The sequence below is a fragment of the Agathobacter ruminis genome, from assembly GCF_002735305.1.
Classification (GTDB): Bacteria; Bacillota; Clostridia; order Lachnospirales; family Lachnospiraceae; genus Roseburia; species Roseburia ruminis.
The window spans coordinates 1-187,724 of sequence record NZ_PDYG01000074.1 but is presented as its reverse complement, the minus strand read 5'-3'; the positions used below and the strand labels follow the sequence as shown (position 1 = coordinate 187,724).

Genomic DNA, 187,724 nt, shown 5'->3' with positions numbered 1-187,724 from the left:
AAAGCGTAGCAGCCAAAAACTGCTACGCTTAAAAAGTCTAACTTTTTGGGGTCACCTCAGTCGGCAGTTCCTTTTCTTTTTGTCATTATGCATCCAAATCGATGTTTTCACCTTTCAATCCGACTACGGCACCGTTGGCCGCCTCGCTGGATTCTGCATGTGCAAGTAACCATTTGTTTCTTGCAGTCAGATATGCATCCTCCCTTGTCCGATCAGGCATGCCCGGTCTGTCTGTATTTGTGCCCCATGGGAGCGCCACCATTACCTTGAAGCCCTTGTCGGCATTCACATGGCAAGGTGCATAATGAAGTGTTGTCGCATACACTTCAACCAGCACTCCGGCAGGAACATAAAACGCCTTAACATCTGCGGTATCCAGCATGAAATCATGAATCTGGTCCTGTTTCGCCAATAACAGGATGAAGTCTTCCGTACCAAGATTGAATTCCGAATCTCTGTGATATTCCAGGCAATTCAACTTACGATTGTGACCATTGCACCAACCCAGCTGGATCGGCATTCCCCCATAACAATGGTTTGCTACGACTTCTGCTTCACTGAGCCCCTGCAAAATCGGATCGGTCGGAACATAATCACAGCCCTCCTCCGGCATACGTGTCTTTGCAAGTGCTTCAGTCATATTTTTAACGATTTCATCCATTCCTGTGACAATCTGTCCATATGCATGAAATTCAGGATCTGTTACTTGATAAATTTTCATTTCAGACACCTATCCTTTCCCCTAATTATTTAAAAGGATTCTCTGAAGGATATGGAAGTCCGGCCGGATGATTGTAATCAATCTCCTCGTATGGTACATTCAGATACTTGAATACATCAAACAAAGCCTTTCCGTAATGTCCGAATGCAACTGCACCATGATGTGGATAATTCTTGTCAATCAATACATAGCGATAGAATCTGCCCATCTCTTTGATAGCGAATACACCGATTCCACCGAATGACATCGGATCAACAGGAAGTACTTCACCTTCTGCCACATAAGCGCGAAGCTTTGCATCTGCGGTAGACTGCAGACGGAAGAATGTGATATCGCCAGGCACGATATTTCCTTCGAGTGTACCATTGGTTACTTCTACAGGAAGTGCGCGTGCCATGATCTTCTGGTTTCTCATCTCGAAGCATGAAAGCTTAGAGCTGCAGGTATTTCCGCAATGGAATCCCATAAAGGTATCTGTATGCTTGTAATCATACTTGCCCTCAATAGACTGCTTGTACATATCCTTCGGTACGGAATTGTTGATATCAAGAAGGGTAACCGCATCATTTGATACGCAGGTTCCGATAAACTCTGATAATACACCGTAAATATCTACTTCACATGATACCGGAATTCCGCGTCCGGTCAGGCGGCTGTTGACATAGCAAGGTACGAATCCAAACTGTGTCTGGAATGCAGGCCAGCACTTTCCGGCAATTGCAACATATTTGCGATATCCCTTGTGTGCATCAACCCAGTCAAGCAAAGTGATTTCATACTGTGCAAGCTTCTCGAGTACTTCCGGTTTCTTGTTGCCGGCACCGAGCTCTTTTGCCATATCTGCTGCAACCTCTTTGATACGAGGATCGCCTGCATGCTTGTTGAATGCTTCAAACAGATCAAGCTCAGAGTTCTCCTCGATTTCAACATTTAAGTTGTAGAGCTGCTTGATTGGTGCATTACAAGCAAGGAAGTTCAACGGTCTAGGACCGAAAGAAATAATCTTTAAGTTGTTTAATCCGTCAATTGCTCTTGCAATCGGAACGAATTCATGAATCATATCTGCACAGTCTTCTGCGTCGCCGACCGGATATTCCGGAATATATGCGCCGACATTGCGAAGTGCAAGATTATAGCTTGCATTTAACATACCGCAATATGCGTCACCACGGCCGTCTGAAAGGTCATTCTGTGATTCTTCGGCAGCTGCAACGAACATCTTCGGTCCGTCAAAATGCTTTGCAAGCAAAGTCTCGGAAATTTCAGGTCCAAAGTTGCCAAGATAAACGCAAAGTGCATTACATCCCGCTTTCTTGATATCTTCAAGAGCCTGAACCATATGGATTTCACTCTCTACGATGCAGATTGGGCACTCATAAATATCTGCCTTGTCATACTTCTTTGCATAGGCTTCTACCAATGCCTTTCTGCGGTTTACTGCGAGGCTTTCCGGAAAACAGTCACGGCTGACTGCAACAATACCGATCTTTACCTCAGGAATGTTGTTAAACATGTTGATTCCTCCTTTGATTCTCTCATATTTGATCCCGGACTAAAAAGTCGGGAAAAGTCCTTTTAATGCCGGATAAATCTGCTTGAAACTCTGATAACGTGTTTCATATTTGGCAACCAGTTCCGGTTCCGGTTCCACCGTGTCCACTACTTTTACAATTGCATTTGCTGCATCCTCCACGGTTGCATACTCACCGCAGGCAACTGCTGCAAGCATTGCGCCACCCATGGAAGGTCCTTCCTCGTTTTCGAGGACATCCACTTTGATATTCAATACATTTGCAATGATGCGCTTCCAGAGCGGACTCTTTGCACCGCCACCACAAATCTTGGTGCGCTCGATTTTGACGCCGAGCGATCTTGCGACTTCAAAAGAATCACGCAGTGCAAATGCCACGCCTTCCAAAACAGCCTGTGTCATATCTTCTCTTGAAGTGTCCATAGACATTCCAAGGAAACATCCTCTTGCCATCGGATCGTTGTGCGGTGAACGTTCGCCCATCAGATACGGCAGGAAATATACATGGTTCTCACCGAGCTTGTCCTCCGTGATACCAACCTGTTCTGCCGCATATTCTTTTGTACGGATGATTTCATCCATCCACCACTTGTTGCAGCTTGCCGCAGAAAGCATGCAGCCCATCAGATGATATTTGCCATTCGCATGATCGAAGGAATGCAATGCATTATGCGCATCCACACCGAATGTGTCTGATGAAATAAATACGGTTCCACTGGTACCGAGAGACACGTTGCAGGCGCCCGCTCCAACGGTTCCTGTACCGACTGCTGCAGCCGCATTGTCTCCGGCTCCCGCAACAATCTTAACATCATGGGAAACACCGAGCTCATCCGCAATTTCAGGCAGGATTGTTCCTACTGTTTCATAGCTCTCATATATCTTTGGAAGCCAGCTCTCCTGAATGCCGCAGATCTCGCACATTTCTTTGGACCAGCAACGGTTCTTGACATCAAAATACAGGGTGCCCGATGCATCCGATACATCTGTCGAATATTCTCCGCTCAGGCGGAAAGCCAGATAATCCTTCGGAAGCATAATCTTTGCAATCTTTGCGAAATTCTCCGGCTCGTTTGCTTTCATCCAAAGCACCTTCGGAGCGGTAAATCCCGCAAATGCAATATTCGCAGTATATTCGGAAAGCTTAGCCTTTCCGATCTGTTCATTCAGATAATCCGTCTCTTTTGTGGTACGGCCATCATTCCAGAGGATTGCCGGACGAATCACTTCATTTGCGGAATCAAGTGCAACAAGTCCGTGCATCTGACCGCCAAAGCTGATACCGGCGAGTGCCTGTTTATCGCTTCCGTCCAAAAGCTCTTTCATGCCATCCATGGACTGTGTGAACCAGTCATACGGATTCTGCTCCGACCATCCCGGTTTTGGGAAACTGAGCGGATATTCACGACTTACGATTTTTAAGATTTTGCCTGTGCCATCCATCAAGAGTAACTTGACTGCACTGGTTCCAAGATCAATCCCAATATAGTTCATCTTATCCCTTCTCTCCTTATCGTATTTGTTTGTTTGGTCTCTTTGTTGTGTGCTCGTGCACACTCTAGTTTTATGTTACATTGCCATATTTGTTTTTGCAATGTATTTTTTCGAATTGCTCAACGATTTATCGGTTTTTCACAATTTTTGTTTTTTGTTTTTGTGCACCTTTCATGTGCTCGTGCACATTTGTTATTTTTTGTTGACGAACCACCATATCTTGTGATAGTGTTTTATGTAATAAAGGAGTTTTCTATGGCTACGATCAAAGAAATCGCTGCACTGGCCGGTGTTTCCCGCGGGACGGTTGACCGTGTTTTAAACAATCGGGGATCCGTCAATGAGGAAACGAAACAGCGTATCGAAGAAATCGCCAAGCGGTTGAATTACCAGCCAAACAAGGCCGGCATCCTGCTAGCAGCTCAAAAGAAAAATTACAAAATCGGCGTCATCCTGTTTGCCGACTCCACATTGTTCTTTCAGGAAATGATGGACGGCATCAATGAAAAGATGAACGAGCTTTCCGGATATAATATCACAAGAGTCACGCGCATGGTACCTTTTGAAGAAGATGCCCAGCTGCAGGCAATCGATGAGCTGACATCCGAAGGCATCAACGGACTGGTTCTGTCTCCTTATAACGGGGAAAAGATTCACTGTCGAATCGACCAGTTGATGGATGCCGGGATTCCGGTGATTACCCTCAACAGTGATATTCCATCCCGCCGTCTTGCTTTTGTGGGATGTGATTTTTACCGTTGCGGAGCTACCGCTGCGGGGCTCGTTGGCCGTATGACATTCGGCGAGATCTATGTCGGAATCATTACCGGTTCCTCTCATATTCTCAGTCACTCCGAACGAATCCGCGGCTTTGCCGACCGGATTCAGGAAGCATATCCGAACATTCACATTGTCGAAACCGTGGAAAATCACGACGATGATGTTGAAAGTTATAAACTGGTCAGACAAATGCTGGCCGAACATCCGCAAATCAATTGCATTCATTTCACTGCCGGCGGTGTTTCCGGCGGTTGCAAAGCAATTGAAGAGCACGACAAACCTTTGTCGGTCTTTGCCTATGACAATATCGCGACAACCGTGGAATATGTCCGAAAAGGCGTTATCACCGCAATTCTTTGTCAGCAACATCAGTTGCAGGGTTATCAGGCGATCGAATTATTGTCCAAATACCTTTTTGAAAATACCCCTCCCGAGAAAGATCACATCTATCTCGATGTCGATATTCGAATCTCCGAGAACCTCTAAAAAAAGCGCCCTCCCTTACCCCGGGAAGGCGCTTTTGCGTTTCACTTATTCTTCAAGGAATTTCACAATTCCCTTTGCAATTCCACTTGCCATTTTATCCTGATATTCCTCCGTCTGCATCAGACGGTCTTCCTCTGCATTGGACATATACCCCACCTCAATCAATGTGGTCGGGACTTCACACCAGTTGATTCCTGTCATCGTGTCCGTCTCCCAGATGTCCTGCCGTCTGGCTCCGGTCTCCGCAATGAATTCATCCAATACACATTCCGAGAATTTGCGGCATACCGAATACAGCGATCCGTTATACGGATTATGGGGAGTCTGACAAATTGTAAATGCACCCTGCTTGGACGAATCATCCACACCGTTTGCATGAATGCGGATAAACGCATCCGCCTTTGCCTCGTTTGCAATCTTGGCACGCTCGACATTGCTGATGTCCACATCATGCTCTGTGCGCGTCATAATCACCTGATAGCCCTTCTCTTCGAGAATCGCCTGAACCTTCTTTGCCAATACCAGATTTAATTCATATTCCGGCACTTTCGTCGCAACGCCTTCTGTTCCGGAAGACACTTTCTTTTTCATTTCTGATGAGCCCGGACCATTCGGCTCGAGTTCACTGTTGCCATGTCTTTGATGTCCGGCATCAATCACAACCACATACGATTCTGTCTTTTGCGTATCCTGTGTCTCTTGCGTATCCTGTGTCTCTTGCGTATCCTGAGTCTCCTGTGTCTCCCGAGTCTCCTGTGTCTCTTTCGTCTTTTCCTGTGTGTTCTCTGTCACACTTTGTTGACGATTAATCCGTTTCGGGCTCTCCTCCGGTGTATTCAAAAACAGCACCGCAAGCAGTGCCAACACCGATCCGCATAACAGCACACTCATCGTAACGCCCAGCACCATTGCTCTGTTCTTACTCCGTTTTTTGCGCTTTGCCACTTTTGTTCCCCTTTCCATGCATTTTTACATTTTCACTTTTTAATCATATCCCACCTCATTTCTTTTTTCAACCGAACCTCCTGCAAATGAGTTGCTGTTTGTGATTGCAAGGGAAGGGAAACTGTGCTATAAATGGACATAAAGAAAAAGATGAGGAGAGAAAAAGAAATGGATCAAAATTTTGGAAACGAACAACAGAATGGATATTATCAAAGCAACGGCAACTACAATAATTACGGCTATTCGAACTATCAGCCAAATTATCAGCAGCAGGTACAAGCGAATCCCACAACCGGATTCGGAGTTGCTTCCCTGATTCTCGGAATCCTTTCGCTTGTTCTTTCATTTACCGTTATTTTTTCGTTTCTGACTGCGATTTTGGCAGTTATTTTCGGAATCATTCAGCTGACACAGAAAAGCGCACAGGGCTATGCGATTGCAGGAATCATTTGTGCCATTTTGGGCTTTCTCGCAACGATTTTCTTCGGATATGTATATACCTCCAAATTTTTCGACGAATACCGATCTCGCCGCGCGAACAGCAGCTATTATGATGACATCCTGGATGAATTCTTTGGGGATGACGATGACAAACAAAACGATTACGATTTTGATGATGACGACTGGAATTGGGACTGGGACAATTCTTTATAAAAAACGTGATTTTCAATAAAAAGCTTCGGTCCTTTTATCAGGACCGAAGCTTTTTTTACATTGAATATTATCCTTTTACTGCCCCGGCAGCAATTCCGTTAATAAACTGTTTCTGAAGTACAATAAATACAAGTACCAAAGGCAAAGCGCACAATACACAGGAGGCAAACAGCACATTCCACTGTGCCGGATTCTCTTTATCTCCCAGGAACTGGAGCATTCCAACCGGCAACGAATACTGTTCCCGCTTTGAAATGAACACCATCGGGAAGAAATAATCGTTCCAGATCCATAATCCCTGTGTGATCACTGTAGATACTGTTGCAGGCTTGATAAGAGGGAATACCACAGTACGATAACGTCTCCAAAGGGAAGCGCCCTCCATAAAAGCTGCTTCTTCCAGTGAAACAGGAACGCCTTTCAAGAATCCCACATAAAGGAATGTTGAAAAAGGCAAACTACAGGTGATAAACATAATCATCGGGGTAAAGCGCGTATTCGGGATATTTAAGGCGCCAAACACCTGTGCAATCGGTACGATTACCATCTGGGATGGAATTACGAGTCCTGCAATAAAGAAATAATATAAAAAGCGACTCGTCTTCTTTTTGATTCTTGAAATCGGATATGCCGCCATCGTAGCAATCAAAACCACGATCACGACTGAACCGGCAGTGGTCAAAATACTGTTTAGCAATTCGCCCAAAAAATTCATCTTGGTGAATGCCGTGATATAACTTTTCAGTGTAAATTCCGAGAAGAGTCTCAATGGTGAAGTTAAATTGTGTGGATTTCTAAATGAACTTGATACCACAATCAGCAGTGGCAAAAATGTCACAAACGAATATACACATAAAATCAAATAAATCGCTGTGCGCGAAAGTTGCTTTTTCATTAGAATTCCACCTCCCTCTTATTCATGAAACGCAGCATAAGGATTGTGATTGCAATAATGATGATGAAAGAAACCACACTCAGTGCGCTTGCTTTTCCCATCAACTGCTTGTTAAACGCTGTATTAAAGATGATATACATCAGCGTTTGTGTAGATTTTCCTGGACCACCGTTTGTCATAATGAATGAATAGTCAAAGGCCTTTAGTCCTGCAATTACATTCAATACTACGTTAATCGTAATTGTTGCAGAAATCAGAGGAAGCTTCACTTTCGTAATCAATTTCCATTCGTTGCAGCCGTCAATCTTTCCGGCTTCAAGCAAGCTGTCATCGATGGTTTGCAATCCGGCAAGATAAATGATCATTGTGGTTCCTACATTTTTCCAAATATCAACCGCTGTAATCGCATATAATGCTTTACCGAAATCTCCCAAAAGATTTAATTTTGTTCCATCCATTCCAAACAATTCAATGATGGATGAAAGCATTCCGGAACCCGGCATATATACATATGACCAGATAAAGCCAACGACAATCGGACTAAATAATGCCGGCAAATAAACCAGCGTTCTGAAGATGGACTTCCCCTTTAATTTCAGGTTCAGCAGTAATGCAAGTGCCAGTCCGACAACGTTGCTGATCACTACAATGATGATGGTATAGATAAATGTATTCTTGATTCCGTTAACCAACGAACCATCTTTCACAATCGACTGAAAGTTCCTTACTCCAACAAAATCATAATCATAATTTACACCATTAAAATTGGTAATACTGTAATAAAACATTTGAAATACCGGATACACCCAAAATACTACAAACAAAATGAGGGCCGGCACCGCAAACCAATACATTCTCGTTGGCATTACCAACGACTTCTCTCGTACTTTACTTTTTTTCATATTTGTCTCCTGTGGTACTGTAAAGATTAAGAAAAGACGGGCCAGGCCCGCCTTTCCTTTGCTTATGATTCAGGAAGATTACTCTTCCAAGAGGGACTCGAGCATTGTCTGCATTCCTGATGTAATATCATCAACTGTTGTTCCCTGACCGCCAATCATGCTGCCGAATAACGCTTCCATCTCGTTTTCGGTTCCTGCCGGCCAAGCCTGATTACACCAGTACCATGCTTTTCCTTCGTTATATAAATCAAGGAAGGAATCAAACAATGGATCATTCTTATCTGCACCGTATCCATATGTTACGATAAATCTTCCGGTATCAGCAAATGCCTGATATACAGGTGATTCGCCATCAAACCAGTATTCAAGAATTTCTTTTACCTGATCAGGATATTTTGTTTCTGCATAAACTGCAGGGCCTGCACCCGGTGCCATAGAAGCATAGGTATCTCCGTTTGTTGCAGGAAGTGGGAAATATCCTCTTTCAAAAGATACTGCACCTTCCTCGCAAAGTGCTGCTGCATTGAATGAACCATCAAATGTCATAGCAGCTTCGCCATCTACAAACATCTGAATTCCCTGTGCAGCTCCAAGTCCAAGTGAGGAATCAATGACATAACCCTTTTCGTAAAGTTCTCCATACATTTCAAGAACTTTATCCCATGTTCCTTCATCAGTGAACTTAGTTTCACCTGTACGAAGCTTATCATCATAAGTTGCATCTTTTGGATAGATTTCGTTTGCTGCAATCTGATAAAGACCAAACTGCATTACATATGCATCCTTATCTCCCATTACGATTGGCTGAATGCCTGCATTCTTTAAAACTTCACAGCAGTTTAAGAACTCATCCCAGGTTGTAGGAACGCTAAGACCATTCTCTTCGAATACGTTTTTGTTGTAGTAGGTTCCAAGGATTGAAACACCCTGTGCGATACCATAAACTTTTCCATCGTATGAGAATGCTTCATTTGCAGCATCACCGGTCTTCTCAAGGCAAGAAAGATCTGATAAATCCATCAAATATCCTGCCTTTGCCAACTCGATGACTGAATTTGATCCCGCATATTTTGGCTGAACCAAAATAATGTCCGGGCACTCTCCGCTGGCAAGCTTTGTCTTTAATGCTGTGTAGTACTGGTCATCCGGAAGTTTTGTTACTTCAAGAGTTACATTTGGGAACTTCTCATGAATCAGTTCAGGCAGCTGCTCTGTCTCAAAATCATTTTCTGAAGCCACGCCTGAAACCATCATCGTGATTGTAATATCCTCATCAGATGAGGTACCTCCCGAGTTTGATGTGTCACCGGTATTGGATCCACATCCTGTTGTTGCAGCTACAAGTGTTGTTGCAGCCAACAGTGTTGCTAGTAATTTCTTTTTCATTTCCTATCTCCTTTCTGATCTGATAATGAAATATTACCATTTCGCGAGTGTACTTTTTCGCTTTTGTATGGTATACTTTTTTTAGATTTTTGAATTCAAGTCTCGCTCGCGAGACTTGGCGCGAGATTTGCGTCAGCGTAGCTGACATATTTCATATGCAAATCTCTGCGCATCCTCGCGGAGCGTTTATCTCAGTCGGAGATTGTAACCCCGACTGAGATAATCTGATTGGGGTGTATTATGAAACTACGAACTAAATTTTTGATTATCTATTCTATTTTTGCAGTGATTATGATTTCATTTACTGCGCAATATGTTTTCATCCGCTATACCGAGCTGTTCTCAAATCAGGTATCGCAAATCGTGGACAATATCATATCAAATGCCGCATCCAAAACCGAAGATTCCTTAAACGATATTCGGGATACCAGTATGCTGTTTCAGATCAATACGGATTCCGGCGATACCTTTATCGACGGCATCAAAAAATACAGCGATTCAAATGCAACTGTCACTTCCTATGATTTGAAGGAAAGTCGTGACAGCATCAAATATATCTGCCAGAACTTCTTATTTACAAATAAAAACATCAATGGCATCTTCATTATTTTGCCAAATAACAGCAGTTTCGGCTGGGGAAATAATATCGATATCAAATACCATTACGATCCTACTTTGGACCAGTGGTATCAGGACACCTTAACCAAGCACGGCAAGCTGAACATCAGCACGATTAAGCAGTACGATTTCATCCTTCGCAGCACGGATTGCGTACTCTTTTCCACTGCGCTCTATGATGTCGCCACCAGAAAATATCTTGGAACCCTTTTGATTCCATGCCGTCCGGAATTGTTTAACCTCAGCTCCATCAACACCCTTCCAAATGCGTTAAACATCTGTATTCACGAGACCGGAAAGCCTTCGAATGTTTATTACTCCAACAGTGATTCCGTAAAAACGGACAGCCATAGCAATCACAAGTATATTCTCACAAAGCAGGTCGAAATTCCGGCATACAATTTAACGATTGATGCGCAGATTGATTTGAGAATCTATACCAAGAATCTGACCAATGTACGAATGCTCCTTCTTGGAATCATTCTATGCATGCTGGTTTTGGTTCTTTTGATGTATTATCCGCTGTCTGCATGGATGATCAAACCGATCACCCGGCTGACCAGACATATGCGCACAACCCATTTGAAGAAAATTCCTTTTAAAGAGAAGAAAAATCTCTGGAAAGATGAAATCTCGATGCTATACACAGAATACAACAACCGCATCGATTCTCTGAATGAATATATTCAGCGTGATTATCAAAACAAAATTATTGCCTTGGATTCGCAAATGCGCGCCTTAGAAGCGCAAATTGATGCACACTTTTTATTTAATACATTAGAGACCATTAACAGTATTGCCGAAATCGAAGATGTCCCTCGGGTATCTACGATTTCCATGGCACTTGGAAATATGTTTCGCTACAGTATCAAAACCGATAGCGAGCTGGTGCCGTTGTCTGATGAAATCAATCATGTGAAAGATTATGTATCCATTCAATCCATTCGCTTTCACGAAAAATTTACGATTGATTATGATATTCCGGAAGCGCTTGCATCTACAAAAGTATTGAAACTGATTCTGCAGCCCATTGTAGAAAACTGTATTAATCATGGTTTTCGACATTGTCTGATCACCGGACATATTCATATCAAAGCTCGACAGGAAGGCGATTGTCTGCTTCTGATTGTATCGGATGATGGATATGGAATGGACCAAGCCACTTTAAATGCACTAAAGGATCGCTTGGCAGCGCCGGATGAAATGCAGGAATTCGGAAAGCGCAGTCACCAAAGCATCGGTGTAAAAAATATTCACTCCCGTATCCGACTGTATTACGGAAACATTTACGGATTACAGATTGAAAGTCAAAAGGATGTAGGAACGACTGTCACAATCTGCATTCCGCAAATCAAAGTCAATCAATAAATGACAAAGCCAAATGGAGGTATCTAAATGTATACATATATCGTAGTCGATGACGAACCACTCACACAACAGGGTGTATTAAAAAAGCTCGAATCCTATTCGGGTGATATTTCCTGTGTCGGTACTGCCGAAAACGGCGAAAGCGGTTTGAAACTGATTATGGAAACCCAGCCCGACATCATTATCACAGATATGAACATGCCCGGAATGGACGGCGGCATATTTCTGCTGAAAATTCGTGAAATTCTCCCGGATATCCCGATTATTGTCATCAGCGGATATAAGGATTTTGAATATGCGCATCGCGCCATTGAATCAAATGCATGCAAATATATCCTTAAGCCATTTCCGAGAGAAGCGCTGCACAATGCTATGGACATTGCGATTGCCAGAATCGAAGAATCGGATTCCCGCAACAAAAGCATCCAGAAAATGAATGAAGAACAGGAATCCATCCGATTAGAATATGATGTCCAAAATCTTCGATCCACAATCCTAGGTTATATCCCTGATATGGATCATTTTCATTCAAGCAGAATCCAGTCTCTTACCACCGGAGAACGGCTCTACAGTCTGTTTACGCTACGATTTGAAAAAGCGCTCAATCTGGACCGTATCATCGCCTTTATCATCGAAAATGATATGGAAGATTTTTGTATCTGCGTTCCGAACATCTGCAATTCAAATGTGGGTGCGCTGCTCTTTTCCTTTAACCGCAGCTTAAGCAATAATGTATCCGAGTATCTGGTTCATATTGCCAAATCCTTTTTGCAGACGATGGAACAGGACGAAGCAAATCTGATCATCGGAATGGGCGATTTGCGCAGCACCCGTGCGAATTTAAAATTGGCTTATGAGGACGCCTGCAGTTCCATTGATAATATGGTCTACAATGATGCCAGAAAGATATTTCCTTACCAACCGATGGAATACAATGCCTCCAATGTCATTTGGAACCGGGAGGCGGAATTTATGTTCCGTGTAGAGAATTCGGAAACCGATGTCATTCCGCCGATGATTGCAGAGCTGTTCGATCAATGCGTATCGGTGCCGACACTCCGTCTGGGCGATATGAAGGCATATTGCATTCATTTATTCCGGGAAGCCTACCAGATGTTAAAGAATTATATTTCTATTAATTCAACAATGGAGTCCAACACTTCCATACATATTTTGAATAACATTTTCTCTTTTGATGAGCTGCAAAACTATATCACAATCTTTTTCAATAACATCTGCAATTTGTTAAAAGACGAAAGCCGTTTCCGCTCCTCAGATGTGATTCAAAATATCAAAATTTATACGCAGGAAAAATACTATAATAATTTGAGTCTGGATTTTATCGCCTCGCTTTTTTATATGAACCCGAGCTATATCAGCCACCTTTTCAAGAAAAGTACAGGCACTTCCTATAATCAGTATCTGACAGATATCCGACTAAAGAAGGCCCAGGAACTGCTTTCTTCTACCGACAGAAAAACTGCCCAGATTGCAAAACAGGTCGGCTATGATAACGAAAAATATTTCTATCGCCTTTTCAAAAAGCATCTGGGAGTTACCCCGGAAGAGTATCGTCGGGACACAATTTAGATTTCTAGAAAAAGGGCCCCGCAAAAGCGGAGCCGAGGGAGGGTAACAAAATATTTTCAGGCGGAAATTTCAGGGGGATTTCCGCCTGTATCTAATTATCTAATTATCAAATTTTCATTTATGATTCATCTATATCTTTTGGAAACGGTTTACTTCCTCAAGCAATTTCATTGAAATTTCATGATTGGTTCCGGCTCCGCTCTTAATCTCTTCCATAGAATTGACAATATCGGAAACATTTGAAGTTGCCATGACGACTCCGTTTGTGCTTTCGGACATGGCCGTAGATACGCTTGAAATACTATCAACGGTTTCACTCATAATGTTTTCCAAATGAATCATATTATCATGGAATTCTCCCATGATTGCATCAATTCGAGCGGCTTTCTCTGAATACATATCCGTTGCATCCTCAAAGCCTTGGTAATCTGTCGTAATTGTCTCCTGCATGTAATTCAAAAGATCATTTGAATTATTCATCAATACTTCTACCGCACTGACAACTTTCTCGCTGATATTTTGAATGTTATTTGCCGTATTGGTGCTGTTTTCCGCAAGCTTTCTGATTTCATCCGCCACAACAGAGAATCCTTTTCCCGCTTCTCCTGCCCTTGCAGCTTCAATGGAAGCGTTGAGTGCAAGTAAGTTTGTCTGGCTTGCAATATTCAAAATATCCTCCGTCAAAGAGGTGATTTGCTCAACCTGACGGCTGGCTTCGATGGATTCGGTCAATTCGATACGACGCTGCTCCATCATTTCTTCGATGGCATTTTTCTTTGCCTCGGTCTGTTCCTTGACGCCGATTGCCAGGGCCATAATATTTGCAGAAATCTCTTTTCCTGTTGTAGATTCCGTCTGAACGTTTTCTACAGATGAGAGAATTTCTTTTGCATTTTTATTTAGGATTTCAACGCTTGCGGCCACCTCTTCCATACGGGCCGTCAGCTCCTCCATTACATTTGCAATGCTGTCCACATTGTCACTTGATGCGGTGATTTCCCCATTCATAAGATTAATGGAACGGTCCATTTCCTGTGAATCATTCTTAAGATTTTGCATAATCTCCTGCAGCTTTTCAATAAATTCATTGATTCCGCTACTCAAGCGACCAATCTCATCATTGCTCTTAATTTCAATACGATTGGTTAAATCGCCCTTGTTTGTATTGATATCATCTATAATGAGATTCAACTGCTTATTTGCATATTCTGCAGGTTTGCTAACGGTTTTATGAATCATCAGGAAGATGAGAACAAAAGCAACACAGAATGCAGCGCCCATGATTTCCATCAAAAGCAAGCTCTGGTTCAAAGCCTTGTTGTAATTTGAAGATGCCTGATCAATTGCTGAGTGAAGTGAATCCATAAAACCTACACTTGAACTCTCGCCCACTTCAACCACCAACCCTTGGAAATCTGTGCCTAACACAATATTGGCATTCATAAAATCTCCCTGGTCAACCATGTTTCGAATCTGTTGAACCAGATCCAAGGCCTGATTCATAAAATCTTCATAGGTCTGATAATTCTCGAGCATTTCAGCATTATTGATATCCGTTACGGATGCTCGAACCTGCGCCATCAAAGAGTTCGCATTTTCAATATCTGCATCCATTGCGCTTTCAATTCCGGCACGCACATCTGCATTGTCGTATAAAGCAATGATATTCAAATATTTTTGGATACGCTCCAGGCAAGTCTGCATATCACAAACATTTTCCAAAACCGGGATGTATTGTGCAGTAATCTTGCGGCTTTCTTCTTTTACCTTCATCTGTGTTACAAAACTAGATACGATTGTTGCCACAAAAATCAGTGCAAGAACACATACCATCACCAGAACGCGTGTACCAATTCGGCCATAATGCTTTTTTTGTTTTTGGCTATTCTTCATAACGTCTCCTTATCCGCTATACATTCGGCATGAAGTATTTACGTAAGAAGTATGCAGGTCCACAACTCCATGCGTGACAATAACTATTTACAATCGTTCCACCATACGGAGATTCATCCGGCTTTTTCGGATTATATAATTCCCAGAATGTATCAGCACCCAGTGCTTCCATTCCGCCCCAGTAGGACCGAATAACCTCCAGTGCCTTCTCCTTTTGCCCCAATAGCATCAAGGCATCCAGATAATTATGATACATATATGGTGTCACCATCTCTTCTGCCGCATCCATTGCTTCAACACGCTCGAGTAATTCAATCGCGGCATCTCCTCCAATAGCTTCTCCCAATATCATCCATACCTGTGATGCAATCGATACCTGTTTATCTTTCCCGCTCACATAGCATTTCTTTTTTTCATCCCATAATTTATTGTTGGCAGCCTGACGGCATTCCATATAAAGCTCCGCAAGTTTCTCTTCCTTCATCACGTCTCCCAACTCCTGCGCAATATGAATTGCTACAGAAAGCGCATACAACAAGATTCCCTGCGCGGATGCCTGCTTATTCAGGTTCAATGTCCAATCCACAAAACACCAATTCAGTTCATCTGAATCCTGAACCAACATATCATTTCCCAATTCTTTTTTTGCAATTGTAATTTGCTTATATGCCACCGGCCACAGCTCGCGAAGCATCTCGATGTCTTTCGTCTTCTCATAGTAATTCCAAAGGATTGGAATAAAGAACAGTGAGTAGTCGTACATTCTGACATCATCCACCTCCGGAACCGGATCAAGGAACAGACATGCTCCCACCCGTTCATCCGGCATCGGCAATGCGGCAAACAGATAGATACAGGCCTTTACCATATCCGCATTGTCATATGTCAAATCATTTGCCAATGCCTGAATACGCAAATCTCCGATCCATAATCGTCTGTCGCGTTTCGGGCCATCCTCAAACACGGTCTGCATACAATTGTGTAAGGTTCTGCAGGCAATTTCATCCAGATGATTCAACTGTGCATCACCGAAATCATAATGCTTTAATTTGGTGTCATCTGCACCGGACACTGCGGTACATCCCACATGTTCCACAACCAAATCGTACTTTGAGCTAATATCAATCACTTCGATTTTGATATAACGGAATGCATAGCGTCTCGGCAACTTCATTTCAACCGGAAGCACATCGATATGAATTTGCTCTGTTTCAACCCAGGAAGAGCTGATCCATCCATGATATTCATCCGGATTTTCAAACAATTCCTGTAATGTTTCCGCAAAATGAAAACGTACCCAGGCCGGAGCATCCGGATGGCTTCCCACATAATTGAATTTAAAGTCTGCATATCCCACCTCATGATTTCCGAAATCGACAATCAGAGAGTCCCCCTTTTTTAGTCGTCTTCTGTCATAATCTGTGGTAGGAACTGCATAATATTGATTTTTTTTCTTAATTTCAATTGTTTTTGCCACTTCAACATATGTCTTTGTAGGCGGCTTTAAAAGATCTAATGCTTTTTTTAAAAAATTTTCATTCTTCATTTTGTAAAAATCTTCCTCAGTAGATGTTCATTGTTTAAGTAAATCAGGAATACAACCAAAAGGACTGCATTGATAATGGACTGCATGGATGCTGTAATCTCGTTGGAGAATACTGCAAAGGTGGAATTCAACATTGACATGCAAATTGCGGCCAAAAGGAAACCAACCTTTTCATTGCTGTAGCGGCTGATATAACTGCCGATAAACATTGGCAAAAATGCGGTAAACATAATTGCAATCGAACCAAAGTTAAGCTGTCCGCCATTGATTGTCGTATTTCTGGCTGCATTGAAAAATCCAACCAGCCCCATTAATCCGCCACAGATTGTATAGCAAATCAATGCATTCTTTACTTCTTTAATGCCTGTATTTACAGATACTTTCTGCCCACTCTTTAATGCATTATAGTCAAAACCAAACCGAGTGTGGTCAAACAGTACAATTGTTAATACCAATACCAATACAATGATAATTGCTGCATAAATCCAGGTTCCAACAAATCCAGCCATGGAAGAATTCTGCACTTCAGTCATCAAATACTTGCCGTCGGTAATGGTATACATCACGCCCTCATAAATCAGAGTAACACCCAAGGAAGTGATGATCGGTGGGATCTTGAGGAGCACATAAATGCTCCCCGAAATCAATCCCAACAGAAGACCTGCCACTATCGTAACCAAAAGCATGCACAACGCACTTCCTTTTCCGCCTCCGAAGATGGCATATGAAATTTTAGCTCCGATGATTGCTGAAAGTGCAGCCATTGATCCAAGCGAAAAATCAAATCTTCCGCTATTAAGATTAATTGATAAAGCAATCGTCGTAATCATCACAATCGCTACATAGACAATAAAATTATCAAAGCTCTTTGCATTTGTAATGATATGCTCTCCCTTCGAGAGACAAAGTCCTTCTAAAATCAGGAATACGATTACCGGAATGATAAACGTTCCCACAATTTTTTTTGCTGTGCCTGCGGTACTCATAATGGTAGCCTCCAAATTCTTTATTTAGACTCTACAAGAGCCTTTACATCTGCATATGTTACATTATCACCGATGATAGAATCCAATGTTGCCTTATCATAGATTGGGCTGTCACCGTTGTCTGATACATAATACTCATCAAAGGTAGCCTTATCTGTTGCTACAAGATATCCCTGGCTGATTGATACTGCATTTCCTTCATCATCGCGAATCACATTTCCATTTACTGCATTCATCACAAGTGCAAATACAGGTCCGATGGATGAAGAATACTTTCCTGCAAGATAGGTCAACTTTCCGTTTTCGATTGCATCGCCATTTGCCTGAGTGAAAGAATCAATATCAGAGAATGCAATTCCTGCCTCGTTCAAAGACTGAGTAAAGAATGTGGTTGCCATTCCAACTGAAAGGAATGCTTCCGGACTCTTCTGGATTGCTGCATTTAACTCATCTGTTGTTGTATCGCCATATCCCTGAAGATATGCAACAACTTCTGTATCACCTTCCACCTTGGATAAATCAAGTGTCTGATCCTGGAAAATCTGTCCGATGATACCGTTCATATCATCAGTTCCACCATAGGTATCACCTAATCCAACGATGGTTCCTGCAAGACGATAAACATGCATTGGATTTGGAATGAAAGCTCCGTAGATTGCAACAGTCTTGGTTCCCTGGTTCTTGAAGAACTCACCCATTGCCTTTCCGGCTTCAAACTCGGTTGCATTGCTTGGTCCAACCTGGCCAACAAAATACTCATATCCCTTATAAGTTTCAAACTGCTCATCTTCTAATACACCTGAAGCAACTGCATAATAAACGCCATACTGTTCGCAGGTTTCGATCTGCTGAGCTCTGTCACTTCCTGAAAGTGAGATGATTGCCTTGCATCCCTGAGAAGCGAACTTCTCGATTGCAGATTTTTCATCTTCAGCGCTTTCCAAAGCATCTGTGTAAGTAAATTCTACATTGTAATTTGATGCGATATACTTTTCATAATATGAACGGAATCCTTGTGCTTCCTCACCGCTGACATCAGCGACAAGTACTCCGATCTTTACGGTTTCTTTGCTTGCTGAAGAGGTATCCTTACCACCTTCTGTGTCCCCGTTCTTGCCACCACATGCGGTGAGCATTCCCAGTGTCATCACTCCTGCTAAAAGCAGACCCAATACTTTTGTAACTCTTTGTTTCATCTTTTTCCTCCTTTAACATATATCTTTAACGCTTATGCGTTAAATACAGTTATCTTGGTAACATCGCGGTGCGGTAATTCATACTGGTCAGATAAACGACAATCAGGAAGAATACTGCACTGATAATCTGAGTGATGCCATATGCCGCATTGCTTTCGATTACGATTTCCAAAATGTCATTTAAAAGCATAAAAGAAAATCCACCTACCAATGCTGCATAGATCTTTGAAAACGGTCCGCCGGAAATCGGCATACCACCAAAGACAATGGCAATAAAGATATTCATTCCGATGCTAGAAGCCGTCGTCGTGGTTACGGACGGTGTATAAACCAAAGTCAAAAACGCTCCGAGTCCCACACCGATACCGGCCATCACAAAGGCAATGATTGTATATTTGTTATAGCGAATTCCTGTTAAGTATGCGCATAAAGGATTTCCACCGATAAATTTCTGTCGGCGTCCCACCTTTGTAAAGCGAAACATAAACAGACTGACTGCAAAGAATATAACCAAAAGTGCAATTTTGCATCCCATACTGTCAAAGGGCTTTAGCACGCTGCTTGGAATTCTGATTCCTCCTAATGCGCCACCTTCCGTTGTGATAATCTTTGCGGCAACTGCAGTCAGTACCGACATCATTGCCACCGTGGTGACGAAGGCCGGAATATGAAATACGGATGCCAAAACAGAATTGAAAAGCGAACAAATAATGCCGACTGCAAAAATCACCAAAATCATAAGTCCGAGGTTTTCCGTCTTGTTGTATGTCATCACACCCATAGTTGCGGAAAACAAAGTTGATGCTCCAAGGCTGATATCAAAGGTTCCAAGTGTGTAAATAAAGATTGCACCTGTTGCAACCACTGCCAAAACCACGCCTTCGTTAAATGCAATTTTTAAATACATATCCAGGCGATAGCCCTTCATATTGACAACACCGATGAAGATAAAAAACAGTGCCACAAGTGCTGCAAACGGAAGCACTGTTGTAATCATTTGTCCTATATTGCGTTTCTCTTTCACGATAATCCTCCTACCTAAATCATATATTGGATGATATCCGCATCAGATAACATTTCGCTGCGCTTAAATTCCATTTTCATTTCGCCATCTTTCATAATAAAGATGCGATCGCTCATTCCAATCAATTCCGGTAATTCCTCAGAAATCATCAAAATTGCTTTACCTTCATTCTTCAGCTGTACCATCAATTGATACATTGCCTGCTTCACACCGATATCCACACCTCTGGTCGGGCAGTCAAGAATCAGGATTTCACTTCCACATCCAATCCATTTTCCGAAAACAACCTTTTGCTTGTTTCCTCCGGAAAGCTGGCTGACAGACTGATTTGGACTCGCACACTTAATTGACAAATTCTCAATCTGTTCTTTTACATATTTTGATTCCTTATGTGCTGTTACTAAGAATCCTCCGATTGCGAAACGATCCATTCCGGCGATTGCAATATTGTCGCGAATGCTGGCTGTCAAGCTAAGTGATTCCGTATCACGGTCCTTTGACACATATCCGATTTCCTGTTTCATAGCCACATGCGGATCTGTGATTTTCTTTCCTGTTCCGGTTACCACTTCTCCGCTTTCGAGAGGCAGTGCTCCAAATAAAGCCTTACCCAGCGCATGCATTCCGCATCCTGCCAATCCGCCGATTCCTACGATTTCGCCCTTCTTCAGCTGAAGAGAGATATCTTTTAACTGCTCTTTGTATTTCAGATTCTTTGCTTCAAGAGCAATTTCGTCTAAACTGGTGGCTTTAAAATCGCTGCGATAATAATCACCTTTCAACTCTCGACCAATCATGCTGGTTCGAATCAGATTTGCATCATACTCTTCTTTTGTGAAAGTACGAATCAAATTGCCATCCCGAAGCACAGTCAGGGTATCGCATACCTCCATAATTTCATCTAAGTCATGTGAGATGAAAATAACTGCTTTTCCGTCATCTCTAAACTTCTTAATCAGTCGATACATGATTTCGCGACCATCATGAGATAATGCGGTACTTGTCTCATCAATCACCAAAATGCTTGGATTCTTGCGCACCACCTTTGCGATTTCTACCAGTTTGCGTGTCTGAAAATCCAATGCACTCATTGGCATATCACCGGTGACAGACGTCACACCAATTGCTTCCATTGCTTCCGTTGCCTTTTGAAACATCGCTTTTTTATTCACCCAGCCCAACCGGTTGGTAAACGGATCAAGTTCGCCGAGGAAAATGCTCTCGCCAACGGTAATCCCTGCAATGGTTCCGCTTTCCTGCACAACCATTCCGATTCCGTTATCCAAAGCATCAATCATGCTCTGAGGCGCCCATGCTTTGTTCTTAAAAATCATTTCACCGGAATTTGCTTTTTGCATTCCTGCTGCAATGGATGAGATGGTGGACTTTCCGGATCCGTTTTCGCCGATCAATCCGCGAATTTCTCCCGGATATACTGCCAAATCCACCTCAGACAGTGCAGTCACGCTTCCGAACTTCTTTGTTATTTTTTTCATTTGAAGGATTGGTTCAACCATATTCATGCTGCCCCCTTGGTGCTTGTTTGTTTGTTAACTTCATTATAGTTTTCTGTCAAAAAGATATAATTCACAAAATCGCTCATATATATTGACTACTTTGATATAAAATGTTAAGATACATCATATTTTATGACTGTATTTGACTTAATGGGAGAATCAGATGAATATCCAGGATTTAAGATTAAAAATTTATGAGTACAATGAAGAGGAAAAGTTTTACAAGGAGCAGTATCTGGCCCGCCAAAGCGGAAAGATCCATCAATTCATCAATCATTGCGATATTGATGATGTGATCAAACGTCATCTTCTGCTTCCGGAGGTAAAGGAAACCGTTCCGGGCAAATACCTGGACTCTTTCTTTTTTGACCTGACGGACAATGCCAGTATTGTGGTTCAAAAGCACAATCGCTACAGCCCGGACCTGCTCCACACACATACATTCTTCGAGCTCGTATATGTCTATGACGGCAATTGTACCCAGGAGATTTCCGGCCAGACCATCCGCATGCAAAGCGGGGACATTTGTATTGTGCCGCCGGGAATTGAGCACAAGATTTCCGTATTTGATGACAGCATTATTTTCAATATTATGCTGCGAAGAGACACCTTACACAGCATGTTTTATGTTTTTTTGAACACGCCAAACCTGCTGTCCTCATTCTTTTTAAACAATATTTATGCCGGTAGAGCAAATGACTATATCCTCTTCCATTCCGGTTCGGATATTTTTTTGAGAGACTCTTTTATCCATATGTATTGCGAGAGCCTGAATCATCAGAAATACTTTTATCAGTGCATCACCAACACCTTGCTTCTGGACTTTTATCTCATTGTTCGCAATTACGGGGATTCAGTAGAAATGCCATATTTCCGCAATCGTTCGGATGTGCAGCGCTATGCGCTTCTGCAATATCTTCAGGATAATTATCGCGATATTACACTTGCGGAACTGGCGGATAAATTTCATTATACGAGTGAATATACTTCACGTTTGATCAAAGAACTGACCGGGAAGACCTATACAGAAATCCTGCGCACCATTCGCATCGAACGGTCTCAGGATCTTTTGGAAAATACCACTATGACAGTGGCAAATATTGCCGAAGCGACAGGCTATGATTCGCCGGAACATTATATCCGACAATTTAAAAAGCATACCGGAATGACGCCTTCCGCATTTCGCAAGCAATCTGCTTTACGGCGCATTCGATAGTATGCTTTCATGAAATCTTTTTTAGTTAAATCCGACCACTTTCTGGGAAATGCGATATGCTGCAACGGAAATCTTGCGTCCGCCTTTTCCCGGAAGATTCATGGTTGTACCCATGATGCCTTTGCGCAATTTGCGGTAAAGGCGAATATCATAATTCTTAATATATTCCCAAAGTTCCTTTTTCTTTTGCAGATTCTCTTCTGTGCCGGATTTGATCAACATAATGGTCGATACAATGGTGATAATCTCAAGATAGTTGAACATGTATTTGCGGCATTTGAGATTACGCACCTTCGTCAAATCCACATCCTCAATCATAATCTTGTTGACACGCAATTGCTGATCGATTCTGCTGATCATAACTGCTTCATTGACAGACTGATCGTCTCGGCCGATGAAGTAACGGTAAAAATCAACATCCATATAATAAATACTCTTTACATATGGCAATGGCTTATAGACATAAATATTGTCTACATAGAAAGTGTGCTTCGGCAATTCAAGCTTGCAGTCACGCAACATCTGTGTACGATAAATAACAGAATGCATCAGGATATAATGTCCCTTGTGGAATCTGCGCACATCACTCCAGGTGAATACGCGGTTAACCGGAAATCCGGTCTGACGCATGACTTTCTTGTGCTTTGCCCCCTCCTTTTCATATACATAATTTGCGAGGAACATATCAATCAGTTCGTCCTTTTCGACGAAAGAACGGATTGTAGAAAGCATTGCCTTGTATGCATCCGGATCAACCCAGTCATCGGAATCAACCACCTTGAAATACAACCCTGTTGCATTGCGAAGTCCGGTATTGACAGCCTCTCCGTGTCCGCCGTTTTCCTGATGAATTGCCTTTACGATATTCGGATACTGTGCCGCATAGCGGTCTGCGATCTCTGCCGTATTGTCCTTCGTGGAACCATCATCCACGATGATGATTTCGATATCTTCCCCTCCAATTAAAATGGAATCAATGCATTTTTCCATATATGCTGCAGAATTGTAGCATGGAATTGCAAATGATAATAATTTCATATTCATAATCTGCCTCCTAGAGCAATGTACGCGCAAGTTCCATCGCCTTGAGTGTCATCGCATCAATATTGTAATATTTGTATTCCGCAAGTCTGCCGAGCAAATGGAAATTGCCAAATTCTTCCGTCATGGTCTTGTATTTGCCGTAGAGCTTTTCGTTATCTTCATTCAGAATTGCATAATACGGGATTTCATTCTTTGCACCGGTATAGGCAAACGGATATTCACGCACAATTGTGGTGCCGTTTGTATTTTTCTGTCCGGTCAGGAATTTGAATTCGGTAATACGTGTAAAATCTTCGCTGACCGTATAATTGACTACGGAATGTCCCTGGAAGGAATCCTGATCAAGATGTTCGAATTTGAAATCCAGACTGCGGTAAGGCAAACGGCCAAAACGCAAATGGAACAATTCATCAATCGCTCCGGTATAAATCACATTACCGGTAAATTCTTCGCCTTCGAAATAAATCTTGCGATCTTCAAACGAAAGCACATCCAGGCAGTCTGTATTCAGACGCACTTCTATATTTGGATGATCCAGCATCTTTTCAAACATCGGTGTAAATCCGTCAATCGGAACACTCTGATATTTGTCTTTGAAATATCGATTGTCATATGAAATGACAACAGGTACGCGGCCGGTTACTTCCGGAGAAATTTCTTCCGGTTTCTGGCCCCATTGCTTCATGGTATAACGCAAAAATACATTCTGATATACATATTCTGCAATTTCACGTACATCCGGATCCTCGTTCTCACGCAATTTCATAATCGGGACACGGCTGCCCTCACCATATTCCGCAATCAGCTTTTGCTCCAGACGGTCTGCCTTTTCCTTCTCATAAACCATATGCAATGTATTTAAGTTGAATGGAACCGGAATCAGCTGGTCTGCCACTTTTGCGACCACTTCATGTCCAAAATCATACCAGTCCGTGAAGCGTGACAGAAATTCACGCACAGATTCTTCTCCGGTATGGAAGATATGCGGTCCGTATGTATGAATCAAAATTCCGTAATCATCCAGTTCGTCATAGCAGTTGCCACCGATATGATTGCGTCTTTCGATGACAAGAACCTTTTGATTTCCCTCCTCAGCGAGGATACGTGCTGCGGTTGCACCGGCAATTCCGGCGCCCACAATAATCGTATTGTAATTCATTTTGATATTCTAATCTCCTTTAAGATTTTTTATTTCCCAACTTGAACATTATACTGTATTTGCGCAACAAGCACAATCCGCATTTTGTCCCAGACAAATGCCGCACAGATGATATCCGTTTTCCAGCAGTTCCGAATAATCGCCACGATAAAAGCGGCAATTTTTTCTGCTTATCGTTTTTACCGCTGCGCAACCCTTTTTGTGAATGCATCCTGTATTGATATTGACCACATAATCGTAATCCCCGGATTTCACCCATTCGATGCGATGATATTCCCTGCATTTTCCGGAAGCTACCGCACCGATATAGTCCGTATTTTCCACTTGTGCATTCTCATCCACAATCCGGTTTTTTCCTGTCCGATAATCAATTTCAGCCCCCGGCTGCACATTGTAGACATAAATGCAAAAGCAGATCTTCTCGTCCTCAATGGAAGCCGCCTCCATCAACACGCCGGAAGCCACCAGATTGCGTCCTTCGAAGACCGGTGTCACACGATACAGAACATGATGATGCGTCTTTTCGATATAATCATGCACATAGGATTCAAACGGTTTCATGCCCTGCACATTCATATATGCCGTACCCGTAATCAGATTTCTGTCATTGGCATTTTCACCGGCGAGCGAAAATGCAATCAAATGACAGCGGTGATAAATGCGGTTTTCATTTTCAAAGCCGCTTGGATGGACTGATGAAATATCCTGCCGTTGTTCCTGCGGCATGGTTTCTTCCGAAAGCATTGCATAAGCGCATCCGCATCTTCCGAGCCGGTCCAGTGGCTGGTATTCTTCAAAGTCCTCTCGCCTGCGATCGTCCGAATCAAAAAAAGGTCTGTTTTCATTGACGATTGAAAAGGCCACACCCTGATAATCCGCTACGTCCGACATCACAGCCGGTTCCGATGGCAGATGCCATTTCACCACGGAAAAAATGAATATCAAAAGCAGGCCCGTCAAAATCATTAACAGAACACGATTCTTTTTCTTACTTCTGTTCATAATTTACATTCTCTTTTCTAAAAATCCCCCCGTTTTCCGCATATCATATAGTACCTTAGTCACAACAATTTATTCATATATTGTTTACAATTTCCTAAAATTTATAACACATCAATTTCACATTTCACTTTTACTATATATATTGTAAACAGAAATTAACTTTTTCTTTTTCATACACCCCCGCATCCCCTGGATGCGAGGTCCTCCCAATTATATTTTCTTTTTCATATATCTTTTTTACATCGGACTGATCGCAGCAATGCGGCAGTCCACTTTTTTGTCCTGATTACTTTTCGACTTCCACACCGATATATTGTTTATATGCACGAAATGCCGACGGTATCGAGAATTCGCGCTGCGCCTGTTCCACATCCACATAGAGCAGATCCGTGCCCGCTTCGCCGAGTTCCACCATAACCGCATAGCCTTTCATATGCCACTCAATATGCGTGAAGATATGTTTCGCATCCGTAATCGGACGGATACGAATCGGGCGAAGCCCAAAAGATTTCACTGCTTCAAGCGCTTCCTCCTGTGTACAAAAGCCTTCCACATTCGGGAATTCATACAGTCCCGCCAGCAGTCCTTTGGATGCTCTTTTATGAAAAAAAACACCATCCTGGTTTTGAATCACAAAGACGGTCTTCTCCTCGATTCGGCGAGGACGCTTCGGTGTCTTCACCGGAATCTGATCCCATGTCTGATTCTGACAACTCCGGCAGGAAGCCTGCCACGGACAATCCGCACAGTGCGGTGCGCCATTTGGAACACATACCAGCGCGCCCAGCTCCATCAATGCCTGATTGAGTTCTCCCGGACGGATTCCGTCCAGCGTCAGCCAGTCCGCCAAAAGTGTTTCCACCTGCTTTTTGGTCGATGCCGCAGCAATATCCCATTTGCAATCCATCAGTCGCATCAGCACGCGAAGGACATTTCCGTCCACGGCCGGTTCCGGCAGGCCAAATGCAATGGATGCGATTGCGCCCGCAGTATAGGAGCCGATTCCCTTTAACTGCAGCAATTCTTCTTTGGAGGCCGGAAGCCTGCCGTCAAACTGCTCCATAATCTGCTCCGCCGCCGCATGCAGATTGCGCACTCTGCTGTAATATCCCAGTCCTTCCCACAATTTCAGATAAACAGACTCCGGACAATTTGCAAGCGCCTGCACATCCGGCAGACGCTCCATAAATCTCATATAATATGGTTTGACCGCTTCAACACGTGTTTGCTGAAGCATAATTTCCGAAATCCATACATGATAAGGACTCGGCAGTTCTCGCCACGGCAGTTCGCGCGCATTGGCACGAAACCACTCGCACAGCGCAATCGCATTGCTGCGATGCGCTTCCATAAATGCTTTCGCATGTTCCATTATAAGAATTCTCCTATCGAATCTTCCGCCCAGCTGTACTGCGTCATATATTCTCCGCGGAATGCATTGATTCCCTCGACATTACCGTCTATGTAATCATACATATCACAGCGGAATTTGGACGGATCCACCGCATAGTAGTTCATTTTCTTCACATAAATTTCGGACGCATTCGCATCCTTTAATGCTTTTTCCATTTCACGAAGGATTTTGTTGATATAATCCTGCGTACTTCTCGAATATTCGCGATCTTCAAAAATTGCGGCCGCAAGCTCTTTTTTGGTCACTCCTGCGCCTCTCTTGTCAATCAGATAGGCAAGCACCTCTTTTGATTTTGCGCGGCCAAAATGAATGGATTCTCCATTCACATAAATATCAAACGGACCAAATGTGGTCACACGAATGCCCTCATCCCTGCGCACCACAGGATAGCGCAGATTTTCAAGTTCTTTTGCAATCTGCTTTCCACTGACCGGTTTCATAATATATCCGCTTGCATGCACCTGAAATGCGTCATATGAAAAATCATCATATGCTGTTGCAAATATGACATTGACGGTCGGCTTGATTTTTTTGATTTCTTTTGCCATCTCAATGCCGCCCATCTGTGGCATATGGATGTCGAGAAAAATCACATCCACATTGTTCTCACGAATATATGCAAGCGCATCCATCGGCAGATGAAACGGATGGATTTCCGCATTTGCTTCCACACTGCGGATTTCTTCCACCATCAGTTCCAATTGCGCACGTTCGTCATCAACTGCTAATATAACCATTCGAATCCCCTCCTACCGGAACGACCACAGTTACTTCCGTGCCCTTTCCCGGCTTACTTTTCACCTCGATATGTCCCTTACACATTAATTTCAAACGTTCCTGTACATTTGCCATTCCCAGATGGGCATGGCCGTCCTCTTTCTTTTGTGCAGGTTCAAATCCAACCCCGTCGTCGCGAATGACGACCCTGATTTGATTTCCAATGCGTCTGGATGAAATCCAGATTGTTCCCCCCTCCTCTTTTTTTGAAATACCATGTTTGATTGCATTCTCCACCAACGGCTGAATCGTCAATGGCGGCAGCAAAAAAGTATGCTCCTGCAAATCATATTCCACATGAATTTTGTCAATAAAACGACGCATTTCAAGCGCAATATAATTTTGTGTATGCTCGAGTTCCTTTTCAAAAGGAATACATGTTTTTCGATCGAGTGCATCCAGATTGGTCCGAAGGAAAAAAGACAAATCCACAACCGCTTCCGATGCCTGCTTCGGATCCTTTTTGCACAGATATTTAATCGTACTCAGACAGTTAAACAAAAAATGCGGACCGATTTGCGAGCGCAGAATATCAATCTGTGACTCAAACAATTTCTGCTGTTGTTCTTCGAAATACCGCGATGTACTCTGCTGCGTTCCCATGAACATGACAATTCCGTCCACGAAAAGGAAGAAATTAACAAACGGAAATTGTGGGAAAAAGAATTCAAGCACCCCGCCGATAATTGGAATGATCAGATAAAACAAATGCAGGAATAATCCGTTTTTTTCCCATCGGCTGCGATACCAGATTACAATTCCGAGTTCAATCAGCATGCTCAAAAATGCCAAAGCAGGAGAAAGTACAAATAGCGGTCCGTACTGCAAATGGTTTTGCGCATCCAGGTAATAATAAAAATGATACCGCACGGATAATACCAGCAACAAAATCTCTATGGTATTAATCACATAGACGGCCAGAACCCAGTAGTAAATCCTCTTGTCGCAGTCTTTTCGGATGGTAGTCCACAAATATGCATTGAACTCACAGACTGCAAAATAGCAGAATCCCATTCGCAATATAATACTGATATGCAATAATCCAACCAGAATCGGCACGGTTGTCCCATCCAGTATCATGAAAAATGCATGTGTCAGCAGCAATGTGGAAACAATCAGCTCCAACCCCGCGATACGCCGGTTCATTCTCCGATTTACTTTTCCAATGATTACAATGGTCACCATAAAGACCAGCCCGATTATGGTTCCCCACATCTCCAATGCAATGATTACATTTTTGTTCGGATCCAAAAACATTCGCCGACTCCTCGTTCCCAAATTAACTAAAATTGTTGTATTATTAATTTTAACCCGAAATACCAATATGAGCAAGCAAAAAGGGCTATCGCATGCAAAATGCGACAGCCCCTGCCATTTTTATCTTAAAAAGAATTAGAAATCTGTCAAGGAAGCAGCTCTCTTCTCAAGGAAAGCACCCATTCCTTCTTTCTTGTCATGTGTATCATTTACAACACCGAACAGATTTGCTTCGTTCTCAACTGCATTCTTGATATCCATGTCATAACCGTTGTTGATTGCAGTCTTTGCAAGGGATACTGCGAAGCTTCCCTTTGAAGCGATCTTCTTAGCCATAGCCTTTGCGCTATCCATCAACTCTTCTTTTGCAACAACTTTGTTTACAAGACCGATGCGATATGCTTCGTTTGCATCAATATTGTCACAGGTAAAGATCAATTCCTTTGCGCGTCCCATTCCGATCAGGCGGGCAAGTCTCTGGGTGCCACCGAATCCAGGAATGATTCCAAGGCCGGTCTCAGGCTGTCCAAAGATTGCATTGTCGGCTGCAATACGAATATCGCAGGCCATAGCGATCTCACATCCGCCGCCAAGTGCAAATCCGTTTACTGCAGCGATGGTCACCTGACGCATCTCTGATAATTTAAAGAACGGAGTAGCAGCGGTGATACCAAATGCTCTTGCTTCCGGAGCGGTAAAGTTTACCATCTCGGAGATATCTGCACCGGCTACAAATGATTTATATGGGTTATCCTTCTTGTCAGGACCACCTGTCAAAATAAGAACCTTAACATCATCCATTGCTTCAATTTCGTTCAAAGCAACAGTCAGCTCCTTTAAGGTCTCAGTATTTAATGCATTCAATGCTGCAGGACGAGAAATTGTAAGGACTGCAACTTCATCTTCCACCGAAAACTGTAAGTTCTTAAACTCTGTCATGTTTTCACCCTCCTAGTATTTGACAAATTTTTAACGATATATTCACAATACTATAATGCCCATTTTTTGTCAAGTGGATTTCTTTTTCTTGCGCACAGAATATCCAAAACTTCCGAGCTTTTCGCCGAGAAGAAAATATTCGCCGTGTGAGTATGTCACAAGCTGTGCATCGTTTAGCTCAAATTTGCCATTTTCATCCATATAGCGCTCATCAACGCTCACGCCCGTCACCTCTGCCAAAAACATATGATGGCTACCGAGTTCGAGCACTTCTTTGACCCTGCATCCGATGTTTACGGGGCTTTCCTCGATGGCCGGTGCGCTGCAATGGGAAAGCACCAGCGGTGTCAGTTTGCATTCCTTAAATTTGTCGACATCGCGCCCGCTCTTGACTCCGCAAATGTCACAGGCTCTGACCAGATCTTTGGTGGTCAGATTGATGACAAATTCTTTATGCTTGCGCAACAGTTCATACGAATAGCGGCTCGGCCGTACCGAAATTGAAACCATTGCAGGATTCGTACATACGGTTCCCGCCCATGCCACGGTGATAATATTCGGGGGATCATTTTCTTCCATTCCCGCCACACTGACCATTACGGCCGGAAGCGGATATAACATATTTCCCGGTTTCCAATCCTGTCTGTTCATAATCTCTCCTAGCTTTCCGGTTTTAAAATATAACATTGATATGGCTGCATCATAAATCCGTTCTGCATCACAATCCGCTCATTCGAAATCAAATTTCTTGCATAATCTGCACCGATTTCAAAGTTCGGATAATATTCATGATCCGAAATATTAACGCAGACATAAATGCGTTCCCCTTCTGTTTCACGCAGGAAAACACATGCCTCATTCGTCAAAACAACAGAATAAAAGGCGCCTTCGCGAATTGCACGGCTGTCTTTACGAATTCGGATCAATCCTGCAATCCACTCTGTCAGATCATTCCAGACCGGTGTCTCGTAATATTTACGGATATCGCGGTCTTCGTTTCCTTTTTTGCCTTTTGCACCCCATTCACTGCCGTAATAGATGCAAGGGATTCCCGGCATGGCAATCATCAGTGTATAAATTGCCTTCAGATGATTTGGATTCTGTAAAATGCTGGCCACGCGCTCCGTGTCATGATTGTCGACAAAATTCAGCAGTTTCTTGCCCTTGTAAAGGGTCCATTCTTCCGGCCCGAACTGGCGCAGAAGCGAATGCACAATCTCAAAAAGATTGTGGGAATTGCAGCTCGAATACAGTCCTTTATAACATTCATAATTGGTCACGGAATGGAGCATATCCGGCTGTGTCAGCTGATTATAATCTCCATGCAGCATCTCGCCAACCAAAAAGAAATCATCCTTTTTCGCATCGCAATAGGCGCGCAGGCGACGGATAAAATCATGGTCGAGGCTATATGCCACATCCAGCCGCAGACCGTCAATATCGAATTCATCAATCCACTGCCCCACTGCGGAAAGCAGATAATCCACTACCGCAGGATTACGCAGATTGAGTTTCACCATATTGTTATAACCTTCCCAGCCCTCATACCAGAATCCGTCATGGTACTCCGTATCACCGCCGAAATCAATTCTGTAAAACCAGTCCAGATATTGTGACTGCTCACGATTCTTTCTCACATCCTCAAATGCGAAAAAACCGCGTCCGACATGATTGAAGACGCCATCGAGCACCACTTTGATTCCTGCCTCGTGCAAGGCCTTGCAGACTTTCGCAAAGTCTTTATTGGTCCCGAGACGGGTGTCAATCTTGAGATAGTCGCGTGTATTATATCCGTGGCTGTCCGATTCGAACAACGGAGAAAAATACAGCGCATTGATTCCGAGTTTTTGCATATGTGCAATCCAGTCCAGCACATGCAGGATGCGTGATTGCGCAATTCCGTCATTTTCATATGGCGCGCCGCAAAAACCCAAAGGATAGATTTGATAAAATACACGATCCGACCACATAACACCCTCCTATTTTTTCTTTTTCACAAATGATAATGCAATATTTTCTTTTACGCTTTCCGTCGCAATAATTTCCAGTCCGGCCTTGATTTCGTCATCAATTTCCTCAAGGTCCCGCAAATTATCTCTCGGAATGCATACGGTCTTCATGCCCGCCATATTTGCAGCGAGAAGTTTCTCTTTTAAGCCACCGATTGCAAGTACGCGGCCGCGTAAAGTCACCTCTCCCGTCATTGCGATATCCGAGCGGACCGGAATTTCAACCACGGCAGACAGTAACGCACAGGTCAGTGTCACACCGGCAGACGGACCGTCCTTCGGGGTTGCGCCTTCCGGGATGTGAATATGGATGTCATGCGTCTCAAAGAAATCCGCATTGACATGATATTCCGGCGCAATGGAGCGCACATAGGAAAGCGCCGTCTGTGCAGACTCTTTCATGACATCTCCCAGTTTTCCCGTCAACATCAGATGACCTTTGCCCGGCAGAATGTTGACTTCGACTTCAAGTGTCACCCCGCCAACCGCAGTCCATGCAAGTCCGCGTACAATTCCGATGTCGGATTTTTTATTTTTCTTTTCCGGAAGATAACGCACCGGACCGAGAAATTCTTTCAGTCCTGTCGCTGCAACGGAAATTTTGCCTTCTTCGCCTTCATAGACACGTCTGGCCGCCTTTCGGCAGATGGATCCGATTTTGCGCTCGAGGTCACGCACGCCCGCTTCTCTCGTATAGCCCGAGATAATTTCGCGTATTGCGCGGTCCTGAATCTGCAATTGATTTTTCTTCAGGCCATTCTTGCTTCTTTGCTTGTCCACGAGATAATTCTTTGCGATATGGAATTTCTCATTTGCGGTATATCCCGGAATCTCAATGATTTCCATACGGTCAAGCAGCGGTTTTGGAATCGCGCCTCTGTCATTGGCTGTCGCAATGAAAAGAACATCCGACAGATCGACAGGCAGTTCCACATAATGATCGCGGAATCTTGCATTTTGCTCACTGTCAAGCACTTCGAGCAATGCTGCGGAAGTATCACCGCGATGATCGGATGATGCCTTGTCAATCTCATCCAAAAGCATCAGTGGATTGCGTACACCGGCCTGTTTGAGCCCCTCTATGATGCGTCCCGGCATGGCACCGACATAAGTCTTTCTGTGTCCGCGGATTTCCGCTTCATCGCGCACACCGCCGAGACTGATGCGCACGTATTCTTTGCCGACTGCGCGGGCAATGGAATGTGCAATCGATGTCTTTCCGCATCCCGGTGGTCCAACCAGACACAAAATCGGTGCGTCTCCCTTTTCGGTCAGATTGCGGACTGCCAAAAATTCCAATACACGTTCTTTGACATCCTTTAATCCATAATGGTCCTCCTCGAGTATGTTCTGTGCCTCCTGCAAATCCTTATGATCCGTGGTTGCACGATTCCATGGGAGTTCCAACAATGTCTCGATATATCCGCGCGTCACGGAGCTTTCGGAGGAGTTGTCATTCAGACTCTCCAAACGCTTGATTTCTTTATTCAGGCGTGCTTTGACATCCTCAGGCGCGTCGAGCATTTCCACCTTTTTGCGGTATTCATCGATCTCCGATTCGTCATCCTTCGTACCAAGCTCTTCACGAATCTGTGCCATCTGCTCACGCAGAACATATTCTCTTTGATGTTTGTCCACGCGTTCCTTGACTTTTTGCTGAAATTCTTCTTTGTATGCACTGACTTCCGTCTCAGTGAAGAGCAGGGTCAGCAGTTCTTCATACCGTGCGGTCAGCGAAATGGCATCCAGAATCTTTTGTTTGTCCGGATAGCTGACCGGAAGGGAATTCGCAATATAATCAATTAATTTGGACAGATCGGAGATTTCCTTGACGCGCTTTCTGCGCTCCGGTGCGATATGTCCGTTTGCATCCGCATATTTGAAGAAGGTTTCCTGAATGCTTTCCACCATTGCTTTCTCAGCCTGGACAGGCAAATCTTCCTCATAATAGTCTTCATGCACAATCACATTTGCTTCCAGATATTCTTCACGGTCGGTAAATTCACACAATTCGGCACGCTTTTTGCCATCGATGAGAATTCTGACCACAGAATTGCGCATGCGGATAACCTGCTTCACCTCAGCATACAGTCCCACATGATACAGGTCATCGATGGTTGGATTCTCTTCCTGTATATCGCACTGTGTCACGACAAAAATCATGCGATCGCCCTCCATTGCAGCTTCCACAGCGCGCATAGAGCGATCCCTTGATACATCAAAATGGGTAATCATCCCCGGCAATATTGTCATGCCGCGCAATGCGACTGCCGGTATTTTTTCGATTGTCTGTTTCGTTTCATCCATATTGTCGTTCCTTTACAAAAAAGAACCCGCCATGACGCGAGTTCTTTTATTTGTCCTTATGATGCAGCCTTTGGAGACTTGTCTGCGTCTTCAATCAGGGGTGTATCGCCCTTTTCCTGCGCATCGATTCTTAAATTCTCTTCCACAATCTGATCGGTGATTTCGACGCGGGAGATTGTCTCATCGGAAGGAATTCGATACATCAAATCAAGCATAACCGCTTCCATGATTGCACGCAAGCCACGCGCACCGGTCTTGCGCTCAAGCGCTTTGTCAGCGATTGCACCGATTGCATCCTCTGTAAACGTGAGTCCCACACCATCGAGTTCGAACAGTTTGGTATATTGTTTTACCAATGAATTCTTTGGCTCATTCAAAATCCGGACAAGCGCATCGCGATCCAGTGCATCCAGTGATACCGTAATCGGCACACGACCGATAAATTCCGGAATCAGTCCGAATTTCACGAAATCCTGCGGCAGAGCATGCTTAAATGCCTCTCCGACATTCATTTCGTCTTTTACTTTGACCTCACCCATGAATCCGATGGATTTCTGATCCATACGCTTCTCGATGATTTTCTCAAGGCCGTCAAACGCACCACCGCAGATAAATAAAATATTGGTGGTATCGATTGGAATCAGTTCCTGCTGCGGATGCTTTCTGCCGCCCTGAGGCGGTACAGATGCAAGCGTACCTTCAAGAATCTTAAGCAATGCCTGCTGTACACCTTCGCCGGATACATCACGGGTGATGGAAACATTCTCGGATTTTTTGGTAATCTTGTCAATCTCATCGATGTATACGATTCCATGCTCCGCACGCTCGATATCATAATCTGCTGCCTGAATCAGTTTCAGCAGAATATTTTCAACATCTTCACCGACATAACCGGCTTCGGTCAATGTCGTCGCATCGGCAATTGCAAACGGTACATTCAATACTCTTGCCAATGTCTGCGCAAGTAAAGTCTTGCCGGAACCGGTCGGTCCAAGCATCAGAATATTACTCTTTTGCAATTCCACACCGGTAGTCGGGCCTGCCAGAACACGCTTATAATGATTATAAACGGCTACCGAAAGCACCTTCTTCGCCTGATCCTGTCCAATGACATACTCATCCAGAAAAGCTTTTAATTCTTCCGGCTTTACCAGATTAATCTCGGAAGAGGCATCTTTGGTATTCTTTTTGTTTGCATCGAGCTCTTCTTCCATGATGATTTCATTGCAGATGTCAATACATTCATCACAGATAAATGCTCCGCCCGGACCGGAAATCATCCGGCCTACCTGATGCTGATTCTTTCCACAAAAGGAACAAAATACAAGTTCCTCATCATTCTTCTTTCCTGCCATATTATCTCCTATGCACGGTTTGTGATAACCTGATCGATCAGGCCATATTCCAATGCTTCCTGTGCGCTCAAATAATGATCGCGCTCGGTATCCGCAGCGATTGTCTCGAACGGCTTACCTGTATTTGCAGCAAGGATTTCATTCAAACGCTTCTTTGTCTTTAAAATATTCTCTGCTGCGATTTCGATTTCGGTTGCCTGTCCCTTTGCACCACCGCTTGGCTGATGAATCATAATCTCAGCATTCGGCAATGCGAAACGTTTCCCCTTTGCGCCGCCTGCAAGCAGAAAAGCGCCCATGGATGCTGCAAGTCCGATACAAATTGTAGAGACATCACACTTGATATACTGCATGGTATCATAGATTGCAAGACCTGCGGTCACCATTCCGCCCGGGGAGTTGATATAAAGATGAATATCCTTGCCCGGATCCTCTGATTCTAAAAATAATAACTGCGCAATTACAAGACTTGCGGTTGTTTCGTTCACTTCTTCTCCAAGAAAAATGATACGATCTTTCAACAGACGCGAATAAATGTCATAGCTACGCTCACCACGACCGGTCTGTTCAATGACATATGGTACTAAACTCATTCCTCTTACCTCCTACACTCTGAACATCTATTATTATATATCGAAACAGGGAATATAAAAATAAAGTATGTGTGAAAAATTCTAAAAATTTAAAATTCCCCTAAAAATCACATAAAGACCGGCACAGAATTTCTGCGCCAGTCTGCTATGTATCGCTATATCCGTACGATTATGCTTCTGCAGCGTCCTCAGTCTTCTTCTTAGGCTTAGCGCGCTCCTTCACATTTTCCATAATCAAGTCTGCAGCCTTTGAAAGTGCAAGTTCTTTCTTCATGGATTCCTTCTCGGCATCTCCCATATATTCCTTGAGCTTGTCAGCTTCCATTCCATACATCGTTGCCATTCTTTCGATTTCGGCATTGATGTCATCTTCGGTTACTTCGATATTCTCTTCCTTAGCGATCTGCTCCAATACAAGAGAACTCTGGATACGTGAAGTTGCCTCAGGGCGAACCTGCTCTCTGAACTGCTCCATGGTCTGTCCTGAGAACTGCATGTACTGCTCAAGAGAAAGACCACTCTGTGCCAGACGCTGTGCAAATTCTTCTACCATTGAGTCGCACTGTGTATCAATCATAGCTGCAGGAATGTCCATCTTGGACTTGTCGATGATCTTCTGGATTGCTTCATCTTCCTGCTCTTTTCTTACGCTGTTCTTCTTGTTGTTCTCAAGCTTTGTCTTGAGATCAGCCTTGTATTCCTCAAGAGTCTCGAACTCAGAAACATCTGATGCAAACTCATCATTTAATTCAGGAAGTTCCTTTGCTTTGATCTCGTTTACTTTAACCTTGAATACAGCCGGCTTTCCTGCAAGGTCAGTTGCCTGATATTCTGCCGGGAAAGTTACATTAACATCAAATTCATCTCCGACATTCTTGCCAACGATCTGGTCTTCGAATGTATCGATGAAGCTGTGTGAGCCAAGCTCTAATGAATGGTTCTCGCCCTTTCCGCCTTCGAATGCAACACCATCTACGAATCCTTCGAAATCGATCACAGCGGTATCACCCATCTGTGCAGCACGATCGGTAACGCTTACGGTACGTGCGTTCTGGTTGCGCTCATTCTCAAGTGCCTCTGCTACTTCATCATCAGATACGGTAGTATCCTGCTTTGTAACAGTTACGCCCATGTATTTGCCAAGAGTAACTTCCGGACGAACAGCAACTTCTGCTGTAAAGATGAATGGCTTACCCTTTTCAATCTGGGTAACATCTACGGTTGGACGGGATACGATATCAAGACCGCTCTCATCAACTGCTGCCGGATAATTGTCCTGCATCAATTTATTTGCAGCATCCTCATAAAATACAGAAGGTCCGTACATCTTCTCAACCATTGCTCTCGGAACCTTTCCTTTACGGAAGCCAGGAACACTGATCTGCTTCTTCTGTCTGTTATAAGAATAGTCTAATGCTTTCTCTAATTCCTCGGCTGAAACTTCAATCGTAAGCTTCGCCATGTTGTGCTCAAGATTTTCAACCTTAACGCTCATTTCTCGTTTCTCCTATCTAATATCTATCTTTGCTTATGGGCATAGTACACCCGCGCATTCCAAGGCATTATACCATATAATCCGATACTTGGCTAGTACTAATTTTGACTGCCCTGGTTGCAAGAAACGAATTGATTCCGAGTTCATGCAGTCGACCTTCTCCGTTGGTGTCTTCATACAGTGCATTCAGGATGAAGCCCGCCTCCAGCTGACCACCAATCTGTTCCTCGATGGTATGTGAAAATTGCATTCCGCAATCCTGTTCCTCCAGCTGCTTTCTCTGCTCTTCATTTGTCAGCGGGTCAAACGGCATTTGATTGACAATGCGCTCTTCCTCTTCATCCACCAGAAAATTGACACCGTTGTCGAGACCGGACAAAAGGACGCCGCCCTCTTTGAGCACACGATAGCATTCCTTAAAAATCGGCTTTACTTCTTTTACATAAACATTGGAAACCGGATGAAAAATCAGATCAAAGGTCTCATCTTCAAACGGAAGCGGTTGGCTCATATCGGCGCGAATGATTCTGATGTCATATCCTTCCCGCTCTGCCACTGCCTTTTCGCTTTCAATCTGCTTTGACGAATAATCCAGCACGGTGCAGTCTGCGCCAAGTGCCGCAAAAATCGGCATCTGCTGTCCGCCACCACTTGCCAGACCGAGAATCTTTTTTCCTTTCAAATCGCCAAACCATGCATGCGGTACCAGCCTGGTCGGAGTCAGCAGGACATCCCACTCTCCTCTTTGCGCCTTTTCATAGGTCTCATGTGAGATGGCAATGCCCCACTCCCATCCTTCTTCAATCCAACGATCGATTGTTTCTGCATTGATTTCCTGATAAGTTTTCATAGTCACTCCTATTTACAATAGGCAACAAGGAGCTTTAAGGTGTTTTCCACGCCGTCTTTATGGCTTCTCTCATAGCCGTGAGAGGCATATACCCCTGATCCGATCAATCCATGACGGATTTCATAACCGGCTGATAATGTCACATCGACATCCGACCCGTAGAACGGATAAACATCCACTGCGAAATCCAGTTTCTGCTCCTTTGCTGCTTTCATTAATCCTGTCACCACATCATAATTGTATGGTCCGTTGGAATCCTTGGCACATATGGATACCTGATGCTCGGTACAGTTTAATCCTTCGCCGACACATCCCATATCCACAGAGATCATCTCTTTGACGCCTTCCGGAATGGAAGATGCGCCGCCGTGTCCGACTTCTTCATATACTGTGATGTAATGATACATTTTGTGTTCCAGTGTAATTTTTTCTTCTTTCAGATATTTCGCATATCCGAGAAGAATTCCCACGCTCAATTTGTCATCGAGGAAACGGCTCTTGATATAGCCGCTCTCTGTGATTCTTGTGCGCGGTTCAAAACAAACCACATCTCCTACGCTGATACCAAGCTTTTCGGTATCTTCTTTGGAAGCAACTTTCTCATCGAGAACGACTTCCATACAATCCCATCCACGGGTTGTTTCATTATATTCTTTGTTGACATGAATCGAAGCATTGTCCATCTGGAAGGTACCTTCGTAGATTCCGTCAAATTTCGTCACAATGCGTACATTCTCAGCCTCTGCATTGTTCGGATTCATTCCGCCAAGCGGAGACAGGCGCAAATTGCCATTGGATTTGATTTCCTTTACCATTCCGCCGAGGGTATCGCAGTGCGCAGCGAGGACGATTGCATCGTCCTCCTGTTTCCCGCCGATTTCCACAAGGACACTGCCCTTTGTGGTGATGGTTGCTTTGTATCCGAGCTTCTCATATTCGCCTGCGACATAGCGCGCCGCATTGGCCGTATAGCCGGTCGGACTGTCGATGGCAAGCACTGCCTGAGTTTGTTCCAGAATATAATCAAGATATGGTTTCATTGTTTCTCCTTTCTTACGCGAACTGAGCCATATACAGTTCGTAATATGCGCCCTTCTTTTGCATAAGTTCATTATGATTTCCGCTTTCTTGGATGCCTCCGTGATTGATTACGAAGATCCGGTCTGCGTTTTTGATGGTAGACAGACGATGTGCGATTACGAAACTGGTTCGTCCCTTTAACAGCGCCTGAATACCTTGCTGTACAAGCATCTCTGTATGTGTGTCAATGCTGCTGGTTGCCTCATCCAGAATCAATACCTTCGGCATTGAAATCATGGTTCTGGCAAATGCAATCAGCTGTCGCTGTCCGATGGACAGTCCTGCACCGCGCGCCTTCAGCTCTGTATCATAGCCATTCTCGAGCTTCATGATAAAGTCATGTGCATTGACTGCCTTAGCCGCTGCAATCATCTCTTCCTCGGTTGCATCAAGCTTTCCATACATGATATTCTCACGCACGGTTCCATGGAAAATGAAATTGTCCTGCGTCATGACACCCATCTGGCGGCGCAGACTGTTGATGGTCACATCTGTCAGGTCATATCCGTCGATGGAAATATTGCCCTTTTGAATATCATAGAAGCGGCTGATCAGATTGACGATGGTTGTCTTTCCTGCACCGGTCGGTCCGACCAAAGCAATGGTCTCACCCGGTTGTGCAACAAAACTGACATCCTCAAGAACCTTCGTCTCCGCCTCTGTGCCTTCATCATATGTAAAGCCGACATGATGAAATTCGACACGACCTTCGATATCCGGCATTTCGCCGGCTTCCGGCTTGTCTACAATTTCCGCCTTTGTATCCAGGATATCAAAGACACGCTCAGCTGCCGAGATATTGGTTACCAGCTGGTTGTAGAAATTGGACAGTCTCATGATCGGACTCCAGAACATATTCGCATAGGTTGCGAATGCGGTAATCAGACCAAGAGAAGCATCCGTATATCCAAGCAGTAGAATCGCACACAGATACATCATCATGCTGCTGATTGACCAGCTTGTATCAATGGCCGGTCCAAACAAATCCGCCACGCGGCACGCAGAGATATATGCATCACGGTGTTCGTCTGCCAGTTCCCGAAAAGTTGCCTTTGTCTCATGCTCCGCATGGAAACTCTGTACCACAGAAATACCTGCGATATCCTCATGCACATAAGCATTCAGGTTGGATGCCTTCTTGCGCATTGCCTGCCAGCGATTATGGGTCCGGTTACGGATCCAGAAAATGCTGACAATCATCAACGGCATGGAGCACAAAGTCGCCAATGCCAGTCGCCAGTCCTTTACCATCAGGATTACCACAACACCGATTACGGTGATGAAGTTCGGAATCAGATTGGTAATGGTATTTGCCATAACTTCCTTTAATGAATTGACATCACCGATGATGCGGGCAAGAATTTTGCCGGTCGGTCTGTTGTCAAAAAAGGTAAAGGAAAGTGTTTGAATATGTTCATATAATTCTTCACGGATATCCAGCAAAATTTTGTTGGATACGCGATTCATCAAATACATGCGCAATTTTACAAACAACACATAGATAATTCCCAATGCCACCAGTACGCCGGCAATGATCAGCAGTCCTTTGACATCCTTCGATGCAACATGCACATCGATTGCACGCTCAATCAAAAGCGGGCTGATCAGGCTGATTGCCACGGTAATTGCCAGTGAAATCAATACCGGAATGATTTCACGGATGTGTGGCTTTAAGTATTTCATCATACGAAGAACAACTTTTTTCCGGTCCGTATGCTGTAACTGTTCGTCTTCGCGGAAGGAATTTGTTGCCATTATGCGCTCACCTCCTCTTCTTCGGTTGCTCCGTATTGTGCCAGATAGGTACGATAATAGAGTCCTTTTTGTTCCAATAATTGCTGATGGGTACCGCGCTCTGCGATTGCTCCATCCTGCAGGTAAATAATCTCATCGGCATTGCGCACCGCAGAAACACGATGTGCAACAATCATACGGGTTACCCCTGTAATGCCGTCCAGTGTCTTTTGGATTTCTGCTTCTGTCTCCATATCCAGTGCGGATGTGGAATCATCCAATACCAGAATCGGCGCATGCTTAGAGATTGCTCTGGCAATGCTGATGCGCTGCTTCTGTCCACCGGACAATCCAACGCCGCGCTCTCCGATAACGGTATCATAAGCTTCATCCATCTTTTCGATGAAATCACTTGCCTGCGCCATCTGCGCTGCACTCTTGATTTCATCCATGGTCATCTCCTCGCGGCGGCCCATGCGAATATTCTCCTCAATGGAATCCGAGAACAGGAATACATCCTGCATTACGACTGCGGAAGCGCCTCTTACCTGTTTCAGATCCATATCACGGATTTCTGTACCGTCAAGGAAAATTTCTCCTTCACTCGGATCATAAAAACGCTGTAGCAAATTGACAATGGTCGACTTGCCGGAACCGGTCTCTCCCATGATTCCAAGCGTCTTTCCGGCCTTTAATTCAAATGAGACATCCGTCAGAATCTGCTTGTCGCCAAATTTAAGCGATACATGATCGAATTTCACATTTCCGTCAATCCGGTCCACCAATACCGGATTCTCTGTGGTTGCCAGAGTCGAATGCTCTTTATAAATCTTACGAATCTTCTTTAATGATGCGAGAGAACTTGAGAAATCATTGGTAATCCATCCCAGTTCCTCCATCGGCCATGTACAGTTGCGGCTGTAAATAATATATGCAGTCAGACTTCCGAGGTCCATATGTCCACGGATAACTGCAATACCCCCCAAAACCGCGCAGGCTACCGGAAGCATCATTCCGGCAAGCTGGAAGACCGGATAGAACCGCATCAGTGTGGTCGCCTCTTTCATGTTCAGGTCGTAATAACGCTGATTATGCTTCATGAATTTGTTGATTTCATAGTCCTCACGGGCAAATGCCTTTACGGTACGAACGCCGGCAAGATTCTCCTCCGCGATGGTCGTCAGCTCAGCATTTTCCTCACTGATATCATCATAAACCTTGTCCAGTTTCTTCTCCATCAACACTGCGGTCACACCGCTGATTGCCATACATCCAAGTGGCAAAAGTGTCAGCGGCAGATTGATGGAAAACATGAAATACAGTGTCAAAATGACATTTAAAATTACTTCCATGCCCACCATTGCTTCCATGCCGACCATGTTGAATACCTTATCGATATCATCCTTTACACGGGCCATCAGTTCACCCGTATTTGCATCATCAAAATAATCAAGTGACAGTCCCTGAATATGATTAAACAGGTCTTTTCTCATCTCGGTTCCAATGGTGATACAGTTTCTGTCAAAAGTAAATTCTTTGAAATATCCTAAAAAGCTTCTTCCGACACCGATGATCACAATTGCTGCCAAGAGCAGAGCGAACCGGTGAAAGTCACGCTTTACAAGCACTTCATTTACAATTACCTTAGCCACCTGCGGATAGAACATATCGAGCACAATTGCAATCAGCATAAACACGATTGCCATCGTATAAGTTGCCCAATGTTTTTTCACATAACTGCCAAGTGTCTTCAACTTTTTCTCCTCCTTCTCTTTTTCATCTGTTTCTCTCCCGGGGATTTGACACCGCCAAAAAGGTACAAAAAAAGCCCTAGGTAAAAGATTTCTTTACCTAGGGCGCGTATGCCAAATCGTATTCAAGTGCACGCAAAAAATCACGACATTTGAATCAAATATCCCGAGGTAAAGTAAGTTTCGTTATTCACTGAAAAATCATTAAATAAATGTTTTGTTGCTAAATTGAACATAGTTCTTTACCTCACTTTCTTTCGTATTTTGTCGACCTGCAACATCATCGACATGATTCATTCTTACACTTTTGCGTTTCCGTGTCAACCCTAAATATACACTTTTTGTATAAAAAATGTATATTCGTTTACCGATAGCTGTAAACCAGTCCCTGACAAACCTTTGCCACAGCTGCATCATCCATGAAATATCTTACGATTTCCAGCGCAAACGGAATCGCAGTTCCCATTCCGCGGCTGGTAATTGTATTTTGGTCTACCGCAACCGGCTGTTCTACATGCACTGCACCGATCAGTGATTCCTCAAATCCCGGATGACAGGTTGCTTTTCTGCCCTTTAACAATTCTGCTTCGCCGAGGATCGATGGTGCCGCACAGATTGCACTGACGAGTTTTCCCTGTGCAAAGAATTCACGAATCACTTGCTGCACGGTATCATTTGCTTTCAAATTCAATGTGCCCGGCATTCCTCCCGGCAAAACAATTCCGTCATATGCAGCATAATCAGCCAGCTGTGCCTTTGTATCCGTAAAGAATTTCACCTTGTGTGAACTGGTCACACAGTCAGTTCCGTTGATGGAAATAGTTTCCACTTCGATTCCGGCTCTGCGCAAAATATCTACCACTGTCAAGCCTTCAATTTCTTCACAGCCATCGGCCATAAAAACACCTACTTTAGCCATGTCATTTTCCTCCCGTTTCTAACGCAGTCTGTCTGCAACCTCATATCTTTGTCTGGTTGCAATCGCATGCTTCAAATCATCATATCGCTTAATCAAATCACCTTTTTCGATTACCAGATCACATACCACCGCCATGGAATCGATCATGGAATCGGTAATCACATCCTTCATGGAGCTTAATACCTTATACTTCTCCTCCATGCTGTCGGCATCAAGGAATTCCATCAGCTTCGGATGAATTCCATTCACCTCGATTGGTTCAGTCACAGCCTCTACAACCGGTTCAGCAGTCACATCCGGTTCAGCAGTCACAACCGACTCAGCCGCCACATGCTCTGCATCTGTCTGTGATTCGAAAGACACTTTCTCAAAGCGCCATTTTTGCGTCACCTGCGGATATTTTTCGTGATCCACCTCACTGACAAACATTGACAGCGGTCTGGCATAAATGCCGAAATCGCCATACAAAGCCTGATAAATAACAAGTTCCTCACCCGTCTCAGAATGTTTTGCAATATTGATAATCTGATACATTTTATTTTTAAAATGCCGGTAAAATTCTCCCGGCTGTGGTCTTCGTGATTCCATAATTTCCTCATTTCTCGTTTTCAGTCAAGACTCGCTCCCCTGCAGATGTCATTTAAGACGCAGAATTCACAATTCGGTGTCGTGCGTGCACTGCATATTTTGCGCCCATGATCCACCAGTCTGTGGCATAACTGATTGCTTTCCTCCGGCGGAATAATTTTCCAGAGTTCCATTTCAACCTTCTTGGGATCTTTGATCTGATTGACCAGTCCGATTCGATTGGCCAGACGAATACAATGGGTATCCGTCACAATCGCCGGCTGCCCGTATACATCTCCCATGACCAGGTTGGCACTCTTGCGCCCGACTCCCGGCAATTTCAGCAGATCGTCCATATTATCCGGGACTTTCCCGCCAAAATCCTGCATAAGCATCTGCATGCATGCTTTGATATCGCGCGCCTTGCTCCTGCCCAGCCCGCACGGACGCACCAGTTCTTCGATTTCATCCACCGGCGCCTGTGCAAGCGATTCCATTGTCGGGAATTTTGCATAGAGGTCTTTGACCACGACATTGACACGCGCATCGGTGCATTGTGCCGCCAGTCTCACACTTACGAGCAATTTCCATGCATCATCATAATCCAGTGAACAATCTGATTCCGGATATTCCTGTTTTAGTCTGGCAATCACTTCTTTTGCCAATTCTTTTTTTGTCATAAATTCTATACCACGAAACGATTAATCATATCCAGGCCTTCCCCAAGGAAGTCTCTTTCAAAACTCAGGTTTCCATCATATCCTTTGACCATCAGATCTTCTACAGAGCCGAGCAGATTCTCATTCTGCAGAAACTCATCCGGATTCTCATGATATTGACGATGCAGTGCTTCTTCTTTCTCGACATAAGCCGCTTTGGCAGTTGCCACTTTTTCGGAATGCTGATGCTCTGTTTGCAATTGCTCAAGAGTCACATCTTCACCCGCAAAGCGGTTGACATTCTTCTTCGCTTTCTTTACAATATCCGGCTCCGCTGAACGCTTCATAGCCGGAGGCACAGCCTTCGGAGTTCTCTCATATGGTTGTTGTCTAACAGGCTGTTGATAAACAGTCTGTTGTTGTCTAACAGGCTGCGTGTAAGCAGTCTGTTGTCGTCTTTCCTGTTGCAGCGCCTGCATCTGCTTTTGCTTCTTTGCATTATTATCTGCTCGCATAATCAGCAGAATAATTACAATAATGACAATAATTCCACCCACGGTTGCCCCCCCTTCCTAAATCGTTACGCCTGTCATTTCAAGAATCAGTTGCTGAATCTGTTTGTATTCCGGCGATTGTGTCGTATGCTTCAATGCATTTTGCAATGGCATGATTAATTCATTTACCATCTTCTGATGCACCAGTTCCCGCTTACGTTCCGCACTCAGATCATACAATTCCGATATCTTATGATCCGCCAGGAAAAAACTGAGTGCATATAGATCAGGCTTTTTCCGGTTCAGATTTTCCTGCAGAATCTGAAGCAGATTCTCCACTTCACTCTGCATCATAAGCGCATTTTCTTTGCCTTTGTCCACCAATGGTAATTTGCGGATCAGCGTGTCATATGTCGAAGAAAATTCCTTATCCTGGCTGCTGATGATAAATTCATGCGCATAGGTACCCTGCAATTTTTTCAGTTCACGTGCAGTCTCAGACAAATCCATCCGATCCTGACCGATAAAATGCTGTTCCAGCCGTTCTGCCAGCTTCCGGATTTCAACTGTTGCGGCAAGACAGCTCTGATAATGCGATGCCGTCTGCGCATATCGCTTATCCATTTTTTCATAACCGTTTTTGAAATTTCTAAAAACAGAAGCTTCACAGCCCAGCCGGGCCAGAAGCTCCTTTAATTCTTTTTCTTTACTGTCTAATCCAAACATCATAAACCTTTTGCATCCTCTTTATCTGCAATCAGCCTTCCGGATTCGTATCATCCGGATCGGTCGGTTCTTCCGGAATAGCCGGATCTACCGGTTCTTCCGGGAGATCATCATCCCCAGAAGGCTGAGGATCTTCATTGCCCGGTTTTGGTTTTTTGTCCTTTTTCTGGGTATTCTCTTTCGTATGAATATCACAGGTTTGAGACAACGCATCCGCTTTGATATTATATTCGCCTTCCCCGGATCCCTCAGCAGCTCCGGTTACAAAGATGCGATGTTCCACCTCTTTTGCAGGGCAGTATTTGTTGGCAATCTTGCCGGATTTTTTACAGATATCCAGAGCAATATGTGTCTGACAGGTTTCTGTCGGAACCGTTCCGTTCTCAAAATATTCCGTAATGACCATAGAACCTCTCGGATCATGATCACAGATATTTTCCGCCGGAAGCAATCCGGATTTTGCACAGACTTTGGCCTCGACAATTCCCTTTGGTTTCTTGAAATCTTTGGTCTTCAGATCTTTGTGCACGCGTCCCATAATCGCTTTCCACAAAGTCTTGGTATATTGTGTATAGGACTGTGATGCATTATCATCGAATCCGCCCCAGATTCCGCAGGTATAATACGGGCTGTAGCCCTCCATGATGGAATCACGGTTGCTGGTTGTCGTACCGGTCTTTCCTGCCTGTGCCATGCCCAGTCCGAAGTTTGCAGGTTTACCGCTTCCCTCTGTCAACACATCTTCCATTGCTGAAGTCAGAAGCCATGAAGTCGTCTCTTTTAATACGCGGCGGGATTCCTGCGTCTCTGCCGCATCCAGGAGCACATTGCCGTCATGATCCACAACCTTGGTATAGAATTTCGGGCTTCGATAGGTTCCCGCATTGGCAATGCACGCATAGGAAGCCGTCAGCTCGAGATTGGTCACACCATTGGTCAGACCACCCAGACACAGTCCGAGCGTACGGTCTGCCGGAACCAGTGTGCTGATTCCCATATTCTCCGCATAGCTGAATGCAAGATCAACTCCAATATCCTGCAGATTCTTTACCGTAACAATATTGACGGAATCCGTAATCGCATCACGAATCGTCATATATCCGCTAAATGAGCGGTCCCAGTTATTATAGGTCTTTTTGCCAACCGTATATGGCGCGTCATCCTGCACACTCGCAAGTGTCTTGCCGCCCGCATCCAGTGCTGCTGCATAACATCCGATAATCTTAAAGCATGATCCCGGCTGTCTGGTGACATCTGATGCACGATTCAGGGTACGGTTTCCTTCTTTTTCACCACGTCCACCTGCCAGTGCGACCACATATCCGGTCTCATTGTTGATCAGTGTGCAGGCAGCCTGCGGCTGAAGGGTATAATAAACAGTCTCTGTTCCCGGGACAATCTCGCCCCCGTCCTTTAAAACTTTCTTTTTGTATTTCTCAATTGCTTTTTTGCATTCTTTTTCCGAACCGTAATTGATATCAGCCGAAGAATCGTTCTTCTGCATGGAAGCAAGCATGGTCTGATGGGTAAATGTTTTATAGGTTCCATCCTCATATTTTACCTGGAAACTCATGCTGAACGAATATTGTGTATCGACATAATAATTTTCCTGATTGTTGATTTCTTCGTCGACAATCTTCTGCAATTTCGGGTCCTGTGTTGTATAGATTTCCAGACCGCCCTGATACAGCGCCTTATATGCTTCCGACTCCGAATATCCGAGACGATTGACCAGATCATCAAAGACATCATCAATCATTGCATCCACGAAATACGAATTGATGGTTGCACCGTCGCCGGTATTGTATTCTGCAATGCGGTCATATACCTTGTCCGCGATTGCTTCATCATACTCGGACTGCTTGATATAGCCCTGCTCGAGCATCTTTGTTAATACGGTCTCACGACGCTTTGCATTCTTCTCCGGATGACGGATTGGATTATACAAAGACGGATTCTGCGTAATTCCCGCAATAACCGCGCATTCGGAGAGTGTCAGGTCCGCTACGTCCTTGTTGAAATATTTCAAAGATGCCGCTTCCACACCAAGTGTGTTCGCACCCAGGTTGATGGAATTGAGATAATTTTCCAGAATCCAGTCTTTGTTATCGACCAGTTTCTCAAGTTCCACCGCCAGATACTGCTCCTGGATTTTTCGCTGCATCTTTTCGATCATGGATGTCTCAGAAGTCCATGTGGTCAGGACATTGTTTTTGATCAGCTGCTGCGTAATCGTACTCGCACCCTGTGAGAACCTACCGTGCTGTATGCCAAGGAAAAATGCGCGCACAATACCGGTGATATCGATTCCGTTATGCTGATAAAAACGCTCGTCCTCAATCGCAACAAATGCATGCTCCAGATTGGCCGGAATTTCATCGATCGTAACATATTTACGATTGGCACCGGCAGCCACAAGTGTGCTGATTTCATTGCCTGCCGCATCATAAACGGTTGTGGAATATCCGGTTGGGGTTACATCAATTTCGGAAATATCCGGTGCGGTATCAATGATTCCTTTCCAGACTCCGATTCCTGCACTGATTGCAACCACAAGTACAATTGCAACTGCAGCAAGTACAATCTTGCCAATCCACAGTCCAATCTTATTTCTTATTTTGATTCCCTTCGCATCAAGTGCCTTCGCACGCTGCTTCACGGGTTGTTTGCCGTAATTCATATATTCCTCCTAAAATTACCTATACGGAGTGTATTATATCATTTCACAAAACATTATGCAAAAAACATCAGTTCCCCGTTTTTCAGTGCAAAAACACATTCCCCGATTTCATCGATTGCGGCAGTCGCCGCGGTCTTCTCCGTGATGGCTTTTCGAATTGCCTGATCCCGCTCCAGCGGAATGACAATTTCGATGGATACCGAATCGGCATATTGCGTATCTACCACCGGAACTGCCTCCTGAGCAAACAGATACTGCAGCTTGCCCAGACCGTTATAATCCGTGCGAATCTGCAATCTCATCCCGTTTTGCTTTTCAATCAGAGTGCAGGCATCCAGTCCCGCCGATACCGCCTGCTGGTATGCGCGCACCAAACCTCCGGTTCCCAAAAGCACGCCTCCGAAATAACGGGTCACCACCACTGCTGCATCAGTCACGCCTTCCTTTAACAGGACATCCAGCATCGGGCGCCCTGCTGTACCGGACGGTTCCCCATCATCACTGCTTCGTGTCAGTTCCTGTTTTTGTCCGATGACAAATGCACTGCAGTTATGCCGCGCATCCCAATATTTCTTTTTCATTTCCGCAAAAAAAGCATTCGCCTCCGCTTCATCCTTGACCGGGCGAACCGTTGCAATAAAGCGGGATTTTTTTTCGACAATTTCTGCTTCACCGCCTTCATATACGGATTTGATATTCATAGATCTTCCTCTTATTTCACTCAATCCCGAAATTGATTGCCAGAATATCCTCAAAGTCAATCCTGCGATTCACCACCTGCAGAACTTTCGCAGACGGATCGATTCGCGATACAATTCCGGTCATTTTGATATATTCTTCTTTGTCATAATATACGACAGTAATCAGGCTTCCCTTCTCGATTTGTTTCATCTTTTCATCGAGTTCCGAAAGCATTTCTTCCGACAGTTCTTTTTTGGGCACAATGATTTTTTCTTTTGCCGCCAGTGCCTCATCGAGTCCCTTAAGCGCAGCAAACGGCATAAACTGCTTTGCCCGCTCCTCCCGCGGCATGTTATTTCTAGGTTTCGATGCCACTGCGGTGCCCTCCTATCTGTCCGTTTCTCTCTATGGTTGTCGCATTCTCTTCAAGATTCATTCCTTTCAGGATTGCATTCTTGCCGAACTTTTCTTTGATATGAAGCACAGCTTTTTGCATCTTGCGATTCTTGTCGAGCTCCGCCGCATCCGTGAAGAAATTATATTGATAACATTCTTCGGGCACAACATGATTGCAGGTCAGGTTGATGCGCTTAATGCGATAATTCGGATTCACGATGCGCATATACAATTCCTCGATGGCAGGAACCAGCATGATATCCGCATTCGTCTGCACAGGAACAGAAGCTGTCCCATGCGCCGGCTCGGCCGCATATTGATTGTCATAGCCGATATGAAGTGTGACGGAATTCGTCACGAGATCCTTGGCGACCATATCCAGACACAACAGGTCCATCATCTCTTTGACAACCAGCTTGCCATCCTCAAAGGCATAGGATTCTCCAAGCACCTGTCCGCTCGTCAGCGAATTGTTCTGCGGGCGGAAATTTTTGATATCCGCAATTGTCGTCGTCTCCCGTCCCCATGCATGGTCAATCAGAAGTTCCGCATCGATTCCGAAAATGCGATAAAGCATCTCCTCGTTTGCATGTGCAATTTCACGCATCGTATAGATGCCATATCGTGCCAGCCGTCTGGCTGTCCCCGGTCCTATCCTCCAGAAATCGGTCAGTGGCTTATGATCCCACAAAGTCTGCTGATACCGCTGTTCATCCAGTTCTCCGACGAATTCCGGTGAATGTTTGGCTGTGATATCGAGTGCTATCTTGGTCAGATACAGGTTTGTGCCGATTCCGCAGGTCGCCCTGATTCCGAGCTCCTCATAGATATCCGAAACAATGCGCATTCCCAGTTCCCGCGGTGTCATCTGATACAGGTGCAGATATTCCGTCACATCCATAAATGCCTCGTCTATGGAATAGACATGAATATCTTCTTTTGCTATATAGCGCAGATAAATCGCATAAATTCTGGCCGCATAATCAATATATAACTGCATGCGCGGCACTGCTGCAATATATTCGACTCCCTTTGGGATTTCAAATACACGGCAACGATTGTGAATCCCTTTTGCCTTCATCGCCGGTGTGATTGCCAGACAGATGGTCTTCTCCGAGCGGCTCAGATCCGCCACAACCAGATCGGTTGTCATCGGATCGAGTCCACGCTCCACACATTCCACAGAAGCATAAAAAGATTTTAAATCAATACATATATATCTGCGTTCTTTTTCCATACTGTTTACATCCAATCAATGAAGGTTTCTGCCAGCTTCTCCGGACTGAGCGGCTTGGTCAGATAATCCGCGAATCCCATATTCAGGAACTTCTCGCGCAGGTCTTCTCCCACATTGGCAGTCAGCATAATCACAGGCGTATCATGATTGAGATTCTCCGCATCCGAACGCATCATGACAAAAGCCTCATCACCATTCATCTCTGGCATCAGATGATCCATAAAAATCAAATCAAACTGATGCTTTTTGGTGATTTTCAGGGCTTCGCTGCCATTATGTGCATCATAAATTTCAAAATGCGTTTTCTTGGTCAATGCATGAAAGACCTCACAGTTCATCTCATTGTCATCCACATAGAGGATTTTGCCCTCCGCATCTTCCGGAATCTCATAAGTCAGTTCATGTGCTTCCTGCATATTCAGGTATTCCTTGAAATCCGGAATATATTCGTCGGACATTTTCGGTTGCTTCACGCGGAAAGAAAACAGGCTTCCCTTATTATATTCACTTTGCACTTCGAGTTTGGACTCCATTTGTTCGAGCAGCTGCTTGCAAATGTTCAGCCCCAGACCTGTGCCCTGGATTCCGTGCACGCGTGCCTCATCAATGCGCTCATATGCCTGAAACAAAAGTGCAATATTTTCTTTTTTGATTCCGATTCCGGTATCTTCCACTTCAACATGAAGATAATAATCCTCGAAACGCTGCTCGCCAAACAATCGCAGGCTGACAGAGCCGCTTGCGGTATACTTGATTGCATTGCTGATCAGATTCATAATGACCTGGCGCAAACGCAATTCGTCGCCCAGGAGTCGTTTCGGCAAAAACGGATCAAGTTCAATCTTTAATTCGAGTGATTTCTTTTGTGCCTTCGGCAAAGCCATCGCATAGATTGCCTTGACCATATGCAGGATTTCATATTCTTTCGGAAGAATTGCCATGCTCTTTGCATTGATTTTCGAGAAATCCAGCACATCATTGATCAACATAATCAAGGTCTCTGTTGAAACTTTGATATATTCCGCATATTTTCGCAATTCCTCATTTGTCTCATCGCGCAGAATCATCTCATTCATTCCGAGAATCGCATTGGCCGGCGTACGCATCTCATGTGAGATATTGGCCCAGAAGCGCGATTCGCGCGCGATCTTTGCCTGTGCCTCCTCAAGTTCCTGCTGATGCTTTAAGATTTCTTCCGTCCGGTCATAAGCGGTAATATAAACACCGATATATTGCTGACGATCATCAAACAAACGCTTCGCCTCAAACTGGAAAATCGTATGTTTTTCTTCGATCATGATTTCTTCTTCCCAGTAGGTTCCGTCCTCTTCGCTGTCATTATCGCTGTAGCGGTCCCGCCACTCGCGATAAATGCTCGAAAGCCAGTCCAGCTGATGTGTCTTGTTCACCAGGTTTTTGGCTGCTTTATTGGCATAAACCAGACGGCCGTCCTGATCGAAACAGGTCACCATATTATTCAGCTCACGCGATACGATTTTCAGCACATTATTCATCAGTGAGCGCGGTATATAAGAGAATGAAAAATAAGTCAGCACCACGGATACGATTCCATAAAAAATAATGGAAAGATTAAACGGGGTCTTTATCGTAATGGAGATTCCGTCTGCCGCGAGCAACAGCAAAAATCCCAGGATAATCAAAATATATTTCTTTCGATAAAATGAAATGGTCGAAATCATCTTTTGGATCAGCCAGATTAATACAATGGCTGACAGAAAATAGCAAAATCCGAGATGTGCACGATAAAACACGGTCGAATTTTGCATTTGATAGGCATCAATTCCATAACGCGTATCATGAATGAGATGCACTGAAAAAGCATGGCGATAAAAGATATTGCACGCCATTGAAACCGAGTCGGCAATCACTCCGATATAGCTGAGTAACAGGACAACACGTCCTCGAAATCTGCTGTCGGTATATGAAATAATATATTCCATAAACATTAACAGAATCCAGTCGATTCCGAGGGAAAACAGACACATCCAGATCAATGCATGATGTTCATTGATTGATGTCACATATAATGCATAGGCAATCATTGCCAAAAAGATGCTGACGCACACTTTGCGCAATGAGATTGCCAAATCCCCTTTCTTGCGGAACGTAACGATCGTGCACACCAAAAGTGCAACCTCCACCGCCAACATGACTCCCAGAAAAACCAATTTATAATCGATATTCATGACTAACTCCTCATCATATTACTCGATATCCAAATAAATCTGATACCAGTCGAGACACGCAGTGGTCAGCGCATCCTCCCGGATCTCAATCTGCTTTTCCTCTCCATCCAGCAAAGCCTTATCCAGCGCAGACCATGCCTCCTGCAATGGCTCCGCCGCCAGTCGCAGACGCCATTGTACATATGCCACCTCCGTGCTCTGCTCCCTTGCCTGCATTCTCTGCGGCTTTGGCACAGCCTGAAGTCCCGCGACAAGTGCCTGGTCTTTGGCCAGGACGAGTGCTGTCCGCTCCGCGGAATCTGCGGATTTCATATGGGTCAGATAATGTTCATATCCGAATGGATAATAATATACCATGCCCTCATCGAATAGTAAAATCGCATCTGCCACTTTTGAGACAAAATAACGGTCATGCGATACAAACAGGATACTCCCTTTGTAGTCCGAAAAGATGGACTCCAACATTTCTTTCGCCGGAATATCCATATGATTGGTCGGCTCATCCATAATCAGAAAGTTCGGACCGCTCTGCATCAGCTCTGCCAGATACAGGCGTGCTCTTTCACCGCCTGACAATGACGATACACGTTTATTCACATCTTCTCCGCGAAACAGGAAACAGGCCAGTCTGCTATGCAATTCTTTTTCACTCAAAGATCCAAAATGCGCGCGAAAATGCTCCAGCACGCTCTTTTCATCCGAAAATTCCGCAGCCTTTTGGTCAAAATATCCCCATAGCACCTTTTCAAATATGCGGCTGGTTCCTTTCAACGGTTGCAGGTCGCCGCATACCGTCTTTAAAAAAGTGCTCTTGCCGATTCCGTTACGGCCAATCACTGCAATCTTTTGCCCGCGTTTAATGCGAAGCGATAATTCTGCAAGGGGATGATTTTTCTGATATCCGATGATCAGATCCTGTGCTTCGTATATCCATTTTGGCCCCAGATATCGCGGCACGAATTCCGCAGTCATGGTTCCCATATCTTCCTTGGGTTTTTGAATCTGCCTGATCCGCTGCAATTGTGTTTTCTTTGCCCGCGCAAATCCGGCCTTATTCGGCTTGTTTTTGAATTTGGAAATCAATTCGTTCAGGCGTTTGATTTCCTCCTGCTGCGCCAGATATTGCTTCATCTGTATCTCATTGTTCTTGCGTTTCTGCGCGCGATACTGTGAATAATTTCCGGCATAACGAACCAGCTCATGATCCCAAAGTTCATAGGTAATCTGCGCCACACGGTCCAGGAAAAAACGGTCGTGTGAAACAAAAATAACCGCCTTGGGATATGTCTTCATATATTCCTCGAGCCATTCCACCGTCTCCATGTCCAGATGATTGGTCGGCTCATCACAAAGCAGCAAATCCGGTTTTTGCAAAAGAAGCAAAATAAAAGCAAGCTTGGTCCGTTCTCCGCCGGAGAAGGTATCCATGCTTCGCGTACGGTCAGACTTTGCAAAACCAAAACCGGTAAAAAGCCGCATAAATTCCATCTCAAATAAATATTGTTCTTTTGAAAACGGTTCGAACGGCGGCATATGATCTCTCATATACGCCTCCACCGGCCGATGATCGTCCAGGTCCTGCAGTTGCCGCAAAAAACCATAGCTCAGCCTGCGTGAACTGCGGATAGCAGCTCCCCTTCGCTTATCATCCGCATCCGGGTCAATCTCACCCATAATGGTGCGCAGCAATGTAGTTTTTCCGGCTCCGTTTGGTCCGACAAGCGCAATCTTGTCATGCTCACGAATTTCCATCGACACATGACTCAGGATGGTTTTGCCGCCCAGGGATACCGTCAGGTCCCTTAATTCCAAAAGCATTTAACTCAAATCCTTCAAACTGTCAAACAATTCCAGGTCTTCCTGCATCACTTTCAAATTCCCGGTAATCGGCTCTTCTCCCGGCTTGGTCACCGTAATTTCGATGACAGTCCCCTCCGGCATTCCTCCACGAAATACATAGCTCAAAAAAGCAGTAAATTTCGGATGATTGGACTGAAATTTATTTTTTGCAGCCATCATTTTCATGATATTACCTGGCTTGATCATATAACTGTCTCACTTTCTCAACATTTGCAAAATTCATTTTTGCAATCTTTTGTAAAATATCCGGTCCCTGTTCTTCAAGCAGGGCCGCAGCAAATGCATCGACGCCGTTTCCCGCACCGAGCGGAATGCCTTCCGGATGTCCGATGGATTCCGCAAGCAGATCCATCTCCTTAAGGAACCGGGCACGGCTGATCATGGATGCGCATGCGACTGCCATACACTGATCCTCCGCTTTCGTCATAAAGCAGATATCCTTTATCACATTTGCTTCTCCGGAAAGATGACGATAATAAGCTGCAGGAGGTTCAAATTGATCCACGACCACCAAAACAGAATCATCCTGCAGCTGTTTTTTCAAACGAAAAAGGCAATCATTGTGAATCAGCGCCTTCACCTGATTCATATTGATTCCGTTTGCCCGCATCCGGTTGTATTCCTCATTGCCCAATACTCTGGTGACATGAGGAACCACTTCCATGATTTGCGGTACAATCCGGCAAATTTTCTCATCCGTCAGTTTCTTGGAATCACGCACACCCAGCTGCCGCAAAAGTGCAAACTGCTCTTCCCTGACAAAGGCTGCCGTGACCACAATCGGTCCGAAGAAGTCTCCTGTACCGACTTCATCGCTGCCGATGGCTGTTGTGTCCGTATAGACGGCAGGCGCAACGACTGCCTTTGCCTGAGGCTCGGATGTCTGTTTCTGCATCCACGCATTCCAGATGCTGCTCTCACGTTCGGCACCTTTTCCCTGAAACATTAATTTCCCAGATTGGTAAAGCGTAATGGTGCAATCCTCCGTTTTTGCCTGAAAAATTGCATATTGTGGTGTCTTCTCGCAAAAGTCATCACAATAAAACTTTGTTAATTTTTCTTTTAATTTTTCATCCGCTTTTAACACAACCGTAAGATTGCCAGCCATAACACTCGTTCCTTTTTTCGATTTCGTTTTTTAATTTTCAGGCCCAATTATAAAAGTGTAATTCCGGCCTTTGCACATTTCTCTTCCATTTCGGTCGGCCACAGTGAACTCTGCACCTCGCCGATATGCGCCTTGCGCAGGAAGAACATACAGATACGGGACTGTCCGATACCGCCGCCGATTGTATAAGGAAGCTTCTTTTCGAGAATATCTTTCTGGAATGGCAGATTTGCGCGTTCCGGACATCCTGCTTTTTCGAGCTGTTCCGCAAGGGAGTTTTCATCGACACGAATTCCCATGGATGAAAGTTCCAATGCGATATCCAGTACAGGATAGTATACTATTATATCCGCATTTAACTTCCAGTCATCATAATCCGGTGCGCGTCCGTCATGCGGTTCGCCGTTTGCAAGCTTGTCTCCGATCTGCATCAGACAGACAGCGCCCTTCTCTTTTACAATCAGATATTCGCGCTCTTTTGCGGTCTTGTCCGGATACATTTCCAGCAAGCGATCTGTCGTAATAAAATAGATATCTCTCGGAAGGATCAGATCCACAAAATCATACTGGATTGCCATATACTGTTCTGTCTTGCGCAGACATTTGTAAATGGTTTTTACCGTCTCCTTTAAGGTGTCAATTGTACGTTCCTCTTTGGTGATAATTTTTTCCCAATCCCACTGGTCTACAAAGATCGAATGAATATTATCTGTCACTTCATCGCGACGGATTGCATTCATATCGGTATATAAGCCTTCACCAACCTGAAAACGGTAGCGGTTCAATGCATATCGTTTCCACTTTGCCAATGAATGTACAATTTCTGCCTCCTGTCCGTTCTGTTCCTTAATATCAAAGGAAACCGGACGTTCCACACCATTCAAATTGTCATTCAATCCCGTTGTCGGGTCTACAAACAACGGTGCGGTCACTCGACGAAGATTCAGTCGGGTGGAAAGCATTCCCTGGAAGAAGTCTTTCACAATCTTGATTCCGTGTTGCGTTTCATAGAGATCCAGTTCACTTTGATAGTGCTCCGGGATAATTAAGTTATGCATCTTTTTCTCCTCTTCTGATTCATATACTTTCATACAATTTTACTTACCATTTTATCTTTTTCCCATCGGATTCTCAAGACTTTCTCTCACTTTCCGAATAAAGTAAAGTATCCCTGTCATGAAAGCCCGAAATGTGCCATGCAAAATATTAAAACGACAATATGCAGGGCAAGAATTACCGGCATAAAGATTACAAAATACCAGTGTCTGGTTTTATGTCGAAAAATCTGCATTCCCATCACGGTTCCAAAGCTTCCGCCCAGCAGCGAAAACAAAAATAATACCTTTTCCGGAATTCTCCATTTTTTAACGATTGAACGGTGTTTATCCACGCCCATTACGACAAATCCCGCCAGATTCATCAGGATCAGATATCCAAAAATGATTTTCCATGTCAAACTCATTTTTTTGCCGCCTCTACCACATGACGAACAAGAATGCTGGTCGTCACTGCGCCAACGCCACCCGGAACAGGAGTGATTGCCGCAACCTCATCGGCCTCCTCAAATATGACATCGCCACAGAGCTTCTGCTTCTGTTCATTCCATCCGATTCCCACATCGATGACCGTCTGCCCCGGTGCGAGGAATTCTTTTCCAATGCTCTCCATCTGACCGGATGCGCAAATTACAATATCTGCCTCACGAACAATCTCGGCCATATTCTGTGTCTTCGTATGGCAAATGGTAACGGTTGCATTGGCATGCATCAAAAGCATTGCAACAGGTCTGCCGATGACGAGAGAACGTCCGATGACCACTGCCCGTTTACCTGCAGGATCGATTCCGTAAAATTTCAGGATTTCCATTGCAGCTTCCGCTGTACATGGTGCAAATCCGGATTTTGAGTTCGTAAAGACTCCCGCAAGTGAGCCATCCGTACAACCGTCCACATCCTTTTGCGGATTCAGCATGCATCTTGCGCGCTCACCGTCGAGATGTTTCGGCAGTGGACGGAACATCAGAATGCCATGAATCTGATTATCGCTGTTCAAATTCTCTAATGTTTCAAAGAATGATTTTTCATCTATATCTTCAGGTAAGATGATATTTTTGACTGCAACCCCTGTATTTTCGCACCGTTTCATCGTTCCGCGTTCATATGACAGGTCATCCTCCCGCTCGCCTACACGAAGAATTGCAAGCGTCGGCGTGATTTTATCCTGTTTTAACTTTTCTACTTTCTCACGGATTTGTGCGCTGATTGCGTCCGCTACAGGTTTTCCTTTTAAAATATCAGACATCTTATACTCCTTGTTGTCACTTTCAGTCAATTGAATGATGCAGTTCTGTTGTTTAATATTTTGCATAAACGCTTTCAAAAACTAGGTCTGCAAGACTAGAAAATTCTTTTAGCATGCAATCTGTTTTTTCATCCAATTCTTTTGCACAGGTACGGTCTTTCATCGATTTGGTATTGATTTTCACATTGACGGCCGCACTCTTTAATGCCGCAAGACCGATTGCAGCTGCGCAGGCTGCATCGCTGAGCATCATAATGCTGCCATTCTTTGCAAATTCGTCTGCAAGCTGAATCACCTGCGCACTTAAATCCAGAATTTCCATCGGGACAGCAGCCGCCTGCTGCAAACATGCTTCCATAACCGTATCGCGGTCCGGATCGTCCTTCGGAATCGCATACGCCTTTGACAACGGCTCAAATGCAGCTGCATCCTTTTCGATGCATGCAAGCAATTGTTCCCTTAATTCCTGTGCCTTTTGCATCGCAAGGCGGATTTCCGGTTCCACCTTGGCATATTTCTTTTTTCCGACTGTAAATTCACCGACCATATCGGCCAGCGCAGCTGCAAGTGCGCCTGCATAGGCTGCAGCCCCGCCTCCTCCCGGCACCGGAGTTTTTGATGCCAGCTGTTCTGTAAATTTCCTCAATGATTGTTCTGTAAAATTCATGATTCTGCACTCTCTTCCTTGATAATGATACATATTATATCATTGATTTGCGGATTGCGCATTTCCAAAAAATAGACCATCCCGCGATAACGGTTGATCCATGTATATACCAGCAAATGACCTCTTTTCTTGCCGACAATCTCTGTACATTCCATGAACTTGTGCAGAATCTCTTTCGGGAATGTGCGCAGAAAATGTCCCAGTAGGAATGTATCAAACTCCAGATTCATCATCTTTTGCAAAGTCTTTTGATAGACCGGCAGGGGCTGGCAGCCGTCCATAAACAGGCACATTTGCGGAGTTGCGGCATCTCCTGCCAAAAGCAGCCGTTTCTCGCGTATCAGAGCGCCTACGGAGCCTGCTGTATGCCCCGGCAGTGCGACAATCTCTATGGCCAGACCTCCAAGGTCAAACACGCTGTCATCCGCCAGCGGACGGATTTTGGCCACCTGTTCCTCCGACAGACTCTCCCGCAGCTTCGAAAGCGGGCGCTTGTGTGTCCGCTCAAGCTCCTCAATGCAGCCGCGCATCAGCGGCAGCAATTCAAAATCTCTTTGATTCAAATAGATTTCATCAAACTGGCAATTGCCTCCGATATGATCAAAATGCCCGTGGCTGTTTATCACAATCACGGGCAAGTTGGTCAACTGATGAATAAATCCTTTTAAATCGCCCAGCCCCAGCATGGTATCAAACAGCAGCGCTTTCTGTGTTCCGATTACAAGTGTCGCACAGTTTTCGCGTTCGTCCTGTAGCTGGTATATTCCGGTATCAATTTCCTGTAATTTAAAATCAGTATTCGTATTCAATTTCTTTCGTCCTTATTTCTTCTTTGCACCTGCGGCTCTTACAGCAGAAATAACAACATTTCCCTTAATCTCGGATACAGGGGCTCCACGTGAGCAGTCACATACGACGCTGTTGAATCCCTGAAGCATTGGTCCGTATGCATCTGCATGACCAAATTGCTGGATCAATTTAACAGAGGTATTACCAACATTCAGATCAGGCCAGATCAATACATTGGCCTTTCCTGCAACTTTGCTTTCTCTCTGAACCTTCTTTGCTGCAACAGCAGGAACGATGGCTGCATCCAGCTGGAATTCTCCGTCGATCGCAAGATCCGGACGCTGCTCCTGCGCAATTGCAAGTGCCTCCTTCACCTTGTCGATCAACTCTCCCTGTCCGCTTCCAAGAGTAGAATAGGAAATCATTGCACATCTTGGTTCCCATCCTAACAGATCATGAACGGTATCACAAGCAGAAATTGCAATACTTGCAAGCTGCTCCGGATTCGGGTTGGTGCATACAGCGGAATCACCTACTGCAAGTAAGCTTCCTTCCGAACCTTCAAATCCAGGGATATCGCATAATCCGATAGAAGAAATGGTAGAGATTCCCGGCTTTAATCCGATAATCATCTGACCAGCCAGAAGTACATCACCGGTGGTATTGTCGATACCTGCGAAGGTAACATCCGCATCACCGATTTTCTGCATTGCCATTGCATAATACAATGGGTCTTCCATACGGCGTCCCAATGCCTTTTCTTTTAATTTGGTATCCTCTAATGCTACATAGCGCTCGATGACGCTGTTCTTGTAGCTCTCTTCATGAATATCAACAACCTTAAATACATTGATATCATAGCCGCGTTCCGCTGCCAGTTTTTTGATGGTCTCCTCATCTCCTACGAGTACAGGAATGATATATCCTTCCTGTCCGCATTCATAAGCAGCCTGCATCATTTTTTCATTTTCGGCTTCCGGGAAGGCAACTTTCTGAGGATCAGCTTTTGCTTTTTCATAAATCTGATCTAATACACTCATTTTTTGCTCCTTCTTGAGGAAAAATTATAATTCCTCTTCTACCTTATCAACAAGTTCTCCGATTGTCTTGCATGCAGCTGCATCAGCAAGTGCTACCATTGCATCCAATTCGTTCTCGATTTCGGAAACAAGTCCTACCATCTGTACGGAAGCGCCCTTTAAATCCTCACCGAATACAGAATCCACACTAAGTGTGGAAGCATCTACACCATAAGAGTTTGCTACTAATTCAATAATCTTTTCTTCTAATTCTTTACGATCCATTTTAAAATCTCCTTTTTTCTAAATCTTTTATCTAAATATGATTCATCATATTGGGAACTGTATTACTGTAAATATTTCTCATCGAGATCAAAGACAACCGTCTTGTAATCAACGCCCGGCTGCTGATAGATTGCAGCATGTACCTCAACCGGAAGTAAGCCCTCTTCCATGATCTTCTTGCGGATCTTCTTGGTCATTCCGCGAACGACACCGTTGAAGCGTGCTCCTTCTTCGAGCTCGATTTCACCATATGCATATTTTCCCATATCCTTATAATCCGGCTTTGAAGAAAGAGCAGCCGGCATTACGATGGAATGCATCTTGGCATTTCCTGAAATCTCATACCAGTCGGTATGTAAGCATCCACATGTATTGCATGCGTAAACCGGTGGAAATTCAACGGCTCCGCACTCCGGACATTTACGTCCCATGATCTTGCCTTCTTCGAGTGCCTCGTAGAAAGGCTGAACAATTTTCTCTAATTTAACTTCACCCATTGTCTTTCCTCCTGTTAGTCTTCGATTGTCTTAAGCACAACTGCGGCTACGTTCTGAGCTCCGCCGTATCCTCTGAGCATTGCGGTCTTTGGAAGTTTCTTCACCTGACGCTCGCCACATTCACCACGCATCTGCTTGCAGCACTCATATACATCTGCAAGACCTGAAGCGGCATGTGCATGACCAAAGGAAGTACGACCACCATTGGTATTGATTGGCTTGTCTCCGTCATATGCGGTACGTCCTTCACAGATGTATTTCCATCCTTCGCCATATGGAAGATATCCGGCGATTTCGGCAGAAATCAAATGAGAAGTAATAATAAAGTCGTTTGCAAAGAAGATATCAAGATCATCTCCGGTTACACCGGTGCGATCATAGACTTCTTTCACCGCATTCTCGGTTGCGCGAATCTCAAAATGAGGATTAATTGCATTGTAAGAAGAAGCTCCTACACCAAGAATTTCGATTGGCTTATGCTTTAAGTTCTTGCAGATTTCCGGAATCTTCTCGGTTGCACAAACGATAACTGCTGCTGCACCGTCGCACTTCAGCTCTAAGCAGGCTGCACGGAGGAAATCACCCATACGTGGGTTGTATGGACTTCTTAAGTAATCCAGATCGGTTGCGAAGCCATTTTGCTCTGCAATTTCCTGATAGGTCTCATGAACGATTGCAAGAGGGTTCTTGCTGGCATTTCTGCGGTTGTTGATGCACATCCAGTTTAAGGTGTCATCCATCTGCTCTGCAGTAATGCCACGGGTACGTACATATTCTTCTGCGGCATCATCATAGATCAGTTCCATTGGAGCCATCATGGCACGTGCATAAACACGGTCATATAACCACTTGGTGGTGAAAAGGAATTTCTCCATGGTAACCTTTTCTCTCTTATATGGATGCTTTGGAGTCTCCACACTGTCATTCGGATAAGCATTGCTGTCACCGAATTCCACGGCGCCGGTCATAACACAATCATACTTTCCGGATGCTACATAGTTTGCAGCAAGATCAAGTGCAAGATATCCGGTACAGCATGCTTCGGAATGATGGATAGAACCTTTTCCTTTCATGCCAAACCAGTTTCCGCAATGAATATTCGGAGTCAGCTGGTTGGAGCCGGCAAGCGGAGATGCCTGTCCGTGGAAATAATAGTCTACATCCGTTGCACGAATGCCTGCATCCTCCATTGCGGACAATGCTGCATATCCAAGTAATTCGTGTTCCGTCAAATTGTTGGTTTCAGGATTATCCACCGTATACATAAATGGTGTACATCCGACACCGATAATCGAAACACTTCTTCCATACATACTTTTGCTCATAAAAAGTATCCCCTTTCGTGATTAATCAAGTTGATCCGGTGTCCAAACTGGTTTCCCGGTATATTCTTTTACTTGTTCTTTTCCTTCCAGTACACGAATCGCGCCTGCTGCCATCGCCTCAAGCTCGAACTCTCCCGGATAAGCGGAAACCGGTGCAATCCATTCGCAAGCCGCGGTGATACGGGAAACAAGTTCCTTATTGTGTACCATACCGCCGCCAAGCAGAATTCCGTCTACTTTGCCATGCAGTACACCGGCCATGGCAGAGATGCATTTGATCAATTGATATATCATCGCATCCCATACCAGTTTCGCATCCTTATCACCCGCATTTGCACGATTGGAAACATCAAGTGCATCGCTGGTGCCAAGGTGGCTGACAAAACCACCGGTCTTTGTCGTCAGAGCAAGTACTTCCTTCATGTCATCATGAGCGAAGCAATAACGAATCAATTCCGCTGCCGGAATGGATCCGCAACGCGTCGGAGCCATAGGACCTTCGCCTCCTACAATGTCGAATCCGTCAATCATCTTGCCTTTCTGATGTGCCGATACCGAAATACCGCCGCCGATGTGACATACAACATAATTTTTGTCCTCATAATTCCAACCGTTGTTGTTGCTATGACGAATGGCAGTCTCTTTCAAATTCAATGCATGTAAATGTACATTTCTATAGACGCCCTTGATACCTGTGATACGCGCTTCCAGACACAATTCATCCGTGTCCGGCGCATTTACGATAAATGACGGTTTCTGATATTCGTCTGCAAATCCTCTTGCAATCTGCGGACCAAGCTGTGCCGGATGCTGAATTCCGTTTGCTCCGCGCCTTGCATGGTCAAGTGCAATATCATTGATGGTATAAGTACCACCTTCTACCGCCATCAGTCCGCCACCACGACCTACAAACGCGTCGATGGTTGACAGATCGATATTTGCCTCCTTTAAAGCATTTAAAATCATGTCTTTACGATATGGAAGCTGATCGCTGATTGTCGCGAATTTTTTTAAATCCTCAGCATCGTGAGAGACATTCATCGTGAATAATTCTTTTTCACCTTCAAAACAGCCCAATTTTGTTGAAGTTGAGCCCGGATTGATCGTCAAAATACGATATGCCATAAAACCCCTGTCCTTTCCTGTGTTTTTTGTTGTGATTTTACACAAAATCGCTTTTCTACACACTAATATCTTATCAACTTTTCACAGATTCTTCTAGATACAAATAAAACCATATTGTTGTTTATGCAACATATGGTATAATAGTGTTGTTTATCCAACATGGATAATACGAATGTTTGATTTGGAGAAAATATGAACCGAAACGACCCGCGTGTTATTAAAACTTTGCGCCAGATAGATGACGCTCTGTTGACCTGTCTGAAGACGACTTCGCAGCAGAAGCTCACGGTTGATATGCTCTGCGAGACAGCATTGATTAACCGTTCTACTTTTTACAAATATTATCTGGACAAATATGATTTACTGGAAAATTATCTGGAGCGAATGCTCAATGAATTCAAAGAACAGGCCGACTGTGAATTTGTCACAGCCACAGCTGATACCATCGACGACGATCATTATATCAGTTCCTTCGGAAATCTGCTGACGTTCATCAGCGATCACCGCGAGCAGTACCAGACCATTTGGCGCGCAGATATCGACCGCAATATATACGAAGAGATGACCATGGTCATCCACCATTCCATCTATGAGCAGATGTTGCATACCGTCTCTGACGACAAAAAGAAACGTGCATATTGTGACTATTATGCCTATCTGTTTTCATCCAATGTGATGGCACTGGTGCATTGGTGGTTCATGAATGATACCATCATCTCCATGCGTGATGCCCGCCAGATTATGGCCGAAATCATGCGCGACGGCCTGTTTGTCGCCTTTAAAAACGCTCTCTAATCTAATCTCAATCTTATACAAAAAGAACTGCGCCTTTGTGCGCAGTTCTTTTTGTTTCTTTATTAGAATTTTTAAATTGCAGATACTTCAAACAACAAATCGCCGTAAGATGGCATTGGCCACAAATCTTTTGCCACAATCATCTCAAGCGCATCAACAGGTTTACGCAGAGCAGCCATTGCAACAACCACTTCATTGTGATAGTAGTTGGCCTGCTCACAGCCGCGCTCCATATTCTTGGCTGTTTCCGTAACCTCTTTCAGATGCAGCAACGCAGACTGTGTTTCTGTCAGAAGACGGCTTGTCTCCGCAAGCAAATCGCTCTGCACTTTTACGCTGACATCCGGGCATGCGGATTTCACCTGATTGATGGATTCCGCAAGGCGTGTTGTATAGCGAATTACAGCCGGGATAATATGCTTTCCGGCAATATCATACATTGCAAGTGCCTCAATATTGATGGTCTTTGCATAAGTCTCGTATTCAATCTCGACACGGGATTCCAGCTCAGTCTTGGTCATGACATGGAAGCGTTCGAATGCAGCAACACTCTTTTCATCCACATAAGCCGGAATTGCTTCTACCATGGATTTGATATTCGGAAGTCCGCGGCGCTCTGCCTCTTTGACCCAGTCCTCAGAATAACCGTCTCCACTAAAGATAATACGCTGATGCTCAGTCGCATATTTTTTGATCAAATCATGGACCGCAATATCAAAATTATCTGCCTTCTCAAGTACATCACAGGCATCTGCAAAAGCTTCTGCAATGATGGTATTCAATACTACATTCGCAGGCGCTACGGAATCCTGTGATCCAACAGAACGGAATTCGAATTTGTTACCGGTAAACGCAAATGGTGATGTACGATTTCGGTCTGTTGCATCCTTCATGAAATCAGGAAGTGTTGATACGCCGGTATGCAATCTCTGTCCTGCCAGACTGTGTGTTGCGGAACCGGTGCTGACAAGCTGATTGATTACATCCTCCAACTGCTCTCCGAGGAACGCAGAGATGATGGCAGGTGGTGCCTCATTTGCCCCAAGGCGGTGATCATTACCCGGATCGGATGCAGATGCACGAAGCAATGCAGCATGCTCATCAACTGCTTTCAGAATACAGGTCAGAACCATCAGGAACTGAATGTTCTCATGTGGGGTATCTCCCGGCTCAAGCAGATTGATTCCGTCATCGGTGGTCAGTGACCAGTTGTCATGCTTACCGGAACCGTTCACCCCTGCAAACGGCTTTTCATGTAACAGGCAATGCAGATTATGTCTGCCCGCAACACGCTTTAATGTCTCCATAATCAACTGATTGTGGTCGACAGCCACATTACATTGTGCATAAATCGGAGCAAGCTCGTGCTGTGCCGGAGCCACCTCGTTGTGCTGTGTTTTTGCTGACACACCGAGCTTCCAAAGCTCTTCATTGACATCCTTCATATAGGATGCGATTCTTTGACGGATGGTACCGAAATAATGATCATCCATCTCCTGTCCCTTTGGCGGCATCGCACCAAACAAAGTACGGCCGGCAAAAATCAGGTCTTTTCTCTTTAAATATTTATCGCGGTCAATAATGAAATATTCCTGTTCAATTCCAATCGATGGAGTCACCTTTTTGGAAGTCGTATTGCCAAACAGACGAATCAGGCGCAATGCCTGTTCATTGATAGCCTCCATGGAGCGAAGCAATGGGGTCTTCTGATCCAATGCTTCTCCTGTATAAGAACAAAATGCTGTCGGAATACAAAGTACGGTGGTGCCTTCCGGGTCCTGTCTCACGAATGCCGGTGAAGTACAATCCCAGGCTGTATAACCACGCGCCTCAAATGTTGCACGCAAACCTCCGGACGGGAAAGAAGATGCATCAGGCTCTCCTTTGATCAATTCCTTTCCGGAAAAACTCATCAAGATTCTGCCGTCTGCCATCGGTGCGGAGATAAAGGAATCATGCTTTTCCGCAGTCATTCCGGTCAGTGGCTGGAACCAATGGGTATAGTGGGTAGCTCCCTTCTCAATAGCCCATTCCTTCATCTCATGGGCGATGACATCTGCAGTCGCCAGATCGAGGTCTCCTCCATTCTCCATTACTTCATGGAGTTTTTTGTAAGTGCCCTTCGGAAGACGCTCGCGCATCACTGCATCATTAAATACATTTTCACCAAAGATGTCTGCAACATTGAAGTACTCTGTTTCGCTCATTACTGGTATCCTTTCCTATTTCATGACCATGTCATTTTTCACTAGAAACTACGATACCTTAATCAACAGAGAAAATCAAGGTTCTTCGCGTGACTTTTTCTTTTTTAATACGATTAAAATGACCGCAGTCACAATGACAACAAAACCAACCATTGCGCCTACGAGTGCATATACAAATGTCGCATCAACATTTGGTTTCACTTTTTCGCTTTTGCCGGTTTCATTTGTTGTCTCCGCCGGAGAATATTCCTCATGGGCAAACTTAGTGCCCTTGCTGATTTCCTCATAATCACCGTTCGGATTGTCCAGACAGATCCAGCTGTTCACGCGGCCTCTGTAATAATCGACCTTTCCCCAGCGCAGTCCGTTCTGATCGGTATAGAAGAAGGAAAAAATATCAAAGTTTTCAAACCCATCATCGTCTGTTATTTCCATGCAGTCTTCCGATCCCGGATATTTCCAGAAACGATAGTCTTTAACGGTGCTTAAATCGACATTCTTAAAAAGATCATCCGAATATTGTACCAATTCGTTCTTATGTTCTTCTTCAAATGAAATCGTATCATATTTGACCTCCAGCTCTGCTTTTGGGATCCAGCCGGTTTTTTGATTGTAATGAACAAGCAGCCATTGATGGCCATTGCCGTCCTTATAACTCCAGTCGCCGCCAATCTCCATCTGCGTCTCAAGGACAAATGCGACAGTTGCATCCTCCGGACTGACATATGCTGTCGTCTCTTCTTTTGTGCGATATACACGCACGTCGAGCTCACACTCGTCGATATGCTCCTCCGCAAACATGTCATCCGGTTCCGGGATTGAATCCGCATACACATGCAATGTCGGAATTGTCATCATACATGCAAGAAGCAGTCCAATTCCACTCAATAATACTTTTTTTGCTTTCATACTAAATCCTCCTCTTAGAACAGCCTATTATACATTATCCCTACACCCCATGAACACAGATTCGCTGCGATTGCACACAGCAGCGGTCTGGAAAGATAGCCTTTGTAAACAATCCATTCTACAATCACCACTGCAATTTCAATCGGGATCTGAATTACAAGATCCGGCAAAAAAGTCAGATAAGAATGACCAATCGTAGCCAGATAAACCGCAGCCGGATTGGTCAACAGATTGGCCAGCAAAAACACAAGCCATGTTACAGCCTTTCGTTCGGATTCTTTCGTGAGCAGCAGAATCACAAATAATTCCACGACCAAAGTCATCAATAATGCAATTCCCATCGTCCGCATCAAATTAATCAACATTTCCAATTCCCTCCATAATCAATATCATAAGTAGTGAAATCAGGCTGGCTGCCACTCCCAGAATCCATGTTTCCGGCGCCGTTGCATGTAAATATCTCGGCAAATATCCCAGGAACAAAGCAAATGTCATCAGCCCGAATATCAGACCTTTCCATTTTGGCAGCCATACCGTCGGCAGATATAATGTCACCGGCATCGTCATTTGAAACAGAAACAATGCCAGAATGCCCATCACTGCCAGATGTCCGAATCCAAAGCACACAGCTGCCGGAATCAGTGTTACGACCGCCATCAGACCGGTTCCAAGCTTCGCTCTTGCAAAGCCACCGCCTGCCTTTCCTGCCGCGATTGCCAATGTCGCAATCAACGCCAGAGCCGTCGTTTTATTCCATGCAAATGTGCTATTCAGTCCCACATAGGAGCGAATGCCCACCACCAGGAAGCACAACATCAATACCATCGGCAAATGCCGTTTCGCCGGTGCCTCCACCGCATCTGCCTTTTGCCATTCCGACTGTACCATCCAGCAGATGGTAATCATGGACAGCCCCAATGCGACACATACCAGCAAATACATCCAGTTGTTTGGTGTTCCAAATCCTGTGGCCAGCTTCATGCCCAGAAACAGTCCCAATGCGCCCGGCGCCACAAAGACACCGAAGTCTTTTCCCTGTCTGCCATGCCTCTCATCCTCAAGCATACAGCCAACGCCGCCGCCCACATGAAACAGTGCATTTCCGATTCCAAGCACTGCCGGATGTGTAAAAATCCCCACACCGGTCAAAATCACGCCTGCCAGGGCAAATTCCCTGCTGCATTCCTTTCCGCGGTGCCTGAGCCCGTCTACGAGCGCGCCCAGCGGCATCTGCAGCGCAAATGCACAATAATTGTAAACCAATATCCATATATGCGCATTCTGCCATCCCATAAATGCCCCATACATTGCAAACGCACATGCGCAATCCACAAACATATGGGCCACCGCATAAATTGCAACATTCATTTCTCCATCCTCCTCGCTTCATTCTAACACACTGTCACGCCACATCGCACTAGTATATTTGTCCCTCTTCAGCCCCCAGCCCATGCCCCATCTGCTCCCGCCCCCTACACACGGCATATCAAAGCAAGATTCTCGAAAAAGTTGCGCACCGCTTCTTTGATTGCGGTTGTTCTTTCAACTATTTGCACTTCTTCCACACAGTCTTTTCTATGCAAACACCCGATATTCCTGATCACTTTTCTGGGCCATATAGACCGGTGGAGGAACATCATTGGGAACGCGCTTAGTAAAACAGAAGCCGCTTTTGCGAAGCGCTCGATACGAGCCGCCACGGACGGTGGCGAGAGCCGATGGCGTCCCGGATGGACGCTCTGAGGCGGTATCGAGTACTCAAAAGCGGCTTCGTTGTTTTACTTAGCAAATGGACAGTGTTCCGTACCGGTCTATATAGGACAGGAAAGCGATTTGAAACGCTTCAAGGTGTTTGCGATGAAAAGACAGTTTGTTGAAGTGCAAAATCGGTGAAAGGACAACCGTGTGAAGCATTGCGCAACTTTTGAGAATCTAGGCTTTGAAGCCTATTGTGTAGGGGGGCGGGAGCAGATGGGGCATGGGCTGAGACTGAAGAGGGACAAAAAAGGCCGGCGCTGATGCGCCGGCCTGTTGCCCGTTGTTGGGGAAATTATGCGTTTGCTTTTCCTACTGATCCGAAAAGTTCCATCTTTTCTTTTACAGTTGCCTTGATAGCTTCTGCGCCAGGTGCAAGAAGTTTACGAGGGTCAAAGCCCTTTCCTTCCTGATCCTTGCCTGCTTCGATGTACTTTCTTGTAGCTTCCTGGAATGAAAGCTGGCATTCAGTATTTACGTTGATCTTGGAAACGCCAAGTTCGATGGCTTTCTTGATCATATCTGCAGGGATTCCTGTACCACCGTGAAGTACAAGTGGCATAGCTCCGGTCTTCTGCTGGATTGCATCAAGTGTCTCGAATGAAAGTCCCTGCCAGTTTTCAGGATACTTTCCATGGATATTACCGATACCTGCTGCAAGCATATCTACACCGAGATCTGCGATGGTCTTGCATTCTTCAGGATCAGCGCACTCGCCCATTCCTACGACACCGTCTTCTTCTCCACCGATGGAACCAACTTCACACTCGATAGAAAGGCCAAGCTGATGTGCTACATGAACAAGTTCGGTAGACTTTGCAAGGTTCTCTTCGAATGGATAGTGAGAGCCGTCAAACATGATAGAGGTAAATCCGGCCTTGATGCACTTATAGCATCCTTCGTATGTACCATGATCTAAGTGAAGTGCTACAGGAACAGTGATTCCGAGTTCTTCGTCCATAGCCTTTACCATAGCAGCTACGGTCTTGAAACCGGTCATATACTTTCCGGCGCCTTCAGATACACCAAGGATAACCGGGCTGTTTAATTCCTGTGCAGTTAAAAGAATGGATTTGGTCCACTCTAAGTTGTTGATGTTGAACTGGCCTACTGCATAATGGCCTTCTTTTGCTTTCTTGAGCATTTCAGTTGCGGATACTAACATTTTACTTTCCTCCTAAAATTGTTATCGCCGAGCCGCCATAATGCGGCAACCGCTTATATTATACACAATGATTGTGCAATATGCTAGTTAATTATTTCACAAAATTAACCCCGCGCGCTTACGGAACGAGAATCTGTACGCGTTTATTCAGGTTGCGAACCAGCAGCTCCGTGTGCTTGCCGCCGAATTCTCCGTCCAATGTCCATGGAACTTCTTTATTTGTGACAAATTTTAATTCATCTGTCTTAAAGGTATAAATCATATCCGTATCATCTGCGCGATTGGTCAGTGCGCGAATAATCTGATTCAATTCAATTGGATTGCGCGGTGTTTTGATCAGTGTCACCTCAAAGACGCCGTCATCAAGTTTGACATCATCTCCGGTAATGCCCTTAAAGCCACCAACAGACATGGAATTCGTTACCATTCCATAGATGAATTTGTCCTGGATAATGGTACCGTCATGCTCGACCTGCATCGTAAAACTCGGGATATCCACCAGATGTTTGATTCCCTCAAGCAGATATGCCACATGGCCGAGAATATTTTTCATCTGCTGCGAAGTCTGATAAGAAACTTCGGTAAACAGTCCGAATGCAGCCACATAGACAAATGTATCTCCGTTAAAATCTCCGATGTCGCAAGGGAAAATATGATTGCCTGCCGCAACCACAGCTGCCTTTGGCATTTCCTTTGGGATTTTCAGGGAATTGGCAAAATCATTCGTGCTTCCTGCCGGAATATATCCGATTGGAATATCGACGCCGCTTTGCATCACACCCGTCATCACTTCGTCCAATGTGCCATCGCCGCCGCTACAGACGATGCGGTCATAATTTGCCGCCTCTGCCTTGGCTTTTTCCATTCCGTCCCCTCTTGCCTGAGTCGGATAGGTTGTCACCTCAAATCCTTTTTTGACCATTGCGTCGATAATGTCCGCAAGGTGCTTTTTAATCAAACCCTTTCCGGAAAAAGGATTGTAGATAAATAATAGCTTTTTACTCATGATTCTCTCTTTTCTTAAACATTGCAACCTTCTATAAAATACTCATTTCCACAAATGCTGTCAAGTTTCGGTCTTATTATCGCAAAGTCTCTGCGATGGCGGAAATCTTGCGCAGTCTGTGATTCACCCCGCTTTTTCCAACCGGCGGGTCCAGCAGAGTTCCAAGCTCCTTGAGTGGCATGTCCGGATATTCCAAACGCAAATATGCCATTTCCCGCAATGCCTGTGGCAATGAGTCGAGTCCTCGCATTTTTTCAATCAGTCGAATGTCTTCCACCTGCTTAATTGCAGCATTTACGGTCTTGCTGATATTGGCAGTCTCGCAATTCACTTTTCTGTTGACCGTATTACGCATTTCTTTGAGAATACGCACATTCTCAAGTTTCATCAAAGCCACATAAGCTTCCATGACATTGAGCATGTCCACGATTTGCTCTGCCTCCTTGAGATAGACCACATATCTTTTCTTGCGTTCTACCACCTTTGCAGACAGGTCAAAGCTCTGCATCAGCTCGACAATCTGGTCAGCCTGTGCCTGCGTGCGCACCGAAATTTCAAAATGATAACTTTTGGTATTCGGGTCGCTGATCGATCCCGCAGCCATAAAAGCTCCACGCAAAAAAGCTCTCCTGCAACAGGTCTGTTGCAAGAGCATGCCGTTGGTACGCTGTTCTTTTAAATTCGGGGTCTCCCACTTCAGTGCCTCGAGCATTTTGCGCGATACCGTTTCATCCAGCGGATTTTGCGGATCTACATCAAATGCGCGCCGAACCAGCATTGCATAGGTATCGAGAAGCAGATTGTTGTCTGTTTCCAGATTCATGCTTAGCGGTTCCATGGAAGCACAACCCTCCATCTCCAGCAGTGCCGCAATTTCTGCCATCTGGCAGTGGCGGCTCTTACTGATCTGTTTGGACAGTTCTTCCTTGATTTCTCTAGAAAAGGACATTCTTGTTTCCTCAATTATTTGCCGCGAATTGCATCTTTTGCGATATCGCGGTGCTCAATCTTTAACCCGTAGGTCTTGTTTTCGCTCAATCGTTTATAAATCTCATTGGCCAGCGTAACCGAGCGATGCTTGCCGCCGGTGCAGCCGATTGAGATTACCAGCTGATTCTTGCCTTCCGAAATATAATTCGGAATCAGAAAATCAATCAAATCTTCCATCTTGTCCAGGAATACCTGTGCCTCTTCACAACCAAGCACATAATCCCGGATTTCCTTGTCATTTCCCGTCTTCGGACGCAATTCCTCTACATAGTAAGGATTTGGCAGAAAACGCACGTCCATCACCATGTCGGAGTCCGACGGAATGCCGTATTTAAAGCCGAACGACAGAATTGTCACATACAAATTTTTATAATCTTCCTGATTCATAAAAATATTTTGCAGTTCGGTTTTGAGCTCACGCGTAAGCAGATGGCTCGTGTCAATAATATAATCTGCCTGTTCCCGCAACATACGAAGCTGGCTGCGTTCCTCGGCAATCGCCATCTCCACACGCTCGTTCATCGCAAGCGGATGGTTGCGGCGGGTCTCTTTGTAGCGCTTTACCAGCACCTCATCCGATGCATCCAGAAACAGGATGGACAAATCACCGCCCTGTTCACGGAATGCTTTTGCTACCGGCATCAGATCAGCAATTGCTTTGCCGCTTCTGACATCCACACCGACTGCTACTTTCTCGACATTCTGGTAGAATTCATTGGAAAAATCCACCAGATTCGGCAACAGCGGAACCGGAAGATTATCCACACAGAAAAAGCCCATATCTTCGAGCATCTTCATTGTTGTACTTTTTCCGGCACCTGACATGCCTGTTACGATTACAAGTCTCATTCGTCTTCTCCCAATATGCGCACTTCTGTCTCCAGATGCACGCCGAATTGTTCCTGCACACGTGTTTGAACCTGTGCAATCAATTCCAGCAAATCCTTTGCGGTCGCATTGCCGCGGTTAATGACAAAGCCGCAATGTTTTTCCGACACCTGTGCATCTCCGACACGGAAACCACGCAGTCCGGCATCCTGAATCAGTTTGCCTGCAAACATTCCCTCCGGTCGCTTAAATGTGCTTCCGGCACTTGGGAATTCAAGCGGCTGCTTTTCCAGACGGCGTCTGCTGTAATCGCTCATGGCCGCACGGATTTCGGTCTCTTCCCCCTCTTCCAGCAAAAAGGAGGCCGATAAAATAATATAATTGTTTTCCTCTACCGCGCTGTGACGGTAGGACAGTTCGAGATCTTTTGCAGGAACAGTCGTAACTGCACCGTTTTCTTCAAGAACGGTCACGGAATGCAGCACATCTTTGATTTCTCCGCCGTATGCACCCGCGTTCATAAAAACGGCTCCGCCGACCGCCCCCGGAATTCCGGCTGCAAATTCCAGTCCTCTCAGACTGTGCTCCGCAGCTTTTTGCGCGAGATTTCCCAGACGGACTCCGGCCTCTGCCGTAATCATATGGGTACTGCCGTCCTTCATATGAATCATACCGGCATCCACACCCAGCTCAACGACCATGCCACGAATGCCACCGTCTTTGACAAGCAGATTGCTTCCGTTTCCAATGATGGTATACGGAATATTTTCTCTGCGGGCCAGCGCGATGAGTGCCGGAATTTCTTCGATGGCCGGCTTGACATAAATATCCGCCGGACCTCCGACACGAAATGTGGTATGCTTCCGCATCGGCTCATTCAGCAGGATGCGGTCATCTGCAATTACCCTTCTTAACTTTTCTACAAATGTTTCCATGAATCAGGCTTCCTTCAAAAATGCGACATATCCAAGATAAGCCTCATACAAATCCACTTTACTGATGATTTCCCATGGCGCATGCATATTCAATACCGCAACACCGCTGTCAATGACATTCATATTGTAATTGCCGAGAATATATGCGATGGTTCCGCCGCCGCCCTCATCAACCTTTCCAAGCTCTGCGGTCTGAAATTTGACATTGTTGTTGTCCATGATTGCGCGGACTTTTGCAACATATTCCGCATTTGCATCATTGGATCCGGACTTGCCTCTGGATCCGGTATATTTGTTGAATACGAGTCCCTTTCCAAAGAAAGCGGAGTTTTTGTCTTCCATAACAGCCGGGAAATTCGGATCAAGTGCTGCAGATACATCCGATGACAGTGCCTTGGAATTTTTCAAAGCCCGACGCACATACAAATCGCTGTATTCTCCGGTCAATGCGATCATTTCTGCCACACAGTTCTCGAAGAAACGGGACTGCATGCCGCTTGCGCCGACCGATCCGATTTCTTCCTTGTCCACCAGCAGACATACGGATGTATACTTTGGCTGATCGATTTTGAGCATTGCCTTGTAAGAAGGATATGCACAGACACGATCGTCATGACCGTATCCCATGATCATACTGCGGTCAAGACCGTAGTCGCGCGCTTCCCCTGCCGGAACCACTTCGATTTCTGCAGAAAGGAAATCATCTTCTTCGATGCCATATGTCTCGGCAAGAATCGCAAGTACATTTTTCTTGACGAGATCTTTTGCCTCTTCCTCTTCTTCCTTTGACTTTGCGATGCTGCCGACAAGGATATCCAGTTTCTCACCTGTGATGACTTCCGTTGCCTTCTTGCTCATCTGACTGCCTGCGAGATGAATCAGCAAATCACTGATACCGAATACCGGATCACCCGGCTTGTCACCGATGCTGACATTGACAACACTTCCATCCTTCTTTGCAAATACACCATGCAAAGCAAGTGGAAGGGTTACCCATTGATATTTCTTGATTCCGCCGTAATAATGGGTATCAAGCATTGCAAAATGGGTTTTGTAAAGCGCATCTTCATAGAGCGGCACCTGCTTCAAATCGATGCGCGGGCTGTCAATATGCGCACCGAGAATGTTCATTCCATTCTGAATCGGTTCTTCTCCGACAATGAAAAGTGCCAGTCCTTTTCCCATATTATTGGCAATCACACGGCTTCCTGCCTCAAGCTTTTTGCCGGAAGCAATCACTTCCTCAAGATCAACAAATCCGTTTTTGATTGCATCTTCGTAGATTGTGGATGTGCACTCACGCTCTGTTTTATTTTCTGAAATGAATTTGCGATAAGACTCCGCAAATTTCATGACCTTATCTCTCTCCTTGCCCTGCGGATACTTTTCCCACGCATAGACAATTTTGGTCTCTTTTTGCTTCTTTGCTGTCTTTCCAGCCATATGTTTTTAGTCCTCCTCGGATTTTTTGGTTAAATTTTCCTGCACACGGCGATACAGCTCATGCGCAGCATTATATCCCATCTTCTTTTGACGATGGTTAACCGCTGCGGTTTCGCAGATAACGGCCAGGTTTCGGCCCGGGCGAATCGGCAGCGAATGACATACTACTTTTGTGCCAAGATACTCGATATATTCCTCTTCAAGACCGAGACGGTCGTACTCGGTATCTTTCTTCCAATCCTCCAGTTTGATTACCAGATCGATGGTCTGTGATTCTTTGACACATTCCACACCATATAAGGTTTTGACATCAATAATTCCGATTCCGCGCAATTCAATGAAGTGACGCGTAATCTCAGGTGATGTGCCGACCAGTGTATGATCATTGATTTTACGGATTTCTACCACATCATCGGTAACCAGTCGATGGCCTCGTCGAATCAGCTCGAGTGCCGCCTCGGATTTACCGATTCCGGACTCACCTGTAATCAGCAGACCTTCACCATAGACATCTACCAGTACGCCGTGGATGGAAATGCATGGCGCAAGTTTTTCTCCCAGATAGGTGATGATCTCCGCTGAGAATTCGGAAGTCGGGCGCTCTGTTCCAAGTACAGGAATTCCTGCCACAAGTGCCTCATGCAGTACCGGTTCCGACGGCTTCAGATTTCGACTGTATATAATGCACGGAATATTGTAGCGGAACAGTTCGTGAAAACGACCACCACGCTCCTCATCCGAAATTTTTGACATATATGCATATTCTACATTTCCGAGAATCTGCACGCGATTCTCCTCGAAATGTTCAAAGTATCCGGCCAGCTGAAGTGCAGGACGGTTGACATCTTTTGTATTGATGCGGCGGCCACGCAAATCCAGATCCGGTGTGTAATTCATCAAATCCAGATCTTCGATTAATTTTGAAACGGAAACACTTTCACTTTTCCCCATGAGAAACCTCCTTATCCGTCATCTTTGGTTTATACCGTACTCTTTATCTTATCATAAAATGACAGCATCAGCAATCAATCACCGTCTCCGGTCTGCGGGTGAAAGAAATCCCAAACTGCCTGTGCCGCCTGTAAATTCATAGATTCCGTCTGTGCCAGATCCTCCACATCCGCCTCTCGAATCGCCTCAATGCCGGCATAGCGGCGCATCAGTGCTTTGCGTCTGGCCGGTCCGATGCCTTCGATATCATCGAGGATGGAATGTACCTGGTCCTTGGAACGCAAAGAGCGATGATACGTGATTGCAAACCGGTGTGCCTCATCCTGGATTCTGGTAATCAGTTTAAAGCCTTCGCTGTGTCTGTCAATCGGAATCTCCACATTGTTATAATACAATCCTCGGGTGCGGTGAAAATCATCCTTGACCATGCCGCATACCGGGATATTTAACCCAAGTTCTTCGAGCACCTGCAGGCAGATATTGACCTGTCCGCGTCCACCGTCCATCAGAATGATATCCGGGAAACGGTTGAAGCTGCCCATTTCCTGTTCCACCTGATCTTTCTGTTCCTGAAGTCCATGCGTAAAACGGCGCGTCAGCACCTCATGCATCGATGCATAATCATCCGGGCCTTCTACCGTACGCAGGCGGAATTTACGATAATCGCTGCGCTTTGGCTTGCCCCGCTCATAGACCACCATGGAGCCAACCGTTTCAAATCCGCTGATATTGGAAATATCAAATGCTTCCATTCGATTTAAGTCCCTGATACCAAGCCATGATTCGATTTCTCTGACCGCACCGATTGTGCGACCTTCCTCTCGTTTGATCTTTTCCTTATCCTGCGAGAGCACAAGCATTGCATTCTTTTCCGCCAGTTCCACGAGGCGGTTCTTCATGCCCTTTTGCGGCACGACAATGGAACACTTCTTTCCACGCTTACGGCTCAAATATTCTTCGAGCATTTCCGCTTCGTCAACATTTTCCTGAAGCATGATTTCACGCGGTATAAACGGTGTTCCGGAATAGAATTGCTTCACGAATTCCGTCATGATATCGCTCTTGTTTTCATTCGTGCCGACACGAACATGAAAATGATCGCGCCCGATGATTTTGCCACCGCGCACAAAGAAGACCTGTACCACGGCATCCGTGTCATCGCACGCCAGCGCAATGATGTCCTTGTCCTCGCCGTCGGTATTCGTGATTTTTTGCTTCTGCGCAATCTGCTTCACCGAATTCAACAGTTCACGCAATTCAATCGCGCGCTCGAATTCAAGCTGTTCGGATGCTTCCATCATCCGTTCCTTCAGCATCTTGATGACCGGCGCATAATTTCCGCTCAGGAAATCCAGCGCGCCTTCAATCTGTTTCCGGTATTCCTCTTCCGGAATATCTCCACGGCATGGCGCGAGACACTGATGAATATGATAATTCAGGCACGGGCGTTCCTTGCCACAGTCCCTTGGCAGGTTGCGATTGCAGGTTCGAATCTGATAAATCTTGTTGAGCAGTTCAATCGTATCCTTCACTGCTGACGCACTCGTGTAAGGGCCAAAATAGCGCGATTTATCCTTTTTCATCCGATGTGCAAACAGAACACGGGGATATGTTTCTTCCACCGTCACGCGAATATACGGATAGCTTTTGTCATCGCGCAATAAGGTGTTGTATTTCGGCGTATGTTCCTTGATCAGATTGCATTCTAAGACCAGTGCCTCCAGCTCGGAATCCGTAATGATATATTCAAAGTGATGGATATGCTGCACCATCTGCTGCTTCTTGATGCCTTCATTGTGACTCGGCTGAAAATACTGATGCACGCGCTTGGTCAGACTCTTTGCTTTCCCTATGTAGATGATCACATCATCTTTGTCATGCATAATATAAACTCCCGGTTGGTCCGGGAGTTTACTTAATTCTTCCTGTATATCAAACATATGCGTTCCTCAGAAATTATTCCTCGAACATGTCATCCCGCAAATCATCTTTTTTTACGAAACGACCGTTATGCCAAACCATCTCACTCTCATTATAATTGCCCGATTTCGTCGGTGCAACATCCTGAAAGACAGATGTATTCTCTTCCGGCTGTACCTCCGGCTCAAACATCTCAGGCTCCGGTGCAGTCTCTGCCTCCTTTGCGGCTTCGTCCTGCTTGGCATGCTCTTCTGCGAAGAAACTTTCGAGTTTCTTTGCGTTCTCATCCGGCTCTTCATCCGGCAGACCTTTCATCTCGCGGAACATCTTCATGAATTCCTTGCCGGTGATGGTCTCTTTCTGGAAAAGATATTCGGAAATCTTGTCGAGAATCTCACGATTCTCAATCAGCATCTGCATCGCATCATCATATGCTTTGTTGATGATGGAGAGAACTTCCTTGTCAATCAATGCTGCAGTATCTTCTCCGCAAATCAATCCTGCTTTTCCGTCGAGATACTGATTCTCAACGGTAGCCAACGCCATCATGCCGAAGGTATCACTCATACCATACATGGTCACCATGGCGCGCGCGATCTTGGTCGCACTCTCGATATCATTTGCCGCACCGCTGGTAGCAGATTCAAATACCAGCATCTCAGCCGCTCTTCCGGCCATATAGGTATTGATTTTTGCAATCAATTCCTCTTTTGTCTGAAGGAATTTTTCCTCCTCAGGGGTCTGAAGTGTATAGCCGAGCGCACCCATGGTACGCGGTACGATGGTAATCTTTTGTACCGGTTCGGAATTCTTTTGCAATGCGGATACAAGCGCATGTCCCACTTCGTGGTAGGCAACAATCTTGCGTTCCTTGTCGCTCATCACGCGGTCTTTCTTTTCTTTTCCGCCGACTGCCACAAGTTCAAAGGCTTCAAACAGATCCGACTGGTTGACAAATTTGCGTCTATGCTTTACTGCATTGATTGCAGCCTCATTGATGATATTGGCGAGATCGGATCCTACGAGTCCCGCGCTTGCAAGTGCAAGTGCATCGAGATCCACACTCTCATCCATATGCACATCTTTTGCATGTACTTTTAATGTTTCGAGACGGCCTTTCTGATCCGGCTTGTCTACGATGACACGACGATCGAATCGTCCCGGACGAAGCAGCGCCTTGTCGAGTACTTCCGGACGGTTGGTTGCCGCCAGAATCAAAATACCCTTGGAAGTATCAAATCCATCCATCTCCGCAAGCAGCTGATTCAGCGTCTGTTCACGCTCGTCATTGCCACCGCCGTAACGACTGTCACGACTCTTTCCGATGGCATCAATCTCATCGATAAAGATAATACACGGTGCCATTTTTTGTGCTTCCTTAAACAGGTCACGCACACGGGATGCACCGACACCGACAAACATTTCCACGAAGTCGGAACCTGCAAGTGAGAAGAACGGCACACCGGCTTCTCCTGCCACCGCCTTTGCCAGCAGCGTTTTACCGGTTCCCGGAGGTCCCACCAGAAGGGCTCCCTTCGGAAGCTTCGCACCAATCTGACGATATCTGCCCGGATTATTCAAAAAGTCAACCATCTCCTGCAAGGTTTCTTTTGCTTCATCCTGACCTGCAACATCCTTAAATGTCACACCGGTGGACTTCTCCACATATACTTTCGCATTGGATTTGCCGACACCCATGCTGCCGCCGCCCATCTTCTTCATCAGCAGGCTGATCAGGAACCAGAACAGGATGAAAGGAATCACCATGCTTAAAATGTTGACAATCCAGGTTGAGGTATTGTCCGGAACCGTCGCACGGATCTCGATTGGCTTATCATCACTGGTCTTTTCGGTTTTTAAGCGCTCCATGAGTGCAGTCTCATCAGATACAATACGGCCGGTATAATAAGTAATTTCATAGTTCGCACTGTCATCTTTCACCAGTGTATAATTGATCTGTGCACTGCTGAATTCAACCGTTGCAATATTGTGCTTGTCCAGTTCGGCAAGAAAATCACTGTAATCGGTTTCTTTCTTGTTGTATGACGAAAAACGACTTGTCACAAGCGATACAATAAATAATGCAATCAGAGCCATAAAGACAAAGCTCATTATGGTCTGGCCCTTCTTTTTATTATTATTGCCTCCGTTTGGACGATTGTTGTTATTTCTGTTATTTGGATCATTGAATTCATTCGGATTGAATTCGTTTGGATTAAATTCGTATTTGTTGTCTGACATGTAATTCTCCTTACTGTATATAAAGCATTTTCATTATATTGAAAAAACCGCGCAAAATCAACAAAACAGAAATAAACTTTTTGCTTTATTTATTAAGTTTTTCTTAAAAGAATCTTGATTTTCTTAAAAGCTGGTAGTAGTATTGGAAAGTATTTTTTCTAATAATCAGGAGGTAATGTATGGCTGTTAAATATGTATTTGTTACCGGTGGTGTCGTGTCCGGTCTGGGCAAGGGAATCACCGCCGCATCACTCGGCCGACTGCTCAAAGCACGCGGCTACAAAGTTACCATGCAAAAATTTGACCCGTATATCAATATGGACCCCGGCACAATGAATCCGATTCAGCACGGCGAGGTCTTTGTCACTGACGACGGTGCCGAGACCGATCTGGACCTCGGACACTATGAGCGCTTCATCGATGAAAGCCTCACCAAAAATTCCAATGTCACAACCGGCAAAGTTTACTGGTCGGTTCTTCAGAAAGAGCGCCACGGAGATTACGGCGGCGGCACAGTACAAGTCATTCCTCACATTACCAATGAAATAAAGAGTCGTTTTTACCGCAATGATGAAGACGAAGAAACCACCATTGCAATCATCGAAGTCGGCGGCACGGTCGGTGACATTGAAAGTCAGCCGTTTTTGGAGGCTATCCGACAGTTTCAGCATGACATCGGACATGAAAATGCCATCCTTTGTCATGTCACGCTCATCCCGTATATCAAGGCGTCCGGCGAATTAAAGACAAAGCCGACCCAGCAGTCTGTCAAGGAATTACAGGGAATGGGAATCTGGCCGGACATCATCGTATGCAGAAGCGAGCAGCCGCTTGATGATACCATCAAAGACAAAATTGCCCTGTTCTGTAATGTTCCGAGCTCTCATGTATTGCAAAATCTTGATGTGGAATATTTATATGAGGCACCGCTTGCCATGGAGGCAGAACATCTTGCATCCGTAGCCTGTGAATGTCTGAATCTTGATTGTCCGGAACCGGACTTAAGTGACTGGAAACAGATGGTGGACGACCTGCGTCATCCGACCAGAGAAGTAACCGTTGCCCTTGTCGGCAAATATATTGCGCTCCATGACGCTTATATCTCTGTCGTGGAAGCTTTAAAACATGGTGGCATTCCGCTTCATACCACCGTCAATATCAAATGGGTGGATTCCGAAACCGTCACCGAAGATACCGTCGATGAGCTCCTGTCCGATGTATCCGGCATTCTCGTTCCGGGTGGTTTCGGCACCAGAGGTGTGGAAGGAAAAATTCTCGCTGCCAAATACGCTCGCGAACATAAGGTTCCGTATCTTGGTCTGTGTCTCGGCATGCAGGTGGCATTCATCGAATTTGCCCGCCATGTCGTTGGATTTGAGGATGCAAACTCCATCGAGATTGATCCAAAGACAACACATCCGGTCATCGCATTGCTGCCGGATCAAAACGGTGTCACCGATTTGGGCGGAACCCTGCGTCTCGGTTCTTATCCATGCGTCCTCGCTGAAGGCTCACTGGCGCATCAGCTCTATCAGACGACAGAGATTGCGGAGCGCCATCGCCACCGCTATGAAGTCAACAACGACTTCCGCGCCGCCATGGAAGAACATGGCATGCGCCTTTGCGGAACCTCTCCGGATAATCACATTGTCGAAATGATTGAACTTCCGGAGCATCCGTTCTTTGTAGCCACACAGGCACATCCGGAGCTTAAGAGCCGGCCAAACAGACCGCACCCACTCTTCCGCGGATTTGTGAAAGCGGCAACCGAATGTAACCGATAAAAAATTTACATCTGATGACGGACGACAGCGTATTCATCGCCATTGCGATAATACGGGCACTCTTTATAATCACTTTGCATAAAGCGTGCCATGTCGTCCTCATCCATATTTACGGAGCAATAATAAGCTTCGTCCTCTTCATCATATTCATTATATGCACAATAATCACACAGCATATCTGATTCTCCTTAGCGAAACTGATTGATTTCCGGCTGATATTCATAGCCGACAGCCTTTAAACGTTCGCATAATTCTTCCTGTGAAAGATCATTGGCTTTCACAAATTCTTCGAGTGTTTCATAATGATCACGCAACTGCATATTCACCGCGCTCAAAAGCATAATTGGATCTTTTGGTAAATTCATAAGACTCTCCTTTTCTATTGCGAAGCCAGAATCGACGACAGGTAATTGCGGTATTCGGCCGCAATATCGTCCGGTCCGATAATGCGCACGCCCGCACCGAGACCGGCCAGCCATCCGAAGAACTGCGCGCTGACAGATACTTCCGCGCGAACGGCAATCGTTTGCTCATCCAGCAGTCTCATCGGGACATCATTCCCGAATCGGTCCACCACAACTCCCGCAAGCGACTTCGGCATCGCAAGGCGTACCGTTCGCGGCTGTCCCGCAAACATACCAAACATTCGTCTGCCATACGAAGCCACATCAATTTGTTCAAATGCCTCCCTGCCGGCGCGCGCATCCTTTCCGGTTTCAAGATGAAGCATTTTATCCACACGGTAATGTTTGATAATCTGTGCCTCGCGATCATAAGCCAGCAGATAATATTTCTGATCATCCCAGGTCAGAAGCCATGGGCTGACTTCATAATAGCTGCCGTCTTTTCGCAACACCTGCTTTCCGTTTTCATCCCACTCAAAATACAAAAACCGCACGGTCTTGTTTCCCGACATCGCCGCATAAATGGTATCCACACTATAATAAATCGATTCGTTGACTGCCTTGTTCCGGTCACTCACCACCACCTGTCTTTGCAGCTGGACGGCCTCATGATGCGGCACAAGCAGTTCTAATTTTTGAATCAGTTCACGCGATTTCTTTTCGGTGATAAATTTGGAGGACTGAACCAGATCCACCAGCAATTTCACCTCTGCCAATTCAAACTCTCTGCTGGCAAGATAATATCCTCCGGACCTTCCTGCCACTTTTTCAATATCCAGTCCAAACGCAGTCAGCAGATCCATATCGGAATAAATGCTCTTGCGCTCCGCCTTAATCCCTTTTGAATCCAGATATTCAATCAGACGCGGCGTTGTCACCGGGTGGTTCTCATCGGTATTCTCCCGCAGATATTTCTCGATATATAACAATTTGGCCTTTTGATTTTCCGATTTCATAAATCTGTCCTTTTATAAATCCCATACAGCCGGGTTGGTGCTTGAAATACATGCGACCCCCGCATCCAACAGTTCCATGATGTCTTCCTTTTCCGATACCAAACCTCCCGCAATCACAGGGATATTGGTCATCTTGCAAATCCTGGAAAGCACCTTTGGCATCAGCGCCGGAAGGATTTCAATCAGGTCCGGTCGCGCTGCGCTCAGCTGTCGCTCTATATTGGAAAATGCCATCGAATCAATCACAAAGAAGCGCAATACCGTATATAACGAAAGTTCCTTCGCGCGTTTGATCAGCGCAGGCTTTGTCGTAATGATTCCATCGGCCTGTGTATATTTGCGGATGAAATCAACGGCCACTTCCTTGGGACTTAATCCGGCAATCAAATCCAGATGTACCATCGCCAGCTTACCATAGCTTTTTACCGTTTTGACAATATCTGCGATATTGCAGATATCTCCATACAGGATAAAGACAATCTCACTGTCATTGTCTTTGCACTGCTGCAATCCGTTTTCATCTTTGATTGCACAAATAATCGGACAGTTCTCTATCATTTCCCGAAATTGCGATTTCATAACAATCATTTTCCTTTCATCTGCATCAGCATCAAATATGTTTCCTGATATAGATTCTGACGCCCCTGATATAGCAGAAAATCCAGTTCCTGCTTCACTTTTTCATTTTGAAGCAGTTCCACCACATACGGTGCAAATTCCGTTCCGCTGCCGGCCTTCGCCTCCGCGATAAACTGGTCCAGCGTCTTGGCAGCCTTGTAGCTTCTGCCGACCACATCCGTCGCTGCATCCATACAGTCCGCCATATGCACAATATTGATTGCGGTATTTCTGACGCCACCAAGTCCCTGCGGACAATCCGGATATCCTCTGCTGCCATCATACCACACATGATGATAGCGGATCACATCCATATAATCGCGCAACGAATCATATTTACGCGCCACACCGGCGCCTACCGAAGGATGCTTTTTGATGATTTCAAACTCCTCATCAAAGAGCGGACGACCATACATACAGATGGTGTCTATGATAAACAATTTTCCGATATCATGGCATAATCCCGCATGATAAGCATACATCTGAAAACCGAAACGATTGTCTTTCCAGCGCTCCTCCAGCAGCTCCGGATGCAGCTGTGCCAGATGTCTCGAAAGACAGCTGGAAATCTGCGCCACCATACGGCTGTGAATATAACTTGGCGGATGAAGCGTGATAAATGCATTCAGGCACAAATCCTCCATCGAGAGAATCCCCGGCATTTCCATATAATTCATCAACAGGTTGATGAAAATAATCATACAGCGGAAATATTGTGAACTCAGTTTTGGAATGCGATAGAGATATTCGAGCATTCCTTTTGCCATCGCCTCATATTTTTTTGCCAGATCTTCATCAAACGGAACGGGATGATTTTTGACAAGGCTGATAAAGGATGCCGGCAAATCCAGATTTTTGAGAATTCCCGTATCGGAATAATCATACTGATTGCGCCTCGAATAGCTGCGATAGCACCTTTTGCCAGCCTCAAGGATATTTTCTTTTCCAGAAACAACCAGTGCCCACATTTCAAAATCTCGGGTTTTGTAATCCAGCCAATCCCCCAGTTTGAATCTCGAGTGGCTTCGTCTTACGATTCCTTTTAGCTTTTTGATATATCGATAGACTTTGTGCGCCGTCTCCTGCGAAATATCCGCATATATCATATAACATGCATACAAATGAACATACATCTTATAACTCTGCCAGTCATAATCCGGCATCAGTTTACGATAAAACGAATCCCGACACACAGATAGCGCTCGCTCAACAATCGCGAACTGCTCATTGCAATACTCATCCGACAGCGGATATTCATTGTTGTTATATAACTGGGGAGCGAATTTGACACACTCGATCAAAATCCGTCTTGCTTCCACTGACAACTGTGCAAATCGTTCTTTTGCAAGATAATCATCAACGATTTTTGCATCTTTGATGATCTGTTCCCGCACCCGCTCCGATTCATAGTCATGATAGCGCGAAAAAGACGCAATCCGATAATACGCGCGGCGCATCTGCACAAACAATCTGGACAACAATGAACTGTCATCCTGACCGCTATGCATTTCAATATCGGAGAGCATTAATTTGTCCATCAGCCAGTCCGACAGATGCACATCCACTTCCACTGCATCAATCTCATTCACCAGCATCTCATTGAAGCGCTCCAGTTCTTCCCTTGGCAGGCGCATCGGCATAATATAATCTTCAATCAGCGCATAATTCTGCTCTGCGAGAACACCAATCTGGCGGAAGTGATCAATCAGCACCTTACTATATTCATCTGCAGTTTTGATTTCCGTAATATCGGGTGTTGCAAGCGCACGGATGCGCTTCATTCGCTCCACATATTGTTCGAAATCTTTTTCGATATTGATTTTATTCGTCTGCTCGTCATTCATGATAGTCATCAATCGCCTTTATCATTTGCTCCACCGTCTGCTCTATCGTCAGCCCGGTTTCATCCACAATCACATCCGCATATTGTTCATACAAAAGGATTCTCTCCTCATAAAGATCATGCAAAGTCTGACCTTCCCGCAACACAACACCTCGTCCCCTGATATCGGACAGTCGTGTTGTAATCACCTGATAATCGACTTTCAAATAAATGACAATTCCAATTTCACGCAAATGCTGCATGGCTTCTTTTCCGTATACCACACTCCCGCCGGTTGCAATCACACAATTGTGCGCCTCCAGTCCGGCATTCACCTGGTTCTCAATTTCGATAAATCCATCCACACCATCCTGCGCAATAATATCCTTAAGCAGGCGTTTCTGCTGCTCCTGTATGACCAGATCCGAGTCCACAAACTGTTTCCCGGTAATTTTTGCCAGAATGACACCTGCAGTGCTCTTTCCGACTCCCGGCAAACCAATCAATACGACATTATCTTTTTTTCTCATTCACCCATTATCTCCATAAACTTTCTAGAAACCAATATAGTATATCACACTTGTCCTAATCCCGCCAAATACTATCTTTGTGCCCATTTCCGGCAGTTTCCATTCACAGTCTGCCTTATGATAACCATCCTCAGTCCATGCCCCGGTAACCCCTTCCCTTTGCAAAAATATTTTGGTTTTCTTATATGCAAAAGCTCGCATCCCCTGAATGCCTGTACAATTTTGAAAAAAGTTTATCGTTGGCGGACACACAAAGCGATCGTATATGTACTTCTCATCTAAAGGATACCCGGGTGAATTGGAGTGCGCTATGCAAACGGAGTCTGAACCCGGGTATCCCTTAGATTGAGGAGTACATAATATCAATAAATGAAGTGTCCGCCACTTCATAAACCTTTTTTTGGCGGAAGCATTATGGTAGAATGAATGTAGAAACAGTTTAGGGGAGGGAAACGATAATGGAACAGGTGATTATTACAATTAGTCGCGAATACGGAAGCGGTGGTCATGACATCGGCGAAGCACTTGCAAAAAAATTGGGATTGCCATTTTATGATCATAATATTCTGGATCAGATTGCGGAGAAGAAAGGGCTGGATGTATCAACATTGAATAAGTATGATGAGACTCCACGACGCAGACTGATGAGCCGCACCGTCCGCGGATACAGCAATTCTCCGGAAGAAGCTGTGGCAACCCTGCAATTTAATTTTTTGCGCGATCTGGCTCAAAAAGGAGAATCATTTGTGGTAGTCGGCCGCTGTGCCGAAACCGTGCTTGCGGAAATCGATAATTTGATTCCGATTTTCATCTATGGGGATCAGGATGTCAAACTTGCGCGCATCATCAAATTGCGTGGCATGAGCGAACACGAGGCTCTGGCAGCCATGAAACGCCATGACAGTCATCGCCGTAATTATCATAATCATTTTTGCGAATGTCAGTGGGGCGATCCGCAGACCTATGATCTGTGCGTGAACAGTTCCGCACTTGGTGTGGAAGCAACGATTGATTTTCTGTATGACTATGTCAGACGTCGCACACATAATATGCAATAATTCTTAATTCAATCAAAAAAGCGTAGCAGTCAGACTGCTACGCTTTTTTTGATTATTTGATTTCATTGACCATAACGACAAAGACATTGCCATAATCTTCGGAATGAATGAATCGTCCGTGGTCACGCACTTTCTTTACTGTGCCGTCTTTTGTGATGATGCGGTATTCGACATAATCCACATCATTTTCTTCGTTAATCTGTTCAGAGATATTACCCTCAACCATTGCGAGATCATCCGGATGTACCATGCCGCGGAACGATCCGTTGACATATGCATGAAAATCTTCCGGTCCGGAACAGCCAAACAGGCGAACCAGCTCGTCATTGTATAATACCAGCCTTTCATCGCCTTCTGCCTGATATACGAAAAATCCGCAAGGCAAAGCATTTGCAATATCATCAAACAAGGAAGGTAATGAGGCATCCATTGATTCATTGATTTTGCCACGGCGCTGTCCACGACGTCTGTCATTGAATTTCTGCTCGTAATATTTGCGCTTTTCTTTGTACATCTGCTTGTCGACAGCAACCATATGCTGTTCGAGATTACGTGCCTCCATCAGCCAGATAAATCCAACTGCCGCAGACTCTTCCTCGGTCCAGCGCGAATTCACACGGCGTATCTTTTCATAGAATTCCCGCTCCGTTGATTCACGGGATAAAATAATAAATTCATCGCCTCCGACGCGGAAAATATCCGCCGTCAAAAAGATGGAACGCAAAATGCCCGCAATATGTACAATCAAACGGTCGCCCGCTTCATGACCGAAGTTGTCATTGACGCTCTTCAATCCATTGATATCCACGAATGCGATTCCGATCGGCATACTGTTCAGCTGCGGCGAATTCTCGATACTCTGGATGGAATTATAAAATGCTTTCCGGTTTTGGAATCCGGTCAGTGAGTCAATAAAGTTCGCTTCTTCAAGTGATTCGATAATCGAAAGAAGACTGTTGATGCGCATATTCTCACGCGACTTTTCCAGTTCCGTCGTCGGAACCGAAATTTCCATCCGGTTCAATGCATCACCAACCTGCTCCAACAGGTTCATCTTCTCCGTAACATATTTCTCATATTTGTCGCAGGACAATGGTTTTGAAAAATAATATCCCTGGATAAAATCACATCCGAGGTTGCGCAGGATATGGAATTGTGCTTCCGTCTCCGCGCCTTCTGCGACTGTCTTAAAGCCCATCTTGTGTGCAAGCTTGATAATATTTTCGATGACTACCTTGTTGATCTCGATGGAGCGCACAAAGCTGATATCCAGCTTGATGACATCAAGCGGGAATGTTGCCAGCATACCCAAAGAGGAATATCCGGCACCAAAATCATCCATCTCAATCAGGAAATCATTTTTTTGTAATTTGTGAATCTGCTCGATAATGACACCGGTATTCTCCGCATAGAGTGATTCGGTCACCTCCATGTGAATCAGAGAATGATTGATGCCATAATTGTCAATCATCTCAATCTGCCGATCAATCCAACCCTCTTCCAGATAATCTCGTCTGGATACATTGACGGAAATCGGCACGACAGGGATTCCCTTTTCCTGCCATCTTTGGATATCTTCGCATACCCGTTTCAGCACGAAACTGTCCAGCTCGGTGATGAATCCGTTTCGCTCAAACAGCGGTACAAACTTGTTTGGCTGCATGAATCCGAATTCCGGATGATTCCATCGGATCAATGCTTCTGCGCCGGCAATTTCCCCGCTGATACTCTCATGCTTCGGCTGGTAATAAACCATGAACTGCTCTTCCGCGAGTGCTTTCTCCATCGAATCCTGAATGCGCTGCTCGTTGATCATCTGCTCACGCATTTTTTCTTCGTAGAATGCAACATTCTTGTGATAAACACCCTTTACCTCTCGAATCGCAAGAAAGGCACGGTCGCAACAACGGGCCATCTCGATATTACGATCGATTGGTGCATAGACACCGATCTTTGCCACCTGATGCGGAATCGGTGCATGCTGAAATACCACGCGCGAAATCTGCTCGATTCGATCAATGGTATTCTTTTCGTCATTGTCAAATAAAACAACAAACTGATCTCCGCTAAAGCGGCCGGAGATACCGGTCTTGATGACACGGCGTACTTTCGCACCGATATATGCCAAAAATTCGTCACACATCCGCTCTCCGTATTGGCTGTTTGTCGCCTTAAAATTCTCGATATTAAATCCAAGGATTGCAAAATCCGTATCCGGGTTCTGCTCCACCATCTCCGTTGCATAACGCAAAAACGCCTGCTTGGTAAACAAGCCTGTCAGCTCATCCTTTTCCATCTCCTGCAATGCATTGGAAGCTTCTTCCAGGCGGATTATATTATGAATACGCACAAGGGCCTCTGCCGGATTGTACGGTTTGCTCAAAAAATCATTTGCGCCGAGTTCGAGACATTTCAGCTCTTCCTCTTCGCTAAAGTTTCCGGTAATCACGATTACCGGAATCAGGCTGTATGCGTCATTTTGCTTGATTATATGCAAAAATTCGTATCCATCCATCACCGGCATCAGAATATCCAATAAAATAACAGACACCGTCGGATGCTTTCTGAGCATGGTCAAACCTTCTTCTCCATCCTCAGCCTGATAAACGATATATTCTTCCTTTAGCTTGTTCGCAAGGATCGTTCGGCTTATTTTGTCATCCTCGATGACCAAGATGCTACGCTTTTGCTCCATTCCAGTCTCCAGTTTCCTGCCTAAACAGCATAGATTATCATAATTAAATTTACCATAACTGCACGCATTTGAAAAGAGATTGTGAAGCAAAAGATTACTTTAATTTAAGCGCTTTGAACTTCCTTCGTCGCAACAATATCAACACCTGTATCGCAAACATTTTTTACAAGTACATCCCCGATTCGAACCGGTGCTGTCACGGTCTGTCCACGCAACACTTCAATCACTGAAAAAATCAGATTTTTCGGGATGTCGGAAGCCGTCTTGCAGGAGACAGTTTCCACTTCCCCGCCGACGACTTTCACGGAGGAAGTAACAATACGCGTCGGATTGGTCACTTCCTTTCTCGCATATGCATCTCCGCGCGGACAGGTATTTCCCTCCACACTCAAAATTTCCGCATCCTGTTTTTCTACTTTCAAACTGCATCCGAGCGGACATCCGATACAGGTTAATTCGATGATCTCTTTTGCCATAATATTGCCTCCACCCATGACTATGAATTAGGTTCAATCACGATTTTTACTCGCGATACGTCATTCTGTAACTGCTTTTTTTGCAGAATAATCTGCTCCATTTCACCCGGCGCCATCACCGGACGTTTTCTTCTGGCGATTTCCCTGTCATCAAAATAGGTCACAATCGAACAGTTCTGATACACATTTCCCACACGAAAACGCACGGTCAGGTTCTCATCCATGCAATCCGGTCTGATAAATCCCGGCACGGTATAGCGCACGCCGCCTTCTCCTTCAATCTGTATCGTCTTTCCTGAGCTCTTTTCCATCGCATCTGCCTTGATATATTCTGCAGCATGACGACCTGCGACGGCCGCTTCCTGCGATACATAATCCACCAGATCATGCACATGCAGGACATTTCCGCAGGCAAAAATGCCTTCCACACTGGTCTCGAGCGATTCATTGACCACCGGACCCGAAGTCACCGGAGACAATTCCACACCTGCTGTCCGTGACAGTTCATTTTCCGGGAGCAAACCACAGGATAACAGCAGGGTATCACAGGTATATCGTTCTTCTGTGCCCGGAATCGGTTTTCTGTCTGCTCCTACCTGCGCAATGGTCACCGCTTCGACGCGCTCCTTCCCCTCGATATCCACTACCGTATGCGAAAGCTTGAGCGGAATATCAAAGTCATTTAAGCATTGCACAATATTTCTCTTCAATCCTCCGGAATATGGCATCAACTCCGCTACCACTTTCACCTTTGCGCCTTCAAGTGTCATGCGTCTTGCCATAATCAGTCCAATGTCTCCCGAACCGAGAATCACAACTTCTTTTCCCGGCATAAAGCCTTCCATATTGACCAGTCGCTGTGCCGTACCGGCCGAATAAATGCCTGCCGGACGATAGCCCGGAATATTGAGTGCACCGCGGCTGCGCTCTCTGCATCCCATCGCCAGGACAACAGCCTTTGCCTGCACCTCAAACATTCCGTCATGTGCATTCATCGCTGTTACAACTTTCTGCTCACTGATATCCATTACCATGGTATTTAATTTGAATGCGATTCCGCGCTCATACACCTGCTGTGCAAATCGTGCGGCATATTCCGGGCCTGTCAGCTCTTCTTTGAATGTATGCAACCCAAATCCATTATGAATACACTGATTCAGGATGCCTCCGAGTTCTTTATCGCGCTCAATGATCAAAATATCAGAAACGCCTTCATCATATGCTGCAATTGCAGCCGCCATTCCGGCCGGACCCCCGCCGATAATTACCAGATCATATTGTTTCATGCCTAAATCTCCTTATTCTTTCCCACAATAAAATTGCTTGCTCCGCTGTTTTTACGCACCTGTTCCATCGGGATTCCACATTCCCTGTTGAGAATGTCAATCACACGAGGAGAGCAAAAACCGGACTGACAACGGCCCATTCCCGCTCTGGTGCGCCGTTTCACTGCATCAAGACTTCGGGCGCCAATCGGTCGATGAATCGCATCGAGGATTTCCCCCTCCGAAATCATTTCACAACGACAGATGATATTGCCATAGGCCGGATTCTGCCGGATCAGTTCATTTCGCTGTTCCATACTCAGCTCTGCCAGATGCTGCACGCCTTTTCTCGTATCCTTGAATCCTTCTTTTTTCTGCAATCCAAGCTTGGCTGCCACTTCCGCCGCAATCTCTTCTCCGATTGCCGGTGCTGAGGAAAGTCCCGGGGATTCGATTCCGGCTGCATTATAAAAGTTTGGTGCATCCGCTGCCTCTCCGAGTACAAAGTCATCACCGTCTTCGTGCGCGCGCAATCCCGCAAAACTTGTAATCACTTGGCGAAGCGGTAAATTTTTCACCGAAACTGCCGCAGAATCAGGTAGATAATCCAGCCCCTCCGGTGTTGTATTCACGCCTTCCTTGTCATCGATATCCTTTGCAGTCGGGCCCACAAGCAGATTGCCATGGACCGTCTGAGTCACCAGTACGCCTTTTCCCATCTTGCCCGGCAACTGAAAAATGGTATGCTGCACATGATTCCCTGCGACTTTATCCAGCAACAGATATTCGCCTTTTCTGGCGGTGATATGGATTTTGTTTTCGCTCACCCGGTTGTTCCAGACATCTGCATAAACGCCGGCGGCATTGACCACCGCCTTCGTATGCAGCTCCTCCGTCGTCACCGTCTGATCTGCTGCGCGCTTCTCCACGCGAACACAATATCCACCCTCTTCTTTTTCGATTTCTTTTACCGTCGTCTCCAGACGAAACTCCATACCGTTCTCATATGCATTTTCCGCAAATGCAATCGTCATCTCAAACGGACAGACAATCGCGCCTGTCGGCGCATACAATGCTTCCACGACAGTATCCGCCAGATTCGGCTCCATCGCTCTCAATTCTTCGCCTGCCACAATACGAATTCCCGGCACACCGTTTTGTCTGCCTTTCTCCAGCAATTGTCTCAGTCCTTCTTCCGGTTGTTCTGCCGTGCGAACGACCAGCGAGCCGTTCCTGCGAAATGAAATATCGAGCTTTTCTGCCAGTTCATCCATCATCGCATTTCCTCTGACATTCAGCCTTGCTTTATTGCTTCCCGGAGCTGCATCAAATCCGGCATGAATAATTGCGCTGTTCGCTTTCGAAGTACCCGAGCATACATCATCCCCGGCCTCAATTACGCAGCCCTTTCCCTCAAATTTTGACAATTCGCGGGCAATCGCACATCCTGTTACGCCGCCGCCAATCACAATCACATCATACATACAATATCCCCTTTCCTGTCTCCTTATCCTCCGAGACATAAAAAAAACGAGAGCAAATGAAATAGGCGAATCTCTTCGCCTCTACCATTTACTCTCGTCTCATTGGTGCTCTTATTTTTTCTATATTTTACCACATTCTGCACGCGTGTGCAAGATGCCGCAATTAATGTTCCCTTTCGCCGTCCCCGTCCCCCCATTTACCGCCTGCCCACCGCACACAGGCCCTTCCCGGGGCGCCCCCATCCCCCCTCAGCTCTCACGATAAGTGCGAGAACTTAGATTCTTCGAAAGTCGTGCATTGCTTCATCAGGCTGTCCTTTCACCGATTTTGCACTTCGACAAACTGTCTTTTCATCGCAAACACCTTGTAGACTATCGTATCGCTTTCCTGTCCATATAGACCGGTGGAGGAACACTGTCCGCTTGCTAAGTAAAACCACGAAGCCGCTTTTGAGTACTCGATATCGCCTCAGAGCGTCCATCCGGGACGCCATCGGCTCTCGCCGCCGTCCGTGGCGGCTCGTATCGAGCACTTCGCAAAAGCGGCTTCTGTTTTACTAAGCGCACTCCCAACGATGTTCCTCCACCGGTCTATATGGCCCAGGAAAGTGATAAAGACTAACGAGTGTTTGCGTAGAAAAGACTGTGCAGGAGAAGTGCAAATAGTTGAAAGAACAGCCTTAATCCTTGAAGCAATGCACAACTTTCTGAACGAATCAAGTTTGAGCACTGTGTGAGAGCTGAGGGGGGATGGGGGCGCCCCGGGCAGGGCTTGTGTGCGGAGCCCTAGATGGTGATGGGCACGGGGACAGTGAAGGGGAAATTGAGAAATTGCGGCATCTGTGCTACACTCTATGCTATGAATGTGGTAAATATAGAAAAATTAACAAAAGCATATACGGACCACCTGTTGTTTGAGGAGGCCTCTTTTTTTGTGCAGGAGCATGAGAAGGTCGGGATTGTCGGAATCAACGGGACCGGAAAATCTACTTTGCTGAAGATGGTTGCGGGGCAGGAGGAGCCGGATGAGGGAAATGTGATTAAGGCGAATCATGTGGTAATCAGTTATCTGCCGCAGGATCCGCAGTTCGATGATGAGAAATCGGTGCGCGAGAATGTGCTTGCGCAGACAGAGAATGAAACAGAAGCACTCACGATTCTGACGAGACTGTCCATTACGGATTTAGAGCAAAAAGTGGGCGAAATGTCAGGGGGGCAGCGAAAGAAGCTGGCGCTGGCAATTGCACTGTCGAAACCGGCAGATCTGTTGCTGCTTGATGAGCCGACCAACCATCTGGATTATGGCATGATTGAATGGCTGCAGAAATATTTGAACGGATATCAGGGAACCATCATTATGGTAACGCATGACCGGTATTTCCTGGATGAAGTCTGTGACAGAATTGTCGAAATCGATCAGTCGCACATTTACAGCTATGACTGCAATTATTCCGGGTTTTTGGAGCGCAAAGCCGCACGATATGACAACATTCGCTCCTCCGAACAGAAACGCCAGAATATTTTGCGACGTGAGCTGGCATGGATTCGGCGCGGTGCACGCGCCCGTTCGACCAAGCAGAAGGCACATATTCAGCGCTATGAGGCATTGCGCGATATGGAGGCTCCAAAGGTACAGGAAAGCCTGCAGATGGGCTCTATTGCGACGCGTATGGGCCGCACCACCGTGGAACTGGACCGAATTCAACTGTCATATGACAATCGCACCATCATCAATGACTTTTCCTATATCTTTTTGAAACAGGATCGCGTGGGATTTGTCGGCAATAACGGATGCGGCAAGACCACACTGATGAAAATCATTGCCGGGCTGCTGACCCCGGACAGCGGAAATGTGACTGTCGGTCAGACCGTGCAGATGGGATATTTCGGGCAAGAAATCCAGTGGATGAATCCAGGCGAACGCGTGATTGATTATATTCGCGAGACAGGGGAATACATTCCGACTGTAGACGGAAAGATATCGGCATCGTCGATGCTTGAACGGTTTTTGTTTACACCGGAACAGCAATACAGTCCGATTGAAAAGCTCTCCGGCGGCGAAAAACGGCGACTGGCTCTGCTGAACGTCCTGATGGGCAATCCGAATTTTTTAATTCTCGATGAGCCGACCAACGATCTGGATACGGAGACACTTGCGATTCTTGAAGATTATCTGGAAAATTTCCCGGGAATCATCGTGACAGTATCGCACGACCGTCATTTTCTCGATCGCGTTGTACACCGGATCTTTGCATTTGAGCGCGGAGAAATTCATCAATATGAGGGCGGATATACGGATTATCTTGAAAAGACCCCGCTGCCGTTTTGGGAAGAAGAAAGTACACAAAGTAAAAGTGCGATGACTTCCGATTCACGCACCACATGGAAAAAGAAAAGTACAAAAATTAAATTCACCTATCAGGAACAAAAAGAATACGAGACCATCGAAGCGGATATTGCCGCCCTTGAGGAGCGTATTTCCGATCTTGAGGCTGATATTCTGCGAAATGCTTCCAGCTATGGAAAACTTACGGAACTTACCGCAGAAAAAGAAGCTTGTGAAAATGAATTGCTGGAAAAAATGGAGCGTTGGGATTATTTAGAAAATCTGGCGGAACAAATCCGCCAGACCAATGAATCATAATGCAATTACGGAGTCCCTTTCCAAAAGGGTTCCTTCATAGAGAATCTGATGTTCTTTCAATTCCTGACCATCAATGGCTTTCATCAATTGTTTGATGGAAGCCTTTACCATATCCTCGACAGGCTGCTGAATGGTCGTTAAGGATGGATGGTAATATCTTGTCATATCGAGTCCGTCAAATCCGATAATGGAATAATCCTGCGGGATTCGCTTACCTGCTTCATAGATTGCCTTGTAAACACCCATTGCCATATTGTCGGACACGGCAAAAATAGCAGTACAGTTCGTGCCGTCTTCGATTAAGCTTTTGCCAAGCAGATATCCGTTTTCCATGGAATATGCCTTATCTGTCACTTTCGAATAGCGGACATAGTTTTCATCAAACGGGATGCCATGTTTCGCCAGCGCATCCTTGTATCCTTCCAGACGCAGACGTCCAACCGAATGGTCCGGTGCTGTAAAGATTGCAATCCTGCGATGTCCTTTTTCAATCAGATAAGAGACTGCTTTCTCGCTCTCCTTGCGGTCATCGATGGTAATCGAGCAGCCGCCGGTCAGTTTGCGTCCCTCAATCGCACCGGTGCATCGCACATACGGTACCCCTAACGGAATCATCACATCATCTGTATTCTCGACATGACCTCCGCCGAGGAAAATGATTCCCTTTAATTTTTTCTCTTTGATCAGTTCTGCTGCCACAGCAATTTCATCCTGATTTTCTCCCACCGCATGCACGACAAAAGAATATTCTATCTTGTTTAATTCACCCTCAAATGTATGTAACATGCCCTGAAAGAACTGGTTGTCGATGCCTTTGATCAAAAGTGCGATGGTATTGCTGTCAAGCATCTTGAGGTTTCTTGCACTGTTATTCGGAACAAAATTATACTCTGCAATCGTCTCCAGAATGCGCTCTTTGGTCTCTTTGTTGATACCGGTTTCGTTGTTGATTGCGCGGGAAACAGTACTGGTACTCACTCCGCAAAGTTTTGCAATATCTTTGATTGTAAGTGCTGCCATAGCTTTACCTCGAATTGTTATTTGTATATCGGATACAACTTTTTGATTATACCCCGAAAAAAACGGTTCTGCAAGATTTTGCAGAACCGCTTTTCAATTAAATTCTTCCGTATGTTTGGGTTCCCTTTAAAATCTTCTTTGCAAGATCTTTGGTCAGCTGATCTTTGCGGCAGCGCCATCTCCAGTTGCCGCCCAAAGTAGACGGAATATTGATACGCGCCTCATCGCCGAGTCCCATATAATCCTGAAGTGGGATAATACACCAGTCTGCCACGCTGCTTTGCGCGAGGCGAATGATTTCATCCGGGATTTCCTTTTTCGTCAATTCCGGTTTTGCCACATAATTACGGATATTCTGAATCTCATTTTTCTTAATCTGGTTCACCCAGCCTGCAAGTGTCGCATTGTCATGTGTACCGGTATATACGACACAGTTTTGTGTATAGAAGAACGGCAGATACTCTGAGAGATTTTCACTGCCCGATCCACGAGAGTCAAATGCAAATTCAAGCACCTTCATATTCGGATAACCGCTGTCGGAAACCAGCTTGCGCACAGTATCTGTAATGAAGCCCAGGTCCTCCGCAATGATATTGGTATCCGGACATGCAGCCTGAATCTTTGAGAACAGCTTCATTCCCGGCCCCTTCTTCCATGAACCGAATTCTGCGGTCTTGTCCTTGGCCGGAATCGAATAATATTCGTCAAATCCGCGGAAATGATCAATGCGGATGACATCATACAATTCTTTGCACTTCTTGATACGGCGAATCCACCAGTCAAAGCCGGTCGCCTCATGTGTCTTCCAGTCATACAGCGGATTGCCCCAAAGCTGTCCGGTCAGTGCAAACGCATCCGGCGGACATCCTGCAACCGCTTTCGGATTTCCTTTTTTATCCATCTGGAACATTTCCGGATGAGCCCATACATCAGAGCTGTCAAATGCGACGTAAATCGGAATATCACCGATGATTTCCACGCCTTTTTCGTTTGCATAGGCCTTTAAAGCTGTCCACTGACGGTCGAATTCATATTGCAAAAATTCATAGAATTCCACCTGCTCCGCCAGATCCTTTTTGTAGCGCTCCATCGCGCTCTTTTCGCGCAGACGGATATCATTCGGCCACTCCGCGAAGCTGACACCTCCAAAGGAATCCTTGATTGCCATAAACAGTGCATAATCTTCGAGCCAGTATACATTCTTTTTGCAGAATTTTTTGAAGTCTTCATTTTCGGCAATGTTGCTCTTTTTATATGCTTCAAATAAAATTGCAAAACGGTTCTGATATAATTTTTCATAATCGATATCCGTTTCATTCGAACCAAAATCCGCTTTTGCGATTCGCGCTTTGGTAATCAGTTTCTGTTTTACCAGTTCCTGCAGATCGATAAAATACGGATTGCCTGCAAATGTCGAAAATGACTGATACGGAGAATCTCCATAACTAGTCGGTCCTAACGGTAGAATCTGCCAATATTTCTGTCCCGCTTTCTCCAGGAAGTCCACAAAACGATATGCCTCTTTCGAAAAGCATCCGATTCCGTATTCTCCCGGCAGACTGAAAATCGGTAATAAAATTCCACTTGCTCTCATTGTCTTCTCCTCCTCGTATCTTTAACCCTTCACTGCACCTGCCGCAACGCCCTTTATAATATATTTCTGGCAAAGCAGATAAAATGCAATAACAGGTATGATGCTCACGATAATTAATGCCATAATGGCACCCAAATCCACCTGACCGTAGCTTCCCTGCAAATATTGGATATGAATCGGAATTGTCATATATTTGGTGCGATCCAAAACCAGATACGGCAGCAAATAATCATTCCAAATCCACATAATTTCAAGAATTGCAACCGAAATCAATGTCGGTTTCAACATCGGCAATACGACTATGAAGAAAGTACGAATCGGACCGCATCCGTCAATCTCCGCAGCCTCTTCAATTTCAAGCGGAAGTGTCTTTACAAATCCGGCAAGCATGAAGGTCGCCATTCCGGCGCCAAATCCGAGGTAGACAATCGGGATCGTCCATGGTGTATTCAGCTTTAATGTATCCGCTGTTTTTGCCAATGGGAACATAACCATCTGAAATGGAACCACCATCGAAAAAACAAACAGATAATAGCAGATTCTGCATATTTTGGAATCTACTCGAATTATATACCATGCAGCCATAGATGTGCAAAGTAAAATCAAAAATGTTCCGAGTATTGTAATGACAACACTGTAGCTGACAGATTTCAAAAACGGATAATTTCCGAATGTCATTCCCTTCACATAGTTTGCCCACTCGACAAACATGTCACCGGTCGGCCATGCAAAGGTTGCCGTCTTTACAAAAGTATTTCCTTTAAAGGAATTCATCAAAACCACCAGCACCGGAAGTATCCAGCAGGCGGACAGGATGGTAAACACTACCGTCAGTATATTTTTACCGATTCTGCTCTTTTTCATTACTGTTGTACCTCCTTTCTACGGGTCGCACGCAGCTGAATCAATGAGATTCCCGCAACAAGGATAAAGAACAATACAGCCTTTGCCTGTGCGGTGCCTCGCGCATGTACATTTTGACCATAGAAGGTACTGTAAATATTCAATGCAAGCATTTCTGTGGTCTTTACGACCGTGCCGCCTTCTTTGAATACATATGGTTGACCGGCCGTTAAAGCCAGGTTTTGATCGAATAATTTAAATCCGTTTGTCAGTGTAAGGAACAGACAAACCGTAATGGAACTCATCACATTTGGAATAATCACGCGAAACAGTGTCTGCGCGCGGCTGGCACCGTCAATCTTGGCTGCCTCAAGCATATCTTCCGGAACGGCCTGTAGGCCTGCGATGTAGATAATCATCATGTAGCCGACCTGCTGCCAGCACATCAAAATGATCAGTCCCCAGAAACCATATTTGGTCTCCATCAAAATATTGGTATTATAGCGGCTCAAAATACCGTTGAAAATCATGCTCCAGATGTATCCGAGCACGATACCGCCAATCAGATTCGGCATAAAAAATGCCGTACGAAAAATATTGGAACCGCGAATGCCCTGTGTCAGTGCATACGCAATCAAAAAAGCAAAAAGATTAATCAGAACAACAGACACGACCGCGAATAATGCCGTATACCAGAATGCATGCACAAATGAGGCATCCTGAAATGCTTTGACATAATTACCGAATCCGATAAATGTCGCATCTTCTGTTGTCGTAAATTTGCAAAGGGAAAGATAGACGCCCTTGCAAAACGGATATACGAAACCAATCACAAATGAAGCCAGCGTCGGCACCAAAAACAGAATTGCCCATTTCTGGATGGATCTGCGCATCATTTTGGAGTTCGTAGCGGAACCATGAGAACGCACTTGTTTTGCCATAAATATCTCCTCAAAAATTCAGGGCAGGCCATAGACCTGCCCTGAAACATGACTTTTTTATTCGTTTGCAGCTTTATACTGAGTAGCCCAACCGTCAACAAATGCGGTTACTACATCATCCCAGCTGCCACCGGCATCATAGTTGTTCAATGCTGCTACAACGCCTGCTCTCCACTCATCTACATTCGGAGTATAATTGAATGCCCAATCAACAGAATACTTTCCTGCTTCCATCAGTGCCTTAGCATCACGGAAGAATACATTCTTGTTCTCAGCAGCTTTCTTGTAAGGAATCTCTCCAAACTTTTCAGCCATGAATGTAGTTCCTTTTTCGCTGGTTACGAGCCAGTTCATAAAGTCAAGTGTTGCCTTGATGTCTTCTTCGGAAGCCTTTGCATTTACAGCCCAGCAGTTCTCTGTGCCTGAGCAAAGTCCCTGATTCTCTTCTCCATCCACACCGGTGTAAATCGGAATCATCTGAAGTTCATCATCGCCATATTTCTTACTGAGGTTCTCATATTCCCAAGAACCATTCTGGTAGAAGACTGCCTGTCCGTTTAAAAACTCGCCTTCTGCATCATATCCACCGGTAGCAAGAGTGGTCTTGTCTACAGCGGAATCTGTTGTGTAAAGATCCCAGATGTTCTTGTAATTGTCAAGGTAGGTTCCTTTAATTTCAGCAGGACATCCTGTCCACTTATCCGCCTGCTCCTCATAGTAAAGTGGAAGGTTTGCAAGGTGTCCGGAGAATCTCCACGAAGAAGAATCGTCCATTCCGGAAGAAGTAAAGGCATCAAATCCCAACTCTCCTGCTCTTGCATGAATATCATCCGCAACCTTCTTTAAGCTTGCGAAATCTTTGATGTCTTCGGTCTTGTATCCTGCTTTGTCCAGCAAAGTCTTGTTTACAATGATACCGAATGTCTCATAGCAATATCCGATGGAGCATGCCTTGCCTGACTCATCATACAAAGTGAAATCATCAGTTGTAAGCTCCTTGTATACTGCAGTATCTTTCAAATCATAGCAGTAATCTTTCCATGTAGCGACACCGCCCTGGTTACCTACAACAAATAATGTAGGTGCCTCTGATTTTGCCATTTCTGCAGTCAAAGTAGAACTGTAGGTTCCGGATGCAGCGGTTACCACCTTTACATCCACACCGGTCTCTTCGGTGTACTCTTTTGCCAAAGTCTGGAGTCCTTCGTCTGCTTCCGGTTTAAAATTCAACCAGTAAACAGATCCTTTGGCATCCCCTTTGGATGTGTCCCCTGCTTTTCCGCCACATCCGGCAACAAGTCCGGCTGTCATAGCAGCGCAAAGCAATACACTAACAAGCTTCTTTTTCATAGTAATGTCCCTCCTTAAATATATTAGTAAACCATGAAAAGCTTAGTCATATAATCCTCAGGTCCTTTTGCCGAATCCATGTCTCACATGGTTTTCCAGTAAGATGCCACCACATCCCTAATTGTGATGACATCAACTGAAAAATGGACTAACGAGGATTGGAGCGAAACCTCACTCACCAAAACGATGCTGACCAATGCAGGCGGCTGCCGAATTCCGCAAGCACTGGAGGATGTCGGTATCGTTATCGGTAACGGTTTCGGTATCGTTCCCAACAACGATAATAGCACCCCTCTCCCCTGTTTGCAAGCCGGATTTTTTATTTCATGAAAAACATACAAGAACGCGATTCACATTTTAGTGGTTTTTCCCAATGACAGATTTTGTAACTACCATTCACAGCATTCATTGCAATAGCGTCCTCGCCCCATAGCTCCGGTAACTCCTTCGCATTTTGCGAATATTTTAGATTTTCAATATGCAAAAGGCGAGCATCACTCATGTGTCTTTTGAGAATGAACGATTTTGGGAAAAGGTTTATGAAGTGGCGGACACTTTACATATACGACAGTTTTTGGTGTCCGCCAACTATAAACCTTTTTTCAAAATTGTGCAGGCGTTCAAAAGACATATGGTAATCAGAATGCGAGCTTTTGCATATTAGAAAACCAAAATATTCTTGCAAAGTGAAGGAGTTACCGGAGCTATGGGGCGAGGATGTAATTGCAGGATTGCAGGCTGTGAATGGTAGCCTTCTGCAATCGGTCCTGTTTCAGGGCATTAAAAACCACCGGCTTTTCGAGCCGGTGGTTTCTTATACTTATCATATTTCCAACACTTATTTGCGTCTCTTGCGCAGCATAATAAATTCGACAACAGCTACAATCGCCAATACCAGAATGATCACTTCAGAAATGCTTGAAAAAAGCGTAATGGTCATGGCTCCGTCATCTTCATAAGTGACGAAATGGTCTTTTATCTTTTGTAACATGTAATCCCCTCCTAATATAGTCAAGACTCGCTCGCGGAGCTTGTACCCCGACTGAGTTAAAATCCTTATATTTTTATCATCGTTCAATTGTCTTGAAATGTCAATGTGTTTTGTGCAATTCACGCAGGCGTTCTTCCGCGAGCGTTCCCCCGCGGCGAATGTCGATCACAGGTTCCGTTTCCTCGATTGCCATTTTGTACCAGTTTCCCGCCTCCTCGCAGTCTCCGCGCAAACGGAAATATTCACCGATTTCAAAGCAGATTTCTGAGCATGGGAAATCATGCAGCGTGCGAAATGCCAAATCAAAGAATTCCGGGATTTTGTTTTCCACCAGATACGCATGTGCGAGAATACATTGCGCCTCCTGCACCATTTCCTCCGGTGTCGCCGGATCGTCGCATGCAGATTTTGCAATGGTCAGAGCCTCTGTAAAATCCCAGTCGGCTCCGCTGATAAACAGTTCCTTTGCATACATATTGAACACTTCCGGTGAGAGCGCCCCCTGCTGCTCGAACGTATTCTTAAAAATATGAAAATCGCGTTTGTTGTGCATGGACTGTGGCAGATGAATGATCTCGATATCACTGTCAAATACAACCGGGTCGAGACGAACCACCTCATGTACCGGATGAATCCAGGTAAAGGTGCGCAGACGCTTGTATAATTTCGGCCGATACTCATCCATATAATTCTGCGTCGTATTATATTCATTGCGTGTGAGATAATGCATTTGCACAATCTCGATTTCAGGCAGCAGATATTGCTTGAGCATGGCCAGTCTTTGATGATTCTCAATATCCAGGACCTCATCCGCATCTGCAGAATAGATATAATCGCAGGTTGCTTTCGAAAAGGCGAAATTACGCGCAGCCGAAAAATCATCCACCCATGCAAAATCATAGATTTTGTCGGTGTACTGCGCCGCAATCTCCTTGGTCCGGTCTGTCGAGCCTGTGTCCACTATGATGATTTCATCCATCAGATCCTGAATGGAATCCAGACACCTCGCCAGCACCGCTTCTTCATTTTTGACAATCATACAAAGACTAAATGTCATCATTTTTCTATTCCCTAATCCAGTTTAAATTTGTGTACCTCATCCGAAAGAGTCACTGAGATTTCGCTGCTTGAACCTGCTTCATTGCCGATTTGCTCCATGGATATTACCATATCGCTGGAACGGCTTGCCACATTGGTTACGCCCTGTGCACTTTCTTCTACCGCAATATTTACTGCATCGGTTGCAGATTTGATATTATCGATATTTTGCTGCACTTCTTCGCTGATGGATGCAAATTCCTGCATGATTGCAACCAGTTCTTCCGCACTCTGCTGATTGTCTGTACAGGTATTGACCAGTTCCTCATAGCCGGTCATTGCAGTGGTACGCATGAATTCAATCATATTCTCTGCGGATTTGGCGAGTTCCTCTACGGTTTCAATGACAGAAGCACTGACCTTTTGAATTTCTGTTGCGGCGCTGGCGGAATTTTGTGCCAGCTTGCTGATTTCATTAGCAACAACCGCAAAACCTTTTCCGGCTTCACCTGCGCGAGCCGCTTCAATCGAAGCATTCAAAGACAACAGGTTGGTCTGCTCCGTAATACTGATAATATTATCCGTCAAAATGTTAATTTGCTCAACATCTTTTGATCGTTCAATCTGTGTACGAACCGTTTCGCCGATTTCATTGACACGCACGGCTGCACTTTCCTTATCTTCCACCGCTTTTTGCTCAGTCGAAACTGCATGCTCGCGGAAGTTCTCGGTAAATTTGCGTCCGTCCTGCGCGCGGTTGCTGATATCGGTAATCGCATTATAAATATTTCCGATATCGCCATTGATCTCATTCAAAGATGCGGATGTCTCTTCCATGGCAGCACTGATGGATTCCATGGTAGAGCTCACTTCGGAAGCATTGACCTGTGCCAGATCGAGATTGCCGGAAATATTCGAAGACGCATCCCGCAGGATGTGTGAATTATGACGGATATTTTTCATAATGCCGCGCATATATTCGAGCAGGTCGTTGATGTTATTGGCCATCAGTTCCGTCTCGTCTCCCGTATGAATATCCACACGCTGTGTCAAATCTCCCTCATTATGAACAAGGTCATATAATTTGTCATTCACGATTCTCAAATTACGGATAATCACATGAATGATGATAAACAAAATTGCAAGTCCGATCAGGATTCCGAATCCGGTCACCATTACAGCTCTCATCTGAAGCTTGTTGGTTTCAATTACAATATTGCTTGCATTATAATCACATCCAACCACCGCAATAATTTTTCCGGCGCTGTTTTTAATCGGTGCATAAGCGGTAATCAAATCACCGTCCTCTGACTGATCGATATACGGCTGTGCAATTGCTTCGCCTGCAAATACAGGTTTTAATTCGTCTATGGTGACGAAATCAATCTCCGTTCCGATGGCTTCTCCGTCTTCTGAACTGTCAAGACCGTAATACAAACCATCTCCATCTGCATAAATGGTATACAGAAATGCGATATTAAACTGCTCCTGCATGCTCTGAACCTGATCAATCATTGCAATATACTGTTCACTCTGCTCATCCCCCGGTTTCAATCCCTCAATGACATCTCCATCCAGAATCAGTCCTGCCGCCTCTGCAACAGCCTGTGCCTTTTCCGCACCAAGCTCAACCATATACTTTTTTGCCGAGCGAAATGTCATGATGGTCAATGCCGACGAAACAATCAGCAAAACCAGCGTCACCGGTATCATAATTTTAAACATGATACTCAATTTTCGTGTTTTCTTTCCCTTTTGTGGTCTGTTCATAACCCCACCTCTTTCTTCATTTTATTGTAATCCCCTTAAAAAATAGGAAATTAGTATCACTTTTATACTACAATCATACCACTTTACGCATAACTTTCAACCATTTCTGCTTTATTTTTACAATTATCAGACAGTTCCCTTTCTTCCGCCCCCCGCCTCGCTCTCATCTGCTTCTCCCACTCAGCCCCTGCCTGCCATGCGCTGCCTCCGCCCCTCCGCACACACGGCATTTGAAGGCAAGATTCTCAACAAAACTGCGCACCACTTCTTTGATTGAGGTTGTTCTTTCAACTATTTGCACTTCTCCTACACGGTCTTTTCAACGCAAACACTCGTTAGTCTTTATCACTTTCCTGGGCCATATAGACCGGTTGAGGAACATCGTTGGGAGTGCGCTTAGTAAAACAGAAGCCGGCTTTGCACAGCGCTCGATACGAGCCGCCACGGACGGCGGCGAGAGTCGATGGCGTCCCGGATGGACGCTCTGAGACGGTATAGCAAGCGGACAGTGTTCCTCAACCGGTCTATATGGACAGGAAAGCGATACGAAACACATTAAGGTGTTTGCGACGAAAAGACAGTTTGTCGAAATGCAAAATCGGTGAAAGGACAACCTCTTGAAGCGGTGCGTACGGTTTTGGAGAATCTAAGCCATCGAGCCTATCGTGTGCGGGAGGGGCGGAGGTAGCGCATGGCAGGCAGGGGCAGAGTGGTCCGAGCAAAAAAACGAGCGGGCAATGCCCGCTCGAAAGGTTAGTCGGTAATATCGACATCAGGGGAAACCTGAATGCGATAGTCCGGATATAATTCTTTTAGTTCGTGGTAGAGGTGCTCTACTCCATCGGAAGCAAGGATGTCGAAGCTGAAGACCACATCAAAACGCATTTCCTTGGCCTGCATGTCCACATAAAATCCATGCATTTGTAGCGCCCACTCATGAGACATGACGGTTTTCATGACTTCATGGCGGATTTTTCCGGCCGCCTCGTCCGTCGTATTGTAAGAATATACGCCAACTCCGGTCAGGACGACACCGGTCTCACGATAGACTTTTTCCTGCAGATGGCGGCTTAATACATCGACTTCATCGACGGTCATCACATCCGGCAGTTCCAGATGGACAGAAGCATAATTGCGGTTCGGTCCGTAATTGTTGATAATCAAATCATAGGCACCACGGACCACTTCCTCTTCGTTGAGCATACGTTTGATTTTGACAGTCAGTTCCTTGTCTGCGCGCTTGCCCAGAATGTCATCCAGCGTCTCGAAAAGCATTTCAAGACCGGACTTAATGATAATCACGGAGATGATCACACCGACATACGCCTCCAAAGAAACCGATGTCAAAAGATAAATGATTGCAGATGCCAATACCGATGCGGACAAAATCGCATCAAACATTGCATCCGTGCCGGAAGCGATCAGAGAACTCGAATTCACTTTCAGTCCCTGGTGCTTGACGAACAGTCCCAAAACAATTTTTACCAGAATTGCAGCTGCGATGATGATCAGCATCGGTGTCGAATAATCTGCCAGTTCCGGCCAGATGATTTTCTTGACAGATTCTACAAGCGAAGTCAGACCAGCATAGAGCACGATTGCAGAGACAATCATGCCGCTTAGATATTCAATTCTGCCATAACCCATCGGATGTTTCTTGTTTGGCAGTTTGCCGGCAAGCATGGTTCCCACGATGGTAATCAGTGATGACAATGCATCCGATAAATTGTTGACCGCATCCAGTGTGATGGCGATGGAATGCGACAGCAATCCGATGATCGCCTTGAACGCTGCCAGAAATACATTTGCAACGATTCCTATGATACTGGTTCCGATGATGGTTTTGCGGCGTTGTGTTGCCTCTTCCACGAGATTCATCGGAATTCCTTCCTGTTGTTTTCCCATATGGTTCCTCCCTATCTTTTTTTGCCGGTGCGTTTATGCCGCGCATCGTTGTTATGTTTTACACGATTGTTTGTATGTCTATTGCTGTTTTTTGTATTGCTGTTTTTGTGCTCACGCGGTGGAATCAGACATTGCGGTCCGAATCCGATCAGATCACTGCGCCCGGCTTTTAACAATGCCTCTTTGACCAACGCATAATTTTCCGGTTTCCGGTACTGAATCAGTGCACGCTGCATCGCTTTTTCATGCGGATTGCGCGTCACATAAACCTTTTTCATCGTGCGTGGATCCACACCCGTATAGTACATCACCGTGGAGATTGTGGATGGTGTCGGATAAAAATCCTGTACCTGCTCCGGCATATAGCCCATATCGCGCACACTCTCTGCCAGTGCAATGGCATCCTTCAAATCCGATCCCGGGTGAGACGAAATCAGATATGGCACCACATATTGATTCAGTCCAAGCTGCTTGTTCACGGCTTTGAAGCGCTCCACAAACGCCTGATAAACCGAGGCATCCGGTTTGCCCATCAGGGCAAGCACATGATCCGTTACATGCTCCGGTGCGACACGCAGCTGTCCACTGACATGATGCTGACACAATTCGCGCAAGAACGTCCGGTCTTTGTCTGCAAGCACATAATCATAGCGGATTCCGGAACGGATAAATACTTTTTTGACGCCTTTGATTGCGCGGAGTTTGCGCAGCAATTGGATATAATCGCTGTGATCCACCTTAAGATTCTTACAAGGTTTTGGAAACAGACATTGGCGATCTTTACACACACCGTGCTTCATCTGTTTCTGGCAGGCCGGACCACGGAATTGCGCTGTCGGGCCGCCGACATCATGAATATATCCCTTAAACTGAGGATCCTGCACCATCTGATTTGCTTCGCGCAAGAGTGATTCATGGCTGCGCGCCTGCACAATCCGCCCCTGATGAAAGGTCAGTGCACAAAAGCTGCAGCCTCCATAGCATCCGCGATTGCTCGTCAGCGAAAATTTAATTTCCGAAATTGCAGGAACTCCGCCATCTTTTTCGTAGGATGGATGGTAAGCATTCATATACGGAAGTTCATAAACATCATCCATCTCCTGCATCGTAAGCGGCCTTTGCGGCGGATTTTGCACCAGATAACGCTTCTCTCCGTATTTCTCTATCAGCGGATGCGCGGTTGCAAAATCCGTATTGTTATATTGGATCAAAAAACTCTTTGCATAATTCATGCGATCGGCCAGACAGTCCTCGAAGTCCGGCAGCACAATTCCCTGTTCGTTTTCGAGAACCGAATCGATTGTTTTTGCCTTGTAAACTGTGCCGCGGACAAACGTGATATCCTCTGCCTGAAGTCCGCTGTTTAGCGCATCCGCAAGTTCCACGATTGCCAATTCCCCCATTCCATAGATCAACAGATCCGCGCCGGAGTCCATCAGAATGGAGCGTTTCAGTTTGTCTGACCAGTAATCATAATGGCCGAGTCTGCGCAGACTCGCCTCGATTCCACCGATGAGAATCGGCTTGTTTTTGTAACTGCGCTTAATCAGATTGCAATAAACGATTGTGGCATAATCCGGTCGTTTGCCAGCCACACCGCCCGGTGTATAGGCATCGTTTTTGCGCCGTTTTTTGCTTACGGAATAATGATTGACCATCGAATCCATATTGCCTGCGCTGACCAGAAATCCCAGTCTTGGCTCGCCAAATACGCGGACACTTTCATCTTTTGTCCAATCCGGCTGCGAAATGATTGCCACCTTATATCCATGCGCTTCGAGCACACGGCTGATAATTGCCGGCCCAAACGAGCTGTGATCAACATACGCATCGCCGATCACATAGACAAAATCCGGCTGTTCCCAGCCGCGCTTTTTCATATCATCCATTGTGATTGGCAAAAAATCATGTATCATAAATCTTCCTCTTTTGTCTTATCCTTGCTTTGGCAGAGATCGTGCACCACTTCCCCTGCCAGAATCAAACCTGCGACAGCAGGCACATAGGCTGTGCTTCCCGGTACCGCGCGTCGCACGCCATCCTCAATCTGTTCAGGCACAATCGGCTTTTCGTCCGAATATACCACTTTTAATTTGCGCACGCCTCGTTTTTTGAGCTCACGGCGCATCACTTTGGCCAGCGGATCCATCTGCGTCTTGTAGATATCCGCGATGCGGAAACGACTGCCGTCGAGCTTATTGCCGGCGCCCATGCTGCTGATGACCGGTGTTTGGGCCTGTTTGCAGCGCATAATCAATTCGATTTTTGCAGTGACCGTATCGACGCAATCCACCACATAATCATATTCGGAAAAATCAAACTCATCCGCATTTTCCGGCAGGAAAAAGCATTTGCGTGCGTTCACGCGCACCTGCGGATTGATGGATTCCATACGCGCCTTCATCACTGCAACTTTGTCCATCCCGATGGTATCATGTGTTGCGATAATCTGGCGGTTCAGATTGGTAATGGAAACCTGATCATTATCAATCAGATCAAAACTGCCCACTCCGCTTCGTACCAGAGCTTCGCAGACATGTCCGCCCACGCCTCCGATTCCAAAGACAGCCACATGGGCTTTATGTAATTGTTCCACGGCATCATATCCCAACAGGATGCCGGTTCTTTCAAATTGATTCATGTTTGTTTTCTTTTCCTTTTAATTTACCCCGGAAGAACCACACTGCGCAGATTACGGTCGGAATCACGCCAAGCAGGTTTGCCAGCGGCTGTGCTTCCTGAATTCCCGCGAGACCTCTGAGATTCGCCAGAATCAGCAGTGTCGGTATAAAAATAATTCCATTGCGCATCGCGGAGAGTAACGTTGCCGGGATTCTGTTTCCCGTACTTTGAAACATCATCTCCGTCGACATACACAGCGGCATCACCACCTGTGAAATCGCCTGTAAGCGCAATGCCCTTGTTCCGATACTTACCACACTCTCATGATCCCGGAAAATCCGAATCAGATCAGGGGAGAACACAAATACAACAATGCCGAGCCCGGTCAGAATCACCTCTGACAGAATCATGGTAAACCAGTAACCTTTCTTTACCCTGTCATAGCGTCCTGCGCCGTAATTGAATCCGCTGACGGGCTGAAATCCCTGTCCCACACCGATGGCAACCGATGCCATAAAAAAGATGATGCGCGAGACAATGCTCATTGCCGCAACAGCCGGATCACCGTAGACAGCCGCCTCGCTGTTCAGTAATACTGTGGTAATGCTGTTTAATCCCTGACGAAGCAGACTCGGGAAACCGGTGGATACAATCTCCCAGATCATGCCCTCGCCAAACCGGAAATTGCGCAATGAAATCCTGCAGGATGTTCTGCCGCGCAGGAACATCGAAATCAGTATTCCAAAGCTGATAATCTGAGATACCGCCGTAGAGATTCCGGCTCCCATGATTCCGAGATGGCATCCAAACATCAGGATGGCATCTCCGAGAATGTTTAAAACTGCGCCGACCATCAGTCCAACCATTCCAAGAATGGCTTTGCCCTCATATCGCAGAATATTGTTGAGTGTAAAGCTGGTCACCATAAATGGCGCGGCAATCAGAATAAACATGATATAACTCTTGGCATATGGCGCGATGGTCGGTGTGCTGCCAAGCCAAGTGACCAGATCGTCCAGCCCGATCATGCAGCCGATTCCAACCAATGTTGCAATCCCAAAAGCCGTAAAAAATCCGGTGGATGCCACTTTGCTTGCCGCTTCGTTGTCCTTTGTTCCCAATCGTCGCGCGATGATACTTCCGGATCCCTGTCCAAACAAAAAGCCGATTGCCTGCAGAATCGACATGAATCCAAATACCACTCCGACAGCGCCACTTGCGCTGGTTCCCAACTTGCCGACAAATGCGGTATCCACCAGATTATAAATATTTGTGACCAGCATAGAGATGATGGTCGGAATCGACAACGATACGATTAATTTCGGAATCGGTGTCTGTGTCATTTTTTCATATTGCGTCATGTGTTACATACATGCTTCCAGCGAATCACGCCATTGCAAAAGTGCTGTCAGGTCCTCGCTCAGATCCACCGGTTGCTGCGGGCGCAGTTTTTCAGTCATATCGATGGCAATCTGCTCCATCGGCGTCAGGGACAAGTTGATGACAACCCCTTTGAGTGCATGAGCCGCTTCGAAAGCTCCTTTATAATTTTTTGTCTCAAGTAATAATTTTATTCCCTCATAGCGCTCCTTGGCAAGTGCAAGTTGCACGAGTTCCAAATAAAATGCATCATCGCCACCACAGCGGGCAATCGCTTCATCTACATGACATCCTTTTTCCCGCAATCGTTCAATTTCATTCATAATTCAGTCTTTCCTCCACAAATTTGGTAAATTCTGCTTCCGGCAGCGGTTTGGAATAATAATATCCCTGAATGATGTGCACACCGAGTTTCTTGAGCAGATCATACTGTTCACGAATTTCGACGCCCTCTGCCACGACCTTTACATCCAGCAGTTTGGCGATCTCCATCACGATTTCGACGAGCTTATAACTTTTGACATCTTCATGAATATGACGCACAAATCCCATATCCAGTTTCAGTTCATCGATTGGCAGAGACGAAACCATATTCAAAGACGAATATCCGGATCCAAAATCATCCATGGAAATATGAAATCCCATGGAACGCAGCTGGTTCACGATTTCAATGATGCCTTTAGAATCCTGTGTATATGCGGATTCGGTCACTTCGAGCATAAAGTCGGTCGAGCGGATTCCTGCACCGCGCACAATCTCACAGATTGTTTCCACGAAATCCTTCTCCAGCAAATCAACGCGGGAGACATTCACCGACAGAGGAAATACAATCCCATATTTGTCTTTCCAGCGCTTAATCTGCTCAGCCGCCTCTTTCCAGATATACATATCCACACGCTTAATCAGACCGTTGTTTTCAAAAAGCGGAATAAATATCCCCGGACTGATCATCCCCAATTCCGGATGGTTCCATCTCACCAGCGCTTCCGCCGATACCGGATAAGCTTTGTCTCCCTGAATGGCATATTTCGGCTGATAATACAAAACGAATTGTTTTTCCTCCAACGCACGATCCAGCTCCGAAATCAAACGCTCTTCATAGGCATCTTTTTCATACATCGCCACATCATAATATGCCACATAATTGGAAAAGCTGTGCACGATGCTGTTGCATGCGCGCAAAGCGCAGTCGATTTGCTTATCACAATCAACGGTCTGGTCCGCATTGCTGTATACGCCCATGCGAAACCGTGTACGGATATCAGCCATATTCGGTGCCAATTGATTATGCAGCTCCCATAAAATATGTTCCGGTTCTTCGTCATGCGGCAATGACAGATAGAATGTATCATCGTGTGCACGGCAGGCCACCCCGGCGTTTTCCTCCGCATAAAGGTGAAGTATTTTACCGACATTTGCCAGCAGTTCATCACCGAATTTGCGTCCGTACAGTTCGTTGATAATATGGAACCGATTGATATTGAGCACAATCATATCTCTTTGCACTTCCGGATAATATTGCAGCGCAAGTCTGACATAATTTTTGAAATATTCCAGCTGCAGCAATCCGGTCAAAGCATCATCCCTCGTCAGTGAAATCAAATGCCGACTCTCATATAACTGAATCGTCTTTTGCACGCGCGCACGAATCACTTCCGGTACATTATACGGCTTGCTGACAAAATCCGTAGCTCCGCTGTTTAAGCATTTCACTTCTGCCGTCTTGTCTGCCGTCAATATAATCACCGGAATCTTACTCAATTCCTCATCCTCACGCATCTCTGCGAGGACTTCAAATCCGTTCTTGTTTGGCATAAACAGGTCGAGCAGCACCAGGGAAATGATGTTGGGCATCTCCCGCATAATCTTTAGGGCATCTTCTCCATCCCTGGCCAGCAAAACCTTGTATTCATCCTTTAGGATGTTTTCGAGAATGCGGCGCTCCACTTCCTCATCATCTACAATCAGGATCCGCCTTTTTAAATTGAATCTGGTCTCTACATATTCTGTCTGTGTCATGTCTCTTCTCCGTTATTGTCGCCTTCAAACACCTTTTTCAGTACCTGAATAATATTTTGATAATCAATTGGCTTTGAAATATGCGCATCCATGCCATGCTGCAGCGCCTTTTGGACGTCCCGATGGAATGCATCCGCAGTCACCGCAACAATCGGCACCCGTGCTTTTCCCGCATCTTCAAAGGAACGAATATAGCTCGTGGCCTCATATCCATCCATCTTCGGCATATGAATATCCATCAAAATCGCATCATAATATCCCGCCTCATGCGCTTTTACAAGCTGGCCGGTCTCAATTCCGTTTGTCGCTTCCTCTGCCACAATTCCCATTCTTCTCAACATTGCCATCAGTATTTTGCGATTGGTCTCCATATCATCGGCAACCAGCACCCGCTTTCCGTAGAACTGCCCGTCCGTCGGAGTGACTTTCCGATGACTATCTTTAATCTGTCGAATATATTCTTCCGGAACCGGTTCAAAATCAAGAATCACATCAAACTGTGTTCCAATCCCCTGCCTGGTATTGAGCTTGATTTCACCGCCAAACGCATCCACAATTCTTTTGGTGATGGCCATTCCCAGTCCGGTTCCCTGAATCTTGCTGACTTCCTCCGTCTCTGCACGCTCAAATGCCTCATAAATTTTGGACACAAATTCCGGTGCCATTCCAATTCCCGTATCTTTCACCGAAAAAATACAACGTACATATTCTTTGCCATCTTTTATCGGTCCCTGTGTCTGTTCCAGCATCATCCTGATTTCACCGCCTTCCGGCGTGTATTTAATCGCATTGGTACATAAATTCATCAAAATCTGATTCAGGCGCAGGCGATCCAGATACAGATATTCCGCAAACGGATATTGATAATCCGTATACATCGTCAGCTTTTTCTCTTTCAGATGAATCTGTAAAATCGACTCTATCTCCTCCAATATTGTTTTGATGGATGCCGGTGCATGATGTATCTCCAGACGGCCGCTCTCGATACGACTCATCTCCAGCACATTATTGAGCAATGTCAGCAAATATCCGCTGGATATCTGAATATTCCTGATATATTCTCTGACCTTTTCCTCATTTCCGATTTCATCCATCGCCATTGCACTGTATCCAACGATTGCATTCATCGGGGTTCTGATATCATGCGAAACATGCGACAGGAATTCCGTCTTGGCACGGTTGTGCTCCTCCGCCTGAATGATTTTCTTGTCCATGCTTTTTTCGCGCTGCAATATGATGGCAAACAGTGAAAACAGGACAATCAATGCAAATATCACCAATCCCATCTGCATGATATTATTTTGAATCAGCAATTTATCCACGACATGGTTCTTGCCGAATCGCTGTTCAAACTTGTTCGCCATGCGCAGACGCATCCACATATTTGCGGACAGAAACAGCAAAAACAGCAACATCATCCACATGACCGTCGATTTTCCAAACCGGTTTTGTGTATCCAGGCGAAAGACAAACCAATACAATAAAATGCCCAGAATACACCAGATTGACAAAATGAAATAGGATTCACTGCCGAGCATATCTTTCATAAACAGATTCGGGATTAGAATTACCACAAAATACAGGACGGATAACAGCATTCCGCAAATTCCGAGAATCTGATGCAGAATATTATGACATTTCCTCGCCTGCAAAAAAGCACAGATTGCGACATATTCATAGGTGATTGAAACGCTGACCGTAGCAACATCCACATTCCACTGAATTGCGGTCCTTCCCAAAAACGGAACCCATAAAGACAATGCCAGAATAATCATGAGGGCCACATACGGAACTCCGTTTCTCTCTTTTTTCAGCCATGTGCCGCCTACTCCTCCATCCGACATCTGCTTCAATGCGCGCATGCCTGCCTTATAAAAACCGACAATGCTCGTAAACAAAGCTGCCATAATCGCAATCACAACCAGTGCCAGTCCGGGCTCTCCCATTGCCGCATATGCATTATAGAGCACCGGAACATGCTCCATACCCGCATAATAATCAAGCGCACCGATATATTCCGTCCAGTTCGAATATCCCCCCGGCACATGCGATGCGCCGATCAGTGTAAGGAATATATAAATCAGCATTCCGCAAAAAATAGCGCTCACCAGAGCCCCATAAATGCTCTTATATTTCATTTTGACTGTTCCCATCAAATACATGGCACTCTCAAAGCCCACAAACATCCACGGTGCAAGCATAAAGACATCCATTTGCTGTAACCAGTGCGACTTTTCACTGACAAACGGCGGAGTCGTCATCATTGAAAAGCCATATGTCCGAAACACACCAACTGCCAGAATACAAACCGACACAAAGAGCACTGCTGCAAGCAGTACCTGCAGCACCGTCAGTACCTTTTTCCCGAAATATACCAGTACGGCAAAGACAATCTGAATGACGATTGTGACCAGTATCTCACCGAAACATATTTCATAATTTGCAAAAGTATAATGGAATCCAAAATGAAACAAATCTCCGCACAGATAGCGAAGAAACAGGGCGACCGCTGTCGTATTCGCCCACAATAAAGAAATATAAGCCATCAGCAACGACCATATCGCCAGAAAGGCATGGTCCTGCCCCAGAATTTTGGCAGAATAAATATAGGCACCGCCTTCGCCCGGCAACTGACTTGCCAGATAGATATAATTTGCAGCCACAATACACATTCCGACTGCAGCCGCACATATTGCATGTGTGGTTCCAACCGGACCTGCCGTCTTTAAGAATGTGGTTCCCGGCATTACAAAAGCACCCCAGCCAATGATACAGCCCAGTGCCACTCCCCAGATTGAAATACCCCCTACCAATGAATTTCGCCTATCGTGACCCATCATATGTCCCCCTCTGCGAATCTCATCCTGCAATCATATGCGTACCTTCCCTGCTTTATTATCATTCTACTATACGCATCCGCAAATATCCACATAAAAAAAGTCTCGCGCGAGTGCGCATCCTTCGCGGAGCGCTTTTTGATTTATAGCAAAAAAGCGGCGCCGGTTATCCGGCACCGCCTTCTGTCACAGACGACTATCTGCGTCTGTCATGTTTTTTGCGATGATAGAACATACCTGAAAGGACGAAGCATACACCTGCGGCAAACAGAAGTACAAACGGACGCTCGGAAGCGTGATCCCCTGTCTGTGTATTGCCGGTCTGAGTGTTCTCAGATTCGTTCTTTGGCTGCTCTTTCTTCGGTTTTTTATTGTCGGCTTCTTCCTTGACAATCTTGCGATCGATGACAACAACATCCTGAACATATGCTTCATCAGTCTCACGCGCGGTGGCATCTACCACAAATGTGGTTTCGGAAACCTCATATCCGCTCGGTGCAGCAAGCTGTTTTACCGTATATTTGCTGCCCATTGCCAAATTGCCTTCGAACAATTGCTTTTCGCTTTCCTCCGTTACCCAGCTGTTCTGGCCTTCAGAAGTCTTGATGACATTTCCGTCGTCATCCACAAGCTGAAGTACACCGCCTGCAAGATAATGATCTGACGTATCGGTCAGATAAATGGCTACACGGATGACCGGTGATTTCCAGATATAGGTACCGGTTTCATCATCATATACCCATACATCGGAGTCCTCCATAACGGTCTTTGTCTCACCTGATTCTTCATCATAATCCAGTTCTACTTCAACCGTTTCGGAAGAAGTTGCATAACCTTCCGGAGCTGTCAGCTCTTTGATCAGATAGACTTTGCCTGCGACAACATCGTCAAAGACAATATTGCCTTCTTCATCTGTGGTCGCAGTCTTGACAAGCATATAATCCTTGCCCTGATCTTCGATGACCGCACGATATTCATTGCTGTCCGGATCTGTCGACTCATCTCCAAACAAAAGAACCACAATATTGTGTACCAGTTCTTCTGCCTTTTCTTTGATATAGGTAAAGATGGTCTTTTCTTCTGTCGGATCCTCAATGGTGGACTCAAGCTGATAGAGACCATAAACCGCACCTTCGATTCCTTCTGAATGATCATCCTGTGAAACGGTCTTAAATCCAATGGTACCGCGTCTTACTTCAAATACCACATCATGCAATGTCTCGCCGGATTCCACTTCTACCAGTCCGGCGAAATGTTCTCCGTCTACCGTGGCAGAATATACTTTTTCATCCATGATGATCAATCCCTGATCATCGATGCTCTGGGCTCTCAGATAATAGGTTTCTCCAAGGTTGAGCGATGCAATGGATACGATTGCACGGTCGCCTGACAATTCACTTTCAATTGTAATCGGATCCCCGTTCTCATCCGGTACCGGAGTGGTACAGGTAATATCACTGTATACGACATAATGCACACCCGGAAGCGCGATGGTTCCGTTGAGATTGCCGACAGTTTCATCCTCATTGCCGTTATAGCAACGAAGTGATGTGGTAAATGTCAGCTGATTGGTCTGATGATCCATCACAAGAACCGGAGCATCTGCTCTATCTCTGCTGTATTCTGCACCTGCAAACGAATATTCCTGTGCATTGCCTTCTGTCTCGATGATACGCATGGTATTGTCACGGTTGATGGCAAAGACTACCGGTTTCGTCTGATTAAATCCTGGGATCACGGATGTCTCCTCAATTCTGTAGGTTCCAGGCACCAATCCCTCAACCCATACCGTTCCATCCTGTCTGGCTTCTACCGTCTGATAGGTAACTGCACCGTCTTCGGATGTGATGACAAATTCCGCATGGCCAACCATCTTTGTATTGTCATCCGCTGTGGATTTCAGTGTAAATCCGGTCATCCAGTCCGTCATTACGATTCTGGTGATTGCGTTACCACTTTGAACCCAGCTCACTTCAAGCGGATTGATGGTATCGCTCTCATCCGGTGCCGTAATGCGTGTCACATGTCCATACTCATCTACGACAAATGCAAACGGAGCAATGGTTCCGTATCCCTGCGGTGCACCGGTCTCTTCTACCAGATAGCGGTTGCCTGCCACAATCAGATTCGAAATCGTAAAGCTTCCATCGTTGCCGGTTTCAAAATTTCTGGTCTCTGAACCTGCTGATCCGGCAAAAATACCAGTCACAGCAAATTGTGCGCCGGACAATGCGGCAACCTCTGTGCCATCGCATTTCTGTCCCTTCTTAACCAGTGTCACTGAAGTTACCGCCTCGGCGATTTCTGCCTCTACCGTTGCATCTGTGCATTGTGCATTGATGACATATGGTCCGTGATAACTTCCGTCATATTGATAACCGGATGGAACATCCAGCGCTTTGACATAATACTCCACACCCCAGGTGAGGTCTGTTGCGGTACCAACCGCACTCGAAGTTCCATTCTGTGAAACCGTGATATCCTTTACATGATCATAAGTCTGTCCGTTTTCATCATAAGTATAGATTCCAAATTGCGCATGATCCAGACTTGCTGTTCCTTCTGAAGTCACCGTCAATCGCATATTTCCGGTTCTTCGTTCATCCGAAATCTGTCTGGTAATGGTCGTATCCGCATCTGCGTTTGCGACTGTAAATGCAAGTTTATCGGTTGCCAGTTCATATCCGACCGGTGCCTGCGTCTCGATCGCATAATAGTTTCCGACCGGCAATCCCTTGCGCAAAGCTTCCGTATCTGCAGTCTTTGCAATTCCGGTTGTATCTGTCACAATCGTTCCGACCACAACATCCTCTGTCGGATTGTCAATCGAACCTGTATATCTGTGGATTGTAAATTCCGCTTCAGATGAAATCAGCTGTCCGTCATAGGCATCATATTTCTTGATCTGCAACTGTGCAAGCACACGACGGTTAACCATTGCCAATGTCGTCTGTCGCTCCACAGCGCCTTTTAGTGCATCATCCGCATTGGTCACATTGGTCAATGCACTTCCCTGTCCGTTCACCTTAAAGGTCAACAGGCTTTCTGCTGTGCTGTGAACCGTTTCCGGACTGACTTCCGTCACTTCATATTCTTTTCCTGCCACAAAAATACCACGATAAGTCTTTGCAGTTTCTGTCGTCTGATATTCTGCGACAACATTCTGTGTATCTTTCTCGCGAATCTGAATCTGTGCATCTGTCACAGGGTCTCCAAATTCGTCCTTCAATGCAAAAGCAAATGAGGTCGGATTTTGTGTGATGGTCAATTTGTTGCCGGTCACAGTTGCATTGCCTCTGGTCGACAATACAATTTTTCCGGTTTGATCCACACTGAATACCGTTGCAATCGGAGTCACATATCCCGACTGAACCTTTACCGGTGTCAGCCGGTAGGTCTTTCCTGTCTTCAATACGCCAAGCAATTCCAGTCCCTGGGCCAACTGTGTTCCGGTCAGCCTAATCTTGTCATCACTTCCGGTATCCGTACCGTCAATCAGCATATCTCCGGTCAATTCCCATTCCGTATCATCCGTCAGAGCCGCATTGTCCGAATTCTTGCCGTCCACAATCACATCCGTAGATACATTGTCAATCACGAAGCGATCTGCGTAAGCCGCATCGACGGACCAGTTGCTGCCCTTTGTAATCACGGCTGTCGAACCTGTTGTATCTACATTAAAATAGTGAACTACTGCACTCGGCTGATAACCGTCAGCCGCGGTGGTCTCAACCAGTCCATACAAACCAAACGGCAAATCGGAAATGGTAAAACTTCCCATACCGTTTTCATCACTGGCAGAAGATGTATAAGTATCCATCTTGACACGGCCGTGTCCTTCCACGCCATCCGGATATAAATATAATGTAAAGGTCGAGCTCTGATTCTGTACAGATACACCGACTTTTTGATTGCTTTCGTTACCTGCCGCTACCGCATAATGCTTTTCGATCGTAATCTCTCCAAGCACATCGCGCATACGCTCGTCCACAAAATGTGCGGCCTGCAATCCGGTCATTTCCGCTCCGTTTTTCAACGGTGCAATCTGCTTGTTTCCCGGCGAAGAAAAATCATAAGGTCCGTAAACCGTTTCATCCGCTGTGTAGGATCCCTCCTGCGTATTCACAGTTGAAATCGCATGTGTGGAATTCACTTCCTTAACATAATAAACATGATTGGAAGAAGAATACGGTGCAAGCAGACTACAGCTTCCATCCGCTTCGGTAAAAGCAGAATAAACCAGATTCTGACATGCTGCATCCGAATACAATCCGTATAATGCCTGGGCAACAGGAATTGGGTCTGTCGCTGTACTTGATGCGTCCACCTTTGATAAATGTAAGATTACGCGTGCTTTTGCACTACCGGAGCTCTTTGCACTTGCAGCTACATTACAGTTCACACGCCCGAATTCATCCTGCGCCGTTCCCATAAATGCAGCATTGCTCAATCCTGTGGTTCGCAAAGTCGCATCTGCTGTGGTAATTGCAGAGCTGTAAGTAATCACATAGGCTTCTGTTGTCGTACCTGCCGGCAAGTGGATTGTCAAAATCGTCGTACCGTTTAACTGCGGTTCCATCTCAACTGTGGCCTGACTTGTCACATCCGTCTCATGCTTCATCACCTTAAAGGTGCTCTTGTCAAACGCCAGCCCCTTGCTCAGGACATCGGTGATGACCAGATGATTCGAAATATCTGCATGCGCACGATTGACGGTCAATGTCCATGCAATTGAATCATCGGAAGCCACAAAGCTTCCGCTCTTTTTGAGCACATGATTGTCCAGCTTGGACTGGTTATTGCTGACTGCGCGCGCAGAAAAAGTATGATCTGCACTTTCAAGAGTGTCCGAGCTTAAAACAACCGTATTGTCTGCACTGATTACCGCCTGAGACAAATCTGCCTGCGGTTTCATTCGATCCGGATCAAAAGAAACATAGATATGTGCGGTCTTGCTCTCCGTCACAGGGTCGTCCCACTGAACCGATACGGTCTTTGCAGCATCATCCACTGTAATATTTGCAGTGGTATCAACAGTACCTGCTGCATTTACTACACGCGTCTGCCAATTACCGTTTCCGGCTGCAGCGATTGTGTAATAATCGGTCGGGATTGGCTCACCTGCATCTGTCGTAAATGCAGTTGCAAGCGAATCGATCAATGACACATTTTCCAGTGTCATATTCTTTTTGTTAAGTGGAATTGCAAAATGGAAATAGCTGACATGATTTTCATCATCATGAAGTACTTCCACGGTCTTTTTCAGTAACTCGTTTTTCATTTTTACAGAAGCAGTGTCGCTGTCTGTATATGTATGATTTGCATCATATGCAATCGAAATCGTTGCACGATTCACATATTCATGCTCATCATTTGAACGAAAATATTCCAGAGCTTTTGTCTGATAAGTGATTCTGATATCATCGAGCGTCTTTTGATCTGCATCAATTGCGCTGCGATCAAATTCAAATTTCAGCTGTGATCCGTTCTGTGTAAATGTATAAACACCATCGGATACCGCTGTGCCATCCTCGTAGGTCACCTCGATGGAATCCTGTACCAATGCCAGATAATCTGCTTCCATTTCATCGGTGATGACAGCTGTCGTATAATCCGAAATCTTGGTTCCCGGCAAAATCTCCCACTGAATCAATCCGGTTTCGGTATTTGCCTCAAGCACGTTCTTTTCAATATAAGTTGCCCGAAATTCTGTCGTTACACTCGGTGCGCCCCAGACTCTTCCGGTGCCGGATCCGCCTCCGGTATATGTCGGATAAAGTGCCTGTACATATGCTCTGTTGCTGACAGACGAATCCAGACTCTGCGAATCAGACTGATAATCGACTGCAATATTAGTACGGAATACAATGGTATAGGTATCGGAAAATCCTGCATGCCCTGTATCTCCAAATGCGATTGCCAGTTTCTGCTGTCCGTTTTCTTCCGTCAACGCATACGAAATACCCGTTGAAGCATCTGCAGTATTCTGCGCATTCAATTGGATATCCGGTCCGTTTTCTCTTGTAATGGCAATGCCATGCGTCTCATCAACCGTCAATCCGGTAGAAAGAATATCGCTAACAATGCACTGATAGAAATCTGTCTGTTCACTGTTTACCACAATGGTCCAGTCCATGGCATTTCCGCTTACCTGCACACCGGACTTTTCGATATGGGTATACGGAATCACCACCGAGTCAGTGGCATTTTCACTGCCTGCTGCAATCGTCAAAGCAGATTCTCCCTGCTCCACCGAAACAGAATTCGACGCAGTTGTCTCTGCATCGCTGTCCTCAAATGCATTCTGATATGCTTTTTCGAGCAACGACTGCTCCACATAGGTTCGAACCACAATGGTTGCAGGTGCCTTCACGCCATCTGCCAGTGTTACCTCAAATTCATTCTCATCCTCGCTCACTGACTGCAGCTGTGTCCCATTGCCATATTGTCCGCCCAGATATGCACCTGCAATTGTCAAGCCTTCCGTTTCCGGAATGTCATGCACAACCAGGCCGCCCAAGTCAAGCCCCGCAGAGCTTGTATCGCTTCCGACCGTAATGGTCCAGTCGACATAGGTGCGACCGGTCTCATCATCTACCAACACTTCCCCGGCCTGTTTGGTCAGCCCTGTCACTTCATTCGAAATCTTCGGCAGAGTCAGATAAGTTGCCGGATTCTTTCTTGTCGCCGGAGCAATCTCATAATCATTCTGATCCAGTTCTCCGACCTTGTCATGATCCAGCGTTGCTTCAAATGCAACACTGGCATGAATATCATAAATACCATCTGTATCAACGGCATCATCCAGTATGAGTTTCAATTCATTGTTGTGAATGCTGTATTTTGCAATCGTCACCTCCGGATCCGGATTCGTGATGGTTCCGTTGTCTTCCTCCACCTGAAGCACATCCGGAAAGGTAAAACTGATATAATCGCCCTTTGCCAATGTTGCCAGCGCATCATCGTCAATTGCCACATCCAGTTCTCCGCCGATTCCGGTCACATTCAGTGTCGAATGTCTCGCCGTATCAATGGTATACTTTTCTCCATTCTTTGCGCATTCTACCTGCTCGTCTCCCACCATATAATACAGGGATTGATACGAAAGGGTAAATTCATCAGATGTTTCCAAAACAATCTGATTTCCCGTTTCCCCCGCATAAATCGGAGACTCGGGAATTGCCTGAAACAGCATTGTCACTGTCAGCAGCGCCGCCAAAACTCGTTTTTTCATTTTCAAATTCGTTTCCTTCTCTTTCTTGTTTTTCCTAATCTTATTAAAACGCATTTTTGCAGGTTTCTGCCTGCAAAGTTGCAAAAAAAGCAGTAACGCAAATTGCGTCACTGCACCCAACTTTCCTACAACAAATAGTATATTAGCACTAGTTTTCCATAAAGTCAACTTATTTTACATGTGGATTTTACACCGGACTTTTAGTATACTGTGGGATATGGAAACGCGAAATTTGTTGAAGGATAAGGATATCCGCGAACCGCTCTTTACATATCTGGAGGAGCGGTATGGTAAAGTGAGAATATTTGAAGAAAAGAACATCGGTATGAATTCGAGAGCCGATGTATTTTTGGTACTCGAAGACAGGCTGGTCGGTATCGAGATCAAAAGCGACGCGGACAGCTATACCAGACTGGCCGGACAGGTTGAGGATTATGACCGGTGCTTTGACGAAAATATTGTGGTGGTCGGCAGCACGCATGGCGCACATATTGAACAGCATGTACCTATGCATTGGGGGATTTTGACTGTGGAACAGGATGAAAACGGCCGATGCGACTTTTATATTTTGCGCGAGCCACAAAAGAACCCGAACCTGAAAATGACAGAAAAGATTCGTTTACTTTGGCGCCCGGAATTGGCGAACATTCAGGCGAGACATGATTTGTTTAAATATCCCGGCAAAAGCAAACTGTTTGTGCAGGAATATCTGATCAAAACGCTCGAACCGGACTTACTTCATCGGGAGATCAGTCACGAACTGTTCGAGCGTGATTATACGAAAATCCATGACACAATCAATGAATATCGTACCGCGCATGGTGCCCAACCACGCCGAAGACGCAAACGCCGCAAAAGAAAAAAGCGCACAACCGCATAGGTTGTGCACTCTTTATACATTTTATTATACTCAGGGATTCAGTAAAATATCGACATTGATATCAATATTCTGATCCGGGAAGGATCTTTCCAGGGTAATTTGATTATTTCCATCAATATAAATATCATCCTCATTCTTTAATATGATACAAGTGCTATCCTGCGTTCCGCCCTGTGCCAACTGTTTCCATTCTCCATCTTTATCCAAGAAACGATTAAACGTATTATTAAATGAGCGCTCCATTTGATCTAGGATTTTAAAGCGATACTGATTCTTGCCCTCAGATTCAGCCTTCGAAAGTTCCGGAACCGGACCATATATATCAGAAAAGATCATTGTGTTCAAATCTAACGTCACGATTTCTCGTGCTTTTTCAAGGGTCTCAACAGAATCAATTTTTAGATGGATCTGCCCTTCAAGTTCATAGTAACCACTATCAAGGCTCCATGTATGTTTGTTATCATCTCCCCCATATATAATTGTCCCCGATTCACGCTCCTGGTATTGATGTCCTGCTTCGTCATAAATTGTCATAGACATCCATAGGGTCTCCACTTCTTCCGGATTGATATATTCCATATCTATCTCAGTTGAAAGTGGATAAATGCGCACTTCGGAAATACGATACTCGGCCTGGCCTGCTGAAAAAGTTTCGTTCGGTGTATAGATCTTTGCTTCACTCTTCTCCGGAGTGTCAAATTCTAACGTGTATGTTTCTATTCCGTCATCATATTCTGCCTGTAATTCCATTCGAACTTTTTCATAATATTGATCCCAATCGATTCGCAGAATAGCATCTTTTCCATCAGATGAGTACCTAGGCAAATAATATGTCGTCGCAATCGATTCTCCGGTTTCCCCATCAAAAACGTCTGCACTCATAGAAAATTCTGTTTTGCCGCCATCATCATCCGTGTGAAAGAACAATACCAATGCAGTATCATCTGCTGCCACATAATCCACATACAAAGGATAACGATCCCCCTTACATATCCAGTCCACTTCTGTTCCGAATCCATTCTCAACAGCTTCCTCGACACCTTTATCGAGTAAAACAGATTTTCCCAACTCGCGAAGAATCGGAATTTGCATAATATAAGAAGCAAACGCCGGCGATGTGTTCACACCCACCACAAGTGTTCCCATAAATGCAATCAACGCGATTGCGAATCCACGAAGAGTAACCATTGCATAATGGATTCTCGCACGCCTTTTCGTTTTTGTTTTGATTCGATTCATTTCTAATGTCTGCGGAACGGTTGTTATTTCATCTATCAGCTGGTTCATTTCATCAATTCTATTCATCAGAGCCTCCTTTAAGACAAATCCAATCTTAATAATGAAAGTGCTTTCCGCATCCGTGTTGCCACTGTTCCCTGCGGAATCTCAAGCATTTTCCCTATTTCTGCAACGGTGTAACCGCCAAAGTATTTCAGAATAATCAATTGACGATACTGCTCCGGCAATCTGTTAATTGCATCCTTCAGCGGAAGATTCTCATAATCAGCGTAGGTTGCGCTTTCCGGAAGTTCTTCAATTCCGGTTTGTCGCTTAAACTTTTTGTATTTGCTCATACAAAGATTCATCAAGATTCTGATGAGCCAGGTCTCCATATACGCTTCATTTTTTAATTGTCTTCTTTTGATATAGGCGCGATAAATGGCCTCATCCACCATATCCACAGCCATACTCTCACTGTTGAAATATGGATAGGCGATGCGATATAACTTTTCCCGCATCTGCTCAATTCGCACGAAAAATATCTCGTCGTTCATCATTCCTCCTTTATAGGGCCCTTTGTTCTTACATCTATTAGACTCATATGAACCGAATTTTTATTTCTTTTTCTCAAAATTTTTATAAAGCGAAAAAGCCTATTCCCGAAGGACATTTTGATTCCTTTAGAGAATAGGCTTTTTATTTAATTACGAAACTATATTGCAGCTTCAATCTCATAAGCTGCTTCAAATGTTGCTCCTGTAGCAAGCTCATTTCCGTATTCGCGCTCTTCTAATCTCTTACTAAAGCCGACTCTGTCACATCTTCCATACCATGGCTCGATGCAGACAAATGGCGCGTGTTTTCCCGTTGGCGACCATACTCCAAACAATGGAGTCGGACAAGTCACTTTTATGATAGGATTGTGATTTTCATCTAAAATAGTAACGCTGTCTGCCTGGTGTTTTTCTACAACCAATGCATCTTTTGCAAATAATTCATCCGACATTTTCAGGATTCCGTTTTCTAACTGATAATGATCCTGCGCATCGGAAAGACATCCGCTACCATCGTTTGCAATGATATTTGCAGTGAGTTCAGAAATCGGTTTTCCGTTTTTTTCGAATTTCAAATAATCTTTATCCAGATCGCAGTTGAAGGCCGGATGTGCTCCGATGGAGAAGTACATGGTTTCATCGTTTGTGTTTTCGACTTTCCAACATACGTTTACTGCGTTTTTCAGCAGTTCATAGCGGATGGTAAGTCGAAATGCGAATGGATATTTTTCGCGTATGGTTTCATCATCTGCCAATTCAAAGGTTAATGAAGCGGCATCAGATGCCACAAGTGAAAAATCCATATCTCTTGCAAATCCATGCTGTCCCATCTCGTAGGTTTTCCCCTTGTAGATGGATTGCTTTTCGAAATAGCAGCCAACCACCGGAAATAAAACCGGAGAAGTTCTGCCCCAGAATGCGGGATCCGCTTGCCACATCAGTTCCCGATTGTCGCTCTTTCGAATTAGAGATTTGATTTCTGCACCGTGGTCAGCGACGGTTAATTTTAAGTTTTGGTTTTCGATTATATGATTCATTTTGTTAATCCTGCCCTCTTATATTTCGAAATTTTTTTATAGTCACGTAATTTGTTCAGGTACTAAAATATCAAATTGCTCATCGTTCCAGACATCTCTGAAGAATAAGCAGATATTCTGCACCTATCTACCTCAATAATAATAGCAGATATTATGACTGTAAAAAACAGGTTTCTATTGATTTATTATTCAATTCAACTTTTGAAGTTATCCCTATACTTTCATTTTCAATTAACAAAACACGAAATGCCATACCTTCTACCTCCTAATGAAAAAAAGGAATCAACTCTACGCATAGAGTTGATTCCTTTACTGCATACATTTTTTGATCAATTCAGTATCATTAAGCGCCAAACTTAAAAGACGCGCCATAATATTCTGTCGATCATCACCAACTTCCATTACTTATTTCATATCTTCCGGCAACAATTTAATAACAACACTATCCATCCGAATAGCTTTATTTAACTGTTCTGCTGTCATCGGAGGGCATTCTTCATCATAAGTGATTGTTTTTTCCATAGCGTTCTTAATTTGCGATAATTCATCTTTTGAACAAGATGTTTCTAATTCACTCATTTTCATATAAGTCCTCATAATACCTCTCTTTCTCTGCCTCGGTTGCTTTTCTAGCAGAAATCAAACAATGGCTATCCCTAAATACCCCCTTTAAAATTATATTCGGAAATAGGTATTCTGTATATAAAAAAAGAAGCACTTTTTAGTGCTTCTTTATATGATGCAATTCTAAATCCATAGATACATCCTGATCTGCATACCACAGGATCTGCTGTGCATCGGGATCTGTATAAATTGCATTTGTCATCACGCATTCTCCGTCATTTGCAAATAGCTCGATACTGTTTCGATCCAGGAGAATCCGCAGTTTCAAATGCCCGTTATCTTCTTCCACAGTCATACCGCGTTCTGCGATAAAGTCCTTTTTCATTCCGCTGCGGGAGCGATTGACGGTAAGTTTTTTTGTCGCCCGGTCATAACAGATTGTGGTGCGATATCTTTCATTTGCTGCAACAGCTATGGAGAATTCTGTGCTTTCTTTCAGGTCGACATCGACAGACAGATCAATAACACGTCCTGATACGGAAGGCACTTCCTTCTCCCCGTCGGTACACGATAAAAGGAAGGATTTTAATGAAAATTTATCGTTGTAATAGTTTTGGATTTCGCGAACCGGCCATTGCAGAATCTTTTGTGGATTGGAAGGACTGATTGAAAGGGTTCTCGGGAATGTCATCATTCCACACCAGCGATACTCGTCAGGGGTCAATCGAGTATCCCAGTTTTGTAACCAGGCAATCATGATTCTTCGTCCATCCGGTGCGCAAACGGTTTGGGCCGCATAAAAGTCCATGCCCCAATCCAACATTTGCGCTTTATCGCGATGAAAACGGTGCGTTTTCTTATCATACTCTCCCACAAAATATAGAGTATGATTTCCGCTCGGGAATCCATTTTCATCACCCTGCATAAATTGTGGGGACACAATCAATGCATAATGCCCATCCAGAGGAAAGAAATCGGGGCATTCCCACATCTCACCGTATCTTCCGTCATTTTCATCCAGAATAGACACATATTCCCAACTAGTGATATCCGTCGCATGGAACAACGCAATCTGGCCAAATCCTTTTTCGTTTCTGCTTCCCACAACTGCCCAGTATCCATCTTCATCTTTCCAGATTCTCGGATCCCGGAAGTCGGACACATCACTTCCTTTTGGCAGTTTGTCCGCTGAAATCACAGGATTTTTTTCTGATTTGTGATATTCTGTTCCATCGCCTACGGCAATGCACTGACGCTGGCGCACGCAGTGATTGCCATTTTCATCTTCAAATTCCTTTACTCCCGTATACATCAGGATATGTTCCTGTTCGGATTCGACGGCAGATCCTGAAAAGCATCCGTCTTTGTCATAATCCATGTCAGGGGCCAGGGCGCATGGGAGCATTTCCCATGAAACAAAATCCTTCGTGGTATAATGTCCCCAATGCATCGGTCCCCAGAAAGTATTATATGGATGATACTGAAAGAACAAATGGCACATTCCCTGATACATAGAGAATCCGTTGGGGTCATTCATCCAGCCGATTGGCGGCACCATATGATATACAGGCTTTTTCGCAAGCGGGATCTCCCCGCTGTGCTTAGCCTCGTATTCCCTTGCATCTAATAATCGCTTTGTCATTTCGGTATTCATCAATACTACTTTCCTTTATCGTTTTTTATTTTTCTAATTTTGTGTAATAGCTGTCGAGGTTCTTCTGCATAATCTCAAGATAACTATCCAATCCGTAGCCCTTCAGAGCCTCAAGATATTCATCCCAGCCATCGTCTACATTTCCGTTCATAACGAATTCAGACTTCATTCTGTTTACATAGCTATCCAAATCAGTTGTGTAACGGCTGACTTCGTCAAGATCCTCCTGGCTCATGAAAATGTTTGGATAAACATAATCATTGTGCATATCTTTTTCGTATACATCCTTAATCCAATCCAGACGATACTGTGCATCCGGTGGGCAGGTGAAATACTTTCCGTAGTACACATCTAAAATTGCAAGCGGTCCGCCAACCATCTGTGCATTACGCACTTCGTTTGGTGAAGCACCGTTTAAGTCAGCATGCTTGAGCATTCCGTCTTCAGTCTTTTCAAAGATGTTTGCTGTGTCTGTTGCACCGTAGGTTCCCCAGTTGTTCTGAGCAGACTGCTGAGGCTCATACATTAAGTCAAGCCACATTGCAGCCAAATGAGTATCTCTGCATTTGCTGGTCAATACGCAACGACCTCTCTGTAATCCACTTGTATCACTGCGGCTTGCGCGTGGTGCATTCTTCTGTCCGTCCGGACCTGCCAATGCAGGAAGCGGAACATAGTCATCCAGAGATGGAACAATATTTGCTGCGTCCCAGGTAAAGCACAGACCATAGCGTCCTGCTTTTCCTTTTTCTACATAAGTAGCCCAATCCTGAGTATATGCTTCCGGATCAATCAGGCCTTCTTCTGCCAGCTGGTGCATCCATTTTAAGCCTTCTTTATATCCGTCCTGAGTTGCTGTATATACAACTTTCTTGTCGTTTGATACTGCAATATGATCAGGAACATCGCCGTATCCTTCGCCAAATGCGCCAAGGATGAAGCCCATATCTTCGTTTCCGCCGTTCATGATGAATGACATTGGAATGGTCTGTCCGTTTCCTGCCATATCATTTTCTTTGAATGCAAGCAATGCCTTCTCCAATTCCTCTGTTGTAGTAGGAACTTTGAGATTTAACTTATCCAGCCATGTCTTGTTGATAAATGGCATACCACCGATGGTCTGGATTGCTTCCTTTCCGGAGCCCAGCTGTTCAATCCATGGGAATGAATAGATGTGACCGTCCGGTGCTGTAATCATCTCGCGGTACTGTGGATTGTTATCCAAAACGGACTTGAGATTTGGCATATAATCCTCAATCAAATCCTCAACCGGAATGATAACTCCCTGCTTTGCATAGCGGAGCAAATCATAGTCTGACATATCTGCGTCAAACAATCCGTCCGGAAGACTCTTTGCATTGGAAAGTGCTAAGTTTTTCTTGTCTGCGAACTGATCTTTGACATAACATGTCCATTCGATTTTCACGTTTGTCTCATCCTGTAATCTCTGGAAAATCAGTCGCTCATTCGGTTCTTGTGTGCTTCCCGATTCGGCACTTGTGATAAATGACAGCGTTGCTGTCTCCTTTAACGGAAATGAATAATCAGAGATTTCTGATTTTGCTGTTCCCGCATTTGATCCCCCACAGCCACTCAATCCTGCAACCATGGATGCAGCGAGTACCATAGAAACTAGTCTTTTGATGTTTTTCTTCTTCATACCTTTCACCTTTCTTAAAAAATTTTTTATATATCTATCCCTTCACAGACCCCATCATAACTCCTTTTTCGAAGTACTTGTGGAAGAAAGGATACATAATCAACAGCGGTATACTCGACACAACAATGGTCGAATATTTCAGTAACTCGGCAAGCTTTGACATCTCTGCCATACTTGCAATATCTGCAATCATGCCCGGCTCCGGTGTGTTTTGAATCAGGATGGATCGCAATACCAACTGCAATGGCTGCATGTCGGCATTATTTAAATAGATCATCTGATCAAAGTAGGAATTCCACATTCCAACAAACTGATACAACGCCAGAACACAGATAATCGGCTTACAAACCGGAAGAAGAATTTTCACAAAGTGAACCAGCTCCGAAGCTCCGTCTACCGCAGATGCTTCTCTTAATTCCTCCGGAATCGACTGATAATAAGTACGGGCCAGAATCATATTCCATACATTAAAGGCATTCGGGATGATGATTGCCCAGATTGTATCAATCATATTCAAGTTGCTGATCAACAAATAGGTCGGTACCAAACCACCGCCAAAAAACATTGTGATTACGAAAAAAGTGTTAAAGATTTTCTTTCCCACCAAATCTCTTTTTGACATCGGATATGCCGCAAGAATCGTAACCAGTACCGAGATAAATGTAAATGAAACCGAATAGATGACTGAATTCTTAAATCCCACCCAGATCATTTTATTTTCGAACACGCGCTTGTATGCAGAGAGCGTCCAGTCCGACACTTTGAAACTGATTCCCTGGTTCCGAAGAATGGTCGGATCCATAAAGGATGCAATCAGCACATAGATAATCGGGACGATAATCGCAAGCACGAACAGTCCGAGCATCGCAAATCCACCTATGTAAAAAATTCGATCTGCAATTGATTTTTTTCTTATTTTATTGAACTTCATTTTTTAAATCCCCTGTCCATCATTCAACTTACTTACGACTTTATTGACTGCCAAAAGCAGGATGACATTGATTACGGAATTGAATAATCCGACTGCAGTCGAGAATCCGTAATCGCCATTGAGCAAACCAATCTTATATACATAGGTTGCGATAATTTCAGATGATGGAATATTCATATCTGTTTGTAATGCATAAGCCTTTTCGAATCCGATGCTCATGATGTTTCCGGCCTGCAGAATAAACTGAATCACGATGATGTTTCGAATTGCCGGCAAATCCACATGCCAGATTTGTTGAAATACATTTGCGCCGTCCATGATTGCAGCTTCCGTAAGCTCCTGGCTTGAGTTTGCCAAGGATGCTGTGTACAGTACAGATCCCCATCCTGCACCTTGCCAGATTCCGCTTGCAATGTAAATGGATCGGAACGCATCCGGATTTGACATAAAGTCTGTAGTCGTCCCCATCAGACCGTTTAGCGGGCCGACAGGAGAAAGGAAAATTTTAACCATACCGCAAAGTACGATGACCGAAATAAAATTCGGAAGATATATCAGCAGCTGAATCTTACGCTTGATGCCTTCTCTGCGAATTCGATTTAAAATCAATGCCAGAATAATCGGAACCGGGAATCCCCACGCCAGACCATAGGCACTCAGCTTTAAGGTATTCAACAGATATTTGACAAAATCAGGCGATGAAATGAATCGCTGAAAATATTTCAAACCAACCCATTGACTTCCCATGATTCCCTGGAAGGTGTTATAGTCTTTAAAAGCAATCAGCACACCACCCATTGGGATATATTTAAAAATAAATGTCAGCAATACGGCAGGCAGCAAGAAGATGACATAAAGTTGCCAATTCTTTTTTACATATTTCCATTTGCCCATTCTTCTACGCCCTTTGTTTACATTTGCACCATTCATGGCTATTCCTCCGCTTTCTTTGTAAACAAAATGTAACATTATTATGTGCATTTGTCAATTCTCTTATTCAATTTTACGCGTAATGCACAATATGATTAAGCCGTTTTTGTGCAATTCACTCACTAAAAGTTTACATTTGACACTTTTTGTAAAATCCGTTATGATATTGTCATAAGGAGACGCAAACATATGAGTAAGAAAAGAGTCACTGTACAGGATATTGCCGACGAACTCGGTTTATCCAGAAATACAGTTTCGAAGGCGATTAACGGAACCGGTTCTATCGCCGAAGATACTAAGCAAAAAATATTCCAAACTGCAGCACAACTGGGCTATAAGCAATTTGCAATGCCTGCTGCGATTGTTCCGGAGACAAAATCATCACCGATTTTGCCTCGCCACAAAGAAATATCATTATTTACACATACACTTTTGGGACAATCACATTTCGGTTCAAAACTTTTGGATTCATTCCAGCAGCGCATCGGAGAATACGGCTATATTCTGACTGTATATATGATACGCGATTATGAAATTCAAAATCTGTGCCTTCCAATCAACTTCAATCCGGAGCGTTCCGATGGCATTATGTGCCTGGAAGTTTTTTCAGAATCCTACAGTCAGTTTTTGAGTTCGCAGAAGATTCCGTTACTCTTTGTAGATACGGTTGTCAATCATATGGACTTAAATCTTCTCGCGGATTGTATTTATATGGAAAATCGCACCAGTAGCTATCGCATGCTCAAATCGCTGGTGCAAAATGGATGTAAACATATTTCTTTTGTCGGCGATCGTATGCATTGTCATTCTTTCTACGAAAGATGGAGCGCATACTGCCAAATCCATACGGACTACAATCTGCAGCTTGAAATGGATTGCTGCATTCTTGATGCGGATTCAGAGCTTTATTTTGATTTGGATTGGCTTACTGAAAAGTTAAAGGCCTTACCGCATATGCCGGAAGCCTTCTTCTGTGCAAATGATTCGCTTGCGATTGCAATTATGAAAGCGCTACGCCAATTAAACTATAAGATTCCTGACGATGTCATGGTATGCGGATTTGATAATTCCACAGAGGCAACCGTTGTGGAACCTCCTCTGACCACTGTACAGATTCCGAGTTCCTCCATGGGTTATATCGCGGCCGATACTTTGATTTCGCGCATTGACCATCCGGCAACTCCGTTCCGTACAACCTATATCAAAACCGATGTCATCTTCCGTGAATCCACGAAACAAAAATAGAAAAGACCTATCGACAGAAAAATCTGCTCGATAGGTCTTTTTTTGCTTTATTCAAGTCTCGCTCGCGAGACTTGGCGCGAGATTTGCGTCAGCGTAGCTGACATATTTCATATGCAAATCTCTGCGCATCCTCGCGGAGCGTTTATCTCAGTCGGAGATTGCAATCCCGACTGAGATAAATGATTTGATTTATAAAACCGGCGTAATCATAATTTCAATACTTCCGCCATCATAGGAATCATTTCCACAGGCATCAATTCCAAACATAATGATATCGCCCTCATGCACCTCATATACTTCATCAAAGGCACAGGTTCTGGTATCGGAATAATTGCCTTCCGCTCCCATCCACTTTTTCTCTACACCATTGATAAAGATACGCATACAGGTTCCGTTTGCATTCGGGTCAGCAGAGTTTGCTTTTTGTACAAACTGACCTTGTACCCGAACGGTTCCGTCCTTTGCAACCTTCCAACGGTATGCTCCTGCTTTTCCGTCTTTCGGTTCAACATAATCCTTCTTGAGACATGGATATCCATCCCCCGCATACTGCTGATTTGTTTCATCATAGGTAAGCAGTTCGAAGTTTGCACCATTCCACTCACAGGTTCCATAGCTCCAACCATTTAATCCCTGTGCACCAAAGTCATCTCTCAAAGTCGTCCGATTCTCACGCGGATTTTCCGGATCCTCACTTGGCACCGGATCCGGCTCAGGCTCCGGTTCAGGTTCCGGTTCCGGCTCAGGCAATGCTGTTCCTTCCGAGATTCTTACAGATAAGCAGCCGCCGTCTAAGGAATCATTGCCATCACAATCAATTGCAAACATGACAACATCACCCTTATGAACCTCATAATACTCATCAAATTCTACAGATTTCTCGGTAGCGAAATTGCCCTGTGTTCCCATCCACTTCTTCTCAACACCGTTGATGAAGATTCGCATACAGGTTCCGTTCGCTTCCGGATCTTGTGCATTCGCATACTTGGTATATTTGCCTTTCACACGAATCACACCGTTCTTGCCGACTGTCCAGCGATAAGCAGCATTTCTTCCGTTGCCCGGTTCCACATAATCTGCCTTTAATTCCGGTTTGCCATTGTTGTAATATCTGCCTTGCGCTTCGTCATACTCCAGCAATTCGAAGTTTGCGCCATCCCAGTCGCACATTCCGTAATTCCAACCGTTTTCGCCCTGTGCTCCGAAATCATCCTTTAGCACGGTTTCGTTGTTGCGGTCTTTTTTGTATGGTCGAATCTGAATTGCAAGACGACCGCCATCCCATGCTACATTTTCGTTTGCGCCAATCATAAAGGAGATTTTGTCTCCGGCTTTGACTTTTAATTTTGAGAAATTAATGGTATAAACCGTATCATTTCCTTCACCGACTTTACATCCCACTTTCTTATAAGAAAGTCTTTTTTGATTCAGGTAGATCGAAACATTGGTTCCATCCGGCCATGACACATTCGGATCATTATGTCCGAATTTCGTATAATCGCCATAGACATCGATATATCCGTCTTTTGCCACAACCCACTGATAAATCGCATCACTTCCCAAACGCGGTTGTACGAAGTCACTTTTCAGTTCAAGTCCGTCCTGCTTTCTGGACTTGTAGCCAAAGCCATCCTCCGTCTTCACGGTTAATACTTCCGCTTCCGCAAGACTTGCGCCCTCGAGATAGTACCAACCGTTTGAACCCTGATCTCCAAAGTCTTCTTTCAAACTGGCTATATTTTCTTCACTGTCGTTTTTTTCATCTGTTGTAATAACCTTTGCATCCTCAATGGTAAAACGATAGGTTCCGCCATCATAGGCAGTATTTTCGAGTCCGTCCACCATAAAGGTGATACAATCTCCCGGTTTCACCTTTACCTTTTTCACCGACAAGTCTTTGGAAACTTCTTTTTCGGTGTCAGGAGCAAAATATTCTGTGCGCAATACCTTGCTGTTTTTGAACAAGGTTACCTGCACGCCATCCGGCCAGGACGGATTTGCATCTTCATTTATCAGCTTGTTGTAGACCAGCCCCACATTGACTTCACCCTTTTGAGGTGCAACCCATTTCACAATGGCAGCGCGGCCTTTGTTACCCGGCATGATAAAATCTTTTTTAATCTCAATTCCGTCATTGGTGAAATATTTCTCGCCATTCTCACAGCGTTCCACATTTACCGCATAGAAAGGATCCTGATAATATCCATATTGATAATAAAATCCGTTTGTGCCCTGTTTTCCGAAATGATCCATCACGGAAGCATTGTTGTTTTTGGCTGTTGATTTCACATCATTTTCAGTTTCCCCAACCAGCGGGCTGATGGATTCAATCGCAAACTCATATTTGCCGCCGTCATATGCATTGTTCTCTTTGCCGTTTACAACCATGGTAATGTATCCGCCGGCTTTTACATCTACAGAATCCACATCGAGACGCTTCGTAATTTCCTCTTCCCGATTCGGTGCAAATTCCTCCTGATTGAGTAGCTGATTGTTATAATAAATCGAAACCCTTGTGCCATCCGGATAAGATGGATTGGAATCCTCGTTCAGCAGTTTTGTATAAGCCGCTTTGATTCGTACAGCTCCGTCCTGCGCCACCTTCCATTTAATGACTGCAGATTTGCCTTTTCCGGTATTTACAAAATCTCTTTTAATTTCCAGAAAGCTATCGTCCATATAGCGATCTTCTGCTGCATCATACCCTGTCATATTATAGCAGCCGAACGGATCATCACCCTTTCCTTCCTGATAAATCCATCCGTTATTTCCCTGCTCTCCGAAATCGTATTTTGTATCGGCAAAATTCTGTCTTGTTTCACTTGTCTCGTCCACATAGACATCCGATTCATCCGTAGAACCGTTTCGATCTGCAATTCGGATATCAAAGTTTCCGCCATCATAGGAAGCATTTTCATTTGCACAAACTACAAAATACAATCGGTCTGTCGGTTGTACCGAGATTCCTTTTTCGGAATAATATACATCAACATTTCCGCTGTCCAACGGATTGACCTGTTTCGAATATAATTTTTCATCATTGCGATATACTTCCACCGTCACGCCGTCCGGATACTTTGGATTTCCGTCATGCTGCTCAAATTTGGTATATTTCATATCCAAATCAATGGTGCCTGCTACCGCCGGTGTCCAGCTATAGATTGCATTATGGTTCAGCGACGGATGCACAAAGAACTGACTGAAGGTCAGATTCGGCGATGTCTCATTCATGTATGTGTCATTTGCAAAATCCGATACGAATTTGGCATGTTCCACATCTTCTCCATAGAGATAACACCAGCCGTTTTTCCCCTGCTCCCCAAAGTCATCAATGATTGAAGCATTATTATTACTACGGCTCTCTACCTGCTCGATATCCGTTCCCACATGATCCTTGTCGTGAATCGACACATACAACGAACCTCCATCGTATGCATTATTGCTCATCGGATCCACTACAAAGTACAGACTTTCATGTGTTTTCACATCCAAATCCTTCAGGGATGTTTCCAAAAGATTATCCTTCTCGGTGCTTACTTCAACCTGCTTTACAAAGAGCATCTCCTCGCCTTTGTAGACCGCAATCTTGACACCGTCCGGGAATGATGGATTCTTGTCCCCGTTGACATTCTTCACATATGTGAGATTGACATTGACAACACCGTCTTCTGCAGCTCGCCACTCTAAAATTGGCGCTGTCTGGTCTGCCGTATGGCAAAAATCCTTTTTCATCTCCAAACCGGTTGCGCCGATTACGAAATATTTTTCTCCGTCAAAGGATTCCATCCGGTGCGAGCGCTGCGGATGATCCGCATCTCCGTACCGATAAAACCAGCCATTGCTGCCCTGCTCCCCAAAGTCCGCTACATTAAACGCGTTATTGGTTCTTCCGGGCACATCTTTGAAATCCGGTTCTTCGTAATCATCGCCCGCAAACGAAGTCGGCCATGTGGCTGCAAAAGTCTTATCTGCCGTAACCAGTTCCTGTACGCTCGGATGCCCCAGCAGTACAACCGCAACTGCAGATGCTGTGACAATCGCCACAGAACCGGCAGCGATTGATTTTGCCTTCACAGACAATTTCTTAAACTTACGCATTTCCCCCTCCTATTTACTAAGTGAAACATTTTGGAACGATACCGGAGACTCAATGCTGAAAAATCCCCAGTCTGTTCCCTGTGACATATACATACGCGCTGTCAGCGCGACTGTATCATTGACATACATCACTGCGACCCCATCAGAAATCACCAGCGAAACATGAATGGCTTCACAATCCCCAAAGTCAAAATCTACCGTTGTCTGCGGATCCTGCGCATATAATTGGTTGGTATTATAAAATTTGATTTCTCCATGTTTCACATCAAAAACCAAATTCAAATTGCCGACCTGCTCCTCATCCGGATTAAATGCGAATCCAAACAATCCGTCTTTGTTGTAATCAGCAATATCCGCTTCAATCAAATAACTTCCTTCGAGCAACTGCATGCGCACCATCTCGTATTCTTTTCCCGAGAAGCGATAGGAGCTGTCCTTCCGCTCTATCGATTCCGTGTATTGCTGTGGATTGTTATCCAACGGGTGATTCAGCTCTTTGGCGATGGATGAATTGAGCACAACATGAAGGCTTTTATCTGCCTCCTGTACCAGCTCATGCGCCACCATATTGCCACCCCATTCGTAATCACCTCCATCCAGGTGATCCACCTTCGTACCGTTCCAACCTACCAAAAACAATCTGTTTCCATCTGTTTCCAGGCGGCCGGCATAAAAGCCATTTCCGTCAAAGCTATCTTTTTCCGGTTTTTCGAACCCTTTTGTCAGGTCATCTGTTTTTCGATAATGAACCACTCGATTCGGCCACTGATCTGAAAATGTCAAATACCACTCTCCCTGATACTTCAGAAGCGTCGGACATTCCAGATTGGAATCCGATCCCATATCATTTTTGAAGAAAACACCACCGTCAGTCCATGTCTTCAGGTCCTTCGATACATATTTTGCAATAACTCCCATATTGTCTTTTCTGGTGGTAATGAGCATCCAGTATTCATCCTCATCCTCCATATACAAAACATACGGATCTCTGAAGTCATCGGTGGAATATGTCCCGTCCGAGATAAAGGTATCATCCGGCTGTTTCTCCCAGTGTTTCAAATCTGTACTGGTTGCGTGCATAATGGCTTCCTTCGGAGAACGAATGTCATTATGACCGGTATAAAATGCATGATATACATTACTCTTGTCTTTGATCACACTACCGGTTCCCAGTGCATTGTCCTGCGTATCCGCAGATTCGCCGTAGGGAATGACTTCTCCGAAAAACTCATATGAAGTGAAGTCCTCCGTATCCATCAGTGCCCACGGATGATAACCCACTTTGCCATCTCTCATATCTGCCAGATAAAAGATGTGATAGGTTCCACCATCAAAATATGGCATGGTATCGCCGACAAATGACTCAGCCGCCATCGGATACAATGTATGATCCTGTGCCTCCTCCTTCACTGGTGCATTTGCACCATTCTTCCCGCATCCAAACGCTGAGACAAGCATAGCCCCAACTAATGCTATCCCCAGTATTTTTCGTCCTTTTCGCATACTTCCTCCTTGTTTTTCCGCGTTTTTGCGCTAACTTCTTGATAAATATTAGTTTACTACCGCACCATTTTTGCGTCAATATTTTTGCTACATTTGCACCATTTTTGTGAAAATATAGTAGTAAACACTGTGCATTTTTGTGCATATACTGAAAAAAAAGGGGGATTTCATGTGGAATTCACTCCAAAAATGGTGCAATTGACACATTCAGATAAATAAGGTATCCTAAAGAGCATAAAAAGAATTTAAGAAACGGAGAACAGGTCCATGAGCCATCGTGTCACCCTTCAACAAATCGCAAAAGAGCTGGGGTTGTCCCGGAACACAGTCTCCCGCGCACTCAATAATTCGCAGAATGTTTCAGCCGAAACACGTGCGCTGATTTATGAGAAGGCGCAGGAAATGGGATACAAACAGTTTATTGAACCGACGATTGACAATTCTTCGCAATCCAATTTCGAAATTGCGCTTTTCACGCAATCCTTCCCGGGCAGTTCACATTCCGGCTCAAAATTGCTTGAAGCATTTCAGCATAAAATCAATCAAATGGGATACAAATTCTCGATTAATATCATTCGAGATCAGGAGATCCGGCAGCTCAGCTTCCCGGCCAACTTTAACAAAAGCCATGTAGCCGGCATTCTTTGCCTGGAAATGTTTTCTGTTGACTATTGTCAGTTCCTGTGTCGCAGTGAAATTCCAATGTTGTTTGTGGACACACCTGCGATTTCAAAAGCGATTTTGCCGGACTCTGACAAACTGTATATGGAAAACTTTGTCAGCACCCATCGTCTGATTTCCTCACTGATTCAGTCCGGATGCCGACATATTTCTTTTGTTGGAGACCGATATCACTGCCAATCCTTTTACGAACGTTGGCAGGCATATCAGCTGGCATTGACCGACGCAGGAATCCCGATCGATTTATCGCTTTGCATTCTTGCCGATGACACCAGTCCCTACAGTGATCCGAACTGGCTTTGCGAGCAGATTGCCAATCTTCCGGTTCTGCCGGATGCTTTTTTCTGTGCGAACGATTTCCTTTCGCTTTCCTGCTACAAAGCCTTGCGTTTTCTTGGTAAAAAGGTTCCGGACGATACCATGTTGTGCGGATTCGATGATGCTCCGGAAGCATCGCTCCTTGATCCGGGGCTGACCACCGTCCACATTCACAACCAATCCATGGGAATTTTGGCAGCCGAGCTGCTTCTGTCACGCATCAAAAATCCCGCTATCCCTTATCGAACCAGTTACGTCGACAGCGAGATCATATATCGTGGTTCCACAAAAAAAGTCCTGCGCTAATGCGCAGGACTTTTTGTACATCCTTCAAATCAATCACAAATCAAATTGAGCAACAACCGCCTGAAGTTCCTGGGCATTTTCGGCCAAACGATCCGAAGCCTCCGCAACTTCGTTGGAGGATGCCGTCTGTTCCTGCGAAGCAGCAGAAACACTCTGGGTCTCATCCGCAACACTGATGCTCATGCTTTCAATTTTTTGAATATTATCCGCAATGGTATCCGTGCCGACAGACAGATGATCCACAATCTGACTCATGCGGGCGGATTGTTCTGAAATCGAATATACCATCTCAACAATATTTCCAAATGTCGCGCCGGCTTCATTTACCGTCTCTGTTCCTTCTACCACAGACTGAGCACCGATCCGCATTGCGTCAACTGCCTCCTCGGATTTTTTCATAATATCCGAGATGAGCGCGGTAATATTGAGCGCTGCCTGATTCGACTCATCCGCAAGCTTGCTGATTTCTGTTGCAACAACTGCAAATCCTTTTCCCATCTGACCTGCCCTTGCAGCTTCTATCGAAGCATTTAATGACAGTAAATTCGTCTGTGTTGCAATCTCCGAAATGGTATCTACAAAATTCTCGATATTCTTAAGCTGTTCACCCAGATTTTCCACTTCTTGTGCGGAATTCTCTACAGACGCTTTAATCGACTGCATCATATTCGTCGCATTGGTCATATCTTCCGCACCCTTTGTGGCCGCCTCATTGGTGCTTCCGATCATCTCGGTCGTGCGATTGATTGCCTCTTTAAATTCACTCATATTGCTGACGAACTGTTTGGTTTCGTCACTCGCATATTCCACCGCTTCGATCTGTGTATTGCATGAGCCGGCGACTGATGTGCAGGAAACCGCAACCATTTCACTGGCTTCCGCAGACTGGGATGCACTTGCCGTCAGTTCTTCCGACGCCGATGCCACATAGGATGTTGTATCACTGATTTTGAGCATCAGATTTCTGATATTTCTATGCATCAGTTCCATCGCAGAAGCAATCTGACCAATTTCATTGTTCTCGCGCTTCAGTCTGACCACCTTTTGCATGTCCTCATTTTCCGTAAAATCGCTGTTGGACATACGAGTCATCTGTCCGGTAACCAGAATGATCGGCTTTGTGATGCGCTTGCCCATATAAATGGAAATGGCCACGCCAATCACAATCAAAACTACCACAACAACAACTGACCGGATAATGCTTTGGGTCAATGCCGCCTGTGTTTCCTTCTCATGTGCTTCTACGAGTGTATCGATATAATCAACCCATACACCGGTTCCCATAACCCAGTCGAACGGTTCATAATAAGCCGTATAATTAATCTTCGGCAAAGGTTCCGTCTCATTTGGTTTCGCAAACATCAAATTGGTATATCCGCCACCGGACTGCATGCCGTTTTTGATCATTTCCTGAATGAAATATGTGCCGTTCGGATCAACCGAATCCCATCTGGACTGACCTTCTGTATCCCGTCCCAGCAGAACCACATTGATTCCTTCAGAGGTATCTACCCAAAAATAACCGTCGCCGTCATTGTAACGCAGCTCGCGGATGATGTCCGCCGCAGCCTTCTTTGCCTCATCAAGTGTCATTGTCCCCGCTTCATATCCTGCATTCATACTTGCGCAAATACTCATCGCTTCCTGCGTTTCATTTTTCAGCTCCGCCTTGATATCCTCCAGCAAACGCTCTTTATATTCCTCCGATTGCGTTTTATTGTTGCTTACGGTGCTGACTACTGAAAATGTTTCAATTAACAACGCGGTTACCAAAACTGCCAAAAAAATGGATCCGACGATAACCGTCATTAACGAGCCCTTTTTCCTAGTCATAATACATTCTCCTTCTAAAATGATGTTTGCCTACAGTATGAATAGATTTTACACCTTTTAGTTCAGAAAATAAATATTATTCTTACTTTTTATCAGACTTCTGTACTATTTTTGTGCATTTTTTCTGATTTTTCTAGTCCATTGTTTTCAATGCGACATCCATAGGAATCTTTCGAATTCGGCCCAAATCAATGACCGACACAAACACATAACCAACTAACAGGTATCCGACTGCAAGAATCATCGATTCCGGTTTCATATAAAACACAAAATATCCATCCATCTGCAGCATGAAAATGTGAAAAATCCAGACCATCAAAACATATCCAACCGCAAACCCGATCAATGTGGCAACGATTACGGCAATTGTTGTCGGTATCATATACAGGGATACAATTTCTCTGTTTTCAAATCCCAAAATCTTAATCATAGAAATCGAATGTTCATTTTTTTCGATGATTATTTTGGTCAGCAGATAAATCAATGCGGCTGTCATAACAATCAGCGCATACCGAAATACATTCATCAATCCTCCCATAGAATGATTCAGCTGATTGGTCACTTTCAAAATATCCTCTTGGGTAATAACCGTCGCTATATACTGGTTGTTGATATCCGTTATTTCCCTACGCGAAAAGAATCCGTCAAATGCGTTCGCATCCTGACCAAACAGATTACGATACGCATCCTGAGGCATAAAAACAGCAATTCCGCCATCATAATTCACGCGGCCCACCACTTTAAAATGATATGTTTTGTTCTCATATTCCGCATGCAGCGTAATCTCATCTCCGTCCTTCAATCGAAATTTGTCCGCAAATGCACTAGAGAGACAAACTTCGCCTTTTTTCAGCTGCACATCTGTCCTGATATATGCGCTGTCGTCTGCAATTCCATATACTGTCACAGCTTCATCTCCACCGCTTCCCATTCCGGTTCGGAATCCGCCTTGTTTTTTTTCATATAACAGAGTCGTCGCACTGAACGCTTCCGCAGTCGCTTCCTTCGTATCAATCGTCTGGCCGGCAGCGTCCCTGTAATCCATCAACATATATTGATATGGCGCGAACATCATATCCGGCGCTTTGGTCGAATAATTGTTTAACGAATCCGGCAGACCAAAGGCAAAGCACATCATCAGCTCGATAAAAATGACCCCGAATATCAAAATGACATAATTGGGAAGATTCTGAAACAGATTGCGCAGTCGGAACCGTCTCAAAAAAGTCCACCTCGGTAAACGTCTTGCCTTGGTACGTTTCACCTTGTTCAAGTCATGGCGAAGGAACCGCAATGGGCTCAACTGCATCTTACGCACAATCACAAGCAGATTGATGACAAACATCAAAACAAGAGGGATCACCGTCGTCTTAATCAAAGCTGTATTGCTCCAGACCAGATGGCATGTCGGCAGGCTGTAACTATTGTAATACAGGTTCACAGCCACGTTTCGAAATGCTGTATATCCCAAAATATTGCCAATCAAAGCGCCTATCAGTGTCACAATAATCGGCATCGACATATAATGCATAATCATTTCACGTTTGCTGTATCCTGACGCGCGCAGGGTTCCGATTACCGATGCCTCTTTTTCAATTGTATTACTGATGGTAATTGCAAAAATAAATGCAATGACTCCAATCAAGATATAACACAGGATTCCCGTCATGGTAGAATCCCCTTCAATATCAGACGGCGCAAAGTTGCTCGCCTGTCGCAGATACTCCGGCAGATAATCCTCAATTCCGTTTCCCGCAGCATAGACCACGCCAGCCAGGTGTTTCAGGAAATCTTCCGCCATATCCGCCTCTTCTATCTTGTCTGACGGTTCGTTTTCATATTGATAGGCATAATTGTAATGCATACGCGCGTCAAGTGATTCAAATGCTTCAGGCGTAACCATTGCAACATCAAATCCAAACGCGTCAAACATCAAATCATTGTTGGATTCATGAAGTGTCAGGTAATTCACATAAGACAGCAATCCAACAATTTCAAAGGTATGGTTTCCTACTTTGATTTCATCTCCAATCGATAATCCGACATTGTCCGCATGCATTCTGTCAATTGCGATTTCATCGACATTCTCCGGAGCACGTCCACTGAGGAACGATGCCTGATTGACTTTTGCATCGCTTCGGAACACGCGCACTGTCGTTTCATGCGCATGATCCTGTTCTTTTGTCTCCGACTCATCACGATAGAACTGCTCATAAATCCGGTCGACATATTTTTCCCCAATCTGCTCAAGCAATTCCGGTGTGGCTTTTTTTGACAGTTCAAAACTTCCGTCTTCGAGGTTCAATTCTTTTTTCCCCGAATCAATTGCCTCAAGCATACTCTCGCGGCCTACATACATTCCTGAGATTACGCCAATCATCATCACCAAAAAAACAATGATAACAATATATTTTCGCCAGTCTGTTTTCAACTCCTTCGGGATTCGTTTGATCAGTGGATTTCTCATAACCATTCCCCCTTACCAGTCCAGCTCATACGCTGAGATTTTTTGCGTATTTACATCATTGTGCCGAACCACACCATCGCGCAGTTTGATTACATGGTCCGCCATCGCCTTAATTGCTTCATTGTGCGTCACCATGATGATGGTGTTGTTATATTTGTGGTTACAATCCTCTATCAATGCCAATATTTCTTTGGATGTCTTGTAATCAAGCGCGCCTGTCGGTTCATCGCACATAAGAATGTCAGGATTTTTTACCACTGCGCGTCCGATAGAAACTCTCTGTTGTTGTCCCCCGGACAATTGACTCGGATATTTGTACTTATGATCCTGCAGTCCCAATGTCGATATTACTTCTTCCACATCCAGTGGATTGTCTGAAAGATATGCACCCACCTCAATATTTTCTTTGACATTGAGATTCGGAATCAGATTATATTGCTGAAATACATATCCCAAATGTTTCCTTCTGTACAATGTCAGCTGTTTTTCATTCATCTCCTCAAGCTTATCCCCTGCAATACTCACAAAACCTTCGTCCGGAGTCTCAATGCCTCCAATAATATTCAGGAGTGTCGACTTGCCGGATCCCGATGGCCCGAGCAACACACAGAATTCACCTCTTTTCACCGAAAAATTCATCCCCCGCAAAACTTCCTGTCTCGCTTCTCCCGATCCAAAGCTCTTTTTCAAATTTGCAATTTCCAAGAATTCCATTGCCATCACTATCCTCCTTTGTTCTTACTACAAGACAAATCATACCACTTTTAGTTAGTTATGGCTAACCTTTTCTTAAAAAAAATTTTATCCCATGCAAAAAGCCCCCAACAGCTTTTGTTGGGGGCATCTTAATTCGTTTTACAGATATGTTTCCTCATATTCAGCAATCGGAATCGGTTTGCTGTAGTAGTATCCCTGGATAATCTCACAGCCAAGGTCGCGAAGCCTGTCAATCTGTACACGGCTTTCCGCTCCTTCTGCAAGGCAGACAAATCCCAGTTCTTTTGCGAGATTGATGATATGTCGCAAAAGGATAATATCTTCATTGCGTTTTGCATCGCCGGCAATCTTGTCAACGAAACTCTTGTCTATTTTCAAAGTATCAATCGGCATCTGTGTCAACAGCGACAGCGAAGAATAGCCAGTCCCGAAATCGTCCATGGATATTTTAAATCCGCGTTCCCGCAGTTTTTTCAGTACGAACAGCATGCGTTCCATATTGTCGTAGGAAGCGCTTTCGGTAAGTTCGAAATCAATCAGTTGATGATCCACGCCGTAGGAATCAACAACATCGGTAAGTTTATCAATCAGATTTTCATCATTCATACGCATACGGGACAGATTCACGGAAACAGGATAAAGAGGTTTTCCCTCCCTTTTCCAGCGGCACATGGTCTCACAGATTTTTTTCAGAACAAGATCATCGATTTTGTCAATCGTGGCATCTTGTTCAAAATACGGAATGAATCTGTATGGCGGCAACAATTCCTTGTTTTTGTAATTCCAGCGAACGAGCGCTTCGGCCCCCTTGATTTTTTCCGTCCCGATATCAAATTTAGGCTGAAGATACACGACGAATTCATCCTGCTCAATCGCTGTTTCCACATAGGCTTTTATGAAATTACGCCACGAAAGGTCGTCATGCATTTTATCTGTGTAAAATACAATCTCTGTCCCTTTTTTGTCTGTACAAAGCGCCTGTGCCATCTTCGCCGCATCCGCAACCCGGTTTCCCAAAAGCATAGCTCGTCGCATGGGAACCACTCCGCATTTAAAATAAATTTTATAGCACAGATCTTCTTCCAACACAGAATTGCGCTCAAACAACTCCTGTAGTTTCTGCTTCAGTTCCTGCTCCGGCATATCCCGAAGGAGCATCGCAAAATTATCATTATGACACCGTGCGCTCGCATAGACAAAATCCGATTCCTTCATCGCTTTTACGATGTTGCTCAAAACCTTATTGGCAGCAATATGTCCATACGCTTCATTGATCACGCGGAACTGTTTGATATCAAAGTGCGCAAAGGCATAATCATTAATTTTTCTGTCTCCCGGAACCTCCAAAAAAGCTTCCAGATGATTCCAGTTGTAATTGCCTGTGATGTGATCCGTAAATGCAAGCTTGTATAATTCTTCTTTTTGGAACCAATCATACTCATCCTTCATCACATGAATTGCCCTGTCATTGTAAAGTTTCCATTTATGCAGGATTCTGAATTTACTATAATCATGAAAAACAGCGATTATTTCAGGGGCATCTTCCATACTTAAATCGCTGTAAGGCCTATGCGCATCATCCTCGCCGGCAATCTCTTCAAATATATTTCTGACAAATGGAAGATTGATTTCTGTATCATCGTCAATTTCGATGGAATAAAAAAATGATTCCTCCAGCTCAAGCGATTTCAATTCGGTTGGATAGTCAACGCGCGGATCATTGCATCGAAATTCAATACCTATCACCTCTTTCTGCAGGTGACGAACATAAAACACCCCGGGATAGTCATACACGCCAAAGCAGTCCGCATATTTTTCTACCGCCGGTGGAATCATCCCCTTATAAAAAGACTGTATATCTTCCCCGGAAGCCTCTATATAATAGAGCATTCGCTTCGGCTTATACAGCTGGTTTAATCTGTTAATGATCATTTTTTACACTCCCTCTCCCAATTTATTCTCTTCGCATAGTGATCCTCATGAGTGGCACTCCAAGAGCGATACCAACCACAAAAGAAATACCATGCGTCACCATGCAGGATACATCAAACAACTTCAAATCTCCATTCATTATATTTCCCAAAATCACATACCCAATCATCCAGTTTCCATACCAGGTTCCCAATCGAAACGGTTCAATTCCCGGATTTAGGAATTGCATTGTCAAAATCAAACCAATAATGGCAAATATACAAACTGAACCACCAAATATGTATTCTGATTCGTTATAAATGAATGCAATGACAAGATTCGTTATCGTTGCGCATAAAACGCTATAAATCAACAAAACAGCCCCATTTATTTTATGATTCAGATAGATCGTAATAAAATATATCGCCAGACAATTTGCAAGTAGGTGAACTATGTTTGTGTGCAAAAAAGATGCTGTAAAATAACGATAAATTGCTCCCCGCTCCACACTAATCCCCTTAGCAAACAGCCATTGACCGATATTGAATAATTGATCAAGAATATATACTGCTATCCAAATTCCAATCATTGCATAAATAGATACAATACTATTTTTCATACCTCGTGATATCCTTCAATTTAAGTCGATAAACAATAAATTAGTATGGCCTGCTGAACTCTTAAAAGATTCTTTTTGAATTCATATCCCACAAAATAATCTGAATTGATTACATCCTCTGTAACCTCTTCACCTTTATAAAATGGTGGACACGGATTCAAAATAGCGTTTTCATTAGCTATACTCATCAACTCTTTCGAGATCTGATAATCTTTAAAATCCTCTATCATACTTGAAGGAATAGAATCTGTGCATATTATATCTGTTCCGACAATAGCCTCCTTCAAATTCTCATTACAAGAAACTCCAGGGACTTGATATCTGGACGGGCTACTCTGATTCAAACGAAAGCCAAATGCTTCTGCCGCCTCTTTCCAGGCTCTCCCTATATTTCCATCTGCACCAACAAACAGATAGTTATCTCTTAAATAGTCAGTTCTTATTTTGGAAAGAGTGTATAAATCTGACATAATTTCACATGGATGGTTTTCATCTGTCATAGCATTTACGACAGGTATACTCAGCGTATTAGCCATTATTTCAAGCATTGAAATGTCCCTGTGCCTTACTATAACAGCATCAGCCCAGTTTTGGATATATCCGCATACATCCCTGATATCTTCTTTTTATCAAGCGTTGCCGGATCAAATAATATGGTTTGCCCTCCAAGAAGATATACCCCTTTTTCAAAAGATACCCTAGTTCTTATGCTAGATGCAGGAAAGAACATAACGATAGTTTTTCCCTGCATAAAACCATTATACTTCTCAATGGTATCAGCAATTTGGAAAATCTTCAGAAGCTCACTTTTTGTGTAATCGGTAAGTCGTATAAATGATTTCATACTTCAAAAACTGCCTCCAATGATATTTGATATACTCCACGTTCTTTTGAAACATTAACAAGCGTATCTAAGGTTTTATAAGCAAACCCTTGTCGTCCGCCACATTTACGTTTTGAGTAGTCCTATTTAACTTTCCTCTTGGATCATTTTCTTTACCGCCTTATCAAAATCTGATTCAATAGGCTGGGTCTTGTTAAATATCTCATATTCAGCATTGGCCTTATCCATTGCCTGCTTATGAGATATTCTTCCGTTATCCTTAAGAATCTTGTACTGACGGAATTCAAGAAAAGCATTTACGCTCTTTTCAAACTCTTCCATCGTGAATACATTCTCACGCTCAATCAAATCCTCGATATAATCAAAATATCCAGTGACAGCACGTTCCAATTGACGAATCTGCTTTGCTTCCAAATAGTTCTTTGCAACTGAAACATCTGATTTCAGTATTCTGCCATCCGGAGCATTCTTCCAGGTTGTAAGTCCCATATGTTTTTTCTCATGATCTGCTGAATCATATACTATCTCTGCAGCAGTATGATTTGTGATTGCATAATGAAACTTGTTCTGTATCGTTGCATAAAAATGATAAGCCACTTCGGAATCTTTTGTGTAATCAATGCTACACTCAGCAAAAATATCTGTAATCTGCTGCCAGATACGCCGTTCGCTGGCTCGGATTGAACGAACACGCTCCAACAACTCGCGGAAGTAATCTTTTCCGAAAGCAGTTTTCCCTTGCTTCAGACGGTCGTCATCCAGAACAAAACCTTTTGTCATATATTCTTTAAGAACTGTAGTCGCCCAGATGCGAAATTTTGTTGCTTTAATTGAATTTACACGATATCCAACAGAAATAATTGCGTCCAGATTATAGAAAACCGGCGTTCTCTTTACATCTCTGTTTCCTTCTCTTTGAACTATTTCCATTTTGGAAATAGTTGCCTCCTTCACCAATTCACCTTCATCGTATATATTCGAAAGGTGCTTCGATATGTCAGGCACTTTGACACCAAAAAGCTCTGCCATCGCCTTCTGTGTTATCCAAATACTCTCGTCTTTAATGTATGCATCAACAGAAACATCTCCTTCATCGGAATGATAGAGAACCATTTCCATCTGCTTATCAAAATCTCTCATAGAAGGTTATCCTCCTTCCCTTTCACCAGTTTCACATAAGAATCCGCTTTTCAGTTGCTCACGCGCGTAAGGAGCACGCAGCTTTCGACGTCGTTTTCGTTGAGCAACACCTTGCCACCAGCTTCAGCGTCATAATCTACGCGGAATTTAAATCTGATTCGCTTCAGGATGCTTCCATTTTCCTGTCTTTCAGGAAACAGGTCAATCCTCTCAATAAGTGTATATAAAAACTCTTTTCTCTCCAAGTCGGTCATTTCTTCAAACATTTCATCGAATTGGAGAAGAACTTTGCAGAGCTGCTTTGATGTCAGGTTCTCATCATAGGCTCCGGATATCTTATCAGTCACATCATCGATCTTTTCTTCCAGGTCAGCGATCCTGTCATAAAGTGTATCCAGACGGTCTTGCATGTCCTGATACTTTCGATCGTAATGCCTGTCTGTAACATCCAATCTATCCAGCTGCTGCATCAGCTTGTCCTTCGCTCCGGTTGCCTGTATCAGCTGAGTCCTGAGTCCTTCACGCTCTGCTTCAAAGCTTGATACATCCACCTTCTCATCCAGCTTGCCTCTGATGAAGGCTTCAAACCGTTCATCATTTACCATATCATGGATGACACCTATTATTTCGGCATCTGTATCAATCTGGTTAAGTGAAGGTTTGAAATCGCATTTCTTATCAGTGCCTTCAATCCGCTTTCGGTGCAAACATCGATAGTAGAATGTGGAATTCACCTTGCCGCTTGGATACTTCTTTCGCCGAACTGTCCCTGCAAGAGAAGCTCCGCAGATCGGACATTTCAGAATACCCGCCAGAAGATGTTCATGATCGAGATCATGTATCTTATTCCATTTGACACCAGTCTCTTTTCGTTTCTCTCGGGCTTTGTTCCAAGTATCTTCATCTATGATAGCATCATGCCTTCCATCAGCGACAAGATAATCATCCTGCTTAACTCTTCGATATTGATCTCTGGTTCCTTTGACTTTTTCAGTAGCGCTCTTGCCATATACAATCTTGCCAACGTAAACTGGATTATCAAGTATCTTCATGATATGGCTGCGAGTGAAATAATTTACTTCAAAGTCACGGCTCGTATTTTTAGTATAACCATGATCATTCAGGTAATTGCTGATGGAGTCAGCTCCCATATCGGAATTGATGAATTTATCAAAGATCACCTTAACGATTTCAGCTTCTTTCGGATCAACAACCAGCTCACCTTTTTCTTTATCCAGGCGATATCCGAATGGAGCCAATCCTCCGTTCCACTTACCCTCTCTTGCTTTCTGCTTCCGGCCTTCCATTGTCTGAACAAGAATGTTCTCACGTTCGATCTCTGCAACAGCTGAAAGAACAGTGATGGTCAACTTTCCAGAATCCTTGGAAGAATCAATTCCATCCTCAACACAGATCAGATTCACACCATAATCCTGAATATACTGAAGAGAATTCAGAACATCTGCAGCATTTCTTCCGAAACGCGAAAGCTTGAATACCAGAATGTATGAAACACCATCTCTGTCATCAGCGATATCCCGAAGCATCTGTGTAAATTCTGGACGTCCAGTTATGTTCTTTCCGGATCTTCCGGCATCGCAATACTCCCTTACGACCTCCATTCCCTGATAATCAGCAAACTTGTTAAGTCGCTCTCTCTGAGCTTCCAGACTGTATCCTTCCACCTGCATGGAAGTGGAGACGCGGATATATATGTAGCATTTCTGCTGCTTCTTTTTCTTCTTTTCTGTCATACCGCATCCTCCCTGTACTCGACATCCTGCTCCATCAAATCATAGAACTTCAGTGCCTCCATGATCAGCAGTTCTTTTTCTTTCGTGCACTTCGGCACATGGTTCTTATTCTTCTCTGGTTTATTATAGGCTTTTCCGATCTCCAGTCCGTACTTTCTCTTGATTTGTGCAATATAGAGAGTAGGAACCTTTACATCATGCTTTTCCAGAATATAGGCCTTGATAGCAGCATAGGTTCCTTTACGGACAATTACTTTCTGACTGCCATCAGCCTGCTTCTTCATGATGATATTTCCCTTACCCGGCAACTCAATATCAATATCCGTACAATCCAGTCTGAAGGATACCATATCCTCAGGTTTTGTATTCTTTGCCAACGGTTTACCGTCAAATACCATCGGAAATTTGAAGGATATGCTTTTTATAATCTTGCCATCTGTTCTATCTTCCGAAAAGAGCTCAATATCATCTACAAATGCCTGGAACATTTCCTTCCGCTCTTCCTCTGACATTTCCTCGTACATCAGAGGCAGGTTCTCCATAAATGTCATAATCTGAACTGTAGAATCCGCCTTTTGTTTCAGTGCCTCCAGCTTTTTCTTGGTTGAGATAACATCCATTTCCAGATCACCAATTCGATCATATATGCTGTCGAGCTTATCAGATGTCTCTTCATATTTCCTGTCATAATCCTTACCAAGAGGATTCAGTCCATCAAGCTTTTCTCCAAGCCGGTCTTTGGTCAGCTCCGCTTCCCTAAGTTCCTTACGGAGATCCTGGAGCCGCTTTTCTGTCTTTTCAAGATTCCCTTGATGACCCAAGGCCGCCTGCAAAGCATCTTGAAATTCCCTATATGTCTGAAGCTTTTGCAGGATCTTCATCACCAAACCATCTATGATTTCCTGATTTAAGCTCTGATCGAATGGACATGTTTTCCCATTCTGTCTTGTATTGTATCGGCACTTATAATAATAAATCGGCTTATAGTATCCATCACCTTTCAGGTTCTTCGTTCTGCTAATCATCCCGGTGAGTCCCTTACCGCAGATCGGACATTTCACAATTCCTGAAAGCAGGTGCACATGACCACCATCATCTACCCTTTTGTATCGTCCGGCGATTTTAGTTCTCTTTGCATGAACGCTATCCCATACTTCAGGCGAAACAATAATCTCGTGCTTACCCTCAGCCATGATGATATTATCCTCATCCTGCTTTATGGTCTTTCCATCCCTGTCCTTCTTATTGGTTCTTCTGTTGTAATAAACTCTTCCACAATAAAATGGATTATCCAGTACTCTTGAAACAAATTCATAAGTGAATGGTTTCTGCTCTCCTTTTCCAGAGATACGAACCAGATTGCTTTTATTCAACTCATACGCTACCGCAGAAGCTGACATGTTTTCTTGCTGATATAACTCATATATCATTCGGATTACTTCTGCTTCTGGTGGAACCAGAACCAGCTCATGATTGACATTCTTATAGCCATAGGGAACTGCACCACCAGTCCACCCACCTTCCAGAACCTTCTGCATTTTACCGGCCATGAACTGAACGGTAATATTTTCTCTCTCCATCTCAGCGACAGCAGAAAGAATTGCAAGCGTCAGCCTTCCCCCCTGAGTGGAGGAATCGATGGCTTCCTCTACACTCACCAAATCAATGCCAAAGTCTTCGAGAAGCTGCAGTGATTTCAAGATATCTGCAGCATTCCTGCCGAATCGAGATAATTTGAATACCAGGACAAAAGCAATATCGTCCTTCTGACTCTTAATATCCGTCATCATCTGTCGAAATGCCGGACGTCCCTTGATGTTCTTCCCGGATTTACCAGCATCACAGTAGTTTCCGACAATCTCCAGCTCTCTGTATTCAGCATATGCCTTAAGGCTTTCTTCCTGTGCATCAAGACTATACCCTTCGATCTGAGCGGCGGTGGAGACTCTTGTATAGATATAGCATTTCTTCAACGATCTCCGCCTCCTTTCTTTGGGTGTTGCTCTTTGTCACACAGTTATTCCTTGTTTGATACTATACCACGATATCGACAGATTTTCAATACAGTTTTCAAATGAAAAACCGGCAATAGGAATCCTCCCACTGCCGATTTCTCACCACGCTTGAATATGATTTACTCTGCAACTGTATCTTCTGATTCTTTGTTTGCTTCCAACCGTTCTTTCTCTTCTATCTTAGCAAGAACCTTTTTACCGTACTTTTGTATCATACGCGCCATGAACTCAGCAGCGATAATCATATTCTGTCTTGATTTTTCATCATCTTCGGGCATACATACTTCAATGCCGTTCTTCATGAAAGTTGTCATTCGTGGCACCTCCGGGAATCAAAGTGAGGTTCTTCCCTCCTATCTTCCTAAGCGCCTTTGGGAATTATTTTTCCGGTCAGAAGGCAAAAAAAATAACGGCCAGCAGAGAACTCAGTCTCCACCAGCCGTCATTCTTAAATCCTACGGACGAAATCCAACGAGATCCATCCGATTCCGCTCTTCAGCCTGCCCCATCCGGCAGAGCTGCCTTTTCCACTTCGGACTTCTAAGATCGTGTATACTCCGATCGGGATAAACTGAACCCTGTCATAATCGGTTCCCGGACCCTTCCTGATATTCAGATCAGAGATGCTGACCTTCACCAGAAACGACACCTTCACTGCAGGCTCCGCCGCCTTCGGCTCATACACCACCTTGCCGTCAGCGTCGAATACCTTGTATCCCGGATTCTGATCCGCGCACTTCTTCGCATTGTCCAGAATCTTATAGGCTCCCTTCTGGCTCTTGGCATCCGTCCAGGACTTCCTGACACGATACCAGCGGATAACTTCTCCGCCGGATTCCTTCGTGTCATACTGAGTCAGATTCCACTTCTCGATGATGGAGCAAAGCTTCTCCACATAGGTCAGGCTTGTAGCATACCCGCCATCCTTGATAATCTGGACTGCCTTCTTATAATCCGTGCATCCCTTCAGCCCGTCATATCTCAGCTTCTTTCCGTTCATCGCCCCAAGCAGATAAGCGGAATGGTCGGCAATGGAATCCTCAATGCAGGAATACTTGCGGAAATCCGCCGTGATCGTCTCATAGCTTCCGTCCGTGTGCTGTTCCTGTGTCTTCTTTGTGTACTTGCTCTTGCCATCCCAACTGGATCCGTTCCAAGCATTACCGGACAGGCTGCATTTCATCCCGAAGATATTATTGGCATTCTGAGCCAGCTCACTCTTTCCATACCCGGATTCCAGAATGAACTGAGCCAAAGATACCGATGCCAGGATGCCGCTTTTCTCCTGATCAGCCGTGAACAAAGCACCGACATTCTTAATCGCATCCGCCTCAGACAGATTCTTCAGAACGGAGGCCTGCATTCCCTTTGCAGCCGAACCACCTCCGGAATCAGAAGATCCCTGCAGAGCCTTCGTCACCTTCTCTGCCAAATCTCCCATCCTTGCGTACATCCAGTTTCCAGGGCAGGACTTATTCGCGAACCACCGATGAACCGTCAGTATCATCTCGCCGCTCTTCGGAGAATAATTCAGCGTCTTGTCCTTGTCCCCGAACCAGATCAGCTTGTTCTTCCCGTTACGCTTGCAGATATCGATGCAAAGCTCGATCAGCTTCTTATACACCACATCCCTGAAAGTATACGGCTCCGTAGCATCGGAAGCACACTCGATTGTGATCGCCCTCTGGTCGTTGGCATTACTGGAAGAACACCAGGAACGGTTCTTTTCCTCAACATACATCCCGACACGCCCATCCTTGTCGATGCCGTAATTACTGGATGCCTGTGTGCTGCTCTTTGCGAACCAGTCTCCCAGACCTTCCGCTGTACACTGACCCACAACACAATGCGGCGTGATTCTGTCAATCGCCATCGTCCTCTGCCCGGAATGGTTCGGACTCAGCTTCGTATAAGCCACCATAGAACTGTTCGTGTATGCCATTATTCCTCACCATCCTTTTTCTCATCTTCCTTCTCAGCCCTGTCATGGAGCTGTTCTAACACCTTGTGCAGCTTCGTAGGAATCGGAAGTCCCAGATATGCCGCGTTTTCCACCAGCGACAATCCTTCATTGGAGATATAGAAGAAAATGATTGCTGTCCTTAAGACGCTCCCGCTCCCGATTACCTGTGTATCAAGCAAATGCCCGATACCTACCAGCGCAAAGATCAGCACCTTCCTGCAGATTCCCTTGAACCCCACAGCGCTCGACAGTTTCTTATCCGCCACTGCACACATGATCCCGGTGATGTAATCCAGCACCACAAAAGCCAGAAGCGCATAAAGCAGGCCGTCACAGCCGCCAAGGAAATAACCAAGCCAGCCGCCTACCGCCGCAAAGATTGCCTGAATCACATTCCAAAACTCTTTCATCGCAAATCCCTCCATTTCGTTACAAACTAAAAGGGACAGCCGAAGCCATCCCTCGAAAACAGATTATTCAGTTACCGGAGCTTACACCGTCTGCTCCGTCAGTGTATAAGTGATCTTCATCGTCTTATCCGCATTCTTTACCACCGCCTGACTCAGATTGCAGATGGTAGCCAGATAAGGAGTCAGGATCCATGTGTACCTGTACTGGTTCAAATAAGCTCCGCCCCAGGCAAAGACATATTCCTTATACCGGAAGAACGGTGTGGAAACATTCCCGCATCTCTCCCCGGCAAATGTGGCAATCACGTTATCATTCACATCAATCTCAAAATCATAAGCCACGATAATGTCATTGATGATGGACATGCAGCAATCGCAGCTTCCCGTCTCACCCAGGCACTTCATGGTCGATGTGAACCCCAAGCTGATCAGCGTCACATCCGTACTGTTTGAGATATTGATCTTATATACGCCGGTCTTGTCATAAGAAGGCACATACAGATATCCGTTCCTTACCACAGCGCTTCTGTTCCCGGAAGGATAACTCGAACCTTCCTTGAAGCTTCCCATCGTCATCAGCGTTGCATTGGAAAGCGTCCACTGACCTTCCGTAAATGTATAATCACTCTTCCTGATCTTGATCCACAGTACTGTTGCGCTGCCGGAAGAATTGCCCTGGTTGGCAAATCCATACCAGTACCCATCGCCACCATCCATAAAGATTCCATATGGCGTATAGCTTCCGTAGAAATGAAAAGTGCTGCACTGGAGGACTGTCGTATCCTCCAAAGTAAGCGTACTGTCATCCAGCTTCTCATTCAGACCGATATCAAATACCGGAATCCTGTAACGTTTGATTGTCACAGTGTTGCTTGCATAGCAAAGTGCATACAGCTTCGCATTCTCAAAATCAACCGTCACACAACGATACAGGTCATTGATGAAGCCGTCCCCATCATCCAGGCTGACCTTCTTAATCTGAAGCAGTGTAGAATCCACCGCCACCTCAGATCCATAAGCATTCGCCCCACCATGTTTTGATGTCAGCCCGACAGCTGCGATCGTACCGTTACCCTGCGAAGGCGTAAACTCCCAGACAAACTTAAACCCATCCGACAGCTTCATGCTCTCTGTCAGATTCATGCTCCCGCGCTTTGTGTTCGCCGTAGCATTGACATCATTACTGGCATAAGCCACCGGCAGATTCGTTGACGGCAGATAAAGGTTATCCGCCTGCTCCGTAATGGAACTCGGAAAAAGCAGGATGCCGCCGATCATATTCGGACAAATCGGAAGCAACTCCTGATTCCATGTCAAGGAATCATCATATTGTCCGCCGGCTTTATACATGACACCCATCGGATTTACTCCCAGAATGTCATTGACGGCATTGGTGACCATATTGGTCTCCGATACCGTCTCAATCGTTCCTGTATTCTGGTCTTCCAGCTCAATAACCAGATTTCCTGTATATCTCTTCATCGCAACCTCCTTAAGTGTTACTTCCCGGCACATCCACCGGCATAGCGAATCCGCCTACGCCTGTTCTTCCCGACTTCACATCAGAGTAGAACCGCTTCACAGTCTCCTTGATTTCCCAGACATCACTCTCGGTAAATGCCCTCACCTGAAGCCTGTCAGTCTGAGAACCATTACCGATCCTGAACAGATCTACATACTCTTCAATATCAATCCTGCCATCCCATGCCGCCGAAGCGCCCATGCTCTGGCCGGAAATGGAAGCAATGCACATCCCGGTATCCACCGCAGCCGTGCCGCCCTCGCATCGCATGTAGACATTGAAGATATTCGTGTAGTTTGGCACCACATCCTCGATTGGATAATACAGAAGGATCGTGTGTCTTCCGGAGTGCCAGTTCTCCTGCGGATAATGCACCGGGATCATCTGATTGTTGAACTCAAAGGAAAAAATCACATCCGCATGACCATCCTCCTGCCAGCTCATCGGAAGAGATATTGTTATCGTCTGCTCTTCCGTATTGCCGATCACTACCGGCTCTTCTTCAGGATCATCCGGATCCACCGGCAGATCATCAACAGGGACAGACGGAATCACCACATCCCCGGATGCTGTAACAGACCTTGTCACCGGCTGAGCTGTCACATCCACTATCACCTGCCCGAAGAACTGCGCATGGTTCGCTTCAGTCGTAGCAAACTCGATGGAAATGATCTTCGTATCCACATCCGCCACCGTGAATGCCGATGCATTGGTGAAGGTATGAATCCCGATCTTCCCTGCCTCGATCTGAGCCAGCAGCCCGGAGATGTTCTTATCATTCTTACTCTTTGCCTGGGACAGCTTCGGATTCTTTCCCACGCACTTGATACTCTGCCTGCCTCCGATCTTTATGCTGTTCGATGTAATGCAGGCATACTTCGTAGCGTCCGCTTGTCCACCGCTGAATGACAAAACATCGCCAACATCCAGTGCCGGATTCCCGATGGTATCCGAATCAAACGGAACATAGTTCACCACGGCCAGATCATTCAGGATATTTGTGCAAAGCTGCCGCCTGGTCTCTTCCAGACCGAACTGCAGAAGCGGATTCACGCCCAGGTTCATCGTCAGCCCGTCATCCGGATCTAGCGCATAATACTCCGCAATCTGTGTTCGAAGGTTCGTTGAACTGACCGCCGTATATCTCGTGATAAAATCCGAAAAGCTGGAAGTGAACCTGTGCTTCCTCTCAACTGTCAGCACCGGCGTGTTCCCATACTTCCGAAGCTCCAGCTCCCCGGCTCTGTTGATCACGAAAAAACCGCCAAGCACTTGTCCCACATAGAACAGCACATCGCGGTAAGTCTCAATATCATTATCAGAATAGATGGACAGGTTCTCCGTCCCATTCGGCATTGCCTCAATGGTTGCCCTGTCCTGAGCAAGCGTCACTTCACAGGCAGTTGAACATAGCACCATAAAGTCATAAGCGTTACCGATGGATTCCAGAGAAGTAAAAGCCTTCTCGAACCGCACCATGTAGTCATAGGCTTTGATCTCCAGACACTTCGCTTTCCGGTTCGCCTCCGATACTTCGAAGATTCCCATCGGAATCCGCTCATAAGAGCCGCCTGCCACCTGCAGATGATAGAACAGCTCCACCTTTGCATCTTCCAGCGTATACCGGTTGAGCTCAGAGAAAAGAGAAACCCCCATCTCCGCAGCATACACTGTTCCCAACTCAATCTCCGTGGATCCGCAGCACTGACTGGTAATATATCCGCTGCCCTTGACCATATCATCCTGATCAAACTCATAAACCGTTCCGGCAGTCGTTGTGATCCTGCCGGTCCAATAATATTTTCTTGTATTCGCCTTCACCGCCTCCAGGAAAGCATTGCTGACCGGATACAAATGACCACCTCCCTCCGGACATAATAAAAGGACCGGTTTCCCGATCCCTTTACTCTTTACTCAATCATATCTGATTATTTGAAGAATCCCGGCGACATATAGAAAGCTTCTATCGCTTCTCCAATGTATTTTGCGGATCCATCTCCATAAACAGAATCCACACCTTGTGCCAGTTCTTCATTTTCCTGGTATCCTTTTGCAATATCCATCAAAAGCGGTCTTGCATCTTCAACCTGGTAAAGTTGCTTCGCGACAAAATCATATTCACCGATTAGCTGCCGAACTTCAAATGAATTAACATCTGTACCCTTCATATCAGCAAGCTTTTGTTGAATGCTTCCAATCCTCTTCTGATATGCCGTGAACACTTCTGATTTTGGAGGATTCTTCAAAGATTCCTTTACAGCCTCCTTGCTCCCATACCATTCAACCACTTTTGCATAGTTCTTCTGAACCTTTTCGTCGGAAGCACCCTCTATCATGTGTTTCTCCCATGCCTCAATGCTGCCGTAACGGTCAATGAAGATCTGCTTCTGCGATTCATTCATATTCTGCAGCATATCTGAAAACATAGCTCGAAGTTCCGTTTCATCAAATACGGTAAAGTCCATATCATGATCTCCTTTCAACATATTGTCTATGTTGGCAATAATACGCTCCAGTCTCTGTTTTTTAAGCCAGAGCATTTCACGCTGTTTCGCCAAAACGCTGTTGCGATCAAGATCAGGATTATCCATGATGAGTTTAATATCCGCAAGCGGAAGATCCAGCTCGCGAAATACCAGTATCTGCCCAAGCTTTTCTATAGCTTTATCGTCATAAAGCCTGTATCCTGCTTCCGTTACTTCCGTCGGCTTAAAAAGCCCGATTTCATCATAGTAATGAAGCGTGCGCACTGAGATACCTGTAAGCTCCGATACTTCTTTAACTGTTTTCATTATGATCATCCTCCTGTTTCTTGATGAAGATATCGTAGCCTATCACGGAACGTGAGAGTCAATAGCCTTTTTCATCTTTTTTTATTTTTCGTCAGGGAAGAGCATAATCATAACAGCAAATCAGAACTCTTTCAATGTGAAGCTCACCTCCCACAAGCTCCCATAGCTTGTATCACTGACCAGCTTCACCTGATACCCGTCAATGTACATCTGCGTATCCACGATGTTCATGGTCTCCATGTCCAGGTATCCGACCGTAATGCTTGCTAGCTTCTTATAAACCGAAAACTTATTCAGCCACCGTTTCGATACACGGAAGGTCACGCTGATCTGAACCACACCTTCTCTTACAACATCCCTCTGCGTGGTTCCTGCCTCTGTCACACCGCCGCTGTCTGCCTCCACATCCGATAAACTCACAGAATAAGAGGCAGGCATCGGGATATTCTCATTGTTAAAAACAAGATACTGCAAATGAGCCATCTTACCTGCCTCCACTTCTTAGATTCATTCTCTGCTGAGCCGTCACCACAATCTCATCGATCATGTCACCGCCGATATAAACCGGTATCACGATATCCCCTGCAGCACCTCCGCCCGCAAGAGCCGTATTCAGTGCTGTATTGATGCCGGAGATCAGATCACCGTTTGATGCAGCCGACCCAGAATAACCTCCCTGAGCTGCCATTACCCTCGGAGTAATGGTCAGATCAGATGTCACTCCGTTCATGGCATTCTCGATCATGCCCCGGCTCTTTTCAATGCCCTTCGCAAGTCCTCCAATAAAGTCCGGCATCCAGCTCTCATAATCCGTAAGCGGTCCTTCATCCGGTACGGAGAAATGCAGGAAACTCCTGATCTTATCCGCAACGGAAGAAACTGCCTCACCGACCTTACCGATCATAGACTTGATACCGTTCACGATACCGCCTATAAAATCAGCGCCCCACTGGAACGCTTGCGATGCCAGGTTCTTCACGAAATTGATTGCCTTATCAAATCCGCCCTTCACCACACCATAAATATTTCCGCAGACATTCTTGATGCCATTCAGCATCGCATTGAAGGCATTGGACACGGCATTCTTTATGGCGTTGGCTGCATTTGATACCGCAGACTTGATATTATTCCAGGCTGTCGTGACTGCATTTTTGATTGCGTTCACAATAGTTGTGATCGTATTCTTGATGCCGTTCCAGACCGTAGTAACCGCAGTTTTGATTGCATTCAGTACCGTAGTTATCGCGGTTTTGATCCCATTCCAAGCCGTAGTCAGGAAGGTGGAAATCGCATTCACCACTGTCGTGATAACCGACTTGATTCCATTCCAGACTGTCGTGAAAAATGTCTTGATCGCATTGAACACCGTAGTCACGGTATTTTTGATCGCATTCCAGGCATTGGTCAGGAACGTGCTGATCGCATTTACCACCGTCGTGAAGATATTCTTGATACCATCCCACAGCCCGGTAAAGAAATCCTTTATCGCATTCCACACCGTTGTTGCAGTGGTCTTTATCGCTTCCCACGCTGCCTGGAAGAATGCTTTCAGTGCTTCCCATACAGCAATGGCAATCTCTTTGATACTCTCCCACAGGTCAATCCAAAACTGCCGGAACTCTTCACAGTTATTCCAGAGATAAATGAAGGCTGCCACCAGCGCAACGATCGCCGCTATGATCAGCACATACGGATTTGCCGCGCATACCGCATTAAATGCAGCAAATACTCCCTTTGCTGCATTGATCACACCTGCCAGCTTCGGAACCAGCGTCATAATAGTACCAACAGCAGAGATCACTTTACCGACTATGATCAGTATCGGTCCAATCGCTGCCGCCACCAGGGCAATCGTGACAATAACCTTCCTGGTTCCCTCATCCATCGAATTAAGCCAGTCCACAAACTTCTGGATCCAGCCGACAATGGTTCGGATCGCAGGCATCAGCAGCTCACCAAAGGAAATTGCCAGCTCTTCCAGCTGTGACTTCAGGATTTGCATCTGACCCGCAAGGTTGTCATTCATGGTCTCGGCCATACTTGCTGCAGAACCATCACAGTTATCAATAGCAGACGAAAGTTTTTCAATATCCGCTTCCCCGGCGTTCATCAGTGCCAGGAATCCGGACATCGCATTTTTGCCAACCAGGCTTTCAGCCGCCTGTGCCTTCTCGGATTCAGTAAGACCTGCAAAAGCTGTCCTGCAATCAGCCAGAATATCCGACAGATCTCTCATGGAACCGTCCGCATTGGTCGTCGCTACCGTAACCTCTCCGATGGAAGACCCGCAGATCTTCACTTCTCCGGAAAGGTTATTCATGATCGTTCTGAGAGAAGTACCTGCCTGAGAACCCTTGATACCAGCATTGGCCATCAGGCCGATCGCTTCTGCCGTATCTTCTGCAGAGAATCCCAAGGCACCAGCAATCGGAGCGCAATACTTGAAGGTCTCACCCATCATGGAGACATTCGTATTGGCATTACTCGATGCCGCCGCAAGGATATCCGCGAAATGCCCGGAGTCCTTCGCCGTAAGTCCAAACGCTGTTAGCGCATCTGTCACGATATCAGAAGTGGTAGCCAGATCTTCACCGGAAGCCGCAGCCAGGTTCATGACACCTTCGATACCGGAAAGCATATCCTCTGTCTTCCAACCGGCCATCGCCATATAGTTCATGGCTTCCGCCGCTTCTGATGCAGAGAACTTTGTCTTCTCACCCATCTCACGGGCTTTATCTCTTAATGCTTCCAAATCCGAACCTGTCGCACCGGATACCGCAGCAACCTTGCTCATGGCAGAATCAAAATCAGCGGCAGTTTTCACCGCCGCCGTGCCAAGCCCAACAACACCTGCCGTCACAGGAAGGAACTTCTTTCCTACGTTTGTGACATTATCTCCGACTGTCTTCAGCTTCTCACCCTTAGCGGCGATTTCCTGAAGAGCCGTTCCAGACTGCTTCGCCTGTTCCTCCAAAGACTTCAGCTTCTGTTCCGTTTCAACGATCTCACGCTGCAGGCCATCATACTGATCCTGCGTAATCGTTCCGTCCTTCAGTGCCTGCTCTGCCTGTTCGGCAGCCGTCTTCAAGGTCTCCAGCTTTTCCTTCGTTTCCTTAACGGCATCCCCCAGGAGTCTGTGCTTCTGAGCAAGCAGTTCCGTGTTCCCCGGATCAAGTTTCAGGAGCTTATCGACATCTTTCAGCTGGCTCTGCGTATTCCTGATCTCTGTATTTACGCCCTTTAAGGCAGTTTGTAGTTTGGTAGTATCGCCGCCGATCTCAACGGTAATACCCTGGATTCTGCCAGCCATGTCTCAACCTCCTTCCCATTAGAATCGATCCATATCATCCTGGCTTGCTATCTGATCATGAGGCTCATCATCCCTCTGAAGCTCTGTGTACATATCCATCACGGTTCCGATTGTCAAAAGATCCAGCTCGCTGATATGGATTCCCAGCTGTACACACCTCAGCAATAGCAGAGGCGTTGTCATTTCCCGGTCAGTCGCTCGAAGTTTTTTTTACTCTCCACCTGTGTCTGCACATTCAGACCCCAAAGCTCAATGATCTCCGGAAGCACCTGATAAATGGAAAACGTACCGAACTGATCCAGCCATTCATCCGGTGTATCCGGAACACCCTGCGGATCCGCATGTTTCGCCATGATGTAGCTGATATCCTCGAAAAGTTCCAACGAAAAGGAATCCAGTGCAGAGTTTTCAGGATCATTTTCATCAATGCTCTTCTGCAGGTCATGAAGATCCTTGTAGATATCACGATGGAACTTGTTTCTGTATATTCTTGGAATGGCTGCCGATGCTCTGAAAGTCACATCCTTGCCATCAATATTCACTGTCTTTGTAAGTGCCATTTCTCTTTCCTCCAATCACAAGAATGGGCAGAGCCGAAGCCCTGCCCGCTAAGATCAACCCTGTCCGTTCTTTGTCACCGTTACGGTATAAGCCGTACTGGTGCATCCGGTCTTGCTTGCGATCACCGTCACTGTATTGGTTCCGCTCGCCCAGGTCGCATCATTGCCGCTAGTATGAGCCACCCCGTTCACAAGAATTGTGACCGCCGTTCCGCTTGCCGCAGTAGCCGATACAGCATCCTCATCATTCACGGTCTCAGCCGTATAGGAAGTGGTACCGGCATCAAAAGCAGGCGTAAGCTGCAGGCTTCCAATCGTGATCCCGGCAAGAACCGCAGATACCTGTGCATGCTCTGTCTGATAGACATTGGAATACCATCCGTTGTAAACCGCATCTGACGTATTCGCACCGGTCTTTACCTTCACAAGTCCGTTCGGAAGCGGAGTCGCCGTGATCTCCAGCTTCTCGGTCTGTACTTCCTTACTATCCTCATTGGTCTTTCCTTCGATCGTAGGCCTTGCAGCGGTACAGTAATACATACAGTGCCTGATCTTTTTCTTATCCCCGGAAAACTCGAAAAGCAGAGCGAAATGCTCCGGCTCCACCGTGGAATCCTCCACCAGAACACCGTTCGCATCCTCAGTCTCCTTCAGGATATCCTTCCTGAAGCTTTCCGGAATCAGCGCAATTTCCAGATCACCGGAATAACCGTTGTTCGCTACAGTGGTGTAATACACCATATCATCCGCATAGAACGGTTCGGTATCGCCCTCCGGATCAAGCGACAGGTTCACAGCACCCGGAATCGCAACAGGCGTACCAAATGTCACGGCATTGGTATCCGGATCAAGTGTCGCCTTCGCATAATGGCAGTTCTTAAGGCCGAACTTCACCTTGTTGTTTGTACTCGGCATAATTAACCTCTCTTTCCGCTATACCGTCATCTGGTACAGCACTTCGTATAGTTTTTCTGATTCGATCCATACCTCCGATTTGTTCCAGAACAATTCATGCGCGTTCAGCACCGCTTCCACGCTGTCTTCCAGTTCCGGATCCTTCTCATCGGTATAAAGTTCAATACTCAGGTTGGAAAACTCCATATAAACCACATCATCAGCGGCAAAGTTCTCCGAACCCGGAAATAAAAAGCAGATGAATGGCGGATCAGGACTTTCCCCTTCCGCGAAATGGTCATACGCAAAATGGATCTCTGTTTCAGCCAGCATCTGCATTACGTCTTCATGCGTCATCCTTCTTCCTCCCGATCTCGATAATGCATTCCGCAGCATGACGACAGGCCGGGCAGTTATACGGATAACCATGACAATCCTCGCCCCTCCTGGTACCGTGGTAAATGGCTACGCCGATCACCACAACCCCAAGAGCGATCACGAATAACAAAAGCAACATCTCCATCTTTAACCGCCTTTCTGCAGGTCACGCTCGATATCCCTTGTCAGCTGCTCGATGCCAGCCTGTTCTGCCGGCGCGATATGTGGAAAAGCCCTTGTCCTTCCTCCACCCCTCTTCGCATGGCCAAACTCCAAAAGATGCGTCAGCTGGTACCGCTTGGAGTGCACCACGACCTGGATGGAATCCGAAGTTTCCCGCGTCTTCTTCACCGCCCAGCTCTTGGAATACTTCCCGGTCTTCTTCGGAGCCGTGCTTTCGATCTGCTTTTTCACCGTATCCCCGGCTTTCTTCACATCCTTCTTCAGGTCATCCGCCGCAAGCTTCGCGTATTCCTCCATACCCTTCATCACGGTATCCGCCAGCTGGTCGATCTTTATCGTCTGACTCATCGCCGCTCCTTCCTGCAGGTGAACTTCAGCGACTTCTTCCTGAAATTCATATGGTCAATGTTCTCGATGTTATAAATCTCACCCAGGAACATCACCCTGAACCCCGTGGAAGTAACCGCCGCAGCCTTGCTGCAATACCGGACCGTAACCGTCATGGAAAAATCCTCAACCGTTGTACCGGCAACCTGTTCTTCCTTGGAACTTGCCAGCCCTTCGCCGCCGATCGTGGCAAAGCAGGTATAGTAATCCGTCCAGGCATTCTTATGATTGCCGTACTTATCCGTCACGGTTTCATTCTTCTGGAATGTCACCTTCGATCTCAAAGCCGCCACATTCATCAGAATCCCTCCTTCCGGCTGCCGAACAACAAAGCTCGAAGCGTCAGATCCATCGCGTGATGGTCTGCCTCTTCCCTGTGCTCATACAGATAAGACACCGTGAACATCACAGCGATCTTCCCGTTGGCACATTCATCCAGGTCAGCCTCATCATCCGTCCGCAGGATATCCATGCACTGCTTCTTACCTGCCGTTATGAAATTCTCGATCAGGGAATCATCATCCTCGTAATCAATACGCAGATAATTCTTCATTTCATCCACAGTTACAGTCATCTGCATCACCTCTTAAAAGGGACGGCAGTAAAACCGCCGCCCCGTACTTCTTACTCTTCGGAATCATCCTCAGGCTCCACGATCACAAGCTTGTAGGTTGTCTCCGCATACCCATCAGCCCACAATGTGAAGTTATCAACCGACTTCTCGGTGTTATTACCGGCAAGCACCAGATCAGCCGCAACCCAACGGACAAAATATCCGGCATCCAGATCACACTGAGTCGCTTCCGTAACATCTTCAGCGCTCAAAGCAGCTCCGTTGTAATAAATACCGGTGATCGGAGAAATCCCGACCCCAAGACCTACTCCAAGCCACTTGTGTTTCCCCCAGCCATTACCAGCCTCGAAGTCCTTAAGATTCTTCACCTTATCGGACAGAGTGATCGTAATGATATGTTCATCGTTATCCACGGCAACACTGGAAATCTTCCCCGTGTTATACTGACGATCCGCGTGACCGGCAACGCTGTCCGTTACCGTCGCATACTGCATCGTAAACGCGTCGCCTATCATAAGACCCGCATTCTTAAGGTTGGTGATCAGGGCATTCAGACTGGTCCTGACTTTTGCCACGGTATCGCTTGTCACGTCAGCCGTACTCATATTCGGCATCAGGCCGTTGTCATAGACAATCTTTCCGCCAATATGAGTGACCTCACCGCCCTGCTCGGTATAATTCCTTGCGTTATAATCGCTCATTTTCCACCTCCAAAATCCGGGCTGCCATATCATCTGATACAGCAGCCCTGTTATCCGTTATCCTTACGCCTTCATCTTCAGGAGCTTGATGCCCTCAGGAAGAATGACCTTGCCGTCAACACGCTCAGTAGCAACAAAGCCGACCTGGCCGTTGGTGCTGTAAAGCTCATTGAGTCTCTGCACAGTTCTTCCCGCACGGTCAGCGATCCAGTAATTCTTGAAATCACCGAACGCCAAAGAGAAAGCACCTGCTTCCATCTGCGGTACATAAGGACTGGTATAAAGGTCATAGCCCAGGAGCTTGTCCGGTTCACCTGCCTGAAGGGAAGGCTGCCAGAGATAAACACCGTTGCCATCCTTAAGCTTCCTGATTGCAGAGATAGTCGCGTCATTCGCAAGGAACTTCGCGTTTCTGCGGTAAGGACTCTTAAGCGAATAGACAAGGCTGATTAACTCATCCGCAGTCACAGCGGTAGAACCTGCAGCAGTCACGCCGACCTCGCCGCCGTTTGCGGTAAAGATACCCGTAGGCTGACCGGTTCCGGTACCCACACAGAACGCCTCTTCCTCCGCGATACCGAAAGCCCTTGCGAACTCAGCCGCAATGTAGCTTTCCAGATCAAACATGGAATCCTGAAGAAGCTCGATGGAAACCTTCACAAGATCGGTAAGCTTGAAGGCATCAATGGTTTTCTGGTCAAAGGAAGGATCGCTCGGAGTATAAGCCCCGTTCTCAGCCGTCCATGCAGCGGTAGAGTGGGTAGCCGCAACCGGGATCTTTCTTTCAGCGCTTGTGGTAATGACCTTCGCAAGCCCTCTCACCACGTTCGCCTCATCAAGACCGGATACGATCTGACGCTCAAACTCTTCCGGAACAAGGTATCCGCCGTCCGCCTGAACGCCTTCGGAAAGGACATTATGAACCAATCTCTTTCCTCTAAGATGCGCACCGAAGTCTTCCTTGTACGCATTGGAGGCGCGACCGGTCTTTTCTTCAACTTCCTGCCTTGCAGGTCTTCCGGTAAGAGGCATATTCACAGGCTTGTTGAATTCAGCCTCCCTTGCCTCGGCTCTCTGCTGACGGTCGATCGCCGCAGTCAGATCCTCGATCTCCTGCTCCATACGGCTGTAAGTCGCGTTATCCTCCGCAGACAGAACGCCGTTCTCATTCTCGTGGGTATCCACAAAGTTCTTCGCGGTCTCCCACACCTTCGCTCTTTTCTCGATCATATCTTTGATAGTCATAGCTCGATTCCTCCTTAAATGAATCTCTTGATAAAATTCAAGCGTTCCCTGATCTCATCACAGGAACGCCCGTTATCCGTTGTCTGTTCAGTTGCTGCACCGTTCTCCGGTGCCTTGATGTGACACTTCGCTGCGATCTTATCCATCAGCGAATTGGTCACCGCCGCCCTGGAATAGAGCATCGACACTTCCGGTGCTTCCAGATCTTCGCCCTCCGATGCATCCGCCCTCTGCAGCACATCATCCGCAAATCCCAACTCCACCGCCTTGTGCACGTCCATCCAGGTCTCCGCATCCATCAAGTGTGATATCTTCGTCCTGCTCATGCCGGTCTTGATCTCATAAGCATTCATGATGGATTCCTTCACTTCAGCCAGCATGTTGATCGCCTTCTGCATCTCCGCCGTATCGCCAAAAGCGATTGTCGCCGGATTGTGGATCATCATCATGCTCACAGGACTCATAAGCACCTTCGTCCCTGCCATCGCGATCACGCTTGCCGCCGATGCCGCAATGCCATCGATCTTCACCGTGACATCGCCCTTATAGTCCATCAGCATGTTGTAGATCTGAGCCGCCGCCACGCAGTCACCGCCCGGACTGTTGATCCAGACCGTGATGTTCCCTGTCCCTGCATTCAGCTCATCTCTAAAAAGAGCCGGTGTGACATCATCGTCAAACCAGCTCTCTTCTGCTATGGTTCCGTTAAGGAAAAGCACTCTTTCATTGACCTCTTCGCCTGAAGCCTGGTCTCTGATCTTCCTGCTTTTCCAGTTCCAAAACTTCTTCATCGGAATTTTCCTCCTTCCCGTTTCCGTCCGCCGCAAATATCCCGGCATCCTCCAGCTTCGTCATGTTTCCATTGATCAGGTACAGATCACCGCCCTGTTCCGCCGGGATCCTATCAAGGTTTTCCAGCTCACGGATATCATTGGCAGACATCCATCCGTTCTGTCTGGCTGTCGCATAGCCGTTCATCCTGCTCTGGTAATCACCCCTAAGCAGACCGTCCACATTGAACTTGAAGAAGTATTTCTTCTTCTCATCCGGAGTCAGCAAGGCTCTCACCATTGCCTGCTCCCAACGGCTCACCCACGGATCCAGCGTATACTTCACAAACTCCAGCGACTGCTGCTCAATGTTGTTGAAGCTGGATTTCTCCAAATCTCCGATCATATGAGGCGGCACACGGAAGATTCTTGCAATCTCATCGATCTGGAACTTCCTTGTCTCCAGGAACTGGGCCTGCTCCGGTGAAATGGAAATCGGCGTGTACTTCATGCCTTCTTCAAGTACTGCGATCTTATTCGCATTCCCCGAACCACCGAAGGTAGCCTGCCAGCTTTCCCTCACCTTGCTCGGATCCTTAATGGTTCCCGGATGCTCCAGCACGCCGGAAGGAGCCGCACCGTTCGCAAAGAACTTGCTGCCATACTCTTCGGTAGCGATTGCCAGGCCGATCGCATTCTTCGCCATTGCAATCGGTGAATAGCCAACCAGACCGTCAAAGCCAAGCCCCGGAATATGCAGCACATCATGAGGCTGAAGTCTTACGGTTCTTCCAACCTTATTGGTGCCTTTTCTTCCGTCCACATCGTCCGAATCATAGACGGTGTATTCGTAGTAGAGCCTTCCATGCTCATCACGATCCACCTTCATCCGATCCGGCATCAGCGGATACAGAGCCACAACTTCACCCTTACCGTTGCGGATGATCTGCGAATACGCATTTCCCCAAAGCAAAAGGTGTGTCATCAATGTTTCCCGGAAGATAAAGGAAGTCATCTCCGGATTCGGCTCATCATGGAGCAAAAAATAAAGCGGATGTTCCACCGCTTTCTCCTTACCGCCATCATCGGTATATCTGTAAAATTGTAATGGCAGGCTTGCCACCGCCTCCGACAGGATCCTTACACAGCAGTACACCGCCGTCATCTGCATCGCAGACCGTTCCGTCACATACTTGCCACTTGAAGTACCTCCCAGAAAGAAGCTGTAGCTGCTTCCTGCTGTCCTGTCTGTAGGCTTATCCCTGCTCCGAAATAGACCGCTCAGTATTCCCATCGCAATTCCCTCCTTCGTCAAAATACAAGTAATCCGCGCTCATCATAAACACTCCCCTGCGGCTCCGTCTGATTGCGTATGCATCGGTCAAGTGCCATGATTGCAGCCACAATGCCATCAATCTTCTCTTTTGATTTTGCCTTCGTTACCTTGATATTCCCGGCAGGATCCGTATCGACTACCACGTTGCCTGCCATCCACCTGAGAACCGGATGCCCTCCGTGAATGATCTTGCCTTCCATAAGCAGACGATAAAAATCCTTTGTCGGTCCAGACATTGAAGCAAAGCCCTGGCCGAATGGAACCATCGTGAAGCCATCACCTTCCAGGTTCTGGATCATCTGTGTGGCGTTCCATCTGTCCACTGCGATCTCAACGATGTGGTATTTCTCCGCCAAATCGTTGATGAACTTCTCAATGAAGTCATAGTGGATCACGTTGCCCTCGGTCGATAACAGGTATCCCTGCCTCTCCCAGATGTCATAAGGAACGGATGCTGCCTTTACCCTCTGTGGTATTGTCTCTTCCGGAACCCAAAAGAACGGAAGCAGGATATACTTCTCATCCTCATTTCTCGGAGGAAACATCAGAACCAGAGCCGTGATATCTCCAGTGCTGGATAAGTCCAGACCGCCATAACAGTCCCTGCCTTCCAGCGCGGCCAGATCAATCTCTTCGTTACCCTTCATGAATATCGCATCCGGTATCCATGCCACAGTACTTGAAACCCACATATTCAGCCTCAGCCACTTGAAGGTCACTTCGTCTGCCGGATTCTGCTTTGCTTCCCGGTAGGCATCACGCAAACGTTCGATATCCACGGTGTATCCCAGCGAAGGATTGACCTTGTACCAATTTGCTTCATCCTCCCAGTCCTCATCATCCTTCAGTCCGTAGACCACCGGATAGAAAGTCGGATCCACACGCCGGCCTTCCAGAATGTCCACCGCTTTCGTATGAAGCTCATAGGCGATGGAATGCCTGTCGGTACCTGCCGTGGTGATAATGAAATGCAGCGGATTCTGTCTGGCATCCGAAGATCCCTTTGTCAGAACGTCATACAGCTGCCTGTTCGGCTGTGTATGAATCTCATCAAACACCAATCCACTGACTGAAAATCCATGCTTACCCCCGACCTCTGCACTGAGCACCTGGTAATATCCTGAATTTCCATAATTCACGATTCTCTTTGTTGCCGTCATCAGCTTCGACCGTTTCAGAAGCGCCGGCGACATCTCCACCATCTGCCTTGCCACATCGAAAACGATGCTGGCCTGCTGCCTGTCAGCCGCAGCGCCATAGACTTCAGCAGAAGGTTCATTATCTGCATATAAAAGATAAAGAGCGACGGCTGCTGCCAATTCGCTCTTACCTACCTTCTTGCATATTTCCACAAAGGCTGTCCTGAACTGCCGGTACCCGTCAGGTTTGACGATCCCAAAGATGTCACGGATCAGCTGCTCCTGCCAGGGAAGCAGCCAGAACCTCTTGCCTGCCCATTTACCTTTAGTGTGGCATAGGTTCTCTATGAACTTCACAGCCCTGTCAGCCTTCGCTTTATCATAATGAGATGTCGGAAGCATAAATCTCGACGGCTTATAATTCTTCAGCTTCGGATAACCCGCAGGTCTTCTCTCCGCCATTAAGCCTCACCCCCAAGTAATGCCTCCATCTCATCTTCTTCGTCCTTGCCAACACCGGATGCCGCCATGATCCTCGATCTTGCCGATGGAGTCAGTCCAAACTCGGATGCTGCCTGCATCATCAGTCGCTGTTCCGTGTTACAGATCGCAACCCACGGATTCGGTCTCTGCATACCATTCTCCGTTTCATAGGTAGCACCCTCGGAATTGATATGTTCCTGAGCCTCTTTCCATCTGGCATAAGACTGACAATAGGCTGCAAATGCAGACCGGTCGATCTCCGTCAGTACTCCCATCTGATTCAGTTTTTCCGATAACCGGATCCATTCTGTCTTCGCTTCCGGCAATAACCATGCAGGGCAGTCGGGCATTCCCTTACCCGGATTCGGTTCTTTTGTGTTCAGTTTTCTCTTTCCCGGATTGCCTTCCAGCTTTTTTACCGCTGTAGGCTTCGGCTTTCTACCAGCCATAGAGCATCGCCCTCCTTCCTTCCAAATTTCACTTTTCATTTCGCGATTTTGCACGCGTGACCCCCGCGCCGTTCCCTGGGAGCCGCATCTGTAGAGATTTCACCCGCCCCTACCCGCGATGGTTCCCCCAATAGTCCCCTCTCTTCGCGTGTATGGTTGAGTGACACGACTTGCACAGCGCGATCAGATTACTACGATCGTGCGTGCCACCTTCACTCAAAGGCTTCTTATGATGTATCTCTTCAGTGGGCACGATAATTCCACGGGCAAAACACAGCTCACAGAAGGGATGCTCCGCAGCATACTTGTCACGGATCCTCTTCCATGCACGACCATATCTTTTCTTCGTGGCTTTATCTCTGCCGTACTTCTCATAATTACTGTTGACCTTCTGCTGATGCTCCGGACAGTAACGACCATCTGTAAGGTTCGGACAGCCCGGATAAGCACAAGGCTTCTTTGGTTTGCTTGGCATCTGTCCACCTTCTTTCCCACAGAAAAAGCCGCCACGGATTCTGTGTCCGTAACGGCTCCTTCATCTTAGCCTTTTGCCATTTTAACAATATCACATAGGCTTACTGTATCGAACTTGATTTTACTGTATTGTTTTCGGAATCTTGATTTCGTCCAGGGCATTCCTGTGAAGTCGGAAAACATTATCGATGCCGTATCCTAGTTCAATGGCAATCTCTTCCCATCTCATATACGACAGGTACCTGAGCTCCAATACTGTCTGAAGCTCTGTACTCTCCACAGCTTTGATCCTGCGGATAATATCCTTCTTCAGTTCAACCAGCTCCACCATATCCTTATTGATCTCGTTTTCAAGTTCGATAATCTTTATCACCGCATCTTCCAAACGGGAATGTCCCTTGTTCGGATTCCTCGGCATATCCGAATATGTCACGGTCGCTTTGGTTGCCAGATCATGAAGTTCTTCAATCTGCCCCAGCTTGCTCTCGATACGCTGGTTCAGTCCAAAGGCCTGCGACAAATATTTCTTAGCTGCTACCTGATGCTTGTTCATAAGCTACCTCCGATTGGATTTATTTTTCTTCCCTCGGATTGACTCTGATTGTCTTATTTCGTCCTGAAGCCTCCGGATCAGATACTCCCCGTCCACGTCTGTCAGCTGACTGTACCAGCCGGAACGGAAGAACTTCTCAATCTCCAAGGCTTCGCTGATTGCCTCTCTATTTTTCGGATGAGCCTTGATCTTCTTCAGCGCCACCCTGTAATCGGCCACCGCCTGCAGGACAATGGCATTCGCCAATCGTTCATATGGATCTTCAGCCAGATTCTTACTTCCTGCCATAGGCACTCACCTCAGCTTTTACGGCATCAATCAGTCTGGACTGTGTATCGCCTTTATGCGACAGCGCCTTCAATATCCTCTCATCAATTGTGTCTGCCGTAATAATATGCTGCACCACGACCGTTCCGGATTCCTGTCCCTGTCTCCAAAGTCTAGCTATCGTCTGCTGATACAGTTCCAGACTCCAGATCATACCGAACCACACCAACGTATTGCCGCCGCTCTGAAGATTCAAACCATGTCCTGCAGAAGCCGGATGAATAAGCCCTACTTCCAGTCTTCCTGCATTCCAATCCTCAATGCTCTGATCTGAATCAAGCTTTCCGTAAACAACACCCAGGGCATCAAGCCTCTCAACAATTCTTGTCAGGTCATGCTTGAACCAGTACGCAACAAGAATGCTCTTGCCGTTTGCCGCTTCGATGATATCCTCCAAAGCATCCAGCTTCTTATCGTGAATGAACTCGATACCGCCGGCATCGGAATAGACAGCACCGTTCGCCATCTGTGTCAGCTTCCCGGAAAGCGTCGCTGCATTGGCAGCTGTTACTTCACCGCCCGGAAGATTGATCACCAGGTCACTGGCCATCGCCTCATACTTCTCACGCTCATCCGCATCCAGATATACCGGATATTCAGAGTTGATCAGTTCCGGCATCTTCAGGTGATCGGTTCCCTTCATGGAAATCGTGATATCGGAGATCCTGTCATAAATCCTCTTATCGGCACCCTTCCTGAGCCTGTAGCTGTAAACAATCGGACCGTTCGTCTGATCCGGCACAAAGTACTCGGCCCTGTACTGGCTGATGAACCTTCCCAGTCTCTCTCCCTTATCCAAGACCTTGTATTCAGCAAAGAGATCCATGAGTCCGTTGCTGGAAGGCGTTCCAGTCAAACCGACAATTCTTTTCACCCTTGGTCTAACCTGCATCAGTGCCTTGAACCTCTTCGCCTGCCAGTTCTTAAAGGATGACAGCTCATCGATCACCACCATATCGTAGTCAAACGGCAGCCCGCTCTTCTCGATCAGCCAGGGAACATTCTCTCTGTTGATAATGTAAATGTCCGCATCCGCCTGAAGCGCTTTCATCCTCTCTGCTGCAGTGCCAACTGCTATGGAGTACCGAAGCCCACGCAGCTGATCCCATTTCTGTATTTCTGCAGACCAGGTATGCTTCGCCACTCGAAGTGGTGCGATAATCAGCACCTTTGTCACCTCAAAGCTGTCAAACATCAACTCATTAAGCGCCGCCAGTACAATGCTGGTCTTGCCCATACCCATGTCCAACAAGATTGCCGCTATGGGATGTTCCTTTATGAAGTTGATCGCATATATCTGATAATCATGTGGATTGTATTTCATCCAGTATTCCTCCAATCTGCTCCGGATCATCAAGTACATAAACCCGGAATCCTAATCTCATCAGAAGCCGATGCCGTGAAACCTGCAGAGGCCTTGGACGTTCGCCCGGAGCCTTGACCTCCACAAGTCCAAAATGTCTTCCCGGAAGAAGCACGATCCGATCAGGCATTCCGTCAAATCCCGGCGACACCCACTTCGGGCAGATGCCGCCTCTGGACTTGACCGCCAGCACCAGCTTTTTCTCAACTTCTTTCTCTCGCATACTCAGCCCACGCTTCATCAAATGCGTCCATGCATCCGCTGCAGGCGTGACAGGCTTCCAGATACTGACGGATTTTCTTTTTCCCTCCGTCACGTGGAAATTCGCTGTCTTCTTTCATATCTCTCGCAAGGTCGCCCACCGGTGCCATTGTGTTTATGTGCTTCTTTAATATCCATCTGTAAAAGCTCATCGCTATACCTCCATCAAAATTTGGGTGCAGGGGGTGCATGACGCTGTATAACCCCCTCTACAGGAAATTTTTTCAAGTTTTTCCCTGTACGCGTATTAATGTAAACATCCTGCATACCCTGCACCTGTTTACCGAAGTGCAAGATGAAAACAGAGATAAACTCCGTTTCCGTCCTGCACCAGTTCACATTAATCCGCGAAGTCCGTGTCTTTGAGCTGCAATCCCTGCACCCACATACCGGACTTTTTCTTCTTACGCATAAAACCACGCTTCTCAATCTCAGCAATGAAGTCCGCATTGTTGCGTGCATACTCACCAGTACGGAGGCAATATGCCCTGTACTCCTGATAAAGATCACCGGACTTCTGCTCCAGGCCATCGCCGGTCACACAGCAATCCTCCAGGAAATGACTGAGCCAATCATTCATGCCGCGATACTCAGCAATAGCGTTCGCCACCACCTTCGGCGGCTCGATCTTGAACTCACGCTCGATAACCTTTTTGGCACCTTCGATAATCCAGCTCATAACCGCCGGACCTGCATTGTTGAAAAGGTAGTCGGCGTAATTCTTGATATCCGACGAACCCTCAATCTTTGCATGGAACGGAATCACGATCAGTCTTCTCCAGGTACCGTCATCGGATGCACTGACCTTCGGCAGATGGTTCGTGTAGAGCACCGCAGTATGTGACGGAGTAAAATCGAATGGATCCTTGAATTTCTTCTCACCTCTGATCTGATCCGTAGAACACAGCTGCTTCAATATAGAAGTGGAAAGCCTTGTTCCCTCTTCCAGCTCTGCTGCGATAATGAGGCGTTTTCCCTTAAGCTCCGCAATCTCAGGCTTCACGTTCCTTCTGCAATTCGCTGTAAGGGAATCTGCCGACATCGCACCAGAATATGTCCCTAGGACTCTGGATATCGTATTCCAGAAGGTAGACTTACCATTGCGGCCTTCACCATAGGCAATGATGAGAGCCTCCACATAAACCTTCCCGACCGCTGCCATACCTACCGTCATCTGCACATAATCGATCAGATCCTGATCACCGCAGAAGAACAGCTGCAGCGCATCCTCCCAGAGCTGCCTGCCTTCATCGCCTGGAGCACAATTCGTTATCTTGGTGAGAAGATCCGTCGCTTTATGCGGCATCATCCCGTTTAAGCCTTTTGCCAGATCATAGGTACCACCGGGTGTATTCAGGTAATCTTCCTGAGCATCGAACAGGTTGATGTCCGTTGCCACCATCGGCTTCGCTGTGTTCTGCGTATCCGCGATATGCTTATAGTTCCGATACTTCATAACGAACCCGTAATAGGCTCGTGCAGTCTGTAGCTCACCGAAGGCTTCCGCGTTCTGTGGCGTGATCAATTTCTCCAGAGCTCTTCCACCCTTCCGAACCGTAATCTCATCCAATGACGGATCCACGGCCAGCATATGTGCCACCGCAGTCTCAAACTGATCTCCCGACTCCACCAGCTGCATATCCAGGAATTCCTCGACTGCTCCAACAGCCTTCTGCCGGTTCTCTCTCCAGCACATGCCGTCATAACTTAAGAACTGTGTTGCATCTGTATACAGAAGTTCATCACGGTATTCCTTGATCAAGGCCTTTGCCTCTCCCATGTCGGAAAAGTCCTCTGGCTTCAGGGAGTCGAATTCCGAATTATACTCATCCGGCTCTACATATCCCGGCTGTGTGCAGACCGTGTTTTTGTAGAACTTCACTGCACTGTTCCAGATCGTATTCAGCTCATCCTCCGGAAGCGGCGGATCACATCTTCTCGCGTGAAGTTCAAACGCCTCCCTTGCTCTGTCTGTCACTCCGTACTTCTTCAGAACTCTTCCCGCAAAGCGGCTCATTGTATTATTTCTGCTGCCTTCCAGGATTGGTCCTGAACTGACACCAGGATCTTTGCTTTCCGTTTCTTCATAGTCCGGTTCGACTTCTTCATCGATGGTCATCCAGCCTTCATGCCAGACCACCTCACCGGCATCCGATCCGAATATGAACCTTGCAGCATCCAACGCATTTCCATCGAAGAAATCAAAGCGTTTCTTGATTCCTTTCTTAAGCGCTGCGTACCAGCCTGCATCCGATGTCTCTGTAATCTGGAAATACACATGGAACTTCGGTCTTGCTGCTTTGCCGTCCTTCACCTTCATGTGGTTACGGCTGAAGGCAATTACATAGGAAATATCCGGCAGCATCTGATCCAGCTTTTCCGGTGTGATCCACTCTGCCGGATCCTCAGTGTGGTCATTATCAATATCCATCACCACCACATCCGACCTGGCAAAGTTTCCGATGCTTCGATAATTCCCTTTGTACTCAGCGCAGACATGATCGAACCGGACCGCTTCCTGCATTTCCTCCGGCGTGGTCACCATCCTCCGGTTCGGATAGCTGCAGTTAGCGGCCTGCCCGGTGCAGTCTGCTGTAAACATGGTTATCTGCATACTTCAAACCTCTTTTCTTAAAAAGTAAGGACATAGAGTCCTCCTAACTTCCTAAGCGCCCTGCAGCATGAATTTTCCGGTCAGCCTACATATTTCTTTCATAAAAAATGCCGGTGACGAATCGCTTCCTTTTTATAGCGACACGCCATCGGCAATCTTTTTCAAAAAATATTTCCCTCCGACCGGAAAAACCATTTCCAAACCCGCTTAGGAAGATAGAAAGGCAACAAAGCCATTCGGAAAGGAAGGTGCTGCAGATGCAGAAAGAATCCACTGATAACAGCCAGCAGGATACCGCTATCGACGAAGAGCTTATAGATACTCTCATCGCCATAAGCGTCGTAGCCAAGAGACTGGCAGCCAACCTGAGAAAACAGAATACAGAAAACGGAGGTAAAGACAATGAGCAAAATGAGTGAGCTCTCCGCCATGATCGACAACCTGATCAGTTGCGGAGAAACATTGGCTGAGACCGGCAGAGCTTTGAAGGAATTCTATTCCGGAACCGAAGAAATTGCCCCGGCAAAGCCTGAGAAGAAGACAAGGAAACAGGATGCTGCTCCTGCGGAATCACCTGCTGAAAAACAGTATTCCAAGGAAGAGGTCAGAGGCATCCTGGCAAAGAAGGCAAACGAAGCAGACGGCAGATTCAAAGCTGATGTCAAAGCGATCGTTCAGAAGTACGGCAACGGAGGCAGCCTTACTGATGTGGATGCAAAAGACTATGCCGCTCTTGTAGCAGAGGTGGAAGGTCTGACAGATGCCTAAGCACGCATACCTCTCCGCCTCCGCAAGCCACAGATGGCTTGCCTGCCCGCCTAGCGCAAAATTATGTGCTGGCATCAACGACAGCGGAAGTCCATACGCCCAGCAGGGCACAGATGCACATGCCCTCTGTGAATACAAGGTTGAGAAGCTTCTCGGAAGAGATCCCAACGATCCAACTGAGAACCTTACCTACTTTGATGCGGAAATGGCTGACTGCACCGATGAATACGCTTCCTATGTTATGGAACAGGTAAACGACGCAAAGCAGCACTGTTCCGATCCGCTGATCCTCATAGAGGAAAAGCTGGACTTCTCAAAGTGGGTACCGGAAGGCTTCGGAACTGGCGACTGCGTGATCGTGGCAGATGATGTATTGCATATCATCGATTTCAAATACGGTCTTGGTATCCTGGTGGATGCCACAGAAAACCCTCAGATGATGTGCTACGCCTTGGGAGCATTGGATACCTTTGACGGAATCTACGACATACAGACCATCCGTCTTACAATCTTCCAGCCCCGCAGAGACAACATCAGTACCTACGAGATCAGCAAGACTGACCTTATGAAATGGGCAGAAGAAATCCTAAAGCCTACCGCAGAGCTCGCATACAACGGCGAAGGCGAATACAACGCCGGAGATCACTGCCAGTTCTGCAAAGCAAAAGCAACCTGCCGTAAGCGTGCCGAACATAATCTGGAACTCGCGCAGTATGACTTTGATATGCCGCCCAACCTGGATGATGCAGAAATAGCAGCCATCCTTCCCCGGATCGATGATCTGGTAGCCTGGGCAAATGACATCAAAGAATACGCACTCCAGCAGGCACTCAGCGGCACAGAGTACCCCGGCTTCAAAGTCGTGGAAGGAAAATCGAACCGCAAGTTCACAGATGAGAATGCAGTTGCAGCCGTCGTGGCTGAAGCAGGCTTCGATCCCTACGAAAAGAAGCTTCTGGGAATCACAGCAATGACTTCTCTTCTCGGCAAGAAGAAGTTCAACGAACTCCTGACCGGCTATATCACAAAGCCACAGGGCAAACCAGCACTTGTGCCGGAATCAGATAAACGACCGGCAATGAACACAGCCAAAGATGATTTCAGTGAAGAATAAGGAGGAAAAAATCATGGCAAACAAAGTAACAATTCCGACAAAGGTAATCACAGGCGTAAACACCAGATGGAGCTATGCGAATGTCTGGGATCCAAAGAGCATCAACGGCGGCGCACCGAAGTACAGCGTATCGCTCATCATTCCGAAGTCCGATACCGCTACGGTCGCAAAGATCAACGCAGCCATCCAGGCAGCTTATGAGGAAGGTCAGAGCAAGCTGAAGGGCAACGGCAAGTCCGTTCCTGCCCTCTCCGCCATCAAGACTCCCCTCCGTGACGGTGATCTGGAGAGACCGGATGATGAGGCTTACAAGAACGCATACTTCATTAACGCCAACAGCGCAACAGCGCCCGGCATCGTGGATGCGGACAGACAGCCGATTCTTGAACGCTCCGAAGTCTATTCCGGCGTTTACGGCAGAGCCAGCATCAACCTGTACGCCTTCAACAGCAACGGCAACAAGGGTATCGCCTGCGGTCTGAATAACCTTCAGAAGATCCGCGATGGTGAACCTCTCGGAGGCAAGTCCAGAGCTGAGGATGACTTTGCAACGGCAGACGATGAGGATGATTTCCTCGACTAACAGACAACCAAAGCAGGTGGCGGCAATACCGCCGCTGCCTGCGACAATCTAAAGAAAGAATGAGGTAAATATCATGGAATTTGCAAACAGTGTAGTAACTCTTATCGGTAACATCTTCGGATGCGCTCTTATCCTGACCTTCCTGATCGGACTGATCTTCGCGATCCGCTTCATGCTTCAGATCAAGCAACAGGACAAGGAAGAATACGAACGTAAGAAGGCAAAGGATGAGCTTGATTACAAGGAGACTGAGCTCCGTTACAAGAAGCTCCTTGAAGATAAGCGATAAGCACCAGGGAGGCGGCAGGCATGTTCTGCCGCTTCCCTTTTCATAGAAAGGACAATGAGATGAAAGAAATGTCAATCGACTTAGAGACTTACAGCGACGTAAATATCACCAAATGCGGTGCATACAAGTACGCTGAGTCTGATGAATTTGAGGTACTGCTCTTCGGAGTCTCAGTGGATGGTGGACCCGTCGTGGTGTATGACCTTGCCTGCGGCGACTCCATTCCCGATGAAATCCTTGCAGCATTATCTGATGAGAATGTAACCAAGTGGGCTTTCAACGCTTCCTTTGAACGCGTCTGTCTCTCCAATTGGTTGAAGAAACATCACCCGGAATACTTTACCGGATACAGCATCCCGGAAGATCCCGCCGGTCAGTATCTCAATCCGGCCTCGTGGAAATGTTCCATGATCTGGTCAGCGTATATGGGACTTCCGCTCTCTTTGGAAGGTGTCGGAGCAGTATTAAAACTTCAGGATCAGAAGCTGAAAGAAGGTAAAGATCTGATCCGCTACTTCTGTACTCCCTGTAAACCAACCAAGGCAAACGGCGGTCGCACCCGGAATCTTCCGGAGCATGATCCTGAGAAATGGGAACTCTTTAAGAAATACAATCAGCGCGATGTGGAAGTCGAGATGGCGATACAGAAGCGCCTGTCGAAATACCCTGTCCCGAACTTCATCTGGGATGAATATCATCTCGATCAGGAGATCAACGACAGAGGTATCGCCCTGGATATGGATGTGGTGGAGAACGCCATCACCTTTGATGAACGCTCAAAGACTGCCCTCTTCGAAACCATGCAGGATATCACCGGTGTAGAGAACCCGAACAGCGTGATGCAGATGAAAGCCTGGCTCTCCGAAAACGGTATAGAAGCAGAATCCCTCGGAAAGAAGGATGTGGCAAAGCTGATCGATGATACTGACGGCCAAGTAGAAGAAGCCCTCCGACTCCGCCTGCAGCTTGCAAAATCATCTGTTAAGAAGTATCAGGCCATGCAGAATGCTGTCTGCAAAGACGGCAGAGCTCATGGCATGTTCCAGTTCTACGGAGCCAGCCGCTCCGGCAGATGGGCAGGCAGACTAATCCAGCTGCAGAACCTTCCGCAAAACCACATGTCGGATCTTGCGGATGCCAGAGCCATTGTGAAAGCTGGCGATTATGATACCCTGCAGCTGCTCTATGATGATATCCCGGACACGCTCTCACAGCTGATCCGGACGGCCTTCGTGCCCCGTCCCGGATACAAGTTCATAGTCAGTGACTTCTCTGCCATCGAAGCCAGAGTGCTGGCCTACCTTGCCGGTGAAACCTGGCGTTCCAAGGTATTTGCAGAAGGAAAAGATATCTACTGTGCCTCTGCCAGTCAGATGTTCAGCGTACCGGTCGAAAAGCACGGGATCAACGGTCACCTGAGACAGAAGGGAAAAATCGCAGAATTGGCTCTCGGATATGGTGGATCTGTCGGTGCACTGAAATCTATGGGTGCTCTTGAAATGGGACTGTCCGAAGAAGAACTGCAGCCACTGGTCAACTCCTGGCGAAACTCCAACCCTATGATCACCGCCTTCTGGTGGGACATCGACCGCGCCGTCAAAACCACTATCACGCAACGCATCCAGACTGAAGTGCGCGGGATCCGTTTCTTTTATAAGAGCGGCATGCTCTTCATCAAGCTCCCCTCAGGCCGCCTTCTCTCCTACGTGAAGCCCCGCATCGGAGAAAACCAGTATGGCGGAGAGTCCGTCACTTATGAAGGAGTAGGATCCACGAAGAAATGGGAACGCATCGAATCCTACGGTCCGAAGTTCGTGGAGAACATCGTTCAGGCCGTCAGCCGTGACATCCTCTGTTACGCCATGAAGACTCTCCGGCACTTCTTCATCGTCGGTCACGTTCATGATGAGCTGATCATCGAATGCAGTCCTGATGTTGACCTGAATGTGATTTGCAAGCAGATGGGCAGATCTCCGGACTGGATGCCGGACATCCTTCTCCGCGCCGACGGCTACGAGACCAGTTTTTATAAAAAAGATTAACTTGAAAATAGTGGCTCCCGGTTTATCACCGTAGAGCCGCTATACAACTAATCAAAATATATATTCGTTACATATCCTGCCGGATAACATGGCAAAAAATCTTCTATTGGTGGAAGATGATCTAATATGTGGTTCACAAATTTATAAAACTCCTCCATGTCAGACACGAATTCTTCAGCCGTGCCTATGTCTCTGTAATTAAATGCATGTACCGCATTTCGATAATGCTGAATCTTATCTACCCATACGTATAATGGATCCTTATCATCGTTCCAAAGGATTCCTTTACTGAAGTTCTTCAGATCATCGAATTTCATATTATTAGGTTCAACAGTAATAATTTTTCCTTTTTTGTTCTTTTTCGTCAGAGGGTTCTTCATATAGTCTTCGTAGAACACGCAGTAAAAGAATTTAAGCCAGGATTCTACTAAAGCTCCCATATTTGTACGAGCTAATATCAATTCACCATCTGTCATAGTAGATCCTTTATCGATCCATATTTTCAATGTATCTGTAAGTTCAGACATCCATTTCAACATAGCATCATCAAGTTTATCAGCAACACTATCTGGTGCAATTCCTCTTGATTCCTTCCAAACTAATGCCATGTTATTAGTTTGAAGCCGTAATACTTCATAATCACTTCTTCTCATCTATTTATGTCCTTTTATGATATCCATAGCTGCTGTTGATAAGTCTTTCCCTTCATATGTTATCAACAGTTTGCCAGGAAAGTTCTTCTCATACCACTTTTCTTTGATTTCCCAGTGTGCGCGATAATCCGGGAGATCAAGTCTTCCAACATGCTCCCAGTAATATGTTTCGCCTCGGAATTTCACTGTAAAATCAGGCAGGAACATCGTACCGTCCGGCGCATACAGCGGTTCCTCATAAACAAACGGCACTTCTTCTGACACAAGCATATTGGCAATGATAACTTCAGACTTTGATCTCACAAAGTATTCCGACAAAGTAGCCAGCTTCTTCTCATCAGCATACCAGTTCTGAATATATAGCAATTCTTCAGGAAGCGGATTAAACGCAAACACCGATGAGTTGATTCTTCTGACCGCAGACTTTTCAAGATGTCCCAGTGCAGTCAAGGTACCTATATCTTCCTGCAAGAGAATCGTAACCTTCTTTTGTGCTCTGGTAATTGCAGTATATAGCAGTTCCATCGATAACAGGTGACTATCTCTTTTCGGGATCACAATATACACATAATCAAACTCTGAGCCCTGAGACTTGTGAACACTGATAGCATATGCCAGTTCCAGATTTTCCTGCACTTTCTGTTCCGGAAGATACCAGCCTTTATCATTCCTCCCATACTCACGACCATAGTTATATCGTAATTTCTGCCGATTCTTATTTGAGAATGCAACCTGGAATCTTTCAATCGTACTAATAAAATTATACCGCTTGTTCTTTGAATCAAACGGATGCATCAGCACCAAGCCAATCTCGCCGTTATAAACTTCATGCTGCTCTACAGCCCGTGTCTCCTGATTATATGCAGCCGTCTTTTAGCCAATTCTATCATTTTTTTGCTGTAATCAAAAGCGACAACCGAAGCGCCTCTTTGTGCAAGATACGAAGAATAATTTCCATTGCCACACGCAATATCCAAAATGTAATCCGCAGGATTAGGAGATAGAAGTTCCGTTACTTTGGGACGCACTACCTCTCTGTGAAATTCATTAGATTCGTCACCCATTGCATTATCCCAAAATTGTGCGTTCTCCTCCCAGATTTTTTTACTTTCCTCTGTTCCCATGTTCTCTCCCACTCCCCAAATTTGCTTTTTTGCTTCCATTAACCTGAATTATTCACGAGGGTAGGTCCTGCATAGGATCCCCACCCTCAGACATGTAAAC

The 187,724-nt window shown here is 45.5% G+C and carries 162 protein-coding genes and 1 pseudogene; 19 read left to right on the top strand and 144 right to left on the bottom strand.

Going from position 1 to position 187,724, the window contains the following annotated elements; all coding sequences use genetic code 11:
* Positions 1-85: 85 nt before the first annotated feature.
* The 3 genes from CSX02_RS09655 to xylB are packed head-to-tail and all read right to left on the bottom strand — an operon-like array spanning position 86 to position 3,746.
* Entirely contained in the window at positions 86-721 is a 636-nt protein-coding gene (locus tag CSX02_RS09655; protein WP_099386521.1) for a DUF4867 family protein, read from the bottom strand.
* 25 nt (positions 722-746) lie between these two features.
* On the bottom strand, positions 747-2,234 hold the full coding sequence (locus CSX02_RS09650) for an L-fucose/L-arabinose isomerase family protein (RefSeq protein WP_031544990.1): 1,488 nt from the start codon (positions 2,232-2,234) through the stop codon (positions 747-749).
* A 39-nt stretch (positions 2,235-2,273) separates the two neighbouring features.
* Positions 2,274-3,746, bottom strand: coding sequence for a xylulokinase (gene xylB / locus CSX02_RS09645; protein ID WP_031544989.1), 1,473 nt, complete (start codon positions 3,744-3,746; stop codon positions 2,274-2,276).
* Between the two features lie 255 nt (positions 3,747-4,001).
* Between xylB and CSX02_RS09640 the strand changes: the two genes are divergently transcribed.
* Complete coding sequence (locus CSX02_RS09640) at positions 4,002-5,012, top strand: LacI family DNA-binding transcriptional regulator (protein ID WP_099386520.1); 1,011 nt, start codon at positions 4,002-4,004, stop codon at positions 5,010-5,012.
* 45 nt (positions 5,013-5,057) lie between these two features.
* Here CSX02_RS09640 and CSX02_RS09635 read toward each other — a convergent pair whose 3' ends face one another.
* Positions 5,058-5,975 (bottom strand): N-acetylmuramoyl-L-alanine amidase family protein, encoded by a 918-nt coding sequence (locus tag CSX02_RS09635; RefSeq protein ID WP_242970463.1) that lies wholly within the window; start codon positions 5,973-5,975, stop codon positions 5,058-5,060.
* 150 nt (positions 5,976-6,125) lie between these two features.
* Between CSX02_RS09635 and CSX02_RS09630 the strand changes: the two genes are divergently transcribed.
* Entirely contained in the window at positions 6,126-6,611 is a 486-nt protein-coding gene (locus CSX02_RS09630) for a DUF4190 domain-containing protein (protein WP_099386519.1), read from the top strand.
* 67 nt (positions 6,612-6,678) lie between these two features.
* Here the strand turns inward: CSX02_RS09630 and CSX02_RS09625 are convergent, their stop codons facing one another.
* The 3 genes from CSX02_RS09625 to CSX02_RS09615 form a co-directional block, all read right to left on the bottom strand.
* Positions 6,679-7,506, bottom strand: a complete 828-nt coding sequence (locus CSX02_RS09625) for a carbohydrate ABC transporter permease (protein WP_031544980.1) — start codon at positions 7,504-7,506, stop codon at positions 6,679-6,681.
* Positions 7,506-8,408, bottom strand: a complete 903-nt coding sequence (locus CSX02_RS09620) for a carbohydrate ABC transporter permease (protein WP_207653775.1) — start codon at positions 8,406-8,408, stop codon at positions 7,506-7,508. The genes CSX02_RS09625 and CSX02_RS09620 overlap by 1 nt, the downstream gene beginning before the upstream one ends.
* Positions 8,409-8,486: 78 nt before the next feature.
* Positions 8,487-9,794 (bottom strand): ABC transporter substrate-binding protein, encoded by a 1,308-nt coding sequence (locus tag CSX02_RS09615; RefSeq protein WP_099386518.1) that lies wholly within the window; start codon positions 9,792-9,794, stop codon positions 8,487-8,489.
* A gap of 240 nt (positions 9,795-10,034) precedes the next feature.
* On the opposite strand from CSX02_RS09615, the gene CSX02_RS09610 reads away from it, so the two are divergent.
* Both CSX02_RS09610 and CSX02_RS09605 read left to right on the top strand, forming a co-directional pair.
* Positions 10,035-11,780: a sensor histidine kinase gene (locus CSX02_RS09610; RefSeq protein ID WP_099386517.1), complete on the top strand. Its 1,746-nt coding sequence runs from the start codon at positions 10,035-10,037 to the stop codon at positions 11,778-11,780.
* A gap of 27 nt (positions 11,781-11,807) precedes the next feature.
* Positions 11,808-13,370 (top strand): response regulator transcription factor, encoded by a 1,563-nt coding sequence (locus CSX02_RS09605; RefSeq protein WP_099386516.1) that lies wholly within the window; start codon positions 11,808-11,810, stop codon positions 13,368-13,370.
* Positions 13,371-13,499: 129 nt separating this feature from the next.
* Here CSX02_RS09605 and CSX02_RS09600 read toward each other — a convergent pair whose 3' ends face one another.
* From CSX02_RS09600 to CSX02_RS09575, 6 genes are read right to left on the bottom strand one after another with little or no spacing between them, the layout of a single operon-like run.
* Positions 13,500-15,263: a methyl-accepting chemotaxis protein gene (locus tag CSX02_RS09600; RefSeq protein ID WP_099386515.1), complete on the bottom strand. Its 1,764-nt coding sequence runs from the start codon at positions 15,261-15,263 to the stop codon at positions 13,500-13,502.
* Positions 15,264-15,279: 16 nt separating this feature from the next.
* Positions 15,280-16,809: an alpha-L-rhamnosidase-related protein gene (locus CSX02_RS09595; protein WP_099386514.1), complete on the bottom strand. Its 1,530-nt coding sequence runs from the start codon at positions 16,807-16,809 to the stop codon at positions 15,280-15,282.
* A complete protein-coding gene (locus CSX02_RS09590; RefSeq protein WP_099386513.1) occupies positions 16,806-17,795 on the bottom strand; it encodes an ABC transporter permease in 990 nt (329 codons plus the stop codon). Before CSX02_RS09590 ends, CSX02_RS09595 begins: the two co-directional genes overlap by 4 nt.
* 20 nt (positions 17,796-17,815) lie before the next feature.
* The gene (locus tag CSX02_RS09585) at positions 17,816-18,991 is read right to left on the bottom strand and encodes a type 1 periplasmic-binding domain-containing protein (protein ID WP_099386512.1); all 1,176 of its coding nucleotides are present in this window, start codon (positions 18,989-18,991) and stop codon (positions 17,816-17,818) included.
* A 49-nt stretch (positions 18,992-19,040) separates the two neighbouring features.
* Complete coding sequence (locus CSX02_RS09580; protein WP_242970462.1) at positions 19,041-20,015, bottom strand: ABC transporter permease; 975 nt, start codon at positions 20,013-20,015, stop codon at positions 19,041-19,043.
* Between the two features lie 14 nt (positions 20,016-20,029).
* A complete protein-coding gene (locus tag CSX02_RS09575; RefSeq protein WP_099386533.1) occupies positions 20,030-21,532 on the bottom strand; it encodes a sugar ABC transporter ATP-binding protein in 1,503 nt (500 codons plus the stop codon).
* A 163-nt stretch (positions 21,533-21,695) separates the two neighbouring features.
* Between CSX02_RS09575 and CSX02_RS09570 the strand changes: the two genes are divergently transcribed.
* On the top strand, positions 21,696-22,748 hold the full coding sequence (locus CSX02_RS09570; RefSeq protein WP_099386511.1) for an AraC family transcriptional regulator: 1,053 nt from the start codon (positions 21,696-21,698) through the stop codon (positions 22,746-22,748).
* Between the two features lie 21 nt (positions 22,749-22,769).
* On the opposite strand, the gene CSX02_RS09565 is transcribed toward CSX02_RS09570, so the two are convergent.
* The 40 genes from CSX02_RS09565 to buk all read right to left on the bottom strand — a co-directional run bounded on the left by CSX02_RS09565 (position 22,770) and on the right by buk (position 65,056).
* Positions 22,770-23,786 carry a glycosyltransferase family 2 protein gene (locus CSX02_RS09565; protein WP_099386532.1) on the bottom strand — a complete coding sequence of 339 codons (1,017 nt, stop codon included), beginning with the start codon at positions 23,784-23,786 and terminating at the stop codon, positions 22,770-22,772.
* 16 nt (positions 23,787-23,802) lie between these two features.
* Positions 23,803-24,951, bottom strand: a complete 1,149-nt coding sequence (gene glf, locus CSX02_RS09560) for a UDP-galactopyranose mutase (protein ID WP_099386510.1) — start codon at positions 24,949-24,951, stop codon at positions 23,803-23,805.
* A 48-nt stretch (positions 24,952-24,999) separates the two neighbouring features.
* Positions 25,000-25,953 (bottom strand): DNA/RNA non-specific endonuclease, encoded by a 954-nt coding sequence (locus CSX02_RS09555; RefSeq protein WP_099386509.1) that lies wholly within the window; start codon positions 25,951-25,953, stop codon positions 25,000-25,002.
* Positions 25,954-26,239: 286 nt separating this feature from the next.
* A complete protein-coding gene (gene mutY, locus CSX02_RS09550) occupies positions 26,240-27,325 on the bottom strand; it encodes an A/G-specific adenine glycosylase (RefSeq protein WP_242970461.1) in 1,086 nt (361 codons plus the stop codon).
* The gene (locus tag CSX02_RS09545) at positions 27,325-28,104 is read right to left on the bottom strand and encodes a response regulator (RefSeq protein ID WP_099386508.1); all 780 of its coding nucleotides are present in this window, start codon (positions 28,102-28,104) and stop codon (positions 27,325-27,327) included. The genes mutY and CSX02_RS09545 overlap by 1 nt, the downstream gene beginning before the upstream one ends.
* Positions 28,085-29,401: a sensor histidine kinase gene (locus CSX02_RS09540; RefSeq protein WP_099386507.1), complete on the bottom strand. Its 1,317-nt coding sequence runs from the start codon at positions 29,399-29,401 to the stop codon at positions 28,085-28,087. Before CSX02_RS09540 ends, CSX02_RS09545 begins: the two co-directional genes overlap by 20 nt.
* A gap of 135 nt (positions 29,402-29,536) precedes the next feature.
* Complete coding sequence (locus CSX02_RS09535; RefSeq protein ID WP_031544943.1) at positions 29,537-30,340, bottom strand: enoyl-CoA hydratase-related protein; 804 nt, start codon at positions 30,338-30,340, stop codon at positions 29,537-29,539.
* A 69-nt stretch (positions 30,341-30,409) separates the two neighbouring features.
* Positions 30,410-30,991: a flavin reductase family protein gene (locus CSX02_RS09530; protein ID WP_099386506.1), complete on the bottom strand. Its 582-nt coding sequence runs from the start codon at positions 30,989-30,991 to the stop codon at positions 30,410-30,412.
* An 8-nt stretch (positions 30,992-30,999) separates the two neighbouring features.
* Positions 31,000-32,310, bottom strand: coding sequence for an alpha-amylase family glycosyl hydrolase (locus CSX02_RS09525; protein WP_099386505.1), 1,311 nt, complete (start codon positions 32,308-32,310; stop codon positions 31,000-31,002).
* A 9-nt stretch (positions 32,311-32,319) separates the two neighbouring features.
* Positions 32,320-34,656: an endopeptidase La gene (lon, locus tag CSX02_RS09520; RefSeq protein WP_099386504.1), complete on the bottom strand. Its 2,337-nt coding sequence runs from the start codon at positions 34,654-34,656 to the stop codon at positions 32,320-32,322.
* Between the two features lie 56 nt (positions 34,657-34,712).
* Positions 34,713-36,011, bottom strand: a complete 1,299-nt coding sequence (gene clpX, locus CSX02_RS09515) for an ATP-dependent Clp protease ATP-binding subunit ClpX (RefSeq protein ID WP_099386503.1) — start codon at positions 36,009-36,011, stop codon at positions 34,713-34,715.
* Positions 36,012-36,019: 8 nt separating this feature from the next.
* On the bottom strand, positions 36,020-36,604 hold the full coding sequence (gene clpP, locus CSX02_RS09510; protein ID WP_031544934.1) for an ATP-dependent Clp endopeptidase proteolytic subunit ClpP: 585 nt from the start codon (positions 36,602-36,604) through the stop codon (positions 36,020-36,022).
* Between the two features lie 169 nt (positions 36,605-36,773).
* On the bottom strand, positions 36,774-38,099 hold the full coding sequence (gene tig / locus CSX02_RS09505; RefSeq protein WP_099386502.1) for a trigger factor: 1,326 nt from the start codon (positions 38,097-38,099) through the stop codon (positions 36,774-36,776).
* A 67-nt stretch (positions 38,100-38,166) separates the two neighbouring features.
* Positions 38,167-38,949, bottom strand: coding sequence for a class I SAM-dependent methyltransferase (locus tag CSX02_RS09500; RefSeq protein ID WP_099386501.1), 783 nt, complete (start codon positions 38,947-38,949; stop codon positions 38,167-38,169).
* An 8-nt stretch (positions 38,950-38,957) separates the two neighbouring features.
* Entirely contained in the window at positions 38,958-39,989 is a 1,032-nt protein-coding gene (locus CSX02_RS09495) for a M42 family metallopeptidase (RefSeq protein ID WP_099386500.1), read from the bottom strand.
* A gap of 13 nt (positions 39,990-40,002) precedes the next feature.
* Positions 40,003-41,784, bottom strand: a complete 1,782-nt coding sequence (locus CSX02_RS09490; RefSeq protein ID WP_031544926.1) for an ABC transporter ATP-binding protein — start codon at positions 41,782-41,784, stop codon at positions 40,003-40,005.
* On the bottom strand, positions 41,784-43,517 hold the full coding sequence (locus CSX02_RS09485) for an ABC transporter ATP-binding protein (protein WP_099386499.1): 1,734 nt from the start codon (positions 43,515-43,517) through the stop codon (positions 41,784-41,786). The genes CSX02_RS09490 and CSX02_RS09485 overlap by 1 nt, the downstream gene beginning before the upstream one ends.
* A 361-nt stretch (positions 43,518-43,878) precedes the next feature.
* Positions 43,879-44,433, bottom strand: coding sequence for a DJ-1 family glyoxalase III (locus CSX02_RS09480; protein WP_099386498.1), 555 nt, complete (start codon positions 44,431-44,433; stop codon positions 43,879-43,881).
* Between the two features lie 18 nt (positions 44,434-44,451).
* Positions 44,452-45,021 carry a DUF1653 domain-containing protein gene (locus CSX02_RS09475; protein WP_099386497.1) on the bottom strand — a complete coding sequence of 190 codons (570 nt, stop codon included), beginning with the start codon at positions 45,019-45,021 and terminating at the stop codon, positions 44,452-44,454.
* A 20-nt stretch (positions 45,022-45,041) separates the two neighbouring features.
* Positions 45,042-45,680: an endonuclease III domain-containing protein gene (locus CSX02_RS09470; protein WP_099386496.1), complete on the bottom strand. Its 639-nt coding sequence runs from the start codon at positions 45,678-45,680 to the stop codon at positions 45,042-45,044.
* Positions 45,681-45,685: 5 nt separating this feature from the next.
* On the bottom strand, positions 45,686-46,216 hold the full coding sequence (locus CSX02_RS09465) for a hypothetical protein (RefSeq protein ID WP_099386495.1): 531 nt from the start codon (positions 46,214-46,216) through the stop codon (positions 45,686-45,688).
* A 15-nt stretch (positions 46,217-46,231) separates the two neighbouring features.
* A complete protein-coding gene (locus tag CSX02_RS09460) occupies positions 46,232-46,882 on the bottom strand; it encodes a hypothetical protein (RefSeq protein ID WP_099386494.1) in 651 nt (216 codons plus the stop codon).
* A gap of 28 nt (positions 46,883-46,910) precedes the next feature.
* Positions 46,911-49,559 (bottom strand): transglycosylase domain-containing protein, encoded by a 2,649-nt coding sequence (locus CSX02_RS09455; RefSeq protein ID WP_099386493.1) that lies wholly within the window; start codon positions 49,557-49,559, stop codon positions 46,911-46,913.
* Between the two features lie 53 nt (positions 49,560-49,612).
* Positions 49,613-50,260, bottom strand: coding sequence for a YigZ family protein (locus tag CSX02_RS09450; protein WP_189281484.1), 648 nt, complete (start codon positions 50,258-50,260; stop codon positions 49,613-49,615).
* Positions 50,261-50,276: 16 nt separating this feature from the next.
* Positions 50,277-50,615, bottom strand: coding sequence for a YolD-like family protein (locus CSX02_RS09445; protein WP_031544909.1), 339 nt, complete (start codon positions 50,613-50,615; stop codon positions 50,277-50,279).
* Entirely contained in the window at positions 50,599-51,873 is a 1,275-nt protein-coding gene (locus tag CSX02_RS09440; RefSeq protein WP_099386492.1) for a Y-family DNA polymerase, read from the bottom strand. Before CSX02_RS09440 ends, CSX02_RS09445 begins: the two co-directional genes overlap by 17 nt.
* Before the next feature lie 5 nt (positions 51,874-51,878).
* Complete coding sequence (locus CSX02_RS09435; protein WP_099386491.1) at positions 51,879-54,080, bottom strand: ATP-binding protein; 2,202 nt, start codon at positions 54,078-54,080, stop codon at positions 51,879-51,881.
* A gap of 18 nt (positions 54,081-54,098) precedes the next feature.
* On the bottom strand, positions 54,099-55,898 hold the full coding sequence (abc-f, locus tag CSX02_RS09430; protein ID WP_099386490.1) for a ribosomal protection-like ABC-F family protein: 1,800 nt from the start codon (positions 55,896-55,898) through the stop codon (positions 54,099-54,101).
* A complete protein-coding gene (locus tag CSX02_RS09425) occupies positions 55,899-56,105 on the bottom strand; it encodes a hypothetical protein (protein ID WP_034219398.1) in 207 nt (68 codons plus the stop codon). It abuts the gene before it with no gap.
* 4 nt (positions 56,106-56,109) lie between these two features.
* Positions 56,110-57,048 carry a ribonuclease HIII gene (gene rnhC / locus CSX02_RS09420; protein WP_099386489.1) on the bottom strand — a complete coding sequence of 313 codons (939 nt, stop codon included), beginning with the start codon at positions 57,046-57,048 and terminating at the stop codon, positions 56,110-56,112.
* Between the two features lie 47 nt (positions 57,049-57,095).
* Entirely contained in the window at positions 57,096-58,106 is a 1,011-nt protein-coding gene (asnA, locus tag CSX02_RS09415) for an aspartate--ammonia ligase (protein WP_031544898.1), read from the bottom strand.
* Positions 58,107-58,222: 116 nt separating this feature from the next.
* Positions 58,223-58,510: a DUF1294 domain-containing protein gene (locus tag CSX02_RS09410; protein ID WP_031544896.1), complete on the bottom strand. Its 288-nt coding sequence runs from the start codon at positions 58,508-58,510 to the stop codon at positions 58,223-58,225.
* A complete protein-coding gene (locus CSX02_RS09405; RefSeq protein ID WP_099386529.1) occupies positions 58,507-59,349 on the bottom strand; it encodes a bifunctional 5,10-methylenetetrahydrofolate dehydrogenase/5,10-methenyltetrahydrofolate cyclohydrolase in 843 nt (280 codons plus the stop codon). The genes CSX02_RS09410 and CSX02_RS09405 overlap by 4 nt, the downstream gene beginning before the upstream one ends.
* Positions 59,350-59,401: 52 nt before the next feature.
* A complete protein-coding gene (locus CSX02_RS09400; RefSeq protein ID WP_099386488.1) occupies positions 59,402-60,016 on the bottom strand; it encodes a cyclodeaminase/cyclohydrolase family protein in 615 nt (204 codons plus the stop codon).
* Positions 60,013-60,825, bottom strand: coding sequence for an MBL fold metallo-hydrolase (locus tag CSX02_RS09395; protein WP_099386487.1), 813 nt, complete (start codon positions 60,823-60,825; stop codon positions 60,013-60,015). The genes CSX02_RS09400 and CSX02_RS09395 overlap by 4 nt, the downstream gene beginning before the upstream one ends.
* A gap of 12 nt (positions 60,826-60,837) precedes the next feature.
* Positions 60,838-61,845, bottom strand: coding sequence for a phosphate acyltransferase (locus CSX02_RS09390; protein ID WP_099386486.1), 1,008 nt, complete (start codon positions 61,843-61,845; stop codon positions 60,838-60,840).
* 24 nt (positions 61,846-61,869) lie between these two features.
* Positions 61,870-62,109 carry an acyl carrier protein gene (locus CSX02_RS09385; protein ID WP_031544886.1) on the bottom strand — a complete coding sequence of 80 codons (240 nt, stop codon included), beginning with the start codon at positions 62,107-62,109 and terminating at the stop codon, positions 61,870-61,872.
* 62 nt (positions 62,110-62,171) lie between these two features.
* Positions 62,172-62,606 carry a Zn-ribbon domain-containing OB-fold protein gene (locus CSX02_RS09380; RefSeq protein WP_099386485.1) on the bottom strand — a complete coding sequence of 145 codons (435 nt, stop codon included), beginning with the start codon at positions 62,604-62,606 and terminating at the stop codon, positions 62,172-62,174.
* 14 nt (positions 62,607-62,620) lie between these two features.
* Positions 62,621-63,931: a thiolase family protein gene (locus CSX02_RS09375; RefSeq protein WP_031544882.1), complete on the bottom strand. Its 1,311-nt coding sequence runs from the start codon at positions 63,929-63,931 to the stop codon at positions 62,621-62,623.
* Between the two features lie 21 nt (positions 63,932-63,952).
* Positions 63,953-65,056: a butyrate kinase gene (gene buk, locus CSX02_RS09370; RefSeq protein ID WP_099386484.1), complete on the bottom strand. Its 1,104-nt coding sequence runs from the start codon at positions 65,054-65,056 to the stop codon at positions 63,953-63,955.
* A gap of 192 nt (positions 65,057-65,248) precedes the next feature.
* Between buk and CSX02_RS09365 the strand changes: the two genes are divergently transcribed.
* Positions 65,249-65,851 carry a TetR/AcrR family transcriptional regulator gene (locus CSX02_RS09365; protein ID WP_099386483.1) on the top strand — a complete coding sequence of 201 codons (603 nt, stop codon included), beginning with the start codon at positions 65,249-65,251 and terminating at the stop codon, positions 65,849-65,851.
* Between the two features lie 71 nt (positions 65,852-65,922).
* On the opposite strand, the gene CSX02_RS09360 is transcribed toward CSX02_RS09365, so the two are convergent.
* The 13 genes from CSX02_RS09360 to ftsH form a co-directional block, all read right to left on the bottom strand.
* Positions 65,923-68,058 (bottom strand): glutamine synthetase III family protein, encoded by a 2,136-nt coding sequence (locus tag CSX02_RS09360; RefSeq protein WP_099386482.1) that lies wholly within the window; start codon positions 68,056-68,058, stop codon positions 65,923-65,925.
* A 75-nt stretch (positions 68,059-68,133) separates the two neighbouring features.
* Positions 68,134-68,967, bottom strand: coding sequence for a hypothetical protein (locus tag CSX02_RS09355; protein WP_099386481.1), 834 nt, complete (start codon positions 68,965-68,967; stop codon positions 68,134-68,136).
* Between the two features lie 14 nt (positions 68,968-68,981).
* Entirely contained in the window at positions 68,982-69,332 is a 351-nt protein-coding gene (locus CSX02_RS09350) for a hypothetical protein (protein ID WP_143248169.1), read from the bottom strand.
* Positions 69,322-70,335 (bottom strand): hypothetical protein, encoded by a 1,014-nt coding sequence (locus CSX02_RS09345; protein ID WP_099386480.1) that lies wholly within the window; start codon positions 70,333-70,335, stop codon positions 69,322-69,324. Before CSX02_RS09345 ends, CSX02_RS09350 begins: the two co-directional genes overlap by 11 nt.
* Before the next feature lie 682 nt (positions 70,336-71,017).
* A complete protein-coding gene (gene fba, locus CSX02_RS09340) occupies positions 71,018-71,887 on the bottom strand; it encodes a class II fructose-1,6-bisphosphate aldolase (protein ID WP_031544870.1) in 870 nt (289 codons plus the stop codon).
* A 118-nt stretch (positions 71,888-72,005) separates the two neighbouring features.
* Positions 72,006-72,893, bottom strand: a complete 888-nt coding sequence (locus CSX02_RS09335) for a diacylglycerol/lipid kinase family protein (protein ID WP_099386479.1) — start codon at positions 72,891-72,893, stop codon at positions 72,006-72,008.
* Between the two features lie 76 nt (positions 72,894-72,969).
* Complete coding sequence (whiA, locus tag CSX02_RS09330) at positions 72,970-73,842, bottom strand: DNA-binding protein WhiA (protein ID WP_099386478.1); 873 nt, start codon at positions 73,840-73,842, stop codon at positions 72,970-72,972.
* A 14-nt stretch (positions 73,843-73,856) separates the two neighbouring features.
* Complete coding sequence (rapZ, locus tag CSX02_RS09325) at positions 73,857-74,732, bottom strand: RNase adapter RapZ (RefSeq protein ID WP_031544864.1); 876 nt, start codon at positions 74,730-74,732, stop codon at positions 73,857-73,859.
* A complete protein-coding gene (gene murB, locus CSX02_RS09320) occupies positions 74,729-75,646 on the bottom strand; it encodes a UDP-N-acetylmuramate dehydrogenase (RefSeq protein ID WP_099386477.1) in 918 nt (305 codons plus the stop codon). The genes rapZ and murB overlap by 4 nt, the downstream gene beginning before the upstream one ends.
* A gap of 3 nt (positions 75,647-75,649) precedes the next feature.
* Positions 75,650-77,089 carry an aminopeptidase gene (locus CSX02_RS09315; RefSeq protein ID WP_099386476.1) on the bottom strand — a complete coding sequence of 480 codons (1,440 nt, stop codon included), beginning with the start codon at positions 77,087-77,089 and terminating at the stop codon, positions 75,650-75,652.
* 6 nt (positions 77,090-77,095) lie between these two features.
* A complete protein-coding gene (hprK, locus tag CSX02_RS09310) occupies positions 77,096-78,040 on the bottom strand; it encodes an HPr(Ser) kinase/phosphatase (protein WP_031544858.1) in 945 nt (314 codons plus the stop codon).
* A gap of 74 nt (positions 78,041-78,114) precedes the next feature.
* Positions 78,115-79,980: an excinuclease ABC subunit UvrC gene (gene uvrC / locus CSX02_RS09305; RefSeq protein ID WP_099386475.1), complete on the bottom strand. Its 1,866-nt coding sequence runs from the start codon at positions 79,978-79,980 to the stop codon at positions 78,115-78,117.
* Positions 79,981-79,996: 16 nt separating this feature from the next.
* Positions 79,997-82,201 carry an ATP-dependent zinc metalloprotease FtsH gene (ftsH, locus tag CSX02_RS09300; RefSeq protein WP_099386474.1) on the bottom strand — a complete coding sequence of 735 codons (2,205 nt, stop codon included), beginning with the start codon at positions 82,199-82,201 and terminating at the stop codon, positions 79,997-79,999.
* 179 nt (positions 82,202-82,380) lie between these two features.
* Between ftsH and CSX02_RS09295 the strand changes: the two genes are divergently transcribed.
* Positions 82,381-83,985, top strand: coding sequence for a CTP synthase (locus CSX02_RS09295; protein WP_099386473.1), 1,605 nt, complete (start codon positions 82,381-82,383; stop codon positions 83,983-83,985).
* A 5-nt stretch (positions 83,986-83,990) separates the two neighbouring features.
* On the opposite strand, the gene CSX02_RS13600 is transcribed toward CSX02_RS09295, so the two are convergent.
* Genes CSX02_RS13600 through CSX02_RS09270 form a run of 6 tightly spaced genes read right to left on the bottom strand, consistent with a single transcriptional unit; the run spans position 83,991 to position 88,315 of the window.
* Entirely contained in the window at positions 83,991-84,161 is a 171-nt protein-coding gene (locus CSX02_RS13600) for a DUF6472 family protein (RefSeq protein ID WP_189281482.1), read from the bottom strand.
* Between the two features lie 12 nt (positions 84,162-84,173).
* Entirely contained in the window at positions 84,174-84,350 is a 177-nt protein-coding gene (locus CSX02_RS09290; RefSeq protein WP_099386472.1) for a DUF4250 domain-containing protein, read from the bottom strand.
* Positions 84,351-84,364: 14 nt separating this feature from the next.
* Positions 84,365-85,345: a helix-turn-helix transcriptional regulator gene (locus CSX02_RS09285; protein WP_099386471.1), complete on the bottom strand. Its 981-nt coding sequence runs from the start codon at positions 85,343-85,345 to the stop codon at positions 84,365-84,367.
* A gap of 12 nt (positions 85,346-85,357) precedes the next feature.
* The gene (locus CSX02_RS09280) at positions 85,358-85,924 is read right to left on the bottom strand and encodes a glycerol-3-phosphate responsive antiterminator (protein WP_031544846.1); all 567 of its coding nucleotides are present in this window, start codon (positions 85,922-85,924) and stop codon (positions 85,358-85,360) included.
* A gap of 5 nt (positions 85,925-85,929) precedes the next feature.
* The gene (locus tag CSX02_RS09275; RefSeq protein ID WP_099386470.1) at positions 85,930-87,816 is read right to left on the bottom strand and encodes an HD-GYP domain-containing protein; all 1,887 of its coding nucleotides are present in this window, start codon (positions 87,814-87,816) and stop codon (positions 85,930-85,932) included.
* Positions 87,800-88,315, bottom strand: a complete 516-nt coding sequence (locus tag CSX02_RS09270; RefSeq protein WP_099386469.1) for a shikimate kinase — start codon at positions 88,313-88,315, stop codon at positions 87,800-87,802. Before CSX02_RS09270 ends, CSX02_RS09275 begins: the two co-directional genes overlap by 17 nt.
* Before the next feature lie 458 nt (positions 88,316-88,773).
* Here CSX02_RS09270 and CSX02_RS09265 point away from each other — a divergent pair, with 458 nt between their 5' ends.
* Positions 88,774-89,373: a cytidylate kinase-like family protein gene (locus CSX02_RS09265; RefSeq protein ID WP_031544841.1), complete on the top strand. Its 600-nt coding sequence runs from the start codon at positions 88,774-88,776 to the stop codon at positions 89,371-89,373.
* A 52-nt stretch (positions 89,374-89,425) separates the two neighbouring features.
* On the opposite strand, the gene CSX02_RS09260 is transcribed toward CSX02_RS09265, so the two are convergent.
* The 4 genes from CSX02_RS09260 to CSX02_RS09245 form a co-directional block, all read right to left on the bottom strand.
* Complete coding sequence (locus tag CSX02_RS09260) at positions 89,426-92,068, bottom strand: EAL domain-containing protein (RefSeq protein WP_099386468.1); 2,643 nt, start codon at positions 92,066-92,068, stop codon at positions 89,426-89,428.
* A gap of 104 nt (positions 92,069-92,172) precedes the next feature.
* The gene (locus tag CSX02_RS09255) at positions 92,173-92,544 is read right to left on the bottom strand and encodes a DUF1667 domain-containing protein (RefSeq protein WP_099386467.1); all 372 of its coding nucleotides are present in this window, start codon (positions 92,542-92,544) and stop codon (positions 92,173-92,175) included.
* Between the two features lie 20 nt (positions 92,545-92,564).
* Complete coding sequence (locus CSX02_RS09250) at positions 92,565-93,830, bottom strand: NAD(P)/FAD-dependent oxidoreductase (RefSeq protein WP_099386466.1); 1,266 nt, start codon at positions 93,828-93,830, stop codon at positions 92,565-92,567.
* Between the two features lie 2 nt (positions 93,831-93,832).
* Positions 93,833-95,293, bottom strand: a complete 1,461-nt coding sequence (locus CSX02_RS09245) for an NAD(P)/FAD-dependent oxidoreductase (RefSeq protein ID WP_099386465.1) — start codon at positions 95,291-95,293, stop codon at positions 93,833-93,835.
* Between the two features lie 859 nt (positions 95,294-96,152).
* On the opposite strand from CSX02_RS09245, the gene CSX02_RS09240 reads away from it, so the two are divergent.
* Positions 96,153-97,937, top strand: coding sequence for an ABC-F family ATP-binding cassette domain-containing protein (locus CSX02_RS09240; protein ID WP_099386528.1), 1,785 nt, complete (start codon positions 96,153-96,155; stop codon positions 97,935-97,937).
* On the opposite strand, the gene CSX02_RS09235 is transcribed toward CSX02_RS09240, so the two are convergent.
* From CSX02_RS09235 to CSX02_RS09215, 5 genes are all read right to left on the bottom strand, one after another.
* A complete protein-coding gene (locus tag CSX02_RS09235) occupies positions 97,932-98,957 on the bottom strand; it encodes a LacI family DNA-binding transcriptional regulator (RefSeq protein WP_099386464.1) in 1,026 nt (341 codons plus the stop codon). The genes CSX02_RS09240 and CSX02_RS09235 overlap by 6 nt on opposite strands.
* Positions 98,958-99,054: 97 nt before the next feature.
* On the bottom strand, positions 99,055-100,551 hold the full coding sequence (malQ, locus tag CSX02_RS09230; RefSeq protein WP_099386463.1) for a 4-alpha-glucanotransferase: 1,497 nt from the start codon (positions 100,549-100,551) through the stop codon (positions 99,055-99,057).
* Between the two features lie 21 nt (positions 100,552-100,572).
* Positions 100,573-101,415 (bottom strand): carbohydrate ABC transporter permease, encoded by an 843-nt coding sequence (locus CSX02_RS09225; protein ID WP_031544825.1) that lies wholly within the window; start codon positions 101,413-101,415, stop codon positions 100,573-100,575.
* Positions 101,415-102,287 carry a carbohydrate ABC transporter permease gene (locus tag CSX02_RS09220; RefSeq protein WP_031544823.1) on the bottom strand — a complete coding sequence of 291 codons (873 nt, stop codon included), beginning with the start codon at positions 102,285-102,287 and terminating at the stop codon, positions 101,415-101,417. The genes CSX02_RS09225 and CSX02_RS09220 overlap by 1 nt, the downstream gene beginning before the upstream one ends.
* A gap of 105 nt (positions 102,288-102,392) precedes the next feature.
* Positions 102,393-103,685: an ABC transporter substrate-binding protein gene (locus tag CSX02_RS09215; RefSeq protein ID WP_031544821.1), complete on the bottom strand. Its 1,293-nt coding sequence runs from the start codon at positions 103,683-103,685 to the stop codon at positions 102,393-102,395.
* A gap of 126 nt (positions 103,686-103,811) precedes the next feature.
* On the opposite strand from CSX02_RS09215, the gene CSX02_RS13595 reads away from it, so the two are divergent.
* Positions 103,812-104,015, top strand: coding sequence for a hypothetical protein (locus tag CSX02_RS13595; RefSeq protein ID WP_189281480.1), 204 nt, complete (start codon positions 103,812-103,814; stop codon positions 104,013-104,015).
* Positions 104,016-104,389: 374 nt separating this feature from the next.
* Here the strand turns inward: CSX02_RS13595 and CSX02_RS13990 are convergent, their stop codons facing one another.
* The 12 genes from CSX02_RS13990 to CSX02_RS09165 form a co-directional block, all read right to left on the bottom strand.
* Positions 104,390-104,512: a hypothetical protein gene (locus CSX02_RS13990; RefSeq protein ID WP_278278653.1), complete on the bottom strand. Its 123-nt coding sequence runs from the start codon at positions 104,510-104,512 to the stop codon at positions 104,390-104,392.
* A gap of 11 nt (positions 104,513-104,523) precedes the next feature.
* Entirely contained in the window at positions 104,524-104,676 is a 153-nt protein-coding gene (locus tag CSX02_RS13590) for a hypothetical protein (protein ID WP_189281478.1), read from the bottom strand.
* 100 nt (positions 104,677-104,776) lie between these two features.
* Positions 104,777-105,715, bottom strand: a complete 939-nt coding sequence (locus CSX02_RS09210; protein ID WP_242970460.1) for a glycosyltransferase family 2 protein — start codon at positions 105,713-105,715, stop codon at positions 104,777-104,779.
* Positions 105,716-105,747: 32 nt separating this feature from the next.
* Positions 105,748-107,484, bottom strand: a complete 1,737-nt coding sequence (locus CSX02_RS09205; RefSeq protein WP_099386461.1) for a methyl-accepting chemotaxis protein — start codon at positions 107,482-107,484, stop codon at positions 105,748-105,750.
* A 753-nt stretch (positions 107,485-108,237) separates the two neighbouring features.
* Positions 108,238-109,389 (bottom strand): cation diffusion facilitator family transporter, encoded by a 1,152-nt coding sequence (locus tag CSX02_RS09200; protein ID WP_242970459.1) that lies wholly within the window; start codon positions 109,387-109,389, stop codon positions 108,238-108,240.
* A gap of 11 nt (positions 109,390-109,400) precedes the next feature.
* A complete protein-coding gene (locus CSX02_RS09195; RefSeq protein WP_099386460.1) occupies positions 109,401-111,305 on the bottom strand; it encodes a YgiQ family radical SAM protein in 1,905 nt (634 codons plus the stop codon).
* Positions 111,302-112,030, bottom strand: coding sequence for a tRNA threonylcarbamoyladenosine dehydratase (locus CSX02_RS09190; protein ID WP_099386459.1), 729 nt, complete (start codon positions 112,028-112,030; stop codon positions 111,302-111,304). The genes CSX02_RS09195 and CSX02_RS09190 overlap by 4 nt, the downstream gene beginning before the upstream one ends.
* Positions 112,017-113,354, bottom strand: a complete 1,338-nt coding sequence (locus tag CSX02_RS09185; RefSeq protein ID WP_242970458.1) for an MATE family efflux transporter — start codon at positions 113,352-113,354, stop codon at positions 112,017-112,019. The genes CSX02_RS09190 and CSX02_RS09185 overlap by 14 nt, the downstream gene beginning before the upstream one ends.
* 21 nt (positions 113,355-113,375) lie before the next feature.
* Positions 113,376-113,714: an Hpt domain-containing protein gene (locus CSX02_RS09180; protein ID WP_189281475.1), complete on the bottom strand. Its 339-nt coding sequence runs from the start codon at positions 113,712-113,714 to the stop codon at positions 113,376-113,378.
* Entirely contained in the window at positions 113,707-115,410 is a 1,704-nt protein-coding gene (locus tag CSX02_RS09175; RefSeq protein WP_099386458.1) for a two-component system response regulator, read from the bottom strand. Before CSX02_RS09175 ends, CSX02_RS09180 begins: the two co-directional genes overlap by 8 nt.
* On the bottom strand, positions 115,407-118,247 hold the full coding sequence (locus CSX02_RS09170) for an ATP-binding response regulator (RefSeq protein WP_189281473.1): 2,841 nt from the start codon (positions 118,245-118,247) through the stop codon (positions 115,407-115,409). Before CSX02_RS09170 ends, CSX02_RS09175 begins: the two co-directional genes overlap by 4 nt.
* A gap of 196 nt (positions 118,248-118,443) precedes the next feature.
* Positions 118,444-125,481 (bottom strand): SpaA isopeptide-forming pilin-related protein, encoded by a 7,038-nt coding sequence (locus tag CSX02_RS09165; protein WP_189281471.1) that lies wholly within the window; start codon positions 125,479-125,481, stop codon positions 118,444-118,446.
* A 232-nt stretch (positions 125,482-125,713) separates the two neighbouring features.
* On the opposite strand from CSX02_RS09165, the gene CSX02_RS09160 reads away from it, so the two are divergent.
* Positions 125,714-126,361: a sce7726 family protein gene (locus CSX02_RS09160; protein ID WP_099386455.1), complete on the top strand. Its 648-nt coding sequence runs from the start codon at positions 125,714-125,716 to the stop codon at positions 126,359-126,361.
* A 30-nt stretch (positions 126,362-126,391) separates the two neighbouring features.
* Here the strand turns inward: CSX02_RS09160 and CSX02_RS09155 are convergent, their stop codons facing one another.
* The 8 genes from CSX02_RS09155 to CSX02_RS09120 form a co-directional block, all read right to left on the bottom strand.
* Positions 126,392-127,666: a DUF4179 domain-containing protein gene (locus tag CSX02_RS09155; RefSeq protein WP_099386454.1), complete on the bottom strand. Its 1,275-nt coding sequence runs from the start codon at positions 127,664-127,666 to the stop codon at positions 126,392-126,394.
* Positions 127,667-127,677: 11 nt separating this feature from the next.
* A complete protein-coding gene (locus tag CSX02_RS09150; protein WP_242970456.1) occupies positions 127,678-128,136 on the bottom strand; it encodes a sigma-70 family RNA polymerase sigma factor in 459 nt (152 codons plus the stop codon).
* Between the two features lie 158 nt (positions 128,137-128,294).
* The gene (locus CSX02_RS09145; protein WP_099386453.1) at positions 128,295-129,173 is read right to left on the bottom strand and encodes an aldose 1-epimerase family protein; all 879 of its coding nucleotides are present in this window, start codon (positions 129,171-129,173) and stop codon (positions 128,295-128,297) included.
* A 405-nt stretch (positions 129,174-129,578) separates the two neighbouring features.
* Complete coding sequence (locus CSX02_RS09140; protein WP_189281470.1) at positions 129,579-129,752, bottom strand: hypothetical protein; 174 nt, start codon at positions 129,750-129,752, stop codon at positions 129,579-129,581.
* A 142-nt stretch (positions 129,753-129,894) separates the two neighbouring features.
* Positions 129,895-131,379: a glycoside hydrolase family 32 protein gene (locus tag CSX02_RS09135; protein WP_099386525.1), complete on the bottom strand. Its 1,485-nt coding sequence runs from the start codon at positions 131,377-131,379 to the stop codon at positions 129,895-129,897.
* A 37-nt stretch (positions 131,380-131,416) separates the two neighbouring features.
* Positions 131,417-133,051, bottom strand: a complete 1,635-nt coding sequence (locus CSX02_RS09130; RefSeq protein WP_099386451.1) for a type 2 periplasmic-binding domain-containing protein — start codon at positions 133,049-133,051, stop codon at positions 131,417-131,419.
* A 34-nt stretch (positions 133,052-133,085) separates the two neighbouring features.
* On the bottom strand, positions 133,086-133,916 hold the full coding sequence (locus tag CSX02_RS09125) for a carbohydrate ABC transporter permease (protein ID WP_456297893.1): 831 nt from the start codon (positions 133,914-133,916) through the stop codon (positions 133,086-133,088).
* Between the two features lie 69 nt (positions 133,917-133,985).
* A complete protein-coding gene (locus CSX02_RS09120; RefSeq protein ID WP_034219327.1) occupies positions 133,986-134,912 on the bottom strand; it encodes an ABC transporter permease in 927 nt (308 codons plus the stop codon).
* Between the two features lie 189 nt (positions 134,913-135,101).
* On the opposite strand from CSX02_RS09120, the gene CSX02_RS09115 reads away from it, so the two are divergent.
* Positions 135,102-136,157, top strand: coding sequence for a LacI family DNA-binding transcriptional regulator (locus tag CSX02_RS09115; protein WP_099386450.1), 1,056 nt, complete (start codon positions 135,102-135,104; stop codon positions 136,155-136,157).
* Positions 136,158-136,346: 189 nt separating this feature from the next.
* On the opposite strand, the gene CSX02_RS09110 is transcribed toward CSX02_RS09115, so the two are convergent.
* Together CSX02_RS09110 and CSX02_RS09105 are read right to left on the bottom strand one after the other, a co-directional pair.
* Positions 136,347-140,255 (bottom strand): hypothetical protein, encoded by a 3,909-nt coding sequence (locus tag CSX02_RS09110; protein ID WP_099386449.1) that lies wholly within the window; start codon positions 140,253-140,255, stop codon positions 136,347-136,349.
* A 9-nt stretch (positions 140,256-140,264) separates the two neighbouring features.
* A complete protein-coding gene (locus tag CSX02_RS09105; protein WP_242970455.1) occupies positions 140,265-141,758 on the bottom strand; it encodes a glycoside hydrolase family protein in 1,494 nt (497 codons plus the stop codon).
* Between the two features lie 267 nt (positions 141,759-142,025).
* Between CSX02_RS09105 and CSX02_RS09100 the strand changes: the two genes are divergently transcribed.
* Positions 142,026-143,063, top strand: a complete 1,038-nt coding sequence (locus CSX02_RS09100) for a LacI family DNA-binding transcriptional regulator (protein ID WP_099386448.1) — start codon at positions 142,026-142,028, stop codon at positions 143,061-143,063.
* A gap of 33 nt (positions 143,064-143,096) precedes the next feature.
* On the opposite strand, the gene CSX02_RS09095 is transcribed toward CSX02_RS09100, so the two are convergent.
* The 38 genes from CSX02_RS09095 to CSX02_RS08920 form a co-directional block, all read right to left on the bottom strand.
* A complete protein-coding gene (locus CSX02_RS09095) occupies positions 143,097-144,896 on the bottom strand; it encodes a methyl-accepting chemotaxis protein (RefSeq protein WP_099386447.1) in 1,800 nt (599 codons plus the stop codon).
* A 133-nt stretch (positions 144,897-145,029) separates the two neighbouring features.
* Complete coding sequence (locus tag CSX02_RS09090; RefSeq protein ID WP_242970454.1) at positions 145,030-147,363, bottom strand: ABC transporter permease; 2,334 nt, start codon at positions 147,361-147,363, stop codon at positions 145,030-145,032.
* Positions 147,364-147,375: 12 nt separating this feature from the next.
* Positions 147,376-148,083 (bottom strand): ABC transporter ATP-binding protein, encoded by a 708-nt coding sequence (locus CSX02_RS09085; protein WP_099386445.1) that lies wholly within the window; start codon positions 148,081-148,083, stop codon positions 147,376-147,378.
* A gap of 135 nt (positions 148,084-148,218) precedes the next feature.
* Positions 148,219-150,012, bottom strand: coding sequence for a putative bifunctional diguanylate cyclase/phosphodiesterase (locus tag CSX02_RS09080; protein ID WP_099386444.1), 1,794 nt, complete (start codon positions 150,010-150,012; stop codon positions 148,219-148,221).
* A gap of 22 nt (positions 150,013-150,034) precedes the next feature.
* Complete coding sequence (locus CSX02_RS09075; RefSeq protein ID WP_099386443.1) at positions 150,035-150,610, bottom strand: rhomboid family intramembrane serine protease; 576 nt, start codon at positions 150,608-150,610, stop codon at positions 150,035-150,037.
* A 20-nt stretch (positions 150,611-150,630) separates the two neighbouring features.
* Positions 150,631-151,182 (bottom strand): hypothetical protein, encoded by a 552-nt coding sequence (locus CSX02_RS13935; protein WP_408607290.1) that lies wholly within the window; start codon positions 151,180-151,182, stop codon positions 150,631-150,633.
* The gene (locus CSX02_RS13930; RefSeq protein WP_408607287.1) at positions 151,179-151,454 is read right to left on the bottom strand and encodes a hypothetical protein; all 276 of its coding nucleotides are present in this window, start codon (positions 151,452-151,454) and stop codon (positions 151,179-151,181) included. Before CSX02_RS13930 ends, CSX02_RS13935 begins: the two co-directional genes overlap by 4 nt.
* A 126-nt stretch (positions 151,455-151,580) precedes the next feature.
* Positions 151,581-152,594, bottom strand: coding sequence for a virulence RhuM family protein (locus tag CSX02_RS09065; protein ID WP_099386442.1), 1,014 nt, complete (start codon positions 152,592-152,594; stop codon positions 151,581-151,583).
* A 50-nt stretch (positions 152,595-152,644) separates the two neighbouring features.
* Positions 152,645-154,348, bottom strand: coding sequence for a recombinase family protein (locus tag CSX02_RS09060; RefSeq protein WP_099386441.1), 1,704 nt, complete (start codon positions 154,346-154,348; stop codon positions 152,645-152,647).
* The gene (locus CSX02_RS09055; RefSeq protein WP_099386440.1) at positions 154,345-156,321 is read right to left on the bottom strand and encodes a recombinase family protein; all 1,977 of its coding nucleotides are present in this window, start codon (positions 156,319-156,321) and stop codon (positions 154,345-154,347) included. The genes CSX02_RS09060 and CSX02_RS09055 overlap by 4 nt, the downstream gene beginning before the upstream one ends.
* Positions 156,322-156,482: 161 nt before the next feature.
* Complete coding sequence (locus CSX02_RS09050) at positions 156,483-156,677, bottom strand: hypothetical protein (RefSeq protein WP_099386439.1); 195 nt, start codon at positions 156,675-156,677, stop codon at positions 156,483-156,485.
* A gap of 134 nt (positions 156,678-156,811) precedes the next feature.
* Positions 156,812-158,305: a glucosaminidase domain-containing protein gene (locus CSX02_RS09045; RefSeq protein ID WP_099386438.1), complete on the bottom strand. Its 1,494-nt coding sequence runs from the start codon at positions 158,303-158,305 to the stop codon at positions 156,812-156,814.
* Positions 158,305-158,736 carry a phage holin family protein gene (locus CSX02_RS09040; RefSeq protein WP_099386437.1) on the bottom strand — a complete coding sequence of 144 codons (432 nt, stop codon included), beginning with the start codon at positions 158,734-158,736 and terminating at the stop codon, positions 158,305-158,307. Before CSX02_RS09040 ends, CSX02_RS09045 begins: the two co-directional genes overlap by 1 nt.
* 81 nt (positions 158,737-158,817) lie before the next feature.
* Positions 158,818-160,218, bottom strand: coding sequence for a hypothetical protein (locus tag CSX02_RS09035; protein ID WP_099386436.1), 1,401 nt, complete (start codon positions 160,216-160,218; stop codon positions 158,818-158,820).
* A 10-nt stretch (positions 160,219-160,228) separates the two neighbouring features.
* Positions 160,229-162,112 carry a hypothetical protein gene (locus CSX02_RS09030; protein ID WP_099386435.1) on the bottom strand — a complete coding sequence of 628 codons (1,884 nt, stop codon included), beginning with the start codon at positions 162,110-162,112 and terminating at the stop codon, positions 160,229-160,231.
* 74 nt (positions 162,113-162,186) lie between these two features.
* Entirely contained in the window at positions 162,187-163,050 is an 864-nt protein-coding gene (locus CSX02_RS09025) for a MerR family transcriptional regulator (protein WP_099386434.1), read from the bottom strand.
* A gap of 120 nt (positions 163,051-163,170) precedes the next feature.
* Positions 163,171-163,533: a hypothetical protein gene (locus tag CSX02_RS09020; RefSeq protein WP_099386433.1), complete on the bottom strand. Its 363-nt coding sequence runs from the start codon at positions 163,531-163,533 to the stop codon at positions 163,171-163,173.
* A gap of 1 nt (position 163,534) precedes the next feature.
* Positions 163,535-166,360 carry a phage tail tape measure protein gene (locus CSX02_RS09015; protein ID WP_099386432.1) on the bottom strand — a complete coding sequence of 942 codons (2,826 nt, stop codon included), beginning with the start codon at positions 166,358-166,360 and terminating at the stop codon, positions 163,535-163,537.
* An 18-nt stretch (positions 166,361-166,378) separates the two neighbouring features.
* Positions 166,379-166,543 (bottom strand): hypothetical protein, encoded by a 165-nt coding sequence (locus CSX02_RS13585; RefSeq protein WP_189281468.1) that lies wholly within the window; start codon positions 166,541-166,543, stop codon positions 166,379-166,381.
* Positions 166,540-166,920, bottom strand: coding sequence for a hypothetical protein (locus tag CSX02_RS09010; protein ID WP_099386431.1), 381 nt, complete (start codon positions 166,918-166,920; stop codon positions 166,540-166,542). The genes CSX02_RS13585 and CSX02_RS09010 overlap by 4 nt, the downstream gene beginning before the upstream one ends.
* Before the next feature lie 54 nt (positions 166,921-166,974).
* A complete protein-coding gene (locus CSX02_RS14075) occupies positions 166,975-167,835 on the bottom strand; it encodes a major tail protein (RefSeq protein ID WP_099386430.1) in 861 nt (286 codons plus the stop codon).
* A gap of 18 nt (positions 167,836-167,853) precedes the next feature.
* Entirely contained in the window at positions 167,854-168,171 is a 318-nt protein-coding gene (locus CSX02_RS09000) for a hypothetical protein (protein WP_099386429.1), read from the bottom strand.
* Between the two features lie 168 nt (positions 168,172-168,339).
* Positions 168,340-168,723: an HK97 gp10 family phage protein gene (locus tag CSX02_RS08995; protein ID WP_099386428.1), complete on the bottom strand. Its 384-nt coding sequence runs from the start codon at positions 168,721-168,723 to the stop codon at positions 168,340-168,342.
* Positions 168,720-169,061 carry a phage head closure protein gene (locus tag CSX02_RS08990; protein ID WP_099386427.1) on the bottom strand — a complete coding sequence of 114 codons (342 nt, stop codon included), beginning with the start codon at positions 169,059-169,061 and terminating at the stop codon, positions 168,720-168,722. Before CSX02_RS08990 ends, CSX02_RS08995 begins: the two co-directional genes overlap by 4 nt.
* Complete coding sequence (locus CSX02_RS08985) at positions 169,061-169,336, bottom strand: head-tail connector protein (protein WP_099386426.1); 276 nt, start codon at positions 169,334-169,336, stop codon at positions 169,061-169,063. The genes CSX02_RS08990 and CSX02_RS08985 overlap by 1 nt, the downstream gene beginning before the upstream one ends.
* Before the next feature lie 50 nt (positions 169,337-169,386).
* Positions 169,387-169,941 carry a hypothetical protein gene (locus tag CSX02_RS13580; protein WP_189281466.1) on the bottom strand — a complete coding sequence of 185 codons (555 nt, stop codon included), beginning with the start codon at positions 169,939-169,941 and terminating at the stop codon, positions 169,387-169,389.
* A 159-nt stretch (positions 169,942-170,100) separates the two neighbouring features.
* A complete protein-coding gene (locus CSX02_RS08975; RefSeq protein WP_099386425.1) occupies positions 170,101-171,282 on the bottom strand; it encodes a phage major capsid protein in 1,182 nt (393 codons plus the stop codon).
* Between the two features lie 14 nt (positions 171,283-171,296).
* Complete coding sequence (locus tag CSX02_RS08970) at positions 171,297-172,073, bottom strand: head maturation protease, ClpP-related (RefSeq protein WP_099386424.1); 777 nt, start codon at positions 172,071-172,073, stop codon at positions 171,297-171,299.
* Complete coding sequence (locus CSX02_RS08965) at positions 172,006-173,346, bottom strand: phage portal protein (protein ID WP_099386423.1); 1,341 nt, start codon at positions 173,344-173,346, stop codon at positions 172,006-172,008. The genes CSX02_RS08970 and CSX02_RS08965 overlap by 68 nt, the downstream gene beginning before the upstream one ends.
* A gap of 17 nt (positions 173,347-173,363) precedes the next feature.
* Positions 173,364-174,989: a terminase large subunit gene (locus CSX02_RS08960; RefSeq protein ID WP_207653774.1), complete on the bottom strand. Its 1,626-nt coding sequence runs from the start codon at positions 174,987-174,989 to the stop codon at positions 173,364-173,366.
* Positions 174,989-175,459 carry a phage terminase small subunit P27 family gene (locus CSX02_RS08955; protein WP_099386422.1) on the bottom strand — a complete coding sequence of 157 codons (471 nt, stop codon included), beginning with the start codon at positions 175,457-175,459 and terminating at the stop codon, positions 174,989-174,991. Before CSX02_RS08955 ends, CSX02_RS08960 begins: the two co-directional genes overlap by 1 nt.
* Positions 175,460-175,568: 109 nt before the next feature.
* Positions 175,569-175,934, bottom strand: coding sequence for an HNH endonuclease (locus tag CSX02_RS08950; protein ID WP_099386421.1), 366 nt, complete (start codon positions 175,932-175,934; stop codon positions 175,569-175,571).
* 120 nt (positions 175,935-176,054) lie between these two features.
* Positions 176,055-176,486 (bottom strand): DUF1492 domain-containing protein, encoded by a 432-nt coding sequence (locus CSX02_RS08945; protein WP_099386420.1) that lies wholly within the window; start codon positions 176,484-176,486, stop codon positions 176,055-176,057.
* 3 nt (positions 176,487-176,489) lie between these two features.
* Positions 176,490-176,774: a hypothetical protein gene (locus CSX02_RS08940; RefSeq protein ID WP_099386419.1), complete on the bottom strand. Its 285-nt coding sequence runs from the start codon at positions 176,772-176,774 to the stop codon at positions 176,490-176,492.
* Entirely contained in the window at positions 176,761-178,137 is a 1,377-nt protein-coding gene (locus tag CSX02_RS08935; protein WP_099386418.1) for a DEAD/DEAH box helicase, read from the bottom strand. Before CSX02_RS08935 ends, CSX02_RS08940 begins: the two co-directional genes overlap by 14 nt.
* The gene (locus CSX02_RS08930) at positions 178,118-178,399 is read right to left on the bottom strand and encodes a VRR-NUC domain-containing protein (RefSeq protein ID WP_099386417.1); all 282 of its coding nucleotides are present in this window, start codon (positions 178,397-178,399) and stop codon (positions 178,118-178,120) included. Before CSX02_RS08930 ends, CSX02_RS08935 begins: the two co-directional genes overlap by 20 nt.
* A complete protein-coding gene (locus tag CSX02_RS08925; protein WP_099386416.1) occupies positions 178,380-178,589 on the bottom strand; it encodes a sterile alpha motif-like domain-containing protein in 210 nt (69 codons plus the stop codon). The genes CSX02_RS08930 and CSX02_RS08925 overlap by 20 nt, the downstream gene beginning before the upstream one ends.
* A 188-nt stretch (positions 178,590-178,777) precedes the next feature.
* Positions 178,778-181,051, bottom strand: coding sequence for a phage/plasmid primase, P4 family (locus tag CSX02_RS08920; RefSeq protein WP_099386415.1), 2,274 nt, complete (start codon positions 181,049-181,051; stop codon positions 178,778-178,780).
* A gap of 107 nt (positions 181,052-181,158) precedes the next feature.
* On the opposite strand from CSX02_RS08920, the gene CSX02_RS13780 reads away from it, so the two are divergent.
* The 6 genes from CSX02_RS13780 to CSX02_RS08895 all read left to right on the top strand — a co-directional run bounded on the left by CSX02_RS13780 (position 181,159) and on the right by CSX02_RS08895 (position 185,847).
* Positions 181,159-181,470 carry a hypothetical protein gene (locus CSX02_RS13780; RefSeq protein WP_207653776.1) on the top strand — a complete coding sequence of 104 codons (312 nt, stop codon included), beginning with the start codon at positions 181,159-181,161 and terminating at the stop codon, positions 181,468-181,470.
* Positions 181,454-181,819, top strand: coding sequence for a hypothetical protein (locus CSX02_RS08915; protein WP_099386414.1), 366 nt, complete (start codon positions 181,454-181,456; stop codon positions 181,817-181,819). Before CSX02_RS13780 ends, CSX02_RS08915 begins: the two co-directional genes overlap by 17 nt.
* Positions 181,812-182,933 (top strand): DUF2800 domain-containing protein, encoded by a 1,122-nt coding sequence (locus tag CSX02_RS08910; RefSeq protein WP_099386413.1) that lies wholly within the window; start codon positions 181,812-181,814, stop codon positions 182,931-182,933. The genes CSX02_RS08915 and CSX02_RS08910 overlap by 8 nt, the downstream gene beginning before the upstream one ends.
* A gap of 13 nt (positions 182,934-182,946) precedes the next feature.
* Complete coding sequence (locus tag CSX02_RS08905) at positions 182,947-183,516, top strand: DUF2815 family protein (RefSeq protein WP_099386412.1); 570 nt, start codon at positions 182,947-182,949, stop codon at positions 183,514-183,516.
* Between the two features lie 73 nt (positions 183,517-183,589).
* Complete coding sequence (locus tag CSX02_RS08900) at positions 183,590-183,805, top strand: hypothetical protein (RefSeq protein WP_099386411.1); 216 nt, start codon at positions 183,590-183,592, stop codon at positions 183,803-183,805.
* Between the two features lie 59 nt (positions 183,806-183,864).
* The gene (locus CSX02_RS08895; protein ID WP_099386522.1) at positions 183,865-185,847 is read left to right on the top strand and encodes a DNA polymerase; all 1,983 of its coding nucleotides are present in this window, start codon (positions 183,865-183,867) and stop codon (positions 185,845-185,847) included.
* A gap of 47 nt (positions 185,848-185,894) precedes the next feature.
* Here CSX02_RS08895 and CSX02_RS08890 read toward each other — a convergent pair whose 3' ends face one another.
* The 3 genes and pseudogenes from CSX02_RS08890 to CSX02_RS08880 form a co-directional block, all read right to left on the bottom strand.
* Positions 185,895-186,455 carry a hypothetical protein gene (locus CSX02_RS08890; RefSeq protein WP_189281462.1) on the bottom strand — a complete coding sequence of 187 codons (561 nt, stop codon included), beginning with the start codon at positions 186,453-186,455 and terminating at the stop codon, positions 185,895-185,897.
* 45 nt (positions 186,456-186,500) lie between these two features.
* Positions 186,501-187,295, bottom strand: a complete 795-nt coding sequence (locus tag CSX02_RS08885) for an ATP-binding domain-containing protein (protein ID WP_242970464.1) — start codon at positions 187,293-187,295, stop codon at positions 186,501-186,503.
* Between the two features lie 71 nt (positions 187,296-187,366).
* A pseudogene (locus tag CSX02_RS08880) lies at positions 187,367-187,663 on the bottom strand (class I SAM-dependent methyltransferase); the annotation flags it as partial.
* Between the last annotated feature and the right edge of the window lie 61 nt (positions 187,664-187,724).

What these genes read in the sequence shown, in the direction of transcription:
- CSX02_RS09635 (WP_242970463.1), bottom strand. Translation starts at nt 5,975, where the DNA reads ATGGAAAGGGGAACAAAAGTGGCAAAGCGCAAAAAACGGAGTAAGAAC.
- CSX02_RS08970 (WP_099386424.1), bottom strand. Translation starts at nt 172,073, where the DNA reads ATGAAGAAGTTTTGGAACTGGAAAAGCAGGAAGATCAGAGACCAGGCT.
- CSX02_RS08960 (WP_207653774.1), bottom strand. Translation starts at nt 174,989, where the DNA reads ATGGCGGAGAGAAGACCTGCGGGTTATCCGAAGCTGAAGAATTATAAG.
- CSX02_RS09275 (WP_099386470.1), bottom strand. Translation starts at nt 87,816, where the DNA reads ATGACTATCATGAATGACGAGCAGACGAATAAAATCAATATCGAAAAA.
- CSX02_RS09140 (WP_189281470.1), bottom strand. Translation starts at nt 129,752, where the DNA reads ATGAGTGAATTAGAAACATCTTGTTCAAAAGATGAATTATCGCAAATT.
- CSX02_RS09190 (WP_099386459.1), bottom strand. Translation starts at nt 112,030, where the DNA reads ATGAATCAATTTGAAAGAACCGGCATCCTGTTGGGATATGATGCCGTG.
- CSX02_RS09425 (WP_034219398.1), bottom strand. Translation starts at nt 56,105, where the DNA reads ATGAAAATGATGGCTGCAAAAAATAAATTTCAGTCCAATCATCCGAAA.
- CSX02_RS09045 (WP_099386438.1), bottom strand. Translation starts at nt 158,305, where the DNA reads ATGGCATACACGAACAGTTCTATGGTGGCTTATACGAAGCTGAGTCCG.
- CSX02_RS09285 (WP_099386471.1), bottom strand. Translation starts at nt 85,345, where the DNA reads ATGAAATCGGAAAATCAAAAGGCCAAATTGTTATATATCGAGAAATAT.
- CSX02_RS08890 (WP_189281462.1), bottom strand. Translation starts at nt 186,455, where the DNA reads ATGGCATTAGTTTGGAAGGAATCAAGAGGAATTGCACCAGATAGTGTT.
- CSX02_RS09175 (WP_099386458.1), bottom strand. Translation starts at nt 115,410, where the DNA reads ATGACACAGACAGAATATGTAGAGACCAGATTCAATTTAAAAAGGCGG.
- CSX02_RS13600 (WP_189281482.1), bottom strand. Translation starts at nt 84,161, where the DNA reads ATGCTGTGTGATTATTGTGCATATAATGAATATGATGAAGAGGACGAA.
- CSX02_RS09555 (WP_099386509.1), bottom strand. Translation starts at nt 25,953, where the DNA reads ATGAACAGAAGTAAGAAAAAGAATCGTGTTCTGTTAATGATTTTGACG.
- CSX02_RS09365 (WP_099386483.1), top strand. Translation starts at nt 65,249, where the DNA reads ATGAACCGAAACGACCCGCGTGTTATTAAAACTTTGCGCCAGATAGAT.
- CSX02_RS13580 (WP_189281466.1), bottom strand. Translation starts at nt 169,941, where the DNA reads ATGAGTACGGCTGACGTGACAAGCGATACCGTGGCAAAAGTCAGGACC.
- CSX02_RS08975 (WP_099386425.1), bottom strand. Translation starts at nt 171,282, where the DNA reads ATGACTATCAAAGATATGATCGAGAAAAGAGCGAAGGTGTGGGAGACC.
- CSX02_RS09495 (WP_099386500.1), bottom strand. Translation starts at nt 39,989, where the DNA reads ATGAAACCATATCTTGATTATATTCTGGAACAAACTCAGGCAGTGCTT.
- CSX02_RS08925 (WP_099386416.1), bottom strand. Translation starts at nt 178,589, where the DNA reads ATGAGCTTTTACAGATGGATATTAAAGAAGCACATAAACACAATGGCA.
- CSX02_RS09345 (WP_099386480.1), bottom strand. Translation starts at nt 70,335, where the DNA reads ATGAATGTTGCAATTTATGCGGTGGCCCATATGTTTGTGGATTGCGCA.
- CSX02_RS09585 (WP_099386512.1), bottom strand. Translation starts at nt 18,991, where the DNA reads ATGAAACAAAGAGTTACAAAAGTATTGGGTCTGCTTTTAGCAGGAGTG.
- CSX02_RS09210 (WP_242970460.1), bottom strand. Translation starts at nt 105,715, where the DNA reads ATGATTGTCAAAAATGAAGAAGCGGTGCTGGCGAGGTGTCTGGATTCC.
- CSX02_RS09060 (WP_099386441.1), bottom strand. Translation starts at nt 154,348, where the DNA reads ATGACAGAAAAGAAGAAAAAGAAGCAGCAGAAATGCTACATATATATC.
- CSX02_RS09235 (WP_099386464.1), bottom strand. Translation starts at nt 98,957, where the DNA reads ATGGCAGCACTTACAATCAAAGATATTGCAAAACTTTGCGGAGTGAGT.
- CSX02_RS09455 (WP_099386493.1), bottom strand. Translation starts at nt 49,559, where the DNA reads ATGAATTACGGCAAACAACCCGTGAAGCAGCGTGCGAAGGCACTTGAT.
- CSX02_RS08990 (WP_099386427.1), bottom strand. Translation starts at nt 169,061, where the DNA reads ATGAATGTGGCGGCTTTGAGATCGAAGGTGACATTCCAGAAGAATGAA.
- CSX02_RS09095 (WP_099386447.1), bottom strand. Translation starts at nt 144,896, where the DNA reads ATGACTAGGAAAAAGGGCTCGTTAATGACGGTTATCGTCGGATCCATT.
- CSX02_RS09590 (WP_099386513.1), bottom strand. Translation starts at nt 17,795, where the DNA reads ATGAGTACCGCAGGCACAGCAAAAAAAATTGTGGGAACGTTTATCATT.
- CSX02_RS09540 (WP_099386507.1), bottom strand. Translation starts at nt 29,401, where the DNA reads ATGTTTTTGGATCCGAACAAAAATGTAATCATTGCATTGGAGATGTGG.
- CSX02_RS09220 (WP_031544823.1), bottom strand. Translation starts at nt 102,287, where the DNA reads ATGCGCAGATCCATCCAGAAATGGGCAATTCTGTTTTTGGTGCCGACG.
- CSX02_RS09205 (WP_099386461.1), bottom strand. Translation starts at nt 107,484, where the DNA reads ATGAACAGACCACAAAAGGGAAAGAAAACACGAAAATTGAGTATCATG.
- CSX02_RS09075 (WP_099386443.1), bottom strand. Translation starts at nt 150,610, where the DNA reads ATGAAAAATAGTATTGTATCTATTTATGCAATGATTGGAATTTGGATA.
- CSX02_RS09100 (WP_099386448.1), top strand. Translation starts at nt 142,026, where the DNA reads ATGAGCCATCGTGTCACCCTTCAACAAATCGCAAAAGAGCTGGGGTTG.
- CSX02_RS09640 (WP_099386520.1), top strand. Translation starts at nt 4,002, where the DNA reads ATGGCTACGATCAAAGAAATCGCTGCACTGGCCGGTGTTTCCCGCGGG.
- CSX02_RS09350 (WP_143248169.1), bottom strand. Translation starts at nt 69,332, where the DNA reads ATGTTGATTAATTTGATGCGGACGATGGGAATTGCATTATTGATGACT.
- CSX02_RS09595 (WP_099386514.1), bottom strand. Translation starts at nt 16,809, where the DNA reads ATGAAGAATGAAAATTTTTTAAAAAAAGCATTAGATCTTTTAAAGCCG.
- CSX02_RS09375 (WP_031544882.1), bottom strand. Translation starts at nt 63,931, where the DNA reads ATGAGCAAAAGTATGTATGGAAGAAGTGTTTCGATTATCGGTGTCGGA.
- CSX02_RS09630 (WP_099386519.1), top strand. Translation starts at nt 6,126, where the DNA reads ATGGATCAAAATTTTGGAAACGAACAACAGAATGGATATTATCAAAGC.
- CSX02_RS09040 (WP_099386437.1), bottom strand. Translation starts at nt 158,736, where the DNA reads ATGAAAGAGTTTTGGAATGTGATTCAGGCAATCTTTGCGGCGGTAGGC.
- CSX02_RS09280 (WP_031544846.1), bottom strand. Translation starts at nt 85,924, where the DNA reads ATGAAATCGCAATTTCGGGAAATGATAGAGAACTGTCCGATTATTTGT.
- CSX02_RS09215 (WP_031544821.1), bottom strand. Translation starts at nt 103,685, where the DNA reads ATGAAAAAGAAGCTTGTTAGTGTATTGCTTTGCGCTGCTATGACAGCC.
- CSX02_RS09290 (WP_099386472.1), bottom strand. Translation starts at nt 84,350, where the DNA reads ATGAATTTACCAAAAGATCCAATTATGCTTTTGAGCGCGGTGAATATG.
- CSX02_RS09625 (WP_031544980.1), bottom strand. Translation starts at nt 7,506, where the DNA reads ATGAAAAAGCAACTTTCGCGCACAGCGATTTATTTGATTTTATGTGTA.
- CSX02_RS08950 (WP_099386421.1), bottom strand. Translation starts at nt 175,934, where the DNA reads ATGCCAAGCAAACCAAAGAAGCCTTGTGCTTATCCGGGCTGTCCGAAC.
- CSX02_RS09110 (WP_099386449.1), bottom strand. Translation starts at nt 140,255, where the DNA reads ATGCGTAAGTTTAAGAAATTGTCTGTGAAGGCAAAATCAATCGCTGCC.
- CSX02_RS09390 (WP_099386486.1), bottom strand. Translation starts at nt 61,845, where the DNA reads ATGAGTGTATTAGATCAGATTTATGAAAAAGCAAAAGCTGATCCTCAG.
- CSX02_RS13990 (WP_278278653.1), bottom strand. Translation starts at nt 104,512, where the DNA reads ATGATAAGTATAAGAAACCACCGGCTCGAAAAGCCGGTGGTTTTTAAT.
- CSX02_RS09530 (WP_099386506.1), bottom strand. Translation starts at nt 30,991, where the DNA reads ATGAACAGACAGGATTGGAAACCGGGAAATATGTTATATCCGCTTCCG.
- CSX02_RS14075 (WP_099386430.1), bottom strand. Translation starts at nt 167,835, where the DNA reads ATGCCGAGTACAAACAACAAGGTGAAGTTCGGCCTTAAGAACTGCCAT.
- CSX02_RS09165 (WP_189281471.1), bottom strand. Translation starts at nt 125,481, where the DNA reads ATGAAAAAACGAGTTTTGGCGGCGCTGCTGACAGTGACAATGCTGTTT.
- CSX02_RS09135 (WP_099386525.1), bottom strand. Translation starts at nt 131,379, where the DNA reads ATGACAAAGCGATTATTAGATGCAAGGGAATACGAGGCTAAGCACAGC.
- CSX02_RS09410 (WP_031544896.1), bottom strand. Translation starts at nt 58,510, where the DNA reads ATGAGTTTGACATGGAAAATCATTTTTGGATATCTGATCCTGATGAAT.
- CSX02_RS09200 (WP_242970459.1), bottom strand. Translation starts at nt 109,389, where the DNA reads ATGGGAAAACAACAGGAAGGAATTCCGATGAATCTCGTGGAAGAGGCA.
- CSX02_RS09145 (WP_099386453.1), bottom strand. Translation starts at nt 129,173, where the DNA reads ATGAATCATATAATCGAAAACCAAAACTTAAAATTAACCGTCGCTGAC.
- CSX02_RS09575 (WP_099386533.1), bottom strand. Translation starts at nt 21,532, where the DNA reads ATGGTTGAACCAATCCTTCAAATGAAAAAAATAACAAAGAAGTTCGGA.
- CSX02_RS09015 (WP_099386432.1), bottom strand. Translation starts at nt 166,360, where the DNA reads ATGGCTGGCAGAATCCAGGGTATTACCGTTGAGATCGGCGGCGATACT.
- CSX02_RS08915 (WP_099386414.1), top strand. Translation starts at nt 181,454, where the DNA reads ATGAGCAAAATGAGTGAGCTCTCCGCCATGATCGACAACCTGATCAGT.
- CSX02_RS09440 (WP_099386492.1), bottom strand. Translation starts at nt 51,873, where the DNA reads ATGGAAAAAGAACGCAGATATATATGTATTGATTTAAAATCTTTTTAT.
- CSX02_RS09125 (WP_456297893.1), bottom strand. Translation starts at nt 133,916, where the DNA reads ATGCTCGGACTGTTCGTGCTTGCGATTATCGTCCCGATTATCTATGTG.
- CSX02_RS09085 (WP_099386445.1), bottom strand. Translation starts at nt 148,083, where the DNA reads ATGGCAATGGAATTCTTGGAAATTGCAAATTTGAAAAAGAGCTTTGGA.
- CSX02_RS09295 (WP_099386473.1), top strand. Translation starts at nt 82,381, where the DNA reads ATGGCTGTTAAATATGTATTTGTTACCGGTGGTGTCGTGTCCGGTCTG.
- CSX02_RS09490 (WP_031544926.1), bottom strand. Translation starts at nt 41,784, where the DNA reads ATGGCAACAAATTCCTTCCGCGAAGACGAACAGTTACAGCATACGGAC.
- ftsH (WP_099386474.1), bottom strand. Translation starts at nt 82,201, where the DNA reads ATGTCAGACAACAAATACGAATTTAATCCAAACGAATTCAATCCGAAT.
- tig (WP_099386502.1), bottom strand. Translation starts at nt 38,099, where the DNA reads ATGAGCGTTAAGGTTGAAAATCTTGAGCACAACATGGCGAAGCTTACG.
- CSX02_RS09120 (WP_034219327.1), bottom strand. Translation starts at nt 134,912, where the DNA reads ATGAATGGTGCAAATGTAAACAAAGGGCGTAGAAGAATGGGCAAATGG.
- CSX02_RS08885 (WP_242970464.1), bottom strand. Translation starts at nt 187,295, where the DNA reads ATGCATCCGTTTGATTCAAAGAACAAGCGGTATAATTTTATTAGTACG.
- CSX02_RS13930 (WP_408607287.1), bottom strand. Translation starts at nt 151,454, where the DNA reads ATGAAATCATTTATACGACTTACCGATTACACAAAAAGTGAGCTTCTG.
- CSX02_RS08985 (WP_099386426.1), bottom strand. Translation starts at nt 169,336, where the DNA reads ATGACTGTAACTGTGGATGAAATGAAGAATTATCTGCGTATTGATTAC.
- abc-f (WP_099386490.1), bottom strand. Translation starts at nt 55,898, where the DNA reads ATGCTTTTGGAATTAAGGGACCTGACGGTATCCCTGGGCGGCAAAACC.
- CSX02_RS08910 (WP_099386413.1), top strand. Translation starts at nt 181,812, where the DNA reads ATGCCTAAGCACGCATACCTCTCCGCCTCCGCAAGCCACAGATGGCTT.
- CSX02_RS09360 (WP_099386482.1), bottom strand. Translation starts at nt 68,058, where the DNA reads ATGAGCGAAACAGAGTACTTCAATGTTGCAGACATCTTTGGTGAAAAT.
- CSX02_RS09185 (WP_242970458.1), bottom strand. Translation starts at nt 113,354, where the DNA reads ATGACACAGACACCGATTCCGAAATTAATCGTATCGTTGTCGATTCCG.
- CSX02_RS09355 (WP_099386481.1), bottom strand. Translation starts at nt 68,967, where the DNA reads ATGAAAGCAAAAAAAGTATTATTGAGTGGAATTGGACTGCTTCTTGCA.
- CSX02_RS09565 (WP_099386532.1), bottom strand. Translation starts at nt 23,786, where the DNA reads ATGAAATTATTATCATTTGCAATTCCATGCTACAATTCTGCAGCATAT.
- CSX02_RS13780 (WP_207653776.1), top strand. Translation starts at nt 181,159, where the DNA reads ATGCCGGTGACGAATCGCTTCCTTTTTATAGCGACACGCCATCGGCAA.
- CSX02_RS08965 (WP_099386423.1), bottom strand. Translation starts at nt 173,346, where the DNA reads ATGGGAATACTGAGCGGTCTATTTCGGAGCAGGGATAAGCCTACAGAC.
- CSX02_RS09615 (WP_099386518.1), bottom strand. Translation starts at nt 9,794, where the DNA reads ATGAAAAAGAAATTACTAGCAACACTGTTGGCTGCAACAACACTTGTA.
- rapZ (WP_031544864.1), bottom strand. Translation starts at nt 74,732, where the DNA reads ATGAGACTTGTAATCGTAACAGGCATGTCAGGTGCCGGAAAAAGTACA.
- clpX (WP_099386503.1), bottom strand. Translation starts at nt 36,011, where the DNA reads ATGGCAGGAAAGAAGAATGATGAGGAACTTGTATTTTGTTCCTTTTGT.
- CSX02_RS09315 (WP_099386476.1), bottom strand. Translation starts at nt 77,089, where the DNA reads ATGGCTGGAAAGACAGCAAAGAAGCAAAAAGAGACCAAAATTGTCTAT.
- CSX02_RS13590 (WP_189281478.1), bottom strand. Translation starts at nt 104,676, where the DNA reads ATGTTACAAAAGATAAAAGACCATTTCGTCACTTATGAAGATGACGGA.
- CSX02_RS13585 (WP_189281468.1), bottom strand. Translation starts at nt 166,543, where the DNA reads ATGACAACGCCTCTGCTATTGCTGAGGTGTGTACAGCTGGGAATCCAT.
- CSX02_RS09245 (WP_099386465.1), bottom strand. Translation starts at nt 95,293, where the DNA reads ATGTATGATGTGATTGTGATTGGCGGCGGCGTAACAGGATGTGCGATT.
- CSX02_RS09335 (WP_099386479.1), bottom strand. Translation starts at nt 72,893, where the DNA reads ATGAGTAAAAAGCTATTATTTATCTACAATCCTTTTTCCGGAAAGGGT.
- CSX02_RS09080 (WP_099386444.1), bottom strand. Translation starts at nt 150,012, where the DNA reads ATGATCATTAACAGATTAAACCAGCTGTATAAGCCGAAGCGAATGCTC.
- CSX02_RS09035 (WP_099386436.1), bottom strand. Translation starts at nt 160,218, where the DNA reads ATGAAGAGATATACAGGAAATCTGGTTATTGAGCTGGAAGACCAGAAT.
- murB (WP_099386477.1), bottom strand. Translation starts at nt 75,646, where the DNA reads ATGGAAACATTTGTAGAAAAGTTAAGAAGGGTAATTGCAGATGACCGC.
- CSX02_RS09250 (WP_099386466.1), bottom strand. Translation starts at nt 93,830, where the DNA reads ATGAAACAATATGATCTGGTAATTATCGGCGGGGGTCCGGCCGGAATG.
- fba (WP_031544870.1), bottom strand. Translation starts at nt 71,887, where the DNA reads ATGTTAGTATCCGCAACTGAAATGCTCAAGAAAGCAAAAGAAGGCCAT.
- CSX02_RS09475 (WP_099386497.1), bottom strand. Translation starts at nt 45,021, where the DNA reads ATGGAATCACGAAGACCACAGCCGGGAGAATTTTACCGGCATTTTAAA.
- CSX02_RS08955 (WP_099386422.1), bottom strand. Translation starts at nt 175,459, where the DNA reads ATGGCTGGTAGAAAGCCGAAGCCTACAGCGGTAAAAAAGCTGGAAGGC.
- CSX02_RS09115 (WP_099386450.1), top strand. Translation starts at nt 135,102, where the DNA reads ATGAGTAAGAAAAGAGTCACTGTACAGGATATTGCCGACGAACTCGGT.
- CSX02_RS09655 (WP_099386521.1), bottom strand. Translation starts at nt 721, where the DNA reads ATGAAAATTTATCAAGTAACAGATCCTGAATTTCATGCATATGGACAG.
- hprK (WP_031544858.1), bottom strand. Translation starts at nt 78,040, where the DNA reads ATGGGGAAAAGTGAAAGTGTTTCCGTTTCAAAATTAATCGAAGATCTG.
- CSX02_RS09435 (WP_099386491.1), bottom strand. Translation starts at nt 54,080, where the DNA reads ATGAATATCGATTATAAATTGGTTTTTCTGGGAGTCATGTTGGCGGTG.
- CSX02_RS09025 (WP_099386434.1), bottom strand. Translation starts at nt 163,050, where the DNA reads ATGAAAACAGTTAAAGAAGTATCGGAGCTTACAGGTATCTCAGTGCGC.
- CSX02_RS09535 (WP_031544943.1), bottom strand. Translation starts at nt 30,340, where the DNA reads ATGACAGAGTTTAAGAACTTACAGTTTTCGGTGGAAGATGAAGTTGCA.
- lon (WP_099386504.1), bottom strand. Translation starts at nt 34,656, where the DNA reads ATGGATGAAACGAAACAGACAATCGAAAAAATACCGGCAGTCGCATTG.
- glf (WP_099386510.1), bottom strand. Translation starts at nt 24,951, where the DNA reads ATGAATTACAATACGATTATTGTGGGCGCCGGAATTGCCGGTGCAACC.
- CSX02_RS08900 (WP_099386411.1), top strand. Translation starts at nt 183,590, where the DNA reads ATGGAATTTGCAAACAGTGTAGTAACTCTTATCGGTAACATCTTCGGA.
- CSX02_RS09470 (WP_099386496.1), bottom strand. Translation starts at nt 45,680, where the DNA reads ATGACAAAAAAAGAATTGGCAAAAGAAGTGATTGCCAGACTAAAACAG.
- CSX02_RS09090 (WP_242970454.1), bottom strand. Translation starts at nt 147,363, where the DNA reads ATGAGAAATCCACTGATCAAACGAATCCCGAAGGAGTTGAAAACAGAC.
- CSX02_RS09180 (WP_189281475.1), bottom strand. Translation starts at nt 113,714, where the DNA reads ATGAATGAAATTGAACGATTGCGGGAAAAAGGATGTCATGTAGATGAA.
- CSX02_RS09170 (WP_189281473.1), bottom strand. Translation starts at nt 118,247, where the DNA reads ATGGGTCACGATAGGCGAAATTCATTGGTAGGGGGTATTTCAATCTGG.
- CSX02_RS09105 (WP_242970455.1), bottom strand. Translation starts at nt 141,758, where the DNA reads ATGCGAAAAGGACGAAAAATACTGGGGATAGCATTAGTTGGGGCTATG.
- CSX02_RS09545 (WP_099386508.1), bottom strand. Translation starts at nt 28,104, where the DNA reads ATGGTTATATTAGCAGTTGATGACGAACGTGCGCAATTGGAACTGATG.
- CSX02_RS08895 (WP_099386522.1), top strand. Translation starts at nt 183,865, where the DNA reads ATGAAAGAAATGTCAATCGACTTAGAGACTTACAGCGACGTAAATATC.
- asnA (WP_031544898.1), bottom strand. Translation starts at nt 58,106, where the DNA reads ATGCATAACTTAATTATCCCGGAGCACTATCAAAGTGAACTGGATCTC.
- CSX02_RS09500 (WP_099386501.1), bottom strand. Translation starts at nt 38,949, where the DNA reads ATGAAAACTTATCAGGAAATCAATGCAGAAACAATCGATCGTTGGATT.
- CSX02_RS09225 (WP_031544825.1), bottom strand. Translation starts at nt 101,415, where the DNA reads ATGAAAAAGAGCAGAATCGGTAAAAATATACTGACGGTAGTGTTTACC.
- rnhC (WP_099386489.1), bottom strand. Translation starts at nt 57,048, where the DNA reads ATGGCTGGCAATCTTACGGTTGTGTTAAAAGCGGATGAAAAATTAAAA.
- CSX02_RS09385 (WP_031544886.1), bottom strand. Translation starts at nt 62,109, where the DNA reads ATGGATCGTAAAGAATTAGAAGAAAAGATTATTGAATTAGTAGCAAAC.
- mutY (WP_242970461.1), bottom strand. Translation starts at nt 27,325, where the DNA reads ATGGAACATGCGAAAGCATTTATGGAAGCGCATCGCAGCAATGCGATT.
- CSX02_RS08920 (WP_099386415.1), bottom strand. Translation starts at nt 181,051, where the DNA reads ATGCAGATAACCATGTTTACAGCAGACTGCACCGGGCAGGCCGCTAAC.
- buk (WP_099386484.1), bottom strand. Translation starts at nt 65,056, where the DNA reads ATGGCATATCGTATTTTGACGATCAATCCGGGCTCAACTTCAACAAAA.
- CSX02_RS08930 (WP_099386417.1), bottom strand. Translation starts at nt 178,399, where the DNA reads ATGCGAGAGAAAGAAGTTGAGAAAAAGCTGGTGCTGGCGGTCAAGTCC.
- CSX02_RS09460 (WP_099386494.1), bottom strand. Translation starts at nt 46,882, where the DNA reads ATGATGTTTGGATTAGACAGTAAAGAAAAAGAATTAAAGGAGCTTCTG.
- CSX02_RS09270 (WP_099386469.1), bottom strand. Translation starts at nt 88,315, where the DNA reads ATGAGAAAAAAAGATAATGTCGTATTGATTGGTTTGCCGGGAGTCGGA.
- CSX02_RS09610 (WP_099386517.1), top strand. Translation starts at nt 10,035, where the DNA reads ATGAAACTACGAACTAAATTTTTGATTATCTATTCTATTTTTGCAGTG.
- CSX02_RS09155 (WP_099386454.1), bottom strand. Translation starts at nt 127,666, where the DNA reads ATGAATAGAATTGATGAAATGAACCAGCTGATAGATGAAATAACAACC.
- CSX02_RS09195 (WP_099386460.1), bottom strand. Translation starts at nt 111,305, where the DNA reads ATGATACATGATTTTTTGCCAATCACAATGGATGATATGAAAAAGCGC.
- CSX02_RS09260 (WP_099386468.1), bottom strand. Translation starts at nt 92,068, where the DNA reads ATGGAGCAAAAGCGTAGCATCTTGGTCATCGAGGATGACAAAATAAGC.
- CSX02_RS09405 (WP_099386529.1), bottom strand. Translation starts at nt 59,349, where the DNA reads ATGTCTGATATTTTAAAAGGAAAACCTGTAGCGGACGCAATCAGCGCA.
- CSX02_RS09480 (WP_099386498.1), bottom strand. Translation starts at nt 44,433, where the DNA reads ATGGCTAAAGTAGGTGTTTTTATGGCCGATGGCTGTGAAGAAATTGAA.
- CSX02_RS09130 (WP_099386451.1), bottom strand. Translation starts at nt 133,051, where the DNA reads ATGAAGAAGAAAAACATCAAAAGACTAGTTTCTATGGTACTCGCTGCA.
- CSX02_RS09065 (WP_099386442.1), bottom strand. Translation starts at nt 152,594, where the DNA reads ATGAGAGATTTTGATAAGCAGATGGAAATGGTTCTCTATCATTCCGAT.
- clpP (WP_031544934.1), bottom strand. Translation starts at nt 36,604, where the DNA reads ATGAGTTTAGTACCATATGTCATTGAACAGACCGGTCGTGGTGAGCGT.
- CSX02_RS08945 (WP_099386420.1), bottom strand. Translation starts at nt 176,486, where the DNA reads ATGAACAAGCATCAGGTAGCAGCTAAGAAATATTTGTCGCAGGCCTTT.
- CSX02_RS09570 (WP_099386511.1), top strand. Translation starts at nt 21,696, where the DNA reads ATGAATATCCAGGATTTAAGATTAAAAATTTATGAGTACAATGAAGAG.
- xylB (WP_031544989.1), bottom strand. Translation starts at nt 3,746, where the DNA reads ATGAACTATATTGGGATTGATCTTGGAACCAGTGCAGTCAAGTTACTC.
- CSX02_RS08935 (WP_099386418.1), bottom strand. Translation starts at nt 178,137, where the DNA reads ATGAAATACAATCCACATGATTATCAGATATATGCGATCAACTTCATA.
- CSX02_RS09000 (WP_099386429.1), bottom strand. Translation starts at nt 168,171, where the DNA reads ATGACGCATGAAGACGTAATGCAGATGCTGGCTGAAACAGAGATCCAT.
- CSX02_RS09265 (WP_031544841.1), top strand. Translation starts at nt 88,774, where the DNA reads ATGGAACAGGTGATTATTACAATTAGTCGCGAATACGGAAGCGGTGGT.
- CSX02_RS09605 (WP_099386516.1), top strand. Translation starts at nt 11,808, where the DNA reads ATGTATACATATATCGTAGTCGATGACGAACCACTCACACAACAGGGT.
- CSX02_RS09600 (WP_099386515.1), bottom strand. Translation starts at nt 15,263, where the DNA reads ATGAAGAATAGCCAAAAACAAAAAAAGCATTATGGCCGAATTGGTACA.
- CSX02_RS09020 (WP_099386433.1), bottom strand. Translation starts at nt 163,533, where the DNA reads ATGGCTCATTTGCAGTATCTTGTTTTTAACAATGAGAATATCCCGATG.
- CSX02_RS13595 (WP_189281480.1), top strand. Translation starts at nt 103,812, where the DNA reads ATGACATCAACTGAAAAATGGACTAACGAGGATTGGAGCGAAACCTCA.
- CSX02_RS09525 (WP_099386505.1), bottom strand. Translation starts at nt 32,310, where the DNA reads ATGTGGTCGGATCGTGTATTTTATCAAATCTATCCTTTGGGTTTTTGC.
- CSX02_RS08995 (WP_099386428.1), bottom strand. Translation starts at nt 168,723, where the DNA reads ATGAGTCAGACGATAAAGATCGACCAGCTGGCGGATACCGTGATGAAG.
- CSX02_RS09240 (WP_099386528.1), top strand. Translation starts at nt 96,153, where the DNA reads ATGAATGTGGTAAATATAGAAAAATTAACAAAAGCATATACGGACCAC.
- whiA (WP_099386478.1), bottom strand. Translation starts at nt 73,842, where the DNA reads ATGTCCTTTTCTAGAGAAATCAAGGAAGAACTGTCCAAACAGATCAGT.
- CSX02_RS08905 (WP_099386412.1), top strand. Translation starts at nt 182,947, where the DNA reads ATGGCAAACAAAGTAACAATTCCGACAAAGGTAATCACAGGCGTAAAC.
- CSX02_RS09150 (WP_242970456.1), bottom strand. Translation starts at nt 128,136, where the DNA reads ATGAACGACGAGATATTTTTCGTGCGAATTGAGCAGATGCGGGAAAAG.
- malQ (WP_099386463.1), bottom strand. Translation starts at nt 100,551, where the DNA reads ATGAGAGCAAGTGGAATTTTATTACCGATTTTCAGTCTGCCGGGAGAA.
- CSX02_RS09255 (WP_099386467.1), bottom strand. Translation starts at nt 92,544, where the DNA reads ATGGCAAAAGAGATCATCGAATTAACCTGTATCGGATGTCCGCTCGGA.
- CSX02_RS08940 (WP_099386419.1), bottom strand. Translation starts at nt 176,774, where the DNA reads ATGGCAGGAAGTAAGAATCTGGCTGAAGATCCATATGAACGATTGGCG.
- CSX02_RS09450 (WP_189281484.1), bottom strand. Translation starts at nt 50,260, where the DNA reads ATGAATATCAAATCCGTATATGAAGGCGGTGAAGCAGAAATTGTCGAA.
- CSX02_RS09620 (WP_207653775.1), bottom strand. Translation starts at nt 8,408, where the DNA reads ATGAAAAAAAGTAAAGTACGAGAGAAGTCGTTGGTAATGCCAACGAGA.
- CSX02_RS09050 (WP_099386439.1), bottom strand. Translation starts at nt 156,677, where the DNA reads ATGACAACTTTCATGAAGAACGGCATTGAAGTATGTATGCCCGAAGAT.
- CSX02_RS09010 (WP_099386431.1), bottom strand. Translation starts at nt 166,920, where the DNA reads ATGGCACTTACAAAGACAGTGAATATTGATGGCAAGGATGTGACTTTC.
- CSX02_RS09380 (WP_099386485.1), bottom strand. Translation starts at nt 62,606, where the DNA reads ATGGGTGAAGTTAAATTAGAGAAAATTGTTCAGCCTTTCTACGAGGCA.
- CSX02_RS09400 (WP_099386488.1), bottom strand. Translation starts at nt 60,016, where the DNA reads ATGAATTTTACAGAACAATCATTGAGGAAATTTACAGAACAGCTGGCA.
- CSX02_RS09650 (WP_031544990.1), bottom strand. Translation starts at nt 2,234, where the DNA reads ATGTTTAACAACATTCCTGAGGTAAAGATCGGTATTGTTGCAGTCAGC.
- uvrC (WP_099386475.1), bottom strand. Translation starts at nt 79,980, where the DNA reads ATGTTTGATATACAGGAAGAATTAAGTAAACTCCCGGACCAACCGGGA.